Here is a 229783-nt window from a genome sequence, read left to right as displayed (position 1 = left end):
TCACCAGCAGGCGTCGGCCATCCAGCGTGGTGTGGATGGCACGGCGGCGCACCTGCATGGCCGGCAGCATCAGGCCACAGAATCGGCGGATCGGGCGGTCGTGGTTGCCGGGCACGTAGATCAGTTCGGTGCCGTTGCGCACCAGCGCATGCAGCGCTTCCACCACGCGGTTGTGCGCGGCATCCCACGAGGCCCGGCGCTGCGCCATCCACCACAGGTCGACGATGTCGCCGACCAGGTACAGCCGGCGGCATTGCAGCCCGGCCAGGAAATCGGCGAACTCCGCCGCGTGGCAATGCTTGGATCCCAGATGGACGTCGGAGACAAAGACCGCGCGCCGCATCGGGGGTGGCGCGGTCCGCGGGCTCATGCCGCGGCCTCCGCCGGACGCCACGCATCGCCGAGATAGCGCTCGCGCTTCTTCGGGCGGATGCGGTGCAGGTCCACTTCGATCAGGCCGTCGATCGAGTCGCTGAAGTCCGGATCCACGCCGAACGCGAGGAAGCGCGCGCCGCCGGGTTCGCACAGGTCGGTGTACTGCTTGTAGAGCATCGGCACGGTCGCCCCCAGCGTGTCGAGGTTGGTCTTCAGTACGCGGAATGCCGTGTCGGCATCCAGCGCATCGAAACAGGTCGGCGTGGCCGTGTAGCGGAACGGATGGCGCGAGCGCGCCTCGCCGTTCGGGTCGCCGTAGTAGTGGGCGTAGTACGCGACGATCTGCTCGCGCGCGTGCAACGGCAGCGCCGCGCTCATCGACACGGCACCGAACAGGTAGCGCACGCGCGGATGCCGGCGCAGGTAGGCGCCGATGCCCTGCCACAGGTAGTCGATGCTGCGGCTGCCCCAGTAGTCCGGCACCACGAAGCTGCGCCCCAGCTCCATGCCGGTGGCCAGGCGCGGCAACGCATCGTCGGCATAGTCGAACAGTGACGCGGTGTAGAGGCCCTTCAGTCCCTGCGCCGCCAGCACCGGTGCGCCGCGCGCGATGCGGTAGGCGCCGGCGATCTTCCGCTGCGCCGCATCCCACAGCACGATGTGCTCGTACCAGGTATCGAAGGCATCGACGTCCATCCGCTTGCCGGTGCCTTCACCCACGGCACGGAACGTCAGTTCGCGCAGGCGGCCGATCTCGCGCAGCAGCGGCGAGCCCCCTGCCAGTCGCCCCACGCAGATCCGCTTGCCGTCGGTGGTTTCACCCAGCATCTCGAGCCCGCCAACGCAGGCTTCCAGCAGGTCTGGCGCCAGCGCATCCACCAGCGGTTCGGCGGCCTCGGTCGACTCGGTCGATGCCGGCTTTGCCGGCCGGCCCAGCGCGTACAGCGCCGTGCGCACGCGCTGGATCACGACCGCAGCCTCTTCGGCAGCATCCACACGCAGCACCTGTCCGACATGCAGGTGCAGGCGACGTTGGCTGCGGCGGAACATCTCGCGCGCCAGCAGGGCGGTGCCCGCGGGCTTGAACAGGGCCGAAGCACCATAGAAGAGCGGTGAGTTGCGCGCCTGCACGCGGATCGGCAGCACCGGCGCACCGGTCGCCCGCGCAAAGCGCAGGAAGCCGCGGCGCCACCGCGTATCGCGCACGCCTCGCGGACCCAGGCGCGACACCTCGCCGGCAGGGAACACGATTACGCACTGCTCCGCTTCCAGCGCCTGCTCCACCGCACGCACGCTGTCCGTGCCCGGCCTGCCTCCCAGTATCCGCACCGGCAGCAGCAGGTCGGCCAGCGGCGCGATGCCCATCAGGAAGTCGTTCGCCACGATCTTCACGTCGCGGCGCACGCGGCCGACCAGTTGCAGCAACGCCAGCGCATCGAGTGCACCGGACGGGTGGTTGGCAACGACCAGCAGGCGGCCCTGGGCCGGAATGCGCTGCTCGCCTGCGGCATCCACCGTCGGGCGCAGGTTGAGGTGGTCGATGGCGGCATCGACAAAGTCCAGGCCCCGGAGGTGACCGTGGTCGGCGAGGAAGGCGTAGGCCTGGTCCAGCTTCGACCAGCGTCCCAGCGTACGCAGCAGCGGCTGGGTCAGCCGTGCGCGTCGGCCACGGAACCAGTGGGGGTAGCGTTCGGCGATCTGACGTTCCAGCGGATGCATGGCGAGGACCGGCGGCGGGGTTTCGCCGCGCAGCCTGCGCCCGCTTGGCGACAGCCGGGTTGCGGATTTCTGGCAATCCGGTGACACCCGCGTTTGATGCGCGCTTAACCCCCGCCGACCCTGAACGGCGCAGAATGCACGTACCGTCCCCGGCGTGTATCATGCGCGCCCATCTTTTCATCCGAATCAAAGGATATAAGCCTGATGTCCAGCTACCTGTTCACCTCCGAATCGGTCTCCGAAGGCCATCCGGACAAGATCGCCGACCAGATTTCCGACGCCGTACTGGATGCCATCCTGGCCCAGGACAAGCGCGCACGCGTGGCCTGCGAGACGCTGGTGAAGACGGGTGCCGCGATCGTGGCCGGTGAAGTCACCACCACCGCATGGGTCGACATCGAGTCGCTGGCGCGCAAGGTCATCAACGACATCGGCTATGACAACTCGGACGTCGGTTTCGACGGCCACACCTGCGCCATCATCAACATGCTCGGCAAGCAGTCGCCCGACATCAACCAGGGCGTCGATCGCAAGAAGCCGGAAGAACAGGGTGCGGGCGACCAGGGCCTGATGTTCGGCTACGCCTGCAACGAGGCGCCGGAATTCATGCCGGCCCCGCTGTACTACAGCCACCGCCTGGTGGAACAGCAGGCCAAGGTGCGCAAGAAGGGCAAGCTGAAGTGGCTGCGCCCGGACGCCAAGTCGCAGGTCACCCTGCGCTACGACGGCAACACCGTCCTGGGCCTCGACGCCGTGGTGCTGTCGACCCAGCACGACCCGGACATCAAGCAGAAGGACCTGATCGAGGCCGTGCGCGCCGAGATCCTGGTGCCGGTGCTGCCGAAGAAGTGGCTGGATGCGCTGCCGAAGAACAAGGTGCACATCAACCCGACCGGCAAGTTCGTCATCGGCGGCCCGGTGGGCGACTGCGGCCTGACCGGCCGCAAGATCATCGTCGACAGCTACGGCGGCATGGCCCGTCATGGCGGCGGCGCGTTCTCGGGTAAGGATCCGTCGAAGGTGGACCGTTCGGCCGCTTATGCCGCGCGTTACGTGGCCAAGAACATCGTGGCCGCCGGCCTGGCCGACAAGTGCGAAGTGCAGGTCTCCTACGCCATCGGCGTGGCCGAGCCGACCTCCATCTCGGTGACCACGTTCGGCACCGGCAAGGTCGGCGACGACGTCATCGAGAAGCTGATCCGCAAGCACTTCGACCTGCGCCCGTACGGCATCACCAAGATGCTGGACCTGGAGCACCCGATCTACCAGCCGACCGCCAGCTACGGCCACTTCGGCCGCAAGCCGCGCGAGATCAGCTACGTGGACGGCGCCGGCAAGAAGCACACCGCGACTGCCTTCTCCTGGGAGAAGACCGATCGCGCCGAGGCGCTGCGCAAGGATGCCAAGCTGAAGTAATCGCCGCGGCAACACGTGACGAGGGAAACGGGTCGCGAAAGCGGCCCGTTTTCTTTTCGGCCATCGGGCTGCACGCCCCGTACCGGGATCGGTTAGCCTGCGCGCCTCACCTCATGGAGCCACGCCATGGACACGCTGAAGAGCCACCAGCTCTCGATGACCGTGCTGATGACGCCGGACATGGCCAACTTCTCCGGCAAGGTCCATGGCGGCGCGATCCTCAAGCTGCTCGACCAGGTGGCCTACGCCTGCGGCAGCCGCTATGCGGGCAAGTACGTGGTCACGTTGTCGGTGGACCAGGTGATGTTCCGTCAGGCGATCAACGTGGGCGAACTGGTGACCTTCCTGGCATCGGTCAACCACACCGGCACGTCCTCGATGGAAGTCGGCATCAAGGTGGTGGCCGAGGATATCCGCAAGCAGAGCGTGCGCCACGCCAACAGCTGCTTCTTCACCATGGTGGCCGTGGATGACGACGGACGCCCCACGCCCGTTCCCGCGCTGGAACCGGGTACGCCGGACGAGGTGCGCCGTTTCGCCGCCGCGCGCCTGCGCCGCGAGTTGCGTGAGGAAATGGAACAGCGCCACGCCGCGCTGCTGGGCAACCGCACGCCCTCCGCCTGACGCCCGAGGCGATCGCCCCGCCGCCGGGTGCGCGCTGGCGACACGCCCGGCATGCCGCTAGGATCGCCTTACACGTCAGGAAGACCGCATGTCGAACGACTCCAATCGTCGTCCCATCGCCGCCCGCGCCAGTGGATGGGCCCGCTCGATCAGCGCCGGACTGGCGCGCTCGTCGATCACCCCCAACCAGATCTCGGTGCTCAGCATCGCGTTCGCCGCATTGGGCGCCTGGCTGCTCTGGCTCGCCACGCCGCTCGCGCTGTTGGGCGCTGCGGCCTGCATCCAGTTGCGACTCATCTGCAACCTGCTGGACGGCATGGTGGCGATGGAGGGCGGCAAGAAGACGGCGACTGGCGCGCTCTACAACGAATTTCCCGACCGTATCGCCGACTCGCTGCTGATCGTCGCGCTCGGTTATACCTGCGGCGCACCGTGGCTGGGCTGGCTGGGTGCACTCGCGGCCGCACTCACCGCCTATGTGCGCCTTGCCGGCGGCAGCCTTGGGCTGCCGCAGGATTTCCGCGGTCCGATGGCCAAGCAGCACCGCATGGCTGTGCTGACCCTGGCCTGCCTGCTGGGCGCGGCCGAGCTGGTGTTCGCGCAGACCCACTGGACCCTGCGTATCGCCGCATGGGTCATCGCCTTGGGTGCACTGCTGACCTGCATCACCCGCAGCCGCGCGATCGCGGCAGTGCTGCATACGCGGGACGACGCATGATCAGCCGCCTGCTTGCCGCCATCAGCAAGGCCCTGATCGGCGCTTACCCGCGCTGGATCGGCAGCCAGCCCGAGGCCCGCCAACGCATCTACTTCGCCAACCATGCCAGCCATCTGGACACCGTCGCGCTGTGGTCGGCATTGCCGCCTGCCTTGCGCCGCCAGACCCGTCCGGTCGCGGCACGCGACTACTGGGGCGGCGGGGGACTCAAGGGCCTGATCGCCGGACCCGGCCTGAACGTGGTGCTGATCGATCGCCAGCGCGAGCAGGCTGATGCCGATCCCCTGCAGCCGCTGTACGACGCGCTGGATGCGGGCGAGTCGCTGATCCTGTTCCCGGAAGGCACGCGCAACACCGAGGCCACGATGCTGCCGTTCAAGTCAGGCCTGTACCACCTGGCGCAACGGCACCCACAGGTCGAGCTGGTCCCGGTGTATCTCGACAATGCACGCCGCAGCATGCCCAAGGGCAGCCTGCTGCCGGTGCCACTGATCTGCACGGTGCGCTTCGGCGCGCCGCTGGAGCCGCTGGCAGGCGAAGACAAGGCCGGTTTCCTGCAGCGCGCGCGTGATGCGGTGCAGGCCCTGGCGCCCTGACCCAAGGACGGACCCCGACGCATGGATACCCTCCCCTTCAACGGTTTCATCCGCACCGCCATCGCACAGGCACCGGGCAAGTTCTGGTGGATGATCGGTGGCGTGATCGCGTTGCTGGTGCTGGCCTCGGCGATCGGCTGGGTGCTGGGCAGGCGCAAGCCATCGGCGGTGATCGACAACCTCAACGCCCGCATCAATGCCTGGTGGGTGATGGTCGGCGTGCTGCTGGTGTGCTTCCTGATCGGCAAGGTCGCCACGCTGGTGCTGTATGCGCTGTTGTCGTTCTTCGCCCTGCGCGAATTCCTTACGCTCACGCCAACGCGGCGCGGCGACCATCTCGCCCTGTGCCTGTGTTTCTACGTGGCGATCCCGCTGCAGTACTGGCTGATCGGCGTGGACTGGTATGGCCTGTTCGTCATGTGCATCCCGGTCTACGGCTTCCTGTTGCTGCCCGCGGTCACCGCCCTGCAAGGCGACACCGAGAATTTCCTGGAACGCAACACCAAGGTGCAGTGGGGCCTGATGCTCACCGTCTACTGCCTGAGCCATGCGCCGGCACTGATGCTGCTGAACATCCCGGGCTACGAAGGCCAGAACCTGATGCTGCTGTTCTACCTCTTGCTGGTGGTGCAGCTGAGCGATGTCCTGCAATACGTGTTCGGCAAGCTGTTCGGCAAGCACCTGCTGGCCCCCAAGGTCAGTCCCTCCAAGACGGTGGAAGGCCTGGTCGGGGGCGGCCTGTCTGCCGCCGCCATCGGCGCGGCGCTGTGGTGGGTGACCCCGTTCACGCCGCTGCAATCGGCGCTGCTGTCGCTGCTGATCGTGCTGTGCGGCTTCCTGGGCGGTCTGGCGCTGTCGGCGACCAAGCGCAGCCTGGGCGCGAAGGACTGGGGCACGATGATCGAAGGCCACGGCGGCGCGCTGGACCGGCTGGATTCGGTGGTGTTCGCCGCACCGGTGTTCTTCCACGTGGTGCGCTACAACTTCCAGTAGGTCTCTCACGGCGGCGCGGCCGGCCCGTTTGCGCGGGTACAATGGGCGCATGTCCCTGATGCAATTCCAGCGGGTCGACTTCAGCGTCGGCGGGCCGCTCCTCCTCGAACACGTCGACCTGTCCATCGAACCCGGCGAGCGCGTCTGCATCGTCGGCCGCAACGGCATGGGCAAATCCACGCTGATGCGGCTGATGGCCGGCGAACTGAAGCCCGACGACGGCGAGATCCGCGTGCAGAACGGCGTGGTGGTCGCACGCATGGCGCAGGAAGTCCCACAGGACACGCAGGGCACGGTGTTCGACGTGGTCGCCGAGGGCCTGGGCGACCTGGGCCACCTGCTGGCGCTCTACCACCACGCGCTGCATGACGGCGACATGGACGCGATGGGCGAGGCGCAGGCACAGATCGAAGCCCGCAACGGCTGGGACCTGGACCGCCGCGTGCAGCAGGTGCTCGAGCGCCTGGAACTGCCGGAAGAGACCGACTTCGCCGCCCTGTCCGGCGGCATGAAGCGCCGCGTGTTGCTGGCGCAGGCGCTGGTCCGCGATCCCGACATCCTGCTGTTGGACGAACCGACCAACCATCTCGACATCGAAGCGATCGCGTGGCTGGAGGGCTTCCTGAAGTCGTTCGGCGGCAGCATCGTCTTCGTCACCCACGACCGCAGTTTCCTGCGCTCGCTGGCCACGCGCATCCTGGAGATCGACCGCGGGCAGCTGACCAGTTGGCCTGGCGACTACGACAACTACCTGCGTCGCCGCGAAGAGCGGCTGCATGCCGAGGCGCAGGAGAACGCGCGCTTCGACAAGCTGCTGGCGCAGGAGGAAGTGTGGATCCGCCAGGGCATCAAGGCGCGCCGCACCCGCAACGAAGGCCGCGTCACCGCGCTGAAGGCCATGCGCCGCGAGCGCGCGCAGCGTCGCGAGTTGTCCGGCAACGTGAAGATGGAAGCGGCTGCCGCACAGGCCTCCGGCAAGAAGGTCATCGAGGCGACCGGCGTCACCCAGGCCTATGACGGCCGCACGCTGCTGGACGATGTATCGGCGACGATCATGCGCGGCGACCGCGTCGGCATCATCGGCCCGAACGGCGCCGGCAAGTCGACGCTGCTCAAGATCCTGCTGGGTGAACTCGCCCCGCAGCAGGGCGAAGTGAAGCTGGGCACCGGCCTGCAGATCGCGTACTTCGACCAGCATCGCAGCCAGCTGGATGAATCGCGCACCGCGCTGGAGAACGTCGCCGAAGGCAGCGACTTCGTTGAGATCAACGGCAGCCGCAAGCACGTGATCGGCTACCTGCAGGATTTCCTGTTCTCGCCCGAACGCGCCCGTGCGCCGATCACCCGCCTGTCCGGTGGCGAGCGCAACCGCCTGCTGCTGGCCAAGCTGTTCGCGCAGGCGTCCAACCTGCTGGTGATGGACGAACCGACCAACGACCTGGACGTCGAGACGCTGGAACTGCTGGAAGAGTTGCTGCTCGACTACAAGGGCACGCTGCTGCTGGTCAGCCACGATCGCGACTTCCTCGACAACGTGGTCACCAGCACGCTGGTGCTGGAAGGCGAAGGCCGGCTGGGCGACTACGTGGGCGGTTACTCGGACTGGCTGCGCCAACGCCGCACGCCTGCTGCGAGTGGCGCAACATCCGCGCCCGCCAAACCCGTACTGTCGAAGCAACCGGAACCGGTGGCCGCCAAGCGGAAGCTCGGCTTCAAGGAAGCGCGCGAACTGGAGCAGTTGCCGGCACGCATCGAAACGCTGGAAGCCGAGGTGGCCAAACGCACCGAGGCGATGAATGCCCCTGCGTATTACCAGCAGTCCCCCGCCGACCTGCAACGCGCGAACGATGAACTCGCCGCGAAACAGGCGGAACTGGACCACGCCTACCAGCGCTGGTCGGAGCTGGACGGGTAAGTCCGGAAGCATGGCGGCAGGTGTGGGAGCGACGTAAGTCGCGATGGACCACCGGTAACGCCTCATCGCGACTTACGTCGCTCCCACACCGCACTCTCTGCGGTCACCCGGTGTTCTGCACACCCTGCGATACGCCATTGATGCTGGCGACCAGCGCATGCAGCAGCGCGTCGTCCTCGCGATCACTGGCGCGCCAGCGCTTCAGCAGGTCGGCCTGCATCACGCTGATCGGGTCGATGTAGGGATTGCGCAGGCGGATCGACAGCGCCAACCGCTGGTCGTGCTGCAGCAGCCACTCGTTGCCGTTGAGCGCCATGACCCACTTCGCCGCGGCGGCATGCTCGCGCTGCACGCGCGGGAAGAACTCGCCGTGCAGATCGCCCGACATCTTCGAGTACATCTCGGCGATGCTCAGATCGCCCTTGGCAAGCACCATCGAGATGTCGTCGAGGAAGGTCTTGAAGAATGGCCAGTCACGGGCCATCTCCTTCAGCGCTTCCTCTCCGTACTGGTCCGCCGCCACCTGCAGGCCGGTACCCACGCCGTACCAGCCGGGGATCACCGCCCGCGCCTGGCTCCATGCGAACACCCACGGGATCGCGCGCAGGTTGCCGAGCGCCGCGTCCTGCCCGAGCCGACGTGATGGGCGCGAGCCCAGCGTCATCCGCTCAATCACGTCGATCGGCGTGGCGTTGCGGAAATAATCCATGAAGCGCGGCGACTGCACGAAGGCGCGGTAAGCCTGCGAACTCGCCTGCGCGACCAGCGCCATGATCTCGCGCCACGTCGCTTCGCGCGGCTCCGGTGGACGAGGCCGCAGGCTGGAGAGCAGCACCGCGCCAACTGACTGTTCCAGCGACCGCAGTGCCAGCGCGCGGATGCCGTACTTGCGGTGGATCACCTCACCCTGCTCGGTGACGCGCAGGCGGCCGTCGACGCTACCGCGCGGTGCCGCTTCCAGCGCGCGCGTGGTCTTGCCGCCGCCGCGGACAATCGAGCCGCCACGTCCATGGAAGAACGTCAGCTTGATGCCCAGCTCTTGCGCGGCGTCCACCAGGTCGACCTGCGCCCGCTGCAGCCCCCAGCGCGATGCAGCGATGCCGCCGTCCTTGCCGCTGTCGGAGTAACCCAGCATCACCATCTGCACGTTGTCGCGCGCTGCCAGATGGCGGCGATAGACAGGATCGGCCAGCAGGTCACGCAGCACTTCGGTGCCGTGCCCCAGATCGTCGATTGTCTCGAACAGGGGTGCGATATCCAGTGGCACCTGCCCGGCCGCATCGACCAGCCCGCCGCGACGCGCGAGCGCCAGCACCGTCAGCACGTCGGCACGGCTGTGCGCCATGCTGATGATGTACGTGCCCAGCGCATCGGTGCCGTGGCGCGTACGTGCATCGGCCAGCGCGCGGAAGACGGCATCGAGACGTTCGTTGCCTTCCTGGTCGGAGGCCGGTAGCACGTCTTCACCACTGGCATAAGGGCCCAGCAGCGCGGCACGTTCGACGGCATCGCGACTTTCCCATTCGCCATCGCCCAGTGCGGCCGCGACGGCGCGCGCATGCACGCTGGACTCCTGGCGCACATCCAGGCGCGCCAGATGGAAGCCGAACGTGCGCACGCGCCAGGCCAGGCGACGGATCGCGAACCAGCCCGCATGGATGCCGCGGTTCGCTTCCAGACTGTGCAGGATCAGATCGACGTCACCGGCGAGTTCGTCGGGTGATGCGTAGGCCTCGGGCCGGTCCTCCAGCGTGGCCTGCAGGCGCGCACGCATCAGGTCGTTGAGCAGCCGGTAAGGCATGTCGCCGTGGCGCGGACGCGACTTCTTCGCGGCCGCCGGCATCAGTGCACGGTACTCCTCCACCCGTGCCAGCACGTCCTGAGATACGCCGATGACCGAGGTGGACTGGCTGAGCAGCGTGGTCAGCTGGCGCAGTTCCTTCAGGTAGCGGGTCAGGATCATGCGTCGCTGCGCGTCCAGCGTGGCGGTGACCGTGCCGGCATCGACGTTCGGGTTGCCGTCCATGTCGCCGCCCACCCACGTGCCGAAGCGCAGCACCCGCGGCAGGTGCGCGGTGACCTGCGGCGCGGCGCCGTAGACGTCGGTGATCGCGTTCTCGAGTGTTTCGTACAGCACCGGGATGACCCGGTACAGCACTTCGATCAGGTAGAAACCGACGTGCTCGCGTTCGTCCTCGACGCCCGGTCGCACCGGTGAGGAGTCGGCCGTCTGCCAGGCCGAGGTCAGCGCCATGCGGAAGCGCGCCGTGTCGGTGGCCTGCTCGCCGGGGGTGCGCGTGCCGTCCAGCCCGTTGACCAGGCTGGCGACCATCAACTGTTCCTTCTCCAGCAGCGCACGCCGCACGGCTTCGGTCGGATGCGCGGTGAAGACGGGTTCGACGTCGATGCGCGGCAGCCAGTCGGCCAGTTCCTCCAGCGTCACGCCTTGCGCCTTCAGCTTGGACAGCGTGTCGTGCAGGCCGTCCGGCTGTGGGCGTGCGCTGCCGGCACGCTGGTAATCGCGGCGGCGGCGGATGCGGTGCACGCGCTCGGCGATATTGACCACCTGGAAGTAGGTGCTGAACGCGCGGATCAGCGCTTCTGCCTGCTCCGGTGCCCGGCCGTCCAGCAGTCCCGCCAGCGACTGCGGCGGTTCGCCGGCCTGGCGCCGCGCGATGGCCGTGGTGCGCACACGCTCCACTTCGGCCAGGAAGTCGGGCGACACCTGTTCGGCCAGCATCTCGCCGACCAGCGCGCCCAATTGGCGCACGTCCTCACGCAGCGGAACATCGGGCGGAGCGAATTCGAGACTGCGGGGGCTGTTCATGCGCGCGGCGTGGTTCCCGTCGTTCGTTTGGTCGTGATTGGTATTGTCCCGGAAGACAACTGGTCTGCTGCAAGGCAGCAATCCGAAGCCTAACCGATCACATGCAGACGTGCGCCATCGTTTCATCCGGAACAAGAGATATAATGGCCGCCCTTCGCCGAGGGGCGCTGCGACCGTGACCATGGAGTCCGGCCAGGCTCGGTGGAATGAACCTGCAACGGCGCCCGGCTAACCTGCGACCAGATCGCACAGACCGGAGCAATGCCATGAACGCAGTACGCAAGTTTTCGACCGAGGGCGACTACAAGGTCGCTGATATCTCGCTGGCCGACTGGGGCCGCAAGGAACTGGACATCGCCGAGCACGAGATGCCGGGCCTGATGTCCATCCGCCGCAAGCATGCCGCCACCACGCCGCTGAAGGGCGTGCGCGTCACCGGCTCGCTGCACATGACGATCCAGACCGCCGTACTGATCGAGACACTGAAGGACATCGGCGCCGACGTGCGCTGGGCCTCCTGCAACATCTTCTCGACGCAGGACCACGCCGCCGCCGCGATCGCCGCCACCGGCACGCCGGTGTTTGCCTGGAAGGGCGAGACGCTGGAGGAGTACTGGGACTGCACGCTCGATGCGCTGTCCTTCCCCGACGGCAAGGGCGGCTTCTTGGGCCCGCAACTCGTCGTCGATGACGGCGGCGACGTGACACTGCTGATCCACAAGGGTTACGAGCTGGAACAGGGTGACGAAAGCTGGGTGAACTCAGCGTCCGGCAGCCACGAGGAACAGGTCATCAAGGACCTGCTCAAGCGCGTCGCCAAGGAACGTCCGGGCTACTGGACCAAGGTCGTCGCCGACTGGAAGGGTGTCTCGGAAGAGACCACCACCGGCGTGCACCGTCTCTACCAGCTGGCCGAACAGGGCAAGCTGCTGATCCCGGCGATCAACGTCAACGACTCGGTCACCAAATCCAAGTTCGACAACCTCTACGGCTGCCGCGAGTCGCTGGCTGACGGCCTCAAGCGCGCGCTCGACGTGATGCTGGCCGGCAAGGTCGCGGTGGTCTGCGGCTACGGCGACGTCGGCAAGGGTTCGGCGGCGTCGCTGCGTGCCTACGGTGCCCGCGTCATCGTCACCGAGATCGATCCTATCTGCGCGCTGCAGGCGGCGATGGAAGGCTATGAAGTCACGACCGTCGAGGACACCCTCGGCCGCGCCGACATCTATGTCACCACGACCGGCAACAAGGACATCATCACCCTCGCCCACATGAAGGCGATGAAGGACCAGGCGATCGTCTGCAACATCGGCCACTTCGACAACGAGATCCAGGTCGATGCGCTGTACGCGTCGGGCGCCACGCGCACCAACATCAAGCCGCAGGTCGACAAGTTCACCTTCGGCAACGGCAACGCGATCTTCCTGCTCGCCGAAGGCCGCCTGGTGAACCTGGGCTGCGCCACCGGCCACCCGAGCTTCGTGATGTCGAACTCGTTCTCGAACCAGACGCTGGCGCAGATCGACCTGTGGGCGAACAAGGACACATACGCGTCGAAGGTCTACATCCTGCCCAAGCAGCTCGACGAAGAGGTCGCGCGCCTGCACCTGGAGAAGATCGGCGTGAAGCTGACCTCGCTCACCAAGGAACAGGCCGACTACCTCGGCGTGTCGGTCGACGGCCCGTACAAGCCGGATCACTACCGCTACTGATCGTTGTGCATGGGACGGCGCGCGCCAGGCGCGCCGTCCTTTTGATCCACGGCAGGCGCGGGGATGCGCCTGCCTCTCGGGGCCCCTCCATGCCGATCCCGGTTTCGTTCGAGTTCTACCCGCCCAAGACCGATGAGCAGCGCGCGCAGCTCGACCGCACGGCGGACAAGCTGAAGGCGCATAAGCCCGAGTACGTCTCGTGCACGTTCGGTGCCGGCGGCTCGACACTTAGCTATACGTCCGAGACGGTCCGCCACCTCAACCAGCACCATGGTTTCGATGCTGCACCGCACCTGTCGTGCGTGGGTGGCAGCCGCGAGGAAATCCGCGAACTGCTGCGGTTGTACCGGGCGCTCGGCTGCAAGCGCATCGTCGCGCTGCGCGGCGACCTGCCCTCCGGCATGGGCCATCCGGGCGACCTGCGTTATGCCTCGGAACTGATCGAATTCATCCGCGCCGAGCACGGCGACACCTTCCATATCGAGGTCGGCGCCTACCCCGAGACGCATCCGCAGGCGGAGGACGCACTGACCGATCTGCGCCATTTCAAAACCAAGGTGGACGCCGGCGCCAGCGGGGCGATCACGCAGTATTTCTACAACCCGGACGCTTACTTCCACTTCGTCGACGCGGTGCGCAAGCTCGGCGTGGAAATCCCGATCATCCCCGGCATCATGCCGATCTCGAACTTCACGCAGTTGCGACGCTTCTCCGAAGCCTGCGGCGCGGAAATCCCGCGTTGGGTCGCCAAGCGCATGCAGGCGCTGGGCGATGACGCGGAGGCGATCCGTGATTTCGGTGCCGACGTGGTGGCCAACCTGTGCGATCGGCTCGTCGCCGGTGGGGCGCCCTCGCTGCACTTCTACACGCTCAACCTGGCCAAGCCGACCCAGACCGTGCTGGCGCGCCTGGGCTGGACTGACTGAACTGCCCCCCCCGCGCCGGTCATCCGACCGGCAGGTGAACAACAACGCCATTCCGTGCGCGCGTGCCATGACCGCATGCGCGTACCGGATTAGGCTTCGGCATGCGCTTCATTCCCCTCCTCGCCGCCTGCCTGCTCGCCTGTCCCAGCCTCCAACCCTCCGTTGCGCAGGCACAACAGCAAGGCGTCCAGCGCTGCACGACGATGTCGGGCGAGACGGTCTACACCGATAAGCGCTGCGAGGATGTCGGCGCCATGGATCGCCTGCCGTCGACCACCACCACGACGGCCACGGGCGCGCTGTATCGCGGCGGCTGTTCACGGACGCTCAGTGACCTGGTCATGCAGGTCTCGTCCGCCATCCAGGCACAGGACGTGAACCGCCTTGCCGGCGTCTATTACTGGGCGGGCACATCGGACGCTGGCGCGCTGCGCATCCTCGACCGGCTCGACGTGGTGGCACAGCGTCCGCTGGTCGATATCGTGCCGATCCGCCCCGCGCCTGCACCGGTGCTCGATGCCGAAGGACAGATCGTGGACGCCAATCAGGACGGCTACTACCCGCAGACCACTACCCAACGGCAGCGCCCGGTGGGCCTGCGCGTCGTGCAGACACTGAAGAACAGTGCCACGCCGGCTGACACGACCTTCGGTCTGCGCCGGGCTTACAACTGCTTCTGGATCACGCTGTAACTGCGTGTCGCACGCTCAAGCACCCTGTCCAGCGCCATTGCCCGGCTCCTCCGGTGCCGCGCTGCGATCCGGTGAGAAGCGTAGCGTCGCCACGACGCCTTTCGGCTCACCAGGGCGTACGCCCACCTGCCACCCATAGAGCGTGCAGAGACGACTGACGATCGACAGACCGATGCCGCCGCCCTGGGAGTGGCCGGCATGAGTGCCGCGATATCCGCGTTCAAAAAGGCGCGCCGCATCTTCCTTGCTCAAGCCTGGACCAGAGTCGACTACTTCCACCCCGTCCGGCAGCAGTCGCACGACCACCTCGCCTTCCTTCGTGTACTTCACCGCGTTGCCGATCAGGTTGCCCAGCGCCACGGACAATGCCGCTTCGGGCGAGTCCACCGTCACGCCACCCTCGCCTTCCACGCGCAGCACCAGCGGCTTGCCGCCCAACGTGGCGCGATGGGCGTCGAGCAACTGGTCGACAACGCGGGCGACATCGGTGTTGCCGTGGCCCCGCTCGTTGCGGGAAAGCAGCAACAACGCGCTGATCAGGTCCGTGCACTGCTGCTCGGCGCGCTGGATGCGCTGGATGCGCGTGCGGGTCTTCTCGTCCATGTCGGGCCGCGACAGCATCAGCTCGACCGAGCCGCGGATGATGGCCAGCGGGGTACGCAGTTCGTGGCTGACGTCGGCGTTGAACTCGCGATCACGCTGTACGACCTCGGTCAGCCGCCCGGAATAGTCATCCAGCGCCTTCGCCAATTCGCCGACTTCGTCCTGGGGAAAGTGCGGCGCAAGTGGCCTGGGGTTGCTACTGCCACGATAGGCGCGCAAGCGCGCAGCGAGCTCGGACACCGGACTCATTACACGTGAGGCCGACCACCACCCAATCAGCAGCGATACACCAGTAAACACCACCACCACACCGATCAACGCGCGGTTGAACTTGCTCTTCGCCTTTACCGACTCGGTCTTGTCATAGGCGAGGAAGAACCATGCGTCGGGGGTCTTCTGCACCGCCAACCAGTACGAGAAAGGCGAGCCTGCGTCGTCCTCGCCGCTGACAGTATGGATGCCGTTCGGGAGCTCATACCATTCAGGCCTCTCCTCACGCAGTTGCTCGAACTTGTCCGGAGCGAATGCGAAAGCACGCATCGTCTGGACGCGCAGGTCGCGCTCGCGGCCTCCGCTGGCCTCGTAACTCCGCTGGTACTCGGCAATATTCTGGCTGATCGCATCGACGATCAAGTCTTCTTCCACGCGATTGCGAACCCAGTTGGCCGAAAACGCGAGCAGCAGCGTCAGGCCGAAGCCCAACAGCACGAACGACAGGATGATGCGGGTGCGCAGCCGCCGCCGGAAGCGGCGGTGGCGGCGGGGTTTCGACGACTCAGTTGCTGGCATCGGGCGCGGCGATGCGGTATCCGATGCCGTGGCGCGTCTGGATGTAGGGCGAGTCGAACGGCTTGTCGACCACGGCACGCAGGCCGTGGATGTGCACGCGGAGCGAGTCCGAATCCGGCAGCTCTTCGCCCCACACACGCGTTTCGAGTTCCTGACGCGTCACCACGGCGGGCGATGCTTCCATCAACGCTTGCAGGATCTTGAGCGCGGTCGGATTGAGCTGCAGCAGCTTGCCCTGGCGACGCACTTCCAGCGTATCCAGGTTGTACTCCAGCTCGCCGACCTCCAGCACGCGCGTCTGCACGCCCTTGCCTCGGCGCGAAAGCGCATTCAGGCGCACTTCGACTTCCTGCAGCGCGAACGGCTTGATCAGGTAGTCGTCCGCGCCGGAGTCGAATCCGGCCAACTTGTTGTCCAGCGAATCGCGGGCCGTAAGCATCAGCACCGGCGTCTGCTTGCGCGCCTCGTTGCGCAGCTTGCGGCAGACCTCCAATCCGTCCATGCCGGGCAGGTTGAGGTCGAGCACAATCGCATCGAACTCATGCACGACCGCCAAGTGCAGGCCGGTCACACCATCGGCGGCAAAATCGACCGTGTGACCCCGCTCTTCAAGGTAGTCGCCGAGGTTGGCGGCGATGTCGCTGTTGTCTTCGATGACCAGAATTCGCATGTTTCAGATTTCATTCGATAATGGGGGAGCGGAAATTCTTGTCCATTTCGTTCTGCACTTCATCACGGTGGCGTCGACGCTCGGCCACCGTGATGCAATGGGTGATGGTCCGACGCGTACCCACGGGCTTCTCCCTCTTGCAGATGAGGCGACTATCCTCACCGGCACGAGTGAGGATGGCGTTAATCAGCTCCTGATCGTTCAACACGGTGACCCGCTGCTCTGCCGAAAGCCCATCCACCGTGCCATTGCCGCGCGCCAGCTGGCCAGACATCCGGCTCAATGCCTCCTTCACCTTGTTGGCGTCATGTGGATTGATCTCCACATACTTCTCGCCGCCAGCCAGGTCATTGAGGATCTTCTGCCGTTGCGCCTCGAAGGGAGACTGGACATCCAGCTTGCTGCTTGAGGCATCGCGCGTCGACAGGGAATCAATCTTGGCATGTGCCGCCGAAGAGGCGGCCAGCAGCACGCCCAGAACAATTGCCTTACGCATACTTGAATCTCCTTGTGTCTGGAAGAGCGCGATAGAAAGGTCGGCGAAGCAAATCCCGTGACATCGGAGCGCTGCGGCACGCCGCGGCGCCTCTCCTCAACTACCCTTGTTATACGTGCCCGACGGGTTGCGGCGCATGGCTTCCTGCGCCTCCTGGGCGTCGCGACGACGTTCGGCCACCGTCTTGCATTGTGTTGTGGTGCGCAGCGAGCCGATTTGAGCTTCGCGCCGGCATACCAGCCTGCTCTCGGCCGCGGCCTGCGACAGGATCTGGTTGATCGTGTTCTGCTCGTTCAGCAACTGCGTCTTCTGCTGAGGGTTAAGCGCGCCACCGTTTTCATTGATGACCGCAGCGAGCCTGGCCAGCGATTCCTTGACCGTGGCACGATCAGCCGAGGCGATCTCGGCATAGGTTTCACCGTCATCCAACTGCTTCTGGATCTGCTCGACCTGTTCGGGCAGCGGCTTATCAAGGTCGAGGGCCTGTGGCTTCTGGGCTTTGTCACGGGGCGCGGCGTCGGCAGCGAAGGCGAGTGCCATCAGTGCGACAAGGAGCAAGCGGAGCATCATTCGATCTTCCGTAGCGAGGGTTACCGAATTTATCCAGCGGGGAACGGGGCGGCAAGTGGCGTGCGCTTGGTGACGGCTGAAAAAACAAGGCCCAGGCGGGTGGTCGCCCGCCTGGGCCAAACTAATGCCCCGATTACCGTAATCCTGTGCTGTCCAGATGTATCCACCGGGAGGAACGCAGAGCTGCGGTCCGGCCAAGGCTACGCGGTTTTCGATTAAACGACCGTTAAAGGTCGCGTTAATTCCACGTGAAATACGTATCTGGGGTCACGATCAACTGCGGACCGCCCTATTCAGCCCGGGCCGCGAGGTATTCGATGATGCGGCCGGCCACGTCCACCCCGCAGACGCCCTCGATGCCCTCCAGTCCCGGGGTCGAATTCACCTCCAGGACCAGGGGCCCCCTTTGCGCCCGGATCAGGTCCACCCCCGCGATGCCCAGTCCCAGCACTCTGGCGGCCCGAATCGCTACGGCGCGCTCCTCTTCCGTGGCCACCGCATGCAGTGCAGTGCCACCCCGGTGGAGGTTGGAGCGGAAATCGCCCTCCGGAGCCTGGCGGCGCATCGATGCCACCACTTCGTCGCCCACCACGAAACAGCGCAGGTCCGCACCCTCAGCCTCACCGATGAACTCCTGCACCACGAAACTGGCATACAGACCGCGAAGGGCCTCGACCACGCTGCGCGACGCAGACGGCTTCTCGGTCAGGATCACGCCGGCACCCTGCGATCCCTCGTTCAACTTGATGACATGGGGCGGTGGCCCGAGCATCGACAGCAGGTCATTGGTGTCGTCGGGATTGTCGCCGAAGGCGGTCACCGGCAGGTCGATGCCCTGCGCCGCCAGCAACTGGTGCGCACGCAGTTTGTCTCGGGCGCGCAGGATGGCGTCGGACGGATTGGGGCTGTACGTCCCCATCAGCTCGAACTGTCGCAGCACGGCGGTGCCGTAGCGCGTGACCGACGCGCCGATACGCGGAACGACCGCGTCGTAACCGGCCAGCGACCGTCCCTTGTAATGCAGCTGGAATCCCGTCGACGCGATGCGCATGTAACAGCGCAGCGGATCCAGGACGCGGACCGTGTGGCCTCGCTGGCGCGCCGCTTCGACCAGACGACGCGTCGAGTACAGCTTGCCGTTGCGCGACAGGATGGCGAGCTTCATGGGGAGTCGGTCACGGGGAGGCGGACACAGCATGCCATGCCCGCCACGCGGGACGATGACAACACAAGGAAGGGATGGCGCGAGATGGAGCGGGTGATGGGAATCGAACCCATCATCCGCAACCTATTGAATTACAAAGGCTTAACCTCAGCAACCCAGCGGAAAACGATACCTCAAACGATACCTTGTTGAGAGGCGAAACGTAGCCTATGCCGACAGGCGACGGCAAGAGGACGGGCACACTGCGCATTGGCCTATCCTCTCCCATGAAGACGGCGGCAGGGGACTGCCGGGCGACTAGGGGCTAGGAGGCGCCATGCGCGTTGCACGTGTCCAAATCGAGAACTTCCGGGGTATCCGCAGCGCTACCCTTCACTTCGCCGGGACTACGGTCCTCCTCGGCGACAACAACACCGGCAAGTCCACCGTTTTCGAGGCAATCGAACTAGCCATTGGCGCTGATCGACTGGCCCGGCACCAGGTGATTGACGAGCACGACTTCTTCGGTGGCGCCTACCAAGCCACAGGCGACCAACCAGCGCCCAAAATCGTGATCGAGGTTGTAATCGCGGATCTGGACGCCGAGCACTGCCAGCGCTTCCGGGCAAACCTCGAATTTTGGCGTGAGGCAGATAAGCGGCTGTTGGAACCTGGCGAAGCTCGGCAAGTTGCCCAGGAGGGCGTCGTGCCCGCAATCCGCGTCCGATTTGAGGGTAAATACGATCCGGAAGGAGATGAGTTCGAAGCAAAAACCTGGTTTGCCGTGCCCAGGTCGGAGGATGGCACAGCTACGAGTGAATGCCGCTCCGGCGACAAGCGCGAATTCGGCTTCTTGCACCTGCGGGCCCTACGCACTGGTTCGCGTGCGCTGTCGATGGAACGCGGCTCGCTTCTCGACATCATCCTGAGAACCTACGAAGTCCGGACGAAGATGTGGGAGGGGCTGCTCGACAAGCTCCGTCCCCTGGATGTTGTCGGCGCCGAAGATGAGGAGTTCGGACGAATTCTCAATGCCATTCAGGAAGCCATGCGAGACATCGTGCCCGGAGAATGGGCACATGCTCCGCATCTGCGTGTTTCAGAGTTGACACGCGAGGATCTTAGGCGAGTGCTGAAATCATTCCTGGCAACGGGTGTCGAGGGTTACGCCGCCCCTTTTCAGCACCAGGGCTCCGGCACGATCAATGCCTTGGTTCTCTCGATGCTTGGTCTCATCGCAGAGCGCCGCCGGGGACGCGTGATCTTTGCCATGGAGGAGCCTGAGCTATCGCTGCCACCTCATGTCCAGCAACGTATTGTCGACAAGGTCCGGGGGCTTGCCTCACAGGCACTGTTCACTTCGCACTCGCCCTACGTGATCGAGCAGTTCGAGCCAGATCAAATGACGGTGATGCGACGAGATCCGACCGGTGTGATGTCTGCAACACCTGTCTCGCTCCCGGCCAATCTGAAATTGAAGCTCTTTCGCGACGGCTTCCGCACCCGCTTCTGTGAAGCACTACTCGCCCGCCGAGTCGTTGTTGTTGAAGGAAAGACGGAGTTCGTCGCATACAGCGCAGTCTCCCGGCGATTGGCCTTCCTCGCACCCGACGAGTTCAAGCGGCTTGACTCGCTCGGCTGGGTGCCTTTTGACGCTGGCGGCGAGACGAACGTAGCCTCATTCGCTGCGTTCTTCCGTCAGCTAGGAAAGACAGTCGCGACCATCTTCGATCAGCAGCTGGCAGGTGCACGCGCGGCGATCGCAGGGTCATGTGATCGGGCCTTCGAGCAACCCTATGCAGGTTTCGAGCATTTGCTAAGAGCAGAGGTTCAAACTGATATGCAGAGCTGGTTCGTCAAATGGCTAGTTGGCAACCAGGAGTGGCCCCATGCGCTGGCAGGCATTGTTCCCCCGGAAGGCAGTGCGAATGAGGCTTACATAGAGCCATTCATGACATTGATGCGCCATAAAAAGGGAGACGACTACCTGACACTGTTCTTTGATCAGTGTCAGGCTGGACATATGCCGGCCTCCATCGTTCACACCCTACGCAGCCTGCGCGAGATGGTTGAACGCCCGGCTGTGCATCCGGTTCTGCCCCTCCCCTTCATTGTGCCGCCGGTGGCATAGCGAACGGTAGGGAACGCAATGGCCATTGTTCTCTGCGATCAACGGCGGCGCCTTCTCGCGACTGAGGGGCATATCGCGGTGCGAGGTGGGGCCGGCTCAGGCAAAACCACCATTGCGCTCGCCAAGGCCTGCGAAGACTTGGCGGCCGGCCGATTAGGAAAGACGGGTAAGGCTCTGTTCGTCAGCTTCGCGCGCGCTACTGTGGCGCGTGTAGCTGAGCAAGCCACCGCATCGCTGCCGCGAGATCAACTAGCTCGCATCGAAATCAATACCTACCATGGCTTCGCTTGGTCGATCTTGCGAAGTCATGCATATCTGCTTGGCACACGCCCTGGGGTATCGCTACTTCTTCCAGCTCACGAGCGGTCGCGTCTAGCGGGCGTCCCGGAACAGAACCGCGCACACGAGCTACGGCGCCTGTTCGAAGAAGAAGGGCTGGTCGCGTTTGATCTTTTCCCAATCCTTCTCGCTGAGCTACTCGACCTGCTCCCCGTGGTTGCACGCGCCATTGGCGACGCCTATCCGGTGATCATTCTCGATGAGTTCCAGGACACGAACGCCGAGGAATGGGCAATGATTAATCGCATGGGACGGCATAGCACCCTGATCGCCCTTGGCGACCCCAAGCAGCGCATCTATGACTTCAAGGGCGCCGATCCAAGACGCTTCGATGATTTCATCGAATCTTTTCGGCCGTCGATCTTTGACTTTCAAAGCGAGAACAACCGTAGCGCAGGGACAGACATCACGCTATTCGCCGATGCAGTCATCAGCGGGAACTACCGAGCTGAACCCTATGCCGGAGTTTCCGTTGTGCGTTATGGCGGTCAAAGTCTCCACCCGCTGAAAGAGCGCGTCCTTCGCACCGCAGGGAGATATCGCCGCCGCCCTGAATGGTCAATCGCGGTGCTCGTTCCGACCAATAAACTCGCAGTCAACGTCTTTGATTACATGAGAAGGGAGGCCAATGGGCTACCGAGCTATCCGGTTGATATCGCAGTATCGATGGAAGGACCAATGCTTGCGGGCATGGTCATTGCGTTGCTGTTGGAACCACGAGTCGCGAATGGATCCGTCGGCGCTGACGTCTTGGAAGCAATGGCACTTTTGGAAACTGGTCGCAAGGAACGGGCATCTGCGACGGCAATCGAAACAGCTCGCAAGCTCCGGGACCGAGCCGCACGAGTCCGCCAACGCGGTGATGCAGGCTATGGCCAAGCAGTTGGAGCCGGCGTCCGCCAACTGATTTCTGAGGTCGAAGCTTTCGCGTTGAGCGGAGACCCATTCTCTGACTGGCTGTCCATTCGCAACCTTATGGCAGGTAACGCTAGGGCAGAAATTCAAGCAGTAGCCACAGAGGCGCGACACATGAGGCTATTGCGCCGCGGAACACAGATCGAGACTCGCCTAGCGGAGGCGTGGCGCGTTCATGGCTCTTACTTCAATGCAAGAGAACTCCTGCGCGCCGCTCTGGTGGAGGATCAATTCGCCGCTAGCTCACGAAATCAGCAAGGGGTCATCGTCATGACGATCCACAAGGCCAAGGGAAAGGAATTCGACGAAGTGCTTGTATTCGAGGATCTATACAATCGATATCTTCGCAATCATGGCGCAGACTCAGAGCGTTCAGCACGCTTCAATTTGCATGTTGCTGCGACGCGCGCGCGCTCGGCCGTTGCGATCTTGACGCCATCTAGGGACCCCTGCCGCCTGCTCCCATAAGGCCTCGACTCATCTACTTGACGGCTGGAACGAATGCCTTAACGTCTCTCCATCGGGTCATTCCCCGCGATCGCGGGGGTGTTCCCTCGTTCACCGCCGCAAGGCGGCTTAGAAGAAAGACGACCCGATGAGAGCCCCCGAAAGGGGGCTCTGCTTTTTCGAGGCTTTCACAGATGGAATGGGCGCCAGCCGCGTGATCAGGGCTAGACCTTCACCTATTCCTCTTCCCCAAACACCGCCGGATACAACACCGTGTTTCGCGAGGGCGAATATTGCGCTCCCGCCCGCACTGCTTCCAGCAGAGTCGCTTCTTCCCAACCCTGCCCTACAAGCTGGCGAATGATCTCGGGGGTGATGGCCACGACGTCTTCGCGGCCGAAGATCTGCTCGATGCGCTTGTCGGCAGACCGAACTCGCTCCAAGGTCTCGCGCAGCGTATCCAGCGGGTAGCCCGCAATGTAGCGGGAACCCACGCCGGGGTGATCGGTGCGGACGGCGAAGAAAGGCCCATTGAGTTCGAAGTCGCCATGCCAGAGGATCTTGATCTGGGTGGGCAGATCCTGGATGACCACCTCTTGCCGCTCCCCATGCCAAACCAAGCACAAGGCCTTGTCCTCCTCCGGGTCCAAGAGCCAAGCATCGCCGTCCTCGGTGGCGAAGAGAACAAACTGCCGAGACGCCAAGGCCTCTGGGCCCGTGGCCACGATCTTGCCCTTCCCTGCCAAGGCCGACTGAATGATCGCCTCGACTTCGGGCAAGAGTTGTCGAGAGCCCTTAATCTGCTCGGTTTCGGTTAGACACAGGCACACGTGGTGCCAGTGGTCGTAGCCGGCACTGCGGGCGACTCGGTTGAGCAGGTCGGCGTGCTTGCCGCCACCGTTGCGCTGAATACGTTTGGCCTGCTTTTTCAGGGCTTCGACCTGGGCAGGCGTGGTCTTGATGAAACGCATGACTGAACTCCTCGCTGTGGGCGGGGGCCAGGTGCTCACTGCCCGGATCCGCCACAGTGGGAAGATCAGACATGGTCAGGGTGAATGTCGTCCCGCGAGGGTTTGCCAAGGTGAGCAGCGGGCGCCGACCACGCCCGTGTCCAGATTAGCAAGCATCTGGGCGGCGTAGAAGGGGGAGCCAGCGCCGCCCCCCCTGACCAGGCTTGATCTATTAGTGGCGCATTCCCATCGAGCCAGACATCCCAGATCGCGGGAGCCGCGGCTTCAACTCCCGCCGGTTCGACCCGCTCTTGACGTCTTGGTCCGACCCATCGCCTTCCTCGAAAGGTCCTAGTCCGGCTTTCTCTGGAAGTGCGGGTGCGAAGAGGCTGGTGCGCGGCATAGGAAAGTCGGTCTCAACCATTTTGAGCGCGACTTGCATCTCATTGAAGGCGTCTTCGATCGCGGCTCTGCGCCGCTCCTCCGGCTTACCCGACTTCTGCTCTCGGGCGATGTTGTAGAGCCGCTGGGCGTTGAGGCGTTCAGATGCTCGCGGATGGGGATGCTCTTTCTTAGCCCACATCAGTCGGCCCCACGCCGCCTCCATGTTCTGGCCGACGACGAGGTGATCACGTTCCAACCGCGCATAGTCGACGACCTTTCGACAAAGCCACTCGCTCTTGGCGAAGAAGTCGGGGGCGGCGGCATGAAAGCGTGAGCGGTCGATCTTCACTGCCTCCACGGCTTCACTGAAACCAGGATTGACCTGTCCTCCGGGCGAGGCGGCCTGCACAGACCGGAGCATTTCGCTGGCGGCCTCGCGCTGGGCTTCGAGCCAGTCATTGATCAACTGCGCTTCGCTTCTCAGCACCTCGTCAGCGCCGCCTTCTGCCCGCACCCGGGCGAACTGGCGATCCAGCCTGGCAGCGATGGGGCTCATCTCCCAATGGAACCATGCCTTGAACTGGCGCTGGTCTAACAGATGCTGGGGGCCCGATAACTTGGCCGCCGGCGGCGCGATGACGTTGCGCTCTCGCCGGGCGGCTTCAAGGGTATGACGGTCCGGCGTCTCCATGAGTCTGCCTTCCGCTTGCGCCTGGTTGATCAGCGCCGACACCTCTGCCCGACGCTCATCCTCCGATGCACGCCTGCGCATCAGTGCGTTCTCAATCTTGCCCCGATGCACGGAGGGCATGCGTGTCAATTCCCACGCGCGCGCGATATCCCCTGCTTCCGCAGCCGCCACCGCTTGGGTCGCCAAGCTCCGATGATCGACCCGGGTAGAGATCTTGGCATTAGCCAAGGACGCGTTGACCATGTCAGCCACAAGTGAGCGCAGGGCACGAAGTTCGGTATGCCCACGCCCACTTCTGGCGTCGAGTTCAGCTCCGGCACGCTCGCCCAATCCGATGGGCGTGATTTGCCTGGCGGACATCAAAAGGTGAGTGTGGTGGTTGCGTTGATCACCGTGTCGACTTGGGAGGTGAACCGCGACCAAGACGGCGCAGTGGTAGCGATCGACGAGCGCTTGGCCAAGATCGAGTGCGAGCTTCTCCCGCTGATCAGCGCTGAGTTCGTGCGGCAGACTGACTTCAAGTTCGCGCGCAATCCTGGCGTTGTGGCGAGTCTCCCCTGCCTCGTTCATATCCCAGAACACCTCGGGGTCGAAGCACCAGGCGGGCGCGCCTTGCGGCGCGAGCATGCGATGCATGACGACTCCCTGCCGCTGCGAGTAGCGATGCACGACACGGGAATGCGTGTCGACAAGATCGATGCCTGCGCGATAAGCCGCGGCTGCGATCGAAGACTCGCCTTTGCGACGAGAGAAGTTTTTGACGTGGGCGTGATACATGAGGCTCCTTGATTGGGGTGAACGGATCCAATCAAGCGAGCATGCTCACTCTGTAAAGAGCCGCAGGCCGCACGGCATCCCATGGAATGGGACGCCATAAGTGCGTTCTTGCTTGCCCCTGAATCCTTGGATTAGGGCAACACCTGCCTACTGTCGAGAGGGTTCGGACGAGAACGTAATCTGAGAATCAAAAAGTGTGATGCGTGGCTGCGTTCGTTGCAGTGCGTGACTCATAGCAGATCAACGCCACGCCCGGACTGACCCTCTCAACAAAAAAAGGAAACCACGATGGAACAAAGACTTGTCATCGCCTCACAAATTCTCTCCGGGCTCGTCAGCCTGGACCGCGTGCGCCCGCTCAGGCGGCGGGTAGGTGCGGTCAGGCATGCGTTGCAACTGGCCGACCTCTTGCAACTGATGCACTGCCAGATCCCGCCCCTCGCCTTGTTCGATCCCCTTGTCGAACTTCGGGAGCAATTTGGTGAGAACATCTTTGATGATGAGGACGAAAGCCCCTGTCCGGCATCCGCGCCGCGCAGGCGAGGTAGACCGCCGAAGCGCACCCTTCACTGATCTCACGCTCCTCAGAAAAACGACACGCCGGCTATTGCCGGCGTCGTCATGCCGGGCCCACCACAAGCCGCTGAGGACGTGCCGACAGTCCCAGAACACGTCCCAGCTCGTCAATTGACGCGTCCCCGTTTCCTGCTACGAATCGGCTACCCAGGAGCCGATGATGAGCAAGAAAACAACCAGCAGCCCAGACATAGCTGTCAAACCGAAGGCCAAGCACAAGGCAGCCGCCAAGCGGGCTCGCCCGCGCAGAAAGCTGTCGCCCGAGGACCAAGTCTTTCGGGACAACCCCTATGAGCACGACACGCCAGAGTATCGCCGCTACATAGTCGCAGCGCTGTATAGCCTGATGGAGCAGCAGCATCGCGAGGTTCCCGACTACGCCGCAGAAGTCATGCAGCGCTATGTCGATTTCAAGCTAACAATGGCCGAAGTTGTGAAACGGATCGACTTCGCCGCTGACAACCTGAGCTAGCGATACAGCTTCTTGGTCCGCAGTGCGCGATCGAACTGACCAGACCGGTAGCGCGGGATGGAGACCTCCGGCACGAAGTCCACGAACATCTCGGCCTGCAAGAGCACTTTCTCTTCTTCGGTTTGCTCCTCGTAGACCTCACGCAGCATCCGCGCTCCATAAAGTTCCTTGTGGCCGGTGATCAAGGCACGTGTTTCGACGGGCACCTTCATCTTCTTCAAGCTCGTGGCAATGCCGTGCCGGAAGAGGTGGAACCCGAAGCCCTTGGGCAAGGTGATGTGCTTCCGTAGATAGACACCAAAGTCGTGAGAGAGCTTGGCGCCATAGCCCGATCCATTGAGTTCGTTCGTCCCCCGCTTCTTGCCTCGGCTCAGGTGAGGGAACAATCGAGGATGGCCGAACTTCTTCATGTCCTGAACAAATTCCAGGAACCCCGCGTCAATCAGCCCCTTCGGGATCAGCACATCCCGCGGCTCGCCTTTGAGCGACTGATAGGACTCGTCCGGCTCCCCTAGAACCCACTCATCATCCGTGGTCATGCGGATGCTGATGCACCAATGCCCCGCCACCTTGCGGACGTCCTTGACTTTCAGCTGCCCCACTTCGCTCACGCGCGCGCCCGTGAACAGGCCAATAAGCGTGCCCCACCATCGATCCGGACGTTCTCTCGCCCACTCAGCAAACCTAGCTGGCTCAAATAGCGTGGCCAGCTCCTCAGGGCGGAATGGCCGACGCTTCTTGTTGGATAAAATCTTGACCTTGCGCTTCTTGACCGAACGCATCGGCGAGCGCATATCAGCACTGTCTTCAAGCAACCCAAAGAAGGTCGACAGCCGGGCGTGGGCGAGATTGATTGTGGTATCGGCACGCCTGGGTCGGGGCAGTGTTCTGCCAACGGCGAGGATCTGCTCATCCGTCATGCCCACAAAGCGCTTACGGTTCGCTGAGCGCGGCCAGATATCCATGATCTCGAAGAAGCGATGGATGTGCTCGGCCTTGATCTGGTCTACCGGCAAGTCGTCCTGGCAGGCCAATCGCAACAGCCGGAAATCACGCTCAGCGACTTTCACCGTTCTTGGGTGCAGGCCCTGATGCTGGATGCCTGCGATGTAGCGCCTGACTTCCACCGACAGCTTCTCGGCCTTGGAGCTTGCCAGGAGGGGGCGCGTCCGGAGACCCAGGCGCATGCGGCGTCGGTCTTCTTTCTCAGTGCTGCGGATCAGTTCCTGGAACTGATCGAAGTCCTCTCGCGTTCGAAGATGGACTTCATCCAATTGAAGCGTGTTACCGATGCGCACATTTCGGAGAATGGTGTATCCGCGCGATGCGTCGATTTTATCCGGTGTGATGTTTGAAGATTGAAACATGTTTGACCCCAGTTGAAAGACACGTCTGGGGTAAGGCAAGGCGCGTTTGTGTCAACGCGATTGGCATGACTAAAAAGACCATATGGCCCGCGGCGTTGAACACCTAAAAAGGGCCGGATCAAGCAAGATGATCATGACAATTTTTTGATCTTCAAAGCATTGATTTGCAATCCGTAACTTCACTCTTCGACGTAGTAGTCGAGTGTTAGAACATTATTTATATGGATCGCCATATGGAGTCAATTCCATAAACGTTACTTAAATGCTTATGGAAGAGAGGACTCTGGATTGTGCATCCAATTCGGCCGTCAGAGCGATTTGATCGTTCCTAGCGGGGCTTTTTAGGCGGCGACTTCATGCGCTTGATATGCACCGGCACTTCCTGTGGCCCCGCCCGCTGCATCACAGAATTCACCATGCCTTGCACATAGAGGTCCAGCAGCTCGGGCTGAGTGAGCCCGGCAAAGCGGGGGCCGTGTCCCCCCATGAATTGAAGTAGCTTTTCCTTCGGAGTGCGGGCGTAAGTAGCCTTCAAGCTGTCGTAAAGCTCAATTGGATCATTGAGCGGACCCGGTCGTTGACGGATCTGCCCAAAAAAGGTTTCTGGATAGCGCTTCCAAGCGGCGAGTTCCTCGGGTGAGAGCTTGTTGGTGTAGATCGCCCTCCCACCCTCATCCCTATTGATGACCAATGCGACCTTGCCGTTGTCGTCCATCACACAGGCATCCTCCAAGGTGCCTACCGCGCCATCGTCCATCTGGTAGCGATGCCCGATGAGCAAGCGGTTAGATGGCAGTCCAGGAATTTCTCCTTCGAATGTAGATGGCACGTCGATGTGTTCGTGGATCGACGCCAAGAGCGCTTCGATCTCGGGATTTCGTGCGCGCATCTCAATCTTCTGCGTCAGCGTCAGCAGCTGGCCGGTCCGATAGTCGTCGACCTTGAACCCCTCAACGGTGGCTCCTGCATCGGGAACCTGACTGTCCAAGTGGTGATGGTCGGGGTAATTGGTGATGAACACCACGGCGGGCGGCAATGCGCCTGCGTTGGGTTGGCCCTCGAACTTCCGCAGCGTATTGATGCTGATCGTCCGCCAATCATGTGGCCCGCCCGGAACATAGGGATAGGCCTGTGTGTTCAGATCAACGAAGATCAATCGGTCATGGGGCGTTGCCTTCCTCAGCGCATCGCTCACCAATCCAGCAAACTTCCCAAGGTGTTGGTTGGCCTTCTTTGCAGCATCCTGGTTTCGGATCTTGCACTCGACGCCAAAGGCTTTGCCGGTGCGCGGATAGATGGCGGTGTATTCCACATGCGTGGAGCGGCGATCCGTCTCATCTTCCCATTCGAGCTCGAAGCCGGCCCGCAACAGCATGGCCGCAACACGGATTTCATAACGCACCCCGACGAACTGATCTTGGCTCTTCAAACGACCAATCAGTGATTTCCGCAGTTCGGGGGTGCGCGTTTGATCGTTGTTGTGTTCCAGGGTGTAGAGGTCATACGCCAGCGTCAGAAACGCGCTGATCGCGCCCGTCATCGGCGTCTGCCGCGTCTCGCCAAGTGCGAGGTTGGCGGCTTTGGATACCGCTAGGAGCCTTTCATGCCACTCGATGACAGGATGGCGTTCGTCCTGTTCCAACTGCGATTGGGCTTCGAACCAGTCGCGCCCCAGAACATCGAAGATGTAGGCATAAAGGAAGTCATGGAAGGTAGGCCATGCGCCCTGAAATAGACGATGGCCCACAGCGACGATCCGCTTGTCAGCCGTCTGGGCGGCGATGATGGGACGACCGAGGCCTTGCTGGCGCTGCTGCTGTATCCAATGGATCTGCGCCCTGCGCTGAGCTTCCTCGGCGCCTCGCGAGATCATCTCTTCATAGTCGGCATTGGGGCCGCCGTGGCAGCGCTTGAACTTCTTGCCGCTTCCACACGGGCAGGGTTCGTTCCTGCCGGGCTTAGAACCGCCCATCCTTAGCTTTTTTCTTCGCTTTGGCTTTGGGGGTGGCCTTCCCAAGTCGCTCGTGCACCTCTTCGGCCCGATCGGCACCTAAGGACTGCTCAATCAGCTCCCAAACTTCCTCCTGACGCGCCTTGGACAGCATGGTGAAGCCGGTGATGACCGCGGCGAGGCGATCGTCTCGGGCGACCAGGGCGGGGAACGGGACACGAAGGACTTCGGCCAACTGCTCAGCATGCTCCAAGCTGGTCTTGTTGATGCCCACTTCCCAGCGGTTGACCCGAGCGGAACTGGTGTCTTCCGGAAATCCCATGCTCACCCCTACTCCGGCTTGCGACAAGCCAAGCGCCTTCCTGGCCGCCTTCATACGGGCAGCCAAGACGGCTTGGATGGGGAGCTTTTCGGGCATGAACAGATGGAATCAAGCGAATTCCAAATGATGCCAACCCGCCCCACGGGTGCGATACTACTCCCGAAGTAGTTTTCAGGCCATCCGGCGGTGGGCCGGTCTCAAAAGGGGGTCTTATGAAAGGAAGTGAGCTTCTTCGCTGGGGCCTGCCCCTGGCTGTCTTGGTCGGGTTCTTCAAGCTCAGCGGTGCCGCAGTGTCCTTCGCCTTCGCAGCGATTGTCTTCGCCCTGATCAGCGCCGCGATCGCCTGGCACAAGCGGGATCCGCGCGGCTTCCACATCGGGGTTAGGGCTTGGATCATCATTCTGCTGATCGTGCCTGCTGGGTTGGCGGTCTTGGCCACGGCGATTGGCTTCCCGCCAGCTCTCCTGCTGAGCGTCCCCGCGCTCTCCCTGGCGATCTGGCTTTACCGGCTCAACGCTCGGAAGATCGAAAGGCTCGGCTCGATCGGCGGCTCGGCAAAGGGGAGCTACTGAGATGCGTGCGCTCATCCTTGGTGTTGTGCTGGCCACTCTGGCCCATAGCGCAGTAGCCGGCGAAGCTGTGCAGCTGGAAGGTCGCAAGTTGGCGGGCCAAACGGCCACGGGAACCTGCGGCGGCGCCTCGATCAAAGTGTCGGGGATCGAGGGAGAGTGGATCTCGCCAGGCGGCACAGTTGAGGTCAAAGGAAGGACCGGATTGCTTCATGTCGGATCCGAGTCTTACATGTTCATGGAAGACCGGAACGTCGTCGCTTGCGTTGCATCAAAGGCGGGACCAAAGATTGTTCTGCTCGCCTTCTGCGACGCGCGGCAATGCCCGCCTTCCAACTACTACATCATCGACCCTATCAACGTGCGGATCGAGACGACGACGGAGTATGGGGAATGTCCGCTTTCCTGCGCTGAAAAGGCGCTGGGAGCTCGCTTGCCGGATCTTCTCCGCGATGGGATGTCTAGCTCGGAATGACCTCACTAGCAACCTGATGCAAATGGCCTCGCGCGCACCGGACAGCTTATTTCGGATAGACGGTCTTGTAGCCGCCGACGTAGCTCTCATACGGCCCGGTATACCCGATCTCGTGGAACACGATCTGCGAGACGAGTTCACGAACAAGCAGTATCTTTGGCCAGAGATCTTCCTTCTTTGAGCCTTCGCTTGGGTGAGCAATTGCGTTGCGATACTTAGTTGCCGCAACGATTGCCTCATCCGTGAAGATGGCCTTAGATAGATCATAGTGGTCTCGAAGCGCTTGCACCTTCTGAGCCAAGGTCCTTCCGTTCAACTGTTTGATCTTCGCCGTAAAGATATCGCCGTGGCTTTCGTCTACAAAATCCACATCCGACAGCGCCGCCAGGAGCTTGTCTCGCACACTCACGTAATCGCTCTTTGGCATAATCGTCGTCATGGCCTTGGGTATGACGTGTTCAACAATGGCATCCAAAGCCGTCATCGACATCAGTAATCGAACTTCATCGAACGAGGTCTCGGTGTTCATCATTCCGATGGCCGTCCAAAGCATGGGATGAAACGGCTTTGGATCCGCAAACCGCTTGGTCAGCGCCTCGATAAAGGGGCCTTGATTGAGGGGATGGATGGGCGCGAAGCCCGATCGCGACCCTACGCCATCGTAGTAGGTTGCCTCCCACCGGTCGTCCATGTAGACCTCTAACCCTGGCGCTTGGAGCCGTCCTCCGCGGGCGAATGCGAGTCCTCGGTGCATGAAGGTGAGCAAGGCGTCTGCCTTCTGCGTCCACCCGTCCAAGTCGGTTTCGTCTTGGGCGCGCACCGCGACGAACCCATTCATATCATCGGCGTCCGCAATCTTTGAAGATCCACACACTTCAACCAGCCCAAGTGCTGTCTTGACCGGCGCGTTGAACGATGACTTGAAACCGCGAAGCCACAGGCGCGTCAACGGCGTGGCTGTGGTGCCGTCCAAAACACCCGCGACCTTCGCCTCTCGGGTGGACACCCCTATCAAGCTGTTCGGCATGCCAATTTGCACACGATTGACGTTGACGGTGTTCGATAGAAACGTCTCCCCACTCTCATTGCTGCCCGAGAGAGTTAACTCTTGCACGCGCATTCCAGGCTGGCCGTCGTGGAGCGCTAGGGCGGCCTGAGTTGGGATCGGCTCAATCTCAACCTGGATGCGCCCATCATCTCCCGCCTTGACCTCGAACTCCGCCGGATAAGTATCGTCGGCGAGCTGAATAATTCCGGTGAACTTCTTTTTTTCCAGCTTCATTTCCCCCTCCTATATGACGCTTGATCTTTGGAGCCTCGTCTCTCGGTCGGCTGATCGAAGTTTGCCCCATTGTTGTTTCTCCGCCGCGGAATTCGGCACACAATCTTGTGCGCCCACCGGGCTGTGACTGCCAGGGCGTGAACTGGCTGGATACTAATGATCCCTGGGAGAACCTATGCCTGTCCTGCAAGAGCCTCTTGACGATGCAAGCTACGCGGCACTCGATTGGGTCTCCCTGGTCGGCGAGGAAGGAGATGGCTCCGCCCCTTGGGGGCTGGCCAGCAAGTTCTTCCAGCAGGCGAGACGATTAGAGGGCGAGGGACTGCCCCTTCAATCCCAAGCCATGCAAGTTCTGGGCGGTGCGATCTCCATGCATCTGCGGCACCCGTCCCATGCACCCTTTGGACCCGTTTTCCAGTCCAGAGAAGGCCGAAGCATGTCCATGGAAGATCTTGGTGAACACGACGTGGCACTCCTCGCGCGGGCCGCCCAGGACGCGCCCTCTCCATGGCTGCGGGCTAGGTTCTCCGATCTCGCGGTTACGGCTGATGGAAGCACGCCGCCCGACTGGCGCCTGGGACGGCTGGCCGTGGACGCCTACCTTGAATATATCGCTTCGGTGTTCGGGACCGAACACGCGATCGGCGGTCTCGATGAACTCCAACGTAGCTTGGTGCTGCTGTGGGTCTACGCCAAGAAAGACCATGCGCTATGGGATCGATACTGGGCTGTCATCCTCGATGAGATACCACATTCCATCGAAAAGAACTGGCCTGGTTTGGTTTTCCGCCTCTGCGACGAGGCAATCAGTCGCAACCGCCATGCATGCGAGGCCATCCTGCCCCAAATTGAAGCCAAGGCGCTCGCCTTGGAGGCTGAGTCCCCTCAGGAGGCGGCGCGTTGGCATGCGCAAGCACATCGTCTCAATCAACGCCTAGGGAAGCGGCAAGAAGCGACCGCTTCAATCATGGCCCAAGGAGAAGCCATGGCCCGTGCCGCAGAGCTTGCCGCTGAGCATCAGCCGATGCTTGGCCCCATGCATATGACAGAGGCGATCAGCCTTCTTCGAAAAGCCAAGGCGAATCCATCACGCATCCAGGAGCTGCGAGACCGCCTAGCGACCTACGAACGCGCTTCTTTGGATCACTATGGCCAAATCTCCGCAAAGACCGATGTAAGCGACTGGGTGAAGTGGATCGACGAGCAACTTTCGGCCCCCGACTTCTTCTCTGCATTGCTCCGAATGGCTTATCGGGCAGGACAATGGCTGAATGTCGAAGAGATCGAAGAACGCGTGCGGCTAAACTTCGCGAAGCATCCGCTGTCTAGCCTTTTCACAGCAACACACGTCAACTCCGAAGGGATGGTTGTTTCCCAACGACCACCACTTGATCTCAATGATCCCACCTCGGTGCGCTTATATGCCATCAGTGATGCTAGCCAGACCGATATTCCGATGCGATCGTCGATCATGGTTTCGCGTGCTGCGGATACTCTCTACACCACTTATCAGCCTTCGTTTCATGCAATCAAAGAGATCGTGGAAGCATCACCCATCACACCCGTCGGACAAACGGAAACCTTAGCTCGTGGTCTATTCTCTGGTTTCATTGATGATTGGCTGGCCGCATCCGTCTATCTGATTCCTGCGATAGAACCTTTTGTGAGAGCGCAGCTAAAACGGTCTGGAACACACACCACAGGCATGAATGAAGACGGCACACAGCACGAGAAGACATTAGGCGAGCTACTCGACATGCCAGAAGCAGAGCGCTTCTTCGGTAAGAATCTTGTCTTTGAATTACAAGTTCTTCTGACTGAACCCGAAGGCTTCAATCTACGCAATTCTTACTGCCATGGACTGATGTCAGACCGAGAATTGCAGAACGCTGGGATCATGTCGCTATGGTGGACGCTCTGGCGGATGGTCTTGTTCCCTTGGCACGACCACCCCTCGGTTTTGGTCGCACCCAACAGCACACAAGTTGCGCCAGACGGGACGGGCGCCAGTGCAGCAGGGATAAAATGACGAATTGGTATCTCCATTCCTCCTTGCACTTCGCCGTGGGCAGCAATAGCGCGGTGCGAGCGGCGACGTTACGGGGAGGACGATGGCTCGGCGGCCTTGGACGCTGACCACCAAGTGATCCGAATGTCGGATGTTCGCCAGCACCAGCGGACGTGGCCCGGATGCCACCTCAAAGCAAGCCCATCAGAAGGGTGGCGGATCGTCTTCGGTAAACTGTTCGAGCTCAGGAATGAGCTCGGCAAGCTCGGGGAATGCCAGACGAAGTGCGCTATCGAAACGGTGCTCTTCCTGGTAGTCAGAGCTTTCAGATGCTACCCCTTCGGCCCACTTCGCCATCTTCTCAGCCCAACGACCTTTGGTGTCCTGCTGCTCGATACCAGCCAAGCGACCATAGTGTTGAAGAGCGTCAACAAACAACCAAAGACTCGGCTTTTCTGCGTCTGGGACATGGTGTGCTGCTGGCCAAAACTGCTGGTATTTCCAGCCCACCGACTTGCCTAGCTTGGCCAAGAAAATTGACCTGATTATGCCGACAAACTTGAAGTCATGGCGGGAAGGAAGAAGGGCGCCCTCCCTGTTAAACCTCTGGCGCAAGTCTTCCCATTGGCGATCGACCGTGTCTACATCGGGACGCACCCGACCCTCGAATGCCTCATAGGTGAGCCAGAAGTCCTCAAATCGCTTCCACAGCGGTGGCCCATCAATCTCTTCTTGCAGCTGCCCTTCCAGTGCTTCGGTATCGACATAGAACGCCCGCTGTCGCTCTTGATCGATAGTCAGCTCATCGAAGCGGACGAGCTGCTTCTGCCGAGTCCAGATGATGCTGTCTTTATGGCGCGTCGGCTGTGCCCAATGACATTCCATGACCAAGGTTCCGGCGTCCTGCGAAGCCAGCCACGTCGCCTCGTTGACCACGAAAGCATTGCGATTGTTGTTAACGAAGATCACTTCCATCATCAATCGCGCATGGTCGAGATCGAACTCGCCAAACACCCAAGTAAGCAGCGCGCCTTCCGATTTGTAGAAGACCTCCCGCTCAGCCATGACACGGCCGAAGGTCGTTGACAACTGGACCTCAAACGCTACATCGAGTTGCTCGCGGAAGGTCGAACGGACGTCCGGGCGCCGGAACTCCTTGCCATCACGACCCTTCCAGGTGCCCTCAATTGTGGGTTCGGAAAACTGGTGATCCAGTCTCAGGCTATCGGCGACCAAGTTCTTGATGCGGATGTGCCGTTTGCTCTCGCGCTGGCCGTGATAGCGCAGAGCATTGATCTGGGTCTCATTCAGCCGTTGTCGTGTGACCGCAGGGCAGCTGCCGTCTTCATGGAAGTGCTTGAAGTAGAAGTGCTGGCGATCAGGAGCTGAGCACAGGTAGACCGCCACACCACATAGAGCACAAAGCAGCTGCCCTTCTCCCGTCTTTCGGGACAGGTGCAATGCCTTGTAAAGCACCATGACTTGGTCCCGATCGGTTCCCACCACCTGGTGGGCATCCACCGGCTTCCCGGTCTCATCGTCCAAGAGTCGGGTTATTTCGGGTGATGGAACTAGGAGAGAGGCCATTGCACAAGGATGGCAAAGGTCAGTCGCAGAGCGTAAGACAAGCTGTGCTATGGCTTGGCCTCACGCTCACGATAAGTCTCGGAAATAAAGTCGATGAAGGCAACCGCTACTAATAAGTGCAAGTGTCTAATGGGAAGGCCGAATTTGGCTACTTTTAGCCCTTTACCAGGCGCAGGTTTGCCCGGCTGGCCTTTGGAACAGCATCAGCGCTGCGACCACCTTTGAGTGCATTGAGCATCAGCCCAAAGGTCAATTCGTTGATTTCTTCTGGCGGGATGGCCAGCTGCCTTGCTACGTCTGCCTTCCCTAGACCTTCATCCCGAAGTGCTGTGAACACCTTTTCCAAAACGAGGGACTTCTCATGATTGATGCTCTCGGGCTCCTTTCCTCGATAACCAGCTTGTGCGATCTGGATGCAAAGCGTTCGATAGGTCCAGTCGCTCGTAAGGCCTAGTGCATGCAGTCGATAGTTCAATGCAGCGACCGATACCAGCCAGTGTTTTTTATGCCGAATAAGACTTGGCACAGTGGCTGACCTCGGAGCAAGAGCCAGCACGCTTGCCTTTGGCATCAGGAAGGCAGAGGCGAACGCATTGGCCTCCCTTTCAAGGTCAGGGCCTTGCGGCTGCGCATGCTGGTGCATCACAAGATGGCCCAATTCATGGGCCGCATCAAAGCGACAGTGTTCGGCGGACTTGAAGGTGTTCAGAAATACAAACGGACGACCACCCTTCCACATGGAAAAGGCATCTACTTCTTTGGCGTCGATAGCCAGGGAATAAACACGCACACCCTTGGATTCGAGCAATGCGATCATGTTTTTGACGGGCTGCTCACCAATACCCCAATGGGCGCGCAGCATTCCGGCTGCGGCCTCAGGGTCCTGGGCGGATGCACGCGTTGGATAAGGTTCGGATTCCTTCGATATCCGATCACCCCTCATACCATGGGACGATCCCCCTTCCCTGCCCAGATCGGGAACATCTGGATCAGGCAGTTGGAAGCGAGACTCAATCCAGTCGTTTAGCAACAGGGCAACCGCACCCGCCCCCAACGCGGAGTCGCGTTGAGGCGCAGACATTTTTGAGAGAGAACGGAAGCTGGCGACGTCGGGCGTGGGAACTTCAGGATCATCACCAAAGAAGAACGCTTCGGGGAACCGAAGCGCTTCTGATAGCTTGCTGAGGGTTGTGCTTTCTGGCTCTTGGGAGCCGGCTTCGTAATTCGAAACCGACTTTTCCGTCAGACCAATCTTTTCAGCTAGCTCACGTTTCTTCATCCCTCGGCGCTTTCGCGCCAGGGTCAATCGCAACGGGTTGAACATAACAACCTCGTTATGCTTTGCGCTGGATGTCGAAGTCGATGTCCGGTCCGCTGGGCGGATAGATCTCAATCAGCTGATCGTCAAACGGTATGGCGGCCAAGATGATGCGCTCGGCCCACTGGTTGATCTTGCCGTCGTTGCCGATACTCAACGGGCGCGACAACTCCACACGGATTTCGCCACGTGCAATGTCTGTGTGGTGCATGAGCACCCAGGTCTGCTTGCCTTCGTCTTCGTCAGTCGTCGCAGGAGGCATCTGTTCAAACAGCTCGAACTGCCGGTTGGCCTCGATCGCATCCACGGTGTTTCGCCCCTTACGGGAGCGATTGGTGGGATGGGCATCCGGATTACCAGTCGCTTCGTCGCCCGATGCAACCGTGATCGCCAATTTCAAGTCTTCATTGACGGTCAGCGCATAGCTGCCGATATCCTCACGCACCCAATCCAACGGCCGGAGTTGGTCCCGCAACGCCGCGACAATTTCCCCCCACATGTTCAAGCCGTGGTAGATGATGGGGTGGTTGGCGGTCAGGCGGGTTCGCTGCAAATGACCCTGATTGACGGCCTCCCGCAGGGCAGCCTCATTCAGACCCATCGCCTCCAAACGGTTGGCGACGTCGACGGGATTGGTGGCGGTCATTGGAACTCCAAGGCAGGGCCGGGCTTCCGGTAATCCTCCCTCATTTGAGGAAGAAAAACAAGAAGTCCAAGTGGACCACTGCCAGGGCGGCGAACAGCCGATCTCAAAGCTTCCAGAGACCCCCGTCGCGTGGCTCAGCTGACCGATCCTGCTATGCCGAAGGCCAACAACGCCGCTACTCGTTCAGAAAAGGCTGCGCCCCTTGGCCGTAGCCAAAGAGTGGCTGGCCAAGGACGAAGGTTCTGCAAACTTGGATGTCATTGGTCAGGTTAGGGCATCCGTCGCCAGGCAGATGCGCGTGCTGCCATAGAGAAGAAGACTTCGGTTGGCACAACAGCGCCTTGACAGCTCCCCCGCTCCCCTTAGGTTCGAAGGCAGACCGGGAGAGGCTTGATGCGCCGAACAAAAACCATGATCGAACACGACATCTGGGTCGCTGCATTTACTAGGGCGCTTGTCCGGAAAAATCCAAATCGTGCAAGAGAAATCGCCAGCGATGCCGTGAATATCTATCGAAATTGGAGACTCTCAATCAGCCCCCAAGGCGATAACGCCTTGCGCGATGAGAGGGCCCAAATCGAAGCAGACTTCCAGGAATGGGTTGAGAAAGACCTGGCTTCTCGTGAGAGCGCTTGACCGTCCGGCCCGCAAGGCTTGATTGAGGCTCTGTGTTCAGATCGCGCAGCGCAGCTAGGATGTGAGAGACGCGCGAGATTTTCCGATAAAACGTTCCATCTCTCGAGCAAATGATGCCGTCAATCGGGAGATCCTTATCATCGTTCTTTTCAATCAGCCAGCTGACGTATAGGTCCATTGCCCCCACATCGAGGCCTAGCTCACCAAGGTTTGCGATTTTTCCTTTTCTATCAAATTTTGCTGCGCAAGCTTCGCCAGTAAACAGGCGATCCAGGGATGGCGCGGCTATCTCACGAAATTCGCTATTGTCTTCATCTACCACTACTTCTCCGAGCTTGTATTGCTTGACTATTGCCTTCGCGAGCTCTGGGCACATCTCCTCCATGGTCATCGCCTCCGCACTCGCAACAAGATAGGGCTCGAACAGCAGGCCTCCGGTCTTCAAATTCAATCCACGTTGACCAGGATCATTTCGCCAGTAGACGAAGTGATGACCGCGATGAGATCGATCCAGTTGCGTCAACACTGCTTGCCGTTCTTTAAGTCGGAGAGTGGAGAATTCTTCGATTGAGCGTGCAAGCGACTTGAATGCCAGCTTCGGCCCATCCTTACTCCACTCCACAGATCGATCACCCGCAGTTGCTTTCAGCTCGAACAAGAAGACACGATCGTTCGCATGCACAAACGAGTCACCCAGCGCTTTCTCTGCGAGTCCATCGATCGTCAGCTGAGTCTCGGGCCCATAGGCACCACCATAAAGCCACTGCAAGTCGCGCACCGCCGTGGATATGCCGCTCTCCCAGAGTCCCGCCATTTTTCTTCTGGCTTCATCAGTCAATTGAAACGCTCCTCGCCCTGCCGCAAACTTATTTTCAGGGGTGAAAATCCTGCTTACCGATCGAACCTGGTGCGAACATTCGCTGATCATTGCCCAACAACATAATGCTAGGTCCTTCGAATTTTCTTAATGCTTCAACACGCTCAGGTAGGGTCTTGACATCAGCGATATGGATGTAGTGTTTTTCGAGCGTGGGAACCTCTTGCCTGCGCGCATGCCCAGTAATCTGTGCGATCGTCGTCGTCGGCACCATTGCTTCGGCAAGCTTCGTTGACAAGGTATGGCGAAAAGCGTGGAACGCTGTGCCCTTTTCGATCTCGAACTTTTTGAGATACGCCGCGAATTGCCGGCTGAGTTGCCGTCCATACCCAAGTCCGTTGGGTTCACCATCTTTGCCCGTGCCCGCAGGCAGGTGCGGGAAGAGTCTTGGGTGCCCCGTGGCCTTCATGTCCTCGACGAATTGAAGAAAGCCCGCGTCGAGCACAGGTTTTGCCAGAGGGACGAACCTGATGGAGGACTTGGTCTTGATCTTCTGCGCGCGATGCTGCTTCCAGAAAAACAGTCCCCAGACGCCATCGATTTGCTTGACGTCGTCAATATAGAGCTGCGCTACCTCGTTGACCCTGGCACCGGTGTAAAGGCCGAGGATCGGCCCCCAAAACCGATGTGGATACTTTGACGCCCATGGCACGAAGTGCTCGGGATCGAAGATCTGGGCCAGCTCTGCATCAGTGAAAGGCCGGCCCGTGTTCGGATCGGTCGAGCGGTCGGGATCAGCCTGCCTGCCCAGATGCGGCGCCTTAATCAGGATGTCGTCCTTCACCAGGGAATTAAAGAATAGTCCCAGGCGCTGACTGTGCTTGACGTATGTGTAGCCGCCAGGGGGCTTAACGCCCTCGGCTTGTCCCTTGGCAATGATCTCCTGCACCGACAGACCCCGGTATTGCGGTTTGACGGTGGCATTGGCGGGCCACCAGCGAACTCCCTCCCAGAATGCTGCGATCTCATCGCGCTTGATCGAGCCGACCGGCAGGTCCCCCACAATTCCAATCAGAAGGCGCAGGCTGTGCTTGCTTTCGGTGATGGTGTCCTTGGCAATCCTGCGTCGTTTGAGCGCCTTGAGATGACGCTCGATCTCGACCGAGAGCAGTGGCGTTGTGGCTGCGGGCGAAGGAGACGTGCTGGTCGCCGCCCAAGCTTTGGCCACCATCTGATCGGCCGCTTTCATGGCCTCGATGAAGTCGAGGGTGTCCTCTCGGCCGGTCGTCTGCACATTGCCGAAGTCGACACCGCCCACCCGGACGTTGGACGCCGTCCAAGGCCGATCCTCGCCTGACTCCGCGGCCCGTTGGGCGCTTTCTAGGAGCTTTTTGACATCGACCATCCCCACCCCCGTTCGCATCCGAGCGAACGCCTCAGAGAGTGCCACACCCAGCGTCGCTGCGACGAACCGTGCGCGGTCGCCGCGGGCCGATCTGAGTGTCCGAATAAGGAAACGAGAGCCAACGACATCTCGCAGATCCAGCGGCACCAGGAAGCGGACATACAGGCCACTTCGGCGCGCCAGGAAATAGGGCTTGGGCATGAAAACGATACCTCAAACGATACCTTGGGAGGCTCGTTCGAGGGATCGTTTCGCCAGCTAAAACACGTTCGCGTTCAACAACTTGCGTGTGTTTTTGCCAAATCTGGAGCGGGTGATGGGAATCGAACCCACGCTAGCAGCTTGGGAAGCTGCAGTTCTACCATTGAACTACACCCGCACGATGGCGCGAGTCTATGCCGCGGCGTGCGGCAAGGCAATGCGGCGCCCGCACGTGGCGCCGCATTGCCCGGCGTGCATCAGAAGCCGCCGCTCAGGGTCATGAAGGCGGTGGTGTTGGTACCGCCGCCCTGGTTGACCGTGGTGTTGACGCCGAGGTTGGCATCGAACCCGAACAGCTTGGTGCGCGCACCCAGCAGCAGCGTGCCGTAGCTGTCGTCGGTATCCAGCCCCGGCACCGCGTAGGGCGCTGTGCCCGGCATCGACAACGACTGGGCGAACACTTCGGCCGCCGGATCCTCGAACTCGCGGTCCACGGTCAGGCGGGCGTACGGCGCCAGGTGATCGTTGATCGCGTAGCTGACCTGCCAGCCGGCGCTGCCGATCAGCGAGTCGAAGTCCTGGTCTGCGTAGGCCAGGGCGGTCGAGTTGACGTTGCTCTCGCTGTAGCCGTCCATCTCGATGGTCTGGGACAACACGCTCACCACCGGACCATGTCGGAAGGCGCCTTCGCCGAACTCATAGCCCGCGCTCGCGCCCACGGTCAGGTTGGTGCCGTCCGGCGAGCCGCTGTGGCGACGCGTCGCATTGCCGAGTTGCACCTCGCGATCGATGTCGTAGGAGATCCAGCTGTAGCTGACCTGCGCGTTCGCCCACAGGTGATCGCCATACCAGCCGGCGAAGCCGCCCAGGGTGGCATCGGATTCGTCGAAGCTGCCGCGGCGCAGGCCGAAGTCGTACTTCGCGCGCCCGTAGCCGGCAAAAACACCGTAGACCCAGGAGCCGCGCGACCAGTCCACGCCGAACGTGCCCATGGGACCGGCGCCGTCGTAGAGATCGCCATCGTCATAGCGCAGGAAGTCGCCGCGCACGTCGCCCCACCAGCGCATGCCATCGGCGTCCGGCTTGCCCGCCACGTGCGAGGCCACGCGGTCAGCGCGCGCGCGACCGTGCACCGACGCCGTGTACGGCAGCAGCGCGATCTGGCGCGGCCCTTCGAGTACCGACAGCGCGTATTGCGACAGGATGCCGTGGGCCTTCGACGACGGGTGCACGCCATCTGCGAAGGCATACACATCGGCCGCATTCGGCGATGCGTAGTTGAGCGGGCTGCAGGTGACCGAGGACGCGGTGATCTGCGGATTGCAGGCGGTACCGGTGACATTGCCGAACCCGTACTCGGCCGGGCTGGCGACGATCTCGCGCAGCAGCGTGAAGGTATCCAGCGGGATCACCCGCAGGCCGGCGGTGTTGAGCGCCCCGAACAGGGCGCCGTTGTAGGTCGAGGACAGCTGCGTGCCGGCCGCGGATGCGGCCGCACCCTGCGCGCGGAAGGCGGGGGTCACGCCCAGGTCCGGCACCGTGGGCACCAGGATGTAGCGCGCACCGGCGTTCTGCAGCGTGCCGATGATCCCGACCTGCGCGGTGACGGCGGCACCGATGGTGGTGGTCGGGTCGGCGCCGGCGTTGGTGATGGCGAACAGGTCGTTCGCGCCACCCCAGACGGTGTACAGCGCACGGGAATCGGCACGCCCGCCGTTCGCGGACAGATAGCTGGTCAGCTGCGCCGTCATCGACGGGATGGGACCCAGCGCGCCCGAGGTGCTGGTGCCCACGCGTGCACCGCCGACCGCGAAGTTGGTGCCGCCCTGGTTGGCGCTGGTGGCGCCCGTGCCGTAGTACTCGGCCAGGTATTCGGACCAGACCAGGCCCGGGTTGGTGGTGAAGCGGCCAAGGATGCCGGCGGAGGGTCCCACCGCCTGCACCAAGGCCGGGCGGAAATGGCCGGAATCGGTGAGGCTGTCGCCGAAGAAGACGGTCTGGGAATACGGGTTGTCGGCTGCCAGGACGGGCGCGGCCGCCAGCGCCAGCGAAACGGCCAGCAGCGAGCGGACGGGCGAGAAGGAACGCTTCATGGGATCTCCGGGGCAAAGGAAGGTGGGCTGCGCGCCGGATCTGCCGTACGGCTGCGCATGGCGCGCATCGTTCCACCAAGCCCGCCAGCGCACACGCTGCAATGCGGCAAGTCGTGCCATGGGCGACAATGGCCCCATGGATATCCAGTTGAACGGGCAGCCGCAGGCGCTGCCGGACCAGAGCACACTCGCCGCCCTGCTCCAGTTGCAGGGTCTGGCCGAGCGCCGCGTGGCCGTCGAGGTCAACGGCGAGATCATTCCGCGCGGGCAGCACGCGCTGCACGTGCTGCAGACCGGCGATCGCGTCGAGATCGTCCACGCGCTCGGCGGCGGCTGAGCACCAGCCCGTATCTTTCCTGGCGGGACGCATCGGCGCGACATGGGCGATAATCGCCGCATGTCCAACACTGCCCCCCATGACCCGCTGGTGATCGCGGGCAAGACCTACCGTTCCCGCCTGCTCACCGGCACCGGCAAGTTCAAGGATTTCGAGGAAACCCGCCTGGCCACCGAGGCCGCGGGCGCCGAAATCGTCACCGTCGCCATCCGCCGCACCAACCTGGGCCAGTCGCCCAACGAGCCCAACCTGCTCGACGTGCTGCCGCCGGACAAATACACCCTGCTGCCCAACACCGCCGGCTGCTATACCGCCGCCGACGCCGTGCGCACCTGCCGGCTGGCCCGCGAACTGCTCGACGGCCACACCCTGGTGAAGCTGGAAGTACTGGGCGACCAGAAGACCCTCTACCCCGATGTCGTGCAGACGCTGGCCGCCGCCGAGACCCTGGTGGCCGACGGCTTCCAGGTGATGGTCTACACCAGCGACGACCCGATCCTCGCCCGCCGCCTGGAAGAGATCGGCTGCGTGGCCGTCATGCCACTGGCCGCGCCGATCGGTTCCGGCCTGGGCGTGCAGAACAAGTACAACCTGCTGGAAATCATCGAGAACGCCAAGGTCCCCGTGCTGGTCGATGCCGGCGTCGGTACTGCGTCCGATGCGGCCATCGCGATGGAACTGGGCTGCGACGGCGTGCTGATGAACACCGCCATCGCCGGCGCCAAGCATCCCGTACTGATGGCCAGCGCCATGAAGAAGGCGGTGGAAGCCGGCCGTGAAGCGTTCCTGGCCGGCCGCATCCCGCGCAAGCGCAATGCCTCGGCCTCCAGCCCGATTGATGGTCTGATCGGCTGATGACGGATCCGTTTTCCAGTCCTGGCGCCAAGACACCGCCGAAGCCGTTCACGATCAGCGAAGGCCGGCGCGAAATCCGCAGCTTCGTGCTGCGCCAGGGCCGTTTCACTGAAGCGCAGCAGCGCGCCTTCGACACGCAGTGGCCGCGCTTCGGACTGGACTACACCGGCGAGCTGCGCGACTACGACGCGGCGTTCGGCCGCGCCGCGCCGCGCGTGCTGGAGATCGGCTTCGGCAACGGCGAGGCGCTGCGCTTCGCTGCGGCGCACGACAAGGACCGCGACTACATCGGCCTGGAAGTGCATGCCCCCGGCGTCGGCCGGCTGCTCAACGCCTTGGCCGAAGACGGCAGCGACCACGTGCGCATCTACCACCACGATGCGGTGGAAGTGCTGCAGCACGAGGTGGCCGACGGATCGCTGGACGAAGTGCGCATCTACTTCCCCGATCCGTGGCACAAGAAGCGCCACAACAAGCGCCGGCTGGTGCAGCCCGAGTTCGCTGCGCTGATCGCGCGCAAACTGCGTCCGGGCGGCCGCCTGCACTGCGCCACCGACTGGGAAGCCTATGCCGAGCACATGTGGGACGTACTGGACGCCACGCCCGGCCTGACCAATCGTGCCGGCCTGCGTGGCAGCGTGCCGCGTCCCGACTGGCGGCCGCAGACGCATTTCGAGACCCGCGGCCAGAAGCTCGGCCACGGCGTGTGGGATCTTCTGTACGACCGCGAGTAATACCGCAGCACGCACCAGGAAACCGACCGCGACATGGAAAACGCGCTGACGCTGACCAACGACATGAAGCTCGTCCTCGGGCTGGTCGGCTTCACGATGGCGATGTTCCTGTTCGAGCGCATCCGTGCCGACCTGGTGGCGCTGGTGGTGCTGGTGGTGCTGGGCATCACCGGGCTGATCGCACCGGAAGAGATCTTTGGCGGCTTCTCCGGCAACGCGGTGATGAGCATCATCGCTACCATGATCCTGGGCGCAGGCCTGGACCGTACCGGTGCGCTGAACCGGCTGGCCTCGTGGCTGCTGCGCCGCGGCCATGGCATCGAGCAGCGGCTGCTGCTGATGACCACCGCCATCGCCAGCCTCAACTCGTCCTTCATGCAGAACCCGTCAGTGATGGCGCTGTTCATGCCGGTCGCCTCGCGACTGTCATCGCGCACCGGGCTGTCGCTGCAACGGCTGCTGCTGCCGATCGCCGCCGCCATCGTCATGGGCGGCGCGTTCACCATGGTGGGCAACTCGCCGCTGATCCTGCTCAACGACCTGCTGGTCTCGGCCAACAACAACCTGCCCTCGGGCATGGCCACGCTGGAGCCGCTGCGCATGTTCGCGCCGTGGCCGATCGGCCTGGCGCTGGTGATCGCCTCATTGCTGTATTTCCGCTACTACGGCGACCGCAAGCTGAAGGACGAGACCCAGGACAGCGATGGCCCGGTGACGCCGGCGCGCACCGAGAGCTACTTCGCCAACACCTACGGCATCGAAGGCGATGTGTTCGAACTCGTGGTCAGTGCCGAAAGCCCGCTGGTGGGCATGTCGCTGGGCGAGGCCGAGGCGCTGCATGACGCGCCGCTGATGCTGGCCCTGCAGACCGGCAACGACACGCGGCTGGCACCGCCAGCCGACATGCGCATCTGGGTGGGCAGCGTGCTGGGCGTGATGGGTCGGCGACAGGACATCAGCGACTTCGCTCAGAACCAGTTCCTGCGCATGTCCTCGCGCCTGCGCCACTTCGGTGATCTGTTCAACCCGAGCCGCGCGGGCATTTCCGAGGCGGTGGTGCCGCCGACCTCGAAGTTCATCGGCAAGACCGCGCGCGAGCTGCGCCTGCGCAAGCAGAACGGCATCAGCCTGCTGGCGATCAACCGCGACAAGAAGGTCATCCGCGAGAACGTGCGCGACGAGAAGCTGCGCGCCGGCGACATGCTGGTGTTCCACAGCATCTGGCAGGACCTGGGTCTGGCGGCGGAGAGCCGCGACTTTGTGGTGGTGACCGACTACCCGAAGGGCGAGCAGCGCCCGCACAAGTTCAAGATCGCGATGACGATCTTCGCCATCACCATCATCATCGCGCTGACCTCCAAGCTGCCGGTCGCGCTGACGCTGATGACCGGTGTCGCCGGCATGCTGCTGACCGGCGTACTGCGGATGGACGAGGCCTACGGCGCGATCAACTGGAAGACGGTCTTCCTGATGGCGGGCCTGATCCCGCTCGGCTGGGCAATGGACAGCAGCGGCGCGGCGGCCTGGGTCGCCGGACACACCGTCGAACGACTGCCGGACGGCATCCCCATCTGGGTGCTGGAGATCGCCATCGCGCTGCTGACCACCGCGTTCTCGCTGGTCATCAGCCACGTCGGCGCGACCATCGTGATGGTGCCGATGGCGATCAACCTGGCGCTAGCGGCGGGAGGCAATCCCACCGCATTCGCGCTGATCGTGGCGCTGTCGGCCTCCAACAACCTGATGACCGCGTCGAACCCGGTGATCTCGATGATCGTCGGCCCCGCCAACTACACCTCGCGCCAGCTGTGGCGCGTCGGCGGCCCACTGTCGCTGGTCTACACCTGCGTCGTCGTGCTGGCGGTGAATGCCCTGTTCTGGTGGAACGGACGCCCCGGCTGAGGAACGCCCCGATGACGACGCCTTCGCTACACCTGACGCTGCTGCCTGATCGCTACGCCGTCGCCCAACTCGTGGCCACGTCGCCGCTCCCGACATGGTGGCCGACCACCGGCATGCGTCACGCAGGCTGGACCGATGACGAGCTGTCGCTGGTCTGCGAGGAGACGCATGTCCCCGACGACGTACGTTGCCAGCGCGGCTGGCGCATGTTCAAACTGCAGGGTCCGTTCGACTTCGCGCTGACCGGCATCCTGAAGGCGGTGCTGGATCCGCTCGCCGTGGCGGGCGTTGGCATCTTCGCGATCTCAACCTTCGATACCGACTACGTGCTCGTGCAGGAACCGCAGTTGGACCTGGCCTTGCAGGCGCTGCGTGGACACGGTCACGAGATTTCGGGCGACTAGCTCTCCGCGTCAGCCACGGCGCAACAGGATGCGCGCCAGCACTGCACCGAAGTGCAACCAGATCGCTGCAAACACGCCCATGCGCGTCGGCACGCCGTGTTGCGTCGCTTCGAACTTCCGGAAGTAGCGCCACAGGCCGCGGTGCTTGTGCCATTCCACGAACACCGGCCGCGAACGGCTCGACACACCGCGGATATGCAGCACGCGGATATCGTTGGCGACCGCGACCTGTGCGCCGGCATCGCGCACGCGGCGGCACAGGTCCATGTCTTCGGCATGCAGCCGGTAACCCTCGTCGAACCCACCGATCCGGTCGAACAGCGCGCGTGGCGCCAGCATCAGCGCACCGGAGATGATGTCGACCGGCTGCAATGCCTGGCCGTCGTCGATTGGCACACCCAGCTTCGACGCCGCGCCGGGCGAACGCAGCATGGCGGCGAACACGGGATCGCGGCGGCGCGCGGCGGCATCGCGCACGCCGTCTTCGTCGACCAGATCGACGCCCAGCATCGCATCGCCCCCTGCATCGACAGCGTGCGCGCGCAGGCGGGACAAGGTGTCCGCCTCCACCATCAGGTCGGGATTGACGAACGCCAGCCAAGAGGCGTGCGTGTCGCGCGCGCCCTGGTTGCAGCCGACCGCAAAGCCCGGGTTATCCGGATTGGCAATGAAGCGCAGGCGCGCATCCTGCAGCGCGTGTCGCTGCACGATCTCCATGGTGTCGTCGCTCGAGGCGTTGTCGACCACGCGGATCTCGTGCACGCCATGCGCCACCCGCAGCCGCATCAGGCAGTCATCGATGGTGGAAGCGCTCTGGTACGTCACCACCACCGCGGCGATGCCGGACGTCTCAACCGAAGAGGTCACGCTGGCGCTCCGGTGATCCTGCTTCGGCATACAGCACATGCAGGCGCTCGCGCGGTCCGCGCAGCGGGTCATCCATCAGGAACGTCGCCAGCCGCGGCGTGAACGTGGGCCAGCGCGCGTTCAAGGCATCCATGTCGCCATCGGCGGGACCACCCTCACCACCGCGTGCGACGAAGGCGGTCTCGCACAGCACATTGCGCCAGCCCAGGCCCGCAAGGCGCAATGACAGGTCGACCAGCGCGGCGTACCAGGAGCCATAACTCGCGGCATCGAGGCCGCCGACGCGCTTGCGTGCGCTGCCACGCAGCGCCACCGCGTGCGCGACGGCCGCGGGCAGCTCTGGATGCAGGGGCGGCATCGCTGCGCAGGCATGGGCCGTGCGTTCGGGGTCGGAGGGCGGCGGACTCACTTCCCCCAGACGCGGCCACGCCGCGGCTTCGCCGGCATTGCACCAGGGCGTTGCAGTGGCGATGGCGGCATCGCGCGCGAAGCAAGCGGCCAGTTGCTGCAGCCAGCCAGGCAGCGGCCGCGCATCCGGTGACAGCACCACCACGTCGGCGTCGCCGCAGGCCGCCAGCATCTGGTCCACGTGCGCGACCTCGCCCAGCATGCGCGGCCGGCGGGTGTAGTCGGCCTGCAGGTGGGTGCGCGCAAGCCAGCGCTCGATGATGGCCAGGCCACGCGGGCCTGCCTGCGCATCGTCGGCCAGCCACAGGCGCGTACCGGCCGGGGTGCCGGCATCGAGCGCACCCAGGCAGGCATCCAGCGCGTCGTCGTCGCTGCCGATCGGCAACAGGACGATGGGCAGCGACGAAGCGGCGGGCGACGTCACTTGGTGCGCGGCGCCTGCAGGGGTTCCAGCGCGCGGAAGCGCTTGCCGTACTCGTCGGTCAGGTCGTTCGCCTCCTGCGGGTTGGCGACGATGGTCGGCGTCAGCAACACGATCACTTCGCTGCGTTCGGAGCTGGTGGTCTTCTTGCCGAACAGGCCACCGATGATCGGGATCCGGCTCAGTCCTGGGATGCCGGCCGAGCCGTTCGTCGCGGTGTCGCTGATCAGGCCCGCCAGCATGACGGTGTTGCCGGCCTGCACCGCCGCCTCGGTCTTGAAGCGACGGTTGTTGATGCGCACGTTGCCGTTCTCGTCCGGCACGTCACCGGGCGTGCTGACTTCCTGCACGATCTCCATGAACACGATGCCGTCCTTGGTCACGCGCGGACGCACCTTGAGGATGATGCCGGTGTCGAGGTACTGCACCTGGCTGTAGGTGCTGTCGCCACCCAGCCCCGGATTGACCGTGACCGAGGAGATCGGGATGCGGCTGCCGACGTTGAGCGTCGCTTCGGCGTTGTTGCGCACGAAGATCGATGGCGTCTGCAGCAGGCGCACGTCGCTCACTTCGTCCAGCGCGGTGATGACGGCGGCCGCGTCGTTCTTGACCAGCGTCCAGACCGCGCCTGCGCCGCCCACACCGCCGATGCTGCCGGCCAGCGTGCTCCACTTGCTCGGTCCGCTCACGCCTGGCACGCCGCCCGGCGGATTGAACGGGCCGATGCCGTTGTCGGTCATCGCACGCTCGAGGAACCAGCTGACGCCGTAGCTCAGGTCGCCGGTCAGCGACACTTCGGCGATCTGCGCTTCGATGTGCACCTGCATCGGCATCACGTCGAGCTTCTCGACGACTTCGCGGATCGAGTGCCAGGCGCTGGCGCTGGCGCGCACCAGCAGCGTGTTGGTTTCCTCCACGGCCGCCACGCCGACACGGCTGCCGTCGACTTCCAGCGTGACCGCACCGTTGCCACCGTCGCGCTGATTCAGCGACAACGAACCGCTGCCCAGGCCGCCACTGCTCGAACCACTGCTGCTGCCGCTGCTGCCGAAGTCGACCGTGCCGCCGCTGCTGTTCATGCCGCCGTCGTTGATCTGCACCGGATCCGTCCCCGGCATCAGCGACACATTGCCCGCACCGCCGGTCGAGCGGCTGTCGCCGCTGCTTCCACCACCGGACGAACCGAAAACTTCCGCCAGTCGCTGCGCGAGTTCGCGCGCCTTCACGTACTTCAGTTCGTACGAGAACAGGCGGCTGCCCTCGCCCGCGCCATCGATGCGCTCCAGCCACTGCTGGATCTGGTCCAGGTACGCCGGCTGCGGGGTGATCACCAGCACCGCGTTCGCGCCTTCCAGCGGCATGAAACGGAACATGCCGGCGCTGGGCGTCTTGCTGTCGTTGCCGAACACCTTCTCCAAGTCGGCGACCACGCGCGTGGCGCGACCGGTCTGCAGCGGGAACACGCCCACCGACATGCCCGACAGCCAGTCCACGTCGAAGATCTCGACGGTGCGCAGGTAGTTTTCCAGTTCGGTGCGCGTGCCTGCGAGCGTGATGACGTTGCGGGTGCCGTCGACGTTGACGATCGCGTTGGGCCGCGCGTACGGCTCCAGTACCTTCTTCATCTCGCTGGCGGAAATGAAGCGCAGCGGCACCACGCGCACTTCGTAGCCGCGTGCGCTGGATGCCGGACCGGTGCGCGGCGCCACGCTGCCGGCCAGGGCCTGGTCGGCGGGGATGATGTTGTAGCGCCCGCCGCTGTAGACCAGGCGCGCGTTGTTCCAGCCCAGCACCATCTCCAGCAGGTTCAGCGCTTCGGCCGGCGATACCGGCTTCGGCGTGCCCAGCGTGACGGTGCCCTGCACGCCCGGCGCGATGACGTAGTTCTGTCCCAGCATGTCGCCGAGGATCGCCTTCACCACGGCATGCACGGATTCGCCTTCGAAGTTGAAGGTGGCCGATCCGCTGCTCGCGCCGCCCAGCGAGGGCACCGGTGCGGCGGCCGCACTGCGGTTGATCATCTGCCCGTTGCCACGGCGGATCTGCGCCTGCGGTCCGGTGACGGGCGCCTCGCCCTCTTTCAGCCCTTCGGTCTGCGCACTGCCCGCCACGACATCGGTGGCCGGCGCGCCCGTGGTCCGGCGCACGTCCGCCCGCGGCGCACTCGCACATCCGGCCAACAGGCCCAGGCAGAGGGAAAACAGGATCACACGTAACGTCATGCCGGCACTCTACTGTGTCTTGCCGGGCGTTGCCGGCGGCGTGGTGGGTTGCGCCTGCTGCTGTCGCAGCTGCGCGCGGCGCTGCTCGATGCGCTGGCGGATGGCTTCCATCTGTTCTTCGGTGGTCGCCGTGGGAGCGGTCGCCTCGGCGGCCGAGGGCGACGTCACCGGCGTCGACGCCGGCGGCGGTGGTCCGGGCGCCGTGGGCATGACCGCCGCCGGGCTGTTGCCGCCGGTGGTGCGTCCACCGGGCGCTGCCGGCGGAGCGACGGCTGCTGCGGGCGGCACCGCGATCGGAGCCGTGCCCGGCATGACGCCGGCGACCGGCGTCGGCGGCTGTCCGCCGGCACCGTCGAAGACGCGCAGTTCCAGTTCGCGACGCCCCTCCGGTCCGTCGAAGACGGCGCGACGGGGGTCCAGTTCGGTCAGTTGCCAACCGGGGAAACCGGCGGGTGATTCGCCCACCTTCACCCGCAGGCCCTCACCGCCTTGGGCAGGCTGCACAATCGCCAACTCCAGTGCCGGCGTGATCAGCACGCTGGTCAGCACCAGATCGAAGGCGGGCGCTGCGGCCTCGTCACCTGACAGAAAGAAGGGCTTGGGGCGGCGGTCCTCGGAGAACAGCGGGCGGGCGGCCACATCGGCGTATTGCTCGACTGCGCCCAGGCGCTCCGGCGGCGTGGCCGGCAGGCGCGGCAACGCCTGCACCAGGGACGGGTCGGCAGGCAGCGGCGTAATCCGGCTGCCCAGCCCGAACAAGGCCAGCAGCGCCACGAGCACCGCCCAGCCCGCCACGACAGCGAGCAGCCACGTACGCACGTTCCAGGTTTCAGCGCGCACCGGCGGGCTCCTGGATCGCGGCAGGAGACGGCTTGAGGTAGCCGTACAGATCGAAGTTCACGTCCAGCCCGCCCGCACCGCTCTCGCTGGCCTGGAAGGCATATCGCTGCGCAAGGATGTTGAGGTTCTCGACGAACAGGCGCGGACTGCCGGATTCGATCTGGTGCAGCACCGACGCCAGTTCCGGTGCGCCGCAGCGCAGGCGGACCTGCACCACCACGCGCGGATAGACCTCGCGGCCCGCGACCGCCAGCGGCGACTGGTTGGCGATAGCGCAACTGCGGTTGCCGGGGCTGGCCTGCTTGACGACCGTTTCGAGTCGCTGCACCAGGCCGGCGGTGGCGAGCTCCACCGTCGCTTCGGGCAGGAAGCCGGGACGCTGCGCCTGCTGCGCCAGCGCGGCCGCGAGTTCGCGCTGCACCTGCGGTGCCTGCTGCAGCTGGGTGCGGATGCGCAGTTCGCGCTCGCGCAGTTCGTCCACGCGCGCCCCTACCTCTTGCATCGGCACCGTCCACCATGGATGCACGAATACGAAGTAGCCCAGCAACAACGCCGCCAGCAGCAGCGCCAGCGCCAGCCAGCGATCGCGGTCAGTCACGGCCAGCGGCATTCGCGCCTCCCTGGGGATTGGCCGACGGGTCCTGCTTGCCCAGCAGTTCGGCCGTCAGCGTGAAGCGGTCCATGCGTGTGCGCGGATCCGGCTGCAGCGCACCACTCAGCGCGGGATTGCGCCACAGCGGTGACCCCTGCAGGCGCGCCACCAGTCCCGAGGCTTCCGGACTGAAGCCAATCAAGGTCAGCCGGTCGCCTTCGATGGCGAACTTCTCGAGATACGTGTTGTCGGGCAGACGCCGGGTAACGTCATCCATCACTTCCAGCGCGGTGGGACGACGGGCGCTGGTCTGGTTGAGGATGGTGGTGCCGTTGACCAGGTCGACGAGTTGCTGACGCTGCGCGGCCACCTCGCGCGCCGCGTCGGCGCGGCTGTCGACCTGCGTCGCGAACGCGTCGGCGGCGGCGCGCCGGTTGTCCAGCACCGCCCACGCGGCGAACACGAGCGCCATCACGGCCACACTCGCGAGGATGAGGTGCACGCTGCGCTGCGGCGCCTGCCGGGTCGTTCTCGCAGCTTCGGGCAACAGGTTCAGGCCGAGGATGCCGCCTTCGGCATCTTCCAGGTCCGCACCGGCCATGCCGTCCGCCAACCCGCCCAGGCGGGACAGGCCGTGGGTGAAGGTCGCCGTCGGGACCACCGCCAGTTCGACATCGAGCTGGCCGTCCTCGCGCACGCCCATCACGCGCGCATCGAAGCAGGCTTCGTTCGCCGTGAAGGGCGTCTGCCGGTCGAGCTCGAAGGTCAGCACGTCGCGCAGGCGATCCGCTGCCGCCGCGGGCAGCAGCACCCGCCGACGCAGGGCCATGCCCGCCGGCACCAGCCACCAGCGCGGCAAGCCGGCCAGCCGGCTTCCGAGCAGGGCCTGTAGATCAGTGGGGGTGGCGGTGGCGGGCAGGCGCGCGAGCATGTGCCGCTGCGTCCCTTCCAGCCAGGTCATTTCGATTTCGTCGTCCTGCCGCTGGAACAGCAGGCGGTCGCCGGTCAACCCGAGCAGCACGCGCCAGCGGGCCGGCAACCAGGTGGCCAGCGCCTGTCCCCACCACGCCAGGAAGCTGCGGGGTCCGGGTCCGAGGCGTGCCCGGAACCGCTGCAAGGTGTCGCGTACGCCGCTCATTGTGGTGACGCTCCCTCCTTCCAGCGCAACAAGGTGTAGGCCGAACCCGGCACCGGGCTGGCACCCGCGCGCACCACCGTGCTCAGTGACGCTTCGCGGCCATCGGCCAGCCGCGCACGGCTCTCGATACTATACGTGCCGCTCCCGGTGCCGACGAGTTGCGGGTTGCCGGCAGCGCCGGTGGCATTGCGCTGCGCCAGCCACGCTGCCGCGTCCACCCCCATCGCCTCCAGCACCGGTCCCTGCGCATAGGTCGCGTCCGGTTGCCCGCGCCCGGAGTACAGGGTCAGGAACGGCGCCATGCGCGCATACAGGTCCGGCGTCATGCCCAGGACCTGTTCGACTTCCGCGATGGTCTCGAACGGCGCGTCCTTGGCACCGTAATCGCGCCCGGCCGCCGCGTAGTCGCCATCCTCCGCGCCGCCCACGGGCTGGCTGAGGTTGTCGGCATCGCGCCAGTCGACGATTGCGGCTGCGAGCGCGTCGCTCACGTCGACCGGCTCGCCCAGCGCCTGCATCAGCCGCGACAGCAGCGGCACGTCGGCCTGGTTGAGATCGATCTTGCCGGTCTCGTCGACGATGCGCACCTGCACCTGTTGCCCATCGAACTGCCAGGTGTAGGGTCGCCCGTTCGGTTGCCAGTGCGTCTCCGGATTGCGGTCGGCCACGCGCACCAGGGCGTACTCCACGCCGGCGCGCGCGATTTCCTGGGCGATCGCGCCACGACTGCCGACGCGCCCCTGCAACGCCTCCATCCGCGCCGTCAGCGCATACGCGCCGACCAGCGCGGTGAGCAGCGCCACCAGCCATAGCACCAGCAACAATGCGGCACCGCGGGCGTGCTTCATGGCAGCACCGGATTCGTGCCGCCTGGCAGCCGGCCGCCACCCGCGCCACCTTCGCTGCGCGCCAGCGTCACCACCAGGTCGGGCCAACGGCCGCCGCGCACGGCTTCCATTTCAACCTTCACCTGCAACGGCAGCATTTCCGAGGTTTCCCAGCGGTCCTGCCAGGGACCGAGCCGGTTGTCCGCGTCCAGTCCGCGATAGCGGAAACGCACGGCGCGCATGCCGTCGGCGAGGCGTTCGGCACGCTGTCCGCGGATCGCGGTATCGACATCCTCCAGCGATGCATCCGGGCGCGCGACGGAGAAGGCGACCTGCAACCGTCCCGCATCGTCCGCGACGATCTCGTGCAGGTAAGGGCCGCCATAGCCGAGGTAGTCCGGCAGGTCCGTCACGAAGCGCATGCGCTGCGGCGTACCGATGAAGCGCGCCTGCCGCAACGTGCCGCGATCGGTCGCGAAGACGATCGGTTGCGCCGATGCCAGTCGTGCGCGCAGGTAGCCGTGCACCGCACGCATGCGTTCGCTCGCCTGCGCCATGTCCTCGCCGCGCGTGACCACTTCCGTCGAGGAGCGCAGCGTCGCAAACGCCAGCGCCAGGCCGGCGGCCATCAACACCAGCGCGACAAGCACCTCGATCAGCGTGAAGCCCCGCGCGTGCGCACGCCTCACGGCATCACCGCCTGGTTGACGTCGCGCGGCGCCAGCCGCAGCGTGCGCCACTGCATCGCCTGTCCCGGTTGGTCACCCCAGCGCATCGTCAGGTGCACGTCGAGCAGCTGTGGTGCGCCCGGGTCGAGCTGCGCCCGCGCCGCGAGCGGATCGGCGAACGGGGCCACGTCGAGTTGCCACCGATAGCGGTCACCTTCGAAGCTGCCTTCCTGCCGGCCTGGCTGCAACACTTCGCCCGCGCCCAGTTGCGCCAGCAACGACTGCGCGTGCAGCGTGGCACGACTGCTGTCCGCGGAATCGCGTACCTGCCGGCTCGCGCCGGACAGCGATCCGAGCAGCAGGCTCAGTGCGAGCGCCAGCAGGGCGAAGGCGACGATGACTTCGAGCAGCGTGAAGCCACGCTGGCGGTTCGGCGACGTCATGGCGCCTGCACCTCGTCACGCAGCAGGCGGGTTTCCCCAGTCAACCAAGCCACATCGATGCTCCAGGCCGCGGTGCCCACGGCCAGGGTGACGCGGCCTCCGGTGGATCCACCGTCAGGAAAAAACAGGATGGCGCCCTCGCCGGCACGCACCTGTGCTTCGCGCACGCCGGTGAAACGGACGGACAGCGAACCGTCGATCTCGCCCTGACGATCGCCGGCGGCTTCCCACGCATGCGCACGCGGATCGATGCGGAAGAGTTGCGGCTGCCCGGTCGCGATGGCGCGCGCCCGCGTGTAGCGCAGCTGTGCCGCGATCTCCTTGGATTCCGACCGCAGCCGCATGCCGTCCATGCCACCGGTGAACGCCATCGCGGCGAGCAGCATCGCCGCCGCCATCAGCGCCATGACCAGCAGTGTTTCAAGCAGCGTGAAGCCGGCGACGTGCGCGCGCGCGGCGACAGGCTTCGAGGCCGGCAGGTGCGCGATGGCGACGCGGCGGACCACGAAGGCGGACGTCGCGGTTATTCGTTCTTGATGTCCGCGTTGACGCTGTCGCCACCGGCTTTGCCGTCGGCGCCCAGGCTGACCAGGTCGAAGCGCTGCGCTTCGCCCGGGATGCGGTACTCGATGGGCGTCTTCCATGGATCCTGCAACTCGCTTTCCTTTGCGTACGGTCCCAGCCATCCGGGCGCGTTGCCGGTGTTGGTGACCAGGTCGGACAACTGCGCCGGATAGCGGCCGGTGTCCAGTTGGTAGGTTTCGACCTTGCCCGCCAGCGTCTGTATCTGCGACTGCGCCAGCTTGACCTTGCCGCTGTCGGCGCCGCCCATCACGCGGCTGCCCACCAGTACCAGGATCCCGCCGATCAGCACCAGCACGATGATGATCTCGAGCAGACTGAAACCCTGCTGGGAACGCGGGGACGGGAACGCGGTCATCGGGCGCATGCGGGACATGATGGTGGACTCTCCGGTGAGACTCAGTTGATGGCGCCGGTCAGATCGTACAGCGGGACCAGCACGGCGACGATGACGACCCCGACCACTGCCGCCAGGATCAGCGTGATGGCGGGAACGAGGGCGGCCAGCATACGGTCGAGCACCTGAGCGGTTTCCTGCTCGAAGGTTTCGGCGGTCTTAAGCAGCATGGTGTCGAGGGCGCCCGATTCCTCGCCCACCTGGATCATCTGCAGGGCCAGCCGCGGGAAGCGCTTGCCCTTGCCGAGCGACGCCGACAGGCCGTGGCCGTTCTTCACGTCCTCGGCGGCCACGTCCACGTCGGCCGCCAGCGCACGGTTGCCCAGGACGTTGCGGGCGATGCCCAACGCGGTCAGCAGCGGCACGCCGTTCTTGAGCAGCGTGCCCAGCGTGCGCGCCAGCCGCGCCGTTTCCAGGCGGGCCAGTAACGGACCCGCCAGCGGCCGTCCGAGCAACCAGGCATCCAGTCGGCCGCGGAACGCGGGATCGCGGCGGCGGCGGTCGAACCACAACAGGGCCAGTGCCGGCACTGCGATCAGCAAGAACCAGAAATCGCGCACGAAAGCGCCCACCCAAAGTACGCCACGGGTGAACCAGGGCAGCGCGACATCCAGGCTCTCGTACATCACCGCGAACTGCGGCACCACGTAACCCAGCAGGAACAGCAGCGCGAAACCCACCACGACCAGCAGGATCGCCGGATACACCAGTGCGTTGACCACGCGCCCCTTCAGCGCCCGGCTGCGTTCCAGGTAATCGCCGAGCCGCTGCAGCGTGTCGTGCAGGCTGCCGCCGGCTTCACCTGCGCGCACCATGTTGATGTACAGCCGCGAGAACAGGCCGTGTTGCCGATCCAGCGCCGTGGACAAGGGTGCGCCACCGCGTACGGCATCGCGGATGTCGGTGATGACCCGCCGCGCCTTCTCGTCCTCCGGCAGGTCCAGCAGGATGCCCAGCGCACGGTCCAGCGGCTGGCCCGCACTCAGCAGGGTGGCCAGCTGCTGGGTGAACTGCACCAGCCGGTCGCCCGCGAATGCGTTCGGCCGCCACAACTGCCCCAGGCTGCGCCCACCGCCGGCGACGGCCAGGGCCGCTTCGACCGGAAGATGCCCCTGTTCCTGCAAGCGCGCGACGACCTCGGCATCGCTGGCGGCCTCCATCTGGCCATCCAGCATTTCACCGTGCGCGTTGAGGGCCTTGTAGCGGTAGAGCGGCATGCCGGCAGCGAGAGAGGGAATGCGCCAACTTACCGTATTACCCCAGCCAGCGTCATGCGCGGGCATCACGCTCCGGAACGAAGCGGCCCCGGTCTCCCGGGGCCGCGATGCCGCCATGGCGCAGTACGTCAGGGTGCGGTGAAGCTGCCGCGCACGCTGACGCCGGAGAACTTCGTCTTGCCGACCAGCGACACGTAATACGTGCCCGCCTGCGGCGTCGCGATGTTCACCACGTCGTTGTTGCCCGGCCGCACCGAACGCAGGTCGTAGTTCGTCGCCGTGGCCGCGCTGCCGAACTTCACGTAGACATCGGCATTGCCACTGCCGCCGAAGCTGATGAACGACAGGTTGCGTGCGCCTGCCGGCACCACCAGCGCGTACTGCACCACGGCATCCTTCGCGCCCGTGTTGCCACCGACGGCAACGTTGTTGGTCAGCACGGTCGCCGTGGGCGGCTCGCCGCCACCGATGACTGCCTGCACGGCCGCCGCGGCATTCACGATGCCGGCACCGATGGGCCGGTTCGCCGGCGGCGCGACCGGGAACGGACGCGCGGTCGACTTCAGCGTGGCCAGTACCTGCGCCGGCGTCAGTGGCGTTTCCGCCACGCTCTGCATCAGCGCGACGACCGCGGCCACGTGTGGCGCTGCCATCGACGTGCCGCCCATGCCGAAGTACGTCTCGCCTGCGGGGACCGTCGCACCATCGTTGCCGGTCGACCAGACGTAGCCGCCCGGGTTGCCGTCCACGCCGCCGCCACCGCCTGGTGCGGAGATGTCGATGCGCGCACCGTAGTTGGAATACGAGGCGATGCCGCCGGTGATGCGCGTCGCGCCCACCGTGATCACACCGGTGCAGTTGCCGGGCGAGAACCCGCTGACGTTGCTTGCATCGTTACCCGCTGCCACGACCACCGTGCTGCCGTTGGCGATCGCGATGTTGAACGCGTTCTGCTCGACCGCGCTGCACGCACCCGATCCGCCCAGGCTGAGGTTGATGACTTCGGCCGGATTGGCGTTCGCGGGCACGCCCGCCACGGTGCCGCCGGAGGCCCAGATCACCGCGTCTGAAATGTCGGACGTGTAGCCGCCGCAGCGACCGAGCACGCGCGCCGGCACGACCTTGGCGTTGAACGCGCCGCCCGCCATGCCCTTCGCATTGTTGGTCACTTCCGCCACCGTGCCGGCCACGTGCGTGCCGTGCCAGCTGCTGTCCTGCACCGGCGAACCGGTGTAGCACTCGCCCGCGACCGGGTTCCAGTCGCCTTCGTCGCGCGGATTCGCATCGCGCCCGTCACCGTCGCGCGAGACGAAGGTGTCGCTGATGAAGTCGTAGCCCGGCAGGATGTTCGCATCCAGATCGCTGTGCGTCGTGATGCCGGTATCCAGCACGGCGACGACGACGCCCGCACCGGTCGCACTGTCCCACGCCGCCGGCAGGTTGATGCCGCCGACCGGATCCTTGAAATGCCACTGATACTGGTTGTAGTAGGTGTCGTTCGGCACCAGGCGCGCGTAGCGGCGCGCATCGACCTCGACGAACTCCACGTCGGGATCGGTCGCCAGCTGGCGCAACAGGCTCTCCGCCTCCACGCGATCCAGCTTGCGCGAGGTCTGCACCAGTTCGGCGCCGATGCCGAGGCGGCGCAGCTTCGCGGCGCTCACGGCTTTTCCGTTCGCGGGTCCAAGCGCAGCGCGCGACACCGCGCCGACCAGCGAACGCTGCAGGGAGGCGCTGCTCGCACGCGCCGTACTGCCGTCACGGTACTTCACGATGAACCGGTCGTAGGTTTCACCGTCGCGCAGTCCGGCGGTGCTGACATCGCCTGCGGACGCGGTCGCCGCGAAGGCTCCGAATGTGACGATTGCGGCGAGTGCAGCAACAAGGGGACGACGACGCGAAATGCGAGATGAGGATTTCTGATTCACTTGAACTACTCCATGTCTACAAGGATGAACGAACTGGGTAACCCGTTTACGACGTGCTTACTCAACGACTTGCGACCTCCATTTCAAGCGGGTCGTGCATGTACCCCTGTTTACTTGTCACGACACTCTTCACGCGGCGACTACACGCTCTACACACCATCTACACATGGCGTTAACGCCTTGTTTTCAGCGGTTTCATCGCGTTGATACGAACGTAGCAAATCTCTCGCAAATTGCACAACGCGGTTGTAGTGTTCGATCACACGGAGTTGTTGAGCGTCATCTCGGGATGAGGGGATGGGGAATGCGGAAATCTTTCGCCAACGCGATTTTTTGTTTCACTGCTTCACTTGCACGCCTTTCGATTGGCACCACGCCTGCGTCACTTCGCTCGCGCACGCCGCGCCATGTTCGCGGCCAACGGCACGGAACTCACTCTCTCGTCATCTTCCTATCCAGCGCTTCGTGCAACGCGGCCGCGCGTCTCCCCTGTCGCCGGCCCTGTTGTCTTTTCCCCTGACGTAGTCCGCTTCGAATCCCCGTGCCGCAGCAAGGCATGGCGCTGTCGTATTCCCCCGAAAACACAGATGAAGGACGTGATCCATGAACAGGATTTACAGCAAGGTGTGGAACCCCTCCCTCGGCATGCTGGTGGTGGCCTCCGAGTTCGCGCGGCGCGCGCATGGCGTGATGTCGTCCGGTGCGCGCGTGCGTGCGCGCCTGGGAGTGACGCTGCTCGTGTCGGCCCTGCTTGCAGGTGCGCCGTTCGGCGCGGCGCTGGCGCACGACAAACAGAAAGGCCAGCCGCACAACGACAAGCCGCAGATCGGAACGGGGCCTGCCTTCTGCGTGGACTCGCGTGGAAATCCCATCATCGATGGCCGGCCCGGCGAGAACGCCGTGTCCTGCGGTGATAACGTCGACGCGTCCGGCCGCCATGCGGTCGCGGTCGGCTACAAGACCATCGCGAACAAGGCGGGCGCGACGGCGATCGGCGGCTACGCCGAAGCCAAGGGCGTGAACGCCACTGCCGTGGGCTACGACAGCAACGCGACCGCGCAGGGCGCGACCGCGCTGGGCAGCCAGAGCAATGCGACCGGCGCGAACGCGACGGCAGTCGGTACGCAGGCCAACGCGACGGGCGCCGGCGCAAGCGCCGTGGGCACCGGCAGCAGCGCCACGGGCGCCTACGCGGGCGCCTTCGGCAGTTCGTCCACGGCATCGGGTACGCAGGCATTGGCCGCGGGCCACACCAGCACGGCCACCGGCATCGCCACCGTGGCGGTCGGTGGATTCGCCAATGCATCGGGCAGCTTCGACACGGCGGTGGGCTACGGCTCCGATGCCAGCGGTGGCGACAGCACCGCACTCGGCTCCGGCTCCATCGCCTCCGGCTACAACAGCGTTGCCGTGGGTGGTTCGCTGCTCGGCTTCCTGCCGACCGAGGCGTCGGGTGACTTCTCGACCGCTGTTGGTGGCGGCGCATGGGCACCGGGCACGAATGCCACCGCCATCGGCAACCTGGCATCGGCGACCGCCGACAACAGCGTGGCACTCGGTGGCGATTCGGTCGCTGATCGCGAGGACACCGTTTCCGTCGGCAGCGCCGGCAGCGAACGACAGATCACCAACGTGGCGGCCGGCACGGAAGGCACCGATGCGGTGAATCTCGATCAGTTGAACGCAGTTGCCGAAGCGTCGGAGAACGCCACGCGCTACTTCAAGGCCAACGGCGCGAACGACGGCTCGGATGACGCCGTAGCGAACGGCGACTACGCCACGGCATCCGGCTCCGCCGCACTGGCCGACGGCGTCGGTGCGACAGCAACGGGCTCCGGCGCGTTCGCCATTGCCAACAGCGCGACGGCGACCGGCTTCAACGCGACGGCCACCGGCGAGAACAGCGTCGCCAGTGGTGCCGGTGCGCAGGCATCGGGATCCGGCGCTGTTGCGGTGGGTGGGCAGCGTCAAGTATTGGACGAAAACGGCGATCCGGTGCTCGATGAAGATGGAAATCCCGTCTACGCCAGCACCGAAGCGACCGCGGATGACGCCACAGCTGTCGGTGCAGGTGCAGTCGCCAGTGATGTCGGTGCAAGCGCAGTAGGCGCGGGCGCGACGGCGTCCGGTGCCTACTCGTCGGCCGTGGGTACCGAAGCATCTGCTTCCGGCATCCAGTCAACGGCCGTCGGTTTCCGCAGCGATGCCTCGGACGATGCCGCAACGGCAATCGGTGGTTACAGCAGCGCGTCCAACTTCGGCGCATCGGCATTTGGTTATGGCGCCGAGGCCAGCGGAAACAGCGCGACGGCCTTGGGCTTCGGTGCGGTCGCCAGCAACTACGACAGCACCGCGCTCGGGTCGAACTCCATCGCCAGCGGTGACAACAGTGTCGCCGTCGGTGGTGCGTTCTTCGGCTTCCTGCCGACCGAAGCCTCCGGTGACTACTCCGTCGCCGTCGGTGGTGGCGCGTACACGCCCGGCTTCAATTCGGTCGCACTGGGCAACCTGGCTACCGCAGAAGCCGACAACAGCGTCGCCATCGGTGGCGACTCGGTTGCGGATCGCGAGGACACCGTCTCCGTCGGTAGCGCCGGCAGCGAACGCCAGATCACCAACGTGGCGGCGGGAACCGAGGGCACCGATGCGGTAAACCTCGATCAGCTCAACGCGGTGGCCGAAGCCTCGGAGAACGCCACGCGCTACTTCAAGGCCAACGGCGAAGAGGATGGCACTGACGACGCAACGGCGAACGGCGACTACGCAACCGCGTCCGGTTCGGCCGCCGTGGCCGATGGCGTAGGCGCAACCGCCACGGGTTCGGGCGCGTTCGCGCTGGCCGACGGCGCCACCGCCACCGGCTTCAACGCCACCGCCACCGGCGCGAACAGTGTCGCCAACGGCAGCAGCGCTGAAGCCACCGGCGATTCCAGCATCGCCATTGGCGGCCAGGTGGATGCCTTCGATGCCGATGGAAATCCGATCACCGTCAGCACCGTGGCCTCCGGCCTGGGCGCCACGGCGGTCGGCTCCGGCAGCCTGGCGTCGGCCCTCGGCAGTTCCTCGTTCGGCGTACTCAGCGAAGCGAGTGGCGAGGCCAGCTCGGCGTTCGGTTACGGCAGCACGGCCACCGGCTCGTACGCCTCCAGCTTCGGCCATGCCAGTGGCGCCACCGGCGACTACAGCGTGGCCGTCGGCGGGCCGGCGGACCTGATCCCCGGTTTCGGCCTGCTCGTCTACACGCAGGCCAGCGGCTTCAGCTCGGCGGCGTTCGGTTCCGGCGCGATCGCGGCAGGCGACTACAGCCTGGCCGCCGGCAGCCTGGCCGAAGCCTCGGGACTGGAAAGCACCGCGGCCGGCTTCTTCTCCTACGCGCCCGGCGATTACGCCACGGCGCTCGGTGCGGAATCGTGGGCCAGCGGCGACAACAGCACCGCCGTGGGTTTCTACAGCACGGCGCTGGGCGACAACAGCGTGGCACTCGGCGCCAACTCGACGGCCGACCGCGACAACACCGTCTCGGTAGGCGACGTGGGTAGCGAGCGTCAGATCACCAACGTGGCTGCTGGCACGGAAGGCACCGACGCGGTGAATCTCGATCAGTTGAATGCAGTTGCCGAAGCATCGGAGAACGCCACGCGTTACTTCAAGGCGAACGGCGCCAACGACGGCTCGGATGACGCGGTGGCCAATGGCGACTACGCCACGGCGTCCGGTTCGGCCGCGCTGGCCGACGGCGTCGGCGCGACGGCAACGGGCTCCGGTGCGTTCGCCATCGCCAACGGCGCGACGGCGACCGGCTTCAACGCGACGGCGACCGGCGAAAACAGCGTCGCCAATGGCGCAGGCGCGCAGGCCTCCGGCGCTGGTTCGATCGCCTTGGGCGGTCAGCGCCAAGTGCTCGATGAGAACGGCGATCCGGTACTGGATGAAGATGGAAATCCCGTCTACGCTAGCACCGAAGCGACCGCGGATGACGCCACGGCTGTCGGTGCGGGTGCAGTCGCCAGCGACGTGGGCGCAAGCGCAGTAGGCGCGGGTGCAACGGCATCCGGCGCCTACTCCTCGGCGGTGGGTACCGAAGCCTCTGCTTCCGGCATCCAGTCAACGGCGGTCGGTTTCCGCAGCGACGCCTCGGACGATGCCGCAACCGCGATTGGCGGCTACAGCAGCGCGTCCAACTTCGGCGCATCGGCGTTTGGTTATGGCGCCGAGGCCAGCGGAAACAGCGCGACGGCCTTGGGCTTCGGTGCGGTCGCCAGCAACTACGACAGCACCGCGCTCGGGTCGAACTCCATCGCCAGCGGTGACAACAGTGTCGCCGTCGGTGGTGCGTTCTTCGGCTTCCTGCCGACCGAAGCCTCCGGTGACTACTCCGTCGCCGTCGGTGGTGGCGCGTACACGCCCGGCTTCAATTCGGTCGCACTGGGCAACCTGGCTACCGCAGAAGCCGACAACAGCGTCGCCATCGGTGGCGACTCGGTTGCGGATCGCGAGGACACCGTCTCCGTCGGTAGCGCCGGCAGCGAACGCCAGATCACCAACGTGGCGGCGGGAACCGAGGGCACCGATGCGGTAAACCTCGATCAGCTCAACGCGGTGGCCGAAGCCTCGGAGAACGCCACGCGCTACTTCAAGGCCAACGGCGCAGGCGATGGCAGCGATGACGCCACCGCCAACGGCGACTACGCCACGGCATCCGGTTCAGCCGCGCTGGCCGACGGCGTCGGCGCCACCGCGACCGGCTCCGGCGCGTTCGCCATCGCCAACGGCGCGACGGCGACCGGCTTCAATGCGACCGCGACCGGCGAGAACAGTGTGGCCAACGGCGCGGGTGCGCAGGCGAACGGCGCCGGTGCCGTCGCGGTCGGCGGCCAGCGCCAGCTGTTCGACGAGAACGGCGATCCGCTGCTCGATGAGGATGGCAACCCGGTCTATGCCAGCACCGAGGCCACGGCGGATGACGCCACGGCGATCGGGGCCGGCGCGATCGCCGGTGAGGTCGGCGCGAGTGCGGTCGGCGCGGGTGCGAATGCATCCGGCGCGTACTCCACCGCACTGGGCACGGAAGCCTCCGCGTCCGAAACGCAGTCCACCGCAGTCGGCTTCCGCAGCAGTGCGGGCGGACTGGCGTCCACCACCGTCGGTGGCTACAGCAGCGCAGGCGGCGACTTCGCCTCGGCGTTCGGCTATGGCGCCGATGCGGCCGGCAGCGGCGCGACCGCCGTGGGCGAAGCGGCGAGCGCGGGCGGCGAAGAGAGCACGGCCGTCGGTGGCACCACGTTCTTCGGCCTGATCAACACGCGCGCCAGCGGGACCGGCAGTTCGGCCTTCGGCAACGGGGCCTGGGCGACCGGCGAGTACAGCACCGCACTCGGCCACAACAGTTACGCCGACGGCGACGACAGCGTGGCCGTGGGCGTGAACTCGGTGGCTGCGGCGACCAACAGCGTCGCGATCGGTGCGAACTCGTGGAACGATCGCGACAACACTGTCTCGGTCGGCGATGTCGGTGCCGAACGGCAGGTCACCAATGTCGCTGCCGGTACCGAAGGCACGGACGCGGTGAACCTGGACCAGTTGAACGCCCTGGCGGAAGCCTCGGAAAACGCCACGCGCTACTTCAAGGCGAACGGCGCGGGCGATGGCAGCGATGACGCCACGGCCAACGGCGACTATGCGACGGCGACCGGCTCGGCGGCGCTGGCTGACGGTACGGGTGCGACAGCCACCGGCTCCGGTGCTTTCGCACTGGCGGATGGCGCCACGGCCACCGGCTTCAACGCCACCGCGAGCGGCACCAACAGCGTCGCCAGCGGCACCGGCGCGCAGGCGGCCGGCGCGGGATCGGTCGCGGTCGGTGGACAGCGCCAGCTGTTCGACGACAACGGGGATCCGCTGCTCGACGAGGACGGCAATCCGGTCTACGCCAGCACGGAAGCGACGGCCGACGACGCCACCGCACTCGGCGCCGGTGCCGTCGCCAGCGACAGCGGCGCGACGGCGACGGGCGCAGGCGCGACCGCATCCGGTGCCTATGCCACCGCCACCGGCACCGAGAGCTCGGCGTCCGGACTGCAGGCCACCGCCACCGGTTTCCGCAGCGATGCCTCCGGTGACGGCTCGGCGGCCGTCGGCAGTTACAGCAATGCGTCCGCGCTCGGGGCATCCGCGATCGGCTACGGCGCCGAGGCGTCGCAGGAGAACGCGACGGCCCTCGGCTTCGGTGCGGTCGCCAGCAACTACGACAGCACCGCGCTGGGATCCAATGCGGTCGCCAGTGGCGACAACAGCGTGGCGGTCGGCGGCGCGTTCTTCGGTTTCCTCCCGACCGAGGCCTCCGGTGACTACTCCGTCGCGGTCGGTGGCGGTGCGTACACGCCGGGCTTCAACGCGGTGGCGCTGGGCAACCTGGCCACTGCGGAAGCCGACAACAGCGTGGCCATCGGTGGCGATTCGGTCGCCGATCGCGAAGACACGGTGTCGGTCGGCAGCGCCGGCAGCGAGCGCCAGATCACCAACGTCGCCGCCGGCACCCAGGCGACCGACGCGGTGAACCTGTCGCAGCTGAGCTCCGTCGCCAGTTCGCTGGGCGGTGGCGCCGGGTTCTCGGGCGGCATGTTCATCGCGCCGAGTTACACGATCCAGGGCACGACGTACAACAACGTGGGCGCGGCGTTCACCGCGGTCGACGCCAAGCTCAACGAGCTGTACGGCATGTACAACGGATCGACCAGCGGCACGACCACCGCGTCGGCCAGCGCGGCACCGCCGACCCAGGCAAGCCAAGGCCAGGTGACCGGCGATACCGCCTCGACGAATGCGGGTGGAACCGCCGGTGCGGGTGGCAACGCGTCCACGCCCACGCGCGGTACGGCGACGACCACGGATACCGCCGGTAGCGGCGCCGTGGCCAGTGGCCAACCTGCGGTCGCGGCGCCCACCGACGCCACCGCCACGGCCGATGTCCCCGCCGCGGCCGCGTCCTACGCCGATGCAGGCGACGCCAACACGCTCAGCAGCGCGCAGTCCTACACCGACCAGTCCTCGGCGAGCACGCTGGCCAGTGCGAAGGCCTACGCCGACTTCCAGGTCAAAGCCCTAGAGGACGACTTCAACGCCTTCCGCGGTGACGTGGACCGTCGCTTCTCCGAGCAGGACCGCCGTCTCGACCGGATGGGCGCGATGAGTTCGGCGATGCTGAACATGGCGATCAACGCCGCCGGCAGCCGCAGTCCGCGTGGACGGGTCGCCGTGGGCGCGGGTTGGCAGAACGGCGAGAACGCCCTGTCCGTGGGCTACTCGAAGCCGATCGGCGAACGCGCGTCCTTCAGCATCGGTGGTGCGTTCAGTGGCGACGAGAAGTCGGCCGGCGTGGGCTTCGGTATCGACCTGTAACCCGGTTGTCGCAACGAAGAAGGGCCCGGCAATGCCGGGCCCTTTCTTTTTTGCGGAAGGCCAGTCGTCAGTCGCAGGCCATGCGGCCCGAGGGCAGCACGCGCGGATTGCCCATCGCGAAATGCGTCACCGGCCGTTCCCACATCTCGAACGACGAGATGCCCGGCGTGACGCCGCAACTGCTGGTGTAGGTGAAGGTCTCGCCATCCGTCGACACGTACAGGTCGAACTTGATCGACACCGGCAGCGTGCTGCTGACCATCAGCGTGGTCTGGGTGGCGTCGCCACTGCGCGCCGCCCGCAGGTTGCCCGGCGCGTCGCCGGCCGGCGCGGACGCCGCGACCTTCCCGTCCACTACTTCGACCTGCAGCGCCAGCGACGGCGAAGCACTGCCGATGGCGAAGCCGGCGGGCAGCTCGCCGCGGGCCATCGGCTTCGGTGCCGCCTTGCCTGCCCACGCCGCGCCCGTCACCGCCGACACGGCCAGCGCCAGCACGCCTCCCGCCACGATCCTGTTCACGCGCTCAGCCCTCCTCGGTCACGCGCAGCACTTCCTCGATGGTCGTCTCGCCGGACAGCGCCTTGACGATGCCGTCCTCGTACATCGTGCGCATGCCGTTCTCGCGCGCCAGCTGTTCGATCTCACCCATGCCGGCGTGGCGCATGATCGCGCGACGGATCGCGTCGTTCATCACCAGGAACTCGACGATGGTGGTGCGGCCGAGATAACCGGTCGGCGCGATCGCCGAACCGCGTGGTCGATACAGGAAGATCTCGCCCTGCGGCTGGAAGCGGCGCAGGCCGAACTTCTCGATTTCCTCGGGCGAGGCGGCGTACTTCTCCGCATGCGTCTGCTCCAGCCGGCGCACCAGGCGCTGGGCGAGGATGCCGTTGATGGTGGAGGTCATCAGGTAATCCTCCACCCCCATGTCGAGCATGCGGGTGATGCCGCCGGCCGCATTGTTGGTGTGCAGCGTGCTGAGCACCAGGTGGCCGGTCAACGCGGACTGGATGGCGATGCGCGCGGTCTCGAGGTCGCGCATTTCGCCGATCATGATGATGTCCGGGTCCTGGCGCACGATGCTGCGCAGGGCGTGGGCGAAATCCAGTCCGATCTGCGGCTTGGCCTGGATCTGGTTGATGCCCTCGATCTGGTATTCGACCGGATCCTCGACCGTGATGATCTTGACGTCCGACGTGTTGAGCTTGCTCAGCGCCGTGTACAGCGTGGTGGTCTTGCCCGAGCCGGTGGGACCGGTGACCAGCAGGATGCCGTGCGGCTGCTCCAGCACTTTCTGGAACTGCGGCAGGAAGGCATCGGTGAAGCCGAGCTTCTTGAAGTCGAACACCACCGTCTCGCGGTCGAGCAGACGCATCACCACGCTTTCACCGTGCGCGGTCGGCACGGTGCTGACGCGAAGATCCAGTTCCTTGCCCTGCACGCGCAGCATGATGCGGCCGTCCTGCGGCAGGCGGCGCTCGGCGATGTTGAGCTTGGCCATGATCTTGACGCGGCTGATCACGGCGGCGGTGAGATTGGCGGGTGGGCTCTCGCCCTCCTCCAGCACGCCGTCGATGCGGTAGCGCACCTTCAGCCGGTTCTCGAACGGCTCGATATGGATGTCGGACGCGCGCAGTTCGACCGCACGCTGGATGACCAGGTTGACCAGCCGGATGACCGGCGCTTCCGAGGCGAGGTCGCGGAGATGCTCGACGTCGTCCAGGTCGACGGTGGATTCACCGTCCGCGTTCTCGACGATGGCGCCCATCGCGCTGCGGCCCTGCCCGTAATAGCGCTCGATCAGGTCGCCGATCTCGGAACGCAGCGCGACCTGCGGCCGCACCATACGCCCGGTGGCCAACCGCACGGCGTCCATCGCGTACTGGTCCTGCGGATCGGCCATCAGCAGGTCGACGTGGGTTTCGTCCTCGCCCACCGGACAGACATGGAACTGCTTCAGGAAACGCTGCGACAGCGCCAGCGATTCCGGCGGCGCATCCGGTGCGTCCTTCACGGTGACCAGCGGCAGCCCGAGGACTTCGGCCGCGGTTTCCGCATGGTCACGTTCGGAGACCAGGCCCAGCCGCGACAGCAGCGCCAGCAGGCCTCCGCCCGTCTCTTCCTGCAGCCGTCGCGCACGCGCCAGGTCGGCTTCCTTCAGCCGACCGCGGCCGAGCAGCGCGGCGACGATGCGCTCGTCGTCGGAAAGCGGATTGTCCAGCGCAGCTGCGTCCACGGAAGGCCTCCTTCAGGTGCCCGACTTTAGCAGGTCCGACCGGCGGCCCCTGTCGTCCGCGCGTTACGGCAGGCGGACCAGATAGTCCACGTTGGCCAGATGAATACGCGTGCCTAGGTTGCCGTCCCACGCGACCGTGGCGCCATGCGCCTCCAGCACCGGAATCACGTCCTCGCGCATCAATGCCGTCACGATCTGCGCATAGCGCTGATCGCGCTGCGCCTCCGGCAATGCCTTCCATTCGGCTTCGGTGGTCCACGCATCGAGGAAGGCGCCGTAGCCGATGTAGGTGCTGCGGTCCTCGATCAGCCGGTCGGTATCCTGCTGGTGGTAATAGATGTAGCCGCGCCAGGTGCGGCTGTCGTCGCGCTCGTCGAAGATCTCGCCCGACGCGCAGGTGCCGCAGCAGCTGAAATGCTCGCGCGCCACGATGCCACGTTCGGCCAGCGCCGCGAACGCACGCGTCAATGCGGTGGTCGCCGCAGGATCCCAGTGCGCCTGTTGTGCGCGCCGTGCCGCCACGACGGCCGCGAATGCACCTTCGATCCTTGAATCGTCGAGGCCCCACGCTTCCGCTTCCTCTTCCATGCTTTCCACGAACGCCGACGCATCGTCGTCGCCCCGCACGACCCATTGCCACGCGCGTTCGCGGAGCTCGGCCTCGACGTCGTCCGCAAGGCCGAGCGATGCCGGAAGCCGGAAGCCGGCGGGCGCCGCGTTGGTGGGGGACCCGGCGTGCGTCATGCCGACGGGCTCCGCCTTGCCGTCCCGTCCACCGCGCCTGAAGCGATCAAACCATCCCATCCGCACGTCCTCCCTGAAGTGATGCCGCGACGGTAGCGAATCGGACCCGCAAAAACAAAGAGGGGAAAGGCGCCTGCCTTTCCCCTCCTGCGGACGACGCCGATGGACCTGCGCTTATCCCACCCACACCCGCGCGTTGCGGAACATGCGCAGCCACGGCGAATCGTCCGGCCAGCCGGCCGGATACCAGCTGTGGTTGGCGCTGCGCGGGGTGCGTTCCGGGTGCGGCATCAGGATGGTCGCGCGACCGTCGTCGCTGGCCAGGCCGGCGATGCCGTCGGGCGAACCGTTCGGATTGAGCGGGTACGTCATCGCAACCGCGCCATCGCCGTCCACGTAGCGCAACGACACGCGGGCAGCGGCCTGGTCGACCGCGCCGGCGAACGACGCGCGGCCTTCGCCATGCGCCACCGCCACCGGGATGCGCGAACCGGCCATGCCGCGGAAGAACACCGACGGCGACTCCTGCACTTCCAGCAACGCCACGCGGGCTTCGAACTGCTCGCTCTGGTTGCGCAGGAACTGCGGCCAGTGCTCCGCACCGGGGATGATGTCCTTCAGCTGGCTCATCATCTGGCAGCCGTTGCAGACGCCCAGCGAGAACGTGTCGGTCCGCGCGAAGAACGCGGCGAACGCATCGCGCAGCGCATTGCGTTCGAGGATGGACGTCGCCCAGCCACGGCCCGCGCCCAGCACGTCGCCGTAGCTGAAGCCACCACAGGCGGCGAGGCCGCTGAAACCGTCCAGTGCCACGCGACCGCTGATCAGGTCGCTCATGTGCACGTCGAACGCATCGAAGCCGGCACGGGTGAACGCCGACGCCATCTCGATCTGTCCGTTGACGCCCTGCTCGCGCAGGATCGCGACCTTCGGCCTTGCGCCGGTGGCGATGAAAGGCGCGGCGACATCGTCGCCGGCATCGAACGACAGCTTCGGCTTCAGTCCGGTGCGGCCGAACTGGCGCGCGGTGTCGCGCTCCTGGTCGGCGGCCTCGGGGTTGTCGCGCAGCTTCTGCATCGCATGCGTGACCGACCACCAGGCATCGAACAACTCTTCCCAGCGCCATTCGGCCAGCACGTCGCCGTCCTGCTGCACGCGGATCGCCGACGCCGTGGTCGGGCGTGCGATGCGCTGCGCGCACTCGGTCAGCGCGTGGCGCTCGACCAGGTCGGCGAACGCCGCACGGTCTTCATCGGCCACCTGCACCACCGCGCCCAGCTCTTCGGCGAACAGCGTGCGGAAGGCATCGTCGCCCCAGCCGTCGAGGTTGATGTCCAGGCCACGATGCGACGCGAACGCCATTTCGCACAGCGCGGCGAAGGCACCACCGTCGCTGCGGTCGTGGTACGCGAGCAGCAGCCCGGCCTCGCGCGCATCGGCGATCAAATGGAAGAAGTCGCGCAGGCGCTGCGGATCGTCGAGGTCCGGCACGCTCTCGTCACGATCGCCGCCGGCGAACGCCGGCCACGCACCGTCACCGCCGGACTGCGGGTAGACCTGCGCCAGCACCGAACCGCCGAGACGCTTCTTGCCGGCACCCAGGCCGATCAGCCACAGATCGCTGTCGTCTTCGCGCGACAGCAGCGGCGTGAGCTGCTGGCGTACATCGGTCACCGGCGCGAACGCGCTGATGATCAGCGACACCGGCGACACCGATTTCTGCGCCTGGCCGTCGCTATGCCACTGCGCCTGCATCGACAGCGAGTCCTTGCCGACCGGGATGCTGATGTCCAGGTCCGGACACAGCTCCATGCCGACGGCCTTCACCGCATCGAACAGCAGCGCGTCTTCGCCGGGATGACCGGCGGCGGCCATCCAGTTGGCGGACAGCTTCACGCGATGCAGCGATTCGACCGGCGCGGCGCACAGGTTGGTGATCGCTTCACCGACCGCCATGCGGGCGGCGGCGGCGGCATCCAGCAGCGCCAGCGGCGTGCGTTCACCGATGGCCATCGCTTCGCCCACGAACCCTTCATAGCCGCTTAGGGTGATCGCGCAGTCGGCCACGGGCATCTGCCACGGGCCGACCAGCTGGTCGCGCGCGGTCAGGCCACCGACGCTGCGGTCGCCGATGGTGATCAGGAACTGCTTGGACGCGACCGTCGGATGCGCGAGCACGCGCAGTCCGGCGTCGCGCAGATCGAGCGACGACGTCTGCAGCGCTGGCCACTTGGGCGCGTCCGGATAGGCGGTGTCGCGGTGCATCTTCGGCGGCTTGCCGAACAGCACATCCATCGGCAGGTCGATCGGTGCATCGGCGGGGATGTTGCCCGGCGTGGCGCCATAGGCGACCACCAGGTGTTCTTCCTTCGTCGCCACACCGACCGCGGCGAACGGACAGCGCTCGCGTTCGCACAGCGCAGCGAACTCGGCCAGGCGCGCCTGCGGCACGCCCAGCACGTAGCGCTCCTGCGATTCGTTGCACCACAGCTGCATCGGCGACAGCGAAGGATCGTCGCTGGGCACCTTGCCCAGGTCGATCACGCCGCCGACGCCGGAGTCGTGCAGCAGCTCGGGGATCGCATTGGACAGACCGCCCGCGCCGACGTCGTGGAACCACAGGATCGGGTTGTCGTCGCCCATCGCCACGCAGCGGTCGATGACTTCCTGGCAGCGGCGCTCCATTTCCGGGTTGTCGCGCTGCACGCTGGCGAAATCGAGCTCCTCGGCGCTTTCGCCGGATGCGACCGAGCTGGCGGCACCGCCACCCAAGCCGATCAGCATCGCCGGACCGCCGAGCACGATCACCGCATCGCCCGCCGACAGCGTCTTCTTCTCCACCTGGATGCGGTCGATCGCGCCCAGGCCACCGGCCAACATGATCGGCTTGTCGTAGGCGCGCGTCAGGCCGGCGCCTTCCGGCAGCTCGAAGCTGCGGAAATAGCCGAGCAGGTTGGGACGGCCGAATTCGTTGTTGAACGCGGCGCCACCCAGCGGGCCATCGAGCATGATCTCCAGCGCCGGCGCCATGCGCGGGTTCAGCGCGCGCGGCGCCTCCCACGGCTGCGGCAGCGTGGGGATGCGCAGGTGCGAGACCGAGAAGCCGGTCAGGCCCGCCTTCGGCTTGCCGCCGCGGCCGGTCGCGCCCTCGTCGCGGATCTCGCCACCGGCACCGGTGCTGGCACCGGGGAACGGCGCGATCGCGGTCGGGTGGTTGTGCGTTTCCACCTTGATGCAGAACGCCGAGTCGACGGTCGCTTCCAGGCGGTACTGGCCGCCGGCATCGGGACGAAAGCGCGCCGATGCGTAGCCTTCGATCACCGCCGCGTTGTCGCTGTACGCGCTGAGCGTGTGCTCCGGCGTCTGCGCATGCGTGTGCTTGATCATCCGGAACAGGGAACGGTCCTGGTCCTTGCCGTCGATGGTCCAGCTGGCATTGAAGATCTTGTGGCGGCAATGCTCGGAATTGGCCTGCGCGAACATCATCAGTTCGACGTCGGCCGGATCGCGGCCCAGTTCCGTGTAGCGCGTGCGCAGGTAGTCGATCTCGTCGTCGGCGAGCGCCAGGCCCAGCCGCGCGTTGGCCGCTTCCAGCTGCGCCAGCGGGATGCGTTCCAGTTCGCCACGCGCTGGCGCGGTGAACAACGCCTGCGCCTGCTCGCGCGTGGCCAGCAGGGATTGCGTCATCGGATCGTGCAGCGCCTTGGCCAGCGTCGGCGAGGCGTCGTCCCAGCCTTCCAGGTCGATACGCAGGCCGCGCTCGACGCGCTTCACCGGCTGGCCGGCGCCACGCAGCAGTTCGGTGGCCTTGCTCGCCCACGGCGACAGCGTGCCCAGGCGCGGCGTGACGAACCGCGAGACGGCGCCGTCGGCCAGCGCCTCGTCCTGGTCACCCGCCTGCAGGATGCGGCGCAGCGTGGCCAGGTCCGGCGTCGCGCCGGCCTCGGGTTCGACGAAGTAGACATGCCAGGCCCCGCGGATGCGGACACCGGAGGCAATGGACTGGAGCTTGGATTCGAGCCGCGCGCGGCGGAAGTGCGACAAGGCCGGTTGGCCTTCAAGGACGATCATGTCCGGAACCGTGGGGGCGTGCCGTCAGGACGGGGCCCGCTATTGTAGCGAAGCCGGCGCGGCGCCGGCTTCGTTCGGATCAGGGGGCGGCGCCGGCGGCGGCGGCCGGGGCCTTTTTCGCCGCCAGCTCGTCCAGTCTGGCCCGCAGGGTGGCTGGGGGCAGATAGCCGCCCAACTGGACGCCCTCGGCCGAGAAGATGGCCGGGGTGCCGCTCACGCCGACTCGCTGGCCGACGTCGTACTCCATCGTCACCGGGTTCTTGCAGTCGCGCGAGGGGATCGACTTGCCGGCCTTGGCGTCCGTCAGGGCGCGCCTGCGGTCCGGGGCACACCAGACCGAGATCATGTCCTTGTGGTCCTGGCTACCCAGGCCCATGCGCGGGAACGCGAGGTACTCCACCGCGATGCCCTGCCGGTTGATCTCGGCAATCTCCTCATGCAGCTTGCGGCAGTAGCCGCATTCGATGTCGGTGAACACGGTGACCGTGTACTTGGCGTTCGGCGGCGCGAACACGATCTTCTCGCTGTGCGGGATCGTGGCGATCAGCTGGGTGCGGTATGCAGCCAGCGCCGCGCTGTTCTGCATGACGTCTTCCTGCTGTTGCAGGTCGATCACCGAACCCTGCACCAGATAGCGGCCATCGTCGCTGACGTACAGCAACTGCCCACCGGCGATTACCTCGCGGAATCCCGGCAGCGGCGCAGCACCCACGTAATCGACCTTGACCCGCGCATTGAGCTGCGCCAGCGCAGAGCGGGCGCGCTCGTCGGGCGTGGCGCCCTGCCCCGGCTTGAGCTGCGCAGCCGGCGCCGGCGCGGCGGCGGCTTCAGCCTTGGCGGGCGGTTGCGGGGCCTGGGCGCAGGCGGTCAGGCTCAGGGCGCCCAGCAGGGCAGCGGTGATCAGGCGGGGCATCAAGGGCATCCGGAATAAGCCGCAGGGCGGCTGGCTGGCAGGAACAGGCAGGGATTCTGGCACAGCGAGGTGGCGAAGCGGCTTAACCCTCCGCCAGCGTGACGTGGTTCACGCCCGCGGATGATGGCGTCCGTGCAGCTGTTTCAGGTGCTCGCGGGCCACCAGCGTGTAGATCTGCGTGGTCGACAACGAGCTATGGCCAAGCAGCAATTGCAGCGCACGCAGGTCGGCGCCACGGTTCAGCAGGTGGGTGGCGAAACTGTGCCGCAACCCGTGCGGACTGATGCGGACCGGGTCGATGCCGGCCGCGGCGGCGTACCGCTTCACCAGCGCCCAGAACTGCTGACGGCTCGGTGGCTCGGCCGTCGCACCGACGAACAGGGCGGGCACGCTGCGCTTGCCGACCAACGCGGGCCGCGACTGCGCCAGGTAGGTTTCCAGCCAGTGCTGCGACTCCTCGCCCAGCGGCACCAGCCGGTCCTTGCTGCCCTTGCCGGTAACCCGCAACACGCCCTGCCGCAAATTGACGGCGGTGGCCGGCAACGTGACCAGTTCGCTGACGCGCAGGCCGGCCGCGTACATCAGTTCCAGCATGGCGCGATCGCGCAGGCCCAGCGGCGTCGCGATGTCGGGCGCGCCGAGCAACGCATCGATCTCGGTTTCGGCCAGCGCCTTGGGCAGCGAGCGCGGCAGGCGCGGGGGATCGAGCAGTGCCGTCGGATCGTCGCCACGCAGGCCACGGCGCAGGCGATGGGCGAAGAACGCGCGCAGGGCCGACAGCAACCGCGCATTGCTGCGCGGCGAATAGCCGGCGCGCGTGCGCCAGGCCAGGTAGTCGAACAGTGCAGCCCGGTCCGCCGCGCCGAGGCCGCCCTCGCGACCGTTCCGCCAGCGTGCGAACCCCTCCAGGTCGCGCCGGTAACTGTCCAGCGACGGCCGCGCGAGGCCGCTCTCGGCCCAGATGGCGTCGAGGAAAGACGCGATGTCAGTGGCATCGGCCTCGGGAACGGGTGGCAGGGCGATCGCCTGCTGGCGGCGGTCGGCGGGCGTGCGGGCAGTCATGCCGCCAGCTTAGGCGATGCACCCGCGGCTTGGGTGCACCGGCTTCTTGTGGGACCGACCTCAGTCGTGAAAGAAGCCGCCGTCGGTTCGGCCATCGCGACCGACGTCGCTCCCACACCACCAAGGGAGGTTGTGCGGGGTTAGCCGGTATCCTGTTGCGATGACGGAACACGCCTCCCCTGCCGAAAAACCCCGCGCTCTGATCGGTTGGCGCCTGCTCGCGCTGCTCTACGACGTGTGGCCGGTGCTGGCGATGTGGCTGGCCGTAGCCATTCCGTTCGTCCTCGTCGACGTGGTGATCAGCGACAACGTCCGCCATAACATCGAACCCTTCAGCCTGATGTGGTGGCTGCTGTGGAGCTGCTGCTGGGGCGTTGCCGGGCTATACGCCACCTTCAGCTGGCTGCGCGGCGGACAGACCCTGGGCATGCGGCCGTGGCGACTGAAGGTGACCAACCCGGACGGCAGTGCACCGACGCTGGCCGCGCTGTGGCGCCGCTATGCGCTGGCGACGTTGTCGATGCTCGCCGCAGGCCTGGGCTTCTGGTGGGCGTGGCTGGACCGCGACCGACTGGCCTTCCACGACCGTTTCAGCGGCACGCGCCTGGTGCGGCTGCCGAAGCGTCCGCGCTGACGCTACGCGGACGGCGATGAAAGGGATCAGCCACCTCACCTTCATCGTCCGCGATCTCGATCGCATGGCCATGTTGCTGTGCGAGGGCCTGGGCGCGCGTGAGGTGTACGACAGCGCACAGCGCAACTTCTCGCTGTCACGCGAGAAATTCTTTCTCCTTGGCGACACCTGGTTGGCGGCCATGCAAGGCGAACCGCCTGCCGAACGTTCGTACCAGCACGTCGCCTTTGCGGTAAGCGAGGCGGACCTGCCCCTTTACCGGGCCAGACTCGAAGCGCTTGGCGTCGAGATCCGTCCGCCGCGCGAGCGCGTGCAGGGCGAAGGCCTGTCGCTGTACTTCTACGATTTCGACAATCACCTGTTCGAGCTGCACACAGGCACGCTGGAGCAGCGTCTTGAACGCTACGGGGAAGGGCGATGAAAGCCTCGATGCTGCCCGGGCACGGCCCGCACCGGGCCACACCCACCCGCTGACCGGTGCGTCAGCGGCTTCTTCGGCGGAACATCAGCCAGGAAATGCCCAGCAGGGCGAACGGCGGGATCGCGTAGGCGATGCGGTAATCCAGCCGGAAGGCACCGGCCAGCCGCACAAACATGGTCTGCAGCACCCAGAAGCCGACGGCGAACACGATACCGAGGAACAGCCGCTTGCCCATGCCACCGCTGCGCAGGCTGCCGAAGGCGAACGGGATGGCGGCCAGGCACAGGGCCAGCACGTTGAGCGGATAGAACCAGCGCGCCCAGTACTGGTCTTCGTAATCGCGCGCGTCCAGGCCATTGCGCTTGCGGTAGTCGATGTTCTGGCTCAATTCGCGACTGGGCATGTTGCGCGCGCGCACCAGGCTCGACGACAGGACCGATGCGTCCAGTTCCGATTCCCAGCGTTCGCCCAGCACCGTCGTCTGCACCGCAGAGCGCTCCTTGAAGGTGGTGCGGCGCACGTTCTTCAGCACCCAATGGCCTTCCAGGTGCTCGGCGATGGCGGCGTGGGCGATCGATGCAAGGCGGCCGTCTTCTGCCAGTTCGTACATGCGCACGTCGCGCAGTTGCAGCGCGACCTTGCCGCCGCCCTGGTCCTTCTCTTCACCGCTCTGCGCGTACAGGAACGTGTTGCCCTCGCGCGCCCACAGACCGGAGTAACGGTCCATGGCGACGTTGCCGGTCCGCGCGCTCATCTTCAGCACGTCGGCCTGGCGCTGGCCCCAGGGGCCCAGCGTCTCGCCGCTGAACACCATCAGCGCGGTCAGGATCGCCAGCGCGGCGGCAACCGAGATACTCAGGCGCAGGCGCGACAAGCCCAGCGCGCGCAGTGCGGTCAGTTCCGAGCTGGCGGCCAGTTGGCCCAGGCCCATCAGCGAGCCGATCACGGCCGCGGTGGGAAACATCGTGTAGGCCCGACGCGGCACGGTGTACAGCACCCACGCGACGGCATGGCCGAAGGTGTAGTTGCCGGTGCCCAGGTCGCCGATCTCGCCGGACAGCGCCATCACCACGTCCAGCCCCACCAGGACCGCCCAGGTGAGCAGCACGGTGACCAGGACCACCTGGCCCACGTAGGTGTCATGCAGGCGCGGCAACAGCCTCATGCGCGCCTCCGCGGCCGCGACAGCCGGCCGTCACGCAGGTAGAACCACAGGCCCGCCGCCAGCAGTGGCAGGGTCAGCCACCACAAACCGGCTACCCCCGGCAGCTTGCCGTCGGCCAGCAACTGGGTGCCGTTGAACATCAGGCTGATGCCGACCAGGTAGGCCAGGAAACCCAGCATCACCCGCCCGTAGCGGGTCTGGCGCGGAGAACTGCGCGACAGCGGCAGGGTCAGCAGGGCGAACGCCAGGGCCAGCAAGGGCGGCGTCAAACGCGCATGGACCTGCGCATTCGCGTCCGGACGCGGGTCGGACAGCAACTGCGGCGTCGGCAGCAATTCGGGGTCGTCCTTGTCCAGGGTGTCGGCGCGGTCGGGCAGCGCGACTTCGTTGGACTTGTAGCGGATCAGGCGGTAATCCAGGCCGGCGCCATCGGGACCTTCGACGCGGAAACCGTCGTCCAGTCGCAGGTAGCGGTTGCGCTCGCCCTCGAAGAACATCTGCCCGGATTTGGCCGTCACCACGTCGATGCGGCCTTCATTGGCGCGATGCATGAACACCTTGCTCAGGCCGGTGCCATCCGGCGACAGCGCACTCACATAGACCACCGCACCGCTGGAAAGCACGGTGAACTTGCCGGCATCCAGCCCGGACACCACCAGGCTGCGGTTGGCGTGTTCCAGCATGTTCTGCGCGGTGCGCAGCGCCCACGGGCCCAGCCACAGCGAGCACAGGCCCACCACGATCACCACCGGCACCACCAGCATCATCAGCGGGCGCATCAGCCGGCGCGGCCCGATGCCCGCCGCGGTCAGGACCGCCATTTCCGAGTCCCGGTACAGGCGCGAGAACGCCAGCAGCAGGCCCAGCATCAGCGCCAGCGGGATGATGTAGGGCATGTAGTTGAGGAACTGCAGGCCCAGCTGGGACAGCAGCAGGCGGGCCGGCACCTTGCCGTCGGCCACGTCGCCCAGCAGGTCCGCCATCACGCCGCCCACGCTGACCATCAGCAGGACGATCAGGGTGGCCAGGAAGCTCTGGGTGAATTCCCGGAAGAGGTAGCGGTCCAGCTTCGGCATCAGGAGGGCTTGATTTACAATCTCGGGCTTGTGCGCCGCGCCTGCGGCGGCGGTCTCTGCGGTCCGGGATGGCGTCAGCCACCTTCATCCGGCCTGCGATTGTACGTAACTGAACCGGGAATCTGATCAATGACGCTGGAATTCACCCTGAACCACGAAGCCCCCGCCCAGGCCAGCGTCGACTGCGTCGTGGTAGGCGCCTACGCCGACAAGAGCCTGACCGCGGCCGGCCAGGCCGTGGATGCAGCCAGTGGCGGCAAGCTGTCCGCACTGATCCAGCGCGGCGACATCGGCGGCAAGACCGGCAAGACCACCCTGCTGCACGACCTGCCCGGCGTGACCGCGCCGCGCGTGCTGGTCGTGGGCCTGGGCGAGACCGCCAAGTTCGGCGTGGCCCAGTACCTGAAGGCCGTGGGCGACGCCGCACGCACGCTCAAGCTCGGCCCAGTCCGCAGCACGCTGTTCACCCTGTCCGAGGTCGCGGTCAAGGACCGCGACGCGGCATGGAAGATCCGCCAGGCCGTGATCGCCGCCGATCATGCCTGCTACCGCTACACGGCCACGCTGGGCAAGAAGAAGAACGACGACCCGGGCCTGACCCAGTTCGCCATCAGCGGTGACGACGACCAGGCGTTGGCGCAGGGCATCGCGATCGCCGCCGGCGTGCAGGTCACCCGCGAGCTGGGCAACCTGCCGCCGAACATCTGCAACCCGGCCTATCTGGTCGAGGAAGCACAGAAGTACGCCGCTGAAAACGGCGCCGAAGCCGAGATCCTCGACGAGGCGCAGATGGAAGCGCTGGGCATGGGCTCGCTGTTGGCCGTCGCCCGCGGTTCGGCCAACCGCCCGCACCTGATCGTGCTGAAGTGGAATGGCGCGAGCGATGCCGAGGCCAAGCCGTACGTGCTGGTCGGCAAGGGCATCACCTTCGACACCGGCGGCGTGAACCTGAAGACGCAGGGCGGTGTCGAGGAAATGAAGTACGACATGCTGGGCGCCGGCAGCGTCATCGGCACCTTCGTGGCGGCCGTGAAGATGAAGCTGCCGCTGAACCTGGTGGTGATCGTGCCGGCGGTGGAAAACGCCATCGACGGCAATGCCTATCGTCCGTCCGACGTGATCACCAGCATGTCCGGCAAGACGATCGAGGTGGGCAACACCGACGCCGAGGGTCGCCTGATCCTGTGCGACGCGCTGACCTACGCCGAGCGCTTCAAGCCGGCCGCGCTGGTCGACGTGGCGACGCTGACCGGCGCCTGCATCGTCGCGCTCGGCCGCTACGCCAGCGGCCTGATGAGCAAGCACGACGACCTCAGCAACGAACTGCTGGGCGCGGGCGAAACCGTGTTCGACCGCGCATGGCGCCTGCCGCTGTGGGACGAGTACCAGACGCAGCTGGAATCCAGCTTCGCCGACGTCTACAACATCGGCGGTCGCTGGGCCGGTGCGATCACGGCGGGCTGCTTCCTGGCCCGCTTCACCGAGGGCCAGCGCTGGGCGCACCTCGACATCGCCGGCGTCGCCAACGACGAAGGCAAGCGCGGCATGGCCACCGGTCGCCCGGTCGGCCTGCTGAGCCAGTGGCTGCTGGACCGCGTCGCCTGACCGGCGACGCGTGCCCGACGCCATGGCCCGAGCCGATTTCTACCTGATCGCCAAGCCGCGCTTCCTCGAAGAACCGCTCAAGCTGGTCTGCGAGCTGGCGCGCAAGGCGTACGACAGCAACCAGTGGACGCTGGTGCTGGCGCGCGATGCCGCGCAGGCGGAGGAACTGGACGAGCTGCTGTGGGAGTTCGATCCGGACGCCTACATCCCGCACCAGATCGCCGGCGACGAAGAGGACGAGCTGACGCCCGTGCTGATCGCCACGCCGGATATCGATGTGCCGGCGCGCGCGCTGGTGATCAACCTGCGCGACGACGCCTTCACCGGCGCCTGCGAACGCGTGCTGGAGGTCGTGCCGGCGGATCCGTCCGCACGCGAGCCGCTGCGCGAGCGCTGGAAGCAGTACAAGGCGCGCGGCTTCGAAGTGAACAAGCACGACATGTAGTGAATCGTCATTCCCGCGAAGGCGGGAACCCAGCGACGTTCAGCACTGCAGCACCTCAATCAATGGCACTCCAAGACACTGGATTCCCGCCTTCGCGGGAACGACGAACAAGATGACCGACCTCGCCTCCAGCTACGACCCGAAATCCTTCGAATCCCGCCTGTACGCGCAGTGGGAAGCCGCCGGCTACTTCACGCCCAGCGGCACGGGCCAGCCCTACACCGTGCTGCTGCCGCCACCGAACGTCACCGGCACGCTGCACATGGGCCACGCGTTCCAGCACACGCTGATGGACGCGCTGGTGCGTTATCACCGCATGCGTGGCTACGACACGCTGTGGCAGATGGGCACCGACCACGCCGGCATCGCCACCGAGATGGTGGTAAGCCGCAACCTGGCGCAGGAAGGCAAGGGCGAGACGCGTGATTCGCTGGGCCGTGACGGCTTCATCGCCAAGGTGTGGGAGTGGAAGGCGCAGTCCGGCGATACCATCGAACGGCAGATGCGCCGCATGGGCACGTCCGGCGACTGGTCGCGCAGCACCTTCACGATGGACGACGACGCGTCGAAGGCCGTCATCGAGGCCTTCGTGCGCTGGCACCAGCAGGGTCTGATCTACCGCGGCCAGCGCCTGGTCAACTGGGACCCGGTGCTGAAGACCGCGATCTCCGACCTGGAGGTGGAGAACGTCGAGGAAGACGGCTTCCTGTGGTCGATCGAGTATCCGCTCGCCGATGGCAGCGGAACGCTGGTCGTCGCGACGACGCGTCCGGAAACCATGCTCGGCGACACCGCCGTGATGGTGCACCCGGAGGACGAGCGCTACGCGCACCTGATCGGCAAGACGGTGAAGCTGCCGCTGACCGATCGCGAGATCCCGGTGATCGCCGACGACTACGTCGACCGCGAGTTCGGCACCGGCGTGGTCAAGGTGACGCCCGCGCACGACTTCAACGACTACCAGGTGGGCCTGCGCCACGACCTGCCGCTGATCAACCTGCTGACGCCCACCGCGGCGATCAACGAGAACGCGCCGGAGAAGTACCAGGGCCTGGACCGCTACGAAGCGCGCAAGGTCGTGCTGGCCGATCTCGAGGACCTCGGCCTGCTGGTCGAGACCAAGCCGCACAAGTTGCAGGTGCCGCGCGGCGACCGTACCAACCAGGTGATCGAGCCCTACCTGACCGACCAGTGGTTCGTGAAGATGGATGCGCTGGCCAAGCGCGCCTTGGAGTTGGTCGAGTCGGGCGAAGTGAAGTTCGTCCCGCCGAACTGGATCAACACCTACCGCCACTGGATGGAAAACATCCAGGACTGGTGCATCAGCCGCCAGCTCTGGTGGGGCCACCGCATCCCGGCGTGGTTCGATGCCGACGGCACCTGCTACGTCGGCCGCGACGAAGCCGAAGCGCGCGCCAACGCCGGCCTGTCCGCCGATGTCGCGCTGACGCAGGACAGCGACGTGCTGGAAACCTGGTTCTCCTCGCAGCTGTGGCCGTTCAGCACGATGGGCTGGCCGAACGAGGCGGCGATGGCCGCGCGCGGCTTCGACCGCTATCTGCCGTCGTCGGTGCTGGTCACCGGCTTCGACATCATCTTCTTCTGGGTGGCGCGCATGGTGATGGCCACCGACAGTTTCGTCGGCAAGGTGCCGTTCCGCGACGTCTACATGACCGGCCTGATCCGCGACAAGGACGGCCAGAAGATGTCCAAGTCGAAGGGCAACGTGCTGGACCCGCTCGACATCATCGACGGCATCTCGCTGGAAGACCTGGTGGCCAAGCGCACCGGCGGCCTGATGCAGCCGAAGATGGCCGAGAAGATCGAGAAAGCCACGCGCAAGGAATTCCCCGACGGCATCGTGCCGCACGGTGCCGACGCACTGCGCTTCACCATCGCCGCGCTGGCGACGCACGGCCGCGACATCAAGTTCGACATGGGCCGCGCCGAGGGCTACAAGAACTTCTGCAACAAGCTGTGGAACGCCACCCGCTTCGTGCTGATGAACACCGATGGCTTCACCGCCACGGGTGCGCCGCAGCCGAAGACCGATGCCGAGAAGTGGATCCTGTCGCGCCTGGCCAAGGTCACCACCGAGGCCGGCACGCAGTTCGCGAGCTACCGCTTCGACCTGCTGTCGCAGGCGCTGTACGAGTTCGCCTGGAACGAGTTCTGCGACTGGTTCGTCGAACTGGCCAAGCCCGCGCTCAACGGCGACGACAAGGAAGCCGCCGACAGCACGCGTCATACCCTGCTGTACGTGCTGGAGTCGCTGCTGCGCCTGCTGCACCCGTTGACCCCGTTCGTCACCGAGGAGCTGTGGCAGCAGGTCGCGCCGAAGCTGAGTATCGACGGCGGCACGGTCTCGCTGCGGCCCTACCCGGTCGCCGACGACTTCGCCGGCCAGGACTATGCGCAGGCCGATGCCGATGTGGAGTGGCTGAAGACGATGGTGTCCACGCTGCGTCGCGTGCGCAGCGAGCTCAACGTCTCGCCGGGCAAGACGATCCGCCTGCTGCTGCAGGACGGCCACGACAACGACCGCGCCCGCATCGCGCGCTTCGCGCCGTCGCTGTCGTTTCTGCTGAAGCTGGACGACATCGCGTGGCTGGACGCAGGCGCCGATGCGCCCGCTTCCGCGGCCGCCGTGGTCGGCGAGCTCAAGCTGCTGGTGCCGCTGGAAGGCCTGGTCGACCTGGATGCCGAACGCGCGCGCCTGGACAAGGAGATCGCGCGCGTGGCCGGTGAGAAGGACAAGAGCGAAGCCAAGCTGGCCAAGTTCACCGACAAGGTGCCGCCGGCGGTGGTCGAACAGGAGCGCCAGCGCCTGGTGGACTGGAGCAACCAGCTCGCCGCCCTGCACGGCCAGCGCGCGAAGCTCTGAATCGACTGGAAACCCGCGTCCCACCCCCGGTAGTGATGGTGCTGTGTGGTGCCGTCGCCTGGGGGCTGGTGCAGCCGTGGCCCGTGGCATCGATTGCCCTGCCGCCAGCCCTGCGAACGGCGCTGGTCGTGGTTTCGGTCGTGGCCGGCTTGCTGCTCAACCTGCTGCCGAAGCTCGTCTTTGGTCGCGCTGGCACTACGGTGAATCCGCTACGTCCGACATCGTCGCGCGCACTGGTGACGACGGGCTTGCATGGCTTTTCGCGCAACCCGATGTACCTCGGGCACGCGCTATTGCTGCTCGCATGGGCATGCTGGCTGCAACATCCGGCGGCCCTCGTCGGCATGGCGACCTACATCGCGTATGTCACGCGATACCAGATCGTGCCGGAAGAGCGTGCGCTTTTCGCGCGGTTCGGATCGACCTATGCGGCGTACCAAGCGCGCGTACGGCGTTGGCTTTGAAGACCGTGATGGCGGGCTTGAGCCCGCCCTACAACGGCGGCATCGTGGTGATGTCGTCGGCGACCAGTTCGATCGCCATCACCAGCGCGTCCTCGCGACCGTCCTTCGCCGGGTAGTAGCGCGGACGGCGGCCGATCTCGTTGAAGCCTTCACTGTGGTACAGCAGGATCGCGCCCGGATTCGACGGGCGCACTTCCAGGAACACGCGCTGCACGCGGTGGTCGCGCGCGATCTTCACCAGCGCGCGCAGCAGATGACGGCCCAGCCCACGCCCCTGCCGCTCGGGCGCGATGCAGATATTCAGTACATGCGCCTCGTCGGCGGCGATGCTCAGCAGGCCATAGCCGATCACCAGTCCGTGCTCGGTCATCACCCACGACGGGTAACCGGCTTTCAGGCAGTCCTTGAAGATGCCGCGCGTCCACGGGAATGGATAGGCGCGCTGTTCGATGGCCATTACGGCGTCGAGGTCGCCCTCGCGCATCGGCCGCAGGCTGGTTGAGGATGCCGGCGACGCTTCGACACCCAGTGCGCTCACGACGGCGCGCCTCGACGCAGCCGCCGCAGGGTGGGCCACAACGCGCGCTTGGCGGCGGCGTTGCCGCGCAGCTCGGCCGAACTGGGCCATTGCGCGAACAGGTCGGCGGCCCCGGGCGCATTGGGATTGCAGCCCGACGCGCGGATCAGCGCGAAATGCAGGCGGTCCGGCAGCTTCGCGCCTCCGCTCCTCGGGGCGGACGGCTGCCGCACAGGCGTCGGCGCGTCGATCGCGTCGCGGCTAGGCGGACGTGCACGCGGCGTGGCGACGACCGGCTCAGGCGTCTCGGCGCGCGCGGCCGGCGCTTCCGCCACTGCGGGGGCGCCGCTCTCGGTCGGCCAGTCGGCCGGCAGGTACACGGGGTGGCCGAGCGCGCGCAGCCAGCCCTGTTGCTCGGCCGACCACAGACGGTCCGCCGCCAGCGTCATGCGGCCGCGTCCTTCTGCCGGCGCGCGCGCTGCCACAGCCAATATCCCGGTCCCGACAGCGCGTACACCACGCCCACGGCGAACAGCGTACGCGGCAGGTCGATGAAGAGGATCGCCAGCGCCAGCGGCACCAGCGCCAGCACCACGAACGGAATGCGGTCCGCCTTCGCGCCGCCTTCGCCCGTGCCCTTGAAGCTCCAGAAGCGGATGCGGCTGACCATCAGCAATGCGGCAACCAGCGTCACCGCCAGCGCCACATAGCGCAGTTCCTCGCCGGTCCAGCCGAGCTCGCCATCGGCGAACGCCCACACGAAGGACATCATCAGCCCTGCCGCCGCCGGACTGGCCAGGCCGACGAACCAGCGCTTGTCCACCGTGCCCACCTGGGTGTTGAAGCGGGCCAGGCGCAGCGCCGCGCACGCGGCGTACAGGAATGCCACCACCCAGCCGACCCGTCCCATCACGCCGCCGTCGAACTTCAGCGCCGACAGCGACCAGTGGTACATCACCAGCGACGGGGCCAGGCCGAAGCTCACCAGGTCCGCCAGCGAGTCGTACTGCACGCCGAACTCGCTGCTGGTACCGGTGAGCCGCGCCACGCGGCCGTCGATGCCATCCATCAGGCCCGCCACGAACACCGCGATGGCGGCGTTGACGAACTGGCCGTTGGCCGCCGCGATGATCGCGAAGAACCCCGCGAACAGGCCGGCCGTGGTGAAGAGGTTGGGCAACAGGTAGATCCCGCGAGAGCGCGGGGGCGGCTTGATTTCGTTCATGGGTCGCAGTTTAGCCCAGCGGTCCGCCGGCCGGCTTGCCTGCGCGCCCCGGGGGTGCTGCAATCGGGGCTCCCGCGATCCGGAGCTTCCCATGCGCCTCCTGTCCTGCCTGTCCGTGCTGGCGCTCTGCCTGGCGACCGCCTCCACCGTCCAGGCCCAGCAGGTCTACCAGTGGAAGGACAAGAACGGCGTCACCCACTATTCCGACAGCCCGCCGCCCAACCAGACCGTACAGAACCGCCGCATCAACCAGTACGGCGCCCCTGCCGCGGACGCGACCCAGCCGGCTGGCAAGCCGGTCGAGAATGCGCAGTGCACAAGCGCCCGGGCCAACCTGCAGATCCTCGGTGCCACCAAGGGTCCCATCCAGCAGGACACCGACGGCGATGGCAAGCCGGACACCGTCCTGGACGACACCGGCCGCGAGAACCAGCGCAACCTGGCCGAAGCCGCAGTGAAGGCGTACTGCACCTCCGCCGGCAGCTGATCGCCCGCGATGCGCGCCTGGCTGGCGATTGCCACAGGGATCGCGCTGGGCGTGGGTGCAGCCTGGTGGCTGGCCCGCGAATCGCCTGACGCCACCACACAAAAGCAGGCACGTGCCGACCAGGCCGCCGCCGCTCAGGCGCGCGACGCGCGCCCCTCGCTCTATCGTTGGCGTGACGACGCCGGCGTCCTGCAGATCACCGAGCAGCCCCCGAAGGACCGCCGCTACGAGCGCATCGACCGCGATGCACCACCCGGTATCCGCGTGAGCGGTGATGCCGCGGCGACCGACGCCGATTGACCCGCCGATCGACCCCCCGCCGCCCCGCGTGCGGCCAAGGCTGGCAAAATAGGCGATTCGTCCCTCCCGGATCCCCCTGCCGATGCGCCTGTCGCAGTTCCACCTCCGTACCACCAAGGAAACCCCCGCCGACGCCGAACTGGTCAGTCACCAGCTGATGCTGCGCGCCGGCATGATCCGCAAGCTGGCCGCCGGCCTGTACACCTGGTCGCCGCTGGGCCTGCGCGTGCTGCGCAAGGTGGAAACGGTGGTGCGCGAGGAAATGGACAACGCCGGTGCGATCGAAATGATCATGCCGACCATCCAGCCGCGCGAGCTGTGGGACGAAACCGGCCGCTGGGAAAAGTTCGGTGGCCAGTTGCTGAAGATCACCGACCGCAAGGAACAGCAGTTCTGCTACAGCCCCACCGCCGAAGAAGCCGTCACCGACTTCGCGCGCCAGGAGCTCTCCAGCTACAAGCAGTTGCCGGTCAATTTCTACCAGATCCAGACCAAGTTCCGCGACGAGATCCGCCCGCGCTTCGGCGTGATGCGCGCGCGCGAGTTCGTGATGAAGGACGCCTACTCCTTCCACATCACTGACGAGGATCTGGGTCGCGAGTACCGCAACATGCATGCGGCGTACACGCGCATCTTCACGCGCCTGGGCCTCGACTTCCGTGCCGTGCAGGCCGACAGCGGCGCCATCGGCGGCGATGCTTCGCAGGAGTTCCATGTGCTGGCCGATTCCGGTGAGGACTCCATCGCCTTCTCCACCGGCTCGGACTACGCCGCCAACGTCGAGAAGGCGCAGGCCGCCGAGCCCGGCCCGCGCGGCGCGGCCACCGAGGCGATGAACAAGGTCGCCACGCCCACGCAGAAGACCTGCGAGGACGTCGCCGCCCTACTCAGCATCCCGCTGCAGCGCACGGTGAAGTCGATCGCCGTGATGACCGACGGAGGTTTCGTGCTGGCGCTCGTGCGCGGCGATCACGCGGTCAACGAGATCAAGCTGCGCAAGGTCGCCGGCATGGCCGACTACCGTCTGGCGACGGAAGCGGAAATCCTCGCCCACCTCGGCAGTGAGCCGGGCTTCCTGGGCCCCATCGGCGCGAAGCAGGCGATCCGCGTGATTGCCGACCGTGACGTGGCGGCGATGGCGGACTTCGTCGTCGGCGCCAACGAACCGGGCTTCCACATCGCCGGCGTCAACTGGGGCCGCGACCTGCCCGAAGCCGAGACGGTGGCCGACCTCCGCAACGTGGTGGAAGGCGACAAGGCGGCCGACGGCGGCGAGATCCGCCTGGTGCGCGGCATCGAAGTCGGCCACGTGTTCCAGCTCGGCCGCAAGTACAGCGAAGCCATGAAGTTCACCGTGCTGGACGAGACCGGCAAGGCCTCCGCACCGGCGATGGGCTGCTACGGCATCGGCGTGTCGCGCATCGTCGCCGCGGCGATCGAGCAGAGCCACGACGCCAACGGCATCATCTGGCCCGTGCCGATGGCACCCTGGGCGGTGGCGGTGTGCATGATCAACCCGAAGAACGATGCCGCGGTGACGGCCGCCGCCGAACAGCTGCTCGCGGACCTGCAGGCCATCGGCATCGAAGCCGTACTCGATGATCGCGGCCTGCGTCCGGGCGCGATGTTCGCCGACATCGAGCTGATCGGTATCCCGCACCGCGTGGTGGTGTCGGAACGCGGCCTGGCGGCGGGCACGTTCGAATATCGCGCGCGCCGCGCCGAGGAAGCCGAGAACGTCGATCGCGATACGCTGCTGTCGCGACTGCAGGGCTGATTCAGCAACGAGCGCCGCGGGTCCGGTATCGCGGCACGGTTTGTGCCGCGATTAACTCGTCGATTAAGATGATTATTCGGCCAAGGACGGACTTTCCCTTCCTGACTGGAGATATAGATGTCGATCGACCTGCGTAATCTGTCCGCCAAGGAACTTGGCGCCCTGATCGCCAAGGCCAAGGAACAGCAGAGCAAGCTGGCCAAGCGCACCCCCATTGCCACGGTCCGCGGCAAGATCACCAAGTTCGCCAAGGCCGAGGGCTACACGCTGGAAGAACTCTTCGGCACCCCGGGCGCGCGTCCTGCCAAGGCGGCGGCGAAGCCGGGTCCGCGCGCGGGCAAGAAGCTGGGCAAGGTCGCGCCGAAATACCGCAATCCGGCCAATCCCAAGGAAACCTGGACCGGTCGCGGCAAGCACCCGCGCTGGATGGCCGCCCTCGTCGCGAAGGGCAAGAAGGCCGAAGATTTCCTGATCAAGAAAAAGTAAGTCCCGCGCGACGCGCATGGAAAGAAACGGGAGGCCGACGCCTCCCGTTTTCTTTTGCATCGCTCAGAGATTCTTGCGCGAGGAGATCAGCAGGTTGCCGAACAGCAGGCCGGCGACCAGCGCCATCACCACGTTGGTGACCGCGAGCAGCGCGGACTGACCGACGCCGACATCCTGCTGCTGCACCAGCGTCAGCAGCCCGCGCAGGCTGGTGCTGCCGGGCACCAGCATCAGGATGCCGGGCACACGGATCAATGCGCCGGGACGGTTGGCCCAGCGCGCAAATGCATTGCCCGCGGCGGTCAGCGTCAGCGCCGACAGGAAGATGCCTACCGGACTGCCCCACGCCTGTCCGACGTAGCGCGAGATGCTGTAGCCGGCGATGGCCGCCGCCATCACCCAGAAGTAGTCGCGGCGATGCGCCTTGAACAGCACGGCGAAGGCGTAGGCCGCCACGATCATCGCGCTCCACTCCACCCACTCAGGCTGCGGCCGCGAGGCACGCACGTCAGGGTACAAGCCGAGCAGCTGCGCCAGCGTCACCGCGATCATGCTGCCCACCGTCAACTTGAGCACCGTGGCCAGCGCACCGGCGAAACGCGCGACGCCGGACACCAGGTGCTGGCTGGTGAGTTCGTTCACCGCATTGGTCAGCGCCATGCCCGGCAGCAACACGATCAGCGACGCGATGATCACCGTGTTGAGGTTCAACGGCGCGATGAAGTTCGCCACCAGGATCGCCACGAAGCCGGCGACCAGTGCTGAGATCGCATCGCTGGCTTCCTTCATCTTGGGCCGGCGCGCGATCAGTTCACCCAGCACGCCGATGATCACGCCGATCAGGCCCGCCGTGGCCATGTCCAGCCACGGCAACCGCCACAGGCCGGCCACTGCGGCGGCGGCCAGTCCCGACGCGAAGATCTGCATCGCGCGCCAGCGCACGCTCGGCGTGCGGTCCAGCGCGCGCAGCGCGGTGTGGCCCTGCGCGATGCTCATCTGCCCGGCCGACACGGCATCGGCGATGCGGTCGGCTTCGCTGAGTTTGTGCAGGTCGGTCTCGCCCGGCGCCAGCCGGATCACGCGCGTACTGTCGCTGGCGCCCAGCGGTCGCGCGGGATCGCTGAAGCTCAGGATCAGTCCGGTCGGGTTCGACCACGGTTCGCAGTCCAGCCCCAGGCGCTGGGACAGGCCCACCACCGTGCCCTCGAGCCGCTGCGCGGTGGTGCCGTAGCTGTGCAGGCGCCCGGCGATTTCGCAGACGAAGGCGATGCGCTGGGCATAGGTGGCGGTGGTCAGCATGTCGTCGGCCATCGGCACAGTATCGCCGATGCTGGCGCACGGTGGCTTCATGCCGGCCCGCTTACACTGTGCGTGGACGACGTAGGCAGGGGGCGCGGTGGGGATCGGCGAAGCCATGGCACTGGGCAGCGCGGCCGCGTGGGCGGTCGGCGTCATCCTGGCGCGCCAGCTCGGCGCGCACCTGCCTCCCCTTACGCTCAACCTGCTGAAGAACGGGCTGGTGCTGGTCGTGCTGGCGCCCATCGCGTTGCTGCTCCATGCCGGTGATTGGCCGGTGCTGCCGGCGCGTGACGTCGCCATCGTCCTGGCCAGCGGCGTCATCGGCATCGCGCTGGCGGACACGCTGTACTTCCGTGCGCTCAACGAGCTCGGTGCCGGGCGCATGGGCATCATCGGCAATCTGTACAGCCCGCTGGTGCTGCTGCTTGGCTTCGTCTTCCTCGACGAGCGCCTTGGCGGCGCGCAATGGTTGGGCTTCGCGCTGGTGGCGATGGGCGTGTTGCTGGTCAGCCGCCCGCCCGGCGAGTGGCGGACGCATCCGCAACACACGGCGCGCGGCGTGCTGCTGGGCCTGCTGGCGATCGCGCTGATGGCGGTGGCCATCGTGATGGTGAAACGCACGCTGGAAACGCAGCCGCTGCTGTGGGTGACGCTGCTGCGCCTGCTGGGCGCCGTCGCCGGCCTGCTGCTGGTAGCCGCGCTGCCCGCCATGCGCCGGCGCATGCAGTTCGTCGCCGCCGACGTGCCGTGGCACCGGCTGCTGCTGGCGGCGATCATCGGCCAGGGCCTGTCGATGGTGCTGTGGCTGGGCGGCTACAAGTACACCAGCGCATCGGTGGCGGCAATCCTCAACGAATGCGCCTCGGTGTTCCTGGTGGTGCTGGCCGCGCTCTGGTTGCGTGAACCGCTGGGGCGCCGCGCCTTCGTCGGCGTGCTGCTCACGTTCAGCGGTATAGCCTGTATGCTCCTTGGCCGAGCGACGCCATGACCCCCACCCTTGCCCGCCCGCAGTACGAAACCGATCCAGGCGACCCGCAGCGGGCGCGCCTGGCGGGCGACTGGACGCTTGCCAGCGCGCTGATCGTGGCGGAACAGCTGAAGTCGCTGCCCGACGCCATCAACCGGCTCGACGCGACCGCGATCAACCGCATCGATTCGGCGGGCGTGCTGCAACTGCTGCGCTTTGCCAAGCGTCGCGGCATGGATCCGTCGGACATCGAATTCCGCCACGACCACCAGGCACTGGTCAGCACCATCGAGGACGTCGCCGACGATCGCCCGCCGCGCAAGCGCGACTACGGCGTGCTCGCCGCACTGTCGCGCCTCGGCTACCGCGTGCACGAGAACGGACGCGAGATCGTCGCCCTGCTCAGCTTCACCGGCGAGAACCTGGTGAAGCTGGTGCGCATGGTGAAGGAGCCGCGCCGCTTCCGCCCCACCGCCACCGTGGCGCACATGGAAGCCGTCGGGCTGGACGCGGTGCCACTGGTGATCCTGCTGTCGTACATGGTGGGCGCGGTGATCGCCTTCCTCGGCTCCACCGTGCTCCGCGACTTCGGCGCGGAGATCTACGTGGTGGAACTGGTCAGCATCGCCTTCCTGCGCGAGTTCGCGGTGCTGATGACCGCCATCGTGCTGGCCGGTCGCACCGCGTCGGCATTCACCGCGCAGATTGGCGCGATGAAGAGTCGCGAGGAGATCGATGCGATCCGCACGCTCGGCCTGGACCCGATCGACCTGCTGGTGATCCCGCGCCTGATCGCGCTGCTGGTGATGCTGCCGCTGCTGACCTTCATCTCGATGATGGCCGGCCTGGCGGGCGGCGTCACTGTCGGCGCCTTCGACCTGGGCATTCCGCCGCAGATGTACATCGCGCGCATGCACGACACCATCGAGGTGAGCCACTTCCTGGTGGGCATGTCGAAGGCCCCGGTGTTCGCGCTGGTGATCGGCCTGATCGGCTGCCTGGAAGGCCTTCAGGTGGAAGGCACGGCGCAATCCGTCGGCGAACGCACGACCTCCAGCGTGGTGCAGACCATCTCGCTGGTCATCATCCTCGACGCGCTGGCCGCGTTGTGGTTCATGCACATGGACTGGTGAGCATGGCCGACGACACTCCCATCATCCAGGTGCGCGGGCTGGTCAACCGCTTCGGCGAGCAGACCGTGCACGAGGACCTCGACCTGGACGTGCGCCGTGGCGAGATCATCGGCGTCGTGGGCGGCTCCGGCACCGGCAAGTCGGTGCTGATGCGGTCGATCCTGGGCCTGCGCCAGCCGAACGAAGGCACGATCACCGTGCTGGGCGAGGATGCCCGTTCCGAGGATCCCACCGCGCGCCAGCACATCGAACGCAACACCGGCGTGCTGTTCCAGGATGGCGCGCTGTTCTCGTCGCTGACGGTGGGCGAGAACGTGCAGGTGCCGTTGAAGGAACATCACCCCGAGCTGCCTGACAGCTGGCGCTACGAACTCGCGCTGCTGAAGGTCAAGTTGGCCGGCCTGCCCGCCGATGCGCTCAACAAGCTGCCGTCGCAGCTGTCCGGCGGCATGCGCAAGCGCGCGGGCCTGGCGCGTGCGCTGGCGCTTGACCCGCCGCTGCTGTTCCTCGACGAACCCACCGCCGGTCTCGACCCGATCGGCGCAGCGGCATTCGACCGGTTGATCAAGACGCTGCAGGAAGCACTGGGACTGACGGTGTTCCTGATCACCCACGACCTCGACACGCTGTACGCGATCTGCGACCGCGTCGCGGTGCTGGCCGACCAGCGGGTGATCACGGTGGCGCCGCTGCACGAGGTCGAACGCTTCGACCATCCCTGGGTGCAGGAATACTTCCACGGTCCCCGCGCGCGCGCCGCGCGCGACGGACAGCAGGCCTCCGGGCCCCTCTCTTCGCAAACGGCGGTCTGACCCATGGAAACACGCGCCAACTACGTGCTCATCGGGGCCTTCACCCTCATCATCGCCGCGGCGCTGCTGCTGTTCGGCCTGTGGGCGGCGAAGTATTCCTCCGAGCGCACCTGGCAGGAGTACCAGGTGGTGTTCCGCGAGGCGGTGACCGGCCTGTCGGTCGGCAGCCCGGTGCAGTACAACGGCATCGCGGTCGGCTCCATCACCAAGCTCTCGCTCGCGCCCAACGATCCGCGCCAGGTGATCGCGCGCATCCGCGTGGAATCCTTCACGCCGATCAAGACCGATACGCGCGCCAAGCTGGCGATCACCAGCCTGACCGGCCCGACCATCATCCAGCTCAGCGGCGGCACCCCGCAGGCGCCGACGCTGACCAGCGTGGACCGTCGCGATGCCCCGGTGATCCAGACCGCACCGTCGGCGTTGCAGAACATCACCGACACCGCCAACCGCATCGTCGAGCGGCTGGACCAGGTGCTCAGCGACAAGAACGTCGCCAGCATCACCGCCACGCTGGAGAACCTGGAGTCGATGAGCAGTTCGCTGGCCAGCCGCGAGGACGGCCTGGAGTCGCTGATCACCAGCGCGCGTGACGCCGCTCAGAACCTGGACAAGACGCTCACCACCACCAACGGCACCATCGAGCGACTGGACCAGAACCTGGTGCGCGAGCTGCCCGGCATCCTCGACAAACTCGACAAGACGCTGGCCAAGCTGGATTCCGCGGCCGGCAATGCCGACGCGATCCTGGGCGAGAATCGCGCGGCCATCAGCAGCTTCGCCAACGACGGGCTGGGCCAGCTGGGTCCCACACTGACCGAACTGCGTGGCCTGGTGCGCGACCTGCGCCGCGTCAGCGACCGTCTTGAAGGCAATCCCGCGCGCTACCTGCTCGGCCGCGACGCACCCAAGGAGTTCGACCCGAAATGAAGCCGCTGCGCCTCTCCTTCGCCCTCCCCTTCGTCCTTGCGCTCGCCGGCTGCTCGATCCTCGGCAGCGAGCAGCGCGACCCGGTCACCATCTACGCGCCCGATGTGCGGGTGGCCGCGCGCGCCGATTGGCCCACCGTCCCCTGGACGCTGGTGATCGCCAAGCCGACCGCCGCGCGCGTGATCGACAGTCCGCGCATCTCGGTGCGACCGATCCCCGGCGAACTGCAGGTCTATCGCGGCGTGTCGTGGGCGCAACCGGCCACCGACGTCCTGCAGGACGCCGTGCAGCGCACGCTGGAAGACTCGGGACGGATTCCCGCGGTAGCCAGCGCGGATGCCGGCATCCTGGGCGACTACAAGCTGGTGATGGACCTGCGTCGCTTCGAGGCCGACTACGCCGGCAACGCAGTGCCCTCCGCCGTCGTTGAAGTGAACGCCAAGCTCGTCAACAACCGTGACCAGCGCGTCGTTGCCTCGCGTACGTTCCTGCAGCAGAAGCCCGCAACCGGCGTCGAGGTCGCGCAGGTGGCGCCTGCCTTCGAGCAGGCACTGGAAGCCGCGACGGCCGACATCGTCGGCTGGGTGCTGGTGTCCGGCAACGGCGACCCGAAGGCCGCGCGCTGATGCGCGGCGCGCGTCAGCGACGGCGCGCCGGGTCGATCCAGCGGAACGTCAGGTTGATGCGCGGCGCCACCGGCCTGGCCGTACGCGGCAACGCGTGCCGGTAGCATCGCTGGGTCTCCCCCGCCATCACCAGCAGGCTGCCATGCGGCAGCTCGATCGCGGACCGCAGTGCGGGATCCTGCCGATGCTTGAGCAGGAAGCGGCGCACGCCACCCAGGCTGATCGAGGCAATCACCGGACGCGGCCCCAGTTCGGGTTCGTCATCGCTATGCCACCCCATCGCGTCGTTGCCATCGCGATACAGGTTCGCGAGCACGCTGTTGAAGGGCGTGCCCAGTTCTTCCTGCAGTCGCTGCCGCACGTCGGCCAACGCGCCGGTCCAGGCATGCGGGATGAAATCGGCGCCGGAATACCGGTAGACCGCATCCGCATCGCCGATCCACGCACTCAATCTCGGCGAATCGACGTAACGACCGAAGATCCTGATGCGATGCACGCTCCACGGCAGCGTCTGCTGCAGCTGTTCGAACAACGCATCCGCCTTCGTCGACGACAGCCATGCCGGCCGATAGACCAGCTGCGCGCCGGGCAACGCGGCAGCGGGTCCATTCCCCGAAAGCGGCAACGGTATGGTCATGCCCACGATGCTCGCGGATTTGCCCCGCCTCACGCAAACCCCGAAAATACCGGGAGCCTAACGCCATGCTGGAGCCAAGCCCGATGTCCGATGTCGAACGCGATGTGATGGAGTACGACGTCGTCACCGTCGGCGCGGGGCCGTCGGGTCTGGCGTTTGCCATCCGGCTCAAGCAGCTCAATCCCGAGATCTCCGTCTGCGTGATCGAGAAGGCCAGCACCATCGGTGCACACATCCTGTCCGGCGCGGTGATCGAGCCGCAGCCGCTCGATGCGCTGCTGCCCGGATGGCGCGACAGCCCGCCGCCGGTCTGCGTGCCCGCGAAGGACGATGAGTTCTGGTTCTTCAGCAAGGACGGCGGCCACAAATTCCCGATGGTGCCGCCGGGCATGCGCAACCATGGCAACTTCATCGTGTCGCTCGGCGCGATGTGCGCGTGGCTCGCACCGCAGGCCGAAGCACTGGGCGTGGAAATCTATCCGGGCTTCGCTGCATCCGAAACGCTGCACGACGACGATGGCAAGGTGATCGGCGTGCGCATCGGCGACATGGGCATCGCGAAGGACGGCAGCCACAAGTCCGGCTACACGCAGGGCATCGATATCCGCGCCAAGGTCACCGTGCTGGCCGAGGGCGCGCGCGGCCACCTGACCAAGCGACTGGTGAAGCGCTTCGCACTGGACAAGGACAGCGACCCGCAAGCGTATTCGATCGGCATCAAGGAGCTGTGGCAGGTACCGGAAGGCCGCGTGACGCCCGGCAAGATCGTGCACACGCTCGGCTGGCCGGCCAGCAACGATATCTACGGCGGCAGCTTCCTGTATCACCTGGAGAACAACCAGATCGCGCTGGGCTACGTCAGCGGCCTGGATTACAAGGATCCGGAGTACAAGCCGTGGGAAGCCTTCCAGCAATGGAAGAACCACCCACTGATCAAGCCGGTTCTGGAGGGCGGCAGCATCCTGTCCGCCGGCGCGCGTGCCATCGTCACCGGCGGCTGGCAGTCGCTGCCGAAGGTCGAGATGCCCGGCGCGCTGCTGATCGGCGACACCGCCGGCCTGCTCAACGTGCCGAAGATCAAGGGCACGCACCAGGCGATCCGCAGCGGCATGCTGGCGGCGGAGCATTTGATCGCATCGCAACTTGCGCCTGAAGGCTTCGACGCGAAGCTGCGCGCCTCCGATGCCATGGCCGAACTGAAGTCCGTGCGCAACATCAAGCCCGGCTTCAAGAAGGGGCTGTGGTTCGGCATGGCCAATGCGGCATGGGAAACGGTCACCGGCGGCCTCTCGCCGTGGACGCTGAAGGTCAAGCCCGACTGGTCATCGCTCGACAAGGTCGGCGAACACGAAGAACCCAAGCGCGACTACGTGGACCGCACGCTCGCTCCGCGTGACCGCCTGCAGGGCGTCTACTTCGCCGCCACCGAGCACGACGAAGACCAGCCCGTGCACCTGCGCGTGCACGACACCTCGGTCTGTGTCAGCCGCTGTGCCGCCGAGTACGACAACCCCTGCACGCGCTTCTGCCCGGCGGGGGTATACGAGATCGTCGACGACGGCACTGGCAAGCGCCTGCAGATCAACGCCGCCAACTGCGTGCACTGCAAGACCTGCGACATCAAGGACCCGTACCAGATCATCGACTGGGTGACGCCGGAAGGCGGATCGGGCCCCAACTACCAGAATCTTTGAAGCGCTCGTTGCGGGTCAGGCTCCCTGCATAACGCAGGAATCTGCTAGCCGGCGGCGGGTTAGCCGGCAGTATTCGGCACTGCCAGTACGGGCGATGGATGCGCTATCCCGTTCGGGTCAGGCCACACCTGCATCCCGCACCCGCCACATCTACCCCAGCAGACGCCGTTGCGCAGACGCAGAGCGGATTTGCGCTCGGCAGTGCTCGGCATCACTGACCACTTCGGTTTCCGTAGTGCATCAGATCCGGCCAGATCCAGCGATCGCAGATTTTCCGCGCGCTCGAAGCACACTTGTCTCGCGTAATGATGTGGAGCGTGACCAAAAAAGAAGGCCGCATGCATTGCATGCGGCCCTCATTCGACTCGGTGGATGATCCAGCGCTTAGAAGGTGCTGAGGATCCTGTAGCCCGCCGCGTAGGTCAGCGTCGACGTCACATCGTCCTTTCCATAGGGGCTGAAGCGGATCTGGCGACTGTTGTTCGTCCAGAGAATGACCTCACGCTTGCCGCCAGTGAAATCACCCGCCATACCGAAGCGGTAACCGACAGGCACGGTCGCCGAACGGCTGGACTTCCTCGCAAAATCATCAAGGAACCAGATCGAGTAGGCACCATTGCCTGCGTTGTGCACGACCAGTTCCGACTGGCCATCGCCATCGACATCGGCCGAACCCGCGATCGCATAGCCTGCCGTATAGGCAGAAGTCGATGCGATCTGCTGCAGGCCACTCTTCCAGGTGACAAACCGCAGGTTGCGGGCGGCGCTGGTCCACAGCATATCGTCGCGACCATCGCCATCAAAATCGCCGACGGCGACCAGGCTGTGCCCCGCGGGCAGGGTGCCACCGGCAGACGACTTCCTCGCGTAGTTGGCAAGGAACCAGACGGAGTACTGATTGGTGGCGGGGTTAAACAGGATCACGTCGGACTGCCTGTCCCCATTCAGGTCACCCGCGCCCACCACGGTGTATCCGGCCGTGTAGGTACTCGAGGACGTCGTGGTACGGAAGGCTCCGTTGACGTACGAAGAAAACACCAGGTCACGTGCAGCGCTGGTCCAGAGCACATCGACGATGCCATCGCCATCGAAGTCTCCGGTGGCAACCGGTGTGTAGGCAGCGGACAGCGTGCCCGCCTTCGTGAGGCGCTGTGTATAACTGCGCATGAACCACACCGCGTAGGCGTCGGAGCTCAGGTGACGCATGAAGATGTCACTCTTGCCGTCGCCATCAAGATCAGACTTCACCGGCTTGCGGCCGACGGGGAACGGCACAACCACCGCCCTGAAGGAGGCGACCAGGGGCAGCGTCTGATTGAGGCTCCGCGCGTTGTCTTCGCTGTTGGCAACGCCGCAGGCAAGATTCGCGTTGGGGCCGCACGTCGTCTTCAGCGGCGTGGAGAAGAACCTCATCGGGTCTTGACCGACATCACCGTACGCCATGATGGTGTAGAAATTGCCCGCGGACGTACCCGTCTTATAACCAAACGAATACGGATAACGCCCGTACTGCAACGTACCGTTGGACTTCCGCGAGTTGGCACGATCATGTGCCGAGCCCATCAGGTGGGCCACCTCGTGAACCAGAGTCTCCTCTGCACAGAAGTAGTCCTTCTGGTCGGACCCCTTGTCGTACCCGTCACTGATCACCGCATAGCCCCAGGGAGCGTCTGCCGCCGTGATCTCGGTCTGGTCCGCGCCGTTCAACCACGCGATACCGCAGCCTTCATTCTCCGGAGTGTTGAACTTGCGTGCGAGGATGGCGACATCGCCACCGAACTCGTCGCGGGCCTCCCGCAACGGCGCGAGGCTGGCGGGAATCGTAACTGACGATGAGCCGTTGCTGCCCGTCAATTCGGTGAGGGCGGTCTGATTGGTGTTCGTGTTGGTGTAGTTCACCTGGACGGCGCCGACCAGGCGAAGATATCCGTTGATGCCGCTATTGATGAACGCTGTGTTGCCTTGTTGGATCAGATAGGTCAACCGCGTTACGGCAGCGGACGCACCACCACCATACGTGCCGGCAAACTCGGGGGTATAGCCCACCACAACGTCAATCGTGTTGGCGGACGTAGGAGGCGCGGCTTGCGAAACGGCCACCGCGGCCTGCGCAGTGGGCTGGGCCTGCTGTGCAGTGGGCTGTGCTTGCTGCACTGCTGCGGAGAGCGCAGCACGCATGGACGCCTCCGGGACCATCAGGTCCTCGTGCCCCGCATTCGCCGACACTACTTTCGACGGATCGGTCTGGACCGTCCACAACGTCCCATTGCTCGTAAACAGTCGCAGCGAAGGCTTGCCGGTGCCCTGAGGGATCGAGCCGAACACCGCCTTCTCACCGAACGTAATGATCGCCTCCTGCAACGGGTCGCCACCGACCACGCGCCCGATCCAGGTCCAGTTGCCATCGGTTTCTTCGACATGGCGCTCGTAGCGCAGTTTCACTTGGCCGCCATCCGGCGACGGGACCGTCATTTCGCCCGTGGCAATGGCCTTGAAGGCATGGGCTTCACTGATGGCGGTCGGGTACCAGGTATAGGCACCCTCGCGCTTGGAGGGGACCCCACTATTGGAGAAGGAGAGCAACGCGCCATGATCCGGCGCATTCGCGATGGAAGCACCGATTGCGCGAGCCAACGGCAGCGCGGCCGGCAGACTGTCCGTCGCCTTGCTCGCTGCAACGTCACGCATCCCTGCCACACCCGATTCGGTGCTTTCCCCACTGCACCCGGCCAAAACCAACATCAAGGCGCAAGCGCCGACCCGGAGTTTCATACGTACGCCTCTGAGAAAAAACGGATAGAGCCCCTGAACTGACACTATAGCCCAGCCGCACGGCTACAAATAGCCAACAGGTTCCCTACTCCGTCTTATCGGCCGGCAAACGTACAGCTGAAAGTCAGACGTGCGGCAATGCGCTTGATAAGCGGACTTCGGTCACGGCTTGGCTCGCTCAGGACGCGCTGAAAGGCACGCCGGTCTTGGCGGACAGCTCGTCCTGAGTGACGCCATCGGCCATCTCGACGAGCCTCAGGCCTTCAGGGAGGACGTCGAAAACCGCCAGGTCCGTGATGATCCTGTCAACGACACCCACGCCGGTCAGCGGCAGGTCGCACTGGGGCAGGATCTTGTGGCTGCCGTCCTTCGCCACGTGCTCCATCAGCACCACGATGCGCTTCACGCCCGCAACCAGATCCATGGCTCCGCCCATGCCCTTGACCATCTTGCCGGGCACCATCCAGTTGGCCAGGTCGCCCTTGTCGGTCACCTGCATGGCACCGAGGACGGCCAGATCGATGTGACCCCCACGGATCATCGCGAACGAATCGTGGCTGCCGAAGTAGCTGGCACCCGCACGGGCGGTGACGGTCTGCTTGCCAGCATTGATCAGGTCGGCATCGACTTCGTCTTCGGTCGGGAACGGGCCGATGCCGAGCAGGCCATTCTCGGACTGCAGCCATACATCCACCCCGTCAGGGATGTGATTGGCGACCAAGGTCGGCAGGCCGATGCCCAGGTTGACGTAGGCGCCATCGGTCAGTTCGCGGGCGGCGCGCTGCGCCATCTCATCGCGGGTCCAGGGCATCACTTGTCTCCTTGGCGGACGGTGCGCTGCTCGATGCGCTTCTCGGGGGTCGGGTTGTGGACGAGGCGGTCCACGTAGATGCCCGGCAGGTGGACGTGGTCAGGATCGATTTCGCCGATCTCCACGATCTCTTCCACCTCGGCGATGCAGACCTTGCCGGCCATAGCACATGCCGGATTGAAGTTGCGGGCCGTCTTGCGGAACACCAGGTTGCCGGCCTTGTCCGCCTTCCACGCCTTGACCAGCGAGACATCGGCGCTGAGGGCGGTTTCCATGACGTACCAGTGCTCGCCGAACTGGCGGGTCTCCTTGCCCTCGGCGACGATGGTGCCGTAGCCGGTGCGGGTGAAGAAGGCCGGGATGCCCGCGCCACCGGCGCGCAGACGCTCGGCCAGCGTGCCCTGCGGGTTGAACTCCAACTCCAACTCGCCCGAGAGGAACTGGCGCTCGAACTCCTTGTTCTCGCCCACGTAGGACGAAATCATCTTCTTGATCTGCCGGGTTTCCAGCAGCAGGCCCAGGCCGAAGCCATCCACGCCCGCGTTGTTGGAAATCGCCGTCAGCCCCTTCGCGCCACTGTCCCGCAGCGCACCGATCAGGGCTTCGGGAATGCCGCACAAGCCGAAGCCGCCGACCGCCAGCGTCTGGCCATCGGCCACGACGCCCTGCAGCGCGGCCGCCGCACTGGGATAAAGCTTCTGCTTGCCTCCGGAGCCGGGGTTACCCGCCATGGCGCGATCCATTCGATGAGGAAAGAACCCATTCTACCCAGCGCCCCGGAGCGGACACAGGTACTTTCGGGCAATGGGAATCGCATGCGGGGCGTGCGCGCCCACGTACACTTGCCGGCATGAAGACCCTCGCCCTCGTCACGGCCGTGGCCGCGTCCGGCCACGACGACGACCTCGTGCCCCTGCTCGATGCCTGCGCCGACGCCGGCCTGCATGCCCGTGCGGTGGCATGGGACGACCCGACGGTCAGCTGGTCCCGGTTCGATGCGGCGCTGCTGCGCTCGCCCTGGGACTACACCGAACGCCTGCCCGAGTTCCTGGCCTGGTGCGCGCAGGTCGACCGGGTGACCGACCTGCTCAACCCGCTCAACGTGGTCCGCTGGAACACCGACAAGCACTACCTGGCGGATCTGGCCACCGTCGGCGTCCCGGTGGTGCCGACGCACTTCGTCGAACCTGATGCCGAACCGATGGAGGCGCTGGCTGCGTTCCTGGCCACTTTCGACACCGCCGAATTCGTCGTCAAGCCGACGGTCAGCGCCGGTGCCCGCGATACCCAGCGCTATGCCCGTGACCAGCAGTTCGCTGCCGGCAACCACGTTGCGCGCCTGCTCGACCAGGAGCGCAGCGTGATGTTGCAGCCCTACCTGGCGTCGGTCGATCGCCGTGGCGAGACGGCCCTGCTCTACTTCGATGGACAGTTCAGCCATGCCATCCGCAAGGCGGCGCAACTCCCCCCGGGCGAAGGCGCCCGGCAGGCGCCCATGGCGCTGGGCGATATCGCGACGGGCAGCGCCACGGCGGCCGAACTGGCCGTGGCCGAGAAGGTCCTTGCCGCGACCGCCCGCCTGAGGCAACTGGAATCACCGCTCGCCTACGCCCGTATCGACCTGCTGGTCGGTGCAGATGGCGAGCCCTGCCTGCTGGAGCTGGAGCTCACCGAGCCCTCCCTGTTCTTCGCCCAGGCGCCCGGCAGCGCCGCGCGGTTCGCGGGTTTGCTGGCGGCACGGCTTGCGGACGGCACCGTACGGACTCGCATGGACCCGGCCTGACGGCTAAAATCGGCGTTCTGCCCTCGGCCAGCCGCCGCGGCCGGGCCTCTCCGTCGTAAACAGGAATTCCCTCAGGATGAAGATTCTCGTCGCCTACAAGCGCGTGGTGGACTACAACGTCCGCATCCAGGTCAAGCCGGACGGGTCCGGCGTGGTCACCGACGGCGTCAAGCTGTCGCCCAACCCCTTCGACGAAATCGCATTGGAAGAAGCCCTGCGCCTGCGCGACAAGGGCATCGCCACCGAAGTCGTGGTCGCCACCATCGCACCGGCCGATGCCCAGGCGCACCTGCGCAACGGCCTGGCGATGGGTGCCAACCGCGCCATCCATGTGGTCACCGACCAGGCCATCCAGCCGCTGACCGCCGCCCGCACCCTGCTCAAGCTGGTCGAGAAGGAAGCGCCGGACCTGGTGATCCTGGGCAAGCAGGCCATCGACGACGATGCCAACCAGACCGGCCAGATGCTGGCCACGCTGTGGGGCCGTCCGCAGGCGACCTTCGCCAGCAAGCTCGACATCGCCGACGGCAAGGCTACGGTGGTGCGCGAAGTCGACGCCGGCCTGGAAACGCTGGAAGTCGATCTTCCGGCAGTGGTCACCACCGACCTGCGCCTCAACGAACCGCGCTTCATCAAGCTGCCGGACATCATGAAGGCCAAGAGCAAGCCGCTGGAGACGCTGCAGTTGGCCGACCTCGGCGTCAACGCCGCCGACACGCACAAGACCACCCACTACGCCCCGCCGGCCAAGCGCAGCAAGGGCGTGATGGTGAAGGACGCGGCCGAACTGGTCGCCGCACTCAAGCAGAAGGGGTTGCTGTAATGAGCAAGGTTCTCGTCATCGCCGAACACCTGGACGGCAAGCTCAACGCGTCAACTGCCAAAACCGTCAGTGCCGCCGCTGCCGTCGGCGCGGATGCCATCGACGTGGTCGTGCTGGCCGCCGACCCGACGGCCGTCGCCGCGGAGGCCGCCCAGATCGCCGGCATCGCCAAGGTGCTGACCGTCGCCAATGCCGCCAACGCGAATGCCATCGCGCAGGTGCTGGCGCCGCAGATCGCGAAGCTCGCCGCGGGTTACACGCACGTGTTCGCCCCGTCGACCACCTTCGGCAAGGACCTGCTGCCGTGCGTGGCGGCCCTGCTGGCCGTCAACCAGGTGTCCGACCTGATGGCCGTGGACGGGCCGCATACCTTCAAGCGCCCGATCTACGCCGGCAACGCGATCATCACGGTCGAGGTGCCTGCCGACCAGACCGTCGTTGCCACCGTGCGTACGGCCTCCTGGCCGGAAGCCGCGAAGGGCGGCAGTGCGTCCGTTGAAGCCGCGAGCGTGGATGCGACGCTGCCGACGCACACACGTTACGTGGGTCTGGCCGCCGGCAAGTCCGATCGTCCCGATCTGCAGAGCGCCAAGCGGGTGGTTTCCGGTGGCCGCGGCGTCGGCTCGGCCGAAAACTTCAAGGTGATCTACGCCCTGGCCGACAAGCTCGGTGCCGCCGTCGGTGCATCACGCGCTGCGGTGGATGCCGGCTATGTGCCGAACGAACTGCAGGTCGGCCAGACCGGCAAGATCATCTCGCCCGAACTGTACGTGGCGGTCGGCATCTCCGGCGCCATCCAGCACCTGACCGGCATCAAGGACGCCGGCACCATCGTGGCGATCAACAAGGATGGCGAAGCCCCGATCTTCGAGATCGCGGACATCGGTCTGGTGGGTGATCTGTTCACGTTGCTGCCGGAACTGGAGAACGCGCTTTGACCAGCGACAAGGGAACTGTCGAAACGACGAAAAAGGTGATGGTGGTGTTCGGAACCCGGCCGGAGGCCATCAAGATGGCCCCGCTGGTGCACGCCCTGCGCGATCACCCTCGACTCGAGCCCATCGTGGTAGTCACCGCCCAGCACAGGCAAATGCTCGACCAGGTTCTCGAGATCTTTGAGATCAAGCCAGATGCAGACCTCAATGTCATGCAGGCGGGACAGACCCTCCCGGATGTCACTGCACGCATTGTCCAGGGCATGGTCCCCGTCATCGAGGGCCTTCAGCCGGATCTGGTGCTGGTGCATGGCGATACCTCCACCACGCTGTCCACCGCGCTGGCCACGTTCTATGCAAAGGTCCCGCTCGGACACGTCGAAGCTGGCCTACGCACCGGCAACATGCATGCGCCCTGGCCCGAAGAAATGAATCGGCGCCTGACGGCACCGCTTTGCACGTTCCACTTCGCACCGACGGAAAGCTCTCGCGCGAACCTCATGCGTGAGGGCATGGATGCGGACAGCATCCACGTGACCGGCAACACGGTGATTGATGCGCTTCTGAAAGTCGACGCCAAACTCAAGGAAGATGCTGCGCTCAACAGCTTGATGGCCGAGAAGTTTCCGTTTCTCAATCACGCGAAGCGCATGATTCTGGTCACCGGACACCGCCGCGAAAATTTCGGTGAAAGGTTCGAACGGATCTGCAAGGCGCTCGCAGCGGTCGCACAGAGGAAGGACGTGGAGATCGTTTATCCCGTCCACCTGAATCCCAATGTGCAAGAACCGGTGCATCGGCATCTGGCGGGGTTGGACAACGTCCATCTTATTCCCCCGCAGGAGTACCTGCCGTTCGTCTATCTCATGCAGAGGTCCCACATCATTCTCACCGACTCGGGCGGTGTCCAGGAGGAGGCGCCGTCCCTCGGCAAGCCCGTACTGGTCATGCGCGATACGACGGAGCGCCCGGAAGCAGTGGAAGCCGGCACCGTGCGTCTCGTGGGCACAGATGACACGGTGATCGTGGCGGAGCTGAACAAGCTCCTTGATGAACCTGCAGAGTATGCCGCCATGTCCATGGCACATAACCCGTATGGCGATGGCAAGGCTTGCGAACGCATCGTTCGCGCCATTGACCAGGCCCTCTAGGTCCAGCGCGCGGGCCGTGGCCCGCGCTCGAGGCATGCTGACCAGGAAACAAGAGAGATAACGTGGAATCCACCGCCGTACGCACGCACGCAAGCCAGTTCCGCCCCGATGTCGAGGGCCTTCGCGCTATCGCGGTGGGCATGGTCCTTCTGTATCACATCGGTATCGGCTGGGCGTCGGGCGGCTTCGCCGGCGTGGACGTCTTCTTCGTGATATCAGGCTTTCTGATCACGGGGCAACTTGCCAAAGAAGTCGAGCGAACGGGGTCCATCTCCCTCCTGGATTTTTATTCCCGGCGAGCCAAACGCTTGTTCCCCGCTGCTGCATTGGTGCTGGCCGCCACGGCGCTGCTGGCGCTCTGGCTACTGCCGTCGACTCGCTGGACTGAGGTTGGTGGCGACATCTTCGCGTCCGCCGCCTACTTCATAAACTGGCAACTCGCTGCTCGTTCCGTCGACTATCTGGCGGAGGATTCGGTGGCCTCGCCGGTCCAGCACTTCTGGTCTCTCGCCGTCGAAGAGCAGTACTACATCGTGTGGCCAGTGCTGCTGGTCATCGCGCTGATGGCCTTCAGGCGCGTGGGGAAAAGCAAAGTGCTCTGGGCGACCCTGACCAGCGTCGCACTTCCTTCGCTGTGCTATTCCATCTACCTGACGCAGACAGAACCCGGCCCTGCGTACTTCAGTACCCTGACGCGCATGTGGGAACTGGCGATCGGAGCCGCCGTGGCCCTGGGCGCAGCCACCTGGACGCGGATTCCCGCAAGGATCGCGCAGATCGTGGGGTGGACCGGCGTGGCGGCAATCGTTGCGGCGCTCCTGTTGATCGATACCAAGACGCCTTGGCCCGGCTATGCGGCGGCGCTGCCCACCCTGGGTGCCGCGGCAGTGATCGTCGGTGGATATGCGGCCGGCAAAGGCGGCCCTGTCGCCCTGCTCGGTACGCGCGGATTCTGCTGGGTCGGCGCTATCTCGTATTCGCTCTATCTATGGCATTGGCCGCTGATCGAATTCGCCAAGGCCTATGTCGGCGCGGGCTCGTTGCCACTCGTCGTTGCCATGTCGGTTGTGGCGCTTTCAATGCTGCTGGCATGGCTCACATTGAAGTTCGTCGAGAACCCGATCCGCTTCTCCGCCAACATGAACGCGAATCCCCGCTACGCACTGAGTACCGGCGCGAACTTTTCGCTGGTGGGCGCCGTGGCCGGTCTGCTCCTCATTGCCTACACCAGCCTCAGCGGTGGCGGTATTTCCGTTGCCAGTGGAGAGGCTCGTGTGGCGCTGGGGGCGAAAGCACTGCGAATGGATGCACCACGTGGCGATCCTGCTGGCCGGCCGGTGGATCATGTGGAATGGTATACGCCGGCGGCAGCACAGGCAGTGCGCGACATTCCCCAAGCCTATGGTGATGATTGCCAGCTTTCCGTTGAAGAAACCTCACCTAAGACCTGCATCTACGGCAAGCCGGACGGCAAGACCACCGTTGCCGTCGTGGGCGACTCCAAGATTGTCCAGTGGATGCCGGCGCTCGAGTTGTTGGCGCACCAGCATGACTGGAAGATCGTGCTGCATGGCAAGTCCAGCTGCGGATTCCATTCACGACCCCTCACCCTCAACGGCAAGCCCTACACGCAGTGCACGGAATGGAATCGTGCAGTGCTCGACCGCTTGCTGACTCAGGACAAGCCAGACGTGCTGATCACTTCCCATGGCCGCGGATCACGCCAGATCAACGAGAAAGAAGTCGCGGCGCTGCTCGATTGGTGGACTCCACTCGCAGCGAAAGGAACAAAGATCATTGCCATCGCCAACAACCCGCACCCTCGGGGGAACGTCTACGAGTGCGTCGCCGAGAACGCTGAACGCCTGACAGTCTGTGCCTTCCCTCGGAATACCGGCAGCGGCACCGCATCGCTCGAGGCCGCCACAAAGGCACTCCCGGGGAGCTCGTTCATAAACATGAATGATGCGATTTGCCCAGACAAGCTCTGTGCCCCGATCATTGGTAACGTGCTGATATACCGGCAGGGGTCGCACGTGACCCGTACCTATATCGAATCGATGGCTCCCCGACTGGAACGGGAGCTTCGGGCCGCTGGTCTGGATTGAATGGACGTGAATTCGGGAGAGATGGAAGACGATGTCGATTTCAGGTCAGATCGTGGAGCTTGCGGCAATCCCACTCCACCCGCTCGCCCAGCTGGGGCGTGAGAATGCCATCCTGCAGAAGGGTTCGGAACAGGATCACGAGCGATCCTTCCCTATCTACGACTGGCAACGGCTGAGCTACGTCTTCGGACAGCTCGCTCCGGCCGCAGCGCTGCTCGAAGTCGGGCCCGGCCGCTGCCACCTGACAAAAATGATGGCGCGCTCGAACTTGTTCGACCGCCAAGTGGCCATCGACATCGTCGACAGGCATGCGATCCCGAAGGCCGTCGAATTCCGACAGATGAGTGTCGCCCAACTGGATTTCCCCAGTGACACTTTCGATACGGTCCTCTGCATGGAAGTGCTGGAGCATTTGTCCGACGCCGATTTCACCAAAGCGGTTACCGAACTGCGGAGGGTCTGTCGCGGACGATTGATCGTCACCGTTCCCTACTGCGAACCGCTACCGTTGCCGCACTACCATCACCAGCATTTTGACGAACTCCGGATCATGGACACCTTTCCTACGGCGCGCTTCTCCATCCTGCTCAAGAAGCCGATTAGCCGCGTGCCCTGGCTGTTGATCGAGGAGGATCTGGCCTCCCGCTAGAACGGACGACGGCCCACCGTTCCGTTTCGATCGATGACCGTTTGTCCCGCCGGACACAAGATTTTCGCCGTTCCAGTACTCCCAACCATCCCATCAGTTCCCATCGAGTTCTATTTCATGAATCGCTCCTTAGTCCTTTGCCTGGCCCTAACCGTCGCGCTCGCTGCCTGCCAGCAGCAGGCCCCCGCAGACCAGGCGGTCGCGCCCGCGCCCGCGCCCGCTGCAGTCGAGCCAGCCGCTCCCCCTATTGCACCCGGCAAGCAGCTGGAACGACCCATGCCGGATGGCATCGCGCTCCAGGTTCCGTACAACGCGGTATACGACAAAGACCTCGCTGCGAAAGATGGCGGCACTCGCCGCAGGGTGATCCTGGAGTTCCTCGACGGTAACGTCGAGAGTATCGGTACCCAGTTGGAAGGTCAGCTCAAGACGGCTGGCTATCGCAAGGGAAAGCCGCGCGACGAAGAAGGCGGCGTGCGCACCAACTACGCACGTACCCGCGACGGCTCCAAAGTCTCGATTCTCATTCGTCCCAAGCTGGATCAACGCTTCCGCGATGACCGTGCCCTGGGCACGGTGTCCTTCTCGTGGACGCCCCCCAAGACCAACTGAGTTCGACGGCGCCCGTTGCACTCTGGCTTGACGGGTCCGTCCCAGTGACGGACCCGCGTTTTATCGCTTCCAACTAAGCCAGCGGCTCAAGCACGAGTCGCGTATGTGCGCTGCCCGCGCGGCAGCGGACCACTACTGTCGATATCGGCGTAACCTTGCGATAGCTGGGGCTTCTCCAACCTCGGTGTCCCTGCTGCTCACCACGGTGGATTGAAACGCCGTCAAGGACGGTAGGTAGCTGCATGCGCGCAATGCGCTGATCACCAGCGAACACGTCCAGCTCGTTGACGGAGGTCTCCGAGACTTCCACCCGGCAGCGCTCATGAAAGTGGAAGCGCAACTCTGCGGACTCTTCTGCTTCCAAGCCTGCCGTGTGATCGAAGATGTCCAACTGTCGACCCGGCATAAACACGAGGCGCCGCCGGATGGAAAATCCGTCCGGCCGGGTTAGGGCTCCCTCCATCCGGTGTGTCCCTTCGTCGATTGCGTAACTTTCCAGGCAGCTACCCAGAACCTCCGCATCCTCAGGCAGATAGGCCCGCCCACTCCTTCCGATGCCATTGTGCGCAAGATCACTGACGAAATAGCCTCGCCAGGCATCAGCCTCATATCCGTACTTGCCACCGTCCACCAGTATCGGTCCGCCATTGGCGTAGAGCTCGAAGCTAAGCGTGTCGGCGTGATCATGGCGTTTTCCACCCAGCGCCATCCCGGTGAAGAACAGCATGTACGCCAGCGGGTCATCCACCGACGGTGCGCTTCGGATACTGATGTATCCGCTCTTGAGCATGGCATTCGCGTATACGGCGATGCCTCGCCCATCCGTTCCCACGGCCATGTGCTTCGGCAGCCTGACTCGAGGAGGATAACGGCCCTCGCTGTCGCCTACGGCAGCGAAATCGCCATTGGGCATGACGAACCAAGGCGTCACTGCCTTTGCCTTGCCCAGCTTCAGCTGCATGCGCTCACCCAGCTCCGGATAGAGAGCGGGTCGCACTTTCCGGAATCGCCTCTCGGCGAAGAAATGATAGAACGGCGCTCCCTCACGATGTACGCCTTCCTCATCGAACTGTTCGTCCAGGATCGTCGCCATCGCGCGTTCCGCGGCAGACCCTTGCCGCCCGGCCTTTCCAAGCACGATCTCCAACAGGCGCAGCGCATGAGCCTGGAAGATGCCGTGGTTGTTGGTCGAAATGAAGCCAGGCGTGACGAGTTTGGCGTAGTGGATTTCACAGAGCTCGTGCACCAGGACGGCATCCTGCGATGACAACACACCGTGAGCGTGCTGTTGCAACAGCAACCACGCCAGATGCTGGGTTCGCAGGCCGGTGGCCATGTCATCCCAGCAGAACTCCGAACCACGCCCATCAAGGATGTGGAACCGGTGCCAATCACGCACATAGTGCATGGCACGCTCAACGGAATCACTCGCATGCTGATCGCGCTGCTCCCGCCATAGCCCGTCGAGCATCCGCCAAGCGGAAAGCTGAAAGCGCCAATTCCTGTCGGAGAACGGATCGGCATCCCAATCCATCGGAACGTCGAGAATCTGGACAGGCAGATCCAGTCGCGGCTGGAATCCAACCTGTCCTTCGTGCAGGTAGACGAGCGCCCTGCCGCCCGTGATATCAAAATCAGCGAGCTGCAAATCGTCGATCGACGGTTCTGCCATTCTCAAGCGTCCGGCTCAGTCCCTGGCCGACATGGCTTTTCCGTACTGCTCGACAACCCGTTTTCCAACGGCGTCCCAGCTGCGGTGCTCGATCACCCATTCCCGTGCCTGCAGCCCGAGCCTGCGTCGCAGCGCCGGCTCTGCGATCAATTTTCCCAGGACATCGGCGAGCGCTGAAACGCTTCCCTTGCTGAAACGCAGGCCGGTGACGTCATGTTCAATGATGTCGCAGAGCGCCCGCGTATCGGACACCACCACGGCTTTCTCCATCGCCATGGGCTCGAAGGGCTTCATCGGCGACACGACCTCGCACACTTCCCATGGCTTGCGTGGGAACGGACATATGTCGATCAAGGAGTAGTAGCCCTCAACCTGGTCATGAGGCACTCGTCCGGTAATGAGGGTATGTCCGGAGATCGGGCTTTCCTCGACCAACTGACGGATGCGCGCATGTTCGGGACCATCGCCCACGAGCAGCAGACGGAACTCCTGTCCCGCGGCTGCTACCTGCTCGAGCGCCAGTACAAGATCATCGAGGCCTTCATAGTCAACGAAGGACCCGACATAACCCACCACGGGAACGTCGGGAGGCAGGCCCAACGTCGCTTCCAGCTCATTGTTCTTCGGGCGCGGCAGGTACTTGCCGGGATCGACGCTGTTGGGAACCAGGGTGATCTTTTCCGCAGGGACGCCGCGTGCGACGAGTTCGTCGCGCATGGCCTCGGTCAGCGTCAACACCTGGTCCGCAGCCAGGCAGGCCAGTGTTTCGAAATGACGCATGCGATCGGTACGCGCGCGGGTCTTGGCGGCCGACTCGCGGGATTCATGCACCAGTTCCCATAGGCCCGAGACTTCGTAGACGAAGGGCAACCCGAGCCTGCGCGCCGCAATCAGCGCAGGTACTGAGATCAGATAGGTGGAGCGTCCATGCACAACGGCAGGGCGTTCCGTCCTGAGCACATCCATGAATGCGTCAACACAGCCATTCATGTACCGCTGTTCGCCTGCCGATCGCGCGGTCTGGGCCGCGATCCGGTGGTACACCACGCCATCGATCTCGTCAGCCTCCTCCACCTTCACCGCATAGCTGGAACTCCCGATGTCTTCGGGAAATCCCGGGCGCGTGTACGGGCGAATGTCGAATCCCGCCTTCTTCACACCACCGATCAGGCCATGCCCCCGCAGCGCGTACCCCCCAGAAAGATGGGGAAGACTGCTGTGGAGGATGTATACGCTGCGCCCGTCGACGGTCTCGACAGACTCACGCGAGGCCGGCTCACCGCGAAGCTCAGCATCCAGACGTCCATAGCCCTCGATTTCGTCAACCAGTTTCAAGTTCGCTCCGGAGAGTGGTCCGTGCGTGGCCTTCAAACGCTCTGCATGCGACATCGCTTCGGCATACCGACACAACTCGAAGGCCGCGGATGCGATGCAGTACAGCGACAGCTTGTTGTCATCAGCCTGCTGTGCCAGGACAGCGAGCTGATAGACACCTTCAAGATCGCCCAGCGATCGCACCGCATTCGCAGCGCGCACCAGAACATAGGAACGCAGGTGCGACACGGCCTGAGAGCTCACTGCCAGGCTGTACTTGAGTACCTCGTCGACGCCGCCCACCATGGCTCGTTCAGCCAATGCCGTGTCAAGCGCGGACTTCTCGTCCTGCGTGAGTGCACGCTTGGTGGAAGGAATGCTGGGCACCGGCGGGGTCGACATGGGATGCCCGACGGCCAGCGTTTCTTCGATGGTGATCCCGTTCGAGGTCACGTCGGGTACAAGGACGCCGCCTTCGGGTCCGATCTCGACAGGATCGGCTTGCCGAGGCATGACGGTTGTGTCGGAGGGGCCGGCCACCGGCTTGGCTACGCTTGACAGGGGCGTACCCAGTGCGGGGGCGCTCGCAGCGGGGAACACGGGCACAGGACTCGTCACTACCGGCGCACCCGAGCGCAGGACCGACAGCAGAGCGGAAGGAAGTCGGACGGCACCACGCCAACCCTTGAGCGCATCTACGAGTGCCGTACCCAGCTTGTGCCGGCGGGAGTTTTCCAGCAGTAGCGCGTAATTCTTCGCATGCTCCAACTCGATGTCGCGGGCATCGATCAACAAGGCCTGCCGCGCGACGATCGCTGTCGCGTGCTCCGCCCTTGTGACGGCAGCATGATGTTCTCGGCTGATGCGAACGAGGTCTCCCTCGACCTGACGAAGCATCAGTTGCTGCCGCTTCTTCGTCTTCTTGTGAATACTCTCTCTCTGCTGCGAATCCTGCTCCTGCTCCTCCAGGCGCCTCACCTGGCTTCCGACGGTCTGCTGGAGCTCGGCGACCAGGGCGTCCCGCTTGGACAAGCCATCGACGGCCTTCTCCAGTTCGCGCTGGACCGAAGCACTGCGGCGGACCTCCTCCGCGTTCCGCTCCTCACTGGCCTTCACCGCCATCGCCAGGTCCTGCAGCGACGCCTGCTGACGAGCGGACTCGGCCTCGTGCCTCATGCCCTGCTGCGCCAGGGTGTCCTCAAGCTCGCGCAGCGCCAGAGTCCTACGCTCCATTTCCGCCTCGTGACGCCGCATCCAGTCCTCGACTTCACGGCGAAGGCTGCCCAGCGCCTGTTCACGCTGGTCGATCTCGGCTGCATGCCTTGCCGCCTGCTCCGCAATGGCGGTATGCAGGCCCTGCACGACGGTCTCATGGCGTACGCCATCGTCTTCCCGTTGTTTCAGCTGCCTTGACACCACTTCGTCCATTTCTCTTTCCTTCTGCATCCTGCGTTCCGTGTCGTCGCTCAGGCGCGCGACTTCCGCTTCGAGTCTGCGACTCTCTTCGCGCAGCAGCGCAACTGCGTCCCTGCTGTGTTCCTGCATCGCGACACGTTCCTGCTTCTGGAGTTCCAGCTCCGCCACATGGCTTTCGCCTGCCTTCGACATGCTGGCAGCGAGTTTCCGGTTCTCTTCCACCGCCGCACGGCAGTCCTCTTGCACGGACTGCAGCTGTTTGGCGCCTTCGGACTCGACTAGCTTGATGTCCTTTCTGTACTGCTCTGCGGCAAGATCCCACGCAACCGATGTCAGTATCCTGGTCGCTGAGAGGAGGTCGGGATGGTGTGCCTTCGCGTCTACTCCGGCACGGAGCCATGCCACGGTCTCCTGCCGCTTCTTCTTCAGCAGTTGCGCCAGCGTTCGCTTCTCGCCTGCATCACGCAAGAACGTGAGTGCCGCGTCCGCCACGTCCTCCAGCGTCGAATCAAGAAGCTCCCTGCATGCGTCGGGCATGCCCAGGGCCCTGTAAAGCCCGGGCATCTTGTGCCCGTGGACCTCCGAGTGCACGCCGAAAACGGGAACACCCTGAAGCATGGCGAAGATGCACGCATGGAAGCGGGCAGAGACAAGCCCGTCCAATCCGACCAGATGCTGGCGGTACTCGCTCAGAGAGCCTGCCTGGATGACTTCGACCGCGCCTGCACCCAGCTCGGACGTGAGGTCTTCGGCAAGTGCGATGGAGAAATCACGATCAGCCAGCGTCTGGACGAGAATCTTTACGCTGCCTCCGGTCTCGGCGACATGACGCCTGCCCAGCAGCATGCCCAATTGGTGGGCGCGACTGTCGCGATAGCCATGGGACTTGTGCACCGCAAGCGCCCGGGCGCTGCGTTGGGCGCCCATGCGCAGGCCGTAATCCTCGAGACGCAAGACCAGCCCCAGCACGGGCGGCCTGCCGGGAGCAGTCGACGGCTCGGATACCGGCCGCAGGAAAAATGCAGGATCGAGCAACCACGACGGATGTGTTCGGACAGGCTCCTGCTGCATCAGCACTTCCGTCGAAGCGGGCTCTCGCGCCGCGAGGCCATCGCTCAACGCACAGAACTGATGAAGCAACTGCGTGCCTCGTACACCGGTCAAGGGGCCGAACGTCACGGGGAGCGTAATGAACTTCTTTCCGCCGGCCTTGGCTGCCAGCGCCGCCACGGTGCGCCATGCCAGGCTGAGCGCATTCTCGTCCTCCCGCGACGAAAAGAGATGCTCTCCCGAGTTGTAGAACAGCACATCGCAGTCCTCCAGCCCATTGTCCGCCAGGAAAAGTTCGGGATCAGCGATGTAACGCTGGAGCCGCTGCAACGGCCCGCGGCTGTGCTTCTCTGGAATGCGCTTGGGGTGGAATACGTAGGTGACATCCTGGACATGCGAAATACTGCTGATCGCGGCTTCCTGATACGTCGCCTGGGGCGCGTCGAACACAACGTGCACATGGCATTCCGGATCGAGCTCACGCAACAGGGAGATGGCGCCGGTATTGATGGCGAGGTCACCGAAATTGCTTGCTGCATGTCCAAAGATCAGTCCGAACTTCATCGGGAGCCCTTCAGGGAACAATGGGAGATATGGGGGTGAAGATCAGGCATCTGCATGCATGCCCAGGATGTCCTGGGAGGCGTTCGCGCCCCCCTCGACATAGTTGAACTCGTCAATGGAATCTCCGAGAAGCGCCGCGCTGCCGTCCCGCAGCAGGATCTCCATGGAGTGCACGTGCTCTGCAGCCAGGAACAGTCCGCGACGAGCGTCGATTTCGACGCCGGAACGGTACTGGCCATCGCTGTTCCGCAGGATGATCTCTCCGGAACCGTCAAGAGCCAGGTACGTCCTCTTTCCAACGGCCGCATGCCTTGCGTAACGGGTAGCTGCCAACTGCAGATCCAGCAGGTAGTTCGCACCGTAGTGGTCGGACGGATCCATCCACGCGACCCAGGCCTCCTTGCAGCGCGCGATTTCGGCCACCACCATCCCGGCGTCATTCCAGAATCTGAGCTCAGGAAACTCGCCTGTCCACGCTGACGTCAGCGCCGAGGAAGTGAGGACCCATACCTGCGTCGGACGATGCGTCTGACGCCGTACCGAGCCCACGAGACTACGCAAGGCGTGCTCATCAAATGCACGCGACAGCACGACGACGGACGCGTCCGCTTTCAGGCCCGTCTCGGCCAGACCGATGCTGTCGAACATCTCGACAAGGCGGTTCCGCCAGGTGTGATGCTGCATGACCCTCCGCAAGCCTCGCAGGCGGTGGCGCCGGTAGGCAGCCGAATCGGTTGTCAGAGCAGCAACCGCTTCCGCGTCGCTCCCTTCATCGATGACAAGCACCGTCCCCGTTCCGAACAGGCCATCGAACGAAGCACTGGGGTTGCTGACGACCGGCGTATTCGACGCGAGCAGATCGAACACCCGCCTCGCGCACATCGTCGGCGAATCCTTGACGGTGTTGATGTTGATGGCGAAACGATAGCCTTTGTACGCCTTCTCAATTTCGTCAGGCGCCAGCGTACCCACGACCAATGCCTGCATGTCCTCGGGGAACGCATAGTCGGGATCCTTGCGGTCCAGATTCCGATCAATGATCTCGACGGGTGCAAGCCCCCTCAGGCGATCGACGATGCGCTGGAAGTCCCGTTGGCGCTCCGGATACTTCCTGTAATAAGAGCCTGCGAAACCGAACGCATCCTTCCTGGCAAACGATTCGAGCGGATGATGGTCCCGCGGCTGGGTCGCAAAAGGAAGGACACCGGCATCGATGCCAGCCTCCTGCCGGTAGCGGCTGACCGCCCCCGCATCCGTCGTGAATACATGATCGAAGTGACGCGCGGTTTCGATGAAGTGATCGAAATGGACGGGATCTTCCTTGTTCCAGAATACCGTCGGCACCTCATGCGCATTGCACCAGTCCAGCAACTCGATCAGTTCGGACGACGGCGGAACCAACTTTCCGCGCCAACTATCGTGGGTGCCGCGCCAAGCGGATTCCACGAACAGCATGGCAGGCGTCGACGCAGCGGCGAGTTGCTGACGCCATGCGTCACTGGTCAGCGCTAGCAACGGAAGCTCCGGCGCGAGGCCATGCTCCGTGAAAGCATCCGCGATCAACGCGATCGCGGACTCTGGCGTCGCGCTTGCTCTGGCCCGAGGGACCTCATGGCGTTGCCCTGGCTCGAAGGATGCTTGTTGCTCCTTGACCGGACGTGCGCCGAGTATCTCCACCATGAGTGAACATGCGCGTCCTGGCAGAGCCATGAGCCCGCGCCAGGAGCGACGGGCTTCAGACAGTGCTTGCGCGAACCGGTACGTAGGCGACGCGCCGATATCGACGATCTGCTGGTGCAGGCGGGCAAGTTCGTCCGCCTGACGCTCGGATCTTCTGCGCTCTTCGGCGAGTGCCAGCCGCGCCGCAGACAGCTGACGGCGCGCTGAGTTCGGAATTCCGTACTCAGCTCCTTCCCTTTCGCCGTCCTCGCCATTCACGTCGTCGGCCCGCTCGCCTCAAACCCAGAAGCCGACGCTATCCACGACAGCAATCCCAGCCGGAAGGCTGGTGGAACGGAAAGCCTGGTGGCCCACGAGCATCACCACGACATCCGCGTTGGATACCGCCTGCTCCATCCGGGAAACCAGTTCCAGCTTCGCGTCGTTTGACGACAGGGCGGCCGCGTAAGGATCGCAGCAGACGACCTGGCCCGGATAGGTCGCGTGAAGCTGCTTGGCGATCTCAAGTGCCGGGCTTTCGCGGAAGTCATCGACATCGGGCTTGTAGGAAAGGCCAAGGCACGCGATGCGTGCGGCGGGCTTCGCGGCCACGAGCTTGGCGACCTGCTGGATGACATAGTGCGGCTTGGCGTCATTGACCTGGCGGGCCGTCTCGATCAAGCGTGCCCGTTCAGGGGACTCCGCGACAATGAACCATGGGTCGACTGCGATGCAGTGACCACCGACACCCGGGCCAGGACGCAGGATCGATACGCGCGGATGGCGGTTCGCCATCTCGATGATCTTCCACACGTCAAGGTCGAGATCACCGCAGATCATGGAAAGCTCGTTGGCGAACGCGATGTTGACGTCGCGGAAGGCATTCTCGGTGAGCTTCACCATCTCCGCGGAGCGATCATCGCTCGGATGGCAGATTCCCTTAACGAACGTCTGGTACAGACCGGTCGCCCGCTGCGTACAGGCCTGCGTCATGCCGCCGATGATGCGGTCGTTCTCGACAAGCTCCCGCAGCATCTGGCCGGGGATGATGCGCTCGGGACAATAGGCGACATGGATATCCGGAGCACCGGCATCCTGGTGCGGGAAGCTCAGGTCGGGACGCAGTTCCGCCAGCACGCGCGCCATCGCGCCCGTGGTCCCCACCGGGGAGGTCGATTCCAGCACTACGAGGCCGCCCTTGCGCAGGACGGGTGCGATCGAACGCGCAGCCTCCATCACATAGGACACATCCGGCGCGTGCCGCTCATCGTGGCTGACGGGTGTCGGAACCGCGATGATGAAGGCGTCGGCCTCTTCAGGCTTCAGGCTGGCCCGGAGCTTCCCTTTGGAGACGCAGTGCGCGACGAGTTCATCCAGCGCGCCTTCCTCGATATGCGCGCGTCCGCTGTTGATGGTATCGATGACGTGCTGGCTGATATCGACCCCGACGACGTCCAACTCGCGAGACGCAAACATCGCGGCCGTGGGAAGTCCGATATAACCCAGACCAATAACCGAAACCTTGTTGATCGTCCGTTGTTCCTGCATGTTTACTCCAGATGTAAATGATGCCGTGTAGTACCGCCATGCACATGCACGGCGTGTTCAATCACACGCGAATAAGAAAGCGCTAGGGAGTCCCACCGGAAAGGAAGCACCCTTTCCTCCGCCAGATCGAGATCCGAGCAAAGGTGGCCGTTTCGCTTCTTGACTGCGAGCCCCGAAAGTAGACCCCTGATTTTATGGGTATTATTGTCGCAGGACCATCCCCGGCGCAGGCGATCCAGCAGGGCTGGCGCCGGGTCGCCGTCGCCACCATTCAGATGCAGGATCGGTCGCGCACTGGCGAAGTACTCGTAGATTTTCCCTGGCAATTGGGCCGAGAGCCGGTTGCCGATATCGACGACGATGTCGGCCTGAGCCTGCAGCGCGAGCGCTTCGCCATGCCCCAAGTGGCCATGATGGACCACGCGCAAAGAGCCCTGCCCCGCTGCAGCTTCCAGTGCCGGCGAGGGAGAAGCGGTGGCAACGTGCAGGATCACGCCCTCCATGTCGAGCACGGCATCCAGCAATGGCTCGATCGGGCGGAAGGGATACAGGCTGCCCGTGTAAACCAGCGAGAGCGGCGCGTCCGCGCCAGCCCGCGACGGCTCGCGAGGAATGCTCGACGGGTAACCCTGACTGATGACGTGTATCCGGTCCAGGGATTGCGCGTACCGCTGCCCCAGAAGATCGCGCGCGCTGGCATCGGTGACCACCACGGCGCTTGCCCGCTCACAGGTTGTCCGCTCCAAGCGGCGCGCATGTCGGCGCCATCGCACGGGCGTGTAGTCGGCCAGGACAGGGTCGCCGAGGTCTGCGATCCAGGGAATACCCTCTCGCTGCGCGAGTATGCCCAGCCGAAGGACACTGGCCGGCTCATGTGAGGTGATCACCGCATCCGGCGACAGTTCGTCCAGAAGACGCCTGAAAGCGCGAGTTGCCCACGGCGACCATTCCCCCCTGATATCCGGGAAAAGCCAGCGACCGGCATGTCGCTGATAAAACGCAAGCAGCCTGCCCTTCCAGTTGGGGCGTTCGATCCGCCACTCGCCGATAGGGGCCGGCGACGCAATCTCGCCCTGTGCCGGGGAAGACTTCGCCACGCCGCCCCCCGACGGCATCTGTCGCCCGGCGGTCTGTTGCCTGCGGGATGCCCTCGCCACGAGCCCCATGGACGGCCCGGCGAAGATCCTATGCACCTGCACCACAGGCGGCAGATCGAAGTGAAGCGACATTCGCCCGTAGTAAGCATCAGGCGCCATGACGTGGATCTCGTGCCCCTGTTTCGCAAGCTCACGGACAAGATACGCCCAGCGTAGTGACTGCGCTGAAGGACTGGGGGAGAACTCGTATGCCGCCAGCAGGATGCGAAGACGACCCTGCCCGGCATTCATGTTGCCAAGACTCTCTCTGCCTTGTAATCCGCCTCTGCCTGATAGATCCGCTTGTAGGCGGCGATGGCATCCTCGACGCTTCCGTCGAACGCCACCTTGCCCTGCTCTACCACCAGCCCACGGGTGCACACTTTCCTGAGCATGCCGAAATTGTGGCTTGCGAGCACGACGATCTTGCTGGCATTCGCACGCTCTGCCATGCGCGCCTTGGCTTTCAGGATGAACTCCGCGTCGCCGGCACCAAACCACTCGTCCAGCAGCATGATGTCGTGTTGAATGGCGGTAGAAATGGAGAATCCGAGACGCATTCGTTGTCCGGATGACAGGGTCCCCAAGCGGTCACCGGCGCGATGCTCCAGCCCCGCGAACTGGAGAATGGGCGAAACCGTCTCGGAGACAGCAGCCAATGGCCTGCCCATGGTCAATGATCGCAGGAAGATGTTCTCGCGCACCGTAGCGTCGTTGACGAATCCCAGGCCGAGATTGAGCAGGACCTGCTTGCTGCCCTGCACGGTGACGGCCCCGCTGGTCGGCTGATAGGCGCCTGACATCACCCGCAGGAGCGTAGTCTTGCCGGCACCATTGCGACCGAGCAGCGCCAACCGGTCGCCCTCCTCCAGGTCAAAGGAAATGCCGTCCAGAATCCGCCTGTATTCACGCCTGGGAGGAGACTTGGCGGCACTGATGAGCGTCCTGAGCCAACCATGCGACGTATCATGCCGATGGACGAAACTGGGGATGTCGAGAACCACCCGGTCGACAGAAAGTTTGGCTGCCATTGATCAGATCCAGAGTGGCACGAACCGCGCATAGCGCTGGTACAGCAAGGAGGCCACCATCCACCCGCCCGCCGTCATGCAGAAAACAAAAGCCACCGTATGTGTGGCCATGGGCTGGCCAATGACCGGGGCCCGCACGAAGTCCAACAAGTGGAAAAGAGGGTTCAGGCTTACGAAGTAACCACGGGTACTGCCTGGCGGGAACTTGCTGACGTACCAGAGGATGGGCGTTAGCAGGAAAGCGAACATCATGACCGCACTGACCACTTCCCGCGTGTCCGGAAACCGCGCGCCGAGCAGTGCAAGTATGACCGCCATGCAGAACATGTTGATCAACAGCACAGGTACCGTAAGAAGCAACGTAGCCAGTCCGCCCAACGACACGGCGGGGGACCATGCCATCACCACGATGACAATCAGCAGCGCGAACACATAGTTGAACAGTGCCTTCGCCATTGTGCGCAGCAGATAGTCCGTGAACCGGACCCGTCCATCCATGATGTAGGCGGATGACCCCGAAAATGCGTTGCTCGCCTCGTTGATCACCTGGGTCAGCAATCGCCAATGGACATAGCCCACACCGAGGTACGGCATGTATTCGTGGATGTCGTGGCCCATGAGCTCGGAATAGACATGCCCCAGGGCGAAGACCAGAATCGCCGTCGGGACAACGAGCCACAGGGGGCCCAGCCTGTTCCTGCGATTCTTGCTGATCAGATCGAGCCAGACGGCATAGGCCCAGAACCCCGGTTGCTTCAAGCTGGCATAGAGGTCTCGCTCCAACCTCATCCGGAAGTCCTCTCGCTACTTCCCGAAACACGGGTGAGCGCTGCCCCCAGGCTGGCCTTCAAATCCTCGACCGCCTCGATCCCCACGCTCAACCGCACCAGTCCGTCACTGATTCCCAGCTTCTCGCGCCGCTCCACTGGTACCGATGCGTGCGTCATCACCGCGGGATGGTTGACCAGGCTCTCCACGCCGCCCAGCGATTCGGCGAGCGTGAACAACCCAGCGTTCTCGCAGAACCTTTTAGCCGCTTCGAAACCGCCCTTCAGCACGACGGAAATGATGCCGCCATGCCCCTGCATCTGGCGCGAGGCGAGTGCGTGCTGCGGATGCGATGCCAACCCCGGGTAGATGACCTTGTCGACCGCGGGATGCGCTTCCAGCCATTGCGCGAGCGCCAGCGCGTTCTCGCAGTGCGCCTTCATGCGCAGGTGCAAGGTCTTCAGGCCGCGCAGGGCGAGGAAGCTGTCGAACGGCCCCTGCACGGCCCCGATGGAGTTCTGCAGGAAGGCCATCTGCTCCGCCAGTTCCGCATCGTCGCCAACGACCACCATGCCGCCGACCATGTCGGAGTGACCATTGAGGTACTTGGTGGCGGAGTGCATCACGATGTCTGCGCCCAGTTGCAGCGGACGCTGCAGGATCGGCGAAGCGAAGGTGTTGTCGACGACCACCCGCAGGCCATGCTTGTGCGCGATTGCGCAGACAGCTGCGATGTCGACGATCTTCAGCATGGGGTTGGTCGGCGTTTCCACCCACACCATTCGCGTCTCCGGACGGATCGCGGACTCGAACGCCTCCAGATCCGTCAGGTCGACGAAACTGAAGTCCAACGCCGCCGTCCGCCTGCGTACACGCTCGAACAGCCGGTAACTGCCGCCATACAGGTCATCCATGGCGATGACGTGGCTGCCGCTGTCCAGCAGCTCCAGGACGGTCGAAGTCGCGGCCATACCGGACGCGAACGCGAACCCCCGCGTACCGCCTTCGAGCGCCGCCACGCAGCGCTCGTAGGCGAACCGGGTGGGATTGTGGGTGCGCGAGTATTCGAAGCCCTGATGCACGCCCGGACTGCTCTGCGCGTAAGTCGAAGTCGCGTAGATCGGCGGCATGACGGCGCCGGTGCTGGGATCGGGCGACTGTCCGCCATGGATGGCCAGCGTGCCCAGCGCAAGATCGCCGGCGGTCGCGCCGGCGAGGGAAGGATGTTTCGCCATGTTCCAGGGTCCTTGAGGCAGCCGGGCATTCTACCAGCCGGGTCTTAACGAGCCGTCCACACCCGCCAGAAGAACCCGGCGCCGTTTATTGGGCGCGTCGGCGCAGGTAATTGAGCAGGTCGATGCGGGTGATCAGGCCCAGGAAGGCATCACCATCCGTGATGATGGCCACCTGGCCGCGGTCGAAGACCGGTAGCAGGGCCTCGATCGGCGACCGCACGTCCAGCCGGTCCAGCTTGCTGACCATGGCGGTGGAGACCGGATCGCGGAAGCGGGCTTCATCACCATAGACATGCAGCAGGACGTCGCTCTCATCCACGATGCCGGCCAGCCGGTCCCCTTCCATCACCGGCAACTGTGAGACGTCGTACAGCTTCATGCGCTGGTAGGCCGTCGTGAGCAGGTCGGTGGGGCTGACCACGACCGTATCGCGCTGGCTGTAAGGGCGCAGGATCAGGTCGCGCAGGTCGCCATGCTGAGGGCGATCAATGAAGCCGTTGTCCAGCATCCAGTAGTCGTTGTACATCTTTGACAGGTACTTGTTGCCCGTGTCGCAGACGAACACCAGCACCTTCTTCGGCGTGGTCTGCTCGCGGCAGTACTTCAGTGCGGCCGCCAGCAACGTGCCCGTCGACGAGCCGCCCAGGATGCCTTCCTTCGCCAGCAGGTCACGCGCCGTGTGGAAACTCTCGGCGTCACTGATCGCGTACGCCTTCTTCACCCGGCTGAAATCCGAGATCTGCGGCAGGAAGTCCTCGCCGATGCCCTCCACCAGCCAGCTGCCGGACTTGGTGCTCAGGATGCCTTCGTTGATGTACTGGGTGAGGATCGAGCCCACCGGATCGGCCAGCACCAGCTCCGTCTGCGGCGAGTGCTCGGCGAAGCAGCGCGACAGGCCGGTCATGGTGCCCGAGCTGCCGCAGCCGAAGACGATGGCATCCAGTTGGCCGTCCATCTGGCGCAGGATTTCCGGCCCCGTGCCGAATTCGTGTGCCGCCGGGTTGTCCGGGTTGCCGAACTGGTTGATGAAATAGGCGCCCGGCGTCTCGCGGGCGATGCGTTCGGCCAGGTCCTGGTAGTACTCGGGATGGCCTTTGGCCACGTCCGAACGGGTCAGGATGACCTCGGCGCCCATGGCTTTCAGGTTGAAGATCTTCTCCCGGCTCATCTTGTCCGGGACCACCAGCATCAGCTTGTAGCCCTTCTGCTGCGCCACCAGTGCCAGGCCAATACCGGTATTGCCGGCAGTACCTTCAACCAAGGTCGCGCCGGGCTTGAGGTCACCGCGCTTCTCGGCCGCCTCGATCATCGACATGCCGATGCGGTCCTTGATGGAACCGCCGGGATTGGCGCTCTCGAGCTTCAGGTAGAGGGTGCAGAGGCCGGTGTCGAGGCGGTTGGCCTGGACGATCGGCGTAGCGCCGATCAGCTCGAGTACGGAAGAGTGGATCGCCATGCGGGCGTACGTCCGGTGCGGAAAACAGCCCGGATTATCGCATCAGGGTGACGCGGACGGCGACGGCCGACGAGGAGGCCGCCGCCGCCCGCGACGAGAAAGCCTTGGGGGAGGCGTCAGTGCGGCTTGGCGTCGTAGATGCGGAGCAATCGCTCCTTGGCGTGCAGCTTCTCGCGCTTCATCTGACCGAGCAGGTTGTCGTCAATGGGCAGCACGCCGAGTTCGGCGTCGGTGACCTTCTTGTCGAGCTCGCGATGGCGCTGGTACAGCTGCTTGAACTCCGGATCGGCCTTGATGAGCGCATCGATGTCGGCCTGCGGTTGACCTTCGAACATGATCGTTACCTCCTTCAGCGGAAATACAAACGCCCCGGCCTTCACAGGCACGGGGCGTTGGCTTGGGAGCGGAGCATCTTGCCGACATCGCGGGCACTTCCCACCGGAATGCCCGCTCCGGCCTGCTTGCCGGCGGCGGTCTCCTGGGGGATCGGTACGGGCGTCATCGGGTCGATTCTCCGGTGAGCCAAGCGACGGGAGTCGCTTGGGTATACGACCCTACTCCTCGACTTCCAGCCCGGCAAGGGCTGACCCAAGTGATTGATCCACAAAGAAGACCGGATATCCGGGGGCGTTCAGGCTACTGCCCCCGAAGCAAGGGAAGTTCGTCCAACCCCATGATTAACATGGGGAAATCAATGCGTGATGACGACTTCCAGCGCGCGCGCCTTGGTTGCCGTGCCCTTGGCCGTGCTCTGCAGGCGCGATTTCTGGACGCCCGCCGCCGTCAGCGCATCCCGCAAGGCATCCGCGCGGCGCTGGCCCGGCGTCTGCTGGTCGCCGTAGCCTTCGATCCGCGCACGCGCCTTGGGGTTGGCCTGCAGATAGGCTGCCAATGCGCTCGCGCTGGACGTGCCGCCGCCGGACAGCTTGGCCGAGGTGCCGGCGAACGCATCCGTTCCCAGCGCGAAGACTTCGCCGCGCGCCTCGAACTTCGACGCCGGCAACTTGGCGCCGGACACCAGTTCGGCCTCTTCCCGGGCGAGCTTCAACTCCCGCTGGCGCGCGGCACTCAGGCGATTGGCCTGCTGCCCGGCCACCGTGTCCAGTGTGGTTTCCGCCTCCTGCCGTGCCAGGGCTTCAGCTTCGGCGGCCAGGCGCAGGCGTTCGGTCTCCTCGGCCTGGATCTGCGCCTGCACGCGCAGGCGCTCGGTCTCGCGTCGGGCCCGCTCGGCTTCCCGGCGACTGGCTTCCACCAGCAATTCGCTGCGCGTGCGATCCAGCCGGTCCGCGTCACGGCGGGCTGCCTGCGTGCGCGCGGCGATCTCGGCGATCTCCACGCGACGCTCCGCGATGTACTGCGCCGTCTCGCGCTGGCTGCGGCGCGCCTTGTCGAACGCCGCGATGGCGTGCTGCGCCTGCAGCTTTTCGTACGCCGCCATCTCGGCGAGCGCCGGATCGGCCTGCAGGGTGGCCAGCCGCTGGTTCAACTGCACGACCACCGGGTTGTCGGCGGCGGTCGCCGTCACCGAAGCCACGGCCAAGGCGACGGTCATGACGACCGGCAGGACCCGCATGCGAAGGGCGCTCATCGCTTGCCCCCCGTCTCGATCTGCTGCTGCAGATCAGCGATCTCTGCCTTGCGTTGCGCCACTTCCGCCGTGGCCACCGCCTCCTGGCTGCGCGCCCGGGCGAGATCGGCATCCACCGTGGCCCGCTGCGCGAAATCCAGTGCCTTCTTCTTGTCACGACCAGCGTGCGCGGTCTGCGCCTGCGCCAACGCCTGTCGCGCGGCCGCCAGCGGTTCGGGAGCATACTGGTCGGCATCGGCTTGGTCGGCACGCTGCACGGCCTGCACTGCGGCCTCCAGTTCCGGTGTCAGCGCGCTCTGCGCGAAAATGGGCGCACTGGACAGGGCCGATACCGCTACTGCGGCCGCCATCACATGCAGGGGCCGTCGGAAGTGTGAGAAGCTAGCTGTCATTGGGGTGCCGTGACGTTGAGGGGTGCGCGCGGCCATTGTCGGAAGCCTTTGGCGCCGTTGCAACGTCGCCGCGCATCGTGGGGAGCTTTGCATATGGACATCGGCTATTTCCTGAAGCTGATGACCGAGAAGAACGCCTCGGACATGTTCCTCACGACCGGGGCGCCGGTCTACATCAAGATCGAGGGCAAGCTCTACCCGCTGGGCAATACCGGGTTGCCGCCCGGCATGGTCAAGAAGATCGCCTACTCGCTGATGGACGAAGGCCAGGTGCCGGTGTTCGAGCGCGAGCTCGAGCTCAACATGGCCATCGCCCTGCAGGACGCCGGCCGCTTCCGCGTCAACGTGTTCAAGCAGCGCGGCGAAGTGGGCATGGTCATCCGTGCCATCCGCAGCGTGATCCCGACCATCGAAGAGCTGAACCTGCCGCCGGTGCTGAAGGACATCATCATGACCCCGCGCGGGCTGGTGCTGATCGTCGGTTCCACCGGCTCGGGCAAGTCGACCTCGCTGGCGTCGATGATCGATTACCGCAACACCACCAGCACCGGCCACATCCTCACCATCGAGGATCCGATCGAGTACCTGCACAAGCACAAGCAGTCGATCGTCAACCAGCGCGAAGTCGGCCTGGATACGCACGCCTTCCACAACGCGCTGAAGAACGCGATGCGCGAAGCGCCGGACGTCATTCTGATCGGCGAGATCCTGGATGCCACCACGATGGAGGCCGCGATCGCGTTCGCCGAAACCGGCCACCTGTGCCTGGCGACGCTGCACTCGAACAACGCCGACCAGACCATCGAGCGCATCCTCAACTTCTTCCCGGAAAGCGCCCACAAGAACGTACTGATGAACCTGGCGCTGAACCTGCGCGCCGTGGTCTCGCAGCGCCTAGTGAAGGGCACCGACGGTCGCCGCATGCCGGCCGCGGAAGTGCTGATCAACACGCCGATGATCCGCGACCTGCTGCGCCGCGGCCAGGTGCACGAGATCAAGGCCGCGATGGAAGAGTCGCTGGAGGAAGGCATGGAGACCTTCGACCAGTGCCTGTTCCGCATGGTCAAGGAAGGCCAGATCGAGCAGGAAGAAGCGCTGCGCGCCGCCGACTCCCGCGATGGCCTGGCGCTGAAGTTCCGCCTGTCCGAAGGCAGCAAGGGCGAGCACGATCCCTACGCCGACTACGACACCGGCAGCAGCTCGCCGCGCATCACGCACGGGTTCGGCTGAGGCCGGACGATCGCGGGCCGGAACGGGCGGGGAAACCCGCCCGTTTTCATTACGCCGGTCCGATCAGACGTTGGCGTCCGGCTGGTTCTCGGGCCGCGCCAGGTCGAAGGCCGGCAGTGCGAGACAGGCCTGCTCGATGCGGACGATGGTCGGGAAAGCGCTCATGTCCACGCCGAAGCGGCGCGCGTTGAACACCTGCGGCACCAGGCAGCAGTCGGCCAGGCCGGGCGTCTGCCCGTGGCAGAAGGTCCCGGTCGCGGCGTCGCCGGCCAGCAGGGCCTCCATCGGCGCGAAGCCTTCCACGATCCAGTGCTTCACCCAATCCTCGCGTTCGGACTGGGGCACGTTCCAGGTGCCTTCGAAGAACTGCAGCACGCGCAGGTTGTTCAGGGGGTGGATGTCGCACGCGACCATCTGGGCCAGCGCGCGCACACGCGCGCGGTCGCGGGCGGTCATCGGCAGCAGGCGCGGTGATGGCCAGGCTTCGTCGAGATATTCCAGGATGGCCAGCGACTGGCGGATCACACGCACGCCATGCTGTAGCGTGGGGACCATGTGCTGGGGATTCTTGGCCACGTACTCCGGCGCGTGCTGCTGTCCACCGTCGCGGACCAGGTGCACGGGCACGGTCTCGTAGGCCAGGCCCTTGAGGTTCAGACCGATACGCACGCGATACGCGGCGCTGGAGCGCCAGTAGGAATACAGCTTCAGTTGCTCAGCCATGCAAGCCGCTCCCCGCGGTTTGCGCCTTCGAATACCGGTCGTTCGCGTCCATGCCTGCCCCGCACCGTCCCTGAGTCACACTGTGCCCGGGCGCATCTTCAAGGCAAGGGTTGCGGCTCGATCCGCTGCTCGATCGCACCAAAAATGGAACGGCCGTCACGGTCCGTCATTTCGATGCGGACCACGTCGCCGAAGCTCATGAACGGCGTCGACGGCTTGCCGTCGCGCAGGGTCTCGACCGTGCGCTGCTCGGCGAAGCAGGAGGCGCCCTTCGAGGTGTCCTCGTTGGCGATGGTGCCGGACCCGATGATGGCGCCGGCCGACAGCGGTCGCGTCTTGGCGGCATGGGCAACCAGTTGAGCGAAGTCGAACTGCATGTCCACGCCCGCCTCGGGGGCGCCGAACCATTCGCCGTTGATGTGCGTGACCAGCGGCAGGTGCACCTTGTTGTCGCGCCAGGCGTCGTCCAGTTCATCCGGCGTGACGAACACCGGCGACAGTGCCGAACGCGGCTTGGACTGCAGGAAGCCGAACCCCTTGGCGAGTTCGCCCGGGATCAGGTTGCGCAGCGATACGTCGTTGACCAGGCCGATCAGCTGGATATGGCCGGCGGCCTGCGCGGGCGTGACCGCCATCGGCACGTCGTCGGTGATGACCACGATCTCGGCCTCCAGGTCGATGCCGTACTCCTCGCTGACGACCTTAACCGGATCGCGCGGACCGTAAAACGCGGCGCTGGTGGCCTGGTACATCAACGGATCGGTGTAGAAGCTCGCCGGGACTTCCGCATTGCGCGCGCGGCGGACGCGCTCCACGTGCGGCAGGTAGGCACTGCCGTCGACGAACTCGTAGGCGCGCGGCAACGGCGCCGCGAGCGCCTGCAGGTCGATGTCGAACGCGCCGTCGGCGTCGCCGGCATTCAATGCTTCGGACAGCGCGTTGAGGCGGGGCGCGGTGTTGCTCCAGTCCTCCAGCGCACGCTGCAGCGTCGGCGCGATGCCGGTGGCACGCACGCCGCGGGCCAGATCACGCGACACAACGATCAGCGTGCCGTCACGACCACCTTCCTTCAGGGAACCCAGCTTCATCGCCACTCCAGATGCCGGCGCCCACGCGCCATGGTTTCAATTGTAACGAAATACCCGCGTCGGTCAGCCCGTGGCGACATCGCCCTGGAAACCATCCCGCCGGAACGTCAGCACCAGCGTATCGCGATGGCCTTGCCCGTCCAGCGGCTGGATCGGGGTGGACTCGTGAATCACGCGCTCGTCGTCGAGGAACAGCAACGACCAGGCCGCCTCCAGCGTGAAGCGCTGCCCATCCGGTCCTGCGGCCGCGAACACACGGGTTTCGCCGCCCTTGATGCCCTGCCGATCCAGCAACAGCACGGCGACGAAGTCCACGCCATCGCGATGCGCCCCTTCCGGGGTCGGTCGGCCGATGCCGTCGGTGGTGTCGATGCGGAACTGGTGCGCCTCGACATACCACGGACGATCGCCTTTCAGCGCCGAGCACCAGCGCCCAAGCCCCGCCAGCAGGTGTCGCCAGGCTGAGGCGTCCGCGACGGCGGGCTCGATCGGCTCGAACCAGCGCTGCATGCCGCCGTGCAGGGCGTTGTAGTCCAGCGACTGCCAGTGCGCGCGGTGCGGCGCCTGCTGCACGCCCTCGGCGTCGACGACGAAGCAGGAATGCCGGCGTCGCCGATAGCGTCCACCATCCTTGAGGTATCCATCCACCTCCAGCCGATCCCAGCTGGGCAGCAGTGCGTCGAGCGCCTGCAGATCCGCGCCTGTCGCATCGGCCATCGCCCGCGGCTCAAGCACGGCGTAGCCACGCTCCTGCACACGGCGCACGGCCTCGTCAGCGGGGCAGAATGGGGGTTGGAACATCGCGACCATCGGCATGACCCCTCAACGAAAAAACCCGCCAAAGGCGGGCTTTTGCGGATGTCCGGTTGGACGTCAAATTGGCAGCCCCGGATGGATTCGAACCACCGAATGCCTGAGTCAGAGTCAGGTGCCTTACCGCTTGGCGACGGGGCTGTGTAACCAGTGACGCGTAGTGTAGCGCGTCTGTTAGCGCTTGGAGAACTGCGTGGCGCGACGCGCCTTGTGCAGACCGACCTTCTTACGCTCGACTTCGCGGGCGTCGCGGGTCATGAAGCCTGCCTTGCGCAGTTCCGACTTCAGGGTTTCATCGTATTCAACCAGCGCGCGGGCGATGCCCAGGCGGATGGCGCCGGCCTGGCCGGTGATGCCGCCACCGGTGGTCGTCACGGTGATGTCGAAGTTTTCGGTGTTCTTGGTCAGCTCCAGCGGCTGGCGCACGATCATGCGGCCGGTCTCGCGACCGAAGAACTCGTCCAGCGGACGACCATTGACCGTGATGTTGCCGGAACCCTTGCGCAGGAACACGCGGGCGGTGGAGGACTTGCGACGGCCGGTGCCGTAGTTCTGAGTGATAGCCATGATTAGATGTCCAGGACCTGCGGCTGCTGAGCGGCGTGCGGATGATTCGGGCCGGCGTAGACCTTGAGCTTGCGATACATGTCGCGGCCCAGCGGACCCTTCGGCAGCATGCCCTTCACGGCGGTCTCGATGACGCGCTCCGGATGGCGCTCCAGCGCCTGCGCCAGCGTCTCGGTCTTCAGGTTGCCGATGTAGCCGGTGAAGCGGTGGTACTTCTTGTCGGCCAGCTTGTTGCCGGTGACGTGGATCTTCTCGGCATTGATCACGACGAGGTAGTCGCCGGTATCAACGTGAGGGGTATAGACGGGCTTGTGCTTGCCGCGGAGACGGCGGGCCAGCTCGGTGGACAGGCGACCCAGGGTCTTGCCTGCTGCGTCGACGACGTACCAGTCGCGCTGGACGGTCTCTGACTTGGCGGTAAAGGTGCTCATGTAACTCTCGTGTGTCTGGTCGGGCGGATTCCGCGGTTTCCCGGGCGGAACTTTGCCACGCGTTGTGAAGGGTGAAACGGAAGAGGTGGGATTGTACGGGGCCTTGCGGCAGTGCGCAACCCACGCCCAAACCGGCTGGCGAGCCTCCTCCGAGCAGACGTGAAGTCCGTCGAGACGGCACAATGCCCCCATGAATACGCGGACTTTCTCGCCCCTCGATCACTGGCTGGTGGAGGCCCAGCGCGGCCTGGACACGGTCTTTGGCAGTCCGCCCGCCCAGCGCGCCAACCCGGCCGGCGACACCCCCGAGGTTGCCCTGGAGCCGGACGAGCAGCGCCACGCCGCTGGCCTGATGCGCATCAACCATGTCGGCGAGGTCTGCGCCCAGGGCCTGTACTTCGGCCAGGCGGCCGTGGCCCGGGATGACGCTACCCGCGCCCACCTGCTGGATGCGGCACAGGAAGAGACCGACCACCTCGCTTGGTGCGCGGACCGCCTGCGCGAGCTGGACAGCCGGCCCAGCCTGTTCAACCCGCTCTGGTACGCCGGCAGCTACGCGCTCGGCGCCCTCGCCGGCCTGCGCGGGGATGGCTGGAGCCTCGGCTTCGTGGTCGAGACCGAACATCAGGTGGAAGCGCACCTCGACGAGCACCTGGAAACCCTGCCGCCCGCCGATCTGCGCAGCCGCGAGATCCTGAAGGTCATGAAGGCCGACGAGGCCCGCCATGCCGACCATGCGGAGCAGGCGGGCGCCCGCATCCTGCCGGCGCCGATCCCGACCCTGATGGCCGGCGCGTCGAAGCTGATGAAGGCCGTGGCCTACCGGCTCTGACGTCCGCCCTACGAGGCGGACGCCAGCTTCAGGCCGACGATGCCGGCCACGATCAGGCCGATGCATGCCAGCCGGGCGACCGTGGCAGGTTCCTGGAACAGCCACATGCCGACGAAGGCCGTGCCTACCGCGCCGATGCCCACCCAGATCACGTAACCCGTGCCCAGCGGGATGTGCTTGAGCGCGACCGCCAACAACCAGAAGCTGGCGGCTGCCGCGACGGCGGTAATCACGCTCGGCCACAGCCGGCTGAAGCCTTCCGAATACTTCAGGCCCACCGCCCACACCACTTCCAGCAGCCCCGCCAACACCAGATATACCCACGCCATACGTCACCTCCTCAGGTTGATTGCCCGGGCCATAACGCGAAACGGCCCGGAACTCGCGTTCCGGACCGCCGTCGGTCCTGATGCGCGGCTCGCGCCGCGGGCGGGTCGTCCCGCCGTTTGTGTGGGCAGACTAACGCGGGCCACCCGAACAGGATGTAACCCGCGCCCGTCGCCAACCTGTCATTCCGGCAGGTTGCGCCCGTGGTACAGCTCTTCGATCTCCCGCTTCAGGCGCGCCTCTATCTTCATGCGCTCCTTGAACGACAGGTTCTTGGCCTTCTCCTCGAACAGGTAGTTGTCGAGGTCGAACTCCTTCAGGTGCATCTTCGTGTGGAAGATGTTTTCCTGATAGACGTTCACGTCGAGCATCTCGTAGCGCGACTTGATGTTCTTGGCCAGGAAATCCTGGATCGAATTGATCTTATGGTCGATGTAGTGCTTCTTGCCCTTCACGTCGCGGGTAAAACCGCGCACGCGGTAATCCATGATGACGATGTCGGACTCGAGGCTCTCGATCAGGTAGTTCAGCGCCTTCAGTGGCGAAATCACGCCGCAGGTCGCCACGTCGATGTCGGCACGGAAGGTCGCGATGCCATTGTCCGGATGGGTTTCCGGATACGTGTGCACGGTGATGTGCGACTTGTCCATGTGGGCCACCACCGCGTCGGAGATGATCTCCTTGCCCGCATCCTTCTTGTCGATCACCGGCTCCTCGGAAATGAGGATCGTCACCGACGCACCCTGCGGGTCGTAGTCCTGGCGGGCCACGTTCAGGATGTTGGCGCCGATGATCTCCGCCACATCCGTGAGGATCTGGGTCAGGCGATCGGCGTTGTATTCCTCGTCGATGTACTCGATGTAGCGTCGGCGCTCATCCTCGGACGAGGCGTAGCAAACGTCGTAGATGTTGAAGCTCAGCGCCTTGGTGAGGTTGTTGAAGCCTTGCAGCCGCAGGCGAGGCAGGGGTTTTACCACGGCGGTGGTCCCTCTCAGGGGGTGTCGGATAAGGGGGCGGATTATGCGCCATTAGGGGTGACAGCGAAATGTCCGTTGCCCGCCCGTCGGTACACCGTCACAGACTGGCCCAGCCCTTGCATGGCCTGCGTTTGCCGTCGGCTACGTATTCGGACTAAGCTTCCTGAATTACAAGCCGTGACCACCATGAGCCCAGGCATCCCCCTTTCAGCCCCCGCTCGCCCCGCCGCCAGCCCCCTGACGCCGGACAACGCCACGCTTGAGCGCTTCCTGGCCCACAGCCACCGGCGCCGCTACCCGGCCCGCGCCGACGTGTTCCGGCCCGGAGACCCGGCTGGCACGCTGTATTACGTGGTCAGCGGCTCGGTCAGCATCATCACCGAGGAAGACGACGACCGCGAGCTGGTCCTCGGCTACTTCGGCTCCGGCGAATTCGTCGGCGAGATGGGCCTGTTCATCGAATCCGACCGCCGCGAGGTCATCCTCCGCACCCGCACCCAGTGCGAGCTGGCGGAAGTGAGCTACGAGCGCCTGCACCAACTGTTCCTCGGGACGCTGTCGGCCGATGCCCCCAAGCTGCTCTACGCCATCGGCGCCCAGCTCTCGCGGCGTTTACTGGACACCAGCAGGAAAGCCAGCCGCCTGGCATTCCTGGACGTCACCGACCGCATCATCCGCACCCTGCACGATCTGGCCCGCGAACCGGAAGCCATGAGCCACCCGCAGGGTACGCAGCTGCGCGTGTCCCGCCAGGAGCTGGCGCGCCTGGTCGGTTGCTCGCGCGAAATGGCCGGCCGCGTACTGAAGAAGCTGCAGGCGGACGGCGCCCTCCACGCACGCGGCAAGACCGTCGTGCTGTACGGCACGCGCTGATCGAACGCCACGCGGTATGCGGCCCCGTGCCGCATACGCCCCGCATCCTTCGGTGCATTACCGGCTAGCAGCCTGATGTCGGCGCATTGTGTCGCCTTCAGGCCGGTGCCCGCCATTGCCCCTGCCTTCCACCGAAGCGGCATCGCAAATGCAGCCTCATGCTCCGCGAAGCGCGAACAATCGCGCCCTGTATCCTGCCACCTGATACCCACGGCACCCCACGCCGGCTGGAAACATCGGGATGGAGTTTGGCAGCGAGTTTTTTTGGTTCGTCCTCATCGGTCTTGGCGCGCAACTGGTGGACGGCGCGCTCGGCATGGCGTTCGGCCTGATCTGCTCATCCATCCTGCTCAGCATGGGCCTGCCGCCGGCGGCCGTGAGCGCCAGCGTGCATGCCGCCGAAGTGGTCACGACGGGGGTGTCGGGAGCGTCGCACGCCTACTTCCGCAACGTCGACAAACGCCTGTTCTGGCGACTTACGATCCCCGGCTCGGTAGGCGGCGCGATCGGCGCCTACGTGCTGACACGCCTTCCCGGCGACGCCATCCGGCCGTTCGTCTATCTGTACCTGCTGGCGCTGGCCGTGCTGATCCTGGTGCGCTCGTTCGGTCGCTGGGTGCCGCGCGAACAGGTCAAGCGCGTGCCTGTGCTGGGATTCTTCGCCGGCCTGCTCGATGCCACCGGCGGCGGTGGCTGGGGTCCTCTGGCCACCTCCACGCTCCTCGCCCGCGGCGGTCAGGCACGGACGACCATCGGCACCGTCAGCGCCTCCGAGTTCGTGATCACCCTGGTCGTATCGATCACCTTCATGTTGACCATCGGCCTGGACCATCTGGAGATCGTGCTGGGCCTGCTGGTCGGCGGCGCCATCGCGGCGCCCTTCGCTGCGTGGTTCGTACGGCACGTCTCCGAGCGCATCGTGCTGAAGATCGTCGGCATGCTGGTGCTGTGCATCAGCCTGTACCAGATCGGACGCGCCTGGCTGACCTGACAGGGCACGTCCGAGGCGTTTCGCCAGGAAAAGCATGGGCCGGTCTCCCGGCCCATGCATCCGATCGCTACGTCAGCGCGACGCGCCGGTCTGGTCACGTGGCTGCGCGACCTGCTGCTCGGCGACCGGCTGCTCCTTCTGCTGCCATCCCTGCCCGCCTGGCGTCTTGAGGTAGTCATCCAGCGCCTGGCGCATGGCGCGATCGTCACCCCCATGCATCGCGGCAAACATGCGATCCACGAACGAGCGCTGTGCATCCTCACCGCGTACTGTCTGAGGCGTGGTCTCTGCGGGTGTAGTGTCGCGCGCCGCATCGCGCGTGGCCGTGGTCAACGCCTCGCGGGAGCGGTCGCCGTACTCGCCATCCACTTTCAACCCACGGTCTGCCTGGAACGCACGCAGGGCGTGCTCGGTCTGGGGGCCGAACTTGCCCGAGGTGGTTTCCAGCGGCTGCCCATCGGCGCCGCGATAACCCAACTGGTTGAGCTGCTGCTGCAGCTCACGCACCGAGGCGCCCGACGAGCCATCGCGCAGCACCTCAGGTGTTGCCGCACGAGTGGGAACGGCAGCATCACGCTCGGCGCCCTGCAGGTGCGGCAACGGGTCCACCTGGCGGCCATCGCGCCACATCTCGAAATGCAGATGCGTATCGCCCTGTGCCGGCGTGTTGCCGGTCCTGCCCATGGTGCCGATCTGCTGCCCGGCCTCCACGCGCTGCCCGTTGCGCACGCTGAACTCGTCGAGATGGAAGTACTTAGTCAGCGTGCCGTCGTCGTGTCGTACATGCACGGTGTTGCCGGCCGCACCGTTGTTCGGACGCACCACCACCGTGCCCGCCGCCACGGCCACCACCGGATCGCCGACATCGCCCTGGATATCGATGCCGCCATGGCGTCGGCCACCGCTGCGCGGCGTACCGAACTCGCCCCGGCCTTCGCGCGGCTTGTCGGCCTCGTTGATGTCGCGGTTGCCCGGCGTCGGCCAGGCCAGCCCGCCTTCGCGCTGCTGCGCTTCGACGGCCTGGGGACGATTGCGCTCCTGCTCCGGCAGCGCCAGTTGCTGGGCAATCACCTCGCGCGTACGTGCATCGGCATTGCCGGTCGCTTCCAACTGGTTCGCCGCCTGGAAGGCGCGCACCGCTTCCTGCGTCTTGCCACCGTAGATGCCCGAACGCGTCTCCAGTTCCGCGCCTTGGCCATCACGGAAGCCAAGCTGGTTCAACGACGTCTGCAGGGCGCGCACTTCCTCTCCACGTTCACCGCTCTGCAGCACGCCATCGGCCAGCGGCGACGTCCGCTCGCGCGCTGCCGCATCGGGCTGGCCTGCCTGGATGCCACGATCGGGGATGCTGATGGCGGCGTACTTGCCATTCCAGTACTGCGAGAACGCCGTGGCCAGCTCACGATCGCCAAGCCCTCGCAGCTCGTCCGTCGTATGGCCGGTCAGCCGTTCGGCATCGCGCGCACTGATGTTATTGAGGATGTTGCGGCGCGTATCGTCGCGAGTGAACTCGCCCGTCGCGATCGCGCTCTGGATGGACGCGTAGCCTGCAGCGCCCTGCTGGTGTGCCAGGTACAGATCCAGTCCGCTTGGGGTTTCCTGCCCGGACAGGAAATCGTGCCCGCTGCGCGTTTGCCGACGCGTGATGTCGGCCATGTTGTCGCGATAGAGCTCTGCCGCTGCGCGCGTACTCTCCGCCGGGTCGAACTCGCGGCCGGCGATGCCGTACTGCGCCGCGGTGCCCGGCATGAACTGGAACAGCCCCTTCGCACCGCTGGGATTGCTGGCATCGGGATTGAAGCGGCCGCCTGTCTCGATATAGGCGAACCGCAGGAAGTCCTCGCGCGGGATGCCGCTCGCCTGTGCCTGGCGTTCGACAATGTCGAGGATTTGTTCACGGGTGTAGTCACTGGCCATCACTGGCTCCTCTTGCTGAAGTTCGCGACCGTGGGTCGCAGGACGTCAACCGGGCTCCATCCGTGAGCCTTGTACAGGGCGGTCAACTCGAAAGGGTCAGGGCGTGTAGCGCCCCGCATTCGCGTCGAAGCGGTAGGTTACCGCATCCGCGGGACCAAGTGCGCGCACCTTGTCCGGACCGGAAATCGTGCTTCCCGAAGGAGTGACTTTCAACGACGGAAGTCCACCGTCCGTCGCGGGCTCGAAGGTCAGCGCGCCGGTACTGGCTGTGCATGGCATCACCTGGCCGTCGCTGCAGGCCTCCCGATTGTCCCCGCCCACCCGCACGCTGCCGAGGTATCCCCACTGACGGAACGACAATGCATCCTTTCCGTCTGGATCGAAGAGGAACATGGCGAACGACTGCACGTCCTCACCATTCATGAAGTCCCGCGTAGGAACGGCCAATACATAACGGCCATCAGACGTCGCATGCCCCTGCGCCTTGCGCGATGTATCGATCTCATCCGCACGCCCCAATCGACCGAACTCGCCGACATAGCCATCGGTATCGGGCTTCGACCACTCCTGCTTTCCGTCCTTGTCGACGCGCGTGAACGTCGCCTGCGAAATGGCGACATGCTCCGGATCCATCATGCCGTCGTCGCCTTCCGGCCCTTCGCCCTGGCTCTTGCTTCCGAAGCCGGTGAAGTAGTGTTTCCCGTTGAGATCGAACTCGTGACCGTACCAGTAGCTGACGATGGCGCCGCCATCGACCTTGTAGCTGACCGCACCGTCGCCGTCGCGCTGGTAGATGAAATACAACACGCTGTCCGCGGTGGGCGGTTTCAGCTCTGACATGTCCTGATCCTTCTTCTGGGGGGCTGCATCCTGGGTTGCTGCATCCGCCGGCCGCGGCGCCTGCGCGTCGCAGCCACTGGCGAGTACTGCCATCGAGACCAGGAGCAGGGAGGAAAGCTGTTTCATCTGTTGCAACCTCATGTGGGCAGTTCCATGGGACGACACGGTCGGTGCATCGGATGTCGCCACGCCGTCCTCAATGGCTGATCGGGGTGTATTCCGGGCGGCCACTTCCTTCCCAGCGCCCGGAAGTGATCGCCTGGGGACACACGCTCAGGTACTGGCGGAAGGACAGCGTGTCGTCCTGCGTCCAGTTCTTGCCATAGGGATTCGGAGGTCGGCAGTACGGCATCAGCATGTAGGCGCCGGTGAAGGGCGGCATCGGCTTCCAGCAGGGCGCCGGGTTGCGCTTGATGTCCTGCCCTTGCGTGCAGAACACGAACGGATCGTCCATGCGGTAGTACAGGCGCTGGTAGTAGCCGCTGCTGGACTGCGCACTGAGATCGAACAGCACCAGCAGGCTCAGCGGGATGATGAATTTTATGCTTCGTTTCATGGCTACGTTCCTCGTAGTACATGGACTCTCGTGCTTTGCCGGGTTGCCGCAGGATCAGCGCGCGATATCCAACTGCGTCGGCGTCCGCTGCTCGACCTGCACGGTATTCGGCATACGCTCCTGCGCCGCCAGCTCGCGCTGGTGAAGCTCGACCCGCTCGCGCCACGCCGCGCCCGCAGGCGAGGCTTGCAGATCGTTCTGTGCCAACTGCAATGCGGCAGGATCGCGCTCGCGCGCTGCCGCCAGCAGGCGTTCCACCTCGGGAACCGAGCGCCCTGTCTCGTGCGATGTCCGGAAGGCCCCGTCGATGTTCGACTGCGGGTCGACCTGCGACGTGCGATCCTGGCGCTGGCGCTCCTCGCGCGCCGCAGGCTCGCCCGCCGGCAAGGGACCACGGATGCGATCAATCCCGTCCAGCACCAGGCCCACGGGGCCACGTGCCGTGATCGTCACGCCACGACGCAGGTCGCCGACATCGTCCCGGTAGTCGGCAATGATCCCGCGATGCTCGTCCGCGAGTCGTCGCGCAGCCGGGTCCTGCAGCACCGAGCGGTCGGGCCGCCCATCGCCATCCACCGGCAGGAAGTTGTGCATGCTGTGCGAGCCACCGGACATCACGGACGCGGTCAGCGGCATGTCCCGCTGCAACAGGTCGCGCATGATGTTGTCGTGGTAGCCCGTGCGATGCAGTGTCTGGATCTCCTGCGGCGTGGCGTAGGTGCGCACCTGTCCGTAGTGCGGACTCGCGGAACTGACCGCATCAACCGCCATCACGTGATTGGTGACGCGGTCGCCACCTTCCGGGATGCGACGATCCAGGCTGGCAGCGCCGTACGCATTGAACGTTTCTCCGCGCAGATCGAAGTGGTGGGCCGAGACCTGCGCCAGCGTCCCGCCGAGCGAGTGTCCCGTGACCGTGACCTCGGGAGCCGTCCTGCCGGGCTCGCGCCCCTGGCGCTCCGCGTACTCCACCGCGCGACGGGTCAGTTCGACGGCATCGGCCGCCTGACTGTTGGTCCGCGTGAACACCATGCCGGCATCCGCGATGACGCCATCGCGGAACGCCTCCCGCCCGAACTCCGTGCCGCGATGTGCGGCGACTACGGCGCCGCTGGCCTCGTGCTGATAGATCGTGCCCTGGTATCCCGTGCGCGGGTTGTCGACGTAGTCGATCACGCGGTAGCGCTCGCCTCCGATCACCACGTCCTTGTTGACCAGATCTTGCATCTGGCCACCACGGTCATAGCTGTGATCCGCCAGGTACGCGTACTGTTGCGACGTGAGTCCCATGGTCAGGCCTCCTTGGCGGTCAGCACGATTCCGAAGAAGTCATCACGCTGATCTGCCGGCACCTTCTGCAGATCAGGCTGTCCGAAATCCCGATAGCCTTCCGATCCTGCTTCCTTCGGATAACGCGCCTTCCAGTAATGGAACGCCTTGGGCGCGCCCTGCGGCAGCTCATCGCCGTTGAGCTTGGCCACGAAGTGCGTATCCCCTTCCGCGCCTGGCGCACGCAGCTGCACCTGCGCCTGGATCAGCTCCCACCGGCATACGCCGCGACCGTGGTACTCGGCATCAACCATGCCGTCGGTATAGAAGACACCGGCGTACTCGCTGTCGGACACGCGCTCGAGGCGGAACGGGATGTCGTGCGTCGGCACCGGCGAGGTGTGCCCACCCGGATTGTCCTTCGGCGGCGGCAGGCACTCGTGGTTCACCACGTCGTACTGGGCAGCGCTGGATACCACTTCCAACGGCCCGGGCGCACCTTCGATGCGCAGCGTCAGCCGATAGGCCTGGCGCGGCGTGGGATTTTCAGTGAATTGGGGGTTTGATTGACTGTTCATGGCACCACTGCAGGCTGTCTGTGAAAGGAGAAGAAGCGTCGCGGCCATCTTCGCTGGCCGCCTTCGTCCCACCGGTCTCTCGTCCATCGCCAACTCCTCTACTGATAAGCACGCTGGGCTGGGACCCAGATTCCATGCCCGTCGCAACCACTTGCCATCGCCGGACCAACGCCTGCCACGGGCGTCGTATGTCTCGCTCTAGTTGACAAGTACTGGATTGGAACAGTTCGAGTAATTCACCTTGCACTCTCGTCCGTTCTGCTGTCTGCAGTTCGCAAGCGCCACACCCGACGCATCCTCCACAGTAGATCCGTCACGATATACGGCGATCGAGCTTCCCTGGACAAACTGCACGGGCTCTACAACAACCGCGCAGTTGTTCTTGTAATCGAAGATTGGCTTGCAGTTCTTCCCGCCCATTCCTTCGCATTTCCTCACCGCCTCTTGGCGGGCCGCGCGACGGCTTAACTGGCCTGTAGATGTGCCTACGTAGCCAGTAGTGACATCCTCGGCCATGGCGCCCCACGTAAGTCTCCAGCGAGGAGGCGTGGGCGGTGAGACTCCCCCACCGCCACTAGGCAAGCATTGCGAGCTGCCAGGTGTCACTCCATGAGGGCATGCCGTCTGGGCGAATGTCGCCGCACTTAAGCTGCCGCATAGAGGTAAAAGCGCGATCATGGCTTTCATGCTCCCGGGGCGTCCATCAAACTTGGCCAAACTCTCAGCTCCATGAAGATATCAATGCTGCAAGACGGGGGCAGTGCAGTTCGAATAGATGACGCGGCATTCGTTGCCACCGTTTCCATCCCTGCATTGAGGCATCACCAGACGCGTAGCCTCTTCTACCGTAGGCCCGTTCTGGTAGTACCCGCGCATGGACTCCAGAAGGGCAATCGGCTCTGCTATCACCGCGCACGTGTTCTTGTACGAATAGACCGCCTTGCACCCCACCCCGCCCATCGTCTCGCATTTTTTCACTGCGGCTCGCTGCGCAGCCCTACGCGATGGCTCACCGCTTGACGTACCCACGATCGACGCTTTCCGATCTTCAGCCATCGCTCCCCACGTAAGCGCCCAACGGGGCTGACGTGGAGGCGGCGCAGCGGCGCCGCCTGAGGGCAAACATTGGGAGCTCCCCGGCGTCACGCCTTGTGGGCACGCCATCTGCGCGGATGCTTGGCCGCTATATATGAGCGACCCTGCGACAAGTGCTATGAAACTCATAAGTGTGCGCATCTAGCCTACGCTCCTATGACTTCCGTTGGGCATGCCGCCCTGCACGGTAGCTCTGGCATCCGCCGGTCCCGGCGCAGGCTGGCTTGGAACTGGGGTGTAGCCCGAGTTCGTCGGCTGCACTGCCTGCCCTTGCCCAAACGCGTTGTACGCCATGAACTGACCGACAGTACCCTGGAAGAACGCGGCCGCCATCGGTGGAACAGTGACCAGGAACAAGGTCATCAGCAGGCCGAGGCCACCCTGCTGCATCGCCATGCTGCTGACGCCTTGCGTCGACGTATTGGTCGCCAGCAACGCCACGTACTGGGCGGCGAACGAAACCGCCACCACGCCCAGCAGTTTGGAGATCATCGATACCGTGAAGCTGAGGACGGCCAGCGAGAACATGGTCCCGACGCCGTACCAGATCCATTTCTGGAACATGCCCTTGGTCTGTTCGAAGCCTAGGGTCAGGATGAAGAACGGCCCGAGGCCCACGAACAGTGCCATGGCCATCTTGTACATCAGGAGGATCGCGCCTCCCATCAACGATGGGCCGGCGACGCCCACGCCTGTAAACCACATGGTCCGGGTCTTCGCTTCCTGCAGGGTTTCATCGAAGCTGGTGTAGAGCGCATCGATGGCCACCATCGCCAGTTCCATCTGTTGAAGGTTGTCGTCGATGGAGTCCTCGGGCCCTTCGTCCTCGTCGGTGACGAGTTTGTTGATCGTACGGGGCATGTCGTCGGTCAACAGCTGGTGGATGTCGCTGCTTCCCATCGCAAACGTTGTGGCCACCGTGATGATCAGCACCCACTTCAACGATTTCACCACCAGCTCCATCATGAATTGCCGAGACTGGCCGGTGACGATCCGGTAACCCTGCAGCAATACCCAGAGCGTGAGCAGGACAAAGGCAATGCCGCCCACCCACTCGGCCATCGCACCGAGCAGGTTGTCACGGAAGATGCTGATCTCCTCGTCGATCCAATCGAAGATCAACCTGAAGAACGCCCAGCGCTCCACCGCGCCGATTGCCGCCTCCATGCCACGCAGCAGGGAAGCGAGCCCGTTGTCCAATGAAGGCAAGTACACCATGTTCATTCCTTCGTTCGGCTCCGACGCATCCTGTGTCGGAGCCCGTGTTCCGGATCAGGTCAGTGACGGCGCCTGGACTGTGCTGCGTCCAGCGCCAACTTCAGGGTGCCGATGCCCACCGCACCGCCAATAAGACCACCCAAACCTCCGGGGCCGGACGTGTTCCCTTTGCCCTCCAGGGCCTGCTGCGAAAGCGTCTTGCTCGCTTCCTGCAGATAGCCGATCCGGGCGACGTAGGCATCCATGTAGGTCTGTTGCTGCTGGCGATCGATTTCCATCTGCGACATCAGCAGGAGGATGCGGTTCGTGTTGTCCTGCAGCTTGCCGACTTCATGGCTGCGGATGTTGCCGCGCTGGCGCTTCAGTTCGTCAAGGTAGCGCTGGCGTTGCGTCGTCACTTCGTACATCTTCAGTGAGTAGTTGTACTTCGCCAGCTCCGTGTTGACGATCTCGCGGCACAGCTGGTACTGCTGCTGGGCGACACCACTGGTAGCCTGCTTGCAGCGGTTGTCCGCATTCATGTTGACGCCGCTCTGGGTAGGCTGCGCATGCTGCAGCTTCTCTTCCGGCTCCGGCGCGGCCTTGCTGTCGTCGTTGTTGCCGTTGAACGATTCGAAGACCTGCTGCTGGTAAAGCTCGCGCAGGTTGCCGTTTACGGTGCCATTGCCATTGCCGTTGGCGCTGGTGGTACCGATGCGGCCGTTCATGTCCTGCAGTTTTGTGTTGGCGGCGTTGTCGACGACGCGCCATTGCGCCTGGGCGCCAGCGGCGACTCCCAGGCCGACAACGAGCAGCGCGGTGGCGATATGACGGGAGGCAACGTGCGATGTCAGCGGGTTCATGGTGGTGTCCTCTGCTATCCGTTCAGCGCTGGATGCTGGAGTAGGTAGGCCGCGTGGAACGCGGGCCGGTGGAACGGTCTTCCGGGTGGGACGATGAAGCAGATGGTTCACGGCGGCTGCGCGACCCCTTCCGTTCCTGCTGGAAGCGCGGCAGCCACTGTTCGGGCAACAGATCGGATTTGTCGATGCCAAGACGCATGGCCTCGTCATCGACGATCCGGTGCATGATCTCGATATTGTCGGTGCTGGCGGAGATCACGGCGAGGGCGTCGTCCATGCCCCGCAGGTTGAGCTGGCACACCGTCGAGGCATGACCCTGCTTGACCAGGAAGCAGCGCGAGCGCTCGTCCAGGCTCTTGATCACCTCGAACTCCGCGTCGGTCAGCTTCAGGCCGTCAATGTAGTCCTCACGCGCCGCATTCGGATTCGGCAACAGGATCAGCGTGGCGGTCTGCTCGATGAGCGCGGCGGAGATATCGCTGGCCAGCGCGTCCTCGGGGCTCTGCGTGGCGAAGATGCCGAGGCCGTTCTGTTTCCGGATGGTCTTCTGCTTGTTCTTGGCGAAGTCCTTGAGCGCACCGCCGCCGTCGAGGATCTTCCAGAACTCGTCCATCACGTAGATCAGCGGCCGGCCGTCGATCAACTCCTCCAGCCGGTGCAGCAGGTAATTGATGACGGGGACCCGGATCTCGGCGTTCTCGATGACGTCGGTGTAGTCGAAGCCGATGATGCTGGCGCGGCTGAGATCGATGGTGTCCACCGGATTGTCGAACACCCAGCCGAGCGCGTTGCCAGCCGTCCACTTGCGCAGTCGCGCGTAGAGTCCGTCGTCGCCCATGTTGGGCAGACTCTTCTGGAAATTGGTCATCGACCGCAGATGCAGCGGCATGTCGAGCATGGCTTCGACGGCGCGGAATACGTCCTCGTCCTCACGGGCGGTGTAATGGACCTTACCCACCAGCACCTTCACCAGCCCGGCGAGGAACTGCACATTGGCGTCGGTGCGCTCGCACTGGAATGGATTGAAGCCGGTCGGCTGCCCATTCTCCAGCGCCAGGTAGTTGCCACCGCACGCACGCACGAAGATCTCCGCGCCGCGGTCCTTGTCGAAGAAGAAGATGGTGGGTACCGGATCGAACTTCTGCACCTGGCTCAGCAGGAAGTTGATCAGCGCCGTCTTGCCGGTACCGGACTTGCCGATGACCATGGTGTTGGCGATCGCCTTCTCGCCCAGCGAGTTCTCGGCCGGGTGCGTCGCGTGGAAATTGAAGTAGTACGGCTGCCCGTTGGTCGTCTGCAACACGGTGACGCAGTCGCCCCAGGGATTGTTGTCGCGCTTGCCGGTCGCGAAGTTGTGCAGCGGCGACAGACCCAGGAAGTTCAGTGAGCTGACATTGGCCAGGCGCGTCCGGTAGCGCCAGTTGCCAGGCAACTGGGAATAGAAGGACGAGCAGACGGCCAGGTCCTCCTTGGCCGAAACGAAGCCGGCATTGGAGAGTTCCGCACGCGTCACCGCCACGTTCTGCGACAGGCGCTCCTGGCTCTCCGCATACAGCGTCATGATGAAGTGGTACTCACCCAGCACGAAGTTGCCCGACGCAACCTGGTCCATGGCGCCATCGAGCTCGGCGATCTGGCTGACCGCCTTGTCGCCGGACGAGATCATCATGCCCTTGGTGCGATCCAGCACCTTCAGCGCGTCCTGGCGGCCCATCGGGCTGAACGAGTGGGTGATGACGTACTCGAAATCCAGGTACTTCAGTCCGTTGAGGATCCCGGGCCACGTACCGTCGGTGTACTCCTTGATGTTGAGGATGGCACCGAAGTGGTTCTGCCCGTCCGGCGTGCTGACAACGAAGTCGCCGGTCTTGGACGAGAACATGTGGCGGCTCACCGCAAGATAGTCGTAGAGCGGCGCACGCAGGACCGGCACCGGCTCGGAAATGCGGTTGAGGACGAAGCCGAAGAACTCCAGCGTCTCGGAGAACACCCCGCCCGCAGCGGATTCGTACATGCCCAGCCGTGTCGGCGCGTAGTCCTTCAGCACCGCCTCGACATTACCCGCCAGTTCCATGATCTTGGCCACCGCCTGGTCCTGCTCGGCCTGCAGGCGCGGCACGCTGGCGGATTTCTCGACGAATTTCTTCCCCATCACGATGGGCCGATAGATCATCGTGAGGTACAGCTCGTTCTGCATGATCTTCTGCGCCGACAAAGCGTCGAAGTATCCGTCCGACAGTTCCTGGTTGAACGTCTGGTCGAAGCGCGCACCCGACCGGACCCGCCCGCGACGCCGCAGGTCATGGACCCAGAAGGCGACATTGACGAAGTCGGGGGCACGCAACGTCTGCAGCATGCGGTTGAACGTGTTGTGGCGGTGCTCCAGTTCCCACTCCTCGCGTCCCACGAACGGGAGCCCGTCCAGCCGCCACGTCAGCAGGAAATCACCGCCCGTCGTCTTGACCACGTGCGGCGACACATGGGCGGACAGGGGAATGAATTCGGCGATGGACAGGTCGGGCGCGAGCATGGGATCAGTCCGGAATCGATTCGTCGAAGTGCTTGCGATACTGGTTGGGCGTGAACACCCACATGCCTTCGTGATGGCGGAGGTTCCGGACCTTGGTCCGGAACTGCCACCGCAGGCCGAGCAGCCGGAAGATCATCTCGTCGCGGCGTGCCATCTGCCGCATGATGAAGATGACCACCGGCAGCAGGGCCAGGAAGAACATGTTGAAGTAGAACGTGAGCAGCAGGCAGCCGCCCGCCCCGATCGTGAAGGGCACGTAAGGTACCCCCATGAACATGGGCGGGCGTGTGCAGCCCCTGAACAGCACGTTCTTATGCATGCTGCAGCAGCATCTGGCCCACGACCATCGTCGTGGAGGTCACGTCTGCCGGCAGCAGCATCTTGGCGATCTGCGCGGCGGCGCCAATCAGGAACCCACCGATCAGGACCGGCGCCACGTCACCCACACGCTTGTGGTTGAACGCGATCTGGTAGCCCGCGAAGATCACCGCGATCGTGACGATGGCGATCGACGCCACATTCAACAGCGAGTTGATGTTGGTGAAGAAGCTGGTGACACGCCCTTGCGCGCCGGTGACGTCCTGGGCGAATGCCAGTTCGGGAAATGCCAGCGCGACGGTGGCGACGATCACCATGATCGCTGCGCTGGAAGCCTGCTTTGCCTGGAATACCTGCATGTTGTTCATAGTCGACCCCAAATGGTGGTTGCAACGGTGGGTGGCACTTTCGCGTGCCGATGAGCCATCCCTGGCGGGTTCTGCTAGAAGACGAAAGCGTCATCCCTCCCGGACGTCTGCACGACCTGCGGCGCTTGCGGCGCCGCGGTAGTGTTCTGGTTGTAGGCCTGCACGAGGACGGGGGCCTCGGCGGAAGCCTGTGCGATGGCAGGCGACGCCATCGCGGTAGCCGGCGCCGGAGTCGGCGCGACGGGTGCGGGCCTGGCCGCAGCGGCCACGGCGGCGACAGGGGGCTGCACGGGAGCGCGATCGCTCCTGGCTTCCTCGATGCGCCGTGCCACGCGCGACGATGCCGCGGCCGAGGAAGTCGCACGGGGAACGGCGCGCTGCGGATTCGCGGCGGTGCGCCGATCGATCACCGGAATCGCCGCTGCAGTGTCCTTTCCCGCCTGCCGCTGCCAGGACGCGAACACCTTCTGCACGTAGCCGTGCCGGTACCCGGTAGTGAAATTGCCGGAGTAGTAGCAACTGAAGGCCTTGCCCCAGTCACTGCCGGAACGCGAGTAGCACTCGGCCAGGATGCGCGAACCTGCCTGCAGGTTGGGACAGACATCGAACGCCTTCTCGTAGCTGGCCAGTCCCTGCCGTGCAAGGTTGTAGCGATTGACCTGTGCCAGGCCCAGCGAGAAGTTGTAGCCGCGATCTTCCAGCATGCGCGCGGTCGACACGGCTTCGGCCAGATTACGCGGTTGCCGTGCCAGCCGTCCGCCCACCACGCCGATCGCGTAGGGATTGAACGAGGACTCGACCTTCACGACGTGCTCCATTACCGTCGGCGGAACCGCCAGCCCGGTGCAGCCCATCAGTTCCATGCCTGGCAGCATCAGCGGGCACTCCTCTCGGGTTCGCACGGAGAGACCGCGTCTGTTCCTGAGCGAGCGGGATACTTCATTGACGTGTCTGTGGGGCTCATGCGATTTCCTCAGGAGGCCAGTGCGCGGGCAGGATCGAAGTCGATACCGGTGATGTAGCGGCGCCCTGCGTGCGCCTTGATGTGGACGACGATGTCGATGGTCATCTTCAGCAGGCGCTTGATCACCTCGAACTCCAGGCCGGCACCTTCGGCGGATGCCTTCACCATCAGCGCCAGCTGGTCCCAGGTCTGCGCCGTGCTGCCCGCATGGCAACTGGTGATCGAACCCGGGTGGCCGGACGCGCAGTTGCGGATGAAGTAGAACGACTCGTCTCCGCGCAGCTCGGCCAGGATGATGCGGTCCGGCTTCATGCGCAGGCAGGCTTCCATGCAGTTCTTGGCGGTGACGTTGCTGGCGCTCTGTCCGCCCTTGGAGTACAGCAGGTGCACGACATTGGGCTGGCGGATGAAGAGTTCCCGCGCGTCCTCGATCGTCACCAGGCGCTCCTGATCGGGGATGTGGTTGACCAGCGATTTCATGAAGGTGGTCTTGCCGCTGCCGGTCGCACCGGCGACGACGATGTTCTTGTGGTAGTGGACGGCCTTGCGGAAGAACTCGGCGTAGTTGCGGCTGCGGCGCAGTTCCAGCAGTTCCTGGTCATGGTCACCAAGGGTCTGCTGCTGCTCGAGGATCTCGTCGAAGAAGCCGTCCTGTTCGTACTGCTCCAGCGTCTTGCTGAACTTCGCCGGCAGGCGGATGGTGATGGACACCTTGCCGGCATCGCAGGCCGGCGGGATCACGAACTGGGCACGCTGGCCGGTCGGGAACGTCAGCGACACCATCGGATCGATGTCGGTGATGCGCTGGCCGGTGTTGCTTTCGTTGACGACCGAGGTGCAGAACTGGCGAGCGCGCTCGAACGTCAGCGTCGGAACGTCCGCCTTCAGCCAGCCTTCGCGCGCCGTCTCGAGGTAGATCTCGCCCGGACGATTGATGCAGATCTCGGTGACATCCGAGGAATGCATGTGGTCGCCGATGCCGAGCACCTGGTACTGGTAGTCCAGGAACTCGTTGGAGACACGCGCCAGGGGTTCGTTCTGCGTATCCATGCGATCGCTCTCAGCGCATCACCGCGGAGAAGTCCACGTCGCGCGCGACATAGACGTTGACGATGGTGCCCTGGTTGATCGTCACCGTAGGCGGCCTTGCCATGTTGCGGTCCAGCGCCATGTTCGCCAGGCGCTCCATGGTCCGGGCGGTGTTGCTCTCGTAGGGGTTCTGCACGATGGCGCCGTTGACGATCGAGGTCTCCTGCGGGCCATGCTTGGCACCGGCGTACTTGAAGGCATCGCTGAGCATGCTGATCAGCAGAGCCGACGAAATGCGTTGCGCCCAGTGCGCCGAGTAGTGCCCCGGATTGCCGGCGGAACCGAGCATGTCGGTGCCCGGGCTGCGCATGTTGACGTCCAGGCCGGTGGGCGTGGTGATGCGATCCCACACGATCGCGGCGCGCTCGCCGATGATGGCTTCGGAGTTGTAGCTGCCCATCACCTTCGAGCCACGCGGCAACAACAGGCGCTTGCCATTGACGGAGTACACCGGCTCGGTCACCACGCACGAGGTGTACCCGGGCACGTCGGTGATCACGCGCGATTCGAGGGCGCAGCGGATGTAGGTGCCGCGCAGCATCAGCGTGTTGGGGTTGTAGAGGGGCTTGGCGCTGGTCATGCCGTCCGGCGCCTCGCGAGGCGTGGCGGGCGCCTGCCCCGCTTGCCCGGCCAACAGGGCCGCATACTCGGCCATGCCGGGGTCCTGCGGTGGCGCACCCTCCAGACCGCCTTCGCCGAAGGTGCTCGCCATGTCGAGCATGCGGCGTTCGCGCAGCGTCGGCTCCTGCCGCCCTGGCAGGCCGGACGGCATGGCCATCATCGATGCCGTCGACGGGCCGGTCTCATCGACCATCGGCAGCGGCGGCAGATCAGGCTCCATCGGGACCGGCGCGGCTTCGGGCGGCAATTCGGGCAGGTCGCGCGGCGCGGCCGGAATCACCACCTGCTCGCCCTTGGTCGGCAGTTGCTCGCGATCGTCCTTCGACGACAGGCCACCGCTGAAGATCCAGAACACCACCAGCAGCATCAGCACGATGATGCCGGCCAGGAACAGCAAGGCCTTGCGATTCAGCCGCTGCACGTCGGCCGAGCGCAGGTAGGGCGCGTTCGCGTCGAGGTCCGGGTCAGGTCCCGGGCGCGCGGTCTGGTAGGGATTCTGCGGTGCCATCCGCTCGGGGCCCGTGTCCGGATGATCGTGCGGGGTCTGGTTCATTGCTCCGGGCTCCTGCGCAGGCCGACGACGTTGTCGCCGTGGCGGATGACCAAGTAGGGATACGTGCCGTGCACGACGATGGTGTCGTCCTCCACGGTGGAATTGACGACGAACTCATCGCCATCCTCGCTGTCACGCGCGAACACCACCGGGAAGTTGCCGCTGGGGAAGCGCGTGCGGTCGCCGAGGCGGATGTAGGTGAAGCGGCGGTCGTCATAGACCGTCGTCGGCACCAGCCAGGTCGGACCGCGCTTGCGCTGGGCGTATTCGTAGTTGAAGTAGTAGGCGCGCCCCGGCGCGACCTCGGTGTTCAGTTCCGATGCCACGTCCTGCGGCTTGCCGGTCGCACCGGCGAAACTGGTGTCGCCGGGATAGGCGAACTTGATGCGGTACTGCACCCCCGCCGCGCGAGCCTGGTCCAGTACGCGCCAGTCCGTGGCCACGACCTTCAGTTCGAAGATGTACGAGTGGGCCGCAGTGCGCACCAGCAGATTGGTGTCGACGTCGACATTCTTCGGCTTGAGGTAGAACACGTTGCCACGACGACTGATATCCCAGCCACCACTGAAGCCCGTGCTGAAGTCCAGGATCTCTTCATGCGGCGACAGTTCGATCTGCGTGGTGATGCCAAGACCCGTCCGCACCGGGTACACCTTGTCCGGGGCGTACGTGTACTCCTCGATCACTTGCGCAAACGCAGGCAATGTCAGAAGCAGCAGGGCTATGGCAGCCACACGCAGCAGGGCGTCCTTCAACCTCATCGTTGGGGCACTCCAGGTCGAGTCTCGGATTCCGATTGCTCCGCAGGTTGCGGCGCCGTCGATACGTCGTTTTCATTGGGGGCCGCGGCGTCCGTTGCCGGCGTTGCGGGGGCTGCGGTTGGCGACGCGGGTTGCGCAGGCGCTACAGCGGGCGCGGCAGGCGGCGCGGGGAACTCGCGTTCGGGCACGGTGGCTGCCGCGAAATCGTCGTCGACGCGATAGTTGGTGACGCGGAACCCCAGCGGGTTCAGCAGACGATCCTCTTCGCTGAGGCGAAGGTCGGGGTTATAGGTGAACTCCAGCGTCGCGATGCGGCTGTCCAGTGGTTGCACCTGGCCGCGCCCCTTGTCGTAGAGGCTGCGCTGGAAACGCACCGTCGCACCGGTCGGGCGCGCACCCGCGCCTCCGCCGATCAGCACGATGCTGAGGATGCGGGTACGCACCGAGCTGGCGCCACCATACAGGCGGAAGGGGCGCTCCGGGTTGCTCTCCGAGTGCAGCGCGATATAGGCCGGCGACACCGCCGGACCTGCCATCGCCAGCGTGGTCCGCCAGTTGCGCTGGCCGATCAGTCCGGAGTCGTAGGACTCGCGGGCGAGGACGAACTGCGCGACGTTGCTCTTGTTGATCGCTTCCTCGGTGGTGACGTCGCGATCCTGGAAGTTGCCCGACAGCCGCGCGACGCTGGCGGTGCCGGTATACGGATCGGCCATCACCAGGTACGGCACCTTTTCCTTCAATGGCAGGAAGAGGAAGTAGCCACCGGCCAGGATCAGCGACATCACGATGGCTGACCACGCGACCAGCCAGGCACGCCGCTCGCTTTTGCGTGCGCGCTCCGCCAGCGTCAGCTCGAAGCTGACGCCCTGCGCTACGGCGCGATCGATATCGGGGGAAGACGTTTTCTTCTTGAACATGCGGGAGCCGTCGCCTTCACTCGCCCATGGCCGCGGTGGGCGCCGCGTCAGCCGATGACGGCGACGCCTGGCTCACGACGATGCGGGGGCGGTCGATGACGACCTGCACACCCTGCGTCGCATACGCCGACGACAACGAACTGGCGGCATCCTCCAGGCTGCTGGTGCGGATCTGCGCGACGGGGGCATGCAGCGTGTAATCGTTCGGATGCAGGTACACCAGCGTGAGCCGAGCGTCTTTGGCCCAGCGGATCAGCATGGTCCTGAGCGTGCCGTCCGCAGGCGTAGCCTGGTAGATGTAGGCCTGCTGCAAGGGAATCGCCTGCGGTGCCTCCGCGAAGCGGTTTATCGGCCGCCAGCGCCCGTTGATATCCGCTGCCTTCGGCGTGGCGCATCCCGCGACCACCATCGGCACCATCACGACACACGACACCAGCATCTTGCGAAGAACGACGTTCCGGATCACGAATCCACCTTTCTGCAATCGTCGGCAACAGACATCCGATGCACATCCCCGACGGAATGCGTCACGGCACTGATGAATGTCTCCGGGTGGCAATGCGCGCCTGTGCGCGCCGGGATCCAAGATCGTCCCGGTGTTGTCGCCTTGCACAGGACACTGGCCTGCGCACTGCCCCCTGTATTCGCATCCATGCGTTCACACTCCTTTGACGCTCATGCGACCTTTAACGCGCGTCGCACGTTGAATCCGCGTACTGCATCACGACTGTCGAGCCGAACATAGCCACGCGTTTTTGTGTCGTCAACCTAATTCAAAACGTAAACATGTTTATGACGATCTTCACCGTCATTAACCAACTTCACTAAAGCCCATAAAACAAAGCGCGCGTTGCAATTGGATGAAACTGCACGCGCAAGTTCGATCATGAATGTGAAGAAACATGTAAAACGCGGAACCGCGTCACACCGGATGTGAAATAAATCTTCACTGCGATGAATGAAGAATGTTTCCATCGAAATGGAGTTCGGAGCCGCTGTAGGAAATTTCCTACAGCAACATCGGATACATCCGCATCCTCTCGAATGAAAAACATCTCTGGCATCATGCTGGCGCCGGAACGCGGATACTTCTCGCGCAACAAGGGACGATATGGAACCGTCGAAGATGGAAGAGTTCGTCGCCAACGCAGCACTGCTGGCGGCGCACCTGACAGAGCAATGCAACAAGGCGGCGGCCGTGCAGCAGAGCGCCGCACAGGAACTGCAGGGATCCGCGATCGTGGTCAGGAAGACCATTGAGGAAGGCAAGCGCGAGATGAGTGAGCAGGCGCGCAGCGCCGTACACGACGCGCTGGCGCAGGAGATTCCCGCCGCCACGCACAGCATCGGAGAGACGGCGGCACGGCTCCGTCACGTTGCCGATCATCTCCAGCGGGAACAGGCGCAACTTTCGCAACGGGCCCGCTTTCTCGGCTGGAAGTCGCTGGGCGTGCTGTCGGTGGCCTGCCTGCTGCTGGTAGCGGGGAGTGGCTATGCGGCCTGGCACAACGTGCAGCGCTCGGAGCGCGCGAAGGTCGATGCGGAAGTACTGGAAGCGCTGCAGCACGTCACCATCACGTCCTGCAGCGGGCAGCCCTGCATCAAGCTGCAGGACGGTCTTCCGCGCTGGCAGAAGAACGATCAGTACGTACTGATCGACACGGCAGGCAAGCAGGACGGCGCGGGCGGCACGGACTGACGCCGCAACAGCATTCATCACGGAACGACGACAGGGGGCAGCTTGGGCAGTACGCGTGTTGTGATCATCCTGGTGCTGGCCGCGCTCGCGGCCGTGGGCGCCATCTATCTCTCCGGTTACCTGGCGCTGCTGTTCCTGGGCCTTGATGGCGGCCAGGTGGGCATCGCCACCTACTTCGACTATCTCAAGCACCTCGACCATCCGCGCGTGCAGCCGTATGCGTGGCGCATCAAGACCGCAGGCGCCGTCGGCGGCGGGCTGATGCTGCTGGTCTGGGCAGCGCTGTCGGTGATGGTCTACAAACTGCGCAGCTACCGGAACCTGCACGGCCGCGCGCGTTTCGCCGGCATGATCGACCTGGCGAACAAGGGTTTCCTGTCGGGCAAGGACGACGGCATCGTGGTCGGCCAGATGAATGGAAAGCTCCTGCGCCTGTCAGGGCAGCAGTTCGTCGTGCTGGCCGCGCCAACGCGTTCGGGCAAGGGCGTGGGTGTCGTCATCCCCAACCTGCTCGACTACCGCGAGTCGGCGGTGGTGCTGGATATCAAGCAGGAGAACTTCGACCTGACCTCCGGCTGGCGCCAGTCGATCGGCCACGAGGTCTACCTGTTCAATCCGTTCGCCGAGGACCGCCGCAGCCATCGCTGGAATCCGATGACCTACGTGTCGCCGGATCCGGCGTTCCGCGTCTCCGACCTGCAGAGCATCGCCGCCATGCTGTATCCCGATGGCGACGACAAGGACAAATTCTGGGTCAGCCAGGCGCGCAACGCCTTCCTGGCGTTCGCGCTGTACCTGCTCGAGCGACGCGACCATGATCGCAACGCCGAGCTGCCGACGTTGGGCGCCGTACTGCGGCTGTCATCGGGCGACGGCGGCGAAATGAAACCCTATCTGCAGAAGCTGGTGGAAGCGCCCTTCCTCAGCGGACACACGCGCACGGCCTTCGCCGGCCTGCTGTCGCAGGCGGACGTGACGTTCGCTTCCATCATCGGCTCGTTCCGCGAACCGTTGAATCCCTGGCTCAACCCGGTGCTCGATGCGGCCACGAGCGCCGACGACTTCCGTCTCGACGATGTACGCCGACGACGCATGACCATCTACGTCGGCATCCAGCCGAACAAGCTGGCCGAGAGCCGGCTGATCGTGAACCTGTTCTTCAGCCAGCTGATCAACGTCAACACCAAGGTGCTGCCGCAGAACGATCCGACGCTGAAGCACCAGTGCCTGCTGCTGATGGACGAGTTCACGGCCATCGGCCGTGTCGACATCATCGCCAAGGCGGTCGCCTACATGGCCGGCTACAACCTGCGCCTGCTGCCGATCATCCAGTCGATGGCGCAGCTGGACGCGGTCTACGGCAAAGAGCTGTCGCGCACCATCATCACCAACCATGCGCTGCAGATCATCTATGCACCCCGCGAGCAGCAGGACGCCAACGACTATTCCGAGATGCTGGGCTACACCACCATCAAGCGACGGGCCCGTACGCGTTCACACGGCCACGGGCGCAACGTGTCGGACAACGAGGTGCTGGAGAAGCGCGCCCTGATGCTGCCGCAGGAACTGAAGGCGATGGGGCCGGAGAAGGAGATCGTCCTGTACGAGGGTCTCGCCCACCCGATCCTGTGCCGCAAGGTCCGCTACTACAAGGACAGCTACTTCACCAAGCGCCTGCTGCCCAAGGTCGACATCGAGCCCCTGCGGATCTGAGGCGGTCGCCGCTGGCGTGGGCGGAGGTCCGGGGTAGAATCCCGCGACCCGCCCACCCGAGACGACGCCCCATGCAGTGTCCCAAGTGCCACAGTGCGATGGAACTGATCGCCATTCCGCAGGCCAACGTCCATCGCTGTACCCAGTGCAAGGGGCTGTGGTTCGAGATGGTGGACCACGAGACGCTGAAGGACCGCGCGGACGAGATCGACATCGGGGATCCGGCCGTGGGCGAGAAGTACAACAGGGTCGACCGGATCATCTGCCCGGCCTGCATCGGCGAACGCCCGCTGATCCGCATGGTCGATCCGCTGCAGCCGCACATCTGGTTCGAGAGCTGCAAGGGCTGCTACGGCCGCTTCTACGATGCGGGCGAGTACCAGGATTTCGCCGAGATCGAGTTCGCCGACCTGATCAAGGACTGGAACGCGCCGGAACGCATCTGATCCGGCGTCTGGCGATCAGGCCGCGCCGGTGCCGCCGCGGTCCTTGCACCCCCAGTTGAGGATGGGCGTACCCGGTGGCAGGACGCGGCGGAACATCGCCACCCGCGCGGTCTTCGGATTCACTACCACGGGTGCACGCGCCGCCTTCAGCAGCGGCAGGTCCGCACTACTGTCCGAGTACGCCACGGCGACCTCACCATAGCCGCGCTCGCGCAGCATGCGCATCTTCTCTTCGTTGTGGCAGTGGCGCGTGGCCACCACCGCACCCAGGCGCGGGCCGACGGCGGTGCCAATGACGGGCACGTCTTCGTGGGCGACGAAACTGAGGATCGCGCGCGCCAGTTCCGGCGGCGCGCCGGTCGCCACCACCACGTTGTCGCCACGGGTACGGTGATCGCGGAACACCTCCAGCGCGTGCGGTAGAAGACGCTGCTGCACCTCATCGCGATGGGTGGCCACGTACTGGTCGATCAGCGCATCGAAACTGCGCCGGCCATGCAAGCCAAACGTGCCGATCCAGATGTAGCCGGAGATCCCGCGACGGCGCGTGGGCAGGAACGCCACCATCGGCCCCAGCACGACCGACGCCGCCAGCGCCACGGCCGTGCGCAGCGGATTGCGCTGGATCAGCCACTTGACCAGATGGCCACCGGAGTCGCCGTCGTACAGCGTGTGGTCGAAATCGAAGACGACGACCGGGGCATCGGTGCGTGGCGTCGGATAGGGAGCGTCCGTCATGCCGCGAAGAATAACTGACGCAGCGCCTCGCCGGGTTCTTCCGCACGCATGAAGGTTTCGCCGACCAGGAAGGCATCGACGCCTGCCGCGCGCATGGTGGCCACGTCTTCCGGCACCAGGATGCCGCTCTCCGTCACCAGCAGGCGGTCCTTGGGCACCGCGTTCTTCATGTCCAGCGTGGTCTGCAACGACACCTCGAACGTGCGCAGGTTGCGGTTGTTGATGCCGACCAGCGGCACCGGCACCTGCAGCGCGCGTTCCAGTTCATCGATGTCGTGCACCTCGACCAACACGTCCATGCCGAGCTGCATCGCCAGGCCCGAGAGGTCGACCAGCTGACCATCGTCCAATGCCGCCACGATCAGCAGAATGCAGTCGGCACCGAGTACACGCGCCTCGTAGACCTGGTACGGATCGATAGTGAAGTCCTTGCGCAGCACCGGTAGCGTGCACGCTTCGCGGGCCTGCTTCAGGTATTCGTCCGCGCCCTGGAAGAAGTCGACATCGGTCAGCACCGACAAGCAGGCCGCGCCCCCGAATTCATAGCTCACCGCGATGTCGGCCGGGCGGAAATCGGGACGGATCACGCCCTTCGACGGACTGGCCTTCTTCACCTCGGCGATCACCGCTGGATCGCCCTGCGCGATTATGGCGTTCAATGCGTCGGCGAAACCGCGCACGGGCGATGCGTCATCAATCTGCGCCTGCAGGTCCGCGAGCGGGACGCGTGCGCTGCGTGCCGCGATTTCCTCCGCTTTGCGGGCGAGGATGGTGGTGAGGATGTCGCTCATGGGGTCCTTCTGGCCGGCGGTGTCGTCCGCGCGGGGCCGTATTCTCGCATTTATCCGCGGGGCGACGCCGCGCGGTCCCAGCCGTAGGCCCGTTCCACCTTGGCCACGCGCAGCTCGAAGTGTTCGTACCAGTCACGCCGCCCCTGCTCGCGTGCCGCCGTGTGCTCGGCGTGCTGGCGCCACGCGCGGATGGCGTCCTCGCTTTCCCAGTACGCCACGGTGATGCCGAAACCGTCCGTACCGCGGGTGGACTCCATCCCCAGGAAACCAGGCTGCTGCACGGCCAGTTCGACCATGCGCTGCGCCATCGCGCCGTAACCGGCGTCATCGTGGTCGTTGCGCAGCGACGAGAAGATCACCGCGTAATAAGGCGGTTTTGGCAGGCTGGCGAATCCGCTGGCGGCCATGTCAGTGTGCTCCCTGTTTCCCCAGTGCCTGGGTCGTGGCAACGAACTGGCTCAACCGTTCCAAGGCCTTGCCGCTGGCGATCGCATCGCGCGACCGGGCGATACCGTCCTCGATGCTGTCCGCCACGCCGGCCACATACAGCGCCGCACCGGCATTCAGCACCACGATCTCGCGGGCCGGACCGGGCCGGTTGTCGAGCACGCCCAGCAGCATCGCCTTCGACTCGGCCGCGTCGCCCACGCGCAGGTTGCGGCTGGCGGCCATCGCAATGCCGAAGTCCTCGGGATGCAGTTCGTATTCGCGGACCTCGCCATCACGCAACTCACCGACCAGCGTGCCGGCGCCCAGCGACAGCTCGTCCATGCCGTCGCGCCCCCAGACCACCAGCGCGCGCTCGGCGCCCAGTTCCTGCAGCACACGCGCCTGGATGCCGACCAGGTCGGGATGGAACACACCCATCAGGATGCTCGGTGCGCCCGCCGGGTTGGTCAACGGCCCGAGGATGTTGAAGATGGTGCGCACGCCCATCTCGCGACGCACCGGCGCGACCACCTTCATCGCCGGGTGGTGCACGGGCGCGAACATGAAACCGATACCGGCCTGCGCGATGGACTGCGCCACCTGCTCAGGTTGCAGTTCGATGTTGGCGCCGAGCGCTTCAAGTACGTCCGCACTGCCCGACTTCGACGACACGCTGCGATTGCCGTGCTTGGCGATGCGCGCACCGGCCGCGGCCGCGACGAACATCGAGCAGGTCGAGATGTTGAAGGTATGCGAGCCGTCGCCGCCGGTGCCGACGATGTCGACCAGATGCGTTCTATCGGCGACGTCCACGGTGCGCGAGAACTCGCGCATCACGGTGGCCGCGCCGGCGATCTCGCCCACGGTCTCCTTCTTCACGCGCAAGCCGGTCAGGATGGCGGACGTCATCGTCGGCGACACGTCGCCGCGCATGATCTGCCGCATCAGGTCGACCATCTCGTCGTGGAAGATCTCGCGATGCTCGATGGTGCGCTGCAGGGCTTCTTGGGGGGTCAGTGGCATCTCAGCGCTCCAGGAAGTTCTTCAGCAGGGCGTGGCCATGCTCGGTGAGGATCGACTCCGGGTGGAACTGCACGCCTTCGACGGGGAACTCGCGATGTCGCAGGCCCATGATCTCCTCAAAGCTGCCATCGTCGTTCTCGGTCCACGCCGTGACTTCCAGCGCCTCCGGCAGGCTGCTGCGTTCGACGACCAGCGAGTGGTAACGCGTCGCTTCATAAGCATCCGGCAGGCCGGCGAACACGCCCTTTCCTTCGTGGCGGATACGCGAGGTCTTGCCATGCATGATGCGACCCGCGCGGATGACGTTGCCGCCGTAGGCCTGGCCGAGGCTCTGGTGCCCCAGGCAGACGCCGAGGATCGGCGTGGTCGCGCCCAGCCGCTCGATGATCTCCAGCGAGACACCGGCTTCGTTCGGCGTGCAGGGGCCGGGCGAGATGACGATGCGCTCGGGCGCGAGCTTCGCGATCTCGTCCACCGTCATCGCATCGTTGCGCACCACCTTCACCTCGGCACCCAACGATTGCAGGTACTGCACGAGGTTGTAGGTGAAGCTGTCGTAGTTGTCGATCATCAACAGCATGGACTCAGGCTCCTTGTGCCTGCGAGGCGGCCATCGCGGCCCGTCCCTCTCGGTAAAGCGCAGGAAAGATCCCGGCGAACGCTTCGATGGCGGATTCCGGCGTCGCCCACGAGGTCATCAGCCGGATCACCGTGGTGCCGTCGCCACGACGCTCCCAGGTTTCGAACTCGACATACTGCTGCAGGCGTTCGACGAGCGCGTTCGGCAGCATCGGGAATACCTGGTTGCTGGGCGAATCGACCGCCAACGGTACGCCGGCCTGCTGCAGCATCTCGCGCAGCTGTTCCGCCATAACGTTCGCATGCGTGGCCAGCACGAAGTACAGGCCGTCCTCGAACAGCGCTTCGAACTGCGCGCCGACCACCATGCCCTTGGCGAGCATCGCGCCGCGCTGCTTGATGACATGGCGGAAATCCGTGCGCAGGGCCGGATTGACGATGACCAGCGCCTCGCCCAGCAGCGCCCCATTCTTGGTGCCGCCGATGTAGAAGGCATCCGCCTCCGTCGACAGCAGCGCCAGGTCGACGTCATTGCCCGGCGTGGTCAGCGCCGACGCAAGGCGCGCGCCGTCGACGTAGAGCAGCAGGCCGCGGCTGCGGCAGAACGCACCCAGCGCCTGCAGCTCCAGCGCGCTGTAGAGCGTGCCCCATTCGGTGGTGTTGGAGATGTAGACCATCCGCGGCTTCACCATGTGCTCGCCAGCGTGGCCGTCGACACAGGGCTGGATCAGTTCGGGACTCAGCTTGCCGTCGGGCGTGGCGACCGTCAGCACCTTGTGGCCGCTGGCCTCGATGGCGCCGGTCTCGTGCGTGGCGATATGGCCGCTGGCCGGCGCGATCACCGCCTCGTGCGGGCGCAGGAACGCGGCCAGCGCCACCAGGTTGGTCTGGGTACCGCCGGCCAGGAAATGCACGTCGGCATCACGACCCAGGCGATCACGGATCAGCGCCGACGCACGCTCGCTGTGCACGTCCAGCCCGTAGCCCCGATTGACCTCGGTGCTCGCCATGGCGAGCGCCTGCAGAAGACGCGGATGCGCACCCTCGCTGTAGTCGTTGCGAAGATTGATCTTCGCGGCGGGATGACCGTGATCCATCACAGCCCCTTCGCCGCTTCAGCCACGGCACGGAACAGCGCGCGACCCTTGTTCATCGTCTCGTCCCATTCCTTCTCGGGATCGGAGTCGTAGACGATGCCGGCGCCGGCCTGCACGTGCAGGCGGCCGTCCTTGATCACGGCGGTGCGGATCGCGATGGCCGTGTCGGCGTCGCCATGCCAGCCGATGTAGCCGATGCTGCCGGCGTAGACGTTGCGCTTGATCGGTTCCAGTTCGCGGATCACTTCCAGCGCACGGATCTTCGGTGCGCCGCTAACAGTGCCGGCCGGGAACGTCGCACGCAGCACGTCCGCATAGCTCAGGCCGGGCAGCAGCTTGCCGGTGACCTCGCTGACGATATGCATGACGTGGCTGTAGCGTTCGATGACGAACTGCTCGCCCACCTGCACCGTGCCGGCTTCCGACACGCGACCGGTGTCGTTGCGACCCAGGTCGATCAGCATCAGGTGCTCGGCGCGCTCCTTCGGATCGGCCAGCAGCTCGGCTTCCAGCGCGACATCCTCGTCGTGCGTCTTCCCGCGCGGACGCGTGCCGGCGATCGGACGCACGGTGACTTCGTTGTTCTCCAGTCGGACCAGGATTTCCGGCGACGAACCCACCACCTGCACATCACCGACATCGAGGAAATACATGTACGGCGACGGATTCAGCGCGCGCAGCGCGCGGTAGACATCCACCGGTCGCGCATTGAACGGCACGCTGAGGCGCTGGCTCAGCACCACCTGGAAGATGTCGCCGGCGCGGATGTACTCCTTCGACTGCTCAACGGCGGCGATGAAACCGTCGTGGGTGAAGCCGGAGACGAAGTGGCTTTCGTCCAGCACGTCGCGGGTGATCGGCGTGGGATAGGAACCGGGTTGGCGCAGCTTGCCCGTGAGCTCATCCAGGCGCGCCTGCGCACGCTCCCAGGCGTCCGGTTCACGTGGATCCGCGTGGACGATCAGGTACAGCCGGCCCTTGAGGTTGTCGAAGACGGCCACTTCTTCCGACAGCATCAGCAAGATGTCGGGCGTACCGAGTTCGTCGGGCTTGTCGCCCGTCGCCAGTCGCGGTTCGATGTAGCCGATGCATTCGAAGCCGAACCAGCCGACCAGACCCCCGGTGAATCCCGGCAAGCCCGGCAACTTCGGCACGGCGTACGCAGCACGCAGCGCTTCGACTTCAATGAACGGATCGGCGACCTCGCGCGTCTCCACGAGCTGGCCGTGGTCGTGGATCTGCAGGGTGTGGCCGCGGAAGGTCGCCACGCGGCGTACCGGCAGGCCGATGATGGAGTAGCGCCCGAAGCGTTCACCGCCTTCTACCGATTCGAACAGGTAGGTATGCGGCGCGTCGGCAAGTTTCAGGTAGACCGAGAGCGGCGTGTCCAGGTCGGACAGCACTTCACGGACAACGGGGATGCGGGTGAAACCTTCAGCAGCGTACTGCTGGAACTGGTCGTGCGAGATCAAGCGGGCTTTCCTTCCAGGACACGGTGGCGGTGTGGACGACGGCAACGGGCCACCATCGCCAGCCACGGCGTGCGGAATCTTTGGAAAGCGGGAGCGCGGGATGGGACACGGGCCTACTTTACCCGACGCATCGGCCCGCAGGCCACTAGGCGCCTGGTTGCAGACGCAACGGACAGATCGCCGGCAGATGCATGCGGACGCGGTCCGGGACGCAGTCGATGCGGAAGCGGCGGGACTTCACGGGCTCGCCATCCAGGTTCAGCGTCATCGGCTGGTCGGCTTCCAGTTCCACCCACGGCAGGCGCGTGCGGGTGGCGACGCGATCCAGCGCGGCGTGCTTGCCGTCCTTGACCAGGGTGCCCACGGTCGCCGCCACCTCGCCGGACAGCTCCGGCACGATGGTCAGGTCGAGCAGGCCGTCGTCGATCAGCGCATCCGGGCACAGCGCCTGCCCTCCGCCGGCCTGGCGCCCGTTGCCGATGCCGAGCGCGATGAAGTCGCCCTGCCAGTCGAATTCTGGCCCGCGTACGCGCGCACTCATCGGTTCGATGCGGCCGAGCTTGGCGATCCCGGTGATCAGGTAGGCCAGGCCGCCCAGCATCTTCTTCAGGCCTTCGTCGGTTTCGACCGTCACTTCGGTACCGAAACCACCGCTGGCGAGGTTGGCACACCAGTGCGGGCCGTCTTCAGCCTCGATCCGCAGCAGGTCGAGCGGGACGGGAGAGACGTCGCGAACGAGTTGCAGGGCGGACAACGGCTCATCCGGAATCGTGGCGGCGGTGGCGAAGTCGTTCGCCGTCCCCATCGGCACCAGGCCCAGCGAAGGCAGCGCATCGGCTGGCTCGTCGCGGTGGGCGAGCGTCGTCGCCACTTCGCTGAGCGTGCCGTCGCCGCCGGCGGCGATGACGGTGTCCACACCGTCGGTGATCGCCTCGGCGACGTAGCGCTCCGCGTCGCCGTCTTCCCACGTCACCCGCACGTCCAGGGCGACGCCGGCATCGCGCATCGCATGCACGGCCGCGCGCAGGTCGTCATCGCCCGCGGATTTGCCGTTGAGGATCAGGCGCCAGCGGGGTGCGGTCATGGGAGGTTCCTTGGGGGACGCGCGAGGATAGCCGCTCTTCTGTAGGAGCGACGTGAGTCGCGAGCGTTCTCCCCTGACCCAAGGCCCATCGTGGGATCGCGTGGGCTGACCGAAGAGCTCCCGACTTACGTCGCTCCCACAACAAGCGACGCCAGCCGTCATCTGTTCGTCACAGACGATCCGTAGTGTGGAAGGCCATAGCAGGGACGACGGGCGGAGGCAGGATCAGCCTCCAATTCTTCCGGGGCGGTGGCGAAGGCCATCGCCCTTCTGCTTTTTCAGGCGCGCGCGTCGGCCACGGCCTGGCGCATGCGGCCGATCACGTCGGCATAGTCCGGTGCATTGAAGATCGCCGAACCCGCGACGAAGGCATCCGCGCCCGCCGCCGCGATCTGGCCGATGTTGTCGGCCTTCACGCCGCCGTCGATCTCCAGGCGGATGTCCTTGCCGGTCTTGTCGATCATCGCGCGCACCGCACGCAGCTTATCGAGCGCCGACGGGATGAACGCCTGCCCGCCGAAGCCCGGGTTCACCGACATCAGCAGCACCAGGTCGAGTTCCGGCAGCACCCAGTCCAGCACTTCCACCGGGGTGCCCGGGTTGAGCACCAGGCCGGCCTTGCAGCCCAGCGACTTGATCAACTGGATCGTGCGGTGCACGTGCTTCGAGGCTTCCGGGTGGAAGCTGATGATGCTGGCGCCGGCCTCGGCGAAGTCCGGGATGATGCGGTCCACCGGCTCCACCATCAGGTGCACGTCGATCGGCGCGGTGACGCCGTGTTTGCGCAGCGCGCTGCACACCAGCGGACCGATGGTCAGGTTAGGCACGTAGTGGTTGTCCATCACGTCGAAGTGCACCCAGTCGGCGCCCGCCTTCAGCACGTTGTCGACTTCCTCGCCCAGGCGGGCGAAATCGGCGGACAGGATGGACGGGGCGATGATGCAGTTCGACATGGAGGGGCTCACTTGCGCTTGCGCAGGGTCTTGATGCGATCGTAGGCGGCGTTGATCTCGCCGGCCTTCTGTTCGGCCTGGCGGCGCAGGTCTTCCGCGGCGCCAGCCATCTTGTCGGGGTGGTACTGGGAAATCAGCCGGCGATAGGCCTGGTCGATCTCGGCATCGCTGGCATCGCTGGTCAGGTCGAACACACGATACGGGTTGTCGCGACTGAGCTTGAACCAGTCCTCGTCGAAGGCATGGCCGATGATCAGGCCCACCAGGCCGCCCAGCGGATGACGCATCAGCAGCCAACCCGCCACGAATCCCAGCAATTTCCCGTACCAGCGCTTCATCCGGCCCGCCTTCTCCAGCAAGACGGACATTTTACGGCACACGACGGCTCCAAGCGCCGTACACTACGCGGCCCGGTCCGGTACCTGGCCCCGCAGCAGCGGGTAGATGGCCGCCCCGGGGCACGGGCGCACGGCCTGCCGCACGCCCCCACGACGCTGTACGCCTCGATGGTTTCCGGACTCCCCAAGGAGTGTTTGTGCCCACGACGTTGCTCCAATCCGATCTGCCCGGCCTCACCCTGCGCCATCGCGGCAAGGTCCGCGACGTGTTCGACCTGCCCCGCGACCGCCTGCCCGCCGATGCACCGGGCGGCGACTGCCTGTTGATGGTGGCCACCGACCGCCTCTCCGCGTTCGACGTGGTGCTGCCCGACCCGATTCCCGGCAAGGGCGAAATGCTCTGCCAGATCTCGAATTTCTGGTTCGCCAAGACGGCGCACCTGATGCCGAACCACCTGACCGGCATTGATGTCGCCAGCGTGCTGCCGGCCGGCGTCGACGCCTCGCTGTACGCCAAGCGCGCGGTGGTGACGAAGAAGCTCAAGCCCGTGCCGGTCGAAGCGATCGCCCGCGGTTACCTGATCGGCAGCGGCTGGAAGGACTACCAGCGCACCGGCAAGGTCAGCGGCATCGAACTGCCCGACGGCCTGCGCCAGGCCGAGAAGCTGGCCGAACCGATCTTCACCCCGTCGACCAAGGCCGCCGTCGGCGACCACGACGAGAACATCGACTTCGACGCCATGGTGAAGACTGTCGGCGCCGAACTGGCCGAGCGCGTGCGCGACGCTACCCTGCGCATCTACCGCTTCGCGGCCGATTTCGCGGCCGAACGCGGCATCCTGCTGGCCGACACCAAGTTCGAGTTCGGCACCGACGAAGACGGTCGTCTCTACATCATGGACGAGATGCTGACGCCCGATTCCTCGCGTTACTGGCCTGCGGACCAGTACGAAGTCGGTACAAGTCCGCCGAGCTACGACAAGCAGTTCGTGCGCGACTATCTGGAAACGCTCGACTGGAACAAGACCGCGCCCGGTCCGTCGCTGCCCGCTGAAGTCATCGAGCGCACGCGCGCGAAGTACGCCGAAGCGCTGCAGAAACTGGCCGGCATCATCGTCGACTGACGAGCTTCCCCGCCCCGCATCCAGGCGATGCGGGGCAAGCCGGGGTTCAGCGTTCCGTGCAGTAGGCTTGCCACCCTTTCCCCGGGTGCACGCGCATGAACGCCTACGTCTATCTCGCCCTGGCCATCGCAGCCGAGGTCATCGCCACCAGCGCCCTGAAAGCCTCCGAGGGTTTCACCCGGCTCGGCCCGTCGCTGCTGGTCGCTGCCGGCTATGGCATTGCGTTCTACTTCCTGTCGCTGACCCTGAAGACCGTGCCGGTCGGCGTGGCCTACGCCATCTGGTCCGGGGCCGGCATCGTCCTGATCGCCCTGATCGGCTGGGTGGTCCTGAAGCAGCCGCTGGACCTGCCCGCAATGCTTGGCATGGCCCTGATCGTGGCCGGCGTGGCAGTGATCCAGCTGTTCTCGAAAGCCGCCGCCCACTGACCGGTCGGCCCCTGACCGCCGGCACGGCAACCCCTGCCGGGCTGGGGTATGCTCCATACCCTGCCGCATTGCCATCCTCGGGAGGGATGAATGAACGCGACCGCACAACGTCCGGTGGACCGCTGGTTCGCCAGCTATTCCGGCGATCACCGCAACGAGACCAACCAGCGCATCCACGTCTTCGCCGTGCCGGCGATCCTGTGGACGGTGGTGGCGCTGCTGTGGTGCATCCCGGTGTTCGGCACCTGGGTGAAGTCCGGCATGTGGGCGGCGCTGGCGATGTTCGGCGCGTGGATGTACTACTACAAGCTGTCGCGTCCGCTGGGCTTCGGCATGCTGGCGATCTTCATCGCGATGGCATGGCTGACGCGCTGGCTGGAATCGCTGATCGGCCTGCAGAACCTGCTCTACCTGGCCATCGCCGTCTTCGTGATCGCCTGGATCGCGCAGTTCATCGGCCACAAGATCGAAGGCAAGAAGCCCAGCTTCCTGACCGACATCACCTACCTGCTGATCGGCCCGGTGTGGGTGCTCAGCAAGTTCTACCGGAAGATGGGCTGGCGGTACTGAGTAGCGCCCTGCCTGCCCGACTGATGTTCAACAGGGCATCACCAAGGGCAGCGGAGCGAGCTCCGCTCTACGAACCCACCGCACGCCTGTCGACGATGAAGGCACGCGGCGCATAGCCGAAATCATTCCTCGCCGGCGTGGCGTCGAACACCAGGTCCTCGCGCATGCGGGCCACGGCGTCATCGGTCAGCCCGCGCATCATGCCCGCCATGCGGGCCAGCGACAGTGCACCCCGGAACATCGGCATCGGCACCTGCCACAGCTTCGCCGGTGGATCGAGCGCCGCCAGCGTGCGCGCCACCATCTCGCGATACGTCAGCGTTTCACCGCCTGGCAGCGCATAGGCACGTGCGTATGTAGCCGGCGCATCCACTACTGCGAGTGCGGCGGCGGCCAGGTCGTCGACGTGTACGGGTTGGCGCCTTCCGTCCGCACCACGCGGAAGCACGAAGCATCCGATGCGCCGTGCCATCGCCGCGATCCGCGCCAGCGTCTGGTCGCGTCCCGCGCCGTAGACCAGCGTCGGCCGCAGCAGCGTCGCCGGCGCGTCATTCGTTTCCGCCGTTTCGAAGACCAGGCGCTCGGCAGCCTGCAACCGCGCGACGATGTCGCGTTCGTATGCATCACCCGATGCCTGCTTCGTATCCACGCTGGTGGAGCCGAACGCGATCACGCGCGTTGTCGCGACCTGACCGCGCGCATACCACTGCGCAAAACCATCCAGCGGCCCCGTACTGAAGATCACGTCGACGCTGTCGGGCAGTCCTTCGATGCCCGCGAACTCTCCCTGTAGCCAGCGCACGTTCGACGACGGCGGACGCGGCGTCCGCGAGACCGCGGATACCTGCCACTGCGACGGATCCAGGCGCGCGAGCAACGCCTCGCCGATCTGGCCGCTGGCACCGAAAACGAGCGCGGTACGCATCGCGGATCAGGCGTCCGGTCGCGCGTCTTCGTTGACCGCGTCGATGGGCTGCTCGGGCTCGCCCGCCGGCATCGGCGGCCGCTCGGCCATGTGCAGCGACAGTGCGGCCTTCGCCATCAGGTGCGCGCTGATCGGGGCGGTGATGAACAGGAAGGCAGTGATCAGCAGTTCGCGCGGCTGCGGGTCGGTGCCGGTCAGCGCGTGGTAGCCGACCGACGCCAGCAGCACGCAGCCCACACCCAGCGTGCTGGCCTTGGTCGGCCCATGCAGCCGTTTGAAGAACTCCGACAGCTTCACCAGGCTGAAAGAGCCGACCAGGATGAAGAAGCTGCCCGTCGCGAGCAGCAGCACCAGCAGGATGGCGAAGATCCAGCTCATTCGACGATGTCCCGGCGCAGTACGTATTTGCTCAGCACCACCGTGCCGACGAAGCCGAGCATGGCGATGATCAGCGCCGCTTCGAAGTACACCGCCGTTCCCACGTAGATGCCGAACAGCATCAGCTGCGCGATGGTGGCGACGAACAGCGTATCCAGCGCCAGGATGCGATCGGGCACGGTAGGACCGCGCACCAGCCGATACAGGGCCAGCAGCATGGACAGTCCGATGACATGCATCGACGCGATGACGGCGTAGATCACCAGGGTTTGTGGGGTCACGGGAAGATCTCCATCAGCGGCGCTTCGTAGCGCGTCTTGATCTGGCGGATCACCTCGTCGGCATCGTCCAGGTTCAGCACGTGCACCAGCAGGTAGCGGCGATCATCGGACAGCGCCGACGACACGGTACCCGGCGTCAGCGTGATGATGCTGGTCAGCGCGGCGATACCGTGGATGTTGCCGATGTCCAGCGGCACCCAGATGAAGCCGGGGTGGATGTTCCGTTCCGGCCCCAGCACCTGCAGCGCCACGGTGATGTTGGAACGCACGATGTCCAGCGCCAGAACGCAGAACATGCGCGGGACACTGCGCAGGCGGCCGATGCGCGCGAATTCGCGATCCAGCCGCGCGGCAAACAAGGGAATGGTCAACGCGAGCAGCAGCCCCAGCACCACCTGGCCGACGCTGACCTCGTCGTTCATCAGCAGCCAGAAGCAGAACACCGTCAGGCTCAACGGCAACGACGGCAGCCAGCGCTTGCGCCACTTCGCGACCATGCTCAGGGCTCCCTCAGGCGGGGCGCGCTGGCGCGCACCTGTTCGACGTAGTCGCCCGGCGACAGCAACTGGCGCGCGGTTGCCCGGGTGTAGTCCAGCAGTGGCGCCGCCGCCAGCACCATCGCCACGCCATACCCGAGCAACAGCACGATGGCCGCCGACTCCAGCGGGCGTGACGGTGCCGCCGCAAGCTCGCTTGCAGGCGTGAACGCGGCCTGCTTCTCGGCACTCGCATCAGGCCACGGCTCGACCCGCCAGAACAGCCGCGTGCCGGCGCGTGCCAGGCCCACCAGCATCAGGAAGCTCGACCCCAGTACCAGCAGCCAGATCCAGAACGTGCGCGCACCCTCCGGAACCGCCTCCAGCACCAGCAGCTTGCCGATGAAGCCCGACAGCGGCGGCAGCCCCGACAGCGACACTGCGGCGAACAGGAACAGCAGGCCGGGCACCGTCTTGTCCGGCAGTGCGGCGATCAGGTCCTTGCGGTCGCCCGCACGGCCGCGGCGGCGGCGGATCAGGTCTGCGAGCAGGAACAGCGCCGCGCCCGCGAAGCTGCTGTGCACCAGGTAGTACAGGCCGGCGCCGATGGTGCCCGCCGTGCCCAGCGAGAACGCCACGAACAGTGTCGCCGCCGAACCGAGCACCAGATAGGCGGCCAGCGAACGCAGGCGATTGGCGGCCAGCACACCCAGCGCGGCGAGCACCAGCGTGGCCGCGCCCAGCACCAGCAACGGCGCCCAGGCGAATCCGTCGAGCGGCCCCAGCGCGCCGAAGCTCAGCGTGCCCAGCCGCAACACGGCATACAGGCCGACCTTGGTCATGATCGCGAACAGACCCGCCACCGCGGCCGGCGCATGCGTGTAGGTCTCGGGCAGCCAGAACGACAGCGGCAGCAGTGCGGCCTTCGCGCAGAACACGACGAACAGCAGGCCGGCGGCAGCCTGCACCAGCGCCACGTCTTCCGCCGGCAACTGCGCCACGCGCACCGACAACTCGGCCATGTTCAACGAACCGAGCAGGCCGTACAGCAGGCCCAGCGCGATCAGGAACAGTGTGGACGCGGCGATGTTGAAGGTTACGTAGTGCAGGCCGGCACGCAGGCGCTCGCCGCGGCCACCGCTGAGCATCAGGCCGTAGGACGAGATCAGCAGCACTTCGAAGAAGACGAACAGGTTGAAGATGTCGCCGGTGAGGAACGCACCGTTCAGTCCCATCAGCTGGAACTGGAAGAACGCGTGGAAATGCGGCGCGCGGCGATCCCATCCCGCACACGCGTGCAGCAGGCACGCAGCGCCCAGCAGCAGGCCGACCAGCAGCATCAGCGCCGACAGCCGGTCGACCATCAGCACGATGCCCAGGCGCGCCGGCCAGTCGCCCAGCAGGTAGACCGAGACGGCGCCGCCGGACGCCTGCGCGACCAGCACGCCGGACACCGCCAGCATCGCGGCTACCGACACCCACGCCACGATGCGCTGCGGCAGCATGCCGAAGCGGCGGTGCTCGAAGAACAGCGCGATCGACGCGGCGAACAGCGGGATCAGGATGGGCAGGATCGGCAGATGGCTCATGCGTGCGGCTCCGCCTCGTCGCCCTTGGCGGCATCACGGGCCTCGTCATGGCGGCGCTGCTCGCTGGCAAGGAACTGGCGCTCGGCCTTGATGCCATCGACGTGGTCGCTGTCGTTGTCGCCGCGGCTGCGGATCGCCAGCACCACGGTGACCGCCGTCATCGCGAACGCGATCACGATGGCCGTCAGCACCAGCGCTTGAGGCAACGGGTCGGTGTGGTTGGCCAGCGTCGCCGCCACGCCTTCGCGCAACACCGGCGGCTTGCCCGCCACCAGTCCGCCGCCGGCAAAGATCAGCAGGTTGGTCGCGTACGACAGCAGCGTCAGCCCGAGGATGACGTCGAAGCTGCGCGCACGCAGCAACAGGTACACGCCTGCGGCGGTGAGGATGCCGATCGCGCTCGCCAGTGCCAGTTCCATTACGGTGCCCCTCCCATCAGCGCAGTTCCCCCGTGCGGGTGGAGCGATCACCCGGTTCCAGTACGCCCAGATGCGAGATGCGCGTGCGCGACGGCCGGATCGTGCCCATCATCGACAGGATCAGCATCGCGCCGCCGAACACCACCAGGTACACGCCGGTGTCGAAGCCGATGGCGCTCGCCAGCGGCACGGTGCCGACCAGCGGCAACTCCAGGTCCAGGTGGCCACTGGTCAGGAACGGCACGCCGAAGCCCATCGACGCCACGCCGCTCAACCCCGCAACGATCAGGCCCACGCCGATGCACTTGATGTAGTCGAAGCCGAAGCGCGACTCCACCGACGCCGCGCCCTGGATCACGTACTGGATCAGCAGCGGCACCGCCAGCACCAGGCCGGCGATGAAGCCGCCACCCGGCGCATTGTGTCCGCGCAGGAACAGGAAGACCGACACGGTCAGCGTCAGCGGGAACATGATCTGCGCCAGGTCAGCGGGCACCGGCAGCTGCACGGGCGGGCCGGACACCACCTTCTCCGGCGCCATGCGTGCACGACGCAACAAGGCATGCACGATCAGCGCCGCGACGCCGAACACCGTGATCTCGCCGAAGGTATCGAAACCGCGGAAATCCACCAGGATCACGTTGACCACATTGCGACCGTAGCCTTCCGGCAGCGCGCGCGCCAGCAGCTCGCCACTGATCGGATCGCCGGTGCGCGTCATCACCGCATAGGACAGCAATGCCACGCCGACGCCGGCGACCGTCGCGATGGCGATGTCGCGCAGGCGCCGCCGCGGCGTGCGTTCCGGCGGCGAACGTGGTGGCAGGTAGTGCAGGCCGAGCAGCAACAGCGCCAGGCTGACCATTTCCACCATCAACTGCGTCAGCGCCAGGTCGGGCGCGGACAGGAACACGAAGGTCAGGCTGACCACCAGGCCGGCGCCGCCCAGCACGATCACCGCCAGCAGGCGCTGCCGGTACAGGCGGATGGTGAAGACCGTGCACGTTACCAGCACCAGCCACAGCAGCCAGCCCAGCAGCGGCATCGGCTGCGGCGCACGCCACGTCATCGGTTCGGACACACCCATCACGAACGGGGCTGCGCCTGCCGCCACAGCGGCCAGCACCATCAGCATCAGGCTGCGCTGCAGACTGCCGTTAACGAGTTTGCCGGTGAAGCGGCCTGCCAGTGCGTACAAGGCCTCCATGTTCCAGCGGAACACATTGCGCCCCCGCGATCCGCGCACGATCGCATGCAGGTCGAACAGGCGGCGCAGGCCGAAGTACAGCGCGATGCCGCCGGCAATGCCGGCCAGGCTCATCAGCAGCGGCGTGTTGATGCCGTGCCACACCGCCAGGCTGTACTCGGGCATCGCGTCGCCCAGGATGGCGCCGGCGCCCGCATGCAGTACCGGCGCCACGGTCCAGGCGGGGAACATGCCGACCGCCACGCACAGCACGACCAGCACTTCGACCGGGATCTTCATCCAGCGCGGCGGCTCATGCGGGACCACGTCGAGATCGCGCGGCCCCTGGCCGAAGAAGGTTTCGTAGACGAAGCGCAGGCTGTAGGCCACGCCGAACATGCCGTACAGCAGCGCCGCCACCGCGATGGCATTGCGCATGCCGCGATGCCCCGGGATGTCCAGCGCTTCGGCGAAGAACATCTCCTTGGACAGGAACCCGTTGAGCAGCGGAATGCCCGCCATCGCCAGCGACGCGATGATCGCCAGCGCACTGGTCCACGGCATCAGCCGCCGCAGGTTGCCCAGCCGGCGCATGTCGCGCGTACCGGTCTCGTGGTCGATGATGCCGGCCGCCATGAACAGCGAGGCCTTGAACGTGGCGTGGTTGAGGATGTGGAATACGCCGGCCACCACCGCCATCGGCGTGGAGATGCCGAACAGCAGCGTGATCAGGCCCAGGTGCGAGATCGTCGAATAGGCCAGCAGGCCCTTCAGGTCGTGCTGGAAGATCGCGTACCAGGCGCCGACCAGCAGCGTCAGTGCGCCGACCGAGGTCACGACGTAGAAGAACAGGTCCGTCCCCGCCAGCGCCGGATGCAATCGCGCCAGCAGGAACACGCCGGCCTTCACCATCGTCGCCGAATGCAGGTACGCCGATACGGGCGTCGGTGCCGCCATCGCGTGCGGCAGCCAGAAGTGCAGCGGGAACTGTGCGCTCTTGGTGAACACGCCGGCCAGCACCAGCGCCAGCGCCCACGGATACAGCGCGCTGCCGCGGATCAGATCGCCGGAGGACAGCACGATGTCCAGGTCGTAGCTGCCGACGATGCGCCCGATCAGCAGCGCGCCGCCCAGCAGCGCGAGACCGCCGGCACCGGTGATCGCCAGCGCCATGCGTGCGCCTTCGCGCGCATCCTGCCGGTGCGACCAGAAGCCGATCAGCAGGAACGAGCTGATGCTGGTCAGTTCCCAGAACACCACCAGCAGCAGCAGGTTGCCCGCCAGCACCACGCCCAGCATCGAGCCCATGAACAGCAGCAGGCAGGCGAAGAAGCGCGGCGCGCTGTCCTTCTCGCTGAGGTAGTAGCGCGCGTACATCACCACCAGCGCGCCGATCGCCAGCACCATGCCGGCGAACATCCAGGCCAGGCCGTCCAGGCGCAGAGTGAAGTCGAGGCCGATCTGCGGAATCCACGCATGGTCCGCGCGCAGGTTCCAGCCCTGCAGCACGCTGGGCGTCAGCCAGGCCAGCAACACCAGGCCCAGCAGCGGCGCCAGCCCGGCCAACCATGCGGTCGCGCCGCGCGGAAGGCCGCGCGCCAACGCCACCACCAGCGCCAACACGAATGGCAGCGCCAGCAGGATTTCAAGAAAAGGGATCATCTACGGCCTTGCAGGGAATGCGGGATTCGCGAGCAATCGGCCCGAGTTTAACAAACTCGTTCACATCAACCTGACCCTGTGTTCAGATCAGGCGAGCAGCGCGACCTCCAGGATCACCCAGCCGACAAACGCCGCTAGCAGGATGCCGCCCTCGACGCGGCTGATGCGAAGGTCGCCGCGCAGCATCGGGTACAGCACCAGCACGAAGGCGATCGCGGCGGGCAGTTCTAGCCGCACGAACGATTCCGGCAGCGCCAACGGACGGAAGGCCGCCATGCCGCCGACCACGACGAGCAGGTTGAACAGACTGGAGCCGATGACATGCCCGGCCACCATGTCGCCCTGCCCGCGTCGCGCGGCCATTGCCGCTGCGGCGATTTCCGGCAGTGCCGTGCCAATCGCAACCGGCAGCAGGCCGGTCAGCAACGGCGACAGGCCCCAGTGCGCACCGATCACCGGCGCACCCTGCACCACGAAGCGTGCGCCGTAATACAGCAAGGCCGCGGCCACGACGAAGCGCAGCAGGTTCATCCACAGCACCGTCTGCGTGTTGGCATAGGCCTCGACGTCCGCGCGCACGGCGGCGTCTTCGCGCGGTGCACGCGCCAGCAGGAACGCCAGCGAGGCGACGAAGCCGAGCAGCAGCGCTCCGCCTTCGATCCGGGTGACCACGCCGTCCAGGCCGAACACGATCAGCGCCAACGACGCCAGCGCCAGCAGCACCAGCAAGGGCGACAGCACGCGCAGCCGCACCAGCACCGGCGCCGCCAGGGCCGCGATGCCGAGCGTCAGGCCGAGGTTGACGATGTTGCTGCCCACCGCGTTGCCGAGGACGAGTTCCTGCGACCCTACCCACACGGCACGCGCATTGACCGCCAGTTCCGGCAGCGACGTGCCGAATGCGATCAGCAGCAGGCCGGCGACGAAGGGCGACGCACCGATGCGCTGGGCCAGGCCCGACGCGCCCTTGACGATGGAATCCCCGCCCAGTGCCAGCAGCACCAGGCCCAGTACGAAGTAACCCCAGGCATCCGCCATCGCCGCGCTCCCCGTCGAGTCTGCGGCGATTCTATGCCCGGCCTGCCGATGCGGCCAGCCGGGCGTCGTCGATCAGGAGCAGCCTTCCACGTACTCGACCTGCGGCGACAGGCCCACGCGCCACGAGGTGATCTTGCCGCCGGCATCGGCTTCGAAGACCAGCTTGGTGGTCGGCGCCACGTCACCAGCGTCGATGGACAGGTACTGGCCACCTTCCGTGTACTTGTGCGGCGATGCCTTCAGCGCGCCGCCGTAGAGCTTCTGCACCTCGTCGACGCTCATGCCGACCTTGCCGCCACCCGGCGCGGTTTCCTTGTCGGTGCCCACGTCATAACGGACGAACTTGCCCTCTTCCATCATGAAAGCGAACTCGGCGGGCCGGCTGATCCACTTCGGCCACAGGTAGTGGCAGGTGGTGCCTTCCATCGGTGCCCCATTGAGCTCACCGCCCCAGGCCGCTTTGGCTTCGTCGACGGTGCTGCCCAGCTTCATGTCGCCATAGCCGAGGAAGCTGGCCTGGCTCACCGGCCCGGCCGGCGCGGCCGTGTCGTCGACGGCGGGCGCAGGCGCAGGCGTTTCGGCCACCGGTGTGCTGGTCGCGGTCGTCTGCGGTTCGGCATCCGCAGCAGCTGGCGCGGGTTCGCGCTGGCATGCGGACAACAGCGTGACGACCATCACGATCGGCAGCATCGACTTCATCGGGTCTCTCCATTCCACAAACCTGAATCGTAGCGGTATCGCGTTAAATCGCCGCGAACGCAGCGCTGTCATCGGCACTTCATCGCACGCCGCTAGCCTGCGCGCGGCCGTCACTGTGCTTTCCCATGCGTCCGACGAAGACCGACCTTGCGCGCCAGACCCTGCAGGCCCACACGGGCGTGCTCGGCATGCGTGAGCGGCGCACGCTGATCCTCTGCGATGGCCAACGCGACTTGGCGGAACTGGTGCGCCTGCTTGGGCAGGACGCGCCCCTTCTGGTGCAAGGACTGGTGAAAGCCGGCTACCTCACGTCCACCGACGGCACGCGCGTGCCAGCAGCGCCTGGCATGCCGTCGCGAGTTCCTCCCTCCGCCCCGCCATCGACAGGGCCGCGACGATCCCTCGTGGCGGCGAAGGTCTACCTGTCGGGCATGCTGGAACTGCAGCGCGATGAAGGCGCGCGCCGTCATCGCGAGCGACTGCAGGCGCGGCTGGATGACGACGCAATGCTGGATGCGCTCACCGATGCATTGCGGTTCCTGGAAAGCCGGGTTGCCGCGACGCTCGCCGGACGCATTCGCGAGCGGCTGTTCGAAGCCCTGCCAGCCGATGTCCTGCAACGGATGCAGGACCAGCTGCTCGCGCAGACGGAAAGCGCGTTGCCCTGAGGGCGGTTCAGCCCTTCGGCGCGAAGTGCTTGCGCAGGCCGGCCCAGCACGCCTGGTAATCGCGCTGGCGATGCGGGGCTTCGACTGCCTGCCGCGTCGGACGGATCACGGCCCTTGTCTCGAACATGAAGGCCATCGTTCCAGTGATGACATCGGGCTTGGACAGGTCCGCGTTCGACGCCCTCTCGAACGTCGCCGCATCCGGGCCATGCCCGGTCATGCAATTGTGCAGTGACGCGCCGCCCGGCGCGAAACCTTCCGCCTTGGCGTCGTACACGCCGTGGATCAGGCCCATGAACTCGCTGGCGATATTGCGGTGGAACCACGGTGGCCGGAACGTGTCCTGCGCCACCAGCCAGCGCGGCGGGAAGATCACGAAGTCCATGTTGCCGACACCCGGCGTATCGCTCGGCGAAGTCAGCACCAGGAAGATCGACGGATCCGGGTGGTCGAAACTGATCGAACCGATCGTGTTGAAACGGCGCAGGTCGTAGCGGTACGGCGCGTAGTTGCCGTGCCAGCCCACCACGTCGAGTGGCGAGTGGCCGATGTCGGCACGCCACAGATGGCCCTGGAACTTGGCGATCAGTTCGAACTCGCCTTCGACATCTTCGTACGCCGCGACAGGCGTTTCGAAATCACGCGGATTGGCCAGTCCGTTCGAGCCGATCGGCCCCAGGTCGGGCAGGCGCAGCGCAGCGCCGAAGTTCTCGCAGACATAGCCGCGCGCTTCGCCGTCGGGCAGTTCGACCTGGAAACGCACGCCACGCGGAATCACCGCGATCTGCTGCGGCTCCACATCGATCACGCCGAACTCGGTGGCGATGCGCAGGCTTCCCTGCTGCGGCACGATCAGCAACTCGCCGTCAGCGTCGTAGAAGTAGCGCCCCTGCATTGATCGGTTGGCCGCATACAGGTGGATGCCGACGCCATGCAGCGCATCGGGCGAGCCGTTGCCGGCCATCGTGTACAGGCCGTCGACGAAGTCGGTCGGCGTTTCCGGCATCGGCAAGGGCGACCAGCGCATCTGGTCCGGCGAGACCGGGCCTGCGCTGAAGTCGCTGTGCAGCCGATGCTGCGCATACGGCGCGAACGGACCGTGCATCGCCGCCGGGCGGATGCGATACAGCCAGCTACGCCGGTTCTCCGCGCGCGGCGCGGTGAACGCCGTGCCGCTCAGCTGTTCCGCATACAGCCCGTGCGCGACGCGCTGCGGCGAGTTGCGTCCTTCCGGCAGCGTGCCGGGAATCGCCTCGCTGGCGAAGTGGTTGCCGAAGCCGGTCTGGTATCCGTCGTCAGTGGAGGTCTTCATCTCGATGCCTTTAAAGCCCCTCTCCCGGCGGGAGAGGGGTTGGGGTGAGGGGCGATGGTGAGGCGGCCCTGCAGATCGCCTCGACCACCGCTTCAATCTGCATCAGTACATCGTTGTCCCAGAACCTCAGGACAGTGAAACCTTTTGATTCCAGGAATTGCGTTCGCGCGCGATCCGCTGTTTCCGTGTGCTGGGATCCGTCGACTTCAATCACCAAGCCAGCCGACACACAACAGAAGTCCACCGTGTAGGGCGGAACGGGATGCTGTCGACGGAACTTCAAGCCGTCGATATTGCCTCCCCGCAGCACGGACCACAGTTTGCGCTCCGCATCTGTCGAACCCGCCCTCAGTTCTCTTGCCTGCTCCAACGAGCGAGTCGCCAAAGGAGGCCTGCGGTGGTTCGCCATCGTCATGCTCCCGCCCCTCACCCCAACCCCTCTCCCGTAGGGAGAGGGGCTTCAAGCAGAAGCCTACAGCACGCCGCGCTTCATCTGGTCGCGCTCGATGCTCTCGAACAGCGCCTGGAAGTTGCCTTCGCCGAAGCCTTCGTTGCCCTTGCGCTGGATGATCTCGAAGAAGATCGGGCCCAGTGCGTTCTGGGTGAAGATCTGCAGCAGCTTGCGCTCCTTGGTCTCCACGTCGGCGTCGATCAGGATCTTGTTGCGCGCCAGGCGGGCGACGTCCTCGCCATGGTTCGGGATGCGCTGGTCGATCACGTCGAAGTAGGTGTCCGGCGTGTCCAGGAACTCGACGCCCGCCTCGCGCATCTTCTCCACGGTCGTGTAGATGTCATCGGTAAAGCAGGCGATATGCTGGATGCCCTCGCCCTTGTAAGCATCGAGGTATTCGTTGATCTGGCTCTTCGGGTCGCTCGACTCGTTGAGCGGGATGCGCACCATGCCGTCGGGCGCGGTCATCGCCTTCGACAGCAGGCCGGTCTTGGCGCCCTTGATGTCGAAGTAGCGGATCTCGCGGAAATTGAACAGCCGCTCGTAATAGTCCGCCCACTTGGCCATGTTGCCGTGGTAGAGGTTGTGGGTCAGGTGGTCGATGAAGGTCAGGCCGAAGCCCTTCGGCAGCAGGTCCACGCCCGGCAGGTATTCGTAGTCCGGGTCATGGATGGTGCCCTGGTCGTCATAGCGGTCGACGATGTACAGCATGCAGTCGCCGATGCCCTTGATGACCGGCGCGGCGACGGCCTTGGTCAGTTCGTCAGCGGCATCGAAGGATTCGGCACCGTTCTTCAGCGCCTGCACGCGCGCCCACTCGGCCAGCTTCTTCACGCGGATCGCGAAGCCGCAGGCGCTGGGGCCGTGTTCGGCAGCGAAGCGGGCGGCGAACGAATCCGGATCCTCGTTGATCAGGAAGGTGCAGTCGCCCTGACGGTACGTGCTGATGGCGCGCGTCTTGTGGCGCGCGACCTGCACGAAGCCGAGCTTGCGGAAGTAGTCGTGCAGGTGGTGCGCCTGCCCCGCCGGCGCGGCGAATTCGACGAATTCGAACCCGTCGATGCCCATCGGATTGTCGAATGTCGTGGGCTGGATGCCCAGGTTGGGTTGTGCGGTCATGGGGCGCCTCGCTAGGCTTGCCGGGATTTGGTGCATTTTATAGTTTCAGCTGAAACCAACCACAAGTAGCAGCGCAGCATGAGCCAGCCAGCCAGCCCCGCCACCCACGCCGATTTCGACCTCGACCGCCTGTTTTCCTACCGGTTGAGCGTGCTGTCCAACCGTATCAGCAGCGCGATTTCCCGCGAATACCACCGCCGTTTCGGCCTGGCCATCACCGAATGGCGGGTCATGGCGGTCCTGGGCCGCTTCCCCGGCCTGTCCGCCGGCGAGGTCGCCAACCGCACCGCCATGGACAAGGTAGCGGTCAGCCGGGCGGTCGCCCGCCTGCTGGAACGGGCGCTGATCCAGCGCGAGATCCACGGCGACGACCGCCGCCGCTCGGTGCTGGCGCTGACCGACGAGGGCTTCCGGGTCTACGACGAGGTCGCCCCGATGGTCATCGAGTACCACCAGCGCATGCTGGAGCCGCTGACCGATGAGGAGCGCACGATGCTGGACCAGCTGATCGACAAGCTGGCCGGGGAAGGCGTCAAGCGCATCGAAGGCTGACGCCTTCCGATCCCGGAAACGAAGAACGGCGGCCAATGGCCGCCGTTCTTTTTTCCTGCCGACCCGGTGGAAGCCGGGCCGCCAGTGCGTCACTTCACGCCGTGCATCAGGCGATTGACCAGCGGGGCGATCAGGAACAGCAGCACGCCCGAGCCAACCAGCGCCCAGAAACCGAAGGTGTAGCCCGAGTGCGCGGACTGCACCGTCATGCCACCCGTGCCGCTGACGTGTCCGGCGAAGATGCCGGCCAGGTTGTTGCCGATCGCGATCGACAGGAACCAGCAGCCCATCGCCATGCCGGCCAGACGCGCCGGCGCCAGCTTGGTCGTCATCGACAGGCCGATCGGCGACAGGCAGAGCTCACCGACGGACTGGATGACGTAGACCATGAACAGCGTCCAGAACGGGATCTTGCCGTTGCCGTCGACCATGCTGTTCAACGCGATCATCAGCAGCAGGAACGCCAGGCCGTTGAAGATCAGGCCCAGGCCGAACTTGCGCGGGATCGACGGATTGTTCTTGCCCATCCGCACCCACATCCACGCCATGACCGGCGCCAGGGTGATGATGGCGATCGAGTTCACCGACTGGAACCACTCCAGCGGGAACACCCAGTCACCGAAGTCGCGGTTGACGATCTGGTCGGCGAGGAAGGTGAACGAGCTGCCGGCCTGTTCGAAGAACATCCAGAACAGCACGTTGAACACGAAGATGATCAGCATCGCGACGACCATGTCGCGCGCGACCTTGCCATTGCGGGCGCCTTCGATCAGCAGCATCACCGCCGGCACCACGAACAGCGCCATCAGGATGGCCTGCAGTGCGCTGGCGTCGATGGTCAGCAGGAAGTAGAACAGCGGGATGCCGACCACCAGGCCGAGCACCGCGACCAGGCCGACACGACCGAGTCCTTCCTGACCAGGCGCCGGCAGGCCGATGCCCTTGAGCTGGCTGCGACCGACCCAGAACCAGATCAGGCTGGCGATCATGCCGATGCCTGCCGAGATGAAGACCCACTGGTAATGCGGGTCTTCGTTGGTGCCGAAGATCTTGCGTGCCAGCCAGCCGGTGATCACCGGGGCGATCATCGCGCCGATGTTGATGCCCATGTAGAAGATGGTGAAGCCGGCATCGCGGCGTGCATCGCCCTGCAGGTACAGCTTGCCCACCATCGTCGAGATGATCGGCTTGAACAGGCCGTTGCCGACGATGATCGTGGCCAGGCCCAGCTTGAACAGCGGCTCGGTCGGCGAGGCCAGCAGGAACAGGCCCAGTGCCATGAACACCGCGCCCAGCAGGATCGAACGCTGGAAGCCGATCAGCTTGTCGGCGACATAACCGCCGAAGATCGCGCCGGCGTACACCAGCGCCAGGTAGGCACCATACATCTCACTGGCGGGCTTCTGGCCCGTCGCGTCGCCGCCGTGGAACTGCGCCACGATGTACAGCACCATCGCCCAGCGGATGCCGTAGAACGCGAAGCGCTCCCAGAATTCGGACATGAAGAGCATCCACAGCGGACGCGGATGACCCAGGACTTGCTTGAATTCCGGTATCCGTTCCGGCGTTGGTGACTCGACGGCTCCGCTCATGCGGGCTCCCCCTAGAAAGTAGTTCAGGATTTCGGTTTCCCGTGCAACCAGCACGGGACGCGCGAGGATCACCGACGGGGCCGGGGGCCGTCAAATCGCTGAAACATCGGCACGGTAACGGCCGTTTGGCCTGTTCAGCGAGTCAATCCGCTGATTTCAAAAGGGATTTTGGCCGGTTTCGCCCCCCTTCGCGGTCAGCGACCGGGGCCGATCGAGGTGCGTACGTCGAACAGTTCCGGGAAGAACGTCAGCTCCAGCGCCTGCCGCAGGAAGCCCACGCCGCTGGAACCGCCGGTACCGCGCTTGAAACCGATGATGCGCATCACCGTGCGCATGTGGCGGAAGCGCCACAGCTGGAACTGGCTTTCCAGGTCCACCAGGTCCTCGCACAGCGAGTATTCGCGCCAGTAGCGGTCGGTGTCTTCGTAGATCGCCTCGAACACCGGCAGCAGCGCGGCGTCGGCGGCATGCGACTGCCGCCAGTCGCGCTGCAGGTGCTGCGCCGGGATCGCGTGGTTCCAGCGCGCGAGGTACATCAGGAACTCGTCGTACAGGCTGGGCGCGTCCAGCACGGCTTCCAGGCCGGCATGGCCTTCCGGGTCGTGCGAGAACACCTTCAGCATCGCGGCATTCTTGTTGCCCAGCAGGAACTCGATGGTGCGGTACTGCAGCGACTGGAAGCCCGACGACGGACCCAGCAGGTCGCGGAAGCCCATGTACTCGGACGGCGTCAGCGTCTCCAGCACCGACCATTGCTCGGTCAGCTGGCGCAGCACCTGCTTGGCGCGCGCCAGCACCTTGCGGCACTGCCAGACCTGGTCGCGCTGCAGGAAGCCCGTGGCCGCGCGCAACTCGTGGATCATCAGCTTCATCCACAGCTCCGAGACCTGGTGCTGCACGATGAACAGCATCTCATCGTGGTGCGGCGGGTCCGACACCGGGTGCTGCGCCGACAGCAGGCGGTCCAGCTGCAGGTAGCCGCCATAGCTCAGGCGGCCCGACAGGTCGGTGTGGATGCCGGCTTCCAGCGGGCGTTCGTTCTTCTCTACGGTCATCCGTCGGTCAACCGGTGCGCCACGGGGGCAGCGGGGGCGCCAGCGTAACCGATGGCGGCCGGCGCCCCGGACAAGCCCAACAGAATCCGGCACTTATGTCATGCCGATGAAATGCGTGTACCCCAGGCTTTGGTTACATTGCGTCGGCCGGGGGTGGTATCGCCTCCGACGGGGGGCGGCGTCCATTCCACTGAGGGAGAACCCGTTACATGGAAATGCCACGGGGCCGCGTTGCGGCCGTGCTTGCGTCTTTCGCCTTGCTCTTCGCCGCCACGTCGGCGCAGGCGCAGGTGGTCATCAGCCAGGTCTACGGCGGCGGCGGCAACAGCGGCGCCACGCTGAAGAACGACTTCATCGAACTGCGCAACAACGGACCCACCGCGGTCGACCTGACCGGCTGGAGCGTCCAGTACGCTTCCTCCACCGGCACCACCTGGGGCGGACGCACCAACCTCAGCGGCAGCATTCCGGCGGGCGGCTTCTACCTGATCCAGCAGGCGCAGGGCGCCGGCGGCACGGTTGACCTGCCCACGCCGGACGCCGTCGGCACCATCGCCATGGCGGGTACCGCCGGCAAGGTCGCGTTGAGCCGCAGCACCACGGCACTCACCGGCGCCTGCCCGCTCACCGATGCGAACGTGGCCGACTTCGTCGGTTTCGGCAGCGCGGCCAACTGCTTCGAAGGCAGCGCGCCGACCGGCACGCTCAGCAACACCACCGCCGCGCTGCGTGGCGGCGACGGCAGCATCGACACCAACAACAACGGCGCCGACTTCGCGGTCGGCACGCCGAATCCGCGCAACAGCGGCGCCGAGCCGCCGGAACCGCCCGATCCGCCGCTGGCACTGACCATCGCGCAGATCCAGGGCAGCGGCCTGCTGTCGCCGCACAACGGCAAGCGCGTGGTGACCGAGGGCATCGTCACCGCCATCAAGTTCAACAACGGCTTCTTCCTGCAGGCCGCCAACGATGACGGCGACCCGGCCACGTCCGAGGCCGTGTTCGTGTTCACCAGCAGCGCGCCGCCCGCGACCGCTGCGGTCGGTACCCGCGTGCGCGTGACCGGCACGGTCGAGGAATACACGCCGTCGTCGAATCCGCACCAGCTGGCGATCACCGAGATCGTGACCCCGACGGTCGAGGTGCTGGAAACCGGCGTCGCCCTGCCCGCGGCGATCGAGCTGACCGCCGCCGAGCTGGGCCCGGACGCCCTGCCCGGTACGCTGGAGCGGTTCGAAGGCATGCGCGTTAGCGTCGCGCAGGCCGTTGCCATCGCGCCGTCCGGCGGCAGCCTCAACGAAGCCAATGCCACCTCCAGCAGCGATGGCGTGTTCCACGTCGCCCTGCCCGGCGTGGCGCGTCCGTTCCGTGAGCCCGGCATCGCCGTGATGGACGCCATCACCCTGCCGGCCGGCAAGAACCCGCCGCGCTTCGACACCAACCAGGAACGCCTGATGGTGCGCAGCCGTGGTCAGGTGGGCGCGGTTCCGTTGTCGGTAGACACCGGTGCCGACGTCGCCGGCCTGATCGGCGTGCTCGATTACTTCGCCGGCACCTGGGCGCTGCTGCCGGACGTGGCCACGCCGCCGACCGTCACCGGCGGCCGTCTGCCGGAAGCCGTCAACGACGCGAGCTACGACGAAGTCACCATCGGCAGCTTCAACCTGTTGCGCCTGTTCGACGAGGTCAACGACAGCAACGGCGCGGTGACGCTGACGGCGGAAGCGTTGGACAAGCGCCTGTCGAAAGCGGCACTGGCGATCTGCGACTACCTGAAGGCCCCGGACATCGTGGGCGCGGTGGAAGTGGAGAACCTGCGCGTGCTGCAGCTGCTGTCCGAGCGCATCGACGCCACCTGCGCCGCGCGCCCGGGCTACGTGCCGTACCTGCAATCCGGTAACGACGTGGGCGGCATCAACGTCGGCTTCCTGGTCAGCTCGCGCCAGATCGCCGGCGGTGCGGCCCGCGTAGAAGTGCTGGATGTCGCGCAGTTCGGCAAGGAAACCACCATCGCCAACCCGAACGGCACCACCAGCCTGCTCAACGACCGTCCGCCGCTGCGCCTGCGTGCCCGCGTGCACCAGGATGCGACGTCGAGCTATCCGCTGACGGTGATCGTCAACCACCTGCGTTCGCTCAACGACATCAACGATACCCTGCCGGGCAGCAGCGGATGGGCCACCGGCGGCGAGCGCGTACGGGTCAAGCGCGGTGCGCAGGCGGTCTACCTGGCGCAGCTGGTGCAGGAGATGCAGCAGGCGAACCCGGACGAGAAGATCGTGCTGGTCGGCGACTTCAACGCGTTCGAGTTCAACGACGGCTACGTCGACGTGCTGGGCATCATCAAGGGCGAAGCGGCGGCGGAAGACCAGGTACTGACGTACATGGCCAGTCCGTTGGCCACGCCACTGGTCGATGGCTCGCAGCTGATCGCCGATCCCGCGCAGCGCTACTCGTATTCGTTCGAGGGCAACGCGCAGACGCTGGACCACGTGCTGGTCAACGAAGCGCTGGTGATGGACGCGATGCTGCGCGTGGACCACGCACGCATCAACGCGGACTTCGGCGTGGATAACTTCGGCGACGCCTCGCTGGCCGTGCGTTCGTCCGACCACGATCCGGTGCGCCTGACCATCCGCGTCCCGTCGTTCGCCCGCGCCGACCTGTCGGCGACCGTGTCGGCCGACCGCGCCACCGCCAACGTCGGCGAGACCGTGCGCTACACCGCGACGGTCCGCAACGCCGGCCCGGGCGCGGCTTCGCCGGCGGCGTTCGCCTTCGTGTTCTCGGCCGAGCTGTCGCCGTCGCTAACGACGCTGCCTGCTGGCTGGAACTGCGCGGCACCGGAAGTCACCGCGGGCACCACCCGCGTGGCCTGCACCGTGCCGTCGCTGGCGGTCGGCAGCGAAGCGACGTTCGCGATCGACGCGGTCGTCCCGGCCAGTGCCAGCGGCACCACGCTGGGCCTGGGCGTGTCGGCCAACTCCACCGTGCTCGACCCGGCCAACGGCGACAACGCCGCGTCGGTCTCCGTGGCCGTGGCCGCCCTGCCGACCCGCAAGGCCGACCTGTCGGTGAAGCTGGCCGGCGGTGCGCTGCCGCTGCTGCGCAACACCATCGCCACCCTGCTGGTGCCGGTCCGCAACGCCGGTCCGGACACCGCCGAGCAGGTCAAGGTGGTGCTGTCGAGCAACGTGGACGCCCGCTACGCGGCGGTCGCCGCGCCGAGCGGCTGGTCCTGCACCCGCGTGCAGGACACGACCGACGGCTCGAAGGCCGAATGCACCCGTCGCGGCGCCATGCCGAAGAGCGTGCAGACGCTGGCCTTCGCGATGGTCGTGCCCGGCAAGCCGAAGCGCGGCACGTCGTTCGAGTTCGAGGCGACCGTCAGCAGCGACACGCCGGACCCGAACACGGATAACAACCACGACCGCCTGGTCCAGCGCATCCGCTGAACTTTCGCGACATCGTGGGGTCGACAGGGGCGCGGGCAACCGCGCCCCTTGTCGTTCCGGAGGCGCCGTTCGCGCATGATGGGACGCACGACACGTCCAGCCCACCCCGAGCGGCAGGCGGACTGACACCGAACGACACGCGGCAACCGCCTGTTTCCGCACCGTTTTCGCCCGACGACGCGCGCCATGCGCCCTCGTCTTGCTGCAATGCACGACGGCAGTCAGGGACGCAGTCCCTAAAATTACATTTGAAACCAATTCCGCCGGCTGACGAGAACACCGTCCAGATGACCACCGCCGCAAGCTTCGAGATCGAATACCTCCAGTACCTGGGCCCCGACGGCACCCTGGTGCGCGATGACCTGCCCGAGGCCGGGCGCGACGTCGCCCGCCTGCGCGAGCTGTTCAAGCAGATGCTGTTCGTCCGCACCTTCGACACCAAGGCGATCGCCCTGCAGCGCACCGGCAAGCTGGGCACCTACGCCAGCTGCCTGGGTCACGAGGCCACCCACGTCGGCATCGGCGCCTCGATGCGCACCGGCGACGTCTACGCGCCCAGCTACCGCGAGTACGGCGCCATGTTCATGCGCGGGGTGAAGCCGCGCGACGTGCTGATGTACTGGGGCGGCGACGAGCGCGGCAGCGACTACGACCGCGCCAGCGATGCGCGCAACGACTTCCCGTTCTGCGTGCCGATCTCGACCCAGTGCCTGCATGCGGCCGGCGCGGCGCTCTCGTTCAAGCTGCGCAAGCAGTCGCACATCGCGGTGAGCACCTGCGGCGACGGCGGTTCGTCGAAGACCGACTTCTACGCCGCGCTGAATTCCGCCGGTGCCTATGAACTGCCGCTGGTGCTGGGCGTCATCAACAACGGTTGGGCGATCTCGGTGCCGCGCAGCGCGCAGACCGGTGCGCAGACACTGGCGCAGAAGGGCCTGGCCGGCGGTCTCCACTGCCTGCAGGTTGACGGCAACGATCTGATCGCCGTGCTGGAAGGCATGCGCCGCGCCAGCGAACGCGCACGCAAGGGCCAGGGCGGCACGGTGATCGAATTCGTCACCTACCGCCTGTCCGACCACACCACCGCCGACGACGCCCGCCGCTACCGCGACGACGCCGAAGTGAAGGCCGGCTGGGAGCGCGAGCCGATGACCCGCCTGCGCACCTGGCTGACCGCACAGGGCGCCTGGAGCGAAGCCGACGAAGCCGCGTGGAAGGAAGAATGCGGCGCCCTGGTCGACGAAGAGGTCAACGCCTACCTCAACACTCCGGTGCAGCCGGTCGAGGCGATGTTCGACTACCTGTATGCCGATCCGCCGCCGGAACTGCTGCAGCAACGTGCCGCTGCGATCGCTGCGGAGGGCCGCGCATGAGCGCCGTGATGGAGAACAAGACCGTGGCGAAGACACAGAACGCCGAGACCGTGGCGACCCCGACCGCGATCACCCTGATCGAAGCCATCACCCAGGCGCTGGCCTGGGAGATCGCGCACGACGAATCCGTGCTGGTGCTCGGCGAGGACGTCGGAGTGAACGGCGGCGTGTTCCGCGCCACCGCCGGCCTGCAGCAGAAGTTCGGTCCGGAGCGCGTACTCGACACGCCGCTGGACGAGACCACCATCGCCGGCCTGACCATCGGCCTGGCCGCGCAGGGCATGAAGCCGGTCGCCGAAGCGCAGTTCGACGGCTTCGTCTATCCGATGGTCGACCACATCATCTGCCATGCCGCGCGCCTGCGTACCCGCACGCGCGGCCGCCTGCACTGTCCGATGGTGCTACGCGTACCGTGGGGCGGCGGTATCCGCGCGCCGGAACACCACAGCGAAGCCAACGAGGCGATCTTCACCAACGTGCCCGGCCTGCGCGTGGTGATGCCGTCGTCGCCGCAGCGCGCCTATGGCCTGCTGCTGGCCGCGATCCGCGATCCGGACCCGGTCATCTACATGGAGCCCAAGCGCATCTACCGCCAGTACAAGGAAGTGGTCGCCGACGACGGCGAAGCGCTGCCGCTGGACGTGTGCTTCGTGCTGCGCGACGGCACCGACGTGACCCTGGTGACCTGGGGCGCGCAGGTGAAGGAAGCGCTGGAAGCCGCCGACAAACTGGCTGGTGAAGGCATCAGCGCGGAAGTCATCGACGTCGCCACGCTGCGCCCGCTCGACTTCGACACCATCGCCGAGTCGGTGGCCAAGACCGGCCGCTGCGTGATCGTGCACGAAGCGCCGCGCACCGCCGGCTTCGGCGCCGAGATCGCCGCGCGCCTGGCCGAACACTCGATGTACGACCTGCTGGTCCCCGTCGAGCGCGTCACCGGCTACGACACGCACATCCCGCTGTTCCGCCTGGAAATGAAGTACCTGCCCAGCGTCGACAAGATCGTCGCGGCGGCGAAGCGGGCGATGGCGGCCGGCTGATGCACGCGCGCGCCATTCGCGACTACCGCACGCAGTACGCGAACCCGATCCGGTTCGCGTGCGGCGACGTGGTCGCGCTGGGCGCACGCGACACCGAGTGGCCGGCGTTCGCCTGGACCACCACCGCCGACGGCAACGCCGGCTGGGCGCCGGTGGACTGGCTGCAACCGCAGGATGGTGGCCACGCCATCGCCCTACGCGACTATTCCGCGCGGGAACTCGACGTGCAGGCCGGCGACACCGTCGCCCTGCTGCACGAACTGGGCGACTGGTGGTGGTGCACGCATGCGGACGGCCGCAGCGGCTGGCTGCCGGCGCGCGACCTGGACCTGATCAACGAAACGACTTCCGAAGAGACATCCGAATGAGCGAGAGCAAGACCTTCCACCTTCCCGACCTGGGCGAAGGCCTCCCGGACGCGACCATCGTCGAATGGTTCGTCAAGGAAGGCGACGTGATCCGGCTGGACGAGCCGCTGGTGTCGATGGAAACGGCGAAGGCCGTCGTCGAAGTGCCCTCGCCGGTGTCGGGCAAGGTCACGAAGCTGGCCGGCGCCGCCGGCGATGTCGTCGTCACCGGCAGCATGCTGGCGGTATTCGAACCCGATGCCAGCCTGCCGCAGCGCGCCGAAGGCCAGGACACCGGCCACCACCATGGTCCGCCCAAGACGACCGCTTCTGTGGGAGCGACGTCAGTCGCGAGTCCCGCCGCCGAGACAGCGCCCGTCGCGACCGATGTCGCTTCCGCTGATGCCGACGCCGGCACCGTCGTCGGCGCGATGCAGTCCTCCAATGCGATCCACACTGAGCAGGCGGTCGCCGTCGGCGGCGTCAAGGCGATGCCGGCCGTGCGCGCGATGGCGAAGAAGCTGGGTGTGGACCTGGCGCGCGTGCGCGCCACCGGTGCCGACGGCGCGGTGACGATGCAGGACGTGAAGCAGGCCGCTGCCGATGGCTCTGCGCGTGGAGGCAGCGTCGCGACGCCGGCCGTGCGCAGCGTCGCCGCTCCCGCGCCCGCGCCCGCGCCGATCGCGACCGCCCAGCGCACCACGCTGTCCGCCAGCGGCAAGCCGATGCGCACGCAGCCGCCGGACGTCTCCGTTAGCGGCCAGCCCGAACAGCTCAAGGGTGTGCGCCGGAACATGGCGCGCGTGATGGCCGACGCCCATGCCAAGGTCGTGCCAACCACCTTGAGCGACGATGCCGACATCCATGCCTGGACGCCGGGCAACGATGTCACCGGTCGGCTGGTGCGCGCCATCGTGCGCGCCTGCAAGGCGGTGCCGGCGATGAATGCGTGGTTCGACGGCGAGAAGCTGACTCGCACGCTGCATCCGCATGTGGACATCGGCATCGCCGTGGATACCGATGACGGCCTGTTCGTGCCGGCGCTGCGCAACGCCGACCTGTTGGAAGCCGGTGGCGTGCGCGAGAGCATCAACCGCCTGCGCACGCAGGTGGAAGACCGCAGCATCCCGCCGTCGGAACTGACCGGCTACACGATCTCGCTGTCGAACTTCGGCATGTTCGCCGGCCGCTACGCCACGCCGGTCGTGGTGCCGCCGTGCGTGGCCATCGTCGCTGCCGGCCGTGCGCGCCACCAGGTCACGCCGGTGATGGGCGGCTTCGAATCGCACAAGATCATTCCGCTGTCGGTGACGTTCGACCACCGTGCCTGCACGGGCGGCGAAGCCGCGCGCTTCCTCAAGGCCCTGATCGACGACCTGGCCCTGCCGGCGTGACCTTCCGCCGGCTGACGCCGATGCTGCGGACGCCGGACCTGCCCGGCACGCTCGCGTTCTACCGCGACGTGCTGGGCTTCGACATCGCCTCCGGGGCGCTGGAACATGGCTGGCTGGCGCTGCATCGGGACAGCGCCGAACTGATGCTGTCCGGACTGAACGACCACGAGGGCGACACCGCACCGGGATTCACCGGCTCGCTGTACCTGGAAGTGGCCGATGTCGACGCACTGTGGGACACCGTGCGCGACCGCGCCCGCATCTGCTACACACCCGAGACCTTCGCGTACGGCATGCGCGAGTTCGCCGTCTACGACAACAACGGCTACCTGCTGCAGTTCGGCACCCCGGTCGCGGACGACACCTGACCGCGAACAGTGGCAGGATGGCGCCGTCCTCCACCCGGGAATCCGCCATGGCCCATCGCAGCCGTCTCGCCGGTTTCATCATCGACAGCCAGGTGGATGACCTGCCTGCCGCGTCCGCGTTCTGGGGCGCCGCCCTCGGACTGAAGGTCACCGACCCCGACGACGGGGGCCTGGGCATCTACGACAAGTTCGAGCCCGGTCCGGGCGGGCTGCACATCGAAGTGCAGAAGGTGAAGCACGAAGCGCGCGTGCACCTGGATATCGAAACCGACGATATCGAAGCCGAAGTCGCACGGCTGGAAGCGCTGGGCGCGAAACGCGTGCAGCACGTACGCAACCGCTGGTGGGTGATGGAAGCGCCCACCGGCCACCGCTTCTGCGTGGTACCGATGAACGAAGACAGCGCACGCGCCAAGCCGAACCGCTGGCCCTGATCCGCGTCAGCGCGAGAGCACCGCTTCCTCTTTCCAGAACGCCAGCAGGCGCGACAGGCCACGCGAGGTCGAGGATTCGTCCTCTACCCATGGCCGCTCGCGCTGCCACTGGGCCTGGCTCAGTTGCTGCACCACGCCCTGCGGCGCATCGGCGAAGCCCATGTGCCAGCGCTGGAAACGGCGTGCGTCCACCCTGCCCTGCTCCAGGATCTCCAGCCGGTGGTGCTGGCTGGCACGGGTGATCCGCGCATAGATCTGCTCCACGTCGGCACGCGTGCCTTCGAGGTACTGCACGAACTGCTGGTTGCCATAGATCAGCGCGCCGGTGACGTTGGCAAGTTCGTTGTTGATGCGCGCGTCCAGCAGCAGCATGTCGAGATCGGACGCTTCCAATGGACGCGTCGCCTGGCTCTGATAGACCAGCGCATGAAGAGGAGCCACAGGCATTCCGATGCTGCGATAAGAGAAGCGGCAGCATAGCGCGCGCACGGCCGTGAACGGCGTGCGCCAGCGCCACTATTCGCGTTCAGTCTCGCTGCGTTCGCGCGTGGCCTTGAACTCGGACCCATTCAGCCAGCGGGGCCACGCATCACTGTCGGCGATCTCCCGGCCGAGGGCGTACAGCAGTTCGGCGTCCTGCGCCTGGCCCGTCGCATTCCACGTGTCCGTCCAGGCATCGCAGGGTTGGTGGTAGCACTTGGCGAAGTACGCATCGCGCAGCGCCTTGCCGCTGGCGACGCCACCATCGACGCGATCGAGTCCGGCGCCGACGGTGATCGCCGGCACGCCTGCCCGCGCGAACGCGAAATGATCGGCGCGGTAAAAGAAGCCGGCCTCAAGGTTGGGGTCGGGCGAATAGGTGCGGCCATGCGCCTCCGCCACGCGTTTCAGATCGCCTTCCAGCGATACGCGCCCGTTGCCCCACGAGGCAATGTCGCGGTTGGGACCATCGGGGCTGAGCATCTCGATGTTGAGCACGGCCGCCGTCTTCTCCAGTGGCGCCACGGGATTGGCCGCGTAGTAGGTCGCGCCCTGCAATCCCTTTTCCTCGGCCGTCAGCGCCATGAACAGCAGCGTGCGCTGCGGCCGCGGGCCGGCGGCGAAGACGCGCGCCAGTTCGATCACGGCCGCCACGCCGGTCGCGTTGTCGACCGCGCCATGGCGGATGCCATCGCCCTGTGCATCCGGTGTGCCGATGCCATACGCATCCCAGTGCGCGGAATAGATGACGGTCTCGTCCGGCCGCTTGCTCCCCTCGATTCGCCCGATGACATTGCGGGTCACCACCTGGTCGCGCTTGACCGCGAACGCGGCCGACAGGGTGGCATCGCCCAGTGCCACCGGTGCAAAGGCCCCGATTTGCGCGCGCTTCTTCTCCGCTTCGAAATCCAGGCCGGCACGCTGGAACAGCGACACCGCCAGGTCGCGTTGCATCCAGCCGCGCAGCAGCGTGTGGTACTTCGCCGCGTCCGCACGCGGAATATCGAACACCGGCGACAGTCCGGACGCACGTACCGTGGCCCAGCCGTAGGCGGCCGGTGCGGTCTCGTGGACGATCAGCACGCCCGCCGCGCCTTGGCGCGCGAGCTCTTCGTACTTGTAGGTCCAGCGACCGTAGTAGGTCACCGCGCGACCGTCGAACGAGCCGGGTTGTGACGTCTCGTAGTCCGGATCGTTGATCAGCACCACCGCGACCTTGCCTGTCAGATCGACACCCTTGTAGTCGTCCCAGCCGCGCTCCGGCGCCGCGATGCCGTAGCCGACGAACACCAGCGGCGCATCCACGACGCTGACGCGATCCACCGGACTCAGGCTCTGCAGGACCACGTCGTCACCATTGGCGAGCGCCTGCTCCGTACCGCCGATCTCCAGCGTCGCGGTCACCGGGCCATCAACCTGCGCACGCACCAGCGGCACCGCCTGCGTCCATCCGCCCTGCTCGCCCCCAGGCTGGACGCCGGCCTTCTTCAGCGCATCGACGATGTAGGCGATGGTCTTCTCTTCGCCCGGCGTCGCCGGTGCCCGACCTTCGAATTCGTCCGATGCGAGCACGCGGACGTGGCGCGACAGGTTGTCGGCGCTGATGCCGCCGCCGGGAATGTCGGCGGCGAAAGCGGGCGTCATGCCAAGCGACAACAACAGCAACGGAAGCGAGCGTTTCATGGGAGTCCCGATCGGATACGACAGACGTCGCGAGTCTAAAGGATGGGTGCGGGAGCGACGTCAGCGGCCTGCGCGTTTCACGGCCGCCCGCGATCCAGCCAGACGCCCAGGCCCTGCGCATTCAGTTCGATGTCCATCGCCAGGAGGCGCGCGACATCCTCGTCCGCAAGCGGGACCTGCATTGTGTGCGCACGCTCGAGATACAGCGCCGTCAGTCCCGCGGTCAGACAACGATGCCGGTCTGCACGACCATCGCAACTGTCGGCGATCGCTACCATCGCATCGATCTGCTCGTACAGTGCCTGCGCCAGGCGCCGCACGTCGTCGACACGGCCGTAATGGGTCAGGTACATGCCGTCGGGCGCGTGCGCGACCATGCGCGCGATGCTCGCCTTCAACGCCACCGGCTCGAACTGCACCGGCGTGGTGGTCGGCAGGATGAAGGCGCCGTTGGGCCCATCCAGTTCGCGATAGGACAGCCCGAACGTATCGCCAGTGAACCAGCTGCGACTGCGCTCGTCCCAGATGCAGTGATGGTGGCGCGCATGGCCGGGCGTATCGATGCACAGCAACGGACGTCCGCCCAGCATCACGGTTTCGCCATCCCCGACCACACGCACGCGCGCTTCCGGGACCGGCTGGATGGCGCCATAACTGCGCTCGATTTCCTCCTCGCCATAGACCGCCGTGGCGCCGGCGATCAGCTTGGCGGGATCGATCAGGTGAGGCGCGGCGCGGGGATGCGCGACCAGCGTGGCATTGGGCAGCTGCTGCATCAGTAAGCCGGCCCCGCCGGCATGATCCAGGTGCACATGGGTGACGATGAGGAAGTCGACATCCTCCGGCGTCAGTCCTGCCTGCGACAACGCCGCCAGCAGATGCGGGACGGAATGGTTGGTGCCGCAGTCGATGAAGGCGCCGCGCCCTTCTTCGACGATCAGGTAGGCGGCGTCGAAATGATCGCGCTGGAACGCGGTGTCGATGGTGTGGATGCCGTGGACGCTCATCCGCGGGCCTGTGTGGGAACGGATGGCCCGATTCTAGTCCGCGTACCGCGGTTGCACGACCCGCCTTTGGTGGAACGATCCGTCCGCGCGCGCCATCAGCCGCGCGACAGCCACCAGCCGCGCACGGGCACTGCCAGCGTCAGCACGAACAGGAAAGCGCCGTACGCCACCAGCGTGGCCAGCACCTGCTTCCAGATCGCACCCGTGCCCACGTCGGCCGCGCCCAGCGCATAGCCCCACTGCATGCCGACGAAGCTCAGCACGAAGGCCACCACCAGCACGACGACGTCGAAGCCCTTGCGGCGCGCGTTGCGTGGCTGGCGCGGAAACAGCCAGTACAGCGACCCGAGCAACAGGAACCAGGGCAGGAACAGGATCACCGCGAGATACGGCATGACCTCAGGCCTCCGCCGCCCGCAGCGCCACAAGCGCAGACAGCACGTCCGCGACCGGCACCTGCAGCGAGATCTCCGGTGTTTCCATCGCATCCGCCCGCTCGGCCTGCTTCAGCACGCCGATCAGCTTGCCGGCGTCCTTCGGCGAATCGAAACCGGTGCTCTGCACCAGCACGTTGCCGTCCGCGTCCGCCAGCTTGAAGTAGAAGCGGCCATCGGTATCGCGGTACTGCTTGAACACGGGCAGCGAGGCCTTGGTGCTGACGGCCTTCGTTTCGGCCACCGGCTGCTGCGACAGGTCGCGCAGGCCGACCGCGCTGCGCAGTTCGGCCAGCAGCGGCGTGGCATAGCGTTCGCGCAGGCGACGTGCGCCATCGCGCAGGATCGCCTCGATGTCGCCGGGCTTCGCCATCAGCGCTTCGTACTTCTCGCGCAGCGGCGCGATTTCGGCATCGATGCGTTCGAACAGCCGTTGCTTGGCATCACCCCAGCCGATGCCGTCGGCGAACGCCTGCGCGAACGCGCGCGTTTCCTCCGGACTGGCGAACGCCTGGTACAGCTGGAACAGCGCCGAGCCTTCGGTGTCCTTCGGTTCGCCGGGGCCACGCGAGTCGGTCAGGATCGAGAACACCAGCTTCTTCAACTCTTCCCGCGGCACGAACAGCGGAATGGTGTTGTGGTAGCTCTTGCTCATCTTGCGGCCGTCGAGGCCGGGCAGCGTGGCCACGTTGTCGTCGATCAGCGCTTCCGGCAGGGTGAAGTACTCCTTGCCGTACACATGATTGAACCGCTGGCCGAAGTCGCGCGTCATTTCGATGTGCTGGATCTGGTCACGGCCGACGGGGACCTGATGCGCATTGAAGATCAGGATGTCGGCGGCCATCAGCACCGGGTACATGAAAAGGCCCGCGCTGACGCCTGCATCCGGGTCTTCGCCGTCGGCGTTGTTCTTGTCCACCGCCGCCTTATAGGCGTGCGCGCGGTTGAGGATGCCCTTGCCCGCGACGCAGGTCAGGAACCAGGTCAGTTCGGTGATCTCTGGCACATCGCTCTGGCGGTAGAACCACACCTTGTCCGGCTCCAGGCCGCAGGCCAGCCATGTGGCCGCAATCTCCAGCGTGGAGCGCTGCGTGCGCGCCGGATCCTGCGCCTTGATCAGGCTGTGCAGGTCGGCCAGGAAGTAGAAGCTCTCCGTGTCCGCGGCGCGGCTGGCGGCCACCGCCGGGCGCACGGCGCCGACGTAGTTGCCGAGGTGTGGCGTGCCCGAAGTGGTGATGCCGGTAAGGACGCGGGTGGTCATGTGCAAGGCGGGGGAATGCGGGAAAGCGGCCAGTTTACCGGCTGGGACCGGACCATGCCGGCAGCGCCCCTGTGACCGGGCGTCGCAGCCCCGGCCTGCTGGCGGCTTAACCGGCTCCCGGTATTGCGCGCTGCCGACAACCCCACCTGCGGCGGCGACCCGTTCCCAGCATCGTCCCCACTTGGAGAACGGACATGCTGCATCGCATCCTCACTTCCCTGGCCACGCTGGCGCTGCTCGCCGCCTTTGCTCCGGCCCACGCCCGCCCGCTCGTCGACGTCAGCGTGGTCGACCGCGATACGGGCGAATCGCTTGCGAGCTACCCGCACCGTGGCGATCGCTGGGTCGCCGGCGCCCCCGGCCACCGCTACAGCGTACGCCTGACCAACACCACCGCCGAGCGCGTGCTGGTGGTGTTGTCGGTGGATGGCGTCAACGCGATCACCGGGCAGACCGCCGATCCGTCGCAGGCCGGTTATGTGCTGGAGCCCTGGCAGACCACCGAGATCAACGGCTGGCGCAAGTCGATGGCCGACGTGGCGCAGTTCGTCTTCACCGATCTTGGCGACAGCTATGCGGCGCGCACCGGCCGGCCACGCAATGTCGGCGTGATCGGCGTCGCCGCCTTCCGCGAGGCGCGCGTATACCGCTATCCGCAGTACACGCCGCCACCGATCGCGCGTGGCACGCGGGAAAAGCGTGCGGAAGCGGAAGCGTCGGCACCCGCGGCATCGGCGCGCAGCATCGTCGCTGACGAATCCTCCTACGGGCAGAGCATCGGCACCGGTCATGGTGGCCGCGAGTGGGCCCCGACCTCGCGCACGGGCTTCGAGCGCGCGACCCGCCAGCCGGAACAGGTCAGCGAACTGCGCTACGACGAGCGTCGCCGGTTGGTCGCCATGGGGATCGTGCCCCGCCATTCGCGACCGGTCTGGCGCGACGATGCGCCCCGCGCTTTCCCCGGTGGATTCGTCGCCGATCCCCCGCGCCGCTGAGCCAGGAACGGAAACGGGCCGCACAGGGCGGCCCGTTCTTCAGGTACAGCGCGGGTATCAGTGACGCATCGACGTGTCGTCGCGCAGGCTGCGGCGGAAATCCTCGACTTCGGTATGCGCGCGGTCGCGATCGTAGCCGTAGCGCTCCTGCAGCTTGCCTTCCAGATACTCGGCATTGCCCTGGGCCACCTTGAAGTCGTCATCGGTCAGGTCGCCCCACTTCGCCTGGATTTTGCCTTTCAGCTGCTTCCAGTTACCGGCGATGATGTCCTGGTTCATGGCGTTTCCTCTTTCGATTTCGCGGCAGGGGGTTGCCGCGCGAACAGCATCGCAAGGGTCGCGTTGCGCGGCGATCAACCACGCGTCAACACGCCATTAGGAATCGCTGAACCGTTCACCCGCATGAGCGCGGTTTCGCAAGCGTGAATACGTCTGAGTGAAGCACTGCAACGCGATCCGCCGAAACGAAGAAGGCCGCCCGGAGGCGGCCTTCTTCGCGGGATCGGATCGCGTCACTTGCCGGACGCGTCCTCGACCTTCTCGCCGACCTTCTGCACGTCCTTGCCGACGCCTTTAACGGTGTTGCAGCCGGACAGCACAGCCATCGACAACAGGGCCAGTACGATCAGTGCGGAAAAACGCTTCATGGCAGAACTCCTCGATAAAGGTGGAAGGGGTGCGAGGCCGGGCAAAATGCCGTGCCGTCGCGTTCAGCAAGTCTGATTCAACCACACTGGCTGGAGACTGACCAACCGGATGTCGGGGACGATGAGGGCCGGGTCGCCCCGGCCCTCGTCAAGCATCCCGCATGCCTGCTTCCAGGCAAGCGGAACGCCGGAATCAGCAGCGGCCGTCCTTGCAGTCCTGGGCCTTGTCTTCGACCTTTTCACCGACCTTCTGGACGTCCTTGCCGGCGCCCGCCATGGTGTTGCAGCCGGACAGGACGGCCGTGGAAAACATCGCCATCAGCAACAGGGCCATTGCACGCTTCATGTGTCGTCTCCTCGGATTGGAAAGGGTGCCGCCGCGTGTGCGTCCGACGCCGCGGTGGCGTGTGCGGCCACCTTCAGCGGCGCGGCGTATAGGACACGTGAAGCCCTCCGCGACCTGTTCAGTCGCAGTTTTCCCAATCCCGGCGGGTCAGTCGCGCATCAGCGTGGACTTGCCGAACAGGCTCTCCACCAGGTCCACCGTCAGCTTGGCGGTGCGGTTGCGGCGGTCCAGCACGGGGTTCAGTTCGACGATGTCCAGCGACCCCATCAACCGCGTGTCGGCGATCATTTCCATCACCAGCTGCGCCTCGCGGTAGTTGGGGCCGCCCGGCACCGTGGTGCCCACGCCGGGCGCGATGCTCGGATCCAGGAAATCCACGTCGAAGCTCACATGCAGGTGGGTGTCGGCGTCGACACCCTCCAGTGCGGTTTCGATCGTGCGCTTCATGCCGACCTCGTCGATGTAGCGCATGTCGTACACGTCGACCTTGTGGTCCTTGATCAGCCGCTTCTCTTCCGGATCGACCGAACGGATGCCGATCTGCCGCACCATCGCGGGCGTGATCGCCGGGCCGTCGCCCCCCAGTTTCGTCAGGGCATCCGGACCGATGCCGCACAGGCAGGCCACGGGCATGCCGTGGATGTTGCCCGACGGCGTAACCTCGCTGGTGTTGAAATCCGAATGCGCATCCAGCCACAGCACGCGCAGCTTCTTGCCGACCTGGCGGCAATGCCGCGCGACCGCGGTGATCGACCCCATCGCCAGGCAGTGGTCGCCGCCCATCATGATCGGCAGGCGACCGCGCGCCAGTTCGGCCGCGGTCGCGTCCATCACGCCGCGGTTCCAGGCCACGACTTCATCCAGATGGCGATAGCCGTCGACCGGACCGATCCAAGGATTGGCCGGCCCCTGCACGTTGCCGGTATCGACCACGTCGATGCCGCGTGCGACCAGGGCCTCTCCGAGACCGGCGATGCGAAGCGCGTCCGGCCCCATGCGGGCACCGCGATGGCCGGCGCCGACGTCGGTGGGGACGCCGATCAGGGACACGGGGGGAAAGCCTCGACTCATGGGTGCGTCCAGTGGAAAAACAGACGCACAGTCTATGCCGTCGGCGATGACGGGCCTGTGGCATCGCAGCACGCACAGGCGTTCGAAGGCAGGAGATGGTGCCGCTTATCCGAATCGAACGGATGACCTACCGCTTACAAGGCGGTTGCTCTACCAGCTGAGCTAAAGCGGCGTGGGGCGCAATTCTAGCGCAGCGCGGCGCATTCGAGCGGCTGCGGTGCACCGCTGGACGCCGCGCGCGCGATCACGACCGCATCGACGCCCTCCACGGCACCGGCATCCAGCCACCACAGACCCGGGCCGGCGCGGCCTACCGGCTGCAGCTGCGCGTCGAAACCGGCCGCCTGCAGCTGTGTGAGGCGACGCTCGGCCGCCTCGCGGCTGCGATAACGCCCCAGCGCAATGCCGTTGGCCTGGTCACCCTGGCGCACCACCAGGAAATCGTCGAATCCTGCAGCCCCGATGCTTGCCGCCGTGGCTTGCGCATCCTCCAGCGAGGCGGCCGGCGCGATCACCACCTGATAGCCGCTCGCGCTGATGCCGGGAACTTCGCGCAACCGCACGCGGAGCAACCGGCCCGCCGTCGCGGTCTGGGCCTGCGTCGCGGCTGCACGGCTGGTGTAAGGGCCCAGGCTGAAGCAGACGGCGATGGCGGGCGGCGCTGTGGCTGTCGCTGCGGAGGTCGGCGCAATGGGCTGCGCCGCTTCGTCTACCAGTTGCAGGCGCGCGACACCGGACGGCAACGCGGGCTCCGGCTCGGGCGCCGGGACGGGACGGGTCAGCCACCAGGCGGCGGCGCCAAGGTTCAACACGACCAGCAGGACGATCAGGGCACGGATCAGCATGCAGGGATTCTAGCCGCGCTCATGCATCGGTTCCGAGCCGCGCCCAGACGGCGAGCCCTTCAAGCACCAGGCCCGGCGCCATCTCGCCTTCACGCAGCTGCGCTGCGAGTGCCGGCGCGCCGCCACCGTGCAACAGCAACGCAGGACGCTGGCCCAGCGTCTCGCAAGCCTGTTCCAGGCTGCGCTCGATCAACCCCAGTGCCGCGCCCTCGCAGCCGGAAGCCAGCGCGTCGGCGGTATCGGTCGCGAATTCGACGTAGTCGCCGCCCTGCGCCGGCAACTGTGCCGCGGCAGCGTGCAGTGCGTCGCGCATCAGACGCGGTGAGGGCGCGATGCGCCCTCCGTGATGACGCCCCTGCGCATCCAGCAGATCCACGGTCACGGCCGTGCCCACGCCCACGACCAGCCACGCCCCGGCACCGCGACGGCGCGCCGCCAGCAGCGCCAGGAAGCGGTCCACGCCCATGCGCACGGGTTCAGCGTAGGCGATGCGCACGCCCGCCAGCGCGGCCTGTGTCCGCGCGATCGACACCGTGCCGAAGCGCGTGGTCAGCCAGTCCACGACCGTGGCCGTACGCTCCGGCGAGGCGACGCTGGCGAGGACGGCCGTCGAGGCCTCGCGCGCTACTGTCGCCGGCACCTCCGCATCGAGCGCGGCCAGCAGCGCGTCGTCGTACGCGAACGCCAGCATGGGGCCGAGCGTGCCGTCGGCCTGTAATGGCGCGCACTTCACCCGCGAATTCCCCAGATCGAACACCCACTGCGTCATGTCGTCCTCACGCTGACCTCGCCGGCGTGCACTTGCCGCACCGTCGCTCCCATCCTGACCCGCAACGCGCCGTCGTCGCCGATGCCGTCCGCCACGCCATGCTCGTCGCCTTGCGGACCATGCACGTTAACGGCGCGTCCCGCCAGCACGTCCAGCGCGGCATAGCGCGCAAGGAAGGGCGGCAAACCATCGGCATCGAACTGGTCCAGCGCGGGCAACAGCGCGTCCAGCAGACGCGCCGCCAGCGCATTGCGCGACGGCAGGCCATCGGCCAGACCGGCCAGGTCCGTCCAAGCCTGGTCGATCGTTGCGGCGACGGTGGAGGGCATGCGCACGTTCACGCCGATGCCGATCACCGCGCGCACCGGCCCACCGTGCTCTCCACCGCCTTCCACCAGAATGCCGCCCAGCTTGCGTCCATGCGCAAGCAGATCGTTGGGCCATTTCACGCCGACATCGCCATATCCGGCCTGCCGCAACGCTTCCGCGACCGCCACGCCGACGACAAGACTGAGGCCACCCAGGCGGGCCAGACCGCCGGAGAACTGCCGCGACAGCGACAGGTAGAGATTCGACGCGATCGGCGACGCCCACTGCCGGCCGCGCCGACCACGGCCGCCGGTCTGCTGTTCGGCGAGCAATGCCTCGACACCGCGCTCGGGTGCCTTGCGACGGAGCAACTCGCTGTTGGTCGAATCCAGCGACCACGCCACGTCGAGCGACGACAACGCGCTGGCTGTCGCGCTCCGTATCTGTGTACGGATGCGATCGACATCCAGCAGCTCGACAGGTTCGGCAAGCGTGTAGCCGCGCCCGGCCTGCGCGTCGATGCGCACACCGCCTTCGCGCAGGGCTTCGATCCGCTTCCACATCGCGGCGCGCGTCAGGCCGGCATCGCGTGCCAACACGTCGCCGGAGACGGGACCTTCGATCAGGCGTTGTAGCAATTCGCGCTCGCCCGTCATGCGCGGCGACGCCAGAAACGCACGCGTTCGAATCGCGACTCCGTTCCGTCGCGCAGGCGCCGCACGTTCACCCGATGGGTGAACAACACCAGCAGCGCGGCCGCGACGGAAAACACCTGCGCCGGACGGTCGACCTGCATCCACCACGCCAGCGGCACCAGGCAGGCGGTGGCGATGATCGACGCCAGTCCCACATATCCGCTTGCCACCAGCACGCCCACCCACACCGCAAACAACGGCAGCAACGCCATCGGCCACAGCACCGCCATGCCGCCGAGCAGCGTGCCCACGCCCTTGCCGCCACGGAAGCCGTGCCAGACCGGCCAGACATGCCCCATCGCCGCCACGAATGCGGCCAGGAACGCCAACGCGCGTGGCGACGGCCCCCCCTCCACTGGCGCGAACCTGAGTGCCAGCCAGGCGGACAGCGCGCCCTTGCCGATGTCGACCAGCACCACGCCCAGCGCGAACTTCGCCCCCTGCGTGCGGAACGCATTGGTGCCGCCCGCGTTGCCGCTGCCTTGTGTGCGGATATCCACGCCGCGCAGGCGACCCAGCATCAGGCTGCCCGACACGGACCCGGTCAGGTAAGCGAACAACAACAGCAGGCAGGCGGTCAGCATGGCGCCATTATGGGCCACGCCCTCGCAGACTCAGGCCTCCGACGCCGGCTGCACCGCCACGATCAACGCACCCTGGCCCGCATGCGCCCCGATGGCGGCACCGGTGTCCACCAGTCGGTCCTCGCTGATCGACAGGCGCGCGCGCAGGGCCTGCAGCAGGCGCTCGGCTTCGGCGCGCGCGTCGCAGTGTCCGACGATCAATCGCCAGCGCTGGCTTGCATCGAGTTGGCGCGCAACCCGCCGCGCGAATGCCTCGGGCGCCCGCGCCCGCGTGAGCAGCAGGCCGGCGACGACCATGCGGCCATCGGCGCTCATCTTCGCCATCGGCGTCAGCGCGCTGAGCCGGGCGATCGGCGCTGCCCAGCGCGGAATACGGCCGCCGCGCACGGCATGGGAAATGTCGGGCGCAATGGCCCACATGCGCGTCAGTGGGCGCAGGCGTTCCAGTTCGGCCACCACCTCGCTGTCGTCGTGACCCTCGGAGGCCAACTCGGCGGCCCGCCACACCAGCAAAGCCTGGCCGCAGGCGGCGTTGATCGTGTCGAACACGCGCACGCGGCGGCCCGGCTCGCGTGCCGCTGCATGCTCGCCGGACTGCAGCGTGCCCGACAGCGCGCGCGACAGGCCGACATACAGCACCCGCGCATGGTGCGAGAGCGACAGCTCGAACTGCCGACGGAAATCACCCGGCGGCGGCTGGCTGGTGCGCGGAAGTTGCCGCGACGCCGCCATGCGCCGGTAGAACTCGGCCGTCGACAGCCCGACCTTGTCGAGATAGTCGCGACCATCCAGGTCCACCCGCGCCGGCACCACACCGATCGCGTACCGCTCGGCGATGTCGTCCGGCAGGTCGGCTGCACTGTCGGTAACGATCACAAGCGGCTGCGGGGCAACGGCGACCGCCTGCTGGCGGATCATGTCGTCCGCCTTCATGGCCTCCACCTGTCCCTGCTGCGCGCAGGCATCGAACAGCGCCTGCGGCGAACCGGCATGGGCATGCACGCGCAGTCGCGAGGTACCGCCGGCGATGACGATGGAGTCCGCCCCGATCGCTTCCAGCGCAGCGCGCAGGCGGTCGCGATCCAGCGCCTCGCCCAGCAGCAGGCACTCGGTGCACCAGCGGCGATCGGGGTCGATCTCGTGGTCGTGGGCAACAGGGCCGCCGGCATCGTTGGCCGCGCCCGGCGCACCGGCCCGCATGCGCACCGCACGCGGCCCGCCTTCGACGAACTCGGCGATGCCTTCCAGCAGGTCGACGAATCCCTGCGCACCGGCATCCACCACGCCGGCCTTCTGCAGCAGGGCCAACTGGCGGGGCGTGTCGGCCAGGGCACGACGCGCGCGGACCAGCGCGCGGGTAAACCCGCTGCGCGTGTCGGGCTGCGCGCTGTCCGCCGCCGCATCCAGTTCGTCGGCGAACGCGGTGATGACGCTGAGGATGGTGCCTTCGACCGGCTGGGCCAGCGCCTGCCTCGCACTCTGTGCGCCCTGCCGCACGGCGGCCGCCAGCGAGCGGACGTCCAGTTCGGGCAGGGTGCGCACGTGTTCGGCAACGCCGTGGAGGAACTGCGCCAGGATCGCGCCCGAGTTGCCGCGTGCGCCGTCGATCGCGTCGTTACCGACCCTGCTCAGCAGGTCGCCGGCGTGCTGGCTGGGCTGGCTCAGCGCGCCGTTGAGCACACTGCCGAGCGTCGAGGCGAGGTTGTTGCCGGTGTCGCCGTCGGCGACAGGAAAGACGTTGATGCGGTTCAGCCCGTCCCGCGCCGCGATGACCCGGCGGGCCCCGGCGATCAGCGCCAGGCGCAGGGTGGGGGCGGTCAGCGGTCGGTCGGGAGGCGTCGGCATGGCGCGAGTCTGCCGCAAGCCCGTGCACATGCCTGTTGCGACGCAGCAGCCTATCCCCGGTTTTCCTCGATCCGTCGCCACGGGCCGGCGTTTCGTCGCACGGGGCAGCCGGATTCATGCCGGCGGCCCCCAATCCGGCTATAGTCGGCGACGTCATCTGGCCGCTGTAACCGACCGACAGGAGTCCCTCCGATGCTTCGCGCCAGCCTTGCCCTGCTGCTCCTCGTTGCCTCGGCGGCCGTGTTCGCCCAGAACGGGCGTGGCATCGCCAACGGCAATACCGGTACCTGCCAGGACGTCGCCGACCGTGCGGTCGCCGAACGCCCGGCCGATGCCGTGCCGACCGCGTCGGACGCGCGTCGCGCGCGCGCCACTGCCGTGCGCAGCAAGTACGGCGCGCCGGCCTCGATGGCGCCGGCCACCTCGCGCGGTGGCGGCGATGACGACGACACCCCGTTGCCGCGCAGCCGCGGCTCGAAGTGGCACAGCTTCCTGCCGGGCATGTTCCGCTGACGCGGACGGCGGTACCCGATGATCGGATGGTTGCGCCGCCTGCGGCGCCCTGCCCCGTCGATTGAAGACAGCGTCTGGCTACGCGTGCGCACCGACACACCGTGGGTGTCGGCGCTGGACCATGCGCGCTCGGAACGGTTGCGCACCCTGGCGGCGCGCTTCCTGCACCAGAAGACCATCACACCCCTGTCCGGATTGGAGCTGGACGAGACCCAGCGAGCGCAGTTGGCCGCGCTGTGCTGCCTGCCCCTGCTCGAGTTCGGCGAACCCGGCCTGCGCGGCTGGTCGCAACTGATCGTCTACCCCGACGCGTTCCGCGTGCAACGCACGCATACGGACGCGGCCGGCGTGCTGCACCAATGGGAAGACGACCTGGCCGGCGAAGCCTGGGACCAGGGACCGCTGATCCTGTCCTGGGCCGACGTGCAGGCCGACATCGCCGAGCCCGACGCCGGCTTCTGCGTGGCCGTGCACGAAATGGCGCACAAGCTTGACGTGCTGGATGGGGAAATGGACGGCACGCCCCCGTTGCCGGATGCCTGGCATGGCCGCTGGGCGCGCGACTTCCAGCGCGCCTACGACGACTTCCGCATGCAGGTCGACCTGGGCCACGAAACTGCCATCGATCCGTATGCAGCCGAAGCACCCGAGGAATTCTTCGCCGTAGTGACCGAGTACCACTTCTCGGCACCGCACGTGCTGGCGGAGGCAATGCCGGACGTCGCCGCGCATCTGCAGCGCTTCTACGGCCCCTCGCCGATGGCCGTGGCCGCCGACTGAGTCAGAGCCCCGGTGGCAGACGCACTTCGAAGCGTGCGCCACCCAGTTCTTCCGACCGCCCCACCTGCAGCTCGCCGCGGTAGTCGCGGATCAGGTCCTGCACGATCGACAGGCCGATGCCATGCCCCTGCACGCGCTCATCGCCGCGCACGCCGCGCTGGAGAACCTTGGCCACATCGTCCTCGGCAATGCCCGGACCATCATCGTCCACCGCCATGAACAGACCGGCCCGGCGCTGTGGCGCGGTCGCCCCCACCGTGACCGTCAACAGCACGCGGGAGCGCGCCCACTTGAACGCGTTCTCCAGCAGGTTGCCCATCAGTTCCTGCAGGTCGCCGGTCTCGCCGTGGAAGCGCGCGCGCGGATCGATCTCGAACTCGCAGATCACGCCCTTCGCCGCGTACACCTTCTCCAGACCGCGCACGATCTCCTCGGCATGCGGCTCGATGGCCACGGCGGCGGAGAACAGCTTGTGGCCGCTCGATGCCGCGCGCGCCAACTGGTACGACACCAGGTTGTTCATGCGCTTGAGCTGCACATCCAGTTCTTCACGCAGGGCCTGCGGATCGCTGCCACCGCTGTCCAGCTGCGTGCGCAGTACCGCGATCGGCGTCTTCAGGCTATGCGCAAGGTCCGCCAGCGTATTGCGCTGCCGCTCAAGGTTCTCTCGTTCGCTCTCGATGAAGGCATTGATGCTGTCGGTGAGGGGTTCGAGCTCGCGCGGATGGCTCTCGGTCATGCCCGATAGCTCGCCGCGCTGCACGCGGCTGAGTTCGAAGATCACCCGCCGCAACGGACGCAGGCTCCAACGCAATACCAGCATCTGCAACAGCAGCAGGATCACGCCCGCGCCGCCCAGGTATACCCATAGCGAACCGCGGAAGACCCGGATTTGCGCGCTCAACGCCTGCGCGTCTTCGAAGATATAGATGCTGTACGGAATTTCCGCGTGCTGGTGCGTCGCCGGCCACGCATAGCCCACGCCGTAGCGATAGGCCTGGCTGTCGCTGCCGTCGGCGCGACGGATCGGCAGCGGCCCCTCGAACGATTCCTCCAGCGCGCCCAGCATCCGCGGCACCGGCAGCTCGGGGCCCAGCGTGGAGTTCGATCCCCACGGCGGTACGTCGCGCAGCACGACCTGCGCATACATGCCGCTGTCGGGCATGTCGAAGCGCGGGTCAGGCGTGTTGTAGGGGGGAATCAGCGTGCCGTTGCGGCCAAACTCCACCTTGTCGGTGTAGTACAGCGCGTAGCTCTTCAGGCGCTGCCGCAGGTTGTCTTCGGCCGTGTCGACGAACGCACGGTCGAGTGCGTAGCCGGCCAGCGCGAGAAAGGCGAGCAGGGCGAGGCTGGCGGCCAGCAGCTGGCGGGCGCGCAGCGAGCGCGGCCGCCAGCCGTCGAACCGGTCACGGCCGACGGGGGCGGTTGGCGCGGCGCCGGAGGGTGGCGCAGGCATCAAGTGCAGGCGATGCCGGCGCGGATCATCAGCCTTCGCCGCTGCGCGGGATGGCGAAGCGGTAGCCGCGGCCGCGCACGGTTTCGATCGGCTTCAACTCGCCTTCCGGATCCAGCTTCTTGCGCAGGCGGCCGATGAAGACTTCCAGCACGTTGGAGTCGCGGTCGAAGTCCTGCTGGTAGATGTGCTCGGTCAGGTCGGCCTTCGAGACCAGTTCACCGGCATGCATCATCAGGTATTCGAGCACCTTGTACTCGTAGCTGGTCAGGTCGACGTTGCTGCCGTTGACGCTGACGGTCTGCGCCGCCAGGTCCAACGCAACCGGACCGCACTCCAGCGTCGGCTTGCTCCAGCCCGCCGCGCGGCGCAGCAGCGCGTTGACGCGCGCCAGCAGCTCTTCGACATGGAACGGCTTGACCAGATAGTCGTCCGCGCCCTGCTTCAGGCCTTCCACCTTGTCCTGCCAGCTCGAACGCGCGGTCAGGATCAGCACCGGAAACTTCTTGCCCTCGTCGCGCAGCGCCTTGATCAGCTCCATGCCCGACATCTTCGGCAGGCCGAGATCGATGATGCCCACGTCGAACGGCACTTCGCGGCCCATGTAGAGGCCTTCCTCGCCGTCCTGGGCGGCGTCGACCGCAAAGCCTTCGCGCTTCAGGCGCGCTGCCAGGGTTTCACGCAGGGGGGCTTCGTCTTCGACCAGCAGGATACGCATGGACTCTCCTTGGGAATGCGGCGCGGTACGGGACCGCGCGGGACGTGCTCTGTTGAGCCTCGATTCTACGTAAGACTACGGGCGCGGGGGGTTATCGCCGCGTGGAGGCTGCTGCTGCGGCCCGATGTCGCGACGGGGACGCACGGGGGAGTCGACGTCGCGACGCGACGGCACCATGTCGTCCTGCGTGCGCACGCGACCACGGTCGTCGATGTACTTGACGCGCGTGACATCGCGGCCGTCGTACTGCATGCGTTCGACGCTCAACACCTGGTTGCCGGATTCGCTGCGCACGCGACGCACGGAATCGGACATGGAGTTGCGATGGCCACGATCATCGTTGCGCGGGAGACCACGCTCACGCGACGGCGGTGCATCGTTGCGGCCACGGTCGTCCTGCGCGTGCACCGCAGCGGTGCCGGTGATGACGGTGAGCACCGCCAGGGTGAGGGCGGCTAGGGTCGGGGTACGAAAACGCATAACGGAATCGTAACGGAATTGGGGTCGCGAAACTGAACGAAACCCGAAACCGCCTCGGTGGATGGGAAGCGCAGTTTTGGACCGGCGCAGTGAATCCGTTCTGAATTTATCCACAGGGTCATGCCCCGCATTCAGCCAGCTGAACCGTCAGAAAACCTCGGCAACACAACACCTTAGCGAACCGCCGCCCGCTTCGATCGCCTCCAGCGCCACCCTGTGCACTGCGAAGCCCACCGCTTCCAGACCGGCCATCGTCGTCGGCCGAAGGGTCTCGTGGGCGCGCCGGCTCATCCACACCTTCCCCTCCGCCAGCGCGATGGCGTTGCCGGCAAAGGCCGCCTGCTCTGCGGCGGTCAGTTCCACCACACCTCCCGGGTACAGCGCTTCCAGGGCGGGCACCAGCGCCGGTGCATCCAGGCCTCCCGGATAGACCAGTGCCGCACGGCCCGCCAGCACTGCCAGCAGCACGTTGGTGTGGTATTCGCCGGGAGCCAGGTCGAACAGCAGCGTGGCGCGCAGGCCGAACGCCTCATGCATGCGCGCCGCCCCGGCCTCGTCGCACCGTTCGGAAAGACCACAGAAGCCGATGCCGCGTGCGCGGTCGATCACCAGCGCACCGGTCAGTTCGCAGGCATGCGGCTGGGTGGACAGGTCCACCTCGGCATAGCCCAGCGTGTCGCGGAAGAAACCTCGTATGTCCCCCCGCTCCGCCTCGCGCTGGCGCACCTCATGGCGCATGCGGCCGACGATCAGCCGCGGCGCGCCCTCCACGCGCGCGGTGGCGAACACGTTGTTCGGAAACACCGCATCCGGCGTCGCCTCGTTGCCAGGGAAGCAGACCACCGGCACGTCCTGCGCCAGCGCGCGCTGCAGCGCATGGTGTTCGCGCAGCGCCGCGCCGGTGTCGAAGTCATCGGCGTCGGCCATGTAGCGGTTGTCCTGCGCCGACTGCTCGGCCCGCATGAAGCCGTCCGGCGAGACGAGGAACGCCGCACGCGCGGTCGCCGGCCCGAAATCCGGTGCCAGCGAACGAGCGAACGCGGTGAAGGCGGCGATGTCGCGCGTGATCATGCTCAGGCCGCCGGTCGCAGTTCGCGCGTGGTCGCGGCCAGCGCCTGCTCCACCAGCGACCAGTCGGCGCCAGGCTTGTGTGCGCCCTCGCTGAGGATCTGGCGGAACGCGCGTCCACCTGTCTGCGCATGGAACAGCCCCAGCACGTGGCGGGTCAGGTGTTTCAGCGCCATGCCCTTGGCCAGCTGCGTTTCCACATAGGGGCGCCACGCGCGCAGCAGGTCCACGCGCGACTGCATCTCGCCACCGAACAAGGCCACCTGCATTTCATGCAATGCATAAGGCTCGTGGTAGGCAGCGCGGCCGATCATCACGCCATCGCTGTGCTGCAGGTGTTCGTGCACCTGCGCGGTCGTGGTGATGCCGCCGTTGAGCGCGACGGTCAGCTCGGGCCGTTCGCGCTTGAGCCGGTACGCCCAGTCGTAACGCAGCGGCGGGATCTCGCGGTTCTCCTTCGGCGACAGGCCCTGCAGCCAGGCCTTGCGCGCATGCACGAAGAACGTGTTGCAGCCGATGGCGGCCACCGTGTCGATGAAGCCGCGGAACAGGTCGTAATCCTCCTGTTCGTCCACGCCCAGGCGGCACTTCACCGTCACCGGAATGTCCACCGCCTCGATCATCGCCGCCACGCACTCGGACACCAGCGCCGGCTCCTTCATCAGGCAAGCGCCGAAGCGCCCGGCCTGCACGCGGTCCGACGGGCAACCGACATTGAGGTTCACCTCGTCGTAGCCCCACTCCTGCGCGATGCGCGCGGCCTGCGCCAGATGCTCGGGCTCGCTGCCGCCGAGTTGCACGGCGACCGGGTGCTCCACCGTGTCGAAGCCCAGCAGGCGGTCGCGGTCGCCATGGATTACCGCCTGCGCGTGCACCATCTCGGTGTACAGGCGCGCATTCGGCGCCAGCAGCCGGTGGAACACGCGGCAATGCGTATCCGTCCAGTCCATCATCGGGGCGACCGAGAGGCGCAGGGATTCGTGGGGAATGCGGGGCGACGTCATGGCGTCATTGTACCTTGGCCCCTGTGCGCCCCATCCCACAGCGCAAGGTCCGCTACCTCCGGCGAATTACCGGAGAATCTGCGCGGCCATCACTGCGCAGGCTGTGCCAACGGCCAACCACGCCAACAGGCCCAGCCAGGAGAGACGCCCCCTGTACACACCCATTGCCAGGCGGACGAGTACCGCCACAGAAAACAACGAAGCAGCGATGAGGACCGGCAACGCCATGATGCCGAACACCATGGCCGGAATCGTCTGACCGGACTCCACGAAGTAGAGGAAGAGTACGAAGTAGGCAAGGAACACGAACGGAATGGGCCACCAGGGAAGGTGGGCCGAACGCCCTGCGTCAGCGTTGGTCGTTGTTCCGGAGTCCATTGCTGACTGTCAGCCCCCTGCCACCCGAGTTAAAGACGAACTGCCAAACGCATTCGCACACCCGCTTCAGTACCCTCACCCCACGCCCACAAACCTCAACCCCACCCCCGGCTCCGTCGCGATGTACCGCGGCGCGGTCGCATCGTCGTGCAGCTTCTGCCGCAGCTTGCCGACCAGGATGCGCAGGTAATGCGTGTCGTCCTGGTGGTTGGGGCCCCACAGGTCGCGCAGCAGTTGCGGTTGCGTGACCACGCGGCCGGGGTGTTGCAGCAGCAACGCAAGCAGGGCGAATTCCTTGCGGCTGAGCACGACGGCTTCGCCGTCCAGCGTTACTTCGCGGCGGCCTAGGTCGACGTGCAGGTGGCCGTCATCGAACAGCGGCATCGCGTCGTCGCTGGCGGCGGCGCGGGTGCGAAGCAGGCCGCGGATGCGCGCCATCAGTTCCTGCACGCCGAACGGCTTGGTCACGTAATCGTTGGCACCACCGTCGAGCGCGGCGACCTTCTCCATCTCGCCGTCGCGCACGGTCAGCATGATCACCGGCACCTGCGACCACTGCCGCAACTCGCGCAGCACGTCGTGGCCTTCCATGTCCGGCAGGCCGATATCCAGCACCACCAGGTCGGCGCCGTGCGCGGCCAGTTCCGCCAGCCCGGCGCGACCGCTGTCCGCCAGCGCGACCACATAGCCCTGCGCGCGCAGGCTGATGTCGAGGAAGCGCCGGATCTGCGGCTCGTCGTCGATCACCAGGATGCGCGCCGGCGGGGCGGACGCGGGCGGTGGCGCGGTGTAGGTCAAGCGGATTCCTGCGGCGCGGGAGTGAGCAGCGGCAGGGTAATCCGGATCACCGTGCCGCGACCATCCGGCCCCGGCAGCGCCTGCACGCTGCCGCCGTGCGCGCCCACCATGCCCTGGCAGATCGCCAGTCCCAGGCCGGTGCCGTGGCGACCGCGGTCGCCGCGCTCCACGCTGTAGAACATGTCGAAGATGCGGCTGCGCTCGTCTTCCGGAATGCCCGGCCCGCGATCGCGCACGTCGATGCGCAACGCGCCCTCGACGAGCTTCGCCTCCACCTGCACCGGCTCGCCGGATGGGGAGAACTTGCCCGCGTTCTCCAGCACGTTGAACACCGCCTGCTCGATCAGCGCCGGATGCACCCAGATCGCCGGCACGTCCGCCGCTACCGTGGTCTGCACGCGCACGTCGGGCTGGTAGCGCTGCAACCGGGTGACCGCCGAACCGAGCAGTTCGTCCACCCCGATCCAGTCGCGGTTGAGCGTCAATCCGCTATGCCCGAGGCGCGTCATGTCGAGCAGGTTCTGGATGTAGCGGTCCAGCCGCTCGCCTTCCTGCTGGATGGTGTCGAGCAGGCTGCGGCGATCGTCCTCGCCCATCGCATCCCAGTAACTGGCCAGGCTGCTGGCCGAGCCGATCATCGACGCCAGCGGCGAGCGCAGGTCGTGCGACACCGACGACAGCAGCGCCGAACGCAGGCGCTCGGTCTCGCCGCCGACGCGTGCGTCTTCCAGTTCCGCCACCAGCCGCGTGCGCACCACCGCCTGCGCGATGTCCTCGGCCATCGCCTCGGCCAGCCGCCGCTGCTCCGGCAGCAGGCGCGGTGCGCCGTCGTCGAAGCGCAGGCCCAGCACACCGAGCGTGCCGCGGTCGCCCTGCAGCGGCAGGAACCAGCGACCCGCGCCGGCCAGCGTATCGGTGTGCCGCCCGGTCGCCTGCCCGTGCTGCTGCGCCCAGTCGGCGGCGGCGCGGTCGATCTCGGGCAGCGCGATCGACACCGGTTCTTCACGTCCCTGCACGCGCAGCCACGCCTCGGCCGACAGCGCGCGTTCCAGCGCCTTGCGCCCGGCCGCCAGCACCTGTCCCAAGTCGGCGGCCACCGCCAGTTCGCGGCCCAGTGCCTGCAACGCCGTCGCCTGCGTGTTGGCGGCACGCAGCGCCACCACCTGCATGCGCAGGCGCGACGCCAATCGTCCCGCCACCAGCGCCGCGATCAGGAACAGGAACACCGTAGTCACGCCCTGGCGCGCACTGATGTTGAAGGTGAAGCGCGGTTCGATGAAGAAGAAGTTGTAGGCGAAGAATCCCAGCAGTGCGGCCAGCACCGCGGCGGTCATCCGCGTGCGCGACGCGACCAGGACGACCGCCACGATGAAGACCATCGAAACGTCTTCGAGCCCCATCCAGCGTTCCGCCAACCACGCCACCCCGATGGACAGCAGCGAAGCGACGGCAGCGAACGCCAGTTCGTGCCGCGTCAGCCAGCTACCGATGCCGGTGTCGCCGCGCCGGGCACGTGCGCGCGCTTCCGGCGTGCTGATGATGACCAGTTCGTAGTGCGCGCCGCGCTGTAGGATCTGCTGCGTCAACGTACGGTTGAACATGCGCGCGACCGGTCGCTCGCGCGTGCGGCCGAGCACCAGCGTGGAGGCGCCGCTCTGGGTGGCGTGATCGAGCAGCGCATCGGCGATGCGCGCACCGCGCAGCACCTCGGTGTCCGCGCCGAGGCGTCGTGCCAGCGCGAACGCCTGGTCGATCTCCTGCTGCTTCGTGGCGTCCACCACATCGGACGCCTGCACCGTCACCACGCTCCACGGTGCATCGCGGCGCTCGGCGATGCGGCGCGCCGCGCGCACCAGATACTCGGACTGCCCGCAGCCATCGATCGCGACCAGCACCCGCCGCCGCAGCGGCAGGCCGGGCAACCCGCGCGCGGCCTGGTCTTCGCGCAGGTCGCTGTCCACGCGATCGGCGGCGGTCTGCATGGCCAGCTCGCGCAACGCGATCAGGTTCGACGGCGAGAAGAACGCCTGCAGCGCCTGCGCCGCCTGCTCGGGCAGGTAGACCTTGCCCTGGTGCAGGCGCTCGATCAGCTCGCGCGGCGGCAGGTCGACCAGCACGATGTCGCGCAGGCGGTCGAACACGATGTCCGGCACGGTCTCGCTGACGCGCACGCCGGTGATGCGGTGGACGACGTCGTTGAGGCTTTCCAGGTGCTGGATGTTGATCGTGGTGTGGACGTCGATGCCCGCGTCCAGCAGTTCGATCACGTCCTGCCAGCGGCGCTCGTGGCGGCTGCCCGGCGCGTTGCGATGGGCCAGTTCGTCGACCAGCGCGATCTGCGGGCGGCGCGCCAGCAGCGCATCCAGGTCCATCTCGTCCAGCCAGCGGCCCTGGTAGGACACGCGCCGGCGCGGCAGGATCTCCAGCCCCTCGGTCTGCGCGGCGGTCTCGCCCCGCCCGTGCGTCTCGACGATGCCGACCACCACATCCTTGCCCTGCCGGCGCAGTTCGCGCGCCCGCGACAGCATGGTGTAGGTCTTGCCCACGCCGGGCGCCGCGCCCAGGAAGATGGTCAGCCGCCCGCCCTGCTCACGCTGCAGGTGGTCGATCAGGGCATCGGCCTGGCGGTCGCGGGCGTCGGTCATGGGGATAGTGTGCCTGTTGTCGTGTCACGCTGACGAAGAGGGGTCGACGCAGCCCCGTCGCCTGCCGTCCACGCACGCACGGGCTGCGTCATCGAGGGTCGCTTTCTCGTTGGCAAGGCAGCGCGCTTCGTTCGCAAGGAAGATTGCCTCGGCTGCGCACCTTTCTGGTTCGGGGACGAGGCCGTTTTGCGTGTCGCCTCACGTGGAAGCCTCGATCCCCTGCACCTTTCCGGTTCGGCAGCGAGGATGTTTTCCTCGTCGTCGAGATGCCCAGTCTCGTGTACGACGCGATGAACTTCGTCATCGCACCTTTCTGCTTCGCGAGGCGAAGAAATCTTCCTCGCCAGGGATTCTCCGAGGCTGGCGCACGAAGAAACTTTCTTCGACGGCGCACCTTTCTGGTTCGACTCCGAAGAAAAATGCCTCGTCGTCTCACATGAAAGCTTCGGGCACGCCCCTTTCTGGTTCGGCGTCGAAGAAAGTTTGTTTGTCATCTCAGCTTCGAGCTTCGCTGCCGGAGAAATTTTCTTCGTCGACTCAGTCTTGAACTCCGACGCCGAGGAAATTTTCTTCGTCAGCTCACTTATGAGCTGCGTGCACGGAGAAAATTTCTGTGGCAGCGCACTTTTCTGGTTCGACGGCAATGGGGGTTTGTTGATCATCCGAACGGACAGCCTTAATGGCGAACCCTGGAGGCGCCTATCGCGCACGCGAAAAAGAAGACAGAACGCAGCCCCCCTCACCTGCCTTCGGCATCCTCTCCCCCGCAAGCGAGGGAGAAGAGAAAGCGAAGCGGCGCTCTGCCCAACCGGACCCATGTGGTCTTACTCCGGTGTTCCGAATGCATCCAGCGCCAGATTCAGTTCCAGCACATTGACGCGCGGCGCGCCCAACACACCGAACTGGCGTCCTTCGGTGTGCTGAGCAACCAAGCGCTCGACTTCGCTGACGGACAGGCCGCGCACACGGGCAACGCGGACGATCTGGATGCGGATCGCCTCTGGCGACAGATGCGGATCGATGCCGCCGCCGGACTGCGTCACCAGATCACCGGGCACGTCGGCGGGCGCCACGCCTTCACGCGCAGCGACGGCAGCACGCGCTTCGTCGATGCGCGCACGCAGGTCGGGATTCGTCCGCGCCTGGTTGCTGCCGGCCAGCGCCATGACGTCGTAGCGGGCGGCGGACGGGCGCGACTGGAAGTAGCGGTCATCGGCGAACGGCTGCGCGACCAGTGATGAGCCGATCACCTGGCCGTCGTGCTCGATCAGGCTGCCGGTGGCCTGATGCGGAAACAGCACGCGACCCAGGCCAGCACCCGCCAGTGAATACAGCAGGCCGAAGCCGAGCAGCGTGACCAACGCCAGCATCACCGAGGCGCGCCAGACGGGCGTGGAAGAAAGCGTTGAAACGTTCATGGCAATTCCTCAGGCGCCGGTGACGGCGGCCAGCAACAGGTCGATGAGCTTGATCGCGACGAACGGCAGCAGCACGCCACCCACGCCGTAGACCAGCATGTTCCGGCGCAGCAGCGCGGTGGCGCCGGCCGGGCGGAAGCGCACGCCGCGCAGCGCCAGCGGGATCAAGAGCGGGATGATGATCGCGTTGAAGATCAGCGCGGCCAGCACGGCGTTGGTCGGGCTGGACAGCTGCATCACGTTCAACGCGCCCATCGAGGGAATCGCCGCCGCGAACAGCGCCGGCAGAATGGCGAAATACTTCGACACATCGTTGGCCAGCGAGAACGTGGTCAGCGCGCCGCGCGTGATCAACTGCTGCTTGCCGACTTCGACGACCTCCAGCAGCTTGGCCGGATCGGAATCGAGGTCGACCATGTTGCCGGCCTCCTTCGCCGCCTGCGTGCCGGAGTTCATCGCCAGGCCGACATCGGCCTGCGCCAGCGCGGGCGCGTCGTTGGTGCCGTCGCCGACCATGGCGACGAGACGGCCACCAGCCTGCTCCTGGCGGATGCGCGCCAGCTTGTCTTCGGGGCGCGCCTCGGCGATGTAGTCGTCCACGCCCGCTTCGGCGGCGATGGCGGCGGCGGTCAGCGGGTTGTCGCCGGTGATCATCACCGTGCGAATGCCCATGGCGCGCATGTGGGCGAACTTTTCCTTGATGCCGTGCTTGACCACGTCGGAGAGTTCGACCACGCCGAGCACGTGGCTGCCGTCGCTGACGACCAGCGGGGTGGCGCCGTTGCGCGCGACCTGTTCGACGCGGGCGTTGAGTTCGGCCGGTGCGTTGCCGCCGAGCGCCTTGATGTGCGCCAGGATCGCGTCCATCGCACCCTTGCGGATCACGCGGACATGGCCGCGGCCGTCGTCGGGAAGATCGACACCGGACATGCGCGTGTGCGCGGTGAAGGCGACGAACTGCGCCCGCTCGGGATCGGCCAGCATGGCGCCCTGCTCGCGCGCCAGCTTCACGATCGACTTGCCTTCCGGCGTCGGGTCGGCCAGCGAGGACAGCATGGCGGCGTCGCGCAGCTGTTCGCGGTCGACGCCGGCCAGCGCATGAAACAGCGTGGCCTGGCGGTCGCCATGGGTGATCGTGCCGGTCTTGTCGAGCAGCAGCACGTCGACGTCGCCGGCCACTTCCACCGCCTTGCCCGACTTGGCCAGCACGTTGGCAGCCAGCGCGCGGTTCATGCCGGCGATGCCGATGGCGGGCAGCAGGCCGCCGATGGTGGTGGGGATCAGGCAGACCAGCAGCGCGATGAGCAGCAGCGGATCGAGCCTGGCGCCGACGAAGCCGGCAATGAACGGCAGCGAGACCACGACGATGAGGAAGGTCAGCGTCATCGTCAGCAGCAACAGGCCGAGTGCGATCTCGTTCGGCGTCTTCTGGCGGTTGGCGCCTTCGACCAGCGAAATCATGCGGTCGAGGAAGCTGTGGCCGGGCTCGGCGGTGACCTTCACCACGATCTCGTCGGACAGCACCTTGGTGCCGCCGATGACGCCGCTGCGGTCGGTGCCGGCTTCGCGCAGCACGGGGGCCGATTCGCCGGTGACGGCGGACTCGTTGATGGTGGCCAGGCCCTTGACGATTTCGCCGTCGGCCGGAATCTGTTCGCCGGCGGAGACGATGACGTAGTCGCCGGGTTTCAGTTCGGCGGCGGGCAGGCGACGCTCGGTGCCGCCGAGCGGCGTGTCGATGCGACGCGCGACCAGGTCCTTGCGGGCGCGACGCAGCGACGCCGCCTGGCCACGGCCGCGCGCTTCGGCGACGGCTTCGGCGAAGTTGGCGAACAGCACGGTGACGAACAGCAGCACGGTCACCGACCCGCCGATGCCCGGCGTGGTGGTGCCGGCCAGGGTGAGGCCGGCGGTCAGCAGCGTGCCCAGCCAGACCACGGCCATGACCGGGTTCTTGAAGGCGTGCTGCGGAGCCAGCTTGGTGAAGGAGCCGATGACGGCAGCGCGGAAGCCCGCGCTGTCGAGCAGGGCCGGCGCGCGGCCGGCGGAGCGTGAGGAGGAAGAAGTCATGTCGGTGTTCTCAGAGCGCGCCCAGGGCCAGGTGGTCGGCGACGGGGCCGAGGACCAGCACGGGCATGAACTGCAGCAGGGTCAGGATGACGACCACGGCGATCAGGGTGAGCGCGAAGGTCGGGGTTTCCACCTGGAGGGTGCCGGGGCCTTCGGGCGCGGCGCGCTTGCGCGCGAGCGAGGCGGAGATGGCCAGCGGAATGATCAGCGCGGGATAGCGGCCGAGGATCAGCATCAGCGTGGTGCTGAGGTTCCACCAGTACGTCGCATCGCCGAGGCCTTCGAACCCGGAACCGTTGTTGGCGAACGCCGAGGTGTACTCGTAGAACACCTGGCTGATGCCATGGAACGACGGATGGGAATTGCCGGTGATCGACGGCACGGCCAGCGTGATCGCGGTGAAGGCCAGCAGCGCCAGCGGCTGCAGCAGCACCAGTGCGGCGAGCAGCTTCACTTCATGCGCTTCGATCTTGCGGCCGAACAGTTCCGGCGTGCGCCCGGTCATCAGGCCGGCGAGGAATACGCTGAGCAGCAGATAGACCAGGAACTGCTGCAGGCCGCAGCCGATGCCGCCCCAGATCGAATTCACCAGCATGTTGCTGAGGGTCACCAGGCCGGTCAGCGGCGCCAGCGAATCATGCATCGCGTTGACCGAGCCGTTCGAGGTCTGCGTGGTCACCGCGGCCCACAACGCCGACGGCGCGTCGCCGAAGCGGACTTCCTTGCCTTCCATCAGCGCGATGTCGTTCGATGTGGCGGAGTAGCTCTCCGACCACAGCGCCGCGCCGGTCGAGATCGCCGACATGGTCAGCATGGTGCCGAACACGAGCGCGGTGAACTTCCTGCGACCCGTGAAGCTGCCGACCATGAAGGCGATGCTGATGGGGATCAGGATGATCGCCAGCGTCTCCAGCAGGTTGGAGAGCGGCGTCGGGTTTTCCAGCGGCACGGCACTGTTGGGGCCGTACCAGCCACCGCCATTGGTGCCCAGCTGCTTCACCGCGACCATCGGCGCGACCGGGCCGACGGCGATCTTCTGCCCGGCCATTTCCGCGCTGGCGTCGATCGGCGTGGCGACCGGACCGCCCTGCAGCGTCGACGGCACGCCCTGCCAGGTCAGCGCCAGCGACCACGCCAGGCACAGCGGCAGCAGGAAGCGCACGGTGGGACGGATGACGTCGGCCCAGTAGTTGCCGACATCGGCGTCGCCGTTCGTGTTCGCCGCCGCCTTCTTCTCACGCCCACCGAACAGACCGCGCAGCGTCGCCGCGACCAGGGCCAGGCCCATCATCGGCGTGACCACCTGCAGGCCGACGATGCCGGTCATCTGCGCCAGGTGCGACAGCTGCGACTGGCCCGAGTAGTGCTGCTGGTTGGTGTTGGTCAGGAACGACACCATGGTGTGCAGCGCCAGGTCCCAGCGCATGTTGGGCGCGTCGTTGGGATTGAGCGGCAACCACGCCTGCGTCATGAAGACGAGCCAGGCCAGCACGCCGACGACGAGGTTGCTGGCGAGGAAGGCGATGGCGTAGCCCTTCCAGCCCATGCCCTGCGCCGGGTCGACGCCGAGCAGGCGGTACAGGGGGCGCTCGATGACGCCGAACAGCCGGTCGCCGCGCATCGGGGCACCGCGCATCACCGCGGCCAGGTAGCGGCCCAGCGGCCAGCCCAGCGCGATCGCGAGCGCGAAAACGAGAAGGAACTCAGTCATGGGAGTCGTCCATCGGCGCACGTGCGCGCCGCGTGATCAGCAGGAACATCAGGCCGGCGCCGGCGAGCACGCCGGCGAGCGACAACGACAGATGCAGGAAGTCGGTGAACATGGCGGCACTCAGAACGCGGCCTGCAGGGCGGCTTCCACGCGGGAACCCGCCAGGTCGGGGAACAGCGTCTTGGCGCTGCGGTCGGTGGCGTGCGCGGTGACGCGCAGCTCGAACGGCGCCTTGAACGCCCACACGGCACCCAGCTGGGCGTGCGAGTAGCTGTCGTCGTAGGCGTCTTCCAGCCAGTAGTGGCCGACCGCGGCCTCCAGGCGGACCTGGTCGTTCAACGGAAACTTCGCGCCGAGCTGTGCGTAGGCACCGGCTTCATCCGTGGCCAGGGCGTCGTTGGAATAGCCCAGCTGCGCCCAGTAGTTCTGCTTCCACGTCAGCGTGCCGATGGCCTCGGTCCAGTTGAGGTCGACGGTGGTGGACGGATAGCGGTAGTGGGTCAGGTTGACGTCGAGCGTCCAGTCGTCGGCAACGTTGCCGCTCCAGCCGACGATGAAATCCAGTTCGCTGCTGGCCTTGGTTTCCGGGGCGAACTCGACGTTCGAACCCCAGATCGACCCGTACAGGCCGTTGTCGGCCGTGGCCTTGAAGCTGGCCTGCACGGCCGGGTCGCCCTGGGTCTGGGTGGTGCCGCGCCAGACGTAGTCGGTGGTGATCGCACCGGACCCGTTGAAGGTAGCAGCGCTGGCGGACGAGGCCGCGGCCAGCAGCAGGCCGGCAGCGAGGGCGGAAACGACGAACGCAGGCCTGCGCCTGCGCGAAACGGAAGAGAGGGAAGACATGAGTGCGATCCGAGGCGGAGGAGTTCCGCCGACCGCGAAAGTCTGTTCCCGGGTCGCGTAAAGCCGCTATGCGCTGCGGCGGGCGCGCCGTAAATTCGGCGTAAAACGCGCGCCCGGTGTCAGCCGGAGGCGCGCGTCTTGCTGTGGCGGCCGAGCACGTGGTCGGCGTCCTGGTCGAACGTGGGCGCGGCGAACGGTGCCGGACCCGGCGTGCGGCCGAAGGCGATCGGACGCGTCACGCCGCGGTAGCTGCCGACCACCGGATGCGCGATCTCCGCCACCATGTCTTCGGCCAGCACCTGCGGGTGCTCGAACATGTCTTCCACACGCCGCGCCGCGGCGCACGGCACCTCGTCGCCGAAATGCGCTTCCCACTCCTGCGCGGTACGCGCGAGCAACGCGTCGTGCAACTGCGGGACGATCTCGGCGGCGTGTTCGGCGCGCTTGCGCACGGTGTCGTAGCGCGGATCGTCGGCCAGCGCGTCCAGCCCGGTCAGCCGGCACAGCGCCTTCCAGAAGCGCGCGGTGTTGGCCGACAGATACAGATAACCGTCGCGTGCCGGATGGATGCCGGTGACGCCGCCCGAGCGCATGTCGCGGCCGATGTCGAGCGCTTCGCCTTCGGCCCAGATCATCCGCGCCGACTGCATGGTCAGCGCACTGCGCAGCAGCGAGATGCCGACGAACTGGCCCAGCCCGCTGCGCTCGCGTTCGTACAGCGCCGACGACACGCCGGCGGCGAGCAGCGCGGCGGCGTAGTAGTCCACCACCGAGCCGTAGATGATTTCCGGCGCCCCGCCGCGCTTGCCCTGCAGCGTGCACATGCCGGTCATGGTCTGCAGCACCTGGTCGTAGCCGGCCTTGTCCTTCATCGGGCCGGTCTCGCCGTAGCCGGTCACCGCGCAATAGATCAGCCGCGGGTTGATCACCGTCAGGCTGTCGAAATCGATGCCCAGCCGCTTCGGCACGCTGGGGCGGAAGTTGTGCACCAGCACGTCGGCCTCGCGCACCAGCCGCAGCAGCGCGGCGTGGTCGGCCGGCTGCTTCAGGTCCAGCACGACGCCCTGCTTGCTGCGGTTCACGCCGAGGAAGGCGCGGCTTTCCTTGTCCAGCGTGGACGGGTACTGGCGCAGGTTGTCGCCGTCGGGCGGCTCGACCTTGACCACGTCGGCGCCCTGGTCGGCCAGCAGCGTGCAGCCGTAGGGACCGGCGATATAGGCGCTCAGGTCGAGCACCTTGACGCCGCTCAGCGGCCCGGCGGGGCCGTGGCGCCGGGGGGCGCGGAAGGGAGAGGCAGTGTCCATGGGAAGAGGCTCCTTCAACCGCCACCTGCTGGTCGGGGACCAGTCTGGTGCAGGCGGTGCAGCGGATACAGTCGGCCGCCGTAGTTTCTGCGGCCACAAATTCTTGCGAGCGCGTGCGCGTTCATGCCGGCGGCAGCGACAGCCAGGTCAGGCGCCAGGCGCCGTCGACGCGCCCGCCGGTGCGGTAGTACGGCCAGAACAGCAGCGGCGGCCGGTAACCGAGCTGCAGCGCGATGCCCGGACCGTCGCCATCGTCGGCCACCGGCAGCACCTGCAGCCAGTCGTCCTGCGGGCCGTCGGGCAGGCGGATGGTTTCTTCGGTCTTGAAGCCGTCGACCAGCTCGGTGGCGTACACCAGCGGCCCGCGCGTCAGCCCGACGTAGTGCAGGTCCAGCACCTGCTGGCGCACCTCCGAACCGTCGGGCGCGCGCGATTCCTGCACGTTGCGCAGCGCCTGCCGGTGCAGCGCCGGCCGCAGCGGGAACAGCAGCTGCACCTGGTCGCCCGCGCGCCAGTGGCGGCGCACCGCGACGAACGTGCCCGGTACGACCGGCCCGCGCACCGCTTCGCCGTTGACGGCGACAGTCGCGCCCTCGGCCCACGACGGTATCCGCAGGCGCAGCTCGAACGTGGCGTCGCGCTCGGGCTGTACCTCCAGCGAGATATCGCCTTCGAACGGATAACCCGTGTGCTGGCGCAGCACCAGCGCGTTCGCCGCCGGATGCGTCAGCGTGGCCTCGCCCGGACCGTAGAGCTGCACACGGACGACGTCGCCTTCCACCGCGTAGGCGAGCGACGGCAGTTCCTCCAGCGCCATCGCGCCGCTGGACTTGCAGCAGCGCCAGTAGGTGGTGTGCACGCGGCGACCGTTCGGGAACGAGTAGTAGCACCAGTCCTCGCCGTCGGGCGCGAATGCGCCGAGCAGGTCGTTGTAGGCAGTGCGTTCGATCTCTTCCGCATAGCGCGCCTCGCCGGTCAGGCGCAGCAGTTCGCGGTTGAACTGGATCCACGACAGCAGCGAACAGGTTTCGACATAGGCCAGCGGACTGAAGGTGCCGCGTGCGTTGAACACCTCGCGCGAGCGGTGCGCCACGCCGCCCCACGGACCGCCGCCCAGGGTCAGGTGGTACTGGTGGATGTTCTCCCACATCGCCTCGACGGCGGCACGCAGCGCGGCATCGCCGGTGGCGCGGCACAGCTTGACCAGACCCACGAGATTCCACAGCAGCTGGTAGGCCTTGCCGGTGGCGATCTCGGACGCGTCGGCGCCCGCTTCGATCGCAGGCAGCAGGCGCAGCGCGGGATGCGCATTGGCCTGCGCCAGCACCTGCTGCGCCAGCGCGAGGAAGCGCGGTTCGCCGGTTTCCTCATGCAGTTCGAGCGCGGCGTCCATCAGCACGGTGGCCGACATGCCGTGGTGGTTGCCGAGCGTGGTGATGTCGATGCCGTCGGCCAACGCGTGCGCGCACAGGTCGGCGATGCGGGCGGCGGCCTGCGTGTAGCGCGCATCGTCGAGCGCGCGCGCCGTCTCGATGAAACCGAGGATGAGGTAGGCGTGAACCCACATGTCCCAGGTGCGCAGGGCCGGCGCGCCGTCCCAGCTGGGCGGCTTCGGCGGCTGCGGTTGCGTGAAGCGTCGCTCGGGTGCGTAGGTGCCGAGGTAGCCGTCGTCTTCCTGCACGGACAGCAGGTAGTCGGCGACCTCGCGCAGATGAGCACCGAGTTGGGCATCGCCGCTGCGGGCGTAGGCGCGCGCGGCGGCGGACAGCCACTTGCCGGCGTGTTCGCCGTACCAGTCGCCCTCGGTGTTCTGCGCGCGGTGCGCGGGCGCGAACAGCGCGATGGCCGGACTGTCGGGACCGGTGATGAAGTGCGAGAGGCGGCCGCGCCGGTTCGCGTCGAGGGCGTCGCCCAGCAGGCCATGCAGGCGGATGTCGTGGGGTTTCATTGCTTGAGGTACCTGGCGAGCTCGTCGATCTGCCGGGCGCTGAGGCCCTGCGCATGCGGGCGCATGACACCCTGCGTCAGCGCGTCGACGATACGGGATTGGGAACGTGAGGCGACGACCGCACGCGGAGGAATATTGCCTTGCGGATGGTCGTGGCAGGCGGCGCAGCGCTGCGTGTACAGCGTGGCGGGTGTGGCGCCGGCGAGCGTGGGATCAACCACGACGGCGGTCTTCTTCTCGGCGATGGGCAGGCGATCGGTCACGCGACGGCCACCGGCCCCGAAGGCCTGGATGCGATCGGTACCGACGAAGACCTGGCCGCCACCGAATGCCGGTTCGTTGTACTTGCCGCTGGTGAACAGCTCGCCGGGCGCGCTCTGCCAGACGATGGCCAGCGATTGTGCGTCGAGCGCATACAGCACCGGTCGCGGCGCATCGGCACCGTGCAGCGACGCGGAGCGCGGCGCGTTCTCGTCGAGGATCCACACCAGGGCGTCATCCGATCCACGGCTGGTCACGACCGGTGAGCCGGGATTGCCGAGCACCAGCGACGGATGCGCCCTGTCGATGCGCAGGAACGGGGCGTCGGGCGCGGACCGGTCCACGCGCAGGCGCACCACGGACGGCGCGATGCTGGTCGACGAACCCGGCGCCTGCTTGGTGTTGCCGGTGACGTAGACGTAGTCGGTACCGTCTGCGGCGCGATACATCGCCGGCACCGAGCGCGCGCGGGCGAGGTCGAGCGCGGCATCGTCTTCCGAGTACGGGCCGAACACGTTGAGCGGACCGCGCGTGCCGAATGGCCGCTGCGGCGTCGGCGCAAGCAGAGAACCGTCGCTGGCCGCATCGGTGCTGCACGGCGGACGACGGTCGAGCTTGCCGGGCAGGCGATCACGGTCGAGCAGATAGACATTGCCCTGCTTGCCGCCGACGGTCATCAGCCTGCGCGTGCCGCCTTCGTCGCCGGCCGGAAACAGCGCGACACCGCCGGAACCGAGATCGATATCCCGCTCGGCGCTGGTGCAGTAGTTGAACGGCGTGTAGGTGCCGCGCAGCGCGAAGCCGCCCTGCCCGGTCGACGCCAGCTTCAGCACCGACTGCGCCCAGTCGCCGTCCGAATCCTGGTAACCGCCGAAGCCGCTGCCGGTGACGGCATAGACATGCCCATCCGCGTCGACCGCGGGCCCACCCGCGCCCCAGATGCCGCCGCTGCCCCGGTGCGGCATGGCGACCGCAGCGAAGGCACCGCTGACGCGTGCGCGACGCGTATCGACCGCCGCGATCCAGCCGGTTTCCGATTCGCCGAATACGACATAGAGCTGCGCGCCGTCGGGACTGAGGTTCAGCGCGCCGCGTTGCACGCGGAAGTCGAACTTGCGCTTCGGCGGCACGCGCGACGGACCGGCGTTGGCGTTGAGGTCGTTGAAGGTGGCCTCGTCGAGCTTCACCGGCCAACCCGGCAGCACGCGGCCGCTGCCAAGCTCCAGTGCGTAGGCCTGCCAGCGGTTCGCCGGATCGCAATGGGTGACGTACAGCCGACCCTGCGCGACATCGATCACCGGCGTGCTCAGGATGCCGGTCGGCACGCCATCGAGCGGCGCCGGCTGCAGCCGGCAGGGTTCGCCCAGCCGCGTCTTCCACAGGATGCGTCCCGGCGCGACATCGCCCTGGCGCGCGGCGTTGATGGCGTAGACGTGGCCGTTGTTGCTGGCGGCGATGACGACATCGAAGCGTTCGCCGGTCTGTGGCCCGCCGGTGATCGCCAGCCGGTCGACGTACAACGGCGAGGCGTAGAGGCGCGCCCCGCTGCCGTTGTCGGCATCGAGCGTCGGCGATTCCCAGACCAGGCCGAAATCCCTGGCGCCGACGACGGCCGGCGTCAGCGTCGACTCGTCGCGACGCCAGCCGGTACGCGCGGCATCGACATGGAACGTGGCGCGCCGGACCGTGCCGGCATCGCCGATCGGCGACGGCGCGCGCGAGGCCCCGGCGGGAATCGCAGGCGCTTCCACCGTATCGGCATGCGCGCTCCACAGGATGGCGTTGAGCAGCACATGCCGCACCGAAGGTTGCGACAGCGCGGCGAGATAGTGCGCGCCGCTGAAGACCACACCGCGTCCGCCGTCGGCGCGCTCATGGGTCCAGGCGACGTCGGTGCGTTCGGCGACATTGTCGAGCACCGGCTGGCCATCGCGGAACTGCGGATGCAGTACGGCCTGCAGCAGCGGCGTGCGCTGGCCGTCGCCACGGAAGGTGGGATAGAACTCGTCGCGGTAGGAAAAGGCCTTCAAGCCTTCCGTCACCGGATGCGACGCGGACGGTTCCAGCGTCGCCCACTGGGTCGTGCGGTCGAAGGTGCCGACGCGCACGGCACCGAGCCAGCGCGCAAGGCCGAGGTCCTCGCCTTCCGGCACCGTCGACGCCTGATGCAAGGCGACGACGCCGGCACCACGCTGCATCGCGGCCTCGAACGCAGCGCGATGGCTCGCGTCACGCAGCGGATGCCTGTCGAGTCCGTCGAAGTACAGGACGACGGCGTCGGCCTGCGCGAGCGCGGCGGGATCCGCCGGCCAGCCATCGGGATAGGCCTGCACGCGCACGCTTGCGCCCTGCTCCAGCATCGCCTGCAACTGGCGGATGCCGTCGGGATAGGCATGGCGACCCGGCCCCTCGCTGGCGGGACCGCCGATCAGCACGACGGTCTTCGGCTCACCACCGCATGCGGCGAGCGCGCAGGCCAGCAACGTCATCAGCGCCCACCGGCGCGCACGCAGGATCCAACGCGCGCACCGGAGCGGAATCACGCCACGTCCACCACGCAACGGAAGCCGATACGGCCGGAACGATCCTTCGACGGCGCCATCAGCAGCAACTTGCCGTGCTGGTCCAGGCGCTTGGCCTGCGGGAAATACCAGTGCGAGGTGCGCGGCTCGTAGTCGCTGCCACCGCGCACGATGGCGGCGCGCGTGTGGTCGTCGTGGAATTCGTCCGTCCACTGCCACACGTGCCCGACCAGATCCATCACGCCGAACGGGCTGGCCCCTGCGGGATACGCGCCGACCTCGGCCGGCGGCGGCAGCACGCGACCACGGAACACCGGCGGTGCGGCATCGTCGCGCCAGGCATCGCCCCACGGATACAGGCGACCATCGGCGCCCTGCGCGGCGTACTGCCATTCCCAGCCATGCGGCAGGCGCTTGCCGGCCCACGCGGCGTAGGCGCGTGCATCCTCGATCGACACCCACGTCACCGGCCTGTGTTCCCAGCCGGCCTGCGGTGCGCCGTCGCGCCAGTCGCGCAGGTAGTTGCCCGTGTCCTGCGGCGCATAACCGGTCGCATCGACGAACGCCTTGTACTGCGCGTTGGTGACCGGATGACGGTCGATGTGGAACGACGCCACCTGCATGCGACGGCGATGATGGCGGCGCGCGGTCGGCTCCCACGGGAACTGCACGTCGACGCCCTCCCACACCTGCCCCTCAATCTCGATGCCCTGCACGGCGAACAGGACCTCGCCGGCCGGAATCGTCACCATGCCGTCCGGCGCGGTGGCCTGTGGCGGGGTGGGTGCGATGGCCTGCAGCGTCTGCGGCAAGGCGGTCCACTTCGCGGAGAGCGAGGCCAGCGGCGTCCCGGCTTCCTTCGCCATTTCCGCGAGGAAGGAGTCAAGGCCTTCTTCCTGCACGCCGTCGCGCAATGCCAGCAGCGCGCCGAAGCCGCGGCCTTCGAGTGTCGTTTCGAGGATGGCGTTGCCGTCGATGATGCGCGGCTGCAGTGTCGTGCCGTTCCACAGGTCGAGGTAACGCGTGCCGTCGACATGCGGTACCGCAAGTTGCTCGCCTTCGATCGGATATTCGTGGCGGTTGACCAGCGTCCACACCGTGCGCCCTTCGCCCGGGAAGCGGCTGGCGAAGATGCCGGCCTGCAGCGTGCGCTCGTACGGGCGCCAGTCGAGGCTGACGAACAGCGACGGGAAGCGACGATAGATCGCGGCGATGCGGCGCAGCGAGGCGGCATCGCGCGGGGTCAGCTGGTTCCACAGGCCCCAGACGTTCTCCCACGCGTTGTAGCCGACGCCGTTGAAGAAGATGTACTGCAGGTCGTGGTTGCGGTCGCGACCCCAGCGGTTCTCGTAGTTGATCATGTGGCGCGGTTCCAGCCACTTGAACTTGGCCACCGGCGGCACGACCTCGTTCGGCGCCTTCTTGCCCCAGCTCTGCACGTTCCAGATCAGGTGTTCCTCGGCGCTGATCGTGGACTCCGGCTGCACGACCACCGGATGGCCGAGCGCATCGCAGGCATCGAAGAACGCGCGCGGCACACCGTTGTAGGTATCGCCGTTGATGCCGTCCGCACCGATCGCGACGACGATCTTCGCGATGGCCTGCCAGTCCGGCTCGCCTTCGTCGCGGGTGCCGTTGTCCCACGGCATGGTGGTGAGGAAGACGCGCACGCCGCGGCGGTGGAAATCGTCGACCGCGCTGCGCAGGCCTTCCAGTCCGCCCGGCAGGCTGCGCGCCAGGTCGAACTGGTTGCGGTCGTCCACGCCGATGTTGGGATACACGCACCACAGCAGCACGCTGTCGAGTCCGCCGAAGCGCGTTTCCAGATCGTCGAGGTAGCGGTCGACCGTGTAGCGGCCGGCGACGGGATCGTAGAGGTAGCGGTCTTCGACCATCACCTGCGCGTGCACGAAGTTGCGCTGCGCCCACTGCAGTTCCGGCCGGCGGTAGTTGGCGTCGTCGTAGCCGATGCGGGTGAGGTGCTCGCGGCGCCAGTCCTTCAGCTCGGCGACCCAGTCGTCGGCCGAGGCGTTGGCATCGATCTTCCATTGGCCGATGTCGGCGAACGGCCAGCCCGGCGCCTTGCCCGGCGTGGGCAGGTAACGCTGCGTGGTGACGTGGGAGAACTTGTATTCGGTCTTCACCGGCGGCGCGCGATCTTCGTCGTGCGATGGGGCGGGCGAAGCATCGGGGGACGTGGGGAGGGTCATGGCGGTATCGGATCAGGAAGCAGGGAAGCCGCTGTAGGCGGCCAGCGCGGCGCGGCGCGGGGTTTCGTTGGCCTGTGCGGCGAGCCAGGCATCGACCTCGGCTCGCGCCGGCACGCTGGTCTGCGCACCGAGGCGCGTGCAGGCCAGGGCCGACGCGGCACTGGCGAAGCGTAGCGCGTCCGCCAGCGAGGCATGCTGCGCCAGGCGGGCGGCCAGGGCGCCGCAGAAGGTGTCGCCGGCCGCGGTGGTATCGACGGCCTCCACCGGAAATGCGGGTTGCAGGAACAGTTCGCCGCCGCGCCGCGCGATGCAGCCGCGCGCGCCCAGCGTCACCACCACGCAGGGCACCTGCACGCGTGCGAGCTGTTCGGCCAGCGTGCCGGGGCCGGCCAGCGTGGCGAGTTCGCCTTCGTTGACGACCAGCACATCGACGTCGCCCAGCAGTCCCGCCGGCAGCGACGTGGCGGGCGCCGCATTGAGCATGACTTTCACGCCCGCAGTCCGCGCGACGTGCGCGAAGCTGGCGACCGTGTCCAGCGGGGTTTCCAGTTGCAGCAGCAGGTGGCTGACGCCCTGCAGCGATGGCAGGTGGTGCGGCCGCAGCGCGGCATTGGCGCCCGGGGCGACAGTGATCGCGTTCTCCGCATCATCGGACAGGCAGATGAAGGCCGTACCGCTGGCCACGTCCGGTGCACGGATGACATGCCGCTCGACACCGGCCTCGGCCAGCGCCCTGTCGAGCACGGTCGCGTAAGGATCGTCGCCCAGCGCGAGCAGCATGCGGGTGTACGCACCGCCGGCACGCGCGCTGGCCACCGCCTGGTTGGCGCCCTTGCCGCCGGGGAACGTCGCGAACTCGCGCCCCAGCACGGTCTCGCCGGGCGCCGGTACATGCGCGGCACGGACGACGAAATCGAGGTTGGCCGAGCCGGCCACCAGCACGGTACCTGCGGTCGTCATGGCGACACGTCCGCGTACACCTGCCGATAGAACGGACCGGCGAGCTTGGGAAGTGCAGGCGCGCCCTCCACCGGCAGATGCTGCGACATCAGCACGATGACGAGATGGCGCACAGGATCGATCGTGAAATAGGTGGACGCCGCGCCCGACCAGCCGAACTGGCCGGGCGAGCCGGGGCGCGTGGTCTTCGCCGGATCGGTGATGACATAGCCGCCCAGGCCGAAGCCTTCGCCGGGTTCCGGCGCGGGCACCGCAGGATCGAACGCGGCCAACTGGTCGCTCATCATCATCGCGACGGTCTCCCGCTTCAGCAGGCGTACGCCGTCCAGTTCCCCGCCGTTGGCGAGCATGCGCGCGAAGCGCAGGTAGTCGGCCGCGGTGGAATACAGTCCACCTGCACCACTCGTGTAAGCCCGCAGTGGCACGCCGGGCGTTCGCGCAGAAGGCGTGTCCGCGAGAACGCGATGACCTTCGGCATCGCGCGAGGTCAGTGCCATCACACGCGCCCGTTGCCCGGCGGGAACCTCGAAGCCGGTGTCGCGCATGCCGAGCGGCGACAGGATGCGCGCCTGCAGGAATCGATCGAACGGCTGGCCGCTGGCGACTTCGATGACGCGCGCCAGCACTTCGGTATTGACGCCGTCGTAGCGGAATCGGGTGCCAGGCTCGTCGGCCAGCGGTGCGCGCGCGACGCGGTCCGCGTAACCCGCGAGATCCGCGGCTTCTTCCGGCGCCTGCCGTTGCAGCAGCGCTGACGCGACGCGGATGTCGTCGCCGCCGGTGGCAAAGCCGGCCGTATGGGTCAGCAGATGGCGGACGGTCAGCGTGCGCGCCACCGGCGCGAGCTGCGGAGCGTCGGCATCGCCGCCGGTCACCCGCTTCAACTGCGCGAAGACCGGCAGGTACTTCGCCACCGGATCGTCCAGGCCCAGCCTGCCCTCTTCGACCAGCATCAGCGCCGCCACCGAGGTGACGGGCTTGGTCATGGAGTAGATGCGGAAGATCGCGTCTTCATGCAGCGACGTGCCCTGCGGGTCGGCATGGCCGAACGCGCCGTGGTAGATCACCTGGTCCTGCCTGGACACCAGGGCGACGGCACCCAGATAACCGTCGTCTCCAACGGCCTGCGCGAGGAAGGTGTCCAGCGGTGCGTGTGGCGGCACCGCAGACGGTGGCATCGCCGCCACGGAAGACGCGACCAGCGAGAGCATCAGGGCGATCCAGGCCCCGCGCCGTCCTGGAGAGGAGACGGCGCGGGGGGACGCAGCGTGGGGGAGAGCCGACATCCGTGGATCGTGGATCAGAACGTGTATTCGTAGGTGAACGAGTACATGCGGCCGCGGCCCGCCCAGTAGTTGCGGAAGCCCGGTACCTGCGACCAGGTCAGGATGTACTGCTTGTTGGCCAGGTTCTCGATGCCCACCGAGAAACGGCCCCACTTCTCCACGCGGTAGTTCATGCCGAGGTCGAACAGCGTGTAGCCCTCGGTGTGCTCCTCGTAGGAGTACGTCGCACCATCGAACTCGCGCACGTCGCTGCCGCTCAGATCGCGCGACAGCAGCGTGGTGGAGCCGAGGGTGACGTCGCCGGCCTCATTGAACTTCCAGCGCACGCTCAGGGCGATCTTGTCCGGATTGACGTCCAGCGCACCCATCGGCTTGTTGAGTCCGCCGGCGGGATAACGGCCGGTGGTATCGGCATTCCAGAACGCCGTCTTGCCGCGGATGCGCGAGTAGAT

At 65.9% G+C, this 229783-nt stretch carries 207 protein-coding genes, 3 tRNA genes, 1 pseudogene and 1 riboswitch (2 of these 212 cut by a window edge); of the genes and pseudogenes, 67 read left to right on the top strand and 144 right to left on the bottom strand.

The window, feature by feature from the left end:
* On the bottom strand, window positions 1-370 hold the 5' portion of the coding sequence (locus IB225_RS10580) for a UDP-2,3-diacylglucosamine diphosphatase (protein ID WP_192311211.1). It extends 455 nt beyond the left edge of the window; only the first 370 of its 825 coding nucleotides appear in the window; the start codon lies at window positions 368-370; the stop codon falls past the left edge of the window.
* The gene (locus tag IB225_RS10575; protein ID WP_192311210.1) at window positions 367-2094 is read right to left on the bottom strand and encodes a lysophospholipid acyltransferase family protein; all 1728 of its coding nucleotides are present in this window, start codon (window positions 2092-2094) and stop codon (window positions 367-369) included. The genes IB225_RS10580 and IB225_RS10575 overlap by 4 nt, the downstream gene beginning before the upstream one ends.
* Window positions 2095-2298: 204 nt before the next feature.
* Here IB225_RS10575 and metK point away from each other — a divergent pair, with 204 nt between their 5' ends.
* The 6 genes from metK to IB225_RS10545 all read left to right on the top strand — a co-directional run bounded on the left by metK (window position 2299) and on the right by IB225_RS10545 (window position 8356).
* Complete coding sequence (gene metK / locus IB225_RS10570; protein ID WP_192311209.1) at window positions 2299-3510, top strand: methionine adenosyltransferase; 1212 nt, start codon at window positions 2299-2301, stop codon at window positions 3508-3510.
* A gap of 126 nt (window positions 3511-3636) precedes the next feature.
* Window positions 3637-4134, top strand: a complete 498-nt coding sequence (locus IB225_RS10565; protein WP_192311208.1) for an acyl-CoA thioesterase — start codon at window positions 3637-3639, stop codon at window positions 4132-4134.
* An 88-nt stretch (window positions 4135-4222) separates the two neighbouring features.
* Window positions 4223-4852 carry a CDP-alcohol phosphatidyltransferase family protein gene (locus IB225_RS10560; protein ID WP_192311207.1) on the top strand — a complete coding sequence of 210 codons (630 nt, stop codon included), beginning with the start codon at window positions 4223-4225 and terminating at the stop codon, window positions 4850-4852.
* Entirely contained in the window at window positions 4849-5448 is a 600-nt protein-coding gene (locus IB225_RS10555; RefSeq protein WP_192311206.1) for a lysophospholipid acyltransferase family protein, read from the top strand. The genes IB225_RS10560 and IB225_RS10555 overlap by 4 nt, the downstream gene beginning before the upstream one ends.
* 90 nt (window positions 5449-5538) lie before the next feature.
* Window positions 5539-6441, top strand: a complete 903-nt coding sequence (locus tag IB225_RS10550; protein WP_225583801.1) for a phosphatidate cytidylyltransferase — start codon at window positions 5539-5541, stop codon at window positions 6439-6441.
* A 49-nt stretch (window positions 6442-6490) separates the two neighbouring features.
* Window positions 6491-8356, top strand: coding sequence for an ATP-binding cassette domain-containing protein (locus IB225_RS10545; RefSeq protein ID WP_192311204.1), 1866 nt, complete (start codon window positions 6491-6493; stop codon window positions 8354-8356).
* A 103-nt stretch (window positions 8357-8459) separates the two neighbouring features.
* On the opposite strand, the gene ppc is transcribed toward IB225_RS10545, so the two are convergent.
* Window positions 8460-11183 carry a phosphoenolpyruvate carboxylase gene (gene ppc, locus IB225_RS10540; protein WP_192311203.1) on the bottom strand — a complete coding sequence of 908 codons (2724 nt, stop codon included), beginning with the start codon at window positions 11181-11183 and terminating at the stop codon, window positions 8460-8462.
* Between the two features lie 153 nt (window positions 11184-11336).
* Window positions 11337-11416: riboswitch (S-adenosyl-L-homocysteine riboswitch) on the top strand.
* 33 nt (window positions 11417-11449) lie between these two features.
* Between ppc and ahcY the strand changes: the two genes are divergently transcribed.
* From ahcY to IB225_RS10525, 3 genes are all read left to right on the top strand, one after another.
* On the top strand, window positions 11450-12892 hold the full coding sequence (gene ahcY / locus IB225_RS10535; protein WP_192311202.1) for an adenosylhomocysteinase: 1443 nt from the start codon (window positions 11450-11452) through the stop codon (window positions 12890-12892).
* Window positions 12893-12981: 89 nt separating this feature from the next.
* Window positions 12982-13818, top strand: coding sequence for a methylenetetrahydrofolate reductase [NAD(P)H] (gene metF, locus IB225_RS10530; protein ID WP_192311201.1), 837 nt, complete (start codon window positions 12982-12984; stop codon window positions 13816-13818).
* Window positions 13819-13919: 101 nt separating this feature from the next.
* Window positions 13920-14510, top strand: coding sequence for a hypothetical protein (locus tag IB225_RS10525; RefSeq protein WP_225583686.1), 591 nt, complete (start codon window positions 13920-13922; stop codon window positions 14508-14510).
* Window positions 14511-14525: 15 nt separating this feature from the next.
* Here the strand turns inward: IB225_RS10525 and IB225_RS10520 are convergent, their stop codons facing one another.
* The 5 genes from IB225_RS10520 to rimK form a co-directional block, all read right to left on the bottom strand.
* Window positions 14526-15902 (bottom strand): HAMP domain-containing sensor histidine kinase, encoded by a 1377-nt coding sequence (locus IB225_RS10520; RefSeq protein WP_192311868.1) that lies wholly within the window; start codon window positions 15900-15902, stop codon window positions 14526-14528.
* Window positions 15889-16572 (bottom strand): response regulator transcription factor, encoded by a 684-nt coding sequence (locus IB225_RS10515; RefSeq protein WP_093487792.1) that lies wholly within the window; start codon window positions 16570-16572, stop codon window positions 15889-15891. The genes IB225_RS10520 and IB225_RS10515 overlap by 14 nt, the downstream gene beginning before the upstream one ends.
* Window positions 16573-16582: 10 nt before the next feature.
* Window positions 16583-17068: a hypothetical protein gene (locus IB225_RS10510; RefSeq protein WP_192311200.1), complete on the bottom strand. Its 486-nt coding sequence runs from the start codon at window positions 17066-17068 to the stop codon at window positions 16583-16585.
* 96 nt (window positions 17069-17164) lie between these two features.
* Window positions 17165-17638 (bottom strand): hypothetical protein, encoded by a 474-nt coding sequence (locus tag IB225_RS10505; protein ID WP_225583684.1) that lies wholly within the window; start codon window positions 17636-17638, stop codon window positions 17165-17167.
* Between the two features lie 289 nt (window positions 17639-17927).
* The gene (gene rimK, locus IB225_RS10500; RefSeq protein WP_192311199.1) at window positions 17928-18803 is read right to left on the bottom strand and encodes a 30S ribosomal protein S6--L-glutamate ligase; all 876 of its coding nucleotides are present in this window, start codon (window positions 18801-18803) and stop codon (window positions 17928-17930) included.
* A gap of 316 nt (window positions 18804-19119) precedes the next feature.
* On the opposite strand from rimK, the gene IB225_RS10495 reads away from it, so the two are divergent.
* Window positions 19120-20913 carry an AAA family ATPase gene (locus IB225_RS10495; RefSeq protein WP_192311198.1) on the top strand — a complete coding sequence of 598 codons (1794 nt, stop codon included), beginning with the start codon at window positions 19120-19122 and terminating at the stop codon, window positions 20911-20913.
* 18 nt (window positions 20914-20931) lie between these two features.
* Complete coding sequence (locus IB225_RS10490) at window positions 20932-22635, top strand: UvrD-helicase domain-containing protein (RefSeq protein WP_192311197.1); 1704 nt, start codon at window positions 20932-20934, stop codon at window positions 22633-22635.
* Between the two features lie 215 nt (window positions 22636-22850).
* On the opposite strand, the gene IB225_RS10485 is transcribed toward IB225_RS10490, so the two are convergent.
* Together IB225_RS10485 and IB225_RS10480 are read right to left on the bottom strand one after the other, a co-directional pair.
* Entirely contained in the window at window positions 22851-23585 is a 735-nt protein-coding gene (locus IB225_RS10485; protein ID WP_192311196.1) for a hypothetical protein, read from the bottom strand.
* A gap of 211 nt (window positions 23586-23796) precedes the next feature.
* Entirely contained in the window at window positions 23797-25416 is a 1620-nt protein-coding gene (locus IB225_RS10480) for a MobA/MobL family protein (RefSeq protein ID WP_192311195.1), read from the bottom strand.
* 288 nt (window positions 25417-25704) lie between these two features.
* Between IB225_RS10480 and IB225_RS10475 the strand changes: the two genes are divergently transcribed.
* On the top strand, window positions 25705-25989 hold the full coding sequence (locus tag IB225_RS10475; RefSeq protein ID WP_192311194.1) for a hypothetical protein: 285 nt from the start codon (window positions 25705-25707) through the stop codon (window positions 25987-25989).
* A 163-nt stretch (window positions 25990-26152) separates the two neighbouring features.
* A complete protein-coding gene (locus IB225_RS10470) occupies window positions 26153-26464 on the top strand; it encodes a hypothetical protein (RefSeq protein ID WP_192311193.1) in 312 nt (103 codons plus the stop codon).
* Here IB225_RS10470 and IB225_RS10465 read toward each other — a convergent pair.
* The 3 genes from IB225_RS10465 to IB225_RS10455 all read right to left on the bottom strand — a co-directional run bounded on the left by IB225_RS10465 (window position 26461) and on the right by IB225_RS10455 (window position 30200).
* Window positions 26461-27831, bottom strand: coding sequence for a site-specific integrase (locus tag IB225_RS10465; protein WP_192311192.1), 1371 nt, complete (start codon window positions 27829-27831; stop codon window positions 26461-26463). The two genes, IB225_RS10470 and IB225_RS10465, sit on opposite strands and share 4 nt — an antisense overlap.
* Window positions 27832-28159: 328 nt before the next feature.
* Window positions 28160-29803, bottom strand: a complete 1644-nt coding sequence (locus IB225_RS10460; RefSeq protein WP_192311191.1) for an SEC-C domain-containing protein — start codon at window positions 29801-29803, stop codon at window positions 28160-28162.
* Entirely contained in the window at window positions 29790-30200 is a 411-nt protein-coding gene (locus IB225_RS10455) for a helix-turn-helix transcriptional regulator (protein WP_192311190.1), read from the bottom strand. Before IB225_RS10455 ends, IB225_RS10460 begins: the two co-directional genes overlap by 14 nt.
* 116 nt (window positions 30201-30316) lie before the next feature.
* Between IB225_RS10455 and IB225_RS10450 the strand changes: the two genes are divergently transcribed.
* Both IB225_RS10450 and IB225_RS10445 read left to right on the top strand, forming a co-directional pair.
* A complete protein-coding gene (locus IB225_RS10450) occupies window positions 30317-30676 on the top strand; it encodes a hypothetical protein (RefSeq protein ID WP_192311189.1) in 360 nt (119 codons plus the stop codon).
* 1 nt (window position 30677) lies between these two features.
* Complete coding sequence (locus tag IB225_RS10445; protein ID WP_192311188.1) at window positions 30678-31148, top strand: hypothetical protein; 471 nt, start codon at window positions 30678-30680, stop codon at window positions 31146-31148.
* Window positions 31149-31194: 46 nt separating this feature from the next.
* Here the strand turns inward: IB225_RS10445 and IB225_RS10440 are convergent, their stop codons facing one another.
* Window positions 31195-32430: a hypothetical protein gene (locus tag IB225_RS10440; protein ID WP_192311187.1), complete on the bottom strand. Its 1236-nt coding sequence runs from the start codon at window positions 32428-32430 to the stop codon at window positions 31195-31197.
* A gap of 175 nt (window positions 32431-32605) precedes the next feature.
* Here IB225_RS10440 and IB225_RS10435 point away from each other — a divergent pair, with 175 nt between their 5' ends.
* Complete coding sequence (locus tag IB225_RS10435) at window positions 32606-34459, top strand: DUF4209 domain-containing protein (protein WP_192311186.1); 1854 nt, start codon at window positions 32606-32608, stop codon at window positions 34457-34459.
* Between the two features lie 183 nt (window positions 34460-34642).
* Here the strand turns inward: IB225_RS10435 and IB225_RS10430 are convergent, their stop codons facing one another.
* From IB225_RS10430 to IB225_RS10400, 7 genes are all read right to left on the bottom strand, one after another.
* Window positions 34643-35983 (bottom strand): DUF6035 family protein, encoded by a 1341-nt coding sequence (locus IB225_RS10430; protein ID WP_192311185.1) that lies wholly within the window; start codon window positions 35981-35983, stop codon window positions 34643-34645.
* A gap of 196 nt (window positions 35984-36179) precedes the next feature.
* Entirely contained in the window at window positions 36180-37349 is a 1170-nt protein-coding gene (locus IB225_RS10425) for an XRE family transcriptional regulator (RefSeq protein WP_192311184.1), read from the bottom strand.
* Window positions 37350-37359: 10 nt separating this feature from the next.
* A complete protein-coding gene (locus tag IB225_RS10420; RefSeq protein WP_192311183.1) occupies window positions 37360-37989 on the bottom strand; it encodes a hypothetical protein in 630 nt (209 codons plus the stop codon).
* A 532-nt stretch (window positions 37990-38521) separates the two neighbouring features.
* The gene (locus tag IB225_RS10415; protein WP_192311182.1) at window positions 38522-39463 is read right to left on the bottom strand and encodes a hypothetical protein; all 942 of its coding nucleotides are present in this window, start codon (window positions 39461-39463) and stop codon (window positions 38522-38524) included.
* A gap of 34 nt (window positions 39464-39497) precedes the next feature.
* Window positions 39498-41048, bottom strand: a complete 1551-nt coding sequence (locus tag IB225_RS10410) for a site-specific integrase (RefSeq protein WP_192311181.1) — start codon at window positions 41046-41048, stop codon at window positions 39498-39500.
* A 104-nt stretch (window positions 41049-41152) separates the two neighbouring features.
* Window positions 41153-41226: transfer RNA gene (locus IB225_RS10405), tRNA-Gly, on the bottom strand.
* Window positions 41227-41305: 79 nt separating this feature from the next.
* Entirely contained in the window at window positions 41306-43108 is a 1803-nt protein-coding gene (locus tag IB225_RS10400) for an autotransporter domain-containing protein (RefSeq protein WP_192311866.1), read from the bottom strand.
* A gap of 169 nt (window positions 43109-43277) precedes the next feature.
* On the opposite strand from IB225_RS10400, the gene thiS reads away from it, so the two are divergent.
* From thiS to IB225_RS10375, 5 genes are read left to right on the top strand one after another with little or no spacing between them, the layout of a single operon-like run.
* Entirely contained in the window at window positions 43278-43478 is a 201-nt protein-coding gene (gene thiS / locus IB225_RS10395; RefSeq protein ID WP_192311180.1) for a sulfur carrier protein ThiS, read from the top strand.
* A 60-nt stretch (window positions 43479-43538) separates the two neighbouring features.
* Window positions 43539-44333, top strand: coding sequence for a thiazole synthase (locus IB225_RS10390; protein ID WP_192311179.1), 795 nt, complete (start codon window positions 43539-43541; stop codon window positions 44331-44333).
* Window positions 44333-45067: a tRNA (guanosine(46)-N7)-methyltransferase TrmB gene (gene trmB, locus IB225_RS10385; RefSeq protein ID WP_192311178.1), complete on the top strand. Its 735-nt coding sequence runs from the start codon at window positions 44333-44335 to the stop codon at window positions 45065-45067. Before IB225_RS10390 ends, trmB begins: the two co-directional genes overlap by 1 nt.
* Before the next feature lie 33 nt (window positions 45068-45100).
* Window positions 45101-46969 carry an SLC13 family permease gene (locus IB225_RS10380; protein ID WP_192311177.1) on the top strand — a complete coding sequence of 623 codons (1869 nt, stop codon included), beginning with the start codon at window positions 45101-45103 and terminating at the stop codon, window positions 46967-46969.
* Window positions 46970-46980: 11 nt separating this feature from the next.
* The gene (locus IB225_RS10375) at window positions 46981-47373 is read left to right on the top strand and encodes an ACT domain-containing protein (protein WP_192311176.1); all 393 of its coding nucleotides are present in this window, start codon (window positions 46981-46983) and stop codon (window positions 47371-47373) included.
* A 9-nt stretch (window positions 47374-47382) separates the two neighbouring features.
* Here the strand turns inward: IB225_RS10375 and IB225_RS10370 are convergent, their stop codons facing one another.
* The 13 genes from IB225_RS10370 to IB225_RS10310 form a co-directional block, all read right to left on the bottom strand.
* Window positions 47383-48240: a glycosyltransferase family 2 protein gene (locus IB225_RS10370; protein WP_345776610.1), complete on the bottom strand. Its 858-nt coding sequence runs from the start codon at window positions 48238-48240 to the stop codon at window positions 47383-47385.
* Window positions 48224-49072, bottom strand: coding sequence for a glycosyltransferase (locus IB225_RS10365; RefSeq protein WP_192311174.1), 849 nt, complete (start codon window positions 49070-49072; stop codon window positions 48224-48226). The genes IB225_RS10370 and IB225_RS10365 overlap by 17 nt, the downstream gene beginning before the upstream one ends.
* The gene (gspD, locus tag IB225_RS10360) at window positions 49069-51291 is read right to left on the bottom strand and encodes a type II secretion system secretin GspD (protein WP_192311173.1); all 2223 of its coding nucleotides are present in this window, start codon (window positions 51289-51291) and stop codon (window positions 49069-49071) included. Before gspD ends, IB225_RS10365 begins: the two co-directional genes overlap by 4 nt.
* A gap of 9 nt (window positions 51292-51300) precedes the next feature.
* Window positions 51301-52131 carry a general secretion pathway protein GspN gene (locus IB225_RS10355; RefSeq protein ID WP_192311172.1) on the bottom strand — a complete coding sequence of 277 codons (831 nt, stop codon included), beginning with the start codon at window positions 52129-52131 and terminating at the stop codon, window positions 51301-51303.
* Window positions 52121-52741 carry a type II secretion system protein GspM gene (gspM, locus tag IB225_RS10350; RefSeq protein ID WP_192311171.1) on the bottom strand — a complete coding sequence of 207 codons (621 nt, stop codon included), beginning with the start codon at window positions 52739-52741 and terminating at the stop codon, window positions 52121-52123. The genes IB225_RS10355 and gspM overlap by 11 nt, the downstream gene beginning before the upstream one ends.
* Window positions 52722-53861, bottom strand: coding sequence for a PilN domain-containing protein (locus IB225_RS10345; protein WP_192311170.1), 1140 nt, complete (start codon window positions 53859-53861; stop codon window positions 52722-52724). Before IB225_RS10345 ends, gspM begins: the two co-directional genes overlap by 20 nt.
* A complete protein-coding gene (locus tag IB225_RS10340) occupies window positions 53858-54709 on the bottom strand; it encodes a general secretion pathway protein GspK (RefSeq protein WP_192311169.1) in 852 nt (283 codons plus the stop codon). Before IB225_RS10340 ends, IB225_RS10345 begins: the two co-directional genes overlap by 4 nt.
* Window positions 54706-55377, bottom strand: a complete 672-nt coding sequence (locus IB225_RS10335) for a prepilin-type N-terminal cleavage/methylation domain-containing protein (RefSeq protein WP_192311168.1) — start codon at window positions 55375-55377, stop codon at window positions 54706-54708. The genes IB225_RS10340 and IB225_RS10335 overlap by 4 nt, the downstream gene beginning before the upstream one ends.
* Window positions 55374-55799, bottom strand: coding sequence for a prepilin-type N-terminal cleavage/methylation domain-containing protein (locus IB225_RS10330; protein ID WP_192311167.1), 426 nt, complete (start codon window positions 55797-55799; stop codon window positions 55374-55376). The genes IB225_RS10335 and IB225_RS10330 overlap by 4 nt, the downstream gene beginning before the upstream one ends.
* Window positions 55796-56206, bottom strand: coding sequence for a GspH/FimT family pseudopilin (locus IB225_RS10325; RefSeq protein ID WP_192311865.1), 411 nt, complete (start codon window positions 56204-56206; stop codon window positions 55796-55798). Before IB225_RS10325 ends, IB225_RS10330 begins: the two co-directional genes overlap by 4 nt.
* Window positions 56207-56322: 116 nt before the next feature.
* The gene (gene gspG, locus IB225_RS10320) at window positions 56323-56757 is read right to left on the bottom strand and encodes a type II secretion system major pseudopilin GspG (protein WP_192311166.1); all 435 of its coding nucleotides are present in this window, start codon (window positions 56755-56757) and stop codon (window positions 56323-56325) included.
* 23 nt (window positions 56758-56780) lie between these two features.
* Complete coding sequence (locus IB225_RS10315) at window positions 56781-57995, bottom strand: type II secretion system F family protein (RefSeq protein WP_192311864.1); 1215 nt, start codon at window positions 57993-57995, stop codon at window positions 56781-56783.
* A 128-nt stretch (window positions 57996-58123) separates the two neighbouring features.
* A complete protein-coding gene (locus tag IB225_RS10310) occupies window positions 58124-59923 on the bottom strand; it encodes a S8 family peptidase (RefSeq protein WP_345776609.1) in 1800 nt (599 codons plus the stop codon).
* A 603-nt stretch (window positions 59924-60526) separates the two neighbouring features.
* Here IB225_RS10310 and IB225_RS10305 point away from each other — a divergent pair.
* Window positions 60527-67321: an ESPR-type extended signal peptide-containing protein gene (locus IB225_RS10305; protein WP_192311165.1), complete on the top strand. Its 6795-nt coding sequence runs from the start codon at window positions 60527-60529 to the stop codon at window positions 67319-67321.
* A 67-nt stretch (window positions 67322-67388) separates the two neighbouring features.
* On the opposite strand, the gene IB225_RS10300 is transcribed toward IB225_RS10305, so the two are convergent.
* The 6 genes from IB225_RS10300 to xerD all read right to left on the bottom strand — a co-directional run bounded on the left by IB225_RS10300 (window position 67389) and on the right by xerD (window position 76348).
* A complete protein-coding gene (locus IB225_RS10300; protein ID WP_192311164.1) occupies window positions 67389-67841 on the bottom strand; it encodes a hypothetical protein in 453 nt (150 codons plus the stop codon).
* A gap of 4 nt (window positions 67842-67845) precedes the next feature.
* The gene (gene gspE, locus IB225_RS10295) at window positions 67846-69558 is read right to left on the bottom strand and encodes a type II secretion system ATPase GspE (RefSeq protein WP_192311163.1); all 1713 of its coding nucleotides are present in this window, start codon (window positions 69556-69558) and stop codon (window positions 67846-67848) included.
* 63 nt (window positions 69559-69621) lie between these two features.
* Window positions 69622-70302: a hypothetical protein gene (locus IB225_RS10290; protein ID WP_192311162.1), complete on the bottom strand. Its 681-nt coding sequence runs from the start codon at window positions 70300-70302 to the stop codon at window positions 69622-69624.
* Between the two features lie 174 nt (window positions 70303-70476).
* The gene (gene purL, locus IB225_RS10285; protein ID WP_192311161.1) at window positions 70477-74373 is read right to left on the bottom strand and encodes a phosphoribosylformylglycinamidine synthase; all 3897 of its coding nucleotides are present in this window, start codon (window positions 74371-74373) and stop codon (window positions 70477-70479) included.
* 79 nt (window positions 74374-74452) lie between these two features.
* The gene (locus IB225_RS10280; RefSeq protein ID WP_192311160.1) at window positions 74453-75286 is read right to left on the bottom strand and encodes a DsbC family protein; all 834 of its coding nucleotides are present in this window, start codon (window positions 75284-75286) and stop codon (window positions 74453-74455) included.
* Window positions 75287-75394: 108 nt separating this feature from the next.
* On the bottom strand, window positions 75395-76348 hold the full coding sequence (xerD, locus tag IB225_RS10275; protein WP_192311159.1) for a site-specific tyrosine recombinase XerD: 954 nt from the start codon (window positions 76346-76348) through the stop codon (window positions 75395-75397).
* A gap of 160 nt (window positions 76349-76508) precedes the next feature.
* Between xerD and IB225_RS10270 the strand changes: the two genes are divergently transcribed.
* Together IB225_RS10270 and fosX are read left to right on the top strand one after the other, a co-directional pair.
* Entirely contained in the window at window positions 76509-76982 is a 474-nt protein-coding gene (locus IB225_RS10270) for an RDD family protein (protein WP_192311158.1), read from the top strand.
* Between the two features lie 16 nt (window positions 76983-76998).
* Entirely contained in the window at window positions 76999-77403 is a 405-nt protein-coding gene (gene fosX, locus IB225_RS10265) for a FosX/FosE/FosI family fosfomycin resistance hydrolase (RefSeq protein ID WP_192311157.1), read from the top strand.
* Window positions 77404-77464: 61 nt separating this feature from the next.
* Here fosX and lptG read toward each other — a convergent pair whose 3' ends face one another.
* Both lptG and lptF read right to left on the bottom strand, forming a co-directional pair.
* On the bottom strand, window positions 77465-78568 hold the full coding sequence (gene lptG, locus IB225_RS10260) for an LPS export ABC transporter permease LptG (protein WP_192311156.1): 1104 nt from the start codon (window positions 78566-78568) through the stop codon (window positions 77465-77467).
* A complete protein-coding gene (lptF, locus tag IB225_RS10255) occupies window positions 78565-79644 on the bottom strand; it encodes an LPS export ABC transporter permease LptF (protein WP_192311155.1) in 1080 nt (359 codons plus the stop codon). Before lptF ends, lptG begins: the two co-directional genes overlap by 4 nt.
* A gap of 129 nt (window positions 79645-79773) precedes the next feature.
* Between lptF and IB225_RS10250 the strand changes: the two genes are divergently transcribed.
* From IB225_RS10250 to IB225_RS10235, 4 genes are all read left to right on the top strand, one after another.
* Complete coding sequence (locus IB225_RS10250) at window positions 79774-81249, top strand: leucyl aminopeptidase (protein ID WP_192311154.1); 1476 nt, start codon at window positions 79774-79776, stop codon at window positions 81247-81249.
* Between the two features lie 22 nt (window positions 81250-81271).
* A complete protein-coding gene (locus IB225_RS10245; protein WP_192311153.1) occupies window positions 81272-81694 on the top strand; it encodes a DNA polymerase III subunit chi in 423 nt (140 codons plus the stop codon).
* A 112-nt stretch (window positions 81695-81806) separates the two neighbouring features.
* A complete protein-coding gene (locus tag IB225_RS10240; protein ID WP_192311152.1) occupies window positions 81807-84578 on the top strand; it encodes a valine--tRNA ligase in 2772 nt (923 codons plus the stop codon).
* A gap of 83 nt (window positions 84579-84661) precedes the next feature.
* A complete protein-coding gene (locus IB225_RS10235) occupies window positions 84662-85042 on the top strand; it encodes an isoprenylcysteine carboxylmethyltransferase family protein (protein WP_345776608.1) in 381 nt (126 codons plus the stop codon).
* Between the two features lie 28 nt (window positions 85043-85070).
* Here the strand turns inward: IB225_RS10235 and rimI are convergent, their stop codons facing one another.
* The 3 genes from rimI to pssA are packed head-to-tail and all read right to left on the bottom strand — an operon-like array spanning window position 85071 to window position 86784.
* Window positions 85071-85526: a ribosomal protein S18-alanine N-acetyltransferase gene (gene rimI / locus IB225_RS10230; RefSeq protein ID WP_225583793.1), complete on the bottom strand. Its 456-nt coding sequence runs from the start codon at window positions 85524-85526 to the stop codon at window positions 85071-85073.
* 50 nt (window positions 85527-85576) lie between these two features.
* On the bottom strand, window positions 85577-86008 hold the full coding sequence (locus IB225_RS10225) for an alanine acetyltransferase (RefSeq protein ID WP_192311862.1): 432 nt from the start codon (window positions 86006-86008) through the stop codon (window positions 85577-85579).
* Window positions 86005-86784 carry a CDP-diacylglycerol--serine O-phosphatidyltransferase gene (gene pssA, locus IB225_RS10220; protein ID WP_192311149.1) on the bottom strand — a complete coding sequence of 260 codons (780 nt, stop codon included), beginning with the start codon at window positions 86782-86784 and terminating at the stop codon, window positions 86005-86007. The genes IB225_RS10225 and pssA overlap by 4 nt, the downstream gene beginning before the upstream one ends.
* Window positions 86785-86875: 91 nt before the next feature.
* Here pssA and IB225_RS10215 point away from each other — a divergent pair, with 91 nt between their 5' ends.
* From IB225_RS10215 to IB225_RS10200, 4 genes are all read left to right on the top strand, one after another.
* A complete protein-coding gene (locus IB225_RS10215) occupies window positions 86876-87271 on the top strand; it encodes a DUF4124 domain-containing protein (RefSeq protein WP_192311148.1) in 396 nt (131 codons plus the stop codon).
* Between the two features lie 9 nt (window positions 87272-87280).
* The gene (locus tag IB225_RS10210) at window positions 87281-87571 is read left to right on the top strand and encodes a DUF4124 domain-containing protein (protein ID WP_192311147.1); all 291 of its coding nucleotides are present in this window, start codon (window positions 87281-87283) and stop codon (window positions 87569-87571) included.
* 82 nt (window positions 87572-87653) lie between these two features.
* On the top strand, window positions 87654-89348 hold the full coding sequence (locus tag IB225_RS10205) for a proline--tRNA ligase (protein WP_192311146.1): 1695 nt from the start codon (window positions 87654-87656) through the stop codon (window positions 89346-89348).
* A gap of 117 nt (window positions 89349-89465) precedes the next feature.
* Entirely contained in the window at window positions 89466-89834 is a 369-nt protein-coding gene (locus IB225_RS10200; RefSeq protein WP_192311145.1) for an H-NS histone family protein, read from the top strand.
* Window positions 89835-89897: 63 nt separating this feature from the next.
* Here the strand turns inward: IB225_RS10200 and IB225_RS10195 are convergent, their stop codons facing one another.
* Window positions 89898-91145 (bottom strand): threonine/serine exporter family protein, encoded by a 1248-nt coding sequence (locus IB225_RS10195; protein WP_192311861.1) that lies wholly within the window; start codon window positions 91143-91145, stop codon window positions 89898-89900.
* Between the two features lie 103 nt (window positions 91146-91248).
* On the opposite strand from IB225_RS10195, the gene IB225_RS10190 reads away from it, so the two are divergent.
* From IB225_RS10190 to IB225_RS10170, 5 genes are read left to right on the top strand one after another with little or no spacing between them, the layout of a single operon-like run.
* Window positions 91249-92121 carry a DMT family transporter gene (locus tag IB225_RS10190; RefSeq protein WP_192311144.1) on the top strand — a complete coding sequence of 291 codons (873 nt, stop codon included), beginning with the start codon at window positions 91249-91251 and terminating at the stop codon, window positions 92119-92121.
* Window positions 92118-93233: an MlaE family lipid ABC transporter permease subunit gene (locus IB225_RS10185; RefSeq protein ID WP_192311143.1), complete on the top strand. Its 1116-nt coding sequence runs from the start codon at window positions 92118-92120 to the stop codon at window positions 93231-93233. Before IB225_RS10190 ends, IB225_RS10185 begins: the two co-directional genes overlap by 4 nt.
* A 2-nt stretch (window positions 93234-93235) precedes the next feature.
* Window positions 93236-94045, top strand: a complete 810-nt coding sequence (locus IB225_RS10180; protein WP_192311142.1) for an ABC transporter ATP-binding protein — start codon at window positions 93236-93238, stop codon at window positions 94043-94045.
* Between the two features lie 3 nt (window positions 94046-94048).
* Entirely contained in the window at window positions 94049-94975 is a 927-nt protein-coding gene (locus tag IB225_RS10175) for an MlaD family protein (protein WP_192311141.1), read from the top strand.
* The gene (locus IB225_RS10170) at window positions 94972-95601 is read left to right on the top strand and encodes an ABC-type transport auxiliary lipoprotein family protein (protein WP_192311140.1); all 630 of its coding nucleotides are present in this window, start codon (window positions 94972-94974) and stop codon (window positions 95599-95601) included. The genes IB225_RS10175 and IB225_RS10170 overlap by 4 nt, the downstream gene beginning before the upstream one ends.
* 13 nt (window positions 95602-95614) lie before the next feature.
* Here the strand turns inward: IB225_RS10170 and IB225_RS10165 are convergent, their stop codons facing one another.
* Window positions 95615-96238 (bottom strand): alpha-ketoglutarate-dependent dioxygenase AlkB, encoded by a 624-nt coding sequence (locus tag IB225_RS10165; RefSeq protein ID WP_192311139.1) that lies wholly within the window; start codon window positions 96236-96238, stop codon window positions 95615-95617.
* A 65-nt stretch (window positions 96239-96303) separates the two neighbouring features.
* Here IB225_RS10165 and IB225_RS10160 point away from each other — a divergent pair, with 65 nt between their 5' ends.
* Entirely contained in the window at window positions 96304-97932 is a 1629-nt protein-coding gene (locus IB225_RS10160; protein ID WP_225583682.1) for an electron transfer flavoprotein-ubiquinone oxidoreductase, read from the top strand.
* 384 nt (window positions 97933-98316) lie between these two features.
* Here the strand turns inward: IB225_RS10160 and IB225_RS10155 are convergent, their stop codons facing one another.
* The 3 genes from IB225_RS10155 to IB225_RS10145 all read right to left on the bottom strand — a co-directional run bounded on the left by IB225_RS10155 (window position 98317) and on the right by IB225_RS10145 (window position 102246).
* A complete protein-coding gene (locus IB225_RS10155) occupies window positions 98317-100704 on the bottom strand; it encodes an FG-GAP-like repeat-containing protein (RefSeq protein ID WP_192311138.1) in 2388 nt (795 codons plus the stop codon).
* A 178-nt stretch (window positions 100705-100882) separates the two neighbouring features.
* Window positions 100883-101515: a CoA transferase subunit B gene (locus IB225_RS10150; protein ID WP_192311137.1), complete on the bottom strand. Its 633-nt coding sequence runs from the start codon at window positions 101513-101515 to the stop codon at window positions 100883-100885.
* Window positions 101515-102246 carry a CoA transferase subunit A gene (locus IB225_RS10145; protein ID WP_192311136.1) on the bottom strand — a complete coding sequence of 244 codons (732 nt, stop codon included), beginning with the start codon at window positions 102244-102246 and terminating at the stop codon, window positions 101515-101517. Before IB225_RS10145 ends, IB225_RS10150 begins: the two co-directional genes overlap by 1 nt.
* A gap of 119 nt (window positions 102247-102365) precedes the next feature.
* On the opposite strand from IB225_RS10145, the gene IB225_RS10140 reads away from it, so the two are divergent.
* From IB225_RS10140 to IB225_RS10110, 7 genes are all read left to right on the top strand, one after another.
* Window positions 102366-103298 carry a hypothetical protein gene (locus IB225_RS10140; RefSeq protein WP_192311135.1) on the top strand — a complete coding sequence of 311 codons (933 nt, stop codon included), beginning with the start codon at window positions 102366-102368 and terminating at the stop codon, window positions 103296-103298.
* 76 nt (window positions 103299-103374) lie between these two features.
* A complete protein-coding gene (locus tag IB225_RS10135) occupies window positions 103375-104121 on the top strand; it encodes an electron transfer flavoprotein subunit beta/FixA family protein (protein WP_192311134.1) in 747 nt (248 codons plus the stop codon).
* Window positions 104121-105059, top strand: a complete 939-nt coding sequence (locus IB225_RS10130; protein WP_192311133.1) for an electron transfer flavoprotein subunit alpha/FixB family protein — start codon at window positions 104121-104123, stop codon at window positions 105057-105059. Before IB225_RS10135 ends, IB225_RS10130 begins: the two co-directional genes overlap by 1 nt.
* A complete protein-coding gene (wecB, locus tag IB225_RS10125; RefSeq protein WP_345776607.1) occupies window positions 105056-106207 on the top strand; it encodes a UDP-N-acetylglucosamine 2-epimerase (non-hydrolyzing) in 1152 nt (383 codons plus the stop codon). The genes IB225_RS10130 and wecB overlap by 4 nt, the downstream gene beginning before the upstream one ends.
* A gap of 62 nt (window positions 106208-106269) precedes the next feature.
* Window positions 106270-108315 (top strand): acyltransferase family protein, encoded by a 2046-nt coding sequence (locus tag IB225_RS20635; RefSeq protein ID WP_192311132.1) that lies wholly within the window; start codon window positions 106270-106272, stop codon window positions 108313-108315.
* A gap of 31 nt (window positions 108316-108346) precedes the next feature.
* On the top strand, window positions 108347-108964 hold the full coding sequence (locus IB225_RS10115; protein ID WP_192311131.1) for a class I SAM-dependent methyltransferase: 618 nt from the start codon (window positions 108347-108349) through the stop codon (window positions 108962-108964).
* 117 nt (window positions 108965-109081) lie between these two features.
* Window positions 109082-109576, top strand: coding sequence for a hypothetical protein (locus tag IB225_RS10110; RefSeq protein WP_192311130.1), 495 nt, complete (start codon window positions 109082-109084; stop codon window positions 109574-109576).
* A 73-nt stretch (window positions 109577-109649) separates the two neighbouring features.
* Here IB225_RS10110 and IB225_RS10105 read toward each other — a convergent pair whose 3' ends face one another.
* The 12 genes from IB225_RS10105 to IB225_RS10050 all read right to left on the bottom strand — a co-directional run bounded on the left by IB225_RS10105 (window position 109650) and on the right by IB225_RS10050 (window position 126405).
* Window positions 109650-111248 (bottom strand): heparinase II/III-family protein, encoded by a 1599-nt coding sequence (locus IB225_RS10105; protein ID WP_192311129.1) that lies wholly within the window; start codon window positions 111246-111248, stop codon window positions 109650-109652.
* Between the two features lie 15 nt (window positions 111249-111263).
* Complete coding sequence (locus IB225_RS10100) at window positions 111264-115592, bottom strand: glycosyltransferase (protein WP_192311128.1); 4329 nt, start codon at window positions 115590-115592, stop codon at window positions 111264-111266.
* Window positions 115593-115634: 42 nt separating this feature from the next.
* On the bottom strand, window positions 115635-117530 hold the full coding sequence (locus tag IB225_RS20630) for a glycosyltransferase (RefSeq protein ID WP_192311127.1): 1896 nt from the start codon (window positions 117528-117530) through the stop codon (window positions 115635-115637).
* 18 nt (window positions 117531-117548) lie between these two features.
* On the bottom strand, window positions 117549-118799 hold the full coding sequence (gene wecC / locus IB225_RS10090; RefSeq protein WP_192311126.1) for a UDP-N-acetyl-D-mannosamine dehydrogenase: 1251 nt from the start codon (window positions 118797-118799) through the stop codon (window positions 117549-117551).
* Window positions 118800-118801: 2 nt separating this feature from the next.
* The gene (locus IB225_RS10085; RefSeq protein ID WP_192311125.1) at window positions 118802-120187 is read right to left on the bottom strand and encodes a glycosyltransferase; all 1386 of its coding nucleotides are present in this window, start codon (window positions 120185-120187) and stop codon (window positions 118802-118804) included.
* Window positions 120184-120966 carry an ATP-binding cassette domain-containing protein gene (locus tag IB225_RS10080; RefSeq protein WP_192311124.1) on the bottom strand — a complete coding sequence of 261 codons (783 nt, stop codon included), beginning with the start codon at window positions 120964-120966 and terminating at the stop codon, window positions 120184-120186. Before IB225_RS10080 ends, IB225_RS10085 begins: the two co-directional genes overlap by 4 nt.
* Window positions 120967-120969: 3 nt before the next feature.
* On the bottom strand, window positions 120970-121755 hold the full coding sequence (locus IB225_RS10075) for an ABC transporter permease (RefSeq protein WP_192311123.1): 786 nt from the start codon (window positions 121753-121755) through the stop codon (window positions 120970-120972).
* Complete coding sequence (locus IB225_RS10070; protein WP_192311122.1) at window positions 121752-122969, bottom strand: cystathionine gamma-synthase; 1218 nt, start codon at window positions 122967-122969, stop codon at window positions 121752-121754. The genes IB225_RS10075 and IB225_RS10070 overlap by 4 nt, the downstream gene beginning before the upstream one ends.
* Before the next feature lie 85 nt (window positions 122970-123054).
* Complete coding sequence (locus tag IB225_RS10065) at window positions 123055-124425, bottom strand: pyridoxal-phosphate dependent enzyme (RefSeq protein ID WP_192311121.1); 1371 nt, start codon at window positions 124423-124425, stop codon at window positions 123055-123057.
* 116 nt (window positions 124426-124541) lie between these two features.
* Window positions 124542-124760, bottom strand: coding sequence for a YdcH family protein (locus IB225_RS10060; protein ID WP_192311120.1), 219 nt, complete (start codon window positions 124758-124760; stop codon window positions 124542-124544).
* A gap of 356 nt (window positions 124761-125116) precedes the next feature.
* Complete coding sequence (locus IB225_RS10055) at window positions 125117-125998, bottom strand: hypothetical protein (RefSeq protein WP_192311858.1); 882 nt, start codon at window positions 125996-125998, stop codon at window positions 125117-125119.
* 11 nt (window positions 125999-126009) lie between these two features.
* Window positions 126010-126405, bottom strand: coding sequence for a DUF4398 domain-containing protein (locus IB225_RS10050; RefSeq protein ID WP_192311857.1), 396 nt, complete (start codon window positions 126403-126405; stop codon window positions 126010-126012).
* 93 nt (window positions 126406-126498) lie between these two features.
* Between IB225_RS10050 and IB225_RS10045 the strand changes: the two genes are divergently transcribed.
* The gene (locus tag IB225_RS10045) at window positions 126499-127635 is read left to right on the top strand and encodes a PilT/PilU family type 4a pilus ATPase (RefSeq protein ID WP_062358309.1); all 1137 of its coding nucleotides are present in this window, start codon (window positions 126499-126501) and stop codon (window positions 127633-127635) included.
* A 63-nt stretch (window positions 127636-127698) separates the two neighbouring features.
* On the opposite strand, the gene maiA is transcribed toward IB225_RS10045, so the two are convergent.
* The 6 genes from maiA to rplM form a co-directional block, all read right to left on the bottom strand.
* Window positions 127699-128358, bottom strand: a complete 660-nt coding sequence (gene maiA, locus IB225_RS10040) for a maleylacetoacetate isomerase (protein ID WP_192311119.1) — start codon at window positions 128356-128358, stop codon at window positions 127699-127701.
* 98 nt (window positions 128359-128456) lie between these two features.
* A complete protein-coding gene (locus IB225_RS10035; RefSeq protein WP_192311118.1) occupies window positions 128457-129446 on the bottom strand; it encodes a fumarylacetoacetate hydrolase family protein in 990 nt (329 codons plus the stop codon).
* Window positions 129447-129509: 63 nt separating this feature from the next.
* On the bottom strand, window positions 129510-130247 hold the full coding sequence (locus IB225_RS10030) for a 2OG-Fe dioxygenase family protein (RefSeq protein ID WP_192311117.1): 738 nt from the start codon (window positions 130245-130247) through the stop codon (window positions 129510-129512).
* Window positions 130248-130325: 78 nt separating this feature from the next.
* Window positions 130326-130400 (bottom strand) — tRNA-Gln (locus tag IB225_RS10025).
* Between the two features lie 33 nt (window positions 130401-130433).
* Window positions 130434-130826 carry a 30S ribosomal protein S9 gene (gene rpsI / locus IB225_RS10020; RefSeq protein WP_192311116.1) on the bottom strand — a complete coding sequence of 131 codons (393 nt, stop codon included), beginning with the start codon at window positions 130824-130826 and terminating at the stop codon, window positions 130434-130436.
* A gap of 2 nt (window positions 130827-130828) precedes the next feature.
* The gene (gene rplM / locus IB225_RS10015; protein ID WP_055936916.1) at window positions 130829-131257 is read right to left on the bottom strand and encodes a 50S ribosomal protein L13; all 429 of its coding nucleotides are present in this window, start codon (window positions 131255-131257) and stop codon (window positions 130829-130831) included.
* Between the two features lie 190 nt (window positions 131258-131447).
* On the opposite strand from rplM, the gene coq7 reads away from it, so the two are divergent.
* Window positions 131448-132089, top strand: a complete 642-nt coding sequence (gene coq7 / locus IB225_RS10010; RefSeq protein WP_192311115.1) for a 2-polyprenyl-3-methyl-6-methoxy-1,4-benzoquinone monooxygenase — start codon at window positions 131448-131450, stop codon at window positions 132087-132089.
* Between the two features lie 8 nt (window positions 132090-132097).
* On the opposite strand, the gene sugE is transcribed toward coq7, so the two are convergent.
* Together sugE and speD are read right to left on the bottom strand one after the other, a co-directional pair.
* Window positions 132098-132418, bottom strand: coding sequence for a quaternary ammonium compound efflux SMR transporter SugE (gene sugE, locus IB225_RS10005; protein WP_192311114.1), 321 nt, complete (start codon window positions 132416-132418; stop codon window positions 132098-132100).
* A 180-nt stretch (window positions 132419-132598) separates the two neighbouring features.
* The gene (speD, locus tag IB225_RS10000) at window positions 132599-133393 is read right to left on the bottom strand and encodes an adenosylmethionine decarboxylase (protein ID WP_055936923.1); all 795 of its coding nucleotides are present in this window, start codon (window positions 133391-133393) and stop codon (window positions 132599-132601) included.
* A 186-nt stretch (window positions 133394-133579) separates the two neighbouring features.
* Between speD and crp the strand changes: the two genes are divergently transcribed.
* Entirely contained in the window at window positions 133580-134266 is a 687-nt protein-coding gene (gene crp / locus IB225_RS09995) for a cAMP-activated global transcriptional regulator CRP (protein WP_225583680.1), read from the top strand.
* Window positions 134267-134507: 241 nt separating this feature from the next.
* On the top strand, window positions 134508-135257 hold the full coding sequence (locus IB225_RS09990) for a sulfite exporter TauE/SafE family protein (RefSeq protein ID WP_192311113.1): 750 nt from the start codon (window positions 134508-134510) through the stop codon (window positions 135255-135257).
* Between the two features lie 72 nt (window positions 135258-135329).
* Here IB225_RS09990 and IB225_RS09985 read toward each other — a convergent pair whose 3' ends face one another.
* The 16 genes from IB225_RS09985 to IB225_RS09900 form a co-directional block, all read right to left on the bottom strand.
* Complete coding sequence (locus tag IB225_RS09985; RefSeq protein WP_192311112.1) at window positions 135330-137174, bottom strand: peptidoglycan-binding protein; 1845 nt, start codon at window positions 137172-137174, stop codon at window positions 135330-135332.
* 96 nt (window positions 137175-137270) lie between these two features.
* Complete coding sequence (locus tag IB225_RS09980) at window positions 137271-138245, bottom strand: hypothetical protein (RefSeq protein WP_192311111.1); 975 nt, start codon at window positions 138243-138245, stop codon at window positions 137271-137273.
* A complete protein-coding gene (locus IB225_RS09975) occupies window positions 138211-138570 on the bottom strand; it encodes a hypothetical protein (RefSeq protein WP_192311110.1) in 360 nt (119 codons plus the stop codon). Before IB225_RS09975 ends, IB225_RS09980 begins: the two co-directional genes overlap by 35 nt.
* 54 nt (window positions 138571-138624) lie before the next feature.
* Complete coding sequence (locus tag IB225_RS09970) at window positions 138625-139860, bottom strand: hypothetical protein (protein WP_192311109.1); 1236 nt, start codon at window positions 139858-139860, stop codon at window positions 138625-138627.
* Between the two features lie 2 nt (window positions 139861-139862).
* Window positions 139863-140417, bottom strand: a complete 555-nt coding sequence (locus IB225_RS09965; protein WP_192311108.1) for a hypothetical protein — start codon at window positions 140415-140417, stop codon at window positions 139863-139865.
* Window positions 140418-141653: 1236 nt separating this feature from the next.
* Window positions 141654-142730, bottom strand: coding sequence for a type IV secretion system protein (locus tag IB225_RS09950; RefSeq protein WP_192311105.1), 1077 nt, complete (start codon window positions 142728-142730; stop codon window positions 141654-141656).
* Window positions 142731-142789: 59 nt separating this feature from the next.
* On the bottom strand, window positions 142790-143572 hold the full coding sequence (locus tag IB225_RS09945) for a hypothetical protein (RefSeq protein WP_192311104.1): 783 nt from the start codon (window positions 143570-143572) through the stop codon (window positions 142790-142792).
* A gap of 22 nt (window positions 143573-143594) precedes the next feature.
* The gene (locus IB225_RS09940) at window positions 143595-146102 is read right to left on the bottom strand and encodes a VirB4 family type IV secretion/conjugal transfer ATPase (protein ID WP_192311103.1); all 2508 of its coding nucleotides are present in this window, start codon (window positions 146100-146102) and stop codon (window positions 143595-143597) included.
* Between the two features lie 4 nt (window positions 146103-146106).
* Window positions 146107-146421 carry a VirB3 family type IV secretion system protein gene (locus IB225_RS09935; RefSeq protein ID WP_192311102.1) on the bottom strand — a complete coding sequence of 105 codons (315 nt, stop codon included), beginning with the start codon at window positions 146419-146421 and terminating at the stop codon, window positions 146107-146109.
* Window positions 146414-146788 (bottom strand): TrbC/VirB2 family protein, encoded by a 375-nt coding sequence (locus tag IB225_RS09930; protein WP_192311101.1) that lies wholly within the window; start codon window positions 146786-146788, stop codon window positions 146414-146416. Before IB225_RS09930 ends, IB225_RS09935 begins: the two co-directional genes overlap by 8 nt.
* 74 nt (window positions 146789-146862) lie before the next feature.
* A complete protein-coding gene (locus tag IB225_RS09925) occupies window positions 146863-147651 on the bottom strand; it encodes a lytic transglycosylase domain-containing protein (protein ID WP_192311856.1) in 789 nt (262 codons plus the stop codon).
* Window positions 147652-147761: 110 nt separating this feature from the next.
* Window positions 147762-148802, bottom strand: coding sequence for a P-type DNA transfer ATPase VirB11 (virB11, locus tag IB225_RS09920; RefSeq protein WP_192311100.1), 1041 nt, complete (start codon window positions 148800-148802; stop codon window positions 147762-147764).
* 10 nt (window positions 148803-148812) lie between these two features.
* Window positions 148813-150015 carry a TrbI/VirB10 family protein gene (locus tag IB225_RS09915; RefSeq protein WP_192311099.1) on the bottom strand — a complete coding sequence of 401 codons (1203 nt, stop codon included), beginning with the start codon at window positions 150013-150015 and terminating at the stop codon, window positions 148813-148815.
* Complete coding sequence (locus IB225_RS09910) at window positions 150012-150776, bottom strand: TrbG/VirB9 family P-type conjugative transfer protein (protein WP_192311098.1); 765 nt, start codon at window positions 150774-150776, stop codon at window positions 150012-150014. The genes IB225_RS09915 and IB225_RS09910 overlap by 4 nt, the downstream gene beginning before the upstream one ends.
* A complete protein-coding gene (locus IB225_RS09905) occupies window positions 150773-151693 on the bottom strand; it encodes a type IV secretion system protein (RefSeq protein WP_192311097.1) in 921 nt (306 codons plus the stop codon). Before IB225_RS09905 ends, IB225_RS09910 begins: the two co-directional genes overlap by 4 nt.
* 16 nt (window positions 151694-151709) lie before the next feature.
* On the bottom strand, window positions 151710-152159 hold the full coding sequence (locus tag IB225_RS09900) for a TcpQ domain-containing protein (protein WP_345776606.1): 450 nt from the start codon (window positions 152157-152159) through the stop codon (window positions 151710-151712).
* 645 nt (window positions 152160-152804) lie between these two features.
* On the opposite strand from IB225_RS09900, the gene IB225_RS09895 reads away from it, so the two are divergent.
* From IB225_RS09895 to IB225_RS09885, 3 genes are all read left to right on the top strand, one after another.
* Entirely contained in the window at window positions 152805-153392 is a 588-nt protein-coding gene (locus IB225_RS09895) for a hypothetical protein (protein WP_192311096.1), read from the top strand.
* A 60-nt stretch (window positions 153393-153452) separates the two neighbouring features.
* Window positions 153453-155105 (top strand): type IV secretory system conjugative DNA transfer family protein, encoded by a 1653-nt coding sequence (locus IB225_RS09890; protein WP_192311854.1) that lies wholly within the window; start codon window positions 153453-153455, stop codon window positions 155103-155105.
* Between the two features lie 71 nt (window positions 155106-155176).
* On the top strand, window positions 155177-155551 hold the full coding sequence (locus IB225_RS09885; RefSeq protein ID WP_192311095.1) for a zf-TFIIB domain-containing protein: 375 nt from the start codon (window positions 155177-155179) through the stop codon (window positions 155549-155551).
* A 15-nt stretch (window positions 155552-155566) separates the two neighbouring features.
* Here IB225_RS09885 and IB225_RS09880 read toward each other — a convergent pair whose 3' ends face one another.
* The 10 genes from IB225_RS09880 to IB225_RS09835 form a co-directional block, all read right to left on the bottom strand.
* On the bottom strand, window positions 155567-156289 hold the full coding sequence (locus IB225_RS09880; protein WP_192311094.1) for an HAD-IB family phosphatase: 723 nt from the start codon (window positions 156287-156289) through the stop codon (window positions 155567-155569).
* Complete coding sequence (gene trpC, locus IB225_RS09875) at window positions 156286-157080, bottom strand: indole-3-glycerol phosphate synthase TrpC (RefSeq protein ID WP_192311093.1); 795 nt, start codon at window positions 157078-157080, stop codon at window positions 156286-156288. The genes IB225_RS09880 and trpC overlap by 4 nt, the downstream gene beginning before the upstream one ends.
* Window positions 157081-157130: 50 nt before the next feature.
* Window positions 157131-157487, bottom strand: coding sequence for an antibiotic biosynthesis monooxygenase (locus tag IB225_RS09870; RefSeq protein WP_192311092.1), 357 nt, complete (start codon window positions 157485-157487; stop codon window positions 157131-157133).
* 1 nt (window position 157488) lies between these two features.
* Window positions 157489-158532 carry an anthranilate phosphoribosyltransferase gene (gene trpD / locus IB225_RS09865; protein ID WP_192311091.1) on the bottom strand — a complete coding sequence of 348 codons (1044 nt, stop codon included), beginning with the start codon at window positions 158530-158532 and terminating at the stop codon, window positions 157489-157491.
* 1 nt (window position 158533) lies between these two features.
* Window positions 158534-159112 carry an aminodeoxychorismate/anthranilate synthase component II gene (locus IB225_RS09860; protein ID WP_062357956.1) on the bottom strand — a complete coding sequence of 193 codons (579 nt, stop codon included), beginning with the start codon at window positions 159110-159112 and terminating at the stop codon, window positions 158534-158536.
* A 4-nt stretch (window positions 159113-159116) separates the two neighbouring features.
* Window positions 159117-160208: an aminotransferase class I/II-fold pyridoxal phosphate-dependent enzyme gene (locus tag IB225_RS09855; protein WP_192311090.1), complete on the bottom strand. Its 1092-nt coding sequence runs from the start codon at window positions 160206-160208 to the stop codon at window positions 159117-159119.
* Window positions 160208-161680: an anthranilate synthase component I gene (gene trpE / locus IB225_RS09850; RefSeq protein ID WP_192311089.1), complete on the bottom strand. Its 1473-nt coding sequence runs from the start codon at window positions 161678-161680 to the stop codon at window positions 160208-160210. The genes IB225_RS09855 and trpE overlap by 1 nt, the downstream gene beginning before the upstream one ends.
* A gap of 145 nt (window positions 161681-161825) precedes the next feature.
* A complete protein-coding gene (gene yegS, locus IB225_RS09845) occupies window positions 161826-162764 on the bottom strand; it encodes a lipid kinase YegS (RefSeq protein WP_192311088.1) in 939 nt (312 codons plus the stop codon).
* 278 nt (window positions 162765-163042) lie between these two features.
* Window positions 163043-163717 carry a ribulose-phosphate 3-epimerase gene (rpe, locus tag IB225_RS09840; RefSeq protein WP_192311087.1) on the bottom strand — a complete coding sequence of 225 codons (675 nt, stop codon included), beginning with the start codon at window positions 163715-163717 and terminating at the stop codon, window positions 163043-163045.
* A gap of 8 nt (window positions 163718-163725) precedes the next feature.
* Window positions 163726-164085, bottom strand: a complete 360-nt coding sequence (locus tag IB225_RS09835) for a DnaJ domain-containing protein (RefSeq protein WP_192311086.1) — start codon at window positions 164083-164085, stop codon at window positions 163726-163728.
* 167 nt (window positions 164086-164252) lie between these two features.
* On the opposite strand from IB225_RS09835, the gene IB225_RS09830 reads away from it, so the two are divergent.
* From IB225_RS09830 to IB225_RS09820, 3 genes are all read left to right on the top strand, one after another.
* Window positions 164253-165179 (top strand): phosphoribosylaminoimidazolesuccinocarboxamide synthase, encoded by a 927-nt coding sequence (locus IB225_RS09830; protein ID WP_192311085.1) that lies wholly within the window; start codon window positions 164253-164255, stop codon window positions 165177-165179.
* Window positions 165180-165274: 95 nt separating this feature from the next.
* Window positions 165275-165607 (top strand): SMR family transporter, encoded by a 333-nt coding sequence (locus IB225_RS09825; protein WP_192311084.1) that lies wholly within the window; start codon window positions 165275-165277, stop codon window positions 165605-165607.
* Window positions 165608-165697: 90 nt separating this feature from the next.
* Window positions 165698-166177 (top strand): Mpo1-like protein, encoded by a 480-nt coding sequence (locus tag IB225_RS09820; RefSeq protein ID WP_192311083.1) that lies wholly within the window; start codon window positions 165698-165700, stop codon window positions 166175-166177.
* Between the two features lie 67 nt (window positions 166178-166244).
* Here the strand turns inward: IB225_RS09820 and IB225_RS09815 are convergent, their stop codons facing one another.
* The 9 genes from IB225_RS09815 to IB225_RS09775 form a co-directional block, all read right to left on the bottom strand.
* Window positions 166245-167102 (bottom strand): NAD-dependent epimerase/dehydratase family protein, encoded by an 858-nt coding sequence (locus tag IB225_RS09815; protein WP_192311082.1) that lies wholly within the window; start codon window positions 167100-167102, stop codon window positions 166245-166247.
* Window positions 167103-167108: 6 nt separating this feature from the next.
* Window positions 167109-167480, bottom strand: coding sequence for a Na+/H+ antiporter subunit G (locus IB225_RS09810; RefSeq protein WP_192311081.1), 372 nt, complete (start codon window positions 167478-167480; stop codon window positions 167109-167111).
* A complete protein-coding gene (locus tag IB225_RS09805; RefSeq protein WP_255527984.1) occupies window positions 167477-167719 on the bottom strand; it encodes a K+/H+ antiporter subunit F in 243 nt (80 codons plus the stop codon). The genes IB225_RS09810 and IB225_RS09805 overlap by 4 nt, the downstream gene beginning before the upstream one ends.
* Window positions 167720-167757: 38 nt before the next feature.
* Window positions 167758-168258, bottom strand: coding sequence for a Na+/H+ antiporter subunit E (locus tag IB225_RS09800; RefSeq protein WP_192311079.1), 501 nt, complete (start codon window positions 168256-168258; stop codon window positions 167758-167760).
* A gap of 2 nt (window positions 168259-168260) precedes the next feature.
* On the bottom strand, window positions 168261-169826 hold the full coding sequence (locus IB225_RS09795; RefSeq protein ID WP_192311078.1) for a monovalent cation/H+ antiporter subunit D: 1566 nt from the start codon (window positions 169824-169826) through the stop codon (window positions 168261-168263).
* Window positions 169823-170245 (bottom strand): Na+/H+ antiporter subunit C, encoded by a 423-nt coding sequence (locus IB225_RS09790; RefSeq protein ID WP_192311077.1) that lies wholly within the window; start codon window positions 170243-170245, stop codon window positions 169823-169825. Before IB225_RS09790 ends, IB225_RS09795 begins: the two co-directional genes overlap by 4 nt.
* A 16-nt stretch (window positions 170246-170261) precedes the next feature.
* Window positions 170262-173093, bottom strand: a complete 2832-nt coding sequence (locus IB225_RS09785) for a monovalent cation/H+ antiporter subunit A (RefSeq protein ID WP_192311076.1) — start codon at window positions 173091-173093, stop codon at window positions 170262-170264.
* 87 nt (window positions 173094-173180) lie between these two features.
* The gene (locus IB225_RS09780) at window positions 173181-174131 is read right to left on the bottom strand and encodes a calcium/sodium antiporter (RefSeq protein WP_192311075.1); all 951 of its coding nucleotides are present in this window, start codon (window positions 174129-174131) and stop codon (window positions 173181-173183) included.
* Window positions 174132-174203: 72 nt separating this feature from the next.
* Window positions 174204-174830, bottom strand: a complete 627-nt coding sequence (locus IB225_RS09775; protein WP_225583678.1) for a lectin — start codon at window positions 174828-174830, stop codon at window positions 174204-174206.
* A 125-nt stretch (window positions 174831-174955) separates the two neighbouring features.
* Between IB225_RS09775 and IB225_RS09770 the strand changes: the two genes are divergently transcribed.
* Complete coding sequence (locus IB225_RS09770; RefSeq protein WP_192311074.1) at window positions 174956-175498, top strand: hypothetical protein; 543 nt, start codon at window positions 174956-174958, stop codon at window positions 175496-175498.
* A 7-nt stretch (window positions 175499-175505) separates the two neighbouring features.
* On the opposite strand, the gene hmgA is transcribed toward IB225_RS09770, so the two are convergent.
* From hmgA to hppD, 3 genes are all read right to left on the bottom strand, one after another.
* Window positions 175506-176810, bottom strand: a complete 1305-nt coding sequence (gene hmgA, locus IB225_RS09765; RefSeq protein WP_192311073.1) for a homogentisate 1,2-dioxygenase — start codon at window positions 176808-176810, stop codon at window positions 175506-175508.
* Between the two features lie 10 nt (window positions 176811-176820).
* Window positions 176821-177219 carry a DUF559 domain-containing protein gene (locus tag IB225_RS09760; protein ID WP_192311852.1) on the bottom strand — a complete coding sequence of 133 codons (399 nt, stop codon included), beginning with the start codon at window positions 177217-177219 and terminating at the stop codon, window positions 176821-176823.
* A 63-nt stretch (window positions 177220-177282) separates the two neighbouring features.
* A complete protein-coding gene (gene hppD, locus IB225_RS09755) occupies window positions 177283-178380 on the bottom strand; it encodes a 4-hydroxyphenylpyruvate dioxygenase (RefSeq protein ID WP_192311072.1) in 1098 nt (365 codons plus the stop codon).
* A 78-nt stretch (window positions 178381-178458) separates the two neighbouring features.
* On the opposite strand from hppD, the gene IB225_RS09750 reads away from it, so the two are divergent.
* On the top strand, window positions 178459-178932 hold the full coding sequence (locus IB225_RS09750) for a MarR family transcriptional regulator (protein ID WP_192311071.1): 474 nt from the start codon (window positions 178459-178461) through the stop codon (window positions 178930-178932).
* Between the two features lie 89 nt (window positions 178933-179021).
* Here the strand turns inward: IB225_RS09750 and IB225_RS09745 are convergent, their stop codons facing one another.
* Both IB225_RS09745 and IB225_RS09740 read right to left on the bottom strand, forming a co-directional pair.
* The gene (locus tag IB225_RS09745; protein ID WP_192311070.1) at window positions 179022-180524 is read right to left on the bottom strand and encodes an oligopeptide:H+ symporter; all 1503 of its coding nucleotides are present in this window, start codon (window positions 180522-180524) and stop codon (window positions 179022-179024) included.
* Between the two features lie 194 nt (window positions 180525-180718).
* Window positions 180719-181579 (bottom strand): tryptophan 2,3-dioxygenase family protein, encoded by an 861-nt coding sequence (locus IB225_RS09740; protein WP_192311069.1) that lies wholly within the window; start codon window positions 181577-181579, stop codon window positions 180719-180721.
* A gap of 209 nt (window positions 181580-181788) precedes the next feature.
* Between IB225_RS09740 and IB225_RS09735 the strand changes: the two genes are divergently transcribed.
* The 7 genes from IB225_RS09735 to IB225_RS09705 all read left to right on the top strand — a co-directional run bounded on the left by IB225_RS09735 (window position 181789) and on the right by IB225_RS09705 (window position 189990).
* A complete protein-coding gene (locus tag IB225_RS09735) occupies window positions 181789-185034 on the top strand; it encodes a lamin tail domain-containing protein (RefSeq protein ID WP_192311068.1) in 3246 nt (1081 codons plus the stop codon).
* Window positions 185035-185321: 287 nt separating this feature from the next.
* The gene (pdhA, locus tag IB225_RS09730; protein ID WP_192311067.1) at window positions 185322-186407 is read left to right on the top strand and encodes a pyruvate dehydrogenase (acetyl-transferring) E1 component subunit alpha; all 1086 of its coding nucleotides are present in this window, start codon (window positions 185322-185324) and stop codon (window positions 186405-186407) included.
* A gap of 8 nt (window positions 186408-186415) precedes the next feature.
* Window positions 186416-187447 (top strand): alpha-ketoacid dehydrogenase subunit beta, encoded by a 1032-nt coding sequence (locus tag IB225_RS09725; RefSeq protein ID WP_192311851.1) that lies wholly within the window; start codon window positions 186416-186418, stop codon window positions 187445-187447.
* The gene (locus tag IB225_RS09720; protein WP_192311066.1) at window positions 187447-187815 is read left to right on the top strand and encodes an SH3 domain-containing protein; all 369 of its coding nucleotides are present in this window, start codon (window positions 187447-187449) and stop codon (window positions 187813-187815) included. Before IB225_RS09725 ends, IB225_RS09720 begins: the two co-directional genes overlap by 1 nt.
* Window positions 187812-189188 (top strand): dihydrolipoamide acetyltransferase family protein, encoded by a 1377-nt coding sequence (locus tag IB225_RS09715; RefSeq protein WP_192311065.1) that lies wholly within the window; start codon window positions 187812-187814, stop codon window positions 189186-189188. Before IB225_RS09720 ends, IB225_RS09715 begins: the two co-directional genes overlap by 4 nt.
* Window positions 189185-189556 (top strand): VOC family protein, encoded by a 372-nt coding sequence (locus IB225_RS09710; protein WP_345776605.1) that lies wholly within the window; start codon window positions 189185-189187, stop codon window positions 189554-189556. Before IB225_RS09715 ends, IB225_RS09710 begins: the two co-directional genes overlap by 4 nt.
* 47 nt (window positions 189557-189603) lie before the next feature.
* The gene (locus IB225_RS09705; protein ID WP_192311064.1) at window positions 189604-189990 is read left to right on the top strand and encodes a VOC family protein; all 387 of its coding nucleotides are present in this window, start codon (window positions 189604-189606) and stop codon (window positions 189988-189990) included.
* Between the two features lie 6 nt (window positions 189991-189996).
* On the opposite strand, the gene IB225_RS09700 is transcribed toward IB225_RS09705, so the two are convergent.
* The 5 genes from IB225_RS09700 to IB225_RS09680 all read right to left on the bottom strand — a co-directional run bounded on the left by IB225_RS09700 (window position 189997) and on the right by IB225_RS09680 (window position 194855).
* On the bottom strand, window positions 189997-190431 hold the full coding sequence (locus tag IB225_RS09700; RefSeq protein ID WP_192311063.1) for a BLUF domain-containing protein: 435 nt from the start codon (window positions 190429-190431) through the stop codon (window positions 189997-189999).
* Between the two features lie 75 nt (window positions 190432-190506).
* A complete protein-coding gene (locus IB225_RS09695) occupies window positions 190507-192114 on the bottom strand; it encodes a M28 family metallopeptidase (protein ID WP_192311849.1) in 1608 nt (535 codons plus the stop codon).
* Window positions 192115-192230: 116 nt separating this feature from the next.
* Entirely contained in the window at window positions 192231-193160 is a 930-nt protein-coding gene (locus tag IB225_RS09690; RefSeq protein WP_192311062.1) for an MBL fold metallo-hydrolase, read from the bottom strand.
* A gap of 95 nt (window positions 193161-193255) precedes the next feature.
* Window positions 193256-193555, bottom strand: coding sequence for a hypothetical protein (locus tag IB225_RS09685; protein WP_192311061.1), 300 nt, complete (start codon window positions 193553-193555; stop codon window positions 193256-193258).
* A gap of 4 nt (window positions 193556-193559) precedes the next feature.
* Window positions 193560-194855, bottom strand: coding sequence for a tryptophan--tRNA ligase (locus tag IB225_RS09680; protein ID WP_192311060.1), 1296 nt, complete (start codon window positions 194853-194855; stop codon window positions 193560-193562).
* Between the two features lie 194 nt (window positions 194856-195049).
* Between IB225_RS09680 and IB225_RS09675 the strand changes: the two genes are divergently transcribed.
* Entirely contained in the window at window positions 195050-195850 is an 801-nt protein-coding gene (locus tag IB225_RS09675; RefSeq protein ID WP_192311059.1) for a hypothetical protein, read from the top strand.
* A 57-nt stretch (window positions 195851-195907) separates the two neighbouring features.
* Here the strand turns inward: IB225_RS09675 and IB225_RS09670 are convergent, their stop codons facing one another.
* From IB225_RS09670 to IB225_RS09625, 10 genes are all read right to left on the bottom strand, one after another.
* Window positions 195908-196129: a CsbD family protein gene (locus tag IB225_RS09670; protein ID WP_192311058.1), complete on the bottom strand. Its 222-nt coding sequence runs from the start codon at window positions 196127-196129 to the stop codon at window positions 195908-195910.
* A gap of 233 nt (window positions 196130-196362) precedes the next feature.
* The gene (locus tag IB225_RS09665) at window positions 196363-196497 is read right to left on the bottom strand and encodes an entericidin A/B family lipoprotein (protein ID WP_192311057.1); all 135 of its coding nucleotides are present in this window, start codon (window positions 196495-196497) and stop codon (window positions 196363-196365) included.
* Window positions 196498-196690: 193 nt separating this feature from the next.
* Window positions 196691-196843: an entericidin A/B family lipoprotein gene (locus IB225_RS09660; RefSeq protein WP_192311056.1), complete on the bottom strand. Its 153-nt coding sequence runs from the start codon at window positions 196841-196843 to the stop codon at window positions 196691-196693.
* A 147-nt stretch (window positions 196844-196990) separates the two neighbouring features.
* On the bottom strand, window positions 196991-197914 hold the full coding sequence (rocF, locus tag IB225_RS09655; protein WP_192311055.1) for an arginase: 924 nt from the start codon (window positions 197912-197914) through the stop codon (window positions 196991-196993).
* A gap of 96 nt (window positions 197915-198010) precedes the next feature.
* Window positions 198011-198086 (bottom strand) — tRNA-Thr (locus IB225_RS09650).
* Between the two features lie 13 nt (window positions 198087-198099).
* Window positions 198100-198759, bottom strand: a complete 660-nt coding sequence (locus IB225_RS09645) for an SPOR domain-containing protein (protein ID WP_192311054.1) — start codon at window positions 198757-198759, stop codon at window positions 198100-198102.
* Window positions 198760-198778: 19 nt separating this feature from the next.
* Complete coding sequence (locus IB225_RS09640) at window positions 198779-199528, bottom strand: type III pantothenate kinase (RefSeq protein ID WP_192311053.1); 750 nt, start codon at window positions 199526-199528, stop codon at window positions 198779-198781.
* Entirely contained in the window at window positions 199525-200493 is a 969-nt protein-coding gene (gene birA / locus IB225_RS09635; RefSeq protein WP_192311052.1) for a bifunctional biotin--[acetyl-CoA-carboxylase] ligase/biotin operon repressor BirA, read from the bottom strand. Before birA ends, IB225_RS09640 begins: the two co-directional genes overlap by 4 nt.
* Window positions 200490-201116, bottom strand: a complete 627-nt coding sequence (gene plsY / locus IB225_RS09630; RefSeq protein WP_192311051.1) for a glycerol-3-phosphate 1-O-acyltransferase PlsY — start codon at window positions 201114-201116, stop codon at window positions 200490-200492. Before plsY ends, birA begins: the two co-directional genes overlap by 4 nt.
* Before the next feature lie 30 nt (window positions 201117-201146).
* Window positions 201147-202961 carry a DegV family protein gene (locus IB225_RS09625; RefSeq protein ID WP_192311050.1) on the bottom strand — a complete coding sequence of 605 codons (1815 nt, stop codon included), beginning with the start codon at window positions 202959-202961 and terminating at the stop codon, window positions 201147-201149.
* Window positions 202962-203153: 192 nt separating this feature from the next.
* Here IB225_RS09625 and IB225_RS09620 point away from each other — a divergent pair, with 192 nt between their 5' ends.
* A complete protein-coding gene (locus IB225_RS09620) occupies window positions 203154-203474 on the top strand; it encodes a hypothetical protein (protein ID WP_192311049.1) in 321 nt (106 codons plus the stop codon).
* Window positions 203441-204254 (top strand): annotated as a pseudogene (locus tag IB225_RS09615) (M90 family metallopeptidase). Before IB225_RS09620 ends, IB225_RS09615 begins: the two are co-directional and overlap by 34 nt.
* Window position 204255: 1 nt before the next feature.
* Here the strand turns inward: IB225_RS09615 and IB225_RS09610 are convergent.
* The 19 genes from IB225_RS09610 to IB225_RS09520 form a co-directional block, all read right to left on the bottom strand.
* The gene (locus tag IB225_RS09610; RefSeq protein WP_192311047.1) at window positions 204256-205710 is read right to left on the bottom strand and encodes a sensor histidine kinase; all 1455 of its coding nucleotides are present in this window, start codon (window positions 205708-205710) and stop codon (window positions 204256-204258) included.
* Between the two features lie 28 nt (window positions 205711-205738).
* The gene (locus tag IB225_RS09605) at window positions 205739-206425 is read right to left on the bottom strand and encodes a response regulator transcription factor (protein WP_192311046.1); all 687 of its coding nucleotides are present in this window, start codon (window positions 206423-206425) and stop codon (window positions 205739-205741) included.
* Between the two features lie 75 nt (window positions 206426-206500).
* Window positions 206501-206905 (bottom strand): hypothetical protein, encoded by a 405-nt coding sequence (locus tag IB225_RS09600; protein ID WP_192311045.1) that lies wholly within the window; start codon window positions 206903-206905, stop codon window positions 206501-206503.
* A gap of 147 nt (window positions 206906-207052) precedes the next feature.
* On the bottom strand, window positions 207053-207976 hold the full coding sequence (locus IB225_RS09595) for an arginine deiminase-related protein (protein ID WP_192311044.1): 924 nt from the start codon (window positions 207974-207976) through the stop codon (window positions 207053-207055).
* Between the two features lie 2 nt (window positions 207977-207978).
* Window positions 207979-208977, bottom strand: coding sequence for a tRNA dihydrouridine(20/20a) synthase DusA (dusA, locus tag IB225_RS09590; RefSeq protein ID WP_192311043.1), 999 nt, complete (start codon window positions 208975-208977; stop codon window positions 207979-207981).
* A gap of 66 nt (window positions 208978-209043) precedes the next feature.
* The gene (locus IB225_RS09585) at window positions 209044-209283 is read right to left on the bottom strand and encodes a hypothetical protein (RefSeq protein ID WP_192311042.1); all 240 of its coding nucleotides are present in this window, start codon (window positions 209281-209283) and stop codon (window positions 209044-209046) included.
* Window positions 209284-209430: 147 nt separating this feature from the next.
* A complete protein-coding gene (locus IB225_RS09580; RefSeq protein ID WP_225583673.1) occupies window positions 209431-210153 on the bottom strand; it encodes a response regulator transcription factor in 723 nt (240 codons plus the stop codon).
* Window positions 210150-212798: a sensor histidine kinase KdpD gene (locus tag IB225_RS09575; RefSeq protein WP_192311041.1), complete on the bottom strand. Its 2649-nt coding sequence runs from the start codon at window positions 212796-212798 to the stop codon at window positions 210150-210152. The genes IB225_RS09580 and IB225_RS09575 overlap by 4 nt, the downstream gene beginning before the upstream one ends.
* Before the next feature lie 824 nt (window positions 212799-213622).
* Complete coding sequence (gene kdpC / locus IB225_RS09570) at window positions 213623-214216, bottom strand: potassium-transporting ATPase subunit KdpC (RefSeq protein ID WP_192311040.1); 594 nt, start codon at window positions 214214-214216, stop codon at window positions 213623-213625.
* A gap of 9 nt (window positions 214217-214225) precedes the next feature.
* On the bottom strand, window positions 214226-216286 hold the full coding sequence (gene kdpB / locus IB225_RS09565; RefSeq protein ID WP_192311039.1) for a potassium-transporting ATPase subunit KdpB: 2061 nt from the start codon (window positions 216284-216286) through the stop codon (window positions 214226-214228).
* A gap of 10 nt (window positions 216287-216296) precedes the next feature.
* Entirely contained in the window at window positions 216297-217997 is a 1701-nt protein-coding gene (kdpA, locus tag IB225_RS09560; RefSeq protein WP_192311038.1) for a potassium-transporting ATPase subunit KdpA, read from the bottom strand.
* A 120-nt stretch (window positions 217998-218117) separates the two neighbouring features.
* Window positions 218118-218840: a TorF family putative porin gene (locus IB225_RS09555; protein WP_192311037.1), complete on the bottom strand. Its 723-nt coding sequence runs from the start codon at window positions 218838-218840 to the stop codon at window positions 218118-218120.
* 119 nt (window positions 218841-218959) lie between these two features.
* The gene (locus IB225_RS09550; protein ID WP_192311036.1) at window positions 218960-220144 is read right to left on the bottom strand and encodes a CoA transferase; all 1185 of its coding nucleotides are present in this window, start codon (window positions 220142-220144) and stop codon (window positions 218960-218962) included.
* 121 nt (window positions 220145-220265) lie between these two features.
* Window positions 220266-222092, bottom strand: coding sequence for a beta-L-arabinofuranosidase domain-containing protein (locus IB225_RS09545; RefSeq protein WP_225583671.1), 1827 nt, complete (start codon window positions 222090-222092; stop codon window positions 220266-220268).
* Window positions 222089-224842 (bottom strand): ThuA domain-containing protein, encoded by a 2754-nt coding sequence (locus IB225_RS09540; protein WP_192311035.1) that lies wholly within the window; start codon window positions 224840-224842, stop codon window positions 222089-222091. Before IB225_RS09540 ends, IB225_RS09545 begins: the two co-directional genes overlap by 4 nt.
* 50 nt (window positions 224843-224892) lie before the next feature.
* Window positions 224893-227085 carry an SUMF1/EgtB/PvdO family nonheme iron enzyme gene (locus IB225_RS09535; protein ID WP_192311034.1) on the bottom strand — a complete coding sequence of 731 codons (2193 nt, stop codon included), beginning with the start codon at window positions 227083-227085 and terminating at the stop codon, window positions 224893-224895.
* A 12-nt stretch (window positions 227086-227097) separates the two neighbouring features.
* Entirely contained in the window at window positions 227098-228045 is a 948-nt protein-coding gene (locus IB225_RS09530; RefSeq protein WP_192311033.1) for a ribokinase, read from the bottom strand.
* On the bottom strand, window positions 228042-229256 hold the full coding sequence (locus tag IB225_RS09525) for a serine hydrolase domain-containing protein (RefSeq protein WP_192311032.1): 1215 nt from the start codon (window positions 229254-229256) through the stop codon (window positions 228042-228044). Before IB225_RS09525 ends, IB225_RS09530 begins: the two co-directional genes overlap by 4 nt.
* A gap of 89 nt (window positions 229257-229345) precedes the next feature.
* Window positions 229346-229783, bottom strand: partial view of a TonB-dependent receptor gene (locus IB225_RS09520; protein WP_192311031.1) — the 3' portion only. It continues 1803 nt past the right edge of the window; only the last 438 of its 2241 coding nucleotides appear in the window; its start codon lies off the right edge, out of view — the gene reads right to left on this strand; its stop codon occupies window positions 229346-229348.

The organism is Pseudoxanthomonas sp. PXM02 (genome assembly GCF_014851805.1).
Lineage (GTDB): Bacteria > Pseudomonadota > Gammaproteobacteria > Xanthomonadales > Xanthomonadaceae > Pseudoxanthomonas_A.
Note: the sequence above shows the minus strand (reverse complement) of the source record. Positions and strands in the feature narration are given on the sequence as shown.

Excerpts from the sequence above, each read along its gene's own strand:
- purL (WP_192311161.1), bottom strand. The coding sequence starts at position 74,373 with ATGATCGTCCTTGAAGGCCAACCGGCCTTGTCGCACTTCCGCCGCGCG.
- IB225_RS09545 (WP_225583671.1), bottom strand. The coding sequence starts at position 222,092 with ATGAAACCCCACGACATCCGCCTGCATGGCCTGCTGGGCGACGCCCTC.
- IB225_RS10380 (WP_192311177.1), top strand. The coding sequence starts at position 45,101 with ATGGAAAACGCGCTGACGCTGACCAACGACATGAAGCTCGTCCTCGGG.
- IB225_RS09575 (WP_192311041.1), bottom strand. The coding sequence starts at position 212,798 with ATGACCGACGCCCGCGACCGCCAGGCCGATGCCCTGATCGACCACCTG.
- IB225_RS09780 (WP_192311075.1), bottom strand. The coding sequence starts at position 174,131 with ATGGCGGATGCCTGGGGTTACTTCGTACTGGGCCTGGTGCTGCTGGCA.
- IB225_RS09970 (WP_192311109.1), bottom strand. The coding sequence starts at position 139,860 with ATGGGACTCACGTCGCAACAGTACGCGTACCTGGCGGATCACAGCTAT.
- IB225_RS10130 (WP_192311133.1), top strand. The coding sequence starts at position 104,121 with ATGAGCAAGGTTCTCGTCATCGCCGAACACCTGGACGGCAAGCTCAAC.
- thiS (WP_192311180.1), top strand. The coding sequence starts at position 43,278 with ATGGATATCCAGTTGAACGGGCAGCCGCAGGCGCTGCCGGACCAGAGC.
- IB225_RS09690 (WP_192311062.1), bottom strand. The coding sequence starts at position 193,160 with ATGAGCGTCCACGGCATCCACACCATCGACACCGCGTTCCAGCGCGAT.
- IB225_RS09935 (WP_192311102.1), bottom strand. The coding sequence starts at position 146,421 with ATGCATAAGAACGTGCTGTTCAGGGGCTGCACACGCCCGCCCATGTTC.
- IB225_RS10160 (WP_225583682.1), top strand. The coding sequence starts at position 96,304 with ATGCTGGAGCCAAGCCCGATGTCCGATGTCGAACGCGATGTGATGGAG.
- IB225_RS10245 (WP_192311153.1), top strand. The coding sequence starts at position 81,272 with ATGGCCCGAGCCGATTTCTACCTGATCGCCAAGCCGCGCTTCCTCGAA.
- wecC (WP_192311126.1), bottom strand. The coding sequence starts at position 118,799 with ATGCAGGAACAACGGACGATCAACAAGGTTTCGGTTATTGGTCTGGGT.
- IB225_RS10545 (WP_192311204.1), top strand. The coding sequence starts at position 6,491 with ATGTCCCTGATGCAATTCCAGCGGGTCGACTTCAGCGTCGGCGGGCCG.
- IB225_RS10080 (WP_192311124.1), bottom strand. The coding sequence starts at position 120,966 with ATGGCAGCCAAACTTTCTGTCGACCGGGTGGTTCTCGACATCCCCAGT.
- IB225_RS09905 (WP_192311097.1), bottom strand. The coding sequence starts at position 151,693 with ATGTTCAAGAAGAAAACGTCTTCCCCCGATATCGATCGCGCCGTAGCG.
- IB225_RS10340 (WP_192311169.1), bottom strand. The coding sequence starts at position 54,709 with ATGAAGCACGCCCGCGGTGCCGCATTGTTGCTGGTGCTATGGCTGGTG.
- IB225_RS10465 (WP_192311192.1), bottom strand. The coding sequence starts at position 27,831 with ATGTTTCAATCTTCAAACATCACACCGGATAAAATCGACGCATCGCGC.
- yegS (WP_192311088.1), bottom strand. The coding sequence starts at position 162,764 with ATGACCGCACCCCGCTGGCGCCTGATCCTCAACGGCAAATCCGCGGGC.
- hppD (WP_192311072.1), bottom strand. The coding sequence starts at position 178,380 with ATGACCGCACAACCCAACCTGGGCATCCAGCCCACGACATTCGACAAT.
- IB225_RS09815 (WP_192311082.1), bottom strand. The coding sequence starts at position 167,102 with ATGCGTACCGCGCTCGTTTTCGGTGCCAGCGGCCAGATCGGCGAGGCG.
- xerD (WP_192311159.1), bottom strand. The coding sequence starts at position 76,348 with ATGACTGCCCGCACGCCCGCCGACCGCCGCCAGCAGGCGATCGCCCTG.
- IB225_RS09670 (WP_192311058.1), bottom strand. The coding sequence starts at position 196,129 with ATGAACCAGGACATCATCGCCGGTAACTGGAAGCAGCTGAAAGGCAAA.
- IB225_RS10030 (WP_192311117.1), bottom strand. The coding sequence starts at position 130,247 with ATGTTCCAACCCCCATTCTGCCCCGCTGACGAGGCCGTGCGCCGTGTG.
- IB225_RS10550 (WP_225583801.1), top strand. The coding sequence starts at position 5,539 with ATGATCGGTGGCGTGATCGCGTTGCTGGTGCTGGCCTCGGCGATCGGC.
- IB225_RS10560 (WP_192311207.1), top strand. The coding sequence starts at position 4,223 with ATGTCGAACGACTCCAATCGTCGTCCCATCGCCGCCCGCGCCAGTGGA.
- lptG (WP_192311156.1), bottom strand. The coding sequence starts at position 78,568 with ATGAGGCTGTTGCCGCGCCTGCATGACACCTACGTGGGCCAGGTGGTC.
- ahcY (WP_192311202.1), top strand. The coding sequence starts at position 11,450 with ATGAACGCAGTACGCAAGTTTTCGACCGAGGGCGACTACAAGGTCGCT.
- IB225_RS09820 (WP_192311083.1), top strand. The coding sequence starts at position 165,698 with ATGAACGCGACCGCACAACGTCCGGTGGACCGCTGGTTCGCCAGCTAT.
- IB225_RS09805 (WP_255527984.1), bottom strand. The coding sequence starts at position 167,719 with ATGCATGTCATCGGACTGTCCATGCTGCTGGCCCTGTATCGGCTGGTG.
- kdpA (WP_192311038.1), bottom strand. The coding sequence starts at position 217,997 with ATGACTGAGTTCCTTCTCGTTTTCGCGCTCGCGATCGCGCTGGGCTGG.
- IB225_RS09735 (WP_192311068.1), top strand. The coding sequence starts at position 181,789 with ATGGAAATGCCACGGGGCCGCGTTGCGGCCGTGCTTGCGTCTTTCGCC.
- IB225_RS10205 (WP_192311146.1), top strand. The coding sequence starts at position 87,654 with ATGCGCCTGTCGCAGTTCCACCTCCGTACCACCAAGGAAACCCCCGCC.
- IB225_RS09790 (WP_192311077.1), bottom strand. The coding sequence starts at position 170,245 with ATGGAACTGGCACTGGCGAGCGCGATCGGCATCCTCACCGCCGCAGGC.
- trpD (WP_192311091.1), bottom strand. The coding sequence starts at position 158,532 with ATGCCACTGACCCCCCAAGAAGCCCTGCAGCGCACCATCGAGCATCGC.
- IB225_RS09535 (WP_192311034.1), bottom strand. The coding sequence starts at position 227,085 with ATGACCCTCCCCACGTCCCCCGATGCTTCGCCCGCCCCATCGCACGAC.
- IB225_RS09825 (WP_192311084.1), top strand. The coding sequence starts at position 165,275 with ATGAACGCCTACGTCTATCTCGCCCTGGCCATCGCAGCCGAGGTCATC.
- kdpC (WP_192311040.1), bottom strand. The coding sequence starts at position 214,216 with ATGAACGTTTCAACGCTTTCTTCCACGCCCGTCTGGCGCGCCTCGGTG.
- IB225_RS09880 (WP_192311094.1), bottom strand. The coding sequence starts at position 156,289 with ATGACGGACGCTCCCTATCCGACGCCACGCACCGATGCCCCGGTCGTC.
- IB225_RS10445 (WP_192311188.1), top strand. The coding sequence starts at position 30,678 with ATGCGTGCGCTCATCCTTGGTGTTGTGCTGGCCACTCTGGCCCATAGC.
- birA (WP_192311052.1), bottom strand. The coding sequence starts at position 200,493 with ATGACGGGCGAGCGCGAATTGCTACAACGCCTGATCGAAGGTCCCGTC.
- IB225_RS09720 (WP_192311066.1), top strand. The coding sequence starts at position 187,447 with ATGCACGCGCGCGCCATTCGCGACTACCGCACGCAGTACGCGAACCCG.
- rpe (WP_192311087.1), bottom strand. The coding sequence starts at position 163,717 with ATGTCGAACTGCATCATCGCCCCGTCCATCCTGTCCGCCGATTTCGCC.
- IB225_RS10165 (WP_192311139.1), bottom strand. The coding sequence starts at position 96,238 with ATGACCATACCGTTGCCGCTTTCGGGGAATGGACCCGCTGCCGCGTTG.
- IB225_RS09775 (WP_225583678.1), bottom strand. The coding sequence starts at position 174,830 with ATGAAGTCGATGCTGCCGATCGTGATGGTCGTCACGCTGTTGTCCGCA.
- metK (WP_192311209.1), top strand. The coding sequence starts at position 2,299 with ATGTCCAGCTACCTGTTCACCTCCGAATCGGTCTCCGAAGGCCATCCG.
- IB225_RS09965 (WP_192311108.1), bottom strand. The coding sequence starts at position 140,417 with ATGAACAGTCAATCAAACCCCCAATTCACTGAAAATCCCACGCCGCGC.
- IB225_RS10210 (WP_192311147.1), top strand. The coding sequence starts at position 87,281 with ATGCGCGCCTGGCTGGCGATTGCCACAGGGATCGCGCTGGGCGTGGGT.
- IB225_RS10315 (WP_192311864.1), bottom strand. The coding sequence starts at position 57,995 with ATGCCGCTCTACCGCTACAAGGCCCTCAACGCGCACGGTGAAATGCTG.
- IB225_RS10485 (WP_192311196.1), bottom strand. The coding sequence starts at position 23,585 with ATGCGTTTCATCAAGACCACGCCTGCCCAGGTCGAAGCCCTGAAAAAG.
- IB225_RS10470 (WP_192311193.1), top strand. The coding sequence starts at position 26,153 with ATGAGCAAGAAAACAACCAGCAGCCCAGACATAGCTGTCAAACCGAAG.
- ppc (WP_192311203.1), bottom strand. The coding sequence starts at position 11,183 with ATGAACAGCCCCCGCAGTCTCGAATTCGCTCCGCCCGATGTTCCGCTG.
- rplM (WP_055936916.1), bottom strand. The coding sequence starts at position 131,257 with ATGAGCACCTTTACCGCCAAGTCAGAGACCGTCCAGCGCGACTGGTAC.
- IB225_RS10175 (WP_192311141.1), top strand. The coding sequence starts at position 94,049 with ATGGAAACACGCGCCAACTACGTGCTCATCGGGGCCTTCACCCTCATC.
- IB225_RS10565 (WP_192311208.1), top strand. The coding sequence starts at position 3,637 with ATGGACACGCTGAAGAGCCACCAGCTCTCGATGACCGTGCTGATGACG.
- IB225_RS09950 (WP_192311105.1), bottom strand. The coding sequence starts at position 142,730 with ATGGTGTACTTGCCTTCATTGGACAACGGGCTCGCTTCCCTGCTGCGT.
- IB225_RS09640 (WP_192311053.1), bottom strand. The coding sequence starts at position 199,528 with ATGACGCAGTGGGTGTTCGATCTGGGGAATTCGCGGGTGAAGTGCGCG.
- IB225_RS09740 (WP_192311069.1), bottom strand. The coding sequence starts at position 181,579 with ATGACCGTAGAGAAGAACGAACGCCCGCTGGAAGCCGGCATCCACACC.
- IB225_RS10150 (WP_192311137.1), bottom strand. The coding sequence starts at position 101,515 with ATGCCCTGGACCCGCGATGAGATGGCGCAGCGCGCCGCCCGCGAACTG.
- IB225_RS09610 (WP_192311047.1), bottom strand. The coding sequence starts at position 205,710 with ATGCCTGCGCCACCCTCCGGCGCCGCGCCAACCGCCCCCGTCGGCCGT.
- IB225_RS09800 (WP_192311079.1), bottom strand. The coding sequence starts at position 168,258 with ATGGTCGCGAAGTGGCGCAAGCGCTGGCTGCCGTCGTTGCCGTTGAGC.
- IB225_RS10460 (WP_192311191.1), bottom strand. The coding sequence starts at position 29,803 with ATGGGCGGTTCTAAGCCCGGCAGGAACGAACCCTGCCCGTGTGGAAGC.
- IB225_RS10225 (WP_192311862.1), bottom strand. The coding sequence starts at position 86,008 with ATGACGCTGGCGGCGGACCGTCTGTGGTCGGCCGAGCAACAGGGCTGG.
- IB225_RS10215 (WP_192311148.1), top strand. The coding sequence starts at position 86,876 with ATGCGCCTCCTGTCCTGCCTGTCCGTGCTGGCGCTCTGCCTGGCGACC.
- IB225_RS10555 (WP_192311206.1), top strand. The coding sequence starts at position 4,849 with ATGATCAGCCGCCTGCTTGCCGCCATCAGCAAGGCCCTGATCGGCGCT.
- IB225_RS09810 (WP_192311081.1), bottom strand. The coding sequence starts at position 167,480 with ATGAGCTGGATCTTCGCCATCCTGCTGGTGCTGCTGCTCGCGACGGGC.
- IB225_RS09660 (WP_192311056.1), bottom strand. The coding sequence starts at position 196,843 with ATGAAGCGTGCAATGGCCCTGTTGCTGATGGCGATGTTTTCCACGGCC.
- IB225_RS09945 (WP_192311104.1), bottom strand. The coding sequence starts at position 143,572 with ATGAACCCGCTGACATCGCACGTTGCCTCCCGTCATATCGCCACCGCG.
- IB225_RS10520 (WP_192311868.1), bottom strand. The coding sequence starts at position 15,902 with ATGCCAGCAACTGAGTCGTCGAAACCCCGCCGCCACCGCCGCTTCCGG.
- IB225_RS10455 (WP_192311190.1), bottom strand. The coding sequence starts at position 30,200 with ATGCCCGAAAAGCTCCCCATCCAAGCCGTCTTGGCTGCCCGTATGAAG.
- IB225_RS10280 (WP_192311160.1), bottom strand. The coding sequence starts at position 75,286 with ATGCCCCGCCTGATCACCGCTGCCCTGCTGGGCGCCCTGAGCCTGACC.
- gspM (WP_192311171.1), bottom strand. The coding sequence starts at position 52,741 with ATGCCGCTGGCCGTGACTGACCGCGATCGCTGGCTGGCGCTGGCGCTG.
- IB225_RS10045 (WP_062358309.1), top strand. The coding sequence starts at position 126,499 with ATGGACATCGGCTATTTCCTGAAGCTGATGACCGAGAAGAACGCCTCG.
- IB225_RS09645 (WP_192311054.1), bottom strand. The coding sequence starts at position 198,759 with ATGCTGATCCGTGCCCTGATCGTCCTGCTGGTCGTGTTGAACCTTGGC.
- IB225_RS10575 (WP_192311210.1), bottom strand. The coding sequence starts at position 2,094 with ATGCATCCGCTGGAACGTCAGATCGCCGAACGCTACCCCCACTGGTTC.
- IB225_RS10105 (WP_192311129.1), bottom strand. The coding sequence starts at position 111,248 with ATGGCAGAACCGTCGATCGACGATTTGCAGCTCGCTGATTTTGATATC.
- IB225_RS10325 (WP_192311865.1), bottom strand. The coding sequence starts at position 56,206 with ATGGCGCTGATGGCGGCGGCGATGCTGCTCGCCGCGATGGCGTTCACC.
- gspG (WP_192311166.1), bottom strand. The coding sequence starts at position 56,757 with ATGTCCCGCATGCGCCCGATGACCGCGTTCCCGTCCCCGCGTTCCCAG.
- rpsI (WP_192311116.1), bottom strand. The coding sequence starts at position 130,826 with ATGGCTATCACTCAGAACTACGGCACCGGCCGTCGCAAGTCCTCCACC.
- metF (WP_192311201.1), top strand. The coding sequence starts at position 12,982 with ATGCCGATCCCGGTTTCGTTCGAGTTCTACCCGCCCAAGACCGATGAG.
- IB225_RS10075 (WP_192311123.1), bottom strand. The coding sequence starts at position 121,755 with ATGAGGTTGGAGCGAGACCTCTATGCCAGCTTGAAGCAACCGGGGTTC.
- IB225_RS10480 (WP_192311195.1), bottom strand. The coding sequence starts at position 25,416 with ATGTATCACGCCCACGTCAAAAACTTCTCTCGTCGCAAAGGCGAGTCT.
- rocF (WP_192311055.1), bottom strand. The coding sequence starts at position 197,914 with ATGAGTCGAGGCTTTCCCCCCGTGTCCCTGATCGGCGTCCCCACCGAC.
- IB225_RS10375 (WP_192311176.1), top strand. The coding sequence starts at position 46,981 with ATGACGACGCCTTCGCTACACCTGACGCTGCTGCCTGATCGCTACGCC.
- IB225_RS09625 (WP_192311050.1), bottom strand. The coding sequence starts at position 202,961 with ATGCCGACGCCTCCCGACCGACCGCTGACCGCCCCCACCCTGCGCCTG.
- IB225_RS10190 (WP_192311144.1), top strand. The coding sequence starts at position 91,249 with ATGGCACTGGGCAGCGCGGCCGCGTGGGCGGTCGGCGTCATCCTGGCG.
- IB225_RS09910 (WP_192311098.1), bottom strand. The coding sequence starts at position 150,776 with ATGAGGTTGAAGGACGCCCTGCTGCGTGTGGCTGCCATAGCCCTGCTG.
- IB225_RS09930 (WP_192311101.1), bottom strand. The coding sequence starts at position 146,788 with ATGAACAACATGCAGGTATTCCAGGCAAAGCAGGCTTCCAGCGCAGCG.
- IB225_RS10390 (WP_192311179.1), top strand. The coding sequence starts at position 43,539 with ATGTCCAACACTGCCCCCCATGACCCGCTGGTGATCGCGGGCAAGACC.
- IB225_RS09685 (WP_192311061.1), bottom strand. The coding sequence starts at position 193,555 with ATGCCGTATCTCGCGGTGATCCTGTTCCTGCCCTGGTTCCTGTTGCTC.
- IB225_RS10410 (WP_192311181.1), bottom strand. The coding sequence starts at position 41,048 with ATGCCCAAGCCCTATTTCCTGGCGCGCCGAAGTGGCCTGTATGTCCGC.
- dusA (WP_192311043.1), bottom strand. The coding sequence starts at position 208,977 with ATGACGTCGCCCCGCATTCCCCACGAATCCCTGCGCCTCTCGGTCGCC.
- IB225_RS10085 (WP_192311125.1), bottom strand. The coding sequence starts at position 120,187 with ATGAATGCCGGGCAGGGTCGTCTTCGCATCCTGCTGGCGGCATACGAG.
- IB225_RS09760 (WP_192311852.1), bottom strand. The coding sequence starts at position 177,219 with ATGGCGAACCACCGCAGGCCTCCTTTGGCGACTCGCTCGTTGGAGCAG.
- IB225_RS09525 (WP_192311032.1), bottom strand. The coding sequence starts at position 229,256 with ATGCTCTCGCTGGTCGCGTCTTCCGTGGCGGCGATGCCACCGTCTGCG.
- IB225_RS09675 (WP_192311059.1), top strand. The coding sequence starts at position 195,050 with ATGCTGCATCGCATCCTCACTTCCCTGGCCACGCTGGCGCTGCTCGCC.
- pssA (WP_192311149.1), bottom strand. The coding sequence starts at position 86,784 with ATGAACGAAATCAAGCCGCCCCCGCGCTCTCGCGGGATCTACCTGTTG.
- IB225_RS09885 (WP_192311095.1), top strand. The coding sequence starts at position 155,177 with ATGCAGTGTCCCAAGTGCCACAGTGCGATGGAACTGATCGCCATTCCG.
- rimK (WP_192311199.1), bottom strand. The coding sequence starts at position 18,803 with ATGAAGCTCGCCATCCTGTCGCGCAACGGCAAGCTGTACTCGACGCGT.
- IB225_RS10290 (WP_192311162.1), bottom strand. The coding sequence starts at position 70,302 with ATGACGCACGCCGGGTCCCCCACCAACGCGGCGCCCGCCGGCTTCCGG.
- sugE (WP_192311114.1), bottom strand. The coding sequence starts at position 132,418 with ATGGCGTGGGTATATCTGGTGTTGGCGGGGCTGCTGGAAGTGGTGTGG.
- IB225_RS10110 (WP_192311130.1), top strand. The coding sequence starts at position 109,082 with ATGAATCGCTCCTTAGTCCTTTGCCTGGCCCTAACCGTCGCGCTCGCT.
- IB225_RS09870 (WP_192311092.1), bottom strand. The coding sequence starts at position 157,487 with ATGGCCGCCAGCGGATTCGCCAGCCTGCCAAAACCGCCTTATTACGCG.
- IB225_RS09530 (WP_192311033.1), bottom strand. The coding sequence starts at position 228,045 with ATGACGACCGCAGGTACCGTGCTGGTGGCCGGCTCGGCCAACCTCGAT.
- IB225_RS10180 (WP_192311142.1), top strand. The coding sequence starts at position 93,236 with ATGGCCGACGACACTCCCATCATCCAGGTGCGCGGGCTGGTCAACCGC.
- IB225_RS10065 (WP_192311121.1), bottom strand. The coding sequence starts at position 124,425 with ATGGCGATCCACTCTTCCGTACTCGAGCTGATCGGCGCTACGCCGATC.
- IB225_RS10475 (WP_192311194.1), top strand. The coding sequence starts at position 25,705 with ATGGAACAAAGACTTGTCATCGCCTCACAAATTCTCTCCGGGCTCGTC.
- IB225_RS10240 (WP_192311152.1), top strand. The coding sequence starts at position 81,807 with ATGACCGACCTCGCCTCCAGCTACGACCCGAAATCCTTCGAATCCCGC.
- IB225_RS09680 (WP_192311060.1), bottom strand. The coding sequence starts at position 194,855 with ATGACCACCCGCGTCCTTACCGGCATCACCACTTCGGGCACGCCACAC.
- lptF (WP_192311155.1), bottom strand. The coding sequence starts at position 79,644 with ATGCCGAAGCTGGACCGCTACCTCTTCCGGGAATTCACCCAGAGCTTC.
- IB225_RS10200 (WP_192311145.1), top strand. The coding sequence starts at position 89,466 with ATGTCGATCGACCTGCGTAATCTGTCCGCCAAGGAACTTGGCGCCCTG.
- trpC (WP_192311093.1), bottom strand. The coding sequence starts at position 157,080 with ATGAGCGACATCCTCACCACCATCCTCGCCCGCAAAGCGGAGGAAATC.
- virB11 (WP_192311100.1), bottom strand. The coding sequence starts at position 148,802 with ATGGATACGCAGAACGAACCCCTGGCGCGTGTCTCCAACGAGTTCCTG.
- IB225_RS10420 (WP_192311183.1), bottom strand. The coding sequence starts at position 37,989 with ATGACCGCCACCAATCCCGTCGACGTCGCCAACCGTTTGGAGGCGATG.
- maiA (WP_192311119.1), bottom strand. The coding sequence starts at position 128,358 with ATGGCTGAGCAACTGAAGCTGTATTCCTACTGGCGCTCCAGCGCCGCG.
- IB225_RS09745 (WP_192311070.1), bottom strand. The coding sequence starts at position 180,524 with ATGAGCGGAGCCGTCGAGTCACCAACGCCGGAACGGATACCGGAATTC.
- IB225_RS09940 (WP_192311103.1), bottom strand. The coding sequence starts at position 146,102 with ATGCTCGCGCCCGACCTGTCCATCGCCGAATTCATTCCCCTGTCCGCC.
- IB225_RS09705 (WP_192311064.1), top strand. The coding sequence starts at position 189,604 with ATGGCCCATCGCAGCCGTCTCGCCGGTTTCATCATCGACAGCCAGGTG.
- IB225_RS10490 (WP_192311197.1), top strand. The coding sequence starts at position 20,932 with ATGGCCATTGTTCTCTGCGATCAACGGCGGCGCCTTCTCGCGACTGAG.
- IB225_RS10140 (WP_192311135.1), top strand. The coding sequence starts at position 102,366 with ATGAAGACCCTCGCCCTCGTCACGGCCGTGGCCGCGTCCGGCCACGAC.
- IB225_RS10510 (WP_192311200.1), bottom strand. The coding sequence starts at position 17,068 with ATGCGTAAGGCAATTGTTCTGGGCGTGCTGCTGGCCGCCTCTTCGGCG.
- IB225_RS09795 (WP_192311078.1), bottom strand. The coding sequence starts at position 169,826 with ATGAGCCATCTGCCGATCCTGCCCATCCTGATCCCGCTGTTCGCCGCG.
- IB225_RS09985 (WP_192311112.1), bottom strand. The coding sequence starts at position 137,174 with ATGGCCAGTGACTACACCCGTGAACAAATCCTCGACATTGTCGAACGC.
- IB225_RS10155 (WP_192311138.1), bottom strand. The coding sequence starts at position 100,704 with ATGAAACTCCGGGTCGGCGCTTGCGCCTTGATGTTGGTTTTGGCCGGG.
- kdpB (WP_192311039.1), bottom strand. The coding sequence starts at position 216,286 with ATGACTTCTTCCTCCTCACGCTCCGCCGGCCGCGCGCCGGCCCTGCTC.
- rimI (WP_225583793.1), bottom strand. The coding sequence starts at position 85,526 with ATGCGCGAGGGCGACCTCGACGCCGTAATGGCCATCGAACAGCGCGCC.
- IB225_RS09620 (WP_192311049.1), top strand. The coding sequence starts at position 203,154 with ATGCTTCGCGCCAGCCTTGCCCTGCTGCTCCTCGTTGCCTCGGCGGCC.
- IB225_RS09855 (WP_192311090.1), bottom strand. The coding sequence starts at position 160,208 with ATGGATCACGGTCATCCCGCCGCGAAGATCAATCTTCGCAACGACTAC.
- gspD (WP_192311173.1), bottom strand. The coding sequence starts at position 51,291 with ATGACGTTACGTGTGATCCTGTTTTCCCTCTGCCTGGGCCTGTTGGCC.
- IB225_RS09605 (WP_192311046.1), bottom strand. The coding sequence starts at position 206,425 with ATGCGTATCCTGCTGGTCGAAGACGAAGCCCCCCTGCGTGAAACCCTG.
- IB225_RS10440 (WP_192311187.1), bottom strand. The coding sequence starts at position 32,430 with ATGAAGCTGGAAAAAAAGAAGTTCACCGGAATTATTCAGCTCGCCGAC.
- IB225_RS10050 (WP_192311857.1), bottom strand. The coding sequence starts at position 126,405 with ATGACAGCTAGCTTCTCACACTTCCGACGGCCCCTGCATGTGATGGCG.
- IB225_RS09860 (WP_062357956.1), bottom strand. The coding sequence starts at position 159,112 with ATGCTGTTGATGATCGACAACTACGACAGCTTCACCTACAACCTCGTG.
- plsY (WP_192311051.1), bottom strand. The coding sequence starts at position 201,116 with ATGCTGACCGCCTGCCTGCTGTTGTTGTTCGCTTACCTGACCGGGTCC.
- IB225_RS10070 (WP_192311122.1), bottom strand. The coding sequence starts at position 122,969 with ATGGCGAAACATCCTTCCCTCGCCGGCGCGACCGCCGGCGATCTTGCG.
- IB225_RS09550 (WP_192311036.1), bottom strand. The coding sequence starts at position 220,144 with ATGGACACTGCCTCTCCCTTCCGCGCCCCCCGGCGCCACGGCCCCGCC.
- coq7 (WP_192311115.1), top strand. The coding sequence starts at position 131,448 with ATGAATACGCGGACTTTCTCGCCCCTCGATCACTGGCTGGTGGAGGCC.
- IB225_RS09595 (WP_192311044.1), bottom strand. The coding sequence starts at position 207,976 with ATGATCACGCGCGACATCGCCGCCTTCACCGCGTTCGCTCGTTCGCTG.
- IB225_RS09835 (WP_192311086.1), bottom strand. The coding sequence starts at position 164,085 with ATGTCCGTCTTGCTGGAGAAGGCGGGCCGGATGAAGCGCTGGTACGGG.
- IB225_RS09715 (WP_192311065.1), top strand. The coding sequence starts at position 187,812 with ATGAGCGAGAGCAAGACCTTCCACCTTCCCGACCTGGGCGAAGGCCTC.
- IB225_RS10035 (WP_192311118.1), bottom strand. The coding sequence starts at position 129,446 with ATGAAGCTGGGTTCCCTGAAGGAAGGTGGTCGTGACGGCACGCTGATC.
- IB225_RS10115 (WP_192311131.1), top strand. The coding sequence starts at position 108,347 with ATGTCGATTTCAGGTCAGATCGTGGAGCTTGCGGCAATCCCACTCCAC.
- pdhA (WP_192311067.1), top strand. The coding sequence starts at position 185,322 with ATGACCACCGCCGCAAGCTTCGAGATCGAATACCTCCAGTACCTGGGC.
- IB225_RS10145 (WP_192311136.1), bottom strand. The coding sequence starts at position 102,246 with ATGGCGGGTAACCCCGGCTCCGGAGGCAAGCAGAAGCTTTATCCCAGT.
- IB225_RS10185 (WP_192311143.1), top strand. The coding sequence starts at position 92,118 with ATGACCCCCACCCTTGCCCGCCCGCAGTACGAAACCGATCCAGGCGAC.
- IB225_RS10345 (WP_192311170.1), bottom strand. The coding sequence starts at position 53,861 with ATGAGCGGCGTACGCGACACCTTGCAGCGGTTCCGGGCACGCCTCGGA.
- IB225_RS10330 (WP_192311167.1), bottom strand. The coding sequence starts at position 55,799 with ATGACGTCGCCGAACCGCCAGCGTGGCTTCACGCTGCTCGAAGTCATC.
- IB225_RS09895 (WP_192311096.1), top strand. The coding sequence starts at position 152,805 with ATGGAACCGTCGAAGATGGAAGAGTTCGTCGCCAACGCAGCACTGCTG.
- IB225_RS09555 (WP_192311037.1), bottom strand. The coding sequence starts at position 218,840 with ATGTCTTCCCTCTCTTCCGTTTCGCGCAGGCGCAGGCCTGCGTTCGTC.
- IB225_RS10195 (WP_192311861.1), bottom strand. The coding sequence starts at position 91,145 with ATGGCCGACGACATGCTGACCACCGCCACCTATGCCCAGCGCATCGCC.
- IB225_RS09990 (WP_192311113.1), top strand. The coding sequence starts at position 134,508 with ATGGAGTTTGGCAGCGAGTTTTTTTGGTTCGTCCTCATCGGTCTTGGC.
- IB225_RS09785 (WP_192311076.1), bottom strand. The coding sequence starts at position 173,093 with ATGATCCCTTTTCTTGAAATCCTGCTGGCGCTGCCATTCGTGTTGGCG.
- IB225_RS09540 (WP_192311035.1), bottom strand. The coding sequence starts at position 224,842 with ATGACGTTGCTGGCCTGCGCGCTCGCCGCATGCGGTGGTGAGCCGAAG.
- IB225_RS09600 (WP_192311045.1), bottom strand. The coding sequence starts at position 206,905 with ATGCGTTTTCGTACCCCGACCCTAGCCGCCCTCACCCTGGCGGTGCTC.
- trmB (WP_192311178.1), top strand. The coding sequence starts at position 44,333 with ATGACGGATCCGTTTTCCAGTCCTGGCGCCAAGACACCGCCGAAGCCG.
- IB225_RS10270 (WP_192311158.1), top strand. The coding sequence starts at position 76,509 with ATGACGGAACACGCCTCCCCTGCCGAAAAACCCCGCGCTCTGATCGGT.
- IB225_RS09925 (WP_192311856.1), bottom strand. The coding sequence starts at position 147,651 with ATGGAACTGATGGGCTGCACCGGGCTGGCGGTTCCGCCGACGGTAATG.
- IB225_RS10515 (WP_093487792.1), bottom strand. The coding sequence starts at position 16,572 with ATGCGAATTCTGGTCATCGAAGACAACAGCGACATCGCCGCCAACCTC.
- IB225_RS09665 (WP_192311057.1), bottom strand. The coding sequence starts at position 196,497 with ATGAAGCGTTTTTCCGCACTGATCGTACTGGCCCTGTTGTCGATGGCT.
- IB225_RS10170 (WP_192311140.1), top strand. The coding sequence starts at position 94,972 with ATGAAGCCGCTGCGCCTCTCCTTCGCCCTCCCCTTCGTCCTTGCGCTC.
- IB225_RS09770 (WP_192311074.1), top strand. The coding sequence starts at position 174,956 with ATGCGTCCGACGAAGACCGACCTTGCGCGCCAGACCCTGCAGGCCCAC.
- IB225_RS09695 (WP_192311849.1), bottom strand. The coding sequence starts at position 192,114 with ATGACGCCCGCTTTCGCCGCCGACATTCCCGGCGGCGGCATCAGCGCC.
- IB225_RS10435 (WP_192311186.1), top strand. The coding sequence starts at position 32,606 with ATGCCTGTCCTGCAAGAGCCTCTTGACGATGCAAGCTACGCGGCACTC.
- hmgA (WP_192311073.1), bottom strand. The coding sequence starts at position 176,810 with ATGAAGACCTCCACTGACGACGGATACCAGACCGGCTTCGGCAACCAC.
- IB225_RS09915 (WP_192311099.1), bottom strand. The coding sequence starts at position 150,015 with ATGAACCAGACCCCGCACGATCATCCGGACACGGGCCCCGAGCGGATG.
- fosX (WP_192311157.1), top strand. The coding sequence starts at position 76,999 with ATGAAAGGGATCAGCCACCTCACCTTCATCGTCCGCGATCTCGATCGC.
- IB225_RS10250 (WP_192311154.1), top strand. The coding sequence starts at position 79,774 with ATGACGCTGGAATTCACCCTGAACCACGAAGCCCCCGCCCAGGCCAGC.
- IB225_RS10525 (WP_225583686.1), top strand. The coding sequence starts at position 13,920 with ATGCGCTTCATTCCCCTCCTCGCCGCCTGCCTGCTCGCCTGTCCCAGC.
- IB225_RS10055 (WP_192311858.1), bottom strand. The coding sequence starts at position 125,998 with ATGCGGGTCCTGCCGGTCGTCATGACCGTCGCCTTGGCCGTGGCTTCG.
- IB225_RS09750 (WP_192311071.1), top strand. The coding sequence starts at position 178,459 with ATGAGCCAGCCAGCCAGCCCCGCCACCCACGCCGATTTCGACCTCGAC.
- IB225_RS09975 (WP_192311110.1), bottom strand. The coding sequence starts at position 138,570 with ATGAAACGAAGCATAAAATTCATCATCCCGCTGAGCCTGCTGGTGCTG.
- IB225_RS10305 (WP_192311165.1), top strand. The coding sequence starts at position 60,527 with ATGAACAGGATTTACAGCAAGGTGTGGAACCCCTCCCTCGGCATGCTG.
- IB225_RS09725 (WP_192311851.1), top strand. The coding sequence starts at position 186,416 with ATGGAGAACAAGACCGTGGCGAAGACACAGAACGCCGAGACCGTGGCG.
- IB225_RS10425 (WP_192311184.1), bottom strand. The coding sequence starts at position 37,349 with ATGTTCAACCCGTTGCGATTGACCCTGGCGCGAAAGCGCCGAGGGATG.
- IB225_RS10495 (WP_192311198.1), top strand. The coding sequence starts at position 19,120 with ATGCGCGTTGCACGTGTCCAAATCGAGAACTTCCGGGGTATCCGCAGC.
- IB225_RS10135 (WP_192311134.1), top strand. The coding sequence starts at position 103,375 with ATGAAGATTCTCGTCGCCTACAAGCGCGTGGTGGACTACAACGTCCGC.
- IB225_RS10060 (WP_192311120.1), bottom strand. The coding sequence starts at position 124,760 with ATGTTCGAAGGTCAACCGCAGGCCGACATCGATGCGCTCATCAAGGCC.
- IB225_RS10100 (WP_192311128.1), bottom strand. The coding sequence starts at position 115,592 with ATGAAGTTCGGACTGATCTTTGGACATGCAGCAAGCAATTTCGGTGAC.
- IB225_RS10450 (WP_192311189.1), top strand. The coding sequence starts at position 30,317 with ATGAAAGGAAGTGAGCTTCTTCGCTGGGGCCTGCCCCTGGCTGTCTTG.
- IB225_RS10505 (WP_225583684.1), bottom strand. The coding sequence starts at position 17,638 with ATGATGCTCCGCTTGCTCCTTGTCGCACTGATGGCACTCGCCTTCGCT.
- crp (WP_225583680.1), top strand. The coding sequence starts at position 133,580 with ATGAGCCCAGGCATCCCCCTTTCAGCCCCCGCTCGCCCCGCCGCCAGC.